Annotated in this window: 210 protein-coding genes, 3 tRNA genes, 3 pseudogenes and 1 riboswitch (1 of these 217 cut by a window edge); of the genes and pseudogenes, 102 read left to right on the top strand and 114 right to left on the bottom strand. The window is 35.9% G+C overall.

Annotated elements, in window-relative coordinates:
* Nucleotides 1–51 precede the first annotated feature (51 nt).
* A complete protein-coding gene (locus EKM05_RS01785; protein WP_126553117.1) occupies nt 52–246 on the top strand; it encodes a transposase in 195 nt (64 codons plus the stop codon).
* A gap of 65 nt (nt 247–311) precedes the next feature.
* Here the strand turns inward: EKM05_RS01785 and EKM05_RS01780 are convergent, their stop codons facing one another.
* Nucleotides 312–725, bottom strand: coding sequence for a hypothetical protein (locus EKM05_RS01780; RefSeq protein ID WP_126458331.1), 414 nt, complete (start codon nt 723–725; stop codon nt 312–314).
* Between the two features lie 162 nt (nt 726–887).
* On the opposite strand from EKM05_RS01780, the gene greA reads away from it, so the two are divergent.
* The 4 genes from greA (at nt 888) to EKM05_RS01760 (ending at nt 2,771) form a co-directional block, all read left to right on the top strand.
* Nucleotides 888–1,364, top strand: a complete 477-nt coding sequence (greA, locus tag EKM05_RS01775) for a transcription elongation factor GreA (RefSeq protein ID WP_126458328.1) — start codon at nt 888–890, stop codon at nt 1,362–1,364.
* Nucleotides 1,365–1,419: 55 nt separating this feature from the next.
* Entirely contained in the window at nt 1,420–1,809 is a 390-nt protein-coding gene (locus EKM05_RS01770; RefSeq protein WP_126553115.1) for an HIT family protein, read from the top strand.
* Nucleotides 1,810–2,034: 225 nt separating this feature from the next.
* Nucleotides 2,035–2,493, top strand: a complete 459-nt coding sequence (locus EKM05_RS01765) for a transglutaminase-like domain-containing protein (protein ID WP_126553113.1) — start codon at nt 2,035–2,037, stop codon at nt 2,491–2,493.
* Nucleotides 2,494–2,558: 65 nt separating this feature from the next.
* Nucleotides 2,559–2,771, top strand: coding sequence for a hypothetical protein (locus EKM05_RS01760; RefSeq protein ID WP_126458319.1), 213 nt, complete (start codon nt 2,559–2,561; stop codon nt 2,769–2,771).
* 12 nt (nt 2,772–2,783) lie between these two features.
* On the opposite strand, the gene EKM05_RS01755 is transcribed toward EKM05_RS01760, so the two are convergent.
* Entirely contained in the window at nt 2,784–3,938 is a 1,155-nt protein-coding gene (locus EKM05_RS01755) for a PAS domain-containing sensor histidine kinase (RefSeq protein WP_126458316.1), read from the bottom strand.
* Between the two features lie 174 nt (nt 3,939–4,112).
* On the opposite strand from EKM05_RS01755, the gene EKM05_RS01750 reads away from it, so the two are divergent.
* From EKM05_RS01750 to aat, 3 genes are all read left to right on the top strand, one after another.
* On the top strand, nt 4,113–4,988 hold the full coding sequence (locus EKM05_RS01750) for a flavin reductase family protein (protein WP_126553111.1): 876 nt from the start codon (nt 4,113–4,115) through the stop codon (nt 4,986–4,988).
* A gap of 26 nt (nt 4,989–5,014) precedes the next feature.
* Nucleotides 5,015–5,392, top strand: coding sequence for a DUF3127 domain-containing protein (locus tag EKM05_RS01745; RefSeq protein ID WP_091203008.1), 378 nt, complete (start codon nt 5,015–5,017; stop codon nt 5,390–5,392).
* 101 nt (nt 5,393–5,493) lie between these two features.
* The gene (gene aat / locus EKM05_RS01740) at nt 5,494–6,132 is read left to right on the top strand and encodes a leucyl/phenylalanyl-tRNA--protein transferase (RefSeq protein WP_126553109.1); all 639 of its coding nucleotides are present in this window, start codon (nt 5,494–5,496) and stop codon (nt 6,130–6,132) included.
* A gap of 3 nt (nt 6,133–6,135) precedes the next feature.
* Here the strand turns inward: aat and EKM05_RS01735 are convergent, their stop codons facing one another.
* The 17 genes and pseudogenes from EKM05_RS01735 to rplM form a co-directional block, all read right to left on the bottom strand.
* The gene (locus tag EKM05_RS01735; protein WP_126553107.1) at nt 6,136–6,846 is read right to left on the bottom strand and encodes a HesA/MoeB/ThiF family protein; all 711 of its coding nucleotides are present in this window, start codon (nt 6,844–6,846) and stop codon (nt 6,136–6,138) included.
* Between the two features lie 200 nt (nt 6,847–7,046).
* Nucleotides 7,047–8,189 (bottom strand): 2-iminoacetate synthase ThiH, encoded by a 1,143-nt coding sequence (gene thiH, locus EKM05_RS01730; protein ID WP_126553105.1) that lies wholly within the window; start codon nt 8,187–8,189, stop codon nt 7,047–7,049.
* A 140-nt stretch (nt 8,190–8,329) separates the two neighbouring features.
* The gene (locus EKM05_RS01725) at nt 8,330–8,707 is read right to left on the bottom strand and encodes a GxxExxY protein (protein WP_126553103.1); all 378 of its coding nucleotides are present in this window, start codon (nt 8,705–8,707) and stop codon (nt 8,330–8,332) included.
* A gap of 187 nt (nt 8,708–8,894) precedes the next feature.
* A complete protein-coding gene (locus EKM05_RS01720; protein ID WP_126553101.1) occupies nt 8,895–9,665 on the bottom strand; it encodes a thiazole synthase in 771 nt (256 codons plus the stop codon).
* Nucleotides 9,652–10,284, bottom strand: coding sequence for a thiamine phosphate synthase (locus tag EKM05_RS01715; protein WP_126553099.1), 633 nt, complete (start codon nt 10,282–10,284; stop codon nt 9,652–9,654). The genes EKM05_RS01720 and EKM05_RS01715 overlap by 14 nt, the downstream gene beginning before the upstream one ends.
* Complete coding sequence (locus EKM05_RS01710; protein WP_126553097.1) at nt 10,277–11,032, bottom strand: hydroxymethylpyrimidine/phosphomethylpyrimidine kinase; 756 nt, start codon at nt 11,030–11,032, stop codon at nt 10,277–10,279. The genes EKM05_RS01715 and EKM05_RS01710 overlap by 8 nt, the downstream gene beginning before the upstream one ends.
* On the bottom strand, nt 11,008–11,604 hold the full coding sequence (locus EKM05_RS01705; protein ID WP_126553095.1) for a thiamine phosphate synthase: 597 nt from the start codon (nt 11,602–11,604) through the stop codon (nt 11,008–11,010). Before EKM05_RS01705 ends, EKM05_RS01710 begins: the two co-directional genes overlap by 25 nt.
* Before the next feature lie 32 nt (nt 11,605–11,636).
* Entirely contained in the window at nt 11,637–13,481 is a 1,845-nt protein-coding gene (gene thiC / locus EKM05_RS01700) for a phosphomethylpyrimidine synthase ThiC (protein ID WP_126458286.1), read from the bottom strand.
* 96 nt (nt 13,482–13,577) lie between these two features.
* Nucleotides 13,578–13,784 carry a sulfur carrier protein ThiS gene (gene thiS / locus EKM05_RS01695; RefSeq protein ID WP_126458283.1) on the bottom strand — a complete coding sequence of 69 codons (207 nt, stop codon included), beginning with the start codon at nt 13,782–13,784 and terminating at the stop codon, nt 13,578–13,580.
* Between the two features lie 63 nt (nt 13,785–13,847).
* A riboswitch (TPP riboswitch) is annotated at nt 13,848–13,944 on the bottom strand.
* An 81-nt stretch (nt 13,945–14,025) separates the two neighbouring features.
* Nucleotides 14,026–14,586, bottom strand: coding sequence for a DNA-3-methyladenine glycosylase I (locus EKM05_RS01690; protein ID WP_126458280.1), 561 nt, complete (start codon nt 14,584–14,586; stop codon nt 14,026–14,028).
* A 2-nt stretch (nt 14,587–14,588) separates the two neighbouring features.
* Nucleotides 14,589–15,242: a queuosine precursor transporter gene (locus EKM05_RS01685; RefSeq protein ID WP_126458277.1), complete on the bottom strand. Its 654-nt coding sequence runs from the start codon at nt 15,240–15,242 to the stop codon at nt 14,589–14,591.
* A 394-nt stretch (nt 15,243–15,636) separates the two neighbouring features.
* On the bottom strand, nt 15,637–17,010 hold the full coding sequence (locus EKM05_RS01680; RefSeq protein ID WP_126458274.1) for a S8 family peptidase: 1,374 nt from the start codon (nt 17,008–17,010) through the stop codon (nt 15,637–15,639).
* A gap of 402 nt (nt 17,011–17,412) precedes the next feature.
* Nucleotides 17,413–17,818: pseudogene (locus EKM05_RS01675) on the bottom strand (queuosine precursor transporter); the annotation flags it as partial.
* Between the two features lie 155 nt (nt 17,819–17,973).
* Nucleotides 17,974–18,798, bottom strand: coding sequence for a translation elongation factor Ts (gene tsf / locus EKM05_RS01670; RefSeq protein WP_126458271.1), 825 nt, complete (start codon nt 18,796–18,798; stop codon nt 17,974–17,976).
* Nucleotides 18,799–18,905: 107 nt separating this feature from the next.
* Nucleotides 18,906–19,709, bottom strand: coding sequence for a 30S ribosomal protein S2 (rpsB, locus tag EKM05_RS01665; protein ID WP_126458268.1), 804 nt, complete (start codon nt 19,707–19,709; stop codon nt 18,906–18,908).
* Nucleotides 19,710–19,889: 180 nt separating this feature from the next.
* A complete protein-coding gene (rpsI, locus tag EKM05_RS01660; RefSeq protein WP_126453913.1) occupies nt 19,890–20,276 on the bottom strand; it encodes a 30S ribosomal protein S9 in 387 nt (128 codons plus the stop codon).
* On the bottom strand, nt 20,276–20,731 hold the full coding sequence (rplM, locus tag EKM05_RS01655; protein ID WP_066080505.1) for a 50S ribosomal protein L13: 456 nt from the start codon (nt 20,729–20,731) through the stop codon (nt 20,276–20,278). The genes rpsI and rplM overlap by 1 nt, the downstream gene beginning before the upstream one ends.
* 340 nt (nt 20,732–21,071) lie before the next feature.
* On the opposite strand from rplM, the gene EKM05_RS01650 reads away from it, so the two are divergent.
* Nucleotides 21,072–22,097 (top strand): LacI family DNA-binding transcriptional regulator, encoded by a 1,026-nt coding sequence (locus EKM05_RS01650; protein ID WP_126458265.1) that lies wholly within the window; start codon nt 21,072–21,074, stop codon nt 22,095–22,097.
* Nucleotides 22,098–22,342: 245 nt separating this feature from the next.
* On the opposite strand, the gene EKM05_RS01645 is transcribed toward EKM05_RS01650, so the two are convergent.
* The 4 genes from EKM05_RS01645 to EKM05_RS01630 form a co-directional block, all read right to left on the bottom strand.
* Nucleotides 22,343–23,299 carry a geranylgeranylglycerol-phosphate geranylgeranyltransferase gene (locus EKM05_RS01645; protein WP_126458262.1) on the bottom strand — a complete coding sequence of 319 codons (957 nt, stop codon included), beginning with the start codon at nt 23,297–23,299 and terminating at the stop codon, nt 22,343–22,345.
* 92 nt (nt 23,300–23,391) lie between these two features.
* Nucleotides 23,392–24,330: a mevalonate kinase gene (locus tag EKM05_RS01640; RefSeq protein WP_126458259.1), complete on the bottom strand. Its 939-nt coding sequence runs from the start codon at nt 24,328–24,330 to the stop codon at nt 23,392–23,394.
* A 59-nt stretch (nt 24,331–24,389) separates the two neighbouring features.
* Nucleotides 24,390–24,584 carry a hypothetical protein gene (locus EKM05_RS01635; RefSeq protein ID WP_126458256.1) on the bottom strand — a complete coding sequence of 65 codons (195 nt, stop codon included), beginning with the start codon at nt 24,582–24,584 and terminating at the stop codon, nt 24,390–24,392.
* A gap of 44 nt (nt 24,585–24,628) precedes the next feature.
* On the bottom strand, nt 24,629–25,729 hold the full coding sequence (locus EKM05_RS01630; protein ID WP_126553093.1) for a diphosphomevalonate/mevalonate 3,5-bisphosphate decarboxylase family protein: 1,101 nt from the start codon (nt 25,727–25,729) through the stop codon (nt 24,629–24,631).
* Nucleotides 25,730–25,842: 113 nt separating this feature from the next.
* On the opposite strand from EKM05_RS01630, the gene EKM05_RS01625 reads away from it, so the two are divergent.
* Nucleotides 25,843–26,319: a TspO/MBR family protein gene (locus tag EKM05_RS01625; RefSeq protein WP_126553091.1), complete on the top strand. Its 477-nt coding sequence runs from the start codon at nt 25,843–25,845 to the stop codon at nt 26,317–26,319.
* A gap of 43 nt (nt 26,320–26,362) precedes the next feature.
* Here EKM05_RS01625 and EKM05_RS01620 read toward each other — a convergent pair whose 3' ends face one another.
* From EKM05_RS01620 to aspS, 18 genes are all read right to left on the bottom strand, one after another.
* Nucleotides 26,363–27,571 carry an NAD(P)/FAD-dependent oxidoreductase gene (locus tag EKM05_RS01620; protein WP_126458247.1) on the bottom strand — a complete coding sequence of 403 codons (1,209 nt, stop codon included), beginning with the start codon at nt 27,569–27,571 and terminating at the stop codon, nt 26,363–26,365.
* Nucleotides 27,568–28,245: a glycerophosphodiester phosphodiesterase family protein gene (locus tag EKM05_RS01615; RefSeq protein WP_126553089.1), complete on the bottom strand. Its 678-nt coding sequence runs from the start codon at nt 28,243–28,245 to the stop codon at nt 27,568–27,570. Before EKM05_RS01615 ends, EKM05_RS01620 begins: the two co-directional genes overlap by 4 nt.
* A 538-nt stretch (nt 28,246–28,783) precedes the next feature.
* Entirely contained in the window at nt 28,784–30,154 is a 1,371-nt protein-coding gene (locus tag EKM05_RS01610) for an NADH-quinone oxidoreductase subunit N (protein ID WP_126458241.1), read from the bottom strand.
* A 13-nt stretch (nt 30,155–30,167) separates the two neighbouring features.
* Nucleotides 30,168–31,610: a NuoM family protein gene (locus EKM05_RS01605; RefSeq protein ID WP_126553087.1), complete on the bottom strand. Its 1,443-nt coding sequence runs from the start codon at nt 31,608–31,610 to the stop codon at nt 30,168–30,170.
* Between the two features lie 107 nt (nt 31,611–31,717).
* On the bottom strand, nt 31,718–33,601 hold the full coding sequence (gene nuoL / locus EKM05_RS01600; protein WP_126553085.1) for an NADH-quinone oxidoreductase subunit L: 1,884 nt from the start codon (nt 33,599–33,601) through the stop codon (nt 31,718–31,720).
* Between the two features lie 6 nt (nt 33,602–33,607).
* A complete protein-coding gene (nuoK, locus tag EKM05_RS01595) occupies nt 33,608–33,928 on the bottom strand; it encodes an NADH-quinone oxidoreductase subunit NuoK (protein ID WP_066079401.1) in 321 nt (106 codons plus the stop codon).
* A 1-nt stretch (nt 33,929) separates the two neighbouring features.
* A complete protein-coding gene (locus EKM05_RS01590) occupies nt 33,930–34,442 on the bottom strand; it encodes an NADH-quinone oxidoreductase subunit J (RefSeq protein ID WP_126453958.1) in 513 nt (170 codons plus the stop codon).
* Nucleotides 34,443–34,988 (bottom strand): NADH-quinone oxidoreductase subunit I, encoded by a 546-nt coding sequence (locus EKM05_RS01585; protein WP_126553083.1) that lies wholly within the window; start codon nt 34,986–34,988, stop codon nt 34,443–34,445.
* Nucleotides 34,989–35,193: 205 nt separating this feature from the next.
* Nucleotides 35,194–36,246, bottom strand: coding sequence for an NADH-quinone oxidoreductase subunit NuoH (nuoH, locus tag EKM05_RS01580; RefSeq protein WP_126458229.1), 1,053 nt, complete (start codon nt 36,244–36,246; stop codon nt 35,194–35,196).
* Nucleotides 36,239–37,288 carry a 2Fe-2S iron-sulfur cluster-binding protein gene (locus tag EKM05_RS01575; RefSeq protein ID WP_126453964.1) on the bottom strand — a complete coding sequence of 350 codons (1,050 nt, stop codon included), beginning with the start codon at nt 37,286–37,288 and terminating at the stop codon, nt 36,239–36,241. The genes nuoH and EKM05_RS01575 overlap by 8 nt, the downstream gene beginning before the upstream one ends.
* A 67-nt stretch (nt 37,289–37,355) precedes the next feature.
* Entirely contained in the window at nt 37,356–38,723 is a 1,368-nt protein-coding gene (gene nuoF / locus EKM05_RS01570; RefSeq protein ID WP_126553081.1) for an NADH-quinone oxidoreductase subunit NuoF, read from the bottom strand.
* 1 nt (nt 38,724) lies between these two features.
* Nucleotides 38,725–39,255, bottom strand: a complete 531-nt coding sequence (locus EKM05_RS01565) for an NAD(P)H-dependent oxidoreductase subunit E (RefSeq protein ID WP_126458223.1) — start codon at nt 39,253–39,255, stop codon at nt 38,725–38,727.
* Nucleotides 39,256–39,341: 86 nt separating this feature from the next.
* Complete coding sequence (locus EKM05_RS01560; protein WP_126453972.1) at nt 39,342–40,580, bottom strand: NADH-quinone oxidoreductase subunit D; 1,239 nt, start codon at nt 40,578–40,580, stop codon at nt 39,342–39,344.
* 34 nt (nt 40,581–40,614) lie between these two features.
* A complete protein-coding gene (locus tag EKM05_RS01555; RefSeq protein ID WP_126458220.1) occupies nt 40,615–41,136 on the bottom strand; it encodes an NADH-quinone oxidoreductase subunit C in 522 nt (173 codons plus the stop codon).
* Nucleotides 41,137–41,140: 4 nt separating this feature from the next.
* Nucleotides 41,141–41,689, bottom strand: a complete 549-nt coding sequence (locus EKM05_RS01550; protein WP_113664545.1) for an NADH-quinone oxidoreductase subunit B — start codon at nt 41,687–41,689, stop codon at nt 41,141–41,143.
* Nucleotides 41,690–41,776: 87 nt separating this feature from the next.
* A complete protein-coding gene (locus tag EKM05_RS01545) occupies nt 41,777–42,142 on the bottom strand; it encodes an NADH-quinone oxidoreductase subunit A (RefSeq protein WP_126458217.1) in 366 nt (121 codons plus the stop codon).
* Between the two features lie 288 nt (nt 42,143–42,430).
* Complete coding sequence (locus EKM05_RS01540; RefSeq protein WP_007137066.1) at nt 42,431–42,625, bottom strand: cold-shock protein; 195 nt, start codon at nt 42,623–42,625, stop codon at nt 42,431–42,433.
* Between the two features lie 132 nt (nt 42,626–42,757).
* Entirely contained in the window at nt 42,758–44,503 is a 1,746-nt protein-coding gene (aspS, locus tag EKM05_RS01535; protein ID WP_126553079.1) for an aspartate--tRNA ligase, read from the bottom strand.
* Between the two features lie 226 nt (nt 44,504–44,729).
* Between aspS and EKM05_RS01530 the strand changes: the two genes are divergently transcribed.
* Nucleotides 44,730–45,074, top strand: a complete 345-nt coding sequence (locus tag EKM05_RS01530) for a toxin-antitoxin system YwqK family antitoxin (RefSeq protein WP_126458211.1) — start codon at nt 44,730–44,732, stop codon at nt 45,072–45,074.
* Between the two features lie 534 nt (nt 45,075–45,608).
* Here EKM05_RS01530 and EKM05_RS01525 read toward each other — a convergent pair.
* The 5 genes from EKM05_RS01525 to EKM05_RS01505 all read right to left on the bottom strand — a co-directional run bounded on the left by EKM05_RS01525 (nt 45,609) and on the right by EKM05_RS01505 (nt 52,111).
* Entirely contained in the window at nt 45,609–47,279 is a 1,671-nt protein-coding gene (locus tag EKM05_RS01525) for a sodium/sugar symporter (protein WP_126458206.1), read from the bottom strand.
* Nucleotides 47,280–47,310: 31 nt separating this feature from the next.
* On the bottom strand, nt 47,311–48,360 hold the full coding sequence (locus EKM05_RS01520; protein ID WP_126553077.1) for a UDP-glucose--hexose-1-phosphate uridylyltransferase: 1,050 nt from the start codon (nt 48,358–48,360) through the stop codon (nt 47,311–47,313).
* Between the two features lies 1 nt (nt 48,361).
* Complete coding sequence (gene galK / locus EKM05_RS01515) at nt 48,362–49,531, bottom strand: galactokinase (RefSeq protein ID WP_126458199.1); 1,170 nt, start codon at nt 49,529–49,531, stop codon at nt 48,362–48,364.
* A gap of 479 nt (nt 49,532–50,010) precedes the next feature.
* Entirely contained in the window at nt 50,011–51,057 is a 1,047-nt protein-coding gene (locus EKM05_RS01510) for a glycosyl hydrolase 53 family protein (protein WP_126553075.1), read from the bottom strand.
* 1 nt (nt 51,058) lies between these two features.
* Nucleotides 51,059–52,111 carry an aldose epimerase family protein gene (locus EKM05_RS01505; RefSeq protein ID WP_199745207.1) on the bottom strand — a complete coding sequence of 351 codons (1,053 nt, stop codon included), beginning with the start codon at nt 52,109–52,111 and terminating at the stop codon, nt 51,059–51,061.
* A 101-nt stretch (nt 52,112–52,212) separates the two neighbouring features.
* On the opposite strand from EKM05_RS01505, the gene EKM05_RS01500 reads away from it, so the two are divergent.
* From EKM05_RS01500 to EKM05_RS01455, 10 genes are all read left to right on the top strand, one after another.
* Entirely contained in the window at nt 52,213–53,211 is a 999-nt protein-coding gene (locus tag EKM05_RS01500) for a GntR family transcriptional regulator (RefSeq protein ID WP_126553073.1), read from the top strand.
* An 81-nt stretch (nt 53,212–53,292) separates the two neighbouring features.
* A complete protein-coding gene (locus EKM05_RS01495) occupies nt 53,293–53,472 on the top strand; it encodes a hypothetical protein (protein WP_126553071.1) in 180 nt (59 codons plus the stop codon).
* A 253-nt stretch (nt 53,473–53,725) separates the two neighbouring features.
* Nucleotides 53,726–54,184: a PEGA domain-containing protein gene (locus tag EKM05_RS01490; protein ID WP_126553069.1), complete on the top strand. Its 459-nt coding sequence runs from the start codon at nt 53,726–53,728 to the stop codon at nt 54,182–54,184.
* Nucleotides 54,185–54,914: 730 nt separating this feature from the next.
* Nucleotides 54,915–56,234, top strand: coding sequence for a phage integrase SAM-like domain-containing protein (locus tag EKM05_RS01485; RefSeq protein ID WP_126553067.1), 1,320 nt, complete (start codon nt 54,915–54,917; stop codon nt 56,232–56,234).
* Nucleotides 56,235–56,236: 2 nt separating this feature from the next.
* Nucleotides 56,237–57,571, top strand: a complete 1,335-nt coding sequence (locus tag EKM05_RS01480) for a hypothetical protein (RefSeq protein WP_126553065.1) — start codon at nt 56,237–56,239, stop codon at nt 57,569–57,571.
* A gap of 72 nt (nt 57,572–57,643) precedes the next feature.
* Nucleotides 57,644–57,922, top strand: coding sequence for a helix-turn-helix domain-containing protein (locus EKM05_RS01475; RefSeq protein WP_126553063.1), 279 nt, complete (start codon nt 57,644–57,646; stop codon nt 57,920–57,922).
* A gap of 4 nt (nt 57,923–57,926) precedes the next feature.
* The gene (locus EKM05_RS01470; RefSeq protein ID WP_126553061.1) at nt 57,927–58,241 is read left to right on the top strand and encodes a hypothetical protein; all 315 of its coding nucleotides are present in this window, start codon (nt 57,927–57,929) and stop codon (nt 58,239–58,241) included.
* On the top strand, nt 58,234–60,606 hold the full coding sequence (locus EKM05_RS01465) for a hypothetical protein (protein ID WP_126553059.1): 2,373 nt from the start codon (nt 58,234–58,236) through the stop codon (nt 60,604–60,606). The genes EKM05_RS01470 and EKM05_RS01465 overlap by 8 nt, the downstream gene beginning before the upstream one ends.
* A gap of 267 nt (nt 60,607–60,873) precedes the next feature.
* The gene (locus EKM05_RS01460; protein WP_126553057.1) at nt 60,874–61,080 is read left to right on the top strand and encodes a hypothetical protein; all 207 of its coding nucleotides are present in this window, start codon (nt 60,874–60,876) and stop codon (nt 61,078–61,080) included.
* A gap of 39 nt (nt 61,081–61,119) precedes the next feature.
* Nucleotides 61,120–61,680, top strand: a complete 561-nt coding sequence (locus EKM05_RS01455) for a hypothetical protein (RefSeq protein ID WP_126553055.1) — start codon at nt 61,120–61,122, stop codon at nt 61,678–61,680.
* A gap of 490 nt (nt 61,681–62,170) precedes the next feature.
* Here the strand turns inward: EKM05_RS01455 and EKM05_RS01450 are convergent.
* Nucleotides 62,171–62,250 (bottom strand) — tRNA-Leu (locus EKM05_RS01450).
* Nucleotides 62,251–62,540: 290 nt separating this feature from the next.
* On the opposite strand from EKM05_RS01450, the gene EKM05_RS01445 reads away from it, so the two are divergent.
* From EKM05_RS01445 to bioB, 7 genes are all read left to right on the top strand, one after another.
* Entirely contained in the window at nt 62,541–63,482 is a 942-nt protein-coding gene (locus EKM05_RS01445) for a ribose-phosphate pyrophosphokinase (protein WP_126458151.1), read from the top strand.
* Nucleotides 63,483–63,587: 105 nt separating this feature from the next.
* Nucleotides 63,588–64,199: a 50S ribosomal protein L25/general stress protein Ctc gene (locus EKM05_RS01440; RefSeq protein ID WP_126452005.1), complete on the top strand. Its 612-nt coding sequence runs from the start codon at nt 63,588–63,590 to the stop codon at nt 64,197–64,199.
* A 283-nt stretch (nt 64,200–64,482) separates the two neighbouring features.
* Entirely contained in the window at nt 64,483–65,157 is a 675-nt protein-coding gene (pth, locus tag EKM05_RS01435) for an aminoacyl-tRNA hydrolase (RefSeq protein WP_126553053.1), read from the top strand.
* Nucleotides 65,158–65,298: 141 nt separating this feature from the next.
* A complete protein-coding gene (locus EKM05_RS01430; RefSeq protein WP_126553051.1) occupies nt 65,299–67,338 on the top strand; it encodes a T9SS type A sorting domain-containing protein in 2,040 nt (679 codons plus the stop codon).
* A 101-nt stretch (nt 67,339–67,439) separates the two neighbouring features.
* Nucleotides 67,440–68,369 (top strand): bifunctional riboflavin kinase/FAD synthetase, encoded by a 930-nt coding sequence (locus EKM05_RS01425; protein ID WP_126553049.1) that lies wholly within the window; start codon nt 67,440–67,442, stop codon nt 68,367–68,369.
* A gap of 94 nt (nt 68,370–68,463) precedes the next feature.
* A complete protein-coding gene (locus EKM05_RS01420) occupies nt 68,464–68,919 on the top strand; it encodes a hypothetical protein (protein WP_126553047.1) in 456 nt (151 codons plus the stop codon).
* Between the two features lie 268 nt (nt 68,920–69,187).
* The gene (gene bioB / locus EKM05_RS01415) at nt 69,188–70,273 is read left to right on the top strand and encodes a biotin synthase BioB (protein ID WP_126458136.1); all 1,086 of its coding nucleotides are present in this window, start codon (nt 69,188–69,190) and stop codon (nt 70,271–70,273) included.
* A 67-nt stretch (nt 70,274–70,340) separates the two neighbouring features.
* Here the strand turns inward: bioB and EKM05_RS01410 are convergent, their stop codons facing one another.
* Both EKM05_RS01410 and EKM05_RS01405 read right to left on the bottom strand, forming a co-directional pair.
* Nucleotides 70,341–74,240, bottom strand: a complete 3,900-nt coding sequence (locus EKM05_RS01410) for a T9SS sorting signal type C domain-containing protein (protein ID WP_126553045.1) — start codon at nt 74,238–74,240, stop codon at nt 70,341–70,343.
* A 580-nt stretch (nt 74,241–74,820) separates the two neighbouring features.
* Nucleotides 74,821–78,150 carry a T9SS sorting signal type C domain-containing protein gene (locus EKM05_RS01405; RefSeq protein ID WP_126553043.1) on the bottom strand — a complete coding sequence of 1,110 codons (3,330 nt, stop codon included), beginning with the start codon at nt 78,148–78,150 and terminating at the stop codon, nt 74,821–74,823.
* 392 nt (nt 78,151–78,542) lie between these two features.
* Between EKM05_RS01405 and EKM05_RS01400 the strand changes: the two genes are divergently transcribed.
* On the top strand, nt 78,543–79,040 hold the full coding sequence (locus EKM05_RS01400; protein WP_126458127.1) for a regulatory protein RecX: 498 nt from the start codon (nt 78,543–78,545) through the stop codon (nt 79,038–79,040).
* A 298-nt stretch (nt 79,041–79,338) separates the two neighbouring features.
* On the opposite strand, the gene EKM05_RS01395 is transcribed toward EKM05_RS01400, so the two are convergent.
* The 5 genes from EKM05_RS01395 to EKM05_RS01375 form a co-directional block, all read right to left on the bottom strand.
* Nucleotides 79,339–80,493 carry a beta-ketoacyl synthase N-terminal-like domain-containing protein gene (locus tag EKM05_RS01395; protein WP_126553041.1) on the bottom strand — a complete coding sequence of 385 codons (1,155 nt, stop codon included), beginning with the start codon at nt 80,491–80,493 and terminating at the stop codon, nt 79,339–79,341.
* A 127-nt stretch (nt 80,494–80,620) separates the two neighbouring features.
* A complete protein-coding gene (gene bioA / locus EKM05_RS01390) occupies nt 80,621–81,892 on the bottom strand; it encodes an adenosylmethionine--8-amino-7-oxononanoate transaminase (RefSeq protein ID WP_126553039.1) in 1,272 nt (423 codons plus the stop codon).
* 57 nt (nt 81,893–81,949) lie between these two features.
* Complete coding sequence (gene bioD, locus EKM05_RS01385; protein WP_126553037.1) at nt 81,950–82,567, bottom strand: dethiobiotin synthase; 618 nt, start codon at nt 82,565–82,567, stop codon at nt 81,950–81,952.
* A 565-nt stretch (nt 82,568–83,132) separates the two neighbouring features.
* Nucleotides 83,133–83,933, bottom strand: a complete 801-nt coding sequence (locus EKM05_RS01380) for a TIGR00266 family protein (RefSeq protein ID WP_126553035.1) — start codon at nt 83,931–83,933, stop codon at nt 83,133–83,135.
* A gap of 385 nt (nt 83,934–84,318) precedes the next feature.
* Complete coding sequence (locus EKM05_RS01375) at nt 84,319–85,611, bottom strand: aminopeptidase P family protein (RefSeq protein WP_126553033.1); 1,293 nt, start codon at nt 85,609–85,611, stop codon at nt 84,319–84,321.
* Between the two features lie 215 nt (nt 85,612–85,826).
* On the opposite strand from EKM05_RS01375, the gene EKM05_RS01370 reads away from it, so the two are divergent.
* A complete protein-coding gene (locus EKM05_RS01370; RefSeq protein WP_126553031.1) occupies nt 85,827–88,664 on the top strand; it encodes a sialidase family protein in 2,838 nt (945 codons plus the stop codon).
* A gap of 74 nt (nt 88,665–88,738) precedes the next feature.
* Here EKM05_RS01370 and aceA read toward each other — a convergent pair whose 3' ends face one another.
* Together aceA and aceB are read right to left on the bottom strand one after the other, a co-directional pair.
* Nucleotides 88,739–90,019 (bottom strand): isocitrate lyase, encoded by a 1,281-nt coding sequence (gene aceA, locus EKM05_RS01365; protein ID WP_126553029.1) that lies wholly within the window; start codon nt 90,017–90,019, stop codon nt 88,739–88,741.
* A 62-nt stretch (nt 90,020–90,081) separates the two neighbouring features.
* On the bottom strand, nt 90,082–91,683 hold the full coding sequence (gene aceB / locus EKM05_RS01360) for a malate synthase A (protein ID WP_126553027.1): 1,602 nt from the start codon (nt 91,681–91,683) through the stop codon (nt 90,082–90,084).
* Nucleotides 91,684–91,844: 161 nt separating this feature from the next.
* Between aceB and EKM05_RS01355 the strand changes: the two genes are divergently transcribed.
* From EKM05_RS01355 to EKM05_RS01340, 4 genes are all read left to right on the top strand, one after another.
* Nucleotides 91,845–93,326, top strand: a complete 1,482-nt coding sequence (locus EKM05_RS01355; RefSeq protein WP_126458099.1) for a helix-turn-helix domain-containing protein — start codon at nt 91,845–91,847, stop codon at nt 93,324–93,326.
* A 1,385-nt stretch (nt 93,327–94,711) separates the two neighbouring features.
* Entirely contained in the window at nt 94,712–95,377 is a 666-nt protein-coding gene (locus EKM05_RS01350; RefSeq protein WP_126458096.1) for a succinate dehydrogenase cytochrome b subunit, read from the top strand.
* 12 nt (nt 95,378–95,389) lie between these two features.
* Nucleotides 95,390–97,390, top strand: a complete 2,001-nt coding sequence (locus EKM05_RS01345) for a fumarate reductase/succinate dehydrogenase flavoprotein subunit (RefSeq protein ID WP_126458093.1) — start codon at nt 95,390–95,392, stop codon at nt 97,388–97,390.
* Between the two features lie 88 nt (nt 97,391–97,478).
* Complete coding sequence (locus tag EKM05_RS01340) at nt 97,479–98,225, top strand: succinate dehydrogenase/fumarate reductase iron-sulfur subunit (protein WP_126458090.1); 747 nt, start codon at nt 97,479–97,481, stop codon at nt 98,223–98,225.
* Nucleotides 98,226–98,335: 110 nt separating this feature from the next.
* Here EKM05_RS01340 and EKM05_RS01335 read toward each other — a convergent pair whose 3' ends face one another.
* Entirely contained in the window at nt 98,336–98,899 is a 564-nt protein-coding gene (locus EKM05_RS01335) for a hypothetical protein (protein ID WP_126458087.1), read from the bottom strand.
* Between the two features lie 74 nt (nt 98,900–98,973).
* On the opposite strand from EKM05_RS01335, the gene EKM05_RS01330 reads away from it, so the two are divergent.
* The gene (locus EKM05_RS01330) at nt 98,974–99,744 is read left to right on the top strand and encodes an amidohydrolase (protein ID WP_126458084.1); all 771 of its coding nucleotides are present in this window, start codon (nt 98,974–98,976) and stop codon (nt 99,742–99,744) included.
* Between the two features lie 3 nt (nt 99,745–99,747).
* Here the strand turns inward: EKM05_RS01330 and EKM05_RS01325 are convergent, their stop codons facing one another.
* The gene (locus EKM05_RS01325) at nt 99,748–101,400 is read right to left on the bottom strand and encodes an Ig-like domain-containing protein (protein WP_126553025.1); all 1,653 of its coding nucleotides are present in this window, start codon (nt 101,398–101,400) and stop codon (nt 99,748–99,750) included.
* Between the two features lie 218 nt (nt 101,401–101,618).
* Here EKM05_RS01325 and mce point away from each other — a divergent pair, with 218 nt between their 5' ends.
* Both mce and EKM05_RS01315 read left to right on the top strand, forming a co-directional pair.
* Entirely contained in the window at nt 101,619–102,020 is a 402-nt protein-coding gene (mce, locus tag EKM05_RS01320; protein ID WP_126553023.1) for a methylmalonyl-CoA epimerase, read from the top strand.
* Nucleotides 102,021–102,163: 143 nt separating this feature from the next.
* Nucleotides 102,164–102,237: transfer RNA gene (locus tag EKM05_RS01315), tRNA-Ile, on the top strand.
* Between the two features lie 359 nt (nt 102,238–102,596).
* On the opposite strand, the gene EKM05_RS01310 is transcribed toward EKM05_RS01315, so the two are convergent.
* The gene (locus EKM05_RS01310) at nt 102,597–103,184 is read right to left on the bottom strand and encodes a riboflavin synthase (RefSeq protein ID WP_126458074.1); all 588 of its coding nucleotides are present in this window, start codon (nt 103,182–103,184) and stop codon (nt 102,597–102,599) included.
* A gap of 57 nt (nt 103,185–103,241) precedes the next feature.
* Here EKM05_RS01310 and pdxA point away from each other — a divergent pair, with 57 nt between their 5' ends.
* From pdxA to EKM05_RS01260, 10 genes are all read left to right on the top strand, one after another.
* Nucleotides 103,242–104,291 carry a 4-hydroxythreonine-4-phosphate dehydrogenase PdxA gene (gene pdxA, locus EKM05_RS01305; RefSeq protein ID WP_126458071.1) on the top strand — a complete coding sequence of 350 codons (1,050 nt, stop codon included), beginning with the start codon at nt 103,242–103,244 and terminating at the stop codon, nt 104,289–104,291.
* An 85-nt stretch (nt 104,292–104,376) separates the two neighbouring features.
* A complete protein-coding gene (locus EKM05_RS01300; protein WP_126458068.1) occupies nt 104,377–104,919 on the top strand; it encodes a DUF177 domain-containing protein in 543 nt (180 codons plus the stop codon).
* 9 nt (nt 104,920–104,928) lie between these two features.
* Nucleotides 104,929–105,123 (top strand): 50S ribosomal protein L32, encoded by a 195-nt coding sequence (gene rpmF / locus EKM05_RS01295; RefSeq protein ID WP_007137315.1) that lies wholly within the window; start codon nt 104,929–104,931, stop codon nt 105,121–105,123.
* Between the two features lie 172 nt (nt 105,124–105,295).
* Entirely contained in the window at nt 105,296–106,294 is a 999-nt protein-coding gene (locus tag EKM05_RS01290; protein ID WP_126451979.1) for a beta-ketoacyl-ACP synthase III, read from the top strand.
* A gap of 23 nt (nt 106,295–106,317) precedes the next feature.
* Nucleotides 106,318–106,797 carry an acetyl-CoA carboxylase biotin carboxyl carrier protein gene (gene accB / locus EKM05_RS01285; protein WP_126458065.1) on the top strand — a complete coding sequence of 160 codons (480 nt, stop codon included), beginning with the start codon at nt 106,318–106,320 and terminating at the stop codon, nt 106,795–106,797.
* A 91-nt stretch (nt 106,798–106,888) separates the two neighbouring features.
* On the top strand, nt 106,889–108,235 hold the full coding sequence (gene accC / locus EKM05_RS01280; RefSeq protein ID WP_126458062.1) for an acetyl-CoA carboxylase biotin carboxylase subunit: 1,347 nt from the start codon (nt 106,889–106,891) through the stop codon (nt 108,233–108,235).
* Nucleotides 108,236–108,500: 265 nt separating this feature from the next.
* Nucleotides 108,501–108,797 carry a hypothetical protein gene (locus EKM05_RS01275; protein WP_126458059.1) on the top strand — a complete coding sequence of 99 codons (297 nt, stop codon included), beginning with the start codon at nt 108,501–108,503 and terminating at the stop codon, nt 108,795–108,797.
* A gap of 34 nt (nt 108,798–108,831) precedes the next feature.
* Nucleotides 108,832–109,128 (top strand): hypothetical protein, encoded by a 297-nt coding sequence (locus tag EKM05_RS01270; protein WP_126458056.1) that lies wholly within the window; start codon nt 108,832–108,834, stop codon nt 109,126–109,128.
* A 34-nt stretch (nt 109,129–109,162) separates the two neighbouring features.
* A complete protein-coding gene (locus EKM05_RS01265) occupies nt 109,163–109,459 on the top strand; it encodes a hypothetical protein (RefSeq protein ID WP_126451975.1) in 297 nt (98 codons plus the stop codon).
* A 114-nt stretch (nt 109,460–109,573) separates the two neighbouring features.
* On the top strand, nt 109,574–110,920 hold the full coding sequence (locus EKM05_RS01260; protein ID WP_126553021.1) for a sigma-54 dependent transcriptional regulator: 1,347 nt from the start codon (nt 109,574–109,576) through the stop codon (nt 110,918–110,920).
* On the opposite strand, the gene EKM05_RS01255 is transcribed toward EKM05_RS01260, so the two are convergent.
* Both EKM05_RS01255 and EKM05_RS01250 read right to left on the bottom strand, forming a co-directional pair.
* Nucleotides 110,917–113,349 (bottom strand): response regulator, encoded by a 2,433-nt coding sequence (locus EKM05_RS01255; RefSeq protein ID WP_126553019.1) that lies wholly within the window; start codon nt 113,347–113,349, stop codon nt 110,917–110,919. The two genes, EKM05_RS01260 and EKM05_RS01255, sit on opposite strands and share 4 nt — an antisense overlap.
* Before the next feature lie 110 nt (nt 113,350–113,459).
* Entirely contained in the window at nt 113,460–115,373 is a 1,914-nt protein-coding gene (locus EKM05_RS01250; protein WP_126553017.1) for a S9 family peptidase, read from the bottom strand.
* A 233-nt stretch (nt 115,374–115,606) separates the two neighbouring features.
* Between EKM05_RS01250 and EKM05_RS01245 the strand changes: the two genes are divergently transcribed.
* A complete protein-coding gene (locus EKM05_RS01245) occupies nt 115,607–116,719 on the top strand; it encodes an FAD-binding oxidoreductase (protein WP_126553015.1) in 1,113 nt (370 codons plus the stop codon).
* On the top strand, nt 116,719–117,465 hold the full coding sequence (gene mtgA, locus EKM05_RS01240; protein WP_126553013.1) for a monofunctional biosynthetic peptidoglycan transglycosylase: 747 nt from the start codon (nt 116,719–116,721) through the stop codon (nt 117,463–117,465). Before EKM05_RS01245 ends, mtgA begins: the two co-directional genes overlap by 1 nt.
* An 88-nt stretch (nt 117,466–117,553) precedes the next feature.
* Here mtgA and EKM05_RS01235 read toward each other — a convergent pair.
* Nucleotides 117,554–117,627 (bottom strand) — tRNA-Ala (locus tag EKM05_RS01235).
* Between the two features lie 125 nt (nt 117,628–117,752).
* On the opposite strand from EKM05_RS01235, the gene EKM05_RS01230 reads away from it, so the two are divergent.
* The 4 genes from EKM05_RS01230 (at nt 117,753) to EKM05_RS01215 (ending at nt 120,532) form a co-directional block, all read left to right on the top strand.
* Nucleotides 117,753–118,520 carry an enoyl-CoA hydratase/isomerase family protein gene (locus EKM05_RS01230; protein ID WP_126553011.1) on the top strand — a complete coding sequence of 256 codons (768 nt, stop codon included), beginning with the start codon at nt 117,753–117,755 and terminating at the stop codon, nt 118,518–118,520.
* A 262-nt stretch (nt 118,521–118,782) separates the two neighbouring features.
* Entirely contained in the window at nt 118,783–119,247 is a 465-nt protein-coding gene (locus EKM05_RS01225) for a 6-carboxytetrahydropterin synthase (protein WP_126458035.1), read from the top strand.
* A 4-nt stretch (nt 119,248–119,251) separates the two neighbouring features.
* Nucleotides 119,252–120,004, top strand: a complete 753-nt coding sequence (locus tag EKM05_RS01220; protein WP_126553009.1) for a UDP-2,3-diacylglucosamine diphosphatase — start codon at nt 119,252–119,254, stop codon at nt 120,002–120,004.
* A 231-nt stretch (nt 120,005–120,235) separates the two neighbouring features.
* Complete coding sequence (locus EKM05_RS01215) at nt 120,236–120,532, top strand: superinfection immunity protein (protein WP_126459070.1); 297 nt, start codon at nt 120,236–120,238, stop codon at nt 120,530–120,532.
* 140 nt (nt 120,533–120,672) lie between these two features.
* Here EKM05_RS01215 and EKM05_RS01210 read toward each other — a convergent pair whose 3' ends face one another.
* The 6 genes from EKM05_RS01210 to EKM05_RS01185 form a co-directional block, all read right to left on the bottom strand.
* Nucleotides 120,673–121,029: a hypothetical protein gene (locus EKM05_RS01210; RefSeq protein ID WP_126458028.1), complete on the bottom strand. Its 357-nt coding sequence runs from the start codon at nt 121,027–121,029 to the stop codon at nt 120,673–120,675.
* Nucleotides 121,030–121,282: 253 nt separating this feature from the next.
* Nucleotides 121,283–122,551, bottom strand: coding sequence for an MFS transporter (locus EKM05_RS01205; RefSeq protein ID WP_126553007.1), 1,269 nt, complete (start codon nt 122,549–122,551; stop codon nt 121,283–121,285).
* 10 nt (nt 122,552–122,561) lie between these two features.
* Nucleotides 122,562–124,253, bottom strand: coding sequence for a single-stranded-DNA-specific exonuclease RecJ (recJ, locus tag EKM05_RS01200; protein WP_126553005.1), 1,692 nt, complete (start codon nt 124,251–124,253; stop codon nt 122,562–122,564).
* Nucleotides 124,254–124,359: 106 nt separating this feature from the next.
* On the bottom strand, nt 124,360–124,704 hold the full coding sequence (locus tag EKM05_RS01195) for a HopJ type III effector protein (RefSeq protein WP_126553003.1): 345 nt from the start codon (nt 124,702–124,704) through the stop codon (nt 124,360–124,362).
* Between the two features lie 13 nt (nt 124,705–124,717).
* Nucleotides 124,718–125,431: a 16S rRNA (cytidine(1402)-2'-O)-methyltransferase gene (rsmI, locus tag EKM05_RS01190; protein ID WP_126553001.1), complete on the bottom strand. Its 714-nt coding sequence runs from the start codon at nt 125,429–125,431 to the stop codon at nt 124,718–124,720.
* Nucleotides 125,432–125,508: 77 nt separating this feature from the next.
* Nucleotides 125,509–126,585 (bottom strand): hypothetical protein, encoded by a 1,077-nt coding sequence (locus tag EKM05_RS01185; RefSeq protein ID WP_126552999.1) that lies wholly within the window; start codon nt 126,583–126,585, stop codon nt 125,509–125,511.
* 248 nt (nt 126,586–126,833) lie between these two features.
* Here EKM05_RS01185 and EKM05_RS01180 point away from each other — a divergent pair, with 248 nt between their 5' ends.
* Nucleotides 126,834–127,424 (top strand): thymidine kinase, encoded by a 591-nt coding sequence (locus tag EKM05_RS01180; protein ID WP_126451959.1) that lies wholly within the window; start codon nt 126,834–126,836, stop codon nt 127,422–127,424.
* Nucleotides 127,425–127,847: 423 nt separating this feature from the next.
* On the opposite strand, the gene EKM05_RS01175 is transcribed toward EKM05_RS01180, so the two are convergent.
* Complete coding sequence (locus EKM05_RS01175) at nt 127,848–128,453, bottom strand: thioredoxin family protein (RefSeq protein WP_126552997.1); 606 nt, start codon at nt 128,451–128,453, stop codon at nt 127,848–127,850.
* 105 nt (nt 128,454–128,558) lie between these two features.
* Between EKM05_RS01175 and EKM05_RS01170 the strand changes: the two genes are divergently transcribed.
* The 4 genes from EKM05_RS01170 (at nt 128,559) to EKM05_RS01155 (ending at nt 133,358) form a co-directional block, all read left to right on the top strand.
* Nucleotides 128,559–129,338 carry a patatin-like phospholipase family protein gene (locus tag EKM05_RS01170; RefSeq protein ID WP_126451957.1) on the top strand — a complete coding sequence of 260 codons (780 nt, stop codon included), beginning with the start codon at nt 128,559–128,561 and terminating at the stop codon, nt 129,336–129,338.
* Between the two features lie 68 nt (nt 129,339–129,406).
* On the top strand, nt 129,407–130,114 hold the full coding sequence (gene pyrH, locus EKM05_RS01165) for a UMP kinase (RefSeq protein ID WP_126458007.1): 708 nt from the start codon (nt 129,407–129,409) through the stop codon (nt 130,112–130,114).
* Between the two features lie 70 nt (nt 130,115–130,184).
* On the top strand, nt 130,185–130,748 hold the full coding sequence (gene frr / locus EKM05_RS01160) for a ribosome recycling factor (RefSeq protein ID WP_126552995.1): 564 nt from the start codon (nt 130,185–130,187) through the stop codon (nt 130,746–130,748).
* A gap of 111 nt (nt 130,749–130,859) precedes the next feature.
* Nucleotides 130,860–133,358 carry a DUF5686 family protein gene (locus tag EKM05_RS01155; RefSeq protein WP_126552993.1) on the top strand — a complete coding sequence of 833 codons (2,499 nt, stop codon included), beginning with the start codon at nt 130,860–130,862 and terminating at the stop codon, nt 133,356–133,358.
* Here the strand turns inward: EKM05_RS01155 and EKM05_RS01150 are convergent.
* Nucleotides 133,355–133,684, bottom strand: coding sequence for a multidrug efflux SMR transporter (locus EKM05_RS01150; RefSeq protein ID WP_126457989.1), 330 nt, complete (start codon nt 133,682–133,684; stop codon nt 133,355–133,357). The genes EKM05_RS01155 and EKM05_RS01150 overlap by 4 nt on opposite strands.
* 1 nt (nt 133,685) lies before the next feature.
* Nucleotides 133,686–135,956, bottom strand: coding sequence for a cation:proton antiporter (locus EKM05_RS01145; protein ID WP_126552992.1), 2,271 nt, complete (start codon nt 135,954–135,956; stop codon nt 133,686–133,688).
* Nucleotides 135,957–136,154: 198 nt separating this feature from the next.
* On the opposite strand from EKM05_RS01145, the gene EKM05_RS01140 reads away from it, so the two are divergent.
* From EKM05_RS01140 to rpoN, 4 genes are all read left to right on the top strand, one after another.
* Entirely contained in the window at nt 136,155–138,575 is a 2,421-nt protein-coding gene (locus tag EKM05_RS01140) for an RND family transporter (RefSeq protein ID WP_126457983.1), read from the top strand.
* A 133-nt stretch (nt 138,576–138,708) separates the two neighbouring features.
* Nucleotides 138,709–139,005 (top strand): hypothetical protein, encoded by a 297-nt coding sequence (locus tag EKM05_RS01135; RefSeq protein ID WP_126457980.1) that lies wholly within the window; start codon nt 138,709–138,711, stop codon nt 139,003–139,005.
* A gap of 519 nt (nt 139,006–139,524) precedes the next feature.
* Nucleotides 139,525–140,961 carry an asparagine--tRNA ligase gene (gene asnS, locus EKM05_RS01130; protein ID WP_126457974.1) on the top strand — a complete coding sequence of 479 codons (1,437 nt, stop codon included), beginning with the start codon at nt 139,525–139,527 and terminating at the stop codon, nt 140,959–140,961.
* Nucleotides 140,962–141,036: 75 nt separating this feature from the next.
* A complete protein-coding gene (gene rpoN / locus EKM05_RS01125) occupies nt 141,037–142,503 on the top strand; it encodes an RNA polymerase factor sigma-54 (RefSeq protein ID WP_126451949.1) in 1,467 nt (488 codons plus the stop codon).
* Between the two features lie 267 nt (nt 142,504–142,770).
* Here rpoN and EKM05_RS01120 read toward each other — a convergent pair whose 3' ends face one another.
* On the bottom strand, nt 142,771–143,910 hold the full coding sequence (locus EKM05_RS01120) for an 8-amino-7-oxononanoate synthase (protein WP_126552990.1): 1,140 nt from the start codon (nt 143,908–143,910) through the stop codon (nt 142,771–142,773).
* Nucleotides 143,911–144,204: 294 nt separating this feature from the next.
* Between EKM05_RS01120 and EKM05_RS01115 the strand changes: the two genes are divergently transcribed.
* The 5 genes from EKM05_RS01115 (at nt 144,205) to EKM05_RS01100 (ending at nt 148,244) form a co-directional block, all read left to right on the top strand.
* Entirely contained in the window at nt 144,205–144,744 is a 540-nt protein-coding gene (locus EKM05_RS01115) for a hypothetical protein (RefSeq protein WP_126552988.1), read from the top strand.
* A gap of 486 nt (nt 144,745–145,230) precedes the next feature.
* Nucleotides 145,231–146,154 (top strand): hypothetical protein, encoded by a 924-nt coding sequence (locus EKM05_RS01110; RefSeq protein ID WP_126552986.1) that lies wholly within the window; start codon nt 145,231–145,233, stop codon nt 146,152–146,154.
* Nucleotides 146,144–147,700, top strand: coding sequence for a phosphatase PAP2 family protein (locus tag EKM05_RS01105; RefSeq protein ID WP_126552984.1), 1,557 nt, complete (start codon nt 146,144–146,146; stop codon nt 147,698–147,700). Before EKM05_RS01110 ends, EKM05_RS01105 begins: the two co-directional genes overlap by 11 nt.
* A gap of 188 nt (nt 147,701–147,888) precedes the next feature.
* Nucleotides 147,889–148,032 carry a hypothetical protein gene (locus EKM05_RS14345; protein ID WP_158615128.1) on the top strand — a complete coding sequence of 48 codons (144 nt, stop codon included), beginning with the start codon at nt 147,889–147,891 and terminating at the stop codon, nt 148,030–148,032.
* A gap of 2 nt (nt 148,033–148,034) precedes the next feature.
* Nucleotides 148,035–148,244, top strand: coding sequence for a helix-turn-helix transcriptional regulator (locus tag EKM05_RS01100; protein WP_126552982.1), 210 nt, complete (start codon nt 148,035–148,037; stop codon nt 148,242–148,244).
* Nucleotides 148,245–148,411: 167 nt separating this feature from the next.
* Here EKM05_RS01100 and EKM05_RS01095 read toward each other — a convergent pair whose 3' ends face one another.
* The 7 genes from EKM05_RS01095 to EKM05_RS01065 all read right to left on the bottom strand — a co-directional run bounded on the left by EKM05_RS01095 (nt 148,412) and on the right by EKM05_RS01065 (nt 159,521).
* A complete protein-coding gene (locus tag EKM05_RS01095; RefSeq protein WP_126552980.1) occupies nt 148,412–148,693 on the bottom strand; it encodes a F0F1 ATP synthase subunit epsilon in 282 nt (93 codons plus the stop codon).
* Nucleotides 148,694–148,762: 69 nt separating this feature from the next.
* Nucleotides 148,763–150,274 (bottom strand): F0F1 ATP synthase subunit beta, encoded by a 1,512-nt coding sequence (gene atpD, locus EKM05_RS01090; RefSeq protein WP_126552978.1) that lies wholly within the window; start codon nt 150,272–150,274, stop codon nt 148,763–148,765.
* A 257-nt stretch (nt 150,275–150,531) separates the two neighbouring features.
* Nucleotides 150,532–152,001, bottom strand: coding sequence for an SGNH/GDSL hydrolase family protein (locus EKM05_RS01085; protein ID WP_126457950.1), 1,470 nt, complete (start codon nt 151,999–152,001; stop codon nt 150,532–150,534).
* Between the two features lie 33 nt (nt 152,002–152,034).
* Entirely contained in the window at nt 152,035–154,860 is a 2,826-nt protein-coding gene (locus EKM05_RS01080) for a carboxypeptidase-like regulatory domain-containing protein (RefSeq protein ID WP_126552976.1), read from the bottom strand.
* 387 nt (nt 154,861–155,247) lie between these two features.
* Nucleotides 155,248–157,095, bottom strand: a complete 1,848-nt coding sequence (gene glmS / locus EKM05_RS01075) for a glutamine--fructose-6-phosphate transaminase (isomerizing) (RefSeq protein ID WP_126457944.1) — start codon at nt 157,093–157,095, stop codon at nt 155,248–155,250.
* Between the two features lie 9 nt (nt 157,096–157,104).
* Nucleotides 157,105–158,694, bottom strand: coding sequence for a DUF4270 domain-containing protein (locus EKM05_RS01070; protein WP_126552974.1), 1,590 nt, complete (start codon nt 158,692–158,694; stop codon nt 157,105–157,107).
* Nucleotides 158,695–158,714: 20 nt separating this feature from the next.
* Entirely contained in the window at nt 158,715–159,521 is an 807-nt protein-coding gene (locus EKM05_RS01065; RefSeq protein WP_126457938.1) for a glycogen/starch synthase, read from the bottom strand.
* A gap of 108 nt (nt 159,522–159,629) precedes the next feature.
* Between EKM05_RS01065 and panC the strand changes: the two genes are divergently transcribed.
* The 4 genes from panC to EKM05_RS01045 all read left to right on the top strand — a co-directional run bounded on the left by panC (nt 159,630) and on the right by EKM05_RS01045 (nt 164,786).
* Complete coding sequence (panC, locus tag EKM05_RS01060; protein ID WP_126552972.1) at nt 159,630–160,478, top strand: pantoate--beta-alanine ligase; 849 nt, start codon at nt 159,630–159,632, stop codon at nt 160,476–160,478.
* A 14-nt stretch (nt 160,479–160,492) separates the two neighbouring features.
* Nucleotides 160,493–160,843, top strand: coding sequence for an aspartate 1-decarboxylase (panD, locus tag EKM05_RS01055; protein ID WP_126451936.1), 351 nt, complete (start codon nt 160,493–160,495; stop codon nt 160,841–160,843).
* A 235-nt stretch (nt 160,844–161,078) separates the two neighbouring features.
* The gene (gene radA / locus EKM05_RS01050; RefSeq protein WP_126451935.1) at nt 161,079–162,440 is read left to right on the top strand and encodes a DNA repair protein RadA; all 1,362 of its coding nucleotides are present in this window, start codon (nt 161,079–161,081) and stop codon (nt 162,438–162,440) included.
* A 378-nt stretch (nt 162,441–162,818) separates the two neighbouring features.
* Entirely contained in the window at nt 162,819–164,786 is a 1,968-nt protein-coding gene (locus tag EKM05_RS01045; RefSeq protein ID WP_126552970.1) for a transglycosylase domain-containing protein, read from the top strand.
* Between the two features lie 51 nt (nt 164,787–164,837).
* On the opposite strand, the gene EKM05_RS01040 is transcribed toward EKM05_RS01045, so the two are convergent.
* From EKM05_RS01040 to EKM05_RS01030, 3 genes are all read right to left on the bottom strand, one after another.
* Nucleotides 164,838–165,875 (bottom strand): aldo/keto reductase, encoded by a 1,038-nt coding sequence (locus EKM05_RS01040; RefSeq protein ID WP_126552968.1) that lies wholly within the window; start codon nt 165,873–165,875, stop codon nt 164,838–164,840.
* Nucleotides 165,876–166,230: 355 nt separating this feature from the next.
* Nucleotides 166,231–167,172, bottom strand: a complete 942-nt coding sequence (locus EKM05_RS01035) for an OmpA family protein (protein WP_126457923.1) — start codon at nt 167,170–167,172, stop codon at nt 166,231–166,233.
* 172 nt (nt 167,173–167,344) lie between these two features.
* Nucleotides 167,345–168,106 (bottom strand): exodeoxyribonuclease III, encoded by a 762-nt coding sequence (locus tag EKM05_RS01030; RefSeq protein ID WP_126457920.1) that lies wholly within the window; start codon nt 168,104–168,106, stop codon nt 167,345–167,347.
* A gap of 199 nt (nt 168,107–168,305) precedes the next feature.
* Here EKM05_RS01030 and EKM05_RS01025 point away from each other — a divergent pair, with 199 nt between their 5' ends.
* On the top strand, nt 168,306–170,108 hold the full coding sequence (locus EKM05_RS01025) for a lysophospholipid acyltransferase family protein (RefSeq protein ID WP_126457917.1): 1,803 nt from the start codon (nt 168,306–168,308) through the stop codon (nt 170,106–170,108).
* Nucleotides 170,109–170,383: 275 nt separating this feature from the next.
* Here the strand turns inward: EKM05_RS01025 and EKM05_RS01020 are convergent, their stop codons facing one another.
* Nucleotides 170,384–170,665, bottom strand: coding sequence for a TM2 domain-containing protein (locus tag EKM05_RS01020; RefSeq protein WP_126451929.1), 282 nt, complete (start codon nt 170,663–170,665; stop codon nt 170,384–170,386).
* Between the two features lie 443 nt (nt 170,666–171,108).
* The gene (locus tag EKM05_RS01015) at nt 171,109–172,056 is read right to left on the bottom strand and encodes a 2-hydroxyacid dehydrogenase (RefSeq protein WP_126552966.1); all 948 of its coding nucleotides are present in this window, start codon (nt 172,054–172,056) and stop codon (nt 171,109–171,111) included.
* Between the two features lie 144 nt (nt 172,057–172,200).
* Here EKM05_RS01015 and nhaA point away from each other — a divergent pair, with 144 nt between their 5' ends.
* Nucleotides 172,201–173,370, top strand: a complete 1,170-nt coding sequence (nhaA, locus tag EKM05_RS01010) for a Na+/H+ antiporter NhaA (protein WP_126552964.1) — start codon at nt 172,201–172,203, stop codon at nt 173,368–173,370.
* A gap of 70 nt (nt 173,371–173,440) precedes the next feature.
* Here the strand turns inward: nhaA and EKM05_RS01005 are convergent, their stop codons facing one another.
* The 10 genes from EKM05_RS01005 to serS all read right to left on the bottom strand — a co-directional run bounded on the left by EKM05_RS01005 (nt 173,441) and on the right by serS (nt 182,135).
* Nucleotides 173,441–173,857 (bottom strand): hypothetical protein, encoded by a 417-nt coding sequence (locus tag EKM05_RS01005; protein WP_126552962.1) that lies wholly within the window; start codon nt 173,855–173,857, stop codon nt 173,441–173,443.
* Nucleotides 173,858–173,921: 64 nt separating this feature from the next.
* On the bottom strand, nt 173,922–174,302 hold the full coding sequence (locus tag EKM05_RS01000; RefSeq protein WP_126457908.1) for a Dabb family protein: 381 nt from the start codon (nt 174,300–174,302) through the stop codon (nt 173,922–173,924).
* 143 nt (nt 174,303–174,445) lie between these two features.
* Nucleotides 174,446–175,222 carry a pyrroline-5-carboxylate reductase gene (gene proC / locus EKM05_RS00995; RefSeq protein WP_126552960.1) on the bottom strand — a complete coding sequence of 259 codons (777 nt, stop codon included), beginning with the start codon at nt 175,220–175,222 and terminating at the stop codon, nt 174,446–174,448.
* A gap of 169 nt (nt 175,223–175,391) precedes the next feature.
* Nucleotides 175,392–176,744 (bottom strand): magnesium transporter, encoded by a 1,353-nt coding sequence (gene mgtE, locus EKM05_RS00990; protein ID WP_126552959.1) that lies wholly within the window; start codon nt 176,742–176,744, stop codon nt 175,392–175,394.
* Nucleotides 176,734–177,513 (bottom strand): 16S rRNA (adenine(1518)-N(6)/adenine(1519)-N(6))-dimethyltransferase RsmA, encoded by a 780-nt coding sequence (gene rsmA, locus EKM05_RS00985; protein ID WP_126457893.1) that lies wholly within the window; start codon nt 177,511–177,513, stop codon nt 176,734–176,736. The genes mgtE and rsmA overlap by 11 nt, the downstream gene beginning before the upstream one ends.
* 116 nt (nt 177,514–177,629) lie before the next feature.
* Nucleotides 177,630–177,920 carry a hypothetical protein gene (locus tag EKM05_RS00980; protein WP_126552957.1) on the bottom strand — a complete coding sequence of 97 codons (291 nt, stop codon included), beginning with the start codon at nt 177,918–177,920 and terminating at the stop codon, nt 177,630–177,632.
* Nucleotides 177,921–178,058: 138 nt separating this feature from the next.
* Nucleotides 178,059–178,370, bottom strand: a complete 312-nt coding sequence (locus EKM05_RS00975; protein WP_126451918.1) for a DUF4286 family protein — start codon at nt 178,368–178,370, stop codon at nt 178,059–178,061.
* A gap of 50 nt (nt 178,371–178,420) precedes the next feature.
* The gene (locus tag EKM05_RS00970; RefSeq protein WP_126552955.1) at nt 178,421–180,199 is read right to left on the bottom strand and encodes a tetratricopeptide repeat protein; all 1,779 of its coding nucleotides are present in this window, start codon (nt 180,197–180,199) and stop codon (nt 178,421–178,423) included.
* A 53-nt stretch (nt 180,200–180,252) separates the two neighbouring features.
* On the bottom strand, nt 180,253–180,834 hold the full coding sequence (locus EKM05_RS00965; RefSeq protein WP_126552953.1) for a TIGR00730 family Rossman fold protein: 582 nt from the start codon (nt 180,832–180,834) through the stop codon (nt 180,253–180,255).
* 29 nt (nt 180,835–180,863) lie between these two features.
* Nucleotides 180,864–182,135 carry a serine--tRNA ligase gene (serS, locus tag EKM05_RS00960; RefSeq protein ID WP_126451915.1) on the bottom strand — a complete coding sequence of 424 codons (1,272 nt, stop codon included), beginning with the start codon at nt 182,133–182,135 and terminating at the stop codon, nt 180,864–180,866.
* Between the two features lie 353 nt (nt 182,136–182,488).
* On the opposite strand from serS, the gene EKM05_RS00955 reads away from it, so the two are divergent.
* Nucleotides 182,489–184,309 carry a DUF1800 family protein gene (locus tag EKM05_RS00955; RefSeq protein WP_126552951.1) on the top strand — a complete coding sequence of 607 codons (1,821 nt, stop codon included), beginning with the start codon at nt 182,489–182,491 and terminating at the stop codon, nt 184,307–184,309.
* Between the two features lie 12 nt (nt 184,310–184,321).
* Nucleotides 184,322–185,929, top strand: coding sequence for a DUF1501 domain-containing protein (locus EKM05_RS00950; protein ID WP_126552949.1), 1,608 nt, complete (start codon nt 184,322–184,324; stop codon nt 185,927–185,929).
* A 122-nt stretch (nt 185,930–186,051) separates the two neighbouring features.
* On the opposite strand, the gene EKM05_RS00945 is transcribed toward EKM05_RS00950, so the two are convergent.
* The 4 genes from EKM05_RS00945 to EKM05_RS00935 all read right to left on the bottom strand — a co-directional run bounded on the left by EKM05_RS00945 (nt 186,052) and on the right by EKM05_RS00935 (nt 189,060).
* Complete coding sequence (locus EKM05_RS00945; protein ID WP_126552947.1) at nt 186,052–186,591, bottom strand: DUF4375 domain-containing protein; 540 nt, start codon at nt 186,589–186,591, stop codon at nt 186,052–186,054.
* Nucleotides 186,592–186,695: 104 nt separating this feature from the next.
* A complete protein-coding gene (locus EKM05_RS14465) occupies nt 186,696–186,866 on the bottom strand; it encodes a hypothetical protein (protein ID WP_197037238.1) in 171 nt (56 codons plus the stop codon).
* A 452-nt stretch (nt 186,867–187,318) separates the two neighbouring features.
* Nucleotides 187,319–187,858 (bottom strand): 3-hydroxyanthranilate 3,4-dioxygenase, encoded by a 540-nt coding sequence (locus tag EKM05_RS00940; protein ID WP_126451913.1) that lies wholly within the window; start codon nt 187,856–187,858, stop codon nt 187,319–187,321.
* Nucleotides 187,859–187,947: 89 nt separating this feature from the next.
* Nucleotides 187,948–189,060: an endonuclease/exonuclease/phosphatase family protein gene (locus EKM05_RS00935; protein ID WP_126552945.1), complete on the bottom strand. Its 1,113-nt coding sequence runs from the start codon at nt 189,058–189,060 to the stop codon at nt 187,948–187,950.
* Between the two features lie 162 nt (nt 189,061–189,222).
* On the opposite strand from EKM05_RS00935, the gene EKM05_RS00930 reads away from it, so the two are divergent.
* The 4 genes from EKM05_RS00930 (at nt 189,223) to EKM05_RS00915 (ending at nt 192,192) form a co-directional block, all read left to right on the top strand.
* A complete protein-coding gene (locus EKM05_RS00930) occupies nt 189,223–190,224 on the top strand; it encodes an LD-carboxypeptidase (protein ID WP_126457871.1) in 1,002 nt (333 codons plus the stop codon).
* A gap of 165 nt (nt 190,225–190,389) precedes the next feature.
* Entirely contained in the window at nt 190,390–190,749 is a 360-nt protein-coding gene (locus tag EKM05_RS00925) for a YraN family protein (protein WP_126451910.1), read from the top strand.
* Between the two features lie 108 nt (nt 190,750–190,857).
* Complete coding sequence (locus tag EKM05_RS00920) at nt 190,858–191,514, top strand: aspartate kinase (RefSeq protein ID WP_126451909.1); 657 nt, start codon at nt 190,858–190,860, stop codon at nt 191,512–191,514.
* 69 nt (nt 191,515–191,583) lie between these two features.
* Nucleotides 191,584–192,192, top strand: a complete 609-nt coding sequence (locus EKM05_RS00915; protein WP_126457866.1) for a hypothetical protein — start codon at nt 191,584–191,586, stop codon at nt 192,190–192,192.
* Between the two features lie 47 nt (nt 192,193–192,239).
* Here the strand turns inward: EKM05_RS00915 and mfd are convergent, their stop codons facing one another.
* Together mfd and EKM05_RS00905 are read right to left on the bottom strand one after the other, a co-directional pair.
* Nucleotides 192,240–195,608, bottom strand: a complete 3,369-nt coding sequence (gene mfd / locus EKM05_RS00910) for a transcription-repair coupling factor (protein ID WP_126552943.1) — start codon at nt 195,606–195,608, stop codon at nt 192,240–192,242.
* On the bottom strand, nt 195,601–196,206 hold the full coding sequence (locus EKM05_RS00905; RefSeq protein WP_126552941.1) for a hypothetical protein: 606 nt from the start codon (nt 196,204–196,206) through the stop codon (nt 195,601–195,603). The genes mfd and EKM05_RS00905 overlap by 8 nt, the downstream gene beginning before the upstream one ends.
* 312 nt (nt 196,207–196,518) lie before the next feature.
* Here EKM05_RS00905 and EKM05_RS00900 point away from each other — a divergent pair, with 312 nt between their 5' ends.
* Nucleotides 196,519–197,457 carry an L-threonine 3-dehydrogenase gene (locus EKM05_RS00900; RefSeq protein ID WP_126457859.1) on the top strand — a complete coding sequence of 313 codons (939 nt, stop codon included), beginning with the start codon at nt 196,519–196,521 and terminating at the stop codon, nt 197,455–197,457.
* Nucleotides 197,458–198,057: 600 nt separating this feature from the next.
* On the opposite strand, the gene EKM05_RS00895 is transcribed toward EKM05_RS00900, so the two are convergent.
* Both EKM05_RS00895 and EKM05_RS00890 read right to left on the bottom strand, forming a co-directional pair.
* Nucleotides 198,058–198,846 carry a hypothetical protein gene (locus tag EKM05_RS00895; RefSeq protein ID WP_126552939.1) on the bottom strand — a complete coding sequence of 263 codons (789 nt, stop codon included), beginning with the start codon at nt 198,844–198,846 and terminating at the stop codon, nt 198,058–198,060.
* A gap of 24 nt (nt 198,847–198,870) precedes the next feature.
* Nucleotides 198,871–200,268, bottom strand: coding sequence for a hypothetical protein (locus EKM05_RS00890; RefSeq protein WP_148103967.1), 1,398 nt, complete (start codon nt 200,266–200,268; stop codon nt 198,871–198,873).
* Between the two features lie 59 nt (nt 200,269–200,327).
* Here EKM05_RS00890 and EKM05_RS14535 point away from each other — a divergent pair.
* A pseudogene (locus EKM05_RS14535) lies at nt 200,328–200,447 on the top strand (NAD-dependent epimerase); the annotation flags it as partial.
* Between the two features lie 164 nt (nt 200,448–200,611).
* Here the strand turns inward: EKM05_RS14535 and EKM05_RS00885 are convergent.
* Nucleotides 200,612–201,421 (bottom strand): hypothetical protein, encoded by an 810-nt coding sequence (locus EKM05_RS00885; protein ID WP_126552935.1) that lies wholly within the window; start codon nt 201,419–201,421, stop codon nt 200,612–200,614.
* 12 nt (nt 201,422–201,433) lie between these two features.
* A complete protein-coding gene (locus EKM05_RS00880; RefSeq protein WP_126552933.1) occupies nt 201,434–202,717 on the bottom strand; it encodes a hypothetical protein in 1,284 nt (427 codons plus the stop codon).
* 184 nt (nt 202,718–202,901) lie between these two features.
* Between EKM05_RS00880 and EKM05_RS14530 the strand changes: the two are divergent.
* Nucleotides 202,902–203,021 (top strand): annotated as a pseudogene (locus tag EKM05_RS14530) (NAD-dependent epimerase); the annotation flags it as partial.
* 32 nt (nt 203,022–203,053) lie between these two features.
* On the opposite strand, the gene EKM05_RS00875 reads toward EKM05_RS14530, so the two are convergent.
* The 5 genes from EKM05_RS00875 to EKM05_RS00855 form a co-directional block, all read right to left on the bottom strand.
* Entirely contained in the window at nt 203,054–203,653 is a 600-nt protein-coding gene (locus tag EKM05_RS00875) for a DUF6705 family protein (RefSeq protein WP_126552931.1), read from the bottom strand.
* 13 nt (nt 203,654–203,666) lie between these two features.
* The gene (locus EKM05_RS00870) at nt 203,667–204,968 is read right to left on the bottom strand and encodes a hypothetical protein (protein ID WP_126552929.1); all 1,302 of its coding nucleotides are present in this window, start codon (nt 204,966–204,968) and stop codon (nt 203,667–203,669) included.
* 371 nt (nt 204,969–205,339) lie between these two features.
* A complete protein-coding gene (locus EKM05_RS00865) occupies nt 205,340–207,214 on the bottom strand; it encodes a M1 family metallopeptidase (RefSeq protein WP_126552927.1) in 1,875 nt (624 codons plus the stop codon).
* A 149-nt stretch (nt 207,215–207,363) separates the two neighbouring features.
* Nucleotides 207,364–208,995: a S8 family peptidase gene (locus EKM05_RS00860; protein WP_126457855.1), complete on the bottom strand. Its 1,632-nt coding sequence runs from the start codon at nt 208,993–208,995 to the stop codon at nt 207,364–207,366.
* Nucleotides 208,996–209,071: 76 nt separating this feature from the next.
* Nucleotides 209,072–209,932 carry an MBL fold metallo-hydrolase gene (locus EKM05_RS00855; protein WP_126455803.1) on the bottom strand — a complete coding sequence of 287 codons (861 nt, stop codon included), beginning with the start codon at nt 209,930–209,932 and terminating at the stop codon, nt 209,072–209,074.
* 167 nt (nt 209,933–210,099) lie between these two features.
* Between EKM05_RS00855 and EKM05_RS00850 the strand changes: the two genes are divergently transcribed.
* The 8 genes from EKM05_RS00850 to sufD all read left to right on the top strand — a co-directional run bounded on the left by EKM05_RS00850 (nt 210,100) and on the right by sufD (nt 215,424).
* Nucleotides 210,100–210,429, top strand: coding sequence for an iron-sulfur cluster assembly accessory protein (locus EKM05_RS00850; RefSeq protein ID WP_126455801.1), 330 nt, complete (start codon nt 210,100–210,102; stop codon nt 210,427–210,429).
* Nucleotides 210,430–210,472: 43 nt separating this feature from the next.
* On the top strand, nt 210,473–210,730 hold the full coding sequence (locus EKM05_RS00845) for a four helix bundle protein (RefSeq protein WP_126552925.1): 258 nt from the start codon (nt 210,473–210,475) through the stop codon (nt 210,728–210,730).
* A gap of 157 nt (nt 210,731–210,887) precedes the next feature.
* Nucleotides 210,888–212,336, top strand: coding sequence for a Fe-S cluster assembly protein SufB (gene sufB / locus EKM05_RS00840; protein ID WP_126552923.1), 1,449 nt, complete (start codon nt 210,888–210,890; stop codon nt 212,334–212,336).
* A gap of 19 nt (nt 212,337–212,355) precedes the next feature.
* Nucleotides 212,356–212,559 (top strand): DUF2683 family protein, encoded by a 204-nt coding sequence (locus tag EKM05_RS00835; protein WP_126552921.1) that lies wholly within the window; start codon nt 212,356–212,358, stop codon nt 212,557–212,559.
* Entirely contained in the window at nt 212,550–212,789 is a 240-nt protein-coding gene (locus EKM05_RS00830; protein WP_126457846.1) for a Txe/YoeB family addiction module toxin, read from the top strand. Before EKM05_RS00835 ends, EKM05_RS00830 begins: the two co-directional genes overlap by 10 nt.
* Nucleotides 212,790–212,833: 44 nt before the next feature.
* Nucleotides 212,834–213,586, top strand: a complete 753-nt coding sequence (gene sufC / locus EKM05_RS00825; RefSeq protein ID WP_126455797.1) for a Fe-S cluster assembly ATPase SufC — start codon at nt 212,834–212,836, stop codon at nt 213,584–213,586.
* A 49-nt stretch (nt 213,587–213,635) separates the two neighbouring features.
* A complete protein-coding gene (locus EKM05_RS00820) occupies nt 213,636–214,010 on the top strand; it encodes a four helix bundle protein (RefSeq protein ID WP_126552919.1) in 375 nt (124 codons plus the stop codon).
* 97 nt (nt 214,011–214,107) lie between these two features.
* Entirely contained in the window at nt 214,108–215,424 is a 1,317-nt protein-coding gene (sufD, locus tag EKM05_RS00815; protein WP_126552917.1) for a Fe-S cluster assembly protein SufD, read from the top strand.
* A gap of 70 nt (nt 215,425–215,494) precedes the next feature.
* Here the strand turns inward: sufD and EKM05_RS00810 are convergent, their stop codons facing one another.
* Entirely contained in the window at nt 215,495–216,841 is a 1,347-nt protein-coding gene (locus EKM05_RS00810) for a serine hydrolase (RefSeq protein ID WP_126552915.1), read from the bottom strand.
* A 237-nt stretch (nt 216,842–217,078) separates the two neighbouring features.
* Here EKM05_RS00810 and EKM05_RS00805 point away from each other — a divergent pair, with 237 nt between their 5' ends.
* The 10 genes from EKM05_RS00805 (at nt 217,079) to EKM05_RS00770 (ending at nt 222,940) form a co-directional block, all read left to right on the top strand.
* Entirely contained in the window at nt 217,079–218,293 is a 1,215-nt protein-coding gene (locus tag EKM05_RS00805; protein WP_126552913.1) for an aminotransferase class V-fold PLP-dependent enzyme, read from the top strand.
* 106 nt (nt 218,294–218,399) lie between these two features.
* Nucleotides 218,400–218,831, top strand: coding sequence for a hypothetical protein (locus EKM05_RS00800; RefSeq protein WP_126552911.1), 432 nt, complete (start codon nt 218,400–218,402; stop codon nt 218,829–218,831).
* A gap of 23 nt (nt 218,832–218,854) precedes the next feature.
* Entirely contained in the window at nt 218,855–219,274 is a 420-nt protein-coding gene (locus tag EKM05_RS00795; protein ID WP_126552909.1) for a SufE family protein, read from the top strand.
* Nucleotides 219,275–219,344: 70 nt separating this feature from the next.
* Nucleotides 219,345–219,752: a GxxExxY protein gene (locus EKM05_RS00790; RefSeq protein ID WP_126457831.1), complete on the top strand. Its 408-nt coding sequence runs from the start codon at nt 219,345–219,347 to the stop codon at nt 219,750–219,752.
* Between the two features lie 128 nt (nt 219,753–219,880).
* Nucleotides 219,881–220,204 (top strand): SUF system Fe-S cluster assembly protein, encoded by a 324-nt coding sequence (locus EKM05_RS00785; RefSeq protein ID WP_066075681.1) that lies wholly within the window; start codon nt 219,881–219,883, stop codon nt 220,202–220,204.
* A gap of 81 nt (nt 220,205–220,285) precedes the next feature.
* Complete coding sequence (locus EKM05_RS00780; RefSeq protein WP_126552907.1) at nt 220,286–220,795, top strand: DUF2480 family protein; 510 nt, start codon at nt 220,286–220,288, stop codon at nt 220,793–220,795.
* A 25-nt stretch (nt 220,796–220,820) separates the two neighbouring features.
* A complete protein-coding gene (locus EKM05_RS14340) occupies nt 220,821–220,988 on the top strand; it encodes a hypothetical protein (RefSeq protein ID WP_156063277.1) in 168 nt (55 codons plus the stop codon).
* 12 nt (nt 220,989–221,000) lie between these two features.
* Complete coding sequence (locus EKM05_RS14335; RefSeq protein ID WP_158615127.1) at nt 221,001–221,147, top strand: hypothetical protein; 147 nt, start codon at nt 221,001–221,003, stop codon at nt 221,145–221,147.
* Nucleotides 221,148–221,368: 221 nt separating this feature from the next.
* The gene (locus EKM05_RS00775) at nt 221,369–222,493 is read left to right on the top strand and encodes a PQQ-dependent sugar dehydrogenase (protein WP_126552905.1); all 1,125 of its coding nucleotides are present in this window, start codon (nt 221,369–221,371) and stop codon (nt 222,491–222,493) included.
* A gap of 3 nt (nt 222,494–222,496) precedes the next feature.
* Nucleotides 222,497–222,940, top strand: a complete 444-nt coding sequence (locus EKM05_RS00770; RefSeq protein WP_126457823.1) for a cytochrome c — start codon at nt 222,497–222,499, stop codon at nt 222,938–222,940.
* A 22-nt stretch (nt 222,941–222,962) separates the two neighbouring features.
* Here the strand turns inward: EKM05_RS00770 and EKM05_RS00765 are convergent, their stop codons facing one another.
* The gene (locus EKM05_RS00765) at nt 222,963–225,041 is read right to left on the bottom strand and encodes a TonB-dependent receptor domain-containing protein (protein WP_126552903.1); all 2,079 of its coding nucleotides are present in this window, start codon (nt 225,039–225,041) and stop codon (nt 222,963–222,965) included.
* A gap of 340 nt (nt 225,042–225,381) precedes the next feature.
* Here EKM05_RS00765 and EKM05_RS00760 point away from each other — a divergent pair, with 340 nt between their 5' ends.
* Nucleotides 225,382–226,410, top strand: a complete 1,029-nt coding sequence (locus EKM05_RS00760; RefSeq protein ID WP_126457819.1) for a hypothetical protein — start codon at nt 225,382–225,384, stop codon at nt 226,408–226,410.
* A 15-nt stretch (nt 226,411–226,425) separates the two neighbouring features.
* A complete protein-coding gene (locus EKM05_RS00755; protein WP_126552901.1) occupies nt 226,426–227,274 on the top strand; it encodes a polysaccharide deacetylase family protein in 849 nt (282 codons plus the stop codon).
* A 201-nt stretch (nt 227,275–227,475) separates the two neighbouring features.
* Here EKM05_RS00755 and EKM05_RS00750 read toward each other — a convergent pair whose 3' ends face one another.
* The 3 genes in view from EKM05_RS00750 to EKM05_RS00740 are tightly spaced (at most 23 nt apart) and all read right to left on the bottom strand, a layout consistent with a single transcriptional unit that may run on beyond the window.
* A complete protein-coding gene (locus tag EKM05_RS00750) occupies nt 227,476–228,729 on the bottom strand; it encodes a murein hydrolase activator EnvC (RefSeq protein WP_126455028.1) in 1,254 nt (417 codons plus the stop codon).
* Between the two features lie 23 nt (nt 228,730–228,752).
* Nucleotides 228,753–229,538 carry a DUF4292 domain-containing protein gene (locus EKM05_RS00745; protein ID WP_126457815.1) on the bottom strand — a complete coding sequence of 262 codons (786 nt, stop codon included), beginning with the start codon at nt 229,536–229,538 and terminating at the stop codon, nt 228,753–228,755.
* Nucleotides 229,538–230,686: the 3' portion of a lipopolysaccharide assembly protein LapB gene (locus tag EKM05_RS00740; protein WP_126552899.1), read on the bottom strand. 201 nt of this gene lie beyond the right edge of the window; 1,149 of the gene's 1,350 nt are visible here — the last part of the coding sequence; its start codon lies off the right edge, out of view; it ends in the stop codon at nt 229,538–229,540. The genes EKM05_RS00745 and EKM05_RS00740 overlap by 1 nt, the downstream gene beginning before the upstream one ends.

Here is a 230,686-nt window from a genome sequence, read left to right as displayed (position 1 = left end):
TATCAAAACAAAGAATTTTTATCTGATTTTGAAAAAGAAAAAAACGCTGTAATGTTCACACCCGTTAAAGCAGTAAAAGGAGAATCTCAAGAAATTAGAAATAGAGATAAAGTTTCAAACGACTTGTATTCAAAAGCAGTATCAAGAATTAGACAACCTATTGAATCCCTTTTTAATTGGTTGATTGAAAAAACCAATATTCAAAGAGCATGCAAAGTTAGATCCACAAAAAGATTATTAGAGTAGCTGTTTGGCAAGATAGCAGCTGCCTTTATAAACTTAATATTTTAACCCTTGATTCGCATTTGTAATTAATTATAAACCCGAAGCACATTTCCATTGACTTGAACGCGATACTGCTTCATAGGATATTGTAAAGTTCCTTGTCCGGTAAATAAACTGTATTCTTTACCGTCGCATCCGCAAACGGCATTTATCCCATTTATGGTCATGGTAGAACAAGAACTCATCGCTTGATTGGGACAAGCGGCATCAAAAGCATTGTAACCACTGCCTGTATTGAAAACAATAACACCTCGAGCGCCTATTCCGGATACATAAACCGCATTACTAACGAATTTAAGATTAGAGTATTCCGGCAAATTCAGGTTCAGGTCTACGGCGAAAGTATAATTAGGCACAAATGGATTGGTGTTGTCAAAACCAGAATCACTACACGAAAAAAATAAAGGAATAACAACGAAGAGCAGCAGAATTTTTTTCATTTTAAAATAGTGTCGAAGTATTAGTGAAACAAATTTAATTTATTTAACTTTGAATTATATATGATTAACATATATTTATCGACGAAAAAAAAATAATAATATCTTTGTGGAAAGAAATCCCGTCCTGATGGGATTTTTTCTATTTATATAAATGAAGAATTTATGAGTACAGTATCGTATTACACAGCAGAAGGCTTAAAAAAATTAAGAGAAGAATTAGATTATTTAAAAAGCGTAATGCGCCCAAAAGCATCGGCTGATATAGCTGAAGCACGAGATAAAGGTGATCTTTCTGAGAATGCAGAATACGATGCCGCAAAAGAAGCACAAGGGATGCTGGAAATGCGTATTGCCAAAATGGAAGAAATACATTCTAACGCCAGATTGATTGATGAAACCCATCTGGATGTTTCTAAAGTATTGGTATTATCCAATGTAAAAATCAAAAACCAAACGAACGGAATGGAAATGACTTATACATTAGTTGCCGAAAGTGAAGCCGATTTAAAAACAGGTAAAATCTCGGTAACCTCACCTATTGGAAAAGGTTTGTTAGGAAAATCAGTTGGAGAATTTGCTGAGATCACGGTTCCAAACGGTGTGTTGAAATTCGAAATTTTAGAAATATCTCGCGACTAATTAAAGGTTTATTCGGTTAACCGATTAATCGATTCAACAATTAACCAATTTCACAATGTCAAGTATATTTACCAAAATTATAAACGGAGAAATTCCGTGCTACAAGATTGCTGAAGATGTAAATTTCTTGGCTTTTTTGGATGTAAATCCAAATGCAAAAGGACACACACTTTGTATTCCGAAACAAGAAATTGATAAGATTTTTGAGATGGAAGATGATTTATATATTGGACTGATGCAGTTTTCTAAAAAAATCGCAGTTGCGCTTGAAAAAACGGTTCCGTGTAAACGAATCGGAATGGCAGTTGTAGGACTTGAAGTTCCTCATGCGCACGTTCACTTGATTCCATTGAATGAAATGGATGAAATGCGTTTTCAAAATAAAGTATCGCTGTCCAAAAATGAATTTGAAGCGTTGGCAGAAAGTATTAAAACCAATTTGTAAATTTGCACAAATAAAACAAATTGGTATGATTTTAGTTTAAAAGGGAATAGGTGAAAACCGATTCCCTTTTCTATTTTAGAGAACTTAAGTAAGTCGAAAGTTTAAAAGTCGTAAAGTCAAAAGAATTAACTTTAAGTAAAATAGCTTTAAATCAGATTGTTAAATAATTTTATCCTGATTTTAAAATACGACATTATACCATGGTTATTACTTACATTCGAGGCTATGAAAAATATATTTTTGTTGCTTACCTTCTTTTTCTCCTTTATGAGTGTTGGACAGGTCAATCCCGGATATCTATTGGTTGATGCTAAAACGGCAGCTATTCCAGCTAATTCAACTATATCTACTGAAGCTATTGCCAATTATATCAATGCTAATTTTAAAACAGAAACCGATAAAATAAGAGCTGATTTCTATTGGACCGCATCTAACATCAGCTATGATGTTGCGAATAGGTATGCCGTAAATTCCCATGAAACGGGAGCTGAGAAAATCACGAAGACATTAAAAACTAAAAAAGGGGTTTGCATTCATTATGCAACGGTTTTTAATGCGCTTGTGCAAAAGATAGGAATCCAATCCTATATCATTGAAAGATATACCAAACAAAACGGAAAAGTAAGTGACTTGGCTCATGCTTGGACAGCAGCTGAAATTGACAAAAAGCGGTTGTATTGTTGAATGATTTTATACACTATCGAAACAATAAGTTTAAGCCTTCTTTTTCAGATACTGAAATTAGCCGTATGATTGAAATTCCGAGAATGAAACTGGTAAAGTGTCAAAACGATATGTATATCGTGGGTTCCGTTGGTAATCAAAACGTTTCTAATGTCACATCGATTAAAAAATCAATTGGAGCCTCTTTGGCGCAAGCCGAAGAGCACGCATTGTTTGTTAAAAATTATTTGAGTAAGTCCAAAATAGTCAGAAAAACAATGTTTTCTAAAGTTACATAGTTTGGAGTTCCGTTACGCTAGGTTGTTTTTTTTAAAACTCACCTGCATAGTGGTTCCTTTTCCAATTTCGGAGTTCAGTACTTTGATGGTTCCTTTGTGGTATTCTTCCACGATTCTTTTGGTTAGTGAAAGTCCCAATCCCCATCCGCGTTTTTTAGTGGTAAATCCAGGTTCGAAAATGGTTTTAAATTGTTGTTTGTGAATTCCGCCGCCAGTATCAGAAACATTTATTTTTACATAATCCCCTTCTTGTTCAATTTCTAAAGCTAATTTTCCTTTTCCTTTCATTGCATCGATGGCGTTTTTTACTAAATTCTCGATGGCCCAACTGTGCAGCGTAGGATTAAGAGATACCATAATAGGAGTTTTTGGCGCTTGGAACGAAAACTCAATTTGTTTGGAGAATCGGGATTGCAAATAGTCGTAAGATTGTTGTGTTTCGGCTACAATATCTTTGTTTTCTAATTTGGGTTCCGATCCTATTTTCGAGAAACGATCGGTTATGGTTTGCAAACGCTCAATATCTTTTTCAATTTCGAAAGTAGTACTTTCATCCATGTTTTCAGATTTCAGGAGTTCAACCCAGCCTATCAGTGACGAGAGCGGCGTTCCTATCTGGTGAGCAGTTTCTTTAGCCATTCCTGCCCAAAGTTTGTTTTGTGTTGCCATTTTGGTGCTTCTATAAAAATTATAAACTAAACCGCCAAAAAGCACTATGATCAGCACTAAAGCAACGGGATAATATTTCAATTTATTCAGTAAAGCCGAGTTGCCGTAATATAATTTTTGAAATTTCCCAGGGACATACTCAATGACTATGGGCACGTTTTCGTTTTTTAAGTTCTGCAAGAATGCGACTGCCTTTGAATTATTTTTTACAATAGCGTCGTCAATATTTACGGTGTTTATGATGCTGTCATTCTCTGTCAGTATAATAGGAATTGAAGTGTTGTCACTGAAAATTTGCAGCGGAAGATCAACATCTGTATTTTCATTGGCATTAATGAGTGTTTTTTGGGCTTGTGCCCAAAGATTCATTTTTAATCGTTCTTCGTTTTTGAAGATTTGAAAAAAAGTGTATGTGTTCCAAAGAATCAGTGAAATGATTAAAAAAGAGGCAGAAATTATAATCCAACGGGTTGTATTTCTTCTTTCAGAAAACTGCATAAATGAAAATTTGAATTATAAATATAACGAAATAAACGCTGTGGTATTTTAGTTTTAAAGAAAGATTTTTTTTTAGAGTAAATTCAGATGTAATTTTATTCTAATTGGATATACTCTTTCATAAACTGATCCGATTTGTTTACTTTTGTAGAGTACAGCTATAAAGTAAAAAATATGATTACGATTGATCCTAAAAGTATCGAAACGGCAAAATTACAAGGCTATTTGCAAAGTTCAGTTGGACCTAGACCTATTGCTTTTGCCAGTACTATGGATGCGGAAGGTAATGCTAATGTATCGCCTTTTAGTTTTTTTAATGTGTTCAGCGCCAATCCTCCAATCCTTATTTTTTCACCAGCAAGGCGCGTTCGTGATAATTCGATAAAACACACGTTGATCAATGCTGAAGCAACTCGGGAAGTAGTCATTAATGTGGTGAATTATGACATGGTACAACAGATTTCGCTGGCCAGTACAGAGTATGCTCATGGAGTAGATGAGTTTGTAAAATCAGGCTTAACACCAGTAGCTTCAGAGGTGGTAAAACCATTTAGAGTAAAAGAATCACCGGTTCAATTTGAATGCAAAGTCACTCAGATTATTCCGCTGGGAACAGAAGGAGGTGCGGGGAATTTAGTACTGTGTGAAGTTGTTCGCATTCATATTGACGAGTCTGTTTTAGACGAAAATGGTGCGATTGATCAATATAAAATTGACTTGGTTTCCAGGTTAGGCAGCAATTGGTATTCCAGATCAAACCAAGGGCTTTTTGAAGTGCCAAAACCCTTGTCTACTTTAGGAATTGGAGTGGATGCCATTCCAAATTTTGTTAAAGAAAGTTCGGTTTTTAACGGAAATGATTTAGGGATGTTAGGGAATATAGAAGCCTTGCCCACAATGGAAGAAGTTAGTATATTTGTAAAACAGAATTTTGCTGTAAAAGGAGTTTTAAGTGCTGATGACCAGCAAAAAGTACACTTGGAGGCAAAAAAATACCTGAATGAGAATGATGTCTTATCGGCTTGGAAAGTACTTTTGGCAAAAAAATAATATAAATAACATTAAAAACAACGAAGATGGAAGTTACAGGAAAAATTAAAATGCTTGGGGATGCAAAAAATGTGGGAAGCGGAAGTTTCTTAAAAAGAGAATTGGTCGTAACCACCGAGGAGCAATATCCACAACATATTTTAGTAGAATTTGTACAAGATAAATGCGATTTATTGAACAGTTTTAAAGTAGGTGAAGCGGTTAAAGTTTCGATCAATTTAAGAGGACGCGAATGGGTTGACCCACAAGGAGTGACTAAATATTTTAATGCAATTCAAGGATGGAGAGTAGAAAGAGTAGCCACAGAAGCCACTGCTGCTCAAATGCCTCCGATGCCGGCTGCTGAAGCATTTGCACCAGCAACAAACCTAAACGAAGAAGAAGCAGACGATTTGCCTTTCTAAGGGATGAAAAAGTTAGAATTTAGAAGTCAGAAGTTTGAGTTTTACTTGAATTTCTGACTTTTTTATTTTTTGAAATTGGTATTGATTTTTGAAATTGAAAAATGTATTATTTATCCCCAACCATATTTTTTCCTCCTGTTGACCAAGCAAATCATGACGGAATTTTGGCCATTGGAGGTGATTTGTCTCCGGAACGCTTGCGACTTGCGTATCAAAGTGGCATTTTTCCTTGGTTTGAAGCGGGAGAACCTATTATGTGGTGGTCTCCAAATCCCAGAATGGTGCTGTTTCTCGATGAATTGATTGTATCTAAAAGCATGCGAAATATCCTGAACCGGAATATTTTCAGTGTTACTTTCAATCAAAATTTCAGAGATGTAATTTCAAATTGTCAAAATATAGAACGTGACGGTCAAAACGGGACTTGGATTACCAATGACATGATTGAAGCCTATTGTAAGCTGCATGAAGTAGGAATAGCAAAATCGGTTGAGGTTTGGCAAGATGAGGTTTTAGTTGGTGGTTTATATGGAATTGATTTGGGAGGTATTTTTTGTGGTGAAAGTATGTTCTCGAAAGTATCTAATGCGTCGAAAACGGCTTTTATAGCTTTGGTCAACCAATTAAAAAAAGAAGATTACAAACTTTTGGATTGTCAGGTTTATAATCCGCATCTTGAAAGTTTAGGTTGCAGGGAAATCGACAGAACAGATTTTATGGAAATTTTAAAGAGTAAATAACTCTTAAAATTCCAGCTTCTTAAAACTCCAATCCAGCGTATTAAAAAGAACCAATTCATTTTCCAATGTCGGTAAATCCATAACAAGTTTCAACGTTTCATGCGCCATCATGGTGCCAATAATCCCAGGGAGCGTACCCAATACTCCGTTCAAATCACAATTAGGAACATCTTTAGGATTTGGAGGTTCTGGGAATAAGTCCCGAAGATTTTTATTTCCATTATGGTTAAAAACGGCCACTTGCCCCTCGAATTTTAAGATGCTGCCGTAAATCAATGATTTTCCTAATGTCACGCAAGTATCATTTATCAGATAGCGGGTTTCGAAATTATCACAGCCGTCAACAATTACATCAAAATCCTGGATGATTTGTACTGCATTTTTAATGGTTAATTTTTCTTCAAAAGCAACAACATGAATCAATGGATTCAGGATTTCTAAAACTGATTTTGCCGTGATTGCTTTTAATTGACCAACGTGCCTCTCCGTATATAAAATTTGACGGTGTAAGTTGTGCAACTCGATTTTGTCAAAATCAACTATACCAATAGTTCCTACTCCGGCCGTTGCAATATATTGTAAGATTGGACAACCCAATCCGCCTGCGCCGATCACTAAAACTTTCGCTTTTTTGAGTTTTTCCTGTCCGGAATCGCCTATTTCCGGCATCATCATCTGGCGGTTATAGCGTAAAAAATCCTGAATGATACTCATTTTTTTAGTTTTAAAGTTGAAAAGTCATAAAGTTGGACAGTTATAAAGTCTATAAGTCAAAAGTTAAAAACATGTCAGTTCAAGCACAGTCGAGAACTTTTTTAAGGTTGGTTGCTATTAGTAATAAATATAAGGTGTGGCCCCATGTTGCTTTCTAAATTTTTAGACTCTTGTCTCTTGTCTAATTTTTTTGTTGATTTCTAAACTTTTAGACTTACGACATTCGACTTTTGACTAAAATTTTTATCCCAATCCTTCCAAACGGGCTCGTATCCTTTGCTGGAAATAATTTTTGCAATCTCGGCAACAGAACGTTCGTCACTGATTTCAAATTGTTCCAAAGATTGCGGATCAACAGCATATCCGCCAGGATTAGTTTTAGAACCGGCACTCATACTGGTAATTCCAATTGGAATAATATTGTCCCGGAATTTTTCGTTCTCTCGGGTTGACAGGGAGATTTCTAAATCTTCATTCCACAAACGGTAGGCACAAATGAGCTGGGTCAAATTCGCATTATCCATGATAAAGTTGGGTGCAATCACACCTTCTGCCGGTCGTAATCTGGGAAATGAAACTGCATATTTCGTTTGCCAATACGTTTTTTGTAAATAATCTAAATGCAAGGCATTAAAAAAACTGTCAGTGCGCCAATCTTCTAATCCCAATAAGACACCCAAGCCTATTTTATGAATGCCCGCAGTTCCTATGCGATCGGGTGTTTCTAAACGAAAATCAAAATTGGATTTCTTTCCTTTGGTATGGTACTGTTTGTACACATCACGATGATACGTTTCCTGATAGACTAAAATCGAATAGACACCGGCTTCGTGTAATTGTTCGTATTCTTCTGTTGACAAGGGTTGTACTTCGGCTGAAATGGTGGAGAAATCGTTTTTTATCTGAGCAATTGCCTTTAGAAAATAATGAATGTTTACGGTCTGATTGGCTTCGCCTGTAACTAATAAAACATGATCAAATCCTGCTTTTTTTAAGACTTCAATTTCTTGCGTAATTTCATTTTCGGTAAGTGTTTTTCGTTTGATTTTGTTGTCTAAACTAAACCCACAATACGTACAAATGTTCTGACACTCGTTGCTTAAATACAAAGGAGCATACATTTGAATCGTTTTGCCAAATCTTTTTTTGGTTAGTTCATGTGTCAGTTGTGCCATTTGCTCTAAGTAAGGTTTCGCAGCTGGTGAAATCAATCTCAGAAAATCATCGAGACTGCGTTTTTTTTTGTCTAACGCAGATTCGACTTCTATCGAAGTGGTATGGTATATTTTTGTTTTGATTGTTTCCCAATCGTAGTTGTCAAAAACCGATCTAAATGTGTTCATTGTTTTATTTTTTTTCGCAAAAAGGATATGCGGTTTTTGGCACGCAGATTCTGCAAATTTTCGCAGATTTTTTTAACCGTTTTTTTTTAATTTTAGCTGTATAAATATGTGAAATCTGCGTGCTAATTTGTAATCCTTAATTATAATTTATTTGCAATTCGTTTAATGTCATCTAAAATAGTGACTGTATTAAAATTGACAAGTAGGCCTAATTTTTTATTAGTAAGTTTTAAATAGTTTGTAATTTGTTTGTAATGAATAGGTGCTAAATCTTCGACAGATTTCAATTCAATAATTACTTTGTCTTCTACTAATAAATCAATTTTAAAAGCAACATCTAATATGATTTCATCGTAAGGAATAGTGATTTCTAATTGTCTTTCAACTTTTAAATTTATTTTAGTTAATTCATAATACAAAGCGCTTTCATAAACAGATTCAAATAAACCTGGACCGAGTGTATTGTACACTTTGAAAATGGCTCCTCTTATTTTGAATGATATGTCGTTTTCGGTCATTTTTAAGAATTTAAAAATTAGTACTAATTAAAAACTAAATGTAGTTATTTTGATACAACTATAAATTTCTGTAGTATGTAAATTGTACGAATTTTTGTAGATTCTTTTTTATTTCCCATCTGTGTAAATCTGTAAAATCTGCGTGCCATTTTTTCAACAGTTTTCTTGTAAATAGACCAAAAACATATTACTCATACAAAAACGCAGTCAAAGGACTTGAGGCCATTGCATGATTTACTTTTTGTGCTAATTGTGCTTCGTAGGCTTTTCGACCTGCAATAACGGCTTCTCTGAAAGCCTCTGCCATCAATATAGGATTTCTTGCCACGGCAATTGCTGTGTTTACTAAAACCGCATCAGCTCCAAGCTCCATGGCTTTTGCTGCGTCGGATGGTGCGCCAATTCCGGCATCTATAATCACGGGAACTCTGCTCTGTTCAATAATTATTTCTAAAAAATCGATCGTTTTTAATCCTTTGTTGCTACCAATTGGAGAACCTAAAGGCATCACCGCCGAAGTTCCTGCGTCTTCCAGTCGTTTACATAAAACGGGATCCGCATGGATGTAAGGCAAAACGATAAACCCTAATTTGGCTAAAGCTTCCGTAGCTTTTAAGGTTTCGATTGCATCTGGCATTAGATATTTTGGATCAGGATGAATTTCCAGTTTAAGCCAATTGGTCTCCAACGCTTCTCGTGCTAGTTGTGCCGCAAAAACGGCTTCTTTGGCATTTCGTGCGCCAGAAGTATTGGGGAGCAAATTAATTAGCGGGTGTTTTAGATGGGATAAAATGGCATCGGTTTCCGTTTCTAAATCGATACGTTTTAGCGCTACGGTTACTAACTCGGTTCCAGAGGCTAAAATGGCTTCTTCCATCTGTTGATTAGAACCGAATTTTCCTGTGCCTAAAAACAAGCGGGATTGAAAGGTCTTGTCTCCTATTTTAAATGGTACCATATAATTTGTCGTTAAGTTGAGTAATAAGTTGTGCTGGGTTTTCGCTTTGGGTGATCAAACCAGAAACGGCAATACCCTGAATTCCGTTTTCCATCAGGTCTTCAACGTTTTCTAGTGTGATTCCTCCAATGGCATAAATGGGAATTTGGATGTTTTTTATTTTCATTTGTTGGATAATCAATCGATACCCTTCCAATCCTAAAATTGGGCTTAAATTTTGTTTGGTAGTTGTGAATTGGAATGGACCCAGGCCTATATAATCACAGTTTTCAGATGTCCTTTGGATCACATCTATAAAAGTATTTGCCGTTCCTCCAATGATTTTTGTTTTTCCTAAAAGGATTCGGGCCTCTTCCACTTTCATATCACTTAAACCCAAATGAACGCCATCGGCATCCAATTGCTTTACCAAATGCACGTTGTCATTGATGATAAAAGTGGCTAAATATTCTTTACATAACATTTTTACGGCTTCCGCCAAAGTGAAAACTTCAAGCGCGTTTTGATTTTTGAATCGCAATTGTATCCAATGGCAGCCATTGTCCAGTGCTTTGTGAATGTTGTGCAATTGTTCTTCGACAGTATTTCCTTGCGAAATGTAGTGTAGCTTATTATACATGATGATATCCTAATTTGGTTTGATTAGATTGTAAATAGGTTTCTATATATTTTTTGGCATTGATGCAAGCTGTTTTCAGGTCTAATCCCAAAGCTAAATTGGCTGTAATCGCTGATGATAATACACAGCCAGAGCCGTGTTTCTCGAAAACCGAAGTATTATTTGGCGTAAGCATGAAGATTTCCTTTCCGGTATACAAACAGTCAACACCAATTGCCAGAGGATTGTGACCACCTTTTAGTAATACAGCGCACTGTTTTGACAGCTCGTGAGCAATTAAATCAGGTTTTTTTTCTGCTGCGGAAAGCTGTAAAATTTCATTGTAATTGGGTGTTATCAAATCTATTTTTTTCAATATTTCGATCAAAACAACTTGATTTTCTATAGTTATAAAACGGAATTCGGTTGTAGATTTTAAAACGGTATCCCAAACGATCTTTGTTTTTGGCGAAAGCCTTTTTATAGCAAAAACAATTTTTTTTAAATAATCCAGTGAAGGAACAATTCCAATTTTTACGGCTTTGATAGCATAATTTTCAAACAATTTGTCCAATGATCTCAAAACGAAAGCTTGGTCAGTCCAGTGCATTTCGAAGAACTGATTTTCGGTTTGAATGGTGTTACCGGTATTGACGGCAAAACCATAAACGTGATGTTGCTCGAATGTCTTGATGTCTGCTAAAACTCCCGCGCCTCCAGAAGGATCAAAGCCTGCAATTGTTACTACGAAAGGTCTGTTTTCTTGCATTGTTTAAAATTTTCTATTGGATGGTTACTATTCCAAATGGCACCTAAAAGTGCCACATCATCAAAGCCATATTTTAATGCCGTTTTAATTTTATCAGCTGTAATTCCACCAAGTGCTACTAATGAAGTTTCGTTATTCTTCCTTTGTTGCAATGCTTTTTTAAAGTCAATATCCGAAGCATACTTTGGTTTTGAAATACTTTCGAAAACAGGACCAAAAAAAGCATAAGCAAAAACAGTAGGTAGTTCTTCAAAATCAATCATTTGATGAATCGAAGTAGAGAGTTTAAATCCACTTTCTTTCCAGTTTTTTAAACTTTTCTCCGATGTTTCAATTCTTGCTTTTTCTGTAAAATGAATCCGATGTATTCCAGATGCTAAAGCCAGTTGGTGATGACTGTGCAAAACCACTTGCTGACGGAAATCTGATTTTATTTCGGATAAAAAAGCGTTCATTTCTGTTTCTGAAAAATCAGGTTTCCGAATATGAAGCAACTCCAGTCCATTCTCAAAAAGAGAATGAATGGTGTCGATTTCATTAATTACAGGATTTGGATTTGTGATTACGATCATAATCTTTTTTCTTTCCTCTTTCTTCTACAGTCTTATAAGTAAATTTCTTTGCCGCTTTCTACAAATTCTTTTGATTTTTCTTTCATGCCTTTTTCGGCTTCAGCTACATCGCGAATTTCTTGTGAAATTTTCATAGAACAAAATTTTGGTCCACACATGGAACAAAAATGAGCTACTTTGGCACCATCTGCTGGTAATGTTTCATCATGAAATTCACGAGCCGTATCGGGATCTAAGGACAAGTTGAATTGGTCTTCCCAACGGAATTCAAAACGGGCTTTGCTCAAGGCATTGTCACGGTATTGCGATCCGGGATGCCCTTTGGCCAAATCAGCAGCATGAGCCGAAATCTTATACGTGATTACGCCGTCTTTAACGTCTTTTTTGTTGGGTAAACCAAGGTGTTCTTTTGGTGTCACGTAGCATAACATCGCACAACCATACCAGCCAATCATAGCCGCGCCAATGGCAGAGGTGATGTGATCATAACCTGGAGCAATATCAGTAGTTAATGGTCCTAAAGTATAAAAAGGAGCTTCATCACAGTGCTCTAATTGTTTGTCCATGTTTTCCTTAATCATGTGCATGGGTACGTGGCCAGGGCCTTCAATAAATACCTGAACATCGTGTTTCCAGGCGATTTTTGTCAGTTCGCCAAGTGTTTCCAGCTCTGCAAACTGAGCGGCATCATTCGCATCGGCAATAGAACCGGGACGTAACCCATCTCCTAATGAAAACGCTACATCATATTGTTTCATAATTTCGCAAATGTCTTCAAAATGGGTGTAAAGAAAGTTTTCTTTATGGTGAAACAAACACCATTTTGCCATGATAGAGCCTCCACGGGAAACAATACCGGTAACACGTTCAGCAGTCAAATGGATGTAGCGCAATAAAACACCGGCATGGATGGTAAAATAGGAAACCCCTTGTTCCGCTTGTTCGATTAGCGTATCACGATAAACTTCCCAAGTGAGATCTTCGGCCACGCCATTTACTTTTTCCAAAGCTTGGTAAATAGGCACGGTTCCAATTGGCACAGGAGAATTTCGGATAATCCATTCTCTGGTTTCGTGAATGTTTTTACCGGTTGATAAATCCATAATCGTGTCAGCTCCCCAGCGGCATGCCCAAACTGCTTTTTCTACTTCTTCTTCGATTGTTGAGGTTACGGCGCTGTTGCCAATGTTAGCATTAATTTTCACTAAGAAGTTACGACCTACAATCATAGGCTCACTTTCTGGGTGGTTGATGTTATTTGGAATAATGGCACGTCCTCTGGCTACTTCGCTTCGGACAAATTCAGGGGTGATTTTCCCCACCCCAGCCCGGCCCGAAGGAGAGGGAGTGTTTGCGCCCCAACTATTTCCTTCGTGTTGGTGTTGCATGGCTTTGGTTTGTTCGTTTATCAACTCCAAGCGTTGGTTTTCACGAATGGCTATGTATTCCATTTCTGGAGTAATGATTCCTTGTTTTGCATAATACAATTGGGAAACGTTGGCTCCTTTTTTGGCACGCTTAGGTTTGTGCAAATATTCGAAACGCAATTCGTTTAGTTTTTCGTCATTCAAACGCTTTTTCCCGTATTCGGAAGAGATTTCACTTAATTCTTCGACATCATTACGATCCAGAATCCATTGTTCACGAATGCGGGGCAGTCCTTTTCGAATGTCAATTTCGATATTTGGGTCGGTAAATGGGCCCGAAGTGTCATAAACGGTTACAGGCGGGTTTTTTTCTATTCTGCCATTTGACATTTTAGTGTCAGTCAATGCAATTTCTCGCATCGCTACTTTTATGGGATGAATGGTTCCATCTACATAAATTTTTGTAGAATTAGGAAAAGGAGTGGTTGATATTTTTTCTTCGTATTTCATATTTTTTTTATTGAAAGATTTAAGTATTAAAAAATTGAAAGATTGAAGAGTGGATTTGATAAATATTTTAATCTTTCAATCTTTAAATTAAAATGGTTATCCTCCTTGAGTTGCAGAGATGATGAGAATGTTATCGGTTTCTTGTATGATGTGGGAATTCCAGTTGGATTTTGGAATTATACTATTGTTAATGGCTACCGCAATTCCGTTTTGTTTTATGGGAATTTCCAAGTCAAGAAGTGCCTGAACAGTAAGACTGTCAGTTGCAAATTGTTTCGTTTGATTGTTGATTTTGAGTTCCATTCCTTTTGAATTTAGTATACAGTTATACTTTAGGAATGGCTATAGGAGTACATAAATGTACCAGAAAGTCATCTTACTTTTCCCTACGCTAGTATGAACTAGATCAGGTTCAGAGGGTAATTCTCAGCCTACAATGTTGTAGACACCCCTAAAGTGTGAAACAAATGTAATGGTTTTTTTGATTAAAATTTCGGATTTAAAGTTTTATTTGATAATTTAAATGTCGAAAACGGATTACTCACTACTGTTTTTTCCAGCAATCTGCAACGTGATCATCAACCATTCCGGTGGCTTGCATGAGTGCATAAACTACTGTAGAACCGACGAATTTGAATCCGCGTTTTTTCAAATCTTTGCTTATTTTATCCGAAAGTGGAGTGGTTGCAGGAACTTCTTTTAGAGATTGTCGGTTGTTTTGAATGGGTTTTCCTCCAGTAAATTCCCAAATATATTTTGAAAAACCGCCAAATTCCTCTTGTACTTTCATAAAGGCAGTAGCATTAGAAACGGCTGCGCGAATTTTTAACTGATTGCGAATAATTCCTGCATCAAGGAGTAATTCCTGAATTTTATTTTCGGTATAAAATGCTGTTTTTTTATAGTCAAAATCATCAAAAGCCAATTGGAAATTTTCTCTCTTTTTTAGGATTGTAATCCAACTTAGTCCGGCTTGGAAAGTTTCTAAGATTAGAAATTCAAATAATTTTTGGTCCTCATATACTGGAACGCCCCATTCTTCGTCGTGGTATTTTTTGTATAAATCGCTGGAAGTGCACCAACCACATCTTGTTTTTTTATCCATAATTATTCTTTTTCTGCCGCTAAATAGTTTTTTATAATGTAGTGGCCCAAGTAAATTAAAGGAGTCAAGAGAATGGCAATTCCAAGTTTGAAGGTATATCCTGTCAAGGCGGAGGTTAGAAAAACGTCAAAGTTTATTTTGCCGGGCAACCAAAAAGCAATTCCCAACACAATAAAAGAATCGAATAATTGCGAAATGATAGTAGAACCCGTGGCTCTGAGCCATATTTTTTTGTTTCCTGTACGGTTTTTGAAAAACCAAAAAACGGTTACATCTATCAATTGAGAAACTAGGAACGCAATGATACTTCCCACTATGATCCACATGCTTTGTCCAAAAACGGCAAAAAACTGCTCATCATTGACTGGACTGATTCCTTTTGCGGCTGGTATATTGATCGCGAAAAGTAAAACAAGGAAAGAGTAGGCGATTAAACCGGCAGTGATTAAGGACAATTTCTTTACTCCTTTTTCTCCAAAGTATTCATTGATTAAATCAGTAGTCAGGAAAACAATAGGCCAAGGCAAAATGCCGATGCTCATTACAAACGGACCTATTTGTATCAATTTCCCACCGATGAGTTCTGCCGTAACGGCATTAGTGATAAAGATTCCGGCAAGAATAACAAATACAAGTTCTTTTTTGGTTTTGAACATAAAAAACAATTAATATCCAAATTTAGTGTTTTAATTGAAAAGTATTAATTTGTATTGTTGTTTTCGATGTAAATTTATTCTAAACATGATTCTATTTTTTTTCATTTTTATTGAATAAAATCGTTTAATTAATTTATAATCAAATTAGTGAAAAAGAAGAATCATGTAACTTTAATATTTTGGCTAGAGATATTTTTCCGATTATTAAGTTCAAATTTTTACATTAAACAAGTCAATTTGTGCTTAGCAGTCTTATCTAACATAGCTTTTGCTATTCATCCTCTACTTAGGATATTTTAAAAATATGGATTTTTTGAACGGTATTGAAAAAAAATATGACCATAAAAAAAGAGCCCAACTTGTGGACTCCTTTGTTTAATTAGTTTTAATTGGATTAAAATCCGCTTACATTCAATCTACCTCCTGTTAAACATTTTCCAGATAAAGAGGAAGTAGGAGTAGCACTGTTCAATAGTGCTGCTTTAATTTGTGCAGCTGTTGCACCAGGATTCAAAGATGCGTATAATGCAGCCGCTCCTGACACATGTGGAGTTGCCATTGAAGTTCCGTTATAACTAGCATAGCTAGATACAAACTTACCTTTAGATCTTGCAGGTACTGTTGACCATATTCCTGAACCAGGAGCGCCTAAATCAACAGAGGTAGCGCCAAATTGAGAGAAACTTGATAGAGCTCCTGTATTGGTAATTGATGCAACGGCGATTACATTTGCGTTAGGATAACTTGCAGGATAACTTGGTGTGGTGTCATTGTCAGTTCCACTATTCCCTGCAGCAGCAATGAACAGTATTCCAGCAGTATTGGCTCTCTCAATTGCATCCTGAAGACCTTGTGAGAATCCTCCTCCTCCCCAAGAGTTATTAGTAGCTACAATGTTTAAGCCATGTCTTGTTTTTAGATCAGTGAAATAGTCAATTGCTTTAATTGCATTTGCTAATGTTCCGCCTGTTCCACCTAAAAATTTAGCGTTTATCATTTTTACATTCCATACAACACCAGCAACACCTTTTCCATTACCTCCTACAGCACCAATAGTACCGGCAACATGTGTTCCGTGGTCATCGTCAACTCCGTCAAAAACAGTATTATCGTTTGCGGCAAAATCATAGCCATACACATCGTCAACAAGGCCATTGCTATCATCATCTATACCATTTCCATCTATTTCACCTGGGTTTTTACCTGCATTGGCTGCTAGATCTTCATGAGTATACATGTAACCTTCGTCAATAATACCGATATACACAGTAGCTGATCCTAACTTATTGTTTGCCCAAGCAGCTGCGGCTTGCGAACCAAACTGATTCGATGGAGAAGTTGTAGATCCATACATGCCCCAAAGTGAACCATTAGTATAATAAGTGTCATTTGAAACTGCAAAATGATTGTATATCCAGTTTGGCTCTGCATACTCTACTCCTTGTAAATCTTTAATAAGCTCAATAGCTTCCATTGTGCCTAACTTTGAATTTACCAATAAAATTTTTCCACCTGTAGTGTTTGTTTTAGCAGTGGAAGTTTTCATAGAATTAGTGTTAATAACTTCTACTGTAGTTCCTCCAATTAGAGATAAAATGTTTGTTGATGTTTTAGCTCCAGTTTCTGTAGGTTTAAATTTAATAAGTAGTTGGTTCGCAACATAACTTGGTTGTACCTTATTTTGTACTACTTCTGTTGGGTTTAAATTTTCATCAGTACAAGAGAAAAATGCGAACAAGACTAGGGATGCGATAAATAAATTCTTCATAAATTTGAGTTTTTGGTTTAAAAAGTTAAAAGTATTAAAAAAATAAGGTAACGATAACGTTTTCGGTAAAAATATAAATAATTTTAGGTGATGGTCGTTTTATGTTAAATTTTTACGATGCGCGTTTTTAGGTAGGAATTTTCGTTTTGTATTTATAAGCTATTTTAATTTAAATTGTTAGTGGTTAATGGACACTGCATGAAGTTCAGCTTTTTATAATCTAATATGTTTAAGAGTTCTTTTTGAATGAATGAATCCGATAAAAAAACCCATTTCAAATCTCTTTGAAATAGGTTGTATATAAATCTGAGTTCAAATATTATAATCTGAAATCAAAAAATCAATTTATCCTAACGCAGCTCTTTTGAAACCTGTTTCTCTGAGCCAGATTTTTTTATTTCATGTACGGTTTTTGAAAAACCAAAAAACAGTTACGTCTATCAATTGAGAAACTAAGAAGGCGATGATGCTTCCCACAATAATCCACATGCTTTGGCCAAAAACTGTTCGTCATTTACCGGGATTATCCCTTTTGCCACGGGAGTATTTATGGATAAAAACAAGAGGTTGAACGCATAAGTAATTAAAAAAGCGGTAATTAAAGATAATTTTTTACTCCTTTTTCTCCAAAGTATTCATTGATTAAATCAGTAGTCAGGAAAACAATAGGCCAAGGTAAAATGCCGATACTCATTACAAAGGGACCTATTTGTATCAGTTTTCCACCGATGAGTTCTGCGGTAACAGCGTTAGTAATGAAGATTCCGGCAAGAATAACAAAGACAAGTTCTTTTTTGGTTTTGAACATAAAAAACAATTAATATTCAAATTTAGTGTTTTAATTTATTTTTTGGAAGTGGTTTTTAGGGAATAAAAAAATCCCATTCGAGTGAACGAATGGGATTTATAATTTTTAAACAGAATATAAATAAATTTAAGATTCTGTCGTAAATTTTGAAAAAATTATCCTAACGCAGCTCTTTTGAAACCGGTAACGATAAGATCTTTATCTAAAGATTTAACATAAGCAGCAACGCTCATTTTGTTGTCTTTGATATAATCTTGGTTTACTAAAGTATTATCTTTAAAGAAACGAGCCAATTTACCTTTAGCGATATTGTCTAGCATTGCTTCTGGTTTACCTTCTTGACGTAGGATATCTTTGGCAATTTCTATTTCTTTAGCGATGGTGTCAGCATCAACACCCGTTTCGTCTAAAGCTATTGGAGCCATTGCAGCTGCTTGCATCGATACGTTTCTTGAAACTTCTTCAGCACCCTCTACATTTGCAGATAGCGCCACTAAAGTAGCAATTTTGTTTCCGGAGTGAATGTAAGATCCGATAAAGGCACCTTCTAATTTCTCGAAAGTTCTGATTTCTAATTTTTCACCGATAACACCAGTTTGTTCGATTAATTTATCCGCAACAGTGATTCCGTTGAAATCAGCTGCTAAAAATTCTTCTTTTGTATTGAAGTTCAATGCTAGATTAGCCATTTCAGTAGCCATTTTCACGAAGCTTTCATTCATTCCTACAAAGTCAGTCTCACAGTTTAAGGTGATTACAACTCCAGCAGTTTTATCAGCATTTACAACAGCAATTGCAGCACCTTCTGTAGATTCTCTATCAGAACGGTTTGCAGCTACTTTTTGTCCTTTTTTACGTAAGTTTTCGATAGCTAAATCAAAATCTCCTTCTGCTTCAACCAAGGCTTTTTTGCAGTCCATCATTCCTGCACCAGTGATTGTTCTTAATTTATTTACGTCTGCAGCAGTAATTGTTGCCATAATTTTTTTATTTTAAAGATTAAAAGATTGAGAAATTTAAAGACTTCATCATTAATTTTACAATCAATAATTTTTATCTTTAAATTCTTCAATCTTTAAATTTATTTTTATTCTTCAGTTGCAGGAGTTGGAGCTACTGTTTCGGTAACAGGAACAACTACTTCAGCAGCAACAGGAGCTACTACTTCAGCAGCAACAGGAAGATCAGTTTCTTTGTCAGATCCTCTATCAGAAAGTCCTTCGATAATTGCACCAGTTACTAAAGTTAAGATTTTGTCAATTGATTTAGAAGCATCATCGTTAGATGGGATTACAAATTCAACCTCTCTTGGGTCAGAATTGGTATCCACCATTGCGAAAACTGGAATGTTTAATTTTTGAGCTTCTTTTATTGCGATGTGTTCCGCTTTGATATCAACTACGAACAATGCAGCTGGTAGTCTTGACATGTCAGCGATTGAACCTAAGTTTTTCTCTAATTTGGCACGAAGACGATCTACTTGCAAACGTTCTTTTTTAGAAAGGGTCATGAAAGTACCGTCTTTCTTCATTTTATCAATAGTTGCCATTTTTTTAACAGCTTTACGGATAGTTACGAAGTTAGTTAGCATTCCACCAGGCCATCTTTCAGTGATGTAAGGCATGTTTGCAGCTTTAGCTTTTTCAGCTACGATGTCTTTAGCTTGTTTTTTGGTAGCTACAAATAATATTTTTCTACCTGATGCAGCGATTTTTTTCAAAGCGTCATTCGCTTCTTCAATTTTTGCTGCTGTTTTATAAAGATTGATAATGTGTATACCATTACGCTCCATATAAATGTAAGGGGCCATGTTTGGATCCCATTTTCTAGTCATGTGTCCGAAGTGTACACCTGCTTCTAGTAATTCTTTTACTTCTACTTTGTTTGACATTTTTTGTTTAGTTTACGTTCTGTTGATTAGCAATGTTCCTTTTTAATTTAAAGATTCAATCTTTTAATTGGGTTTCATTTAGATGCTAAACTAATTTCCCGTCTCAACGGGACAACAACAACATTGTTTTTAAATTTAATAATCAATACGTCTTGTATAAATAATACAAGACAGGTACTATTAACGTTTAGAGAATTGGAATCTCTTACGAGCTTTCTTCTGACCGAATTTCTTACGTTCAACCATTCTTGGATCTCTTGTCAATAAACCTTCTGGTTTCAGTATCGCTCTGTTTTCAGCATTTACTTCACACATAACACGTGCCAATGCCATTCTTACTGCTTCTGCTTGTCCAGTTGAACCACCTCCGTAAACGTTCACTTTTACATCAAAATTTGTTACATTTTCTGTCATAGACATAGGTTGTAATACTTTGTACTGTAACGTTGCAGTTGGGAAGTATGTTTCGAATGCTTTTTTGTTTACAGTGATTACTCCTGTTCCTTCCGAAACATAAACACGTGCAACAGCGGTTTTTCTTCTACCGATTTTGTGAATAACTCCCATTACTTAAGATCGTTAAGGTTAACTGTTCTAGGTTTTTGAGCGCCTTGTTTGTGCTCTGATCCTACAACAACATTTAAATTTCTAAAAAGTTCAGCACCTAATTTGTTTTTAGGTAGCATTCCTTTTATTGCTTTTTCAACTAGTAATGCAGGGTTTTTTGATTGCAATACTTCAGCAGTTAAAGTTCTTTGTCCTCCAGGATAACCAGTGTGACGGATGTAAGTTTTTTCTTTCATCTTGTTCCCTGTAAGGTTGATTTTTTCTGAGTTGATAACAATTACGTTATCTCCACAGTCAACGTGTGGCGTATAACTTGCTTTGTACTTACCTCTAAGGATCATTGCGATCTTCGAAGCCATACGACCTAAGTTATGCCCATCAGCATCTACAACAATCCACTCTTTTGTAACGGTGGCTTTGCTTGCTGATTGTGTCTTGTAGCTTAATGCGTCCATAATATTATTTTAATTAAACATTCCATCCCCAATAAAGGGGTTGCAAAAGTACAATTAATTATTTTAAATACAAATACCTTAAAAGATTATTTTTTTCTTGTTTTAGTGCTGATTATCAAATGTATATTTGAAATATTTTTCCGGCAATGAATTTAGAATTAATCGAAACCGTCGATAGATTGTTTTGTTGTGAATTTTTATGTAAATTTATTGAATATTCCTCATTTTTCAGAGCCAATTTTTATATTATAATCGCTATTTTTGTCGATCTAATTGTTAATATTCTATTTATTTACATCTTGTCCCTTTTTTCTTTATTAATTACAATAAACATTTTTTTATGAAAGCCAGAGCTACACTAAAACAAATCGCAAAAGAACTGAATGTTTCTGTTTCTACAGTTTCAAAAGCACTTAATGATAGTCCGGAAATTAGTGAGTTAACTAAAATAAAAATAAAAGAATACGCAAAGCTAAAAAATTACAAACCTAACGTAATTGGTTTGAACCTAAAAAACAGGAAAACAAGAACCATTGGGGTGATTATTCCTAATATTTTGAATTCTTTCTTTGCCAAAGTATTTAGTGGTATCGAGAAAGTGGCTGATGAAAAAGGATACAATGTGATTATGTGTATTTCAAATGAATCTTTGGATAAAGAAGCGCATACTTTGGAGATGCTCAGCAATGGTACTATCGACGGATTTATTGTTTCGGTTTCTGAAGAGGCTCAAAAAAATCAGGAATACAGTCATTTTTCGGCAATCATTAATGATGGAACTCCTATTGTGATGTTTGATCGAATTGCGGATGGCGTTGATTGTGACAAAGTTATTGTAGATGATTTTGATTCGGCCCTAGATTCTACCCAACATTTAATTGATTTAGGGTGCAAAAACATAGCGCTGTTTTCTTCAGTTGATAATTTGAGTGTCGGGAAATTGCGTGCTGCCGGCTATATTAAAGCCTTAGAAGTCAACAATATACCCATTAATAAGGCTATAATTTTGAGAACTGATTGTGATGAAAATCTAAATAATCTCATAGAAAATATTTTTGATACCAATACAATTGACGGGATTTTTGCTTTGGACGAAAATGACTCCGTAGCTGCTTTGAGAATTGGACTCAAAAAAGGATATAAAATTCCCGAAGCACTTTCTATCATAGGTTTTGCAGATGGTATACTCGCCTCCCGTAGGTTGTCTCCCAGTTTGACCACGGTCAGTCAGCATGGCATAGAAATAGGCGAAGTTGCTGCTAAACTACTTATTGATCGACTGGAATCTAAAGAAGAACACATTCCCTATGAAACGGTTGTCATTAAGACAAAATTGAAAGAAAGGGAGTCAACAAGAAAACTGTAGAAGGTATTATAGCAATCCTGCGGAATCACGTTTAGCAATGAAATGAACCCGAAAAAGGGTTTGTACAATGCCCCATAGCATAAAAACTGCTCTTTTTTTGTTTTTATTGAATACATAAAATTAAAAATCAAATTAATAAATGGTTGTGATTTTCTAATTTTATAGTAGGAACCCTTCTTCTATTTCAAGAGAATGCCTAGCCTGATGATAGAGGTTTTTTTTAGTAATTCTTAAAAAGGGATTGTCTAAAGCATCATCAGCAATCTTTTGCCGTGCCATAAAACACTCGGATCAATCAGTACAATACAAAATACTCCAGAGACAATTAAAAATTTCAGGACATTATGAAGCAATAGAAATTGTGGTTTAGCATTTGATTTCCACAAGTAAAGCAAGGATAAAATAAGGATTATGAGCGAGGAATAAAAATAAATATCCATATATCCCACATCGTAAATTTCGATTAAAACATAAACGGGGAAAACGGTAAGGAGTGTCAAAAAGGTTATGATTTTTTTTGAAATTTCTTCTCCATAAACAATGGGAATCGTTTTATAATCAGTAATTAAATCGCCTTTCAGATTTTCTAGGTCTTTAATCATTTCCCGAATCAGCAGCAATAAGAACAAAAAAGAGGCATGCACAAATATTACTCCAAGCTGTCTTTTGTAATTTTCAATTTCTTCAAACGGGATCTGATTGTAGTAATACAATAGTATGGCAAAAAAAGGGGTCACGGCAAGTAAAGCCGCTGTCAAATTTCCTATTATAGGGTATTTTTTTATTTTATGGGAATAAAACCAAATAACGAAAATGTATAGGGAAAAGAATAAAAAAGCACGCCAAGAAACAAACAGAGCCATTAAGGCAACTATGAAATTCAATGTAAAATAGACGTTTAGTTTTGTTTTTTGACTCACTAATCGATCTAACATGGACTTGTTAGGGCGATTGATTAAATCTTTTTGGCTGTCATAAAAATTATTGATAATATATCCCGAAGCAATTGTTAGTGATGAAGCAAAAACCAAGATAAATAAATTGAAATCGAGTAAAATAGCCAAAGCTCTTGTGTCAGGAGCCAAAATAAATATGGCTGAGAGGTATTGTGCCAGGATAATGACCGGAATGTTATAGCCTCTAACCACAGAGAACAAACTTGCAATTTTCATTAGGAGAAGTTTGTGGTGCCTGCTTAACATTTAGATTTATTTAAGAATGTGCTCCCAATAATAAGGGTGCTATTTTAGGTTTTCTTCTCCCTCTCCTTTGAAGAGGGTTGGGGAGAGGATGTTTAAAACTGGTACACGACTTCTAGTTTATACTCTTTCAGGGAAATTTTGGCTTTTTCTAAATCTTCTGTGAATCCTAAGATGTAACCACCGCCACCAGAACCACATAATTTCAAATAATAATCATTACTGTCAATTCCTTGTTGCCAGATGCTGTGAAATTGTTCCGGAATCATTGGTTTAAAGTTATTCAAGACCACTTTAGATAGTTTCTTGGTATTCATGAACAATGATTTCATGTCTCCGCCCAGGAAATTTTCAACGCAGGCATCTGTATATTTTACAAATTGATTTTTCAACATGGCGCGGAATCCTTTGTCTTTCAGGTTTTCCATGAAAATATTCACCATGGGAGCGGTTTCGCCCACAATTCCAGAATCTAACAAAAATACGGCTCCTTTGCCGTCAAAGCTTTGATTTGGAATTCCGGTTGCTTGAATGTTATCTTTAGAATTGATTAAAATAGGGATACTCAAATAACTGTTCAAAGGATCTAATCCAGAACTTTTTCCGTGGAAAAAACTCTCCATTTGAGAAAATATATTTTTTAGCTGCAATAATTTTTCACGAGTCAAATTTTCCAGAACCGTAATTTTATTTTGAGCATATTTATCATAAATAGCGGCTACAAGTGCACCACTGCTACCTACGCCATAACCCTGAGGAATACTGGAATCAAAATACATTCCGGCTTCCACATCATTTTTCAAGAGGTCTAAATCAAAAGTAACCAGATTGGGGTGTTCGTCTTGTAAAGTGTCTAGATAGATAACAAAACGCCTTAAATTCCCATTTGATTTTACCGCTTCTTCAGACGAATTTCCGTCTCTTTTGAGCGCACCATTATAAAAATTATATGGAATTGAAAGCCCTTTTGAGTCACGAATTATTCCGTATTCTCCAAAGAGTAGTATTTTTGAGTAAAATAAAGGTCCTTTCATATGGTGTTGTAAATTAACAATTTGGGGGTTGGCAATTAGGCATTTTTTAATGTGCTGTTTTATAAATCAACTTGATCGCCACGATTCGCTTCCTGAATTTCAAGGTCAATTTCTTCTTGTTGTTCAGGTGATAAATTTTTCCAAACCTCTTTTTTTTGTGATTTGAAAATGTTTTTCACAGCTTCAATTATGGCTGTGTCGTCAGTTTCTAACAACATTTTTATCAATTCTAATTTCTCGGATTGAATGTCCATGTTTTCAGGTCTTTAAAAATTAAAGATAGTGAAAAATAAATAAATTAAAGCAATACCGCTCCATTTCCAATTTCGTCACAAATGTACTGACCATTTTGACAATAGCCAACTAATTCGTGCTGAATAAATTGTAAAACTTTTTCGGCAACATTCTCAGGATATAAAACATGCACATTTGCTCCGGCATCCAGCGTAAAACAAACCGGAATTGTAGTCTCATTTCTAAATTTCCAAATCGCATTTATAATCTCCAACGTATTTGGTTTCATCAATATAAAATAAGGCATCGAAGTCATCATCATGGCATGTAACGTCAAGGCTTCGCGCTCTACAATTTTGATGAATTCGTCCAGATTTCCACTTTCGAAAATTGAAATTAATTGGTCTAAATTTTCGTGCGCCTGTGCAAACCGCCTTTCGGCAAAAGGATGGTTGTGCATTAAATCATGTCCAATGGTACTTGAAACTTGCTTTTCTCCTTTGTCAACCAGCAAAATAGTGTCTTGAAAATTCTTGAAATTAGCATGAATTGCATTTGGAAATTCCACGCCAAATAAATCCGAACTTCCGGAGATATTTGCATGATTTCCCCACACTACAACTTGTCCTTTTACACTTCTGCAAGCGCTTCCAGAACCCAAACGTGCCAGCAAAGACGCTTTTTGATAGAAATACTCCTTAGTCATTCCTGGATTTAGCGCTTTTTCTAAACTCATTAAGTTCATCGCCAAAGCTGCCATTCCAGATGCTGATGAAGCAATTCCGGAACTATGTGGGAAGGTATTTTCCGTGTCAATCGTAAAATGGTAGTCTTTCAAAAAAGGTAAATAAATTTCTATTCGCTCCAGAAATTTTTGGATTTTTGGTTTGAAATCTTCTTTTGGTTGTCCTTCAAAAAGTAAGTCAAAAGAAAAATCATCTTTTATGTTTAGCGCAGTTGAAGTATTTTTTTTGGCGAAAGCCAATTTCGTAATCGTTTTACAATTGTTCAACGTAAAACTCACCGAAGGATTTGCAGGAATTTGATTGTCTTTTTTTCCCCAATATTTTACAAGGGCAATATTGCTTGGTGCGCTCCATTGAAAATTGCCTTCTTCAATCGAATGTGTATATTGTGATGGGATAAAATCGTTTGCTGAAATCATGAATGTATAAATTTATGCAAAGATACTTTTTTTGGGTTATTTGTTTATTCGTTTAGTTGGTTAATCGTTACAAAGATTTGAGTAAATTTGGCTCACATTAGAAAAATATAAAAATGAATAAAATCACCCGAATATTAGCTGTTGTTGTTACGTGTCTTGCGATTGGTTATTTCTCTGGTACGGTTACTCGTTCTGCCATTACCACTTGGTATCCAACCTTAATAAAACCAAGTTTTAATCCGCCCAATTGGATCTTTGCACCAGTCTGGAGTATGCTATATGTGATGATGGGTGTTGCGGCTGGATTAGTTTGGGATAGAATAGAAGTAGAAAAAGAACTAGTAAAAAAAGCGTTGATTTTCTTTGCGATTCAATTAGCACTGAATGCTTTGTGGTCGTATTTATTCTTTGGATTACACAACCCGATGTTAGCCGGATTAGAAATTATTGTATTGTGGTTGATGATCTTTGAAACGTACCTTCAGTTTTCAAAAATCAATAAAATTGCGGGCTATTTATTTATTCCGTATTTGGCTTGGGTAAGTTTTGCAGCGGTTTTGAATGGAAGTATCTGGTGGTTGAATAGATAGTTTTTTACCCTTTTAGGCTTCCACACTGTTAAAGCGTTGATTATTATATAGCACTCGCCACAATAAACCCGCTTGTCCACGCATTCTGAAAATTGAATCCGCCTGTAATCGCATCAATATTTACGATTTCACCAGCAAAATATAGGTTTTCGTGTAGTTTGCTTTCCATAGTTTTGAAGTTAATTTCCTTTAAATCAATTCCGCCTGCCGTCACAAATTCTTCTTTAAAGGTGCTTTTTCCATTCACTTGAAAAGTGCCATTCGTTAATTGATTCGCAAGATTCGTCAATTGAATTTTAGACAAATCGGCCCATTTCGTCTCCGCTTCAATTCCGGAAGCGAACACCAAACTTTCCCATAATCTATTGGTTAATTCGAAAGGAGATTTCTTGGAAACTGATTTTTTCGCGTGTTCCTGTTTTAAGTCTTTTAGCTTTTTCTCGACATCTTCTTTGTCAGCATCGTTCAACCAATTCACGAAAATATTGAACTGATAATTTTTATCATGCAAGATGCGGGCTCCCCAAGCGGAGAGTTTCAATATCGCCGGTCCGCTCATTCCCCAATGGGTAATTAACAACGGTCCTGTTGAGCTGAGTTTGGTGTCTTTTACTTTTACGGTTACTTGCGCCGCAACTCCGGGTAATTCTTTTATTCTGGAATCTTTGATATTAAAAGTGAATAAGGAAGGAACTGGGCTGACAACTGCATGACCAAAATTCTGTAACATTTCCCATACTTTAGGATTACTCCCAGTAGCTAGAATCAGTTTTTCGGCAAGATAATTTTCAGTTTGGGTTTCGATTTTCCATTCATTCTCTTTCTTGAAAATTGATTGTACACTTTGTCCTGTAAGTACTGCAATACCCAGTTTTTGTGTGGCAGTTAGAAAACAATCAATAATAGTTTGTGAAGAATTCGAAACCGGGAACATGCGTCCGTCTCCTTCTATTTTTAATTCTACACCATGTTTCTCAAACCATTCAATCGTATCGCCAGAACAGAACTGATGAAAAGGGCCTCGTAATTCTTTTTCGCCACGCGGATAAAACTTCACCAATTCATTTGGCTCAAAACAAGCGTGCGTCACGTTGCATCTTCCACCACCGGAAATGCGAACTTTTTGCAATACCTCTGCACCGCGCTCCAGAATGGCAACTTTCAGTTTTGGATTTTTTTCTACAATATTTATCGCTGTAAAAAAACCTGCTGCGCCACCGCCTACTATTATTATATCAAAATTCTGATTCATATTCTATTTGGGAAATCGGTTATGATTCCGTTTACGTTGAATGTTTTTATTTTTTCAATATCTTCTAATTCATTGATAGTCCAAGGAAAAACCTGCAATCCTTTTTCTTGCATTTGCGCCGTGTTTTCTTTTGTCAATAAATGAAAATGCGGATGAATGGATTTTGCCTGAATGAATTTGGCGAAAGCCAAAGCCAAGTCTAAATCAGTTTCCGTTAAAACGCCAATTGAAATTTTATCATTTAAAAACGCCACTTGCTGCAACGCATTCCAATCAAAACTGGAAATTAAAAAACGATCGTATTTCCAACCTTTTTTAGCAACATATTTTTCAATGAGTGAGACTACTTTGTCTGTTGCTTCGTAGCTTTTGAGTTCAATATTGATCAGGCAGCCTTGGTTTACCAAATCAAAAACCTCTTGTAGCGTAGGGATTTGGTGCTTTCCATTTATTCGAAATGCCTTTAATTCTTGCAAAGATAAAACTTTTACAAAACCTTTTCCATTGGTCGTACGGTCAATGGTTTCATCGTGAATAACAATTAATTCTTCATCAGCACTCAAATGCACGTCGAGTTCAATACCGTCCACATGTAGGTCTAATGCTTTTTGGAACGAAACAAGAGTGTTTTCCGGTTCGTATCCTTTAGCACCACGATGTCCAATTTTGAGCATTGCCTTTTAATTTCGAGTAAAGATAAACATAAAAAAAACGCCTTCATTTCTAAAAGCGTTTGGATTTAAAAAGTAAACTCATAGTCAGTTTAGATTCTTCGGTATCGTCTCCAGCTTTTGGAGAGTCCCAGATTTTATTATTTCAACTCTAATGCGAAACAAGTGTTAAGAATCAGTATTACAAATCGATTAAAAAAAACAGAAACATCTTCTATATATCTTATTAAAGTATAAAAATAAGCGACTTACGGAATTCTCGAAGTGCTTTTAAACATACGATTATTCAGACTAAAGCATTAAAATTAGTGCAAATTTATTCGACAATTTGTGAAAAATTAGAAAAGATTTAAAATATACTTGTGAGCGATTCAGTAACAACGATAAGCCAGATTTAACAGATCCAGAAATTATGACCATCTATTTTGAAAAAAGACAATACCGTTCCATTAGATTGAGCACACAATTCATTGCAAAAACACATGACAAAAAAATTCTGATAGCTAAGTCATCAGGATTTTTTTTAATATACAGATTTAATTTATGCCAACAAATCCAACACTAAGGATGGAAACAACCCTAATGCGATATTCAACACAATTGCTACAATGGCAACCGCATAAATAACAACCGGCGTTCCTTTTCGTTCCTCGTTTGGTTCTTTAGTGTACATCGCCAAAATCAATTTGAAGTAGTACCCAACGCTTATAATCGAATTGATCACTGCTACGATCACTAAAGTCAAATAACCCGCTTGAATCGTTTGATTGAACAAAACCAACTTAGCAAAGAAACCCGCAAAAATAGGAATACCTGCCATAGAAAGTAAAGCTGCCGTAAGAATAGCCGCTAATAAAGGGTTGGTTTTTCCTAATCCGTGGAAATTTACAACATCTTCGTTGTCTCTATTTTTACAAACGTATAAAATCACACAAAAAGCAGCGATTCCAGATAAAGAATACGCTGAGGCATAATACAACAAACTTCCAGCTGATGTAGACAAACTCAACAAAGTCATCAACATAAAACCGGCATGAGAAACGCCAGAAAAAGCCAACATACGTTTCACGTTTGTTTGTCTCAATGCCATAATATTACCAACGGTCATCGAAGCCATCGAAATCACAACGACTACCATTTTGAATGACTCAGAAACATCCGCATTCATTACTGATAGTAATTTGTACAAACTAGCCATAGCAACTACTTTTGCCAAAGTACTCATTAATGCAGTGGTCAACGCTGGAGAACCTTCGTAAACATCCGGTGCCCAGAAATGAAATGGAACTGCCGCCACTTTAAACAACATTCCTATGGTAACCAACACAATTCCTATTGGAAACCAAACTGGCAATTCCGCTGATTGCGACAATTCACTGATTTCAGTAACGTCAAAACTTCCCATGGCACCATAAATTAAACAGATCCCAAAAAGAATGATTCCAGAGGCAAAAGATCCCATTAAAAAATATTTCATTCCCGCTTCGTTACTTTTCAAACTCAAACGGTCACTTGCAGCAAGAATGTAAAGTGCAATGGACAACACTTCGATTCCTAAAAAGAACATCGCTAAGTTTCCAAAAGAAACCATTGCCACTGCCCCTGCTAATAAAAATATTTTTATGGCAATATAATCCGAGATTTTAGATTGGTGATTTTCGTAAAAATTATGTCCTAAAGCTACCAAGAAAATGGTTAGCACAATAAACAAAGACGAAAAAGTAGTTGAAAATTTACTCACAACAATCATGTTGCTATAGTAACTTTCCGTTGAATTATATTCAGATATAGTTAAACCCAGCACTCCCAATAATCCAATAATCATTATTGGAACAATGGCTCTTCTTAAATTAAAGATTTCAAATAAAAGGCATAAAACACCTAATCCTATTATAGCTATTAATGTATTCATTTTTTTATTTGACTTAGTTAATTCGGTTTATTTGAGTTAAAATTTCTTCCAGACTTGGGGTAATCAAATCAGTAATTGGTTTTGGATACATCCCAAAAAAGAATAAAACACCAATTATTAGTACCAAAGTTATTCCTTCATTGAACGTTACATCCGCAAAAGGTTTTGAATTAGTTTCGCCCAACATGGCATGTTGAAACATTTTCAACATATAATACGCTCCTAATATTATGGTTGTTCCTCCTAAAATAGCAAACCAAATGTTGATTTGTGAAAGACTGTATAAAACGGTGAATTCTCCAATGAAATTAAAAGTAGTTGGCAAAGCAACAGAGGCTAAAACCAAGATTAAAAACATTGATGTAAATTTTGGTGTCTGTGAACGAATGCCTCCCATTTCAGCAATTGCTCTAGTTTCATATCTTCTAAAAATAATTTCAGCTACATAAAACAACCCAACAACTACAAATCCGTGTGCAATCATTTGTAAAACAGCACCACGCAATCCGTCTAATGTCAACGTGTACGTTCCAGCTGCTATTAATCCAACGTGAGCCAAAGAAGAATACGCTAATAATTTCTTCAAATCTTTTTGTTTCAATGCAACGATAGACCCGTAAATCACCCCTGCAAGTCCAAGTCCGATGAAAATATACATGTATTCCTTAGCTGCCAGAGGTGTCAAAGGCAATTGCCAACGAATAACGCTATACAATCCCATTTTTAGCATGATCCCTGACAAAAGCATCGTACCAACGGTTGGTGCTTTCTGATACACATTTGCCTGCCAAGTATGAAAAGGAATTAATGGAATCTTAATGGCATACGCCAAGAAGAAAGCTAAGAATATCCACAATTGTTCAGTTGCTGTTAGGTTCAATTTGTATAAATCTTCTAATAAAAGACTTCCCGCTTTTTGATACATATAAACAAAAGCCACTAACATAAATAAAGAACCTGCTAAGGTGTAGATAAAGAATTTAACTACTGCTTTTTTGCGTTCTTCTACGTCTCCGTTACCCCAAATTAAAGCGATGAAGTAAATTGGAATCAATGATAATTCCCAAAAAACATAATACAACAAACCGTCTGATGCTAAGAATGTTCCTGCCATTGCAAATGACATGAACAAGATTAACGCATAAAAAGATTTTGAATTTTCGTATTGATTTCCAAAAGAAGAGAATATAATTATTGGAGTCAAAACCGTAGTCAATAAAAGCATCGCCATTGACAATCCATCTGCTTTTAGAGCGAAAGAAATATTAGGTTGCGTAATCCACTGGTTGATGAAACTGATGTTTTCACCTAAATTATAGTGATTTAATAATACAATTGAAGCGCCTGCAGCAGCTAACCCAAAGAACAAAGCTACTTTTGAAGCTAGCTTATCGCCTGCAAGATACGTTGCAAACGTACCGACCAAAAGTATAATTAATATTAGAGATACATTCATTTGTAATTATTTATTGTTTTTTAAACATCCTTCGAACCAGATTTTTAAAAGAAAATTTATTTTAAAATTATAATTTTAGTATTATGAAAACTTGTGTATAAATTCGGTTATTCTGCTAAAAACAAATACGAAACAATAGCACAAAGTCCTAAAACAAAGGCAAAGAGATAAAGACCGATACTTCCGTTTTGGACTTTCTTTCCTTGAAAACTTATTTCGTTTGCTACTTTTCCAATACCAAAAACAAAAGCTGTTACACCCGTTTCTATTGTGTCTCTGAAAAAACGAGACAAAAAGTTAATTGGTTTAACAAAAATAGCATCATAAAATTCGTCCACATAATATTTATTGTAAAGAACTTTAGAAAATCCTGTAATGGCCGCATCCTCTGTAGGAACCTCGTTTTGTTTGATGTATTTAGCGTAAGCAATACCAATTCCAACCAATCCACCCACAACAGCAATAACCATTAAGATGTATTCAGTAGTTCCTAAATGGTGTTCTGCCGTGGCTAATTTAGATACAATAGGAGTCAAATATTCATTCAACCAACTATTTCCAGGCAAACTGATCATACCACCTATAGTAGCCAATATTGCCAAAACAATCAAAGGAATGGTAATCAAAGCTGGGCTTTCGTGCAAATGGTGCTTTTGTTCTGCTGTTCCTCTGAATTCTTGGAAGAACGTTAAAAACATTAAACGGAACATATAAAAAGCAGTCATTATAGAGGCAACCGAAGCCACAATCCATAACGGAATGTTATTATGGAAAGCCACTAATAATATTTCGTCTTTAGAGAAAAAACCGGAGAATAATGGAACTCCTGAAATCGCTAATGAAGCAATAAGCATTGTTGCAAAAGTAATTGGCATTGCTTTTTTCAATCCACCCATCTTGCGCATGTCTTGTTCACCGTGCAAAGCATGAATTACAGAACCGGAACCCAAGAACAAACAAGCTTTAAAGAAAGCGTGCGTGATTACATGGAAAACAGCCACTTCATAGGCGCCCAATCCCAAAGCCAAAAACATTAATCCCAGTTGAGAAACAGTAGAATACGCCAAGACTTTCTTAATATCATTTTGCAGCAGTCCAATGGTTGCAGCAACCAGAGCAGTAACGGCTCCAACAATAGCAATAATCGATTGTACATCCGGAGTCAAATCAAATAAGAAATTCAATCTGGTAATCATAAAAATCCCTGCTGTTACCATCGTCGCCGCGTGTATCAGTGCCGAAACCGGTGTTGGTCCCGCCATCGCGTCCGGTAACCACGTATACAATGGAATTTGTGCTGATTTACCACAAGCACCAATGAATAACGCGAAAGCAGCAACAGAAAGCCAATACATATCAAGATCCGTTGCACCGGCAATAGCCGTTTTTAAAGTAGCGTAATCTAAAGTTGAGAATAAATTACCCAGAATGAAAATTCCAACTAACAACCCTAAATCCCCAATACGGTTCATAATAAATGCCTTTTTAGCTGCATCATTGAACTCTTGGTTTTTATGCCAAAAACCAATTAACAAATACGAACAAAGACCTACGCCTTCCCAACCGATGAACATCACTAATAAGTTACTTCCTATTACTAATGTGATCATGAAAAATATAAACAGATTCAAATACGCAAAAAAGGTATGCATATTTTCATCCTCATGCATGTAACTGATCGAATACAAATGAATCAAAGATCCAATTCCGGTCACAAAAAGCAACCATAAAATGGACAGTTGGTCCAATTGAAATCCAAAATCGACTTTGAAAGTACTGATTTGGATCCAGTCAAAAAGAGCAATTCGAATGCCTTCTGGTTGCGCTGCAATTCCACCGAAGAAATAAGCAGTCGCAATAAAAGAGACAACAACAGAAAGTGTTCCGATTATTCCAGAAAGTGATTTTCCAAGGCTTTTGCCAAAGAAAACATTAATTAAAAATCCTAAAAAAGGAGCAAGAACTAAAACTAAAGCTATATTGGTATTCATTTCCATTTATCCTTTTAGGTTTTTTAAATTATCGATGGTAATTGAACCTAAATTTCTAAAAATAGAAACCAGAATTGCCAATCCTACCGCAACTTCTGCCGCAGCAACAGCCATCGAGAAGAACACAAAAACTTGTCCTTGCGCATCTTGATGATACGTCGAAAATGCTACAAACAATAAGTTTACTGCATTCAGCATAATTTCAATTGACATAAATACGATTATGGCATTTCGTCTGTACAACACCCCAAAAACGCCAATACAAAAAAGTATCACGCTTAGGAATATATAATTTTCAATACCAATGTGGTTTAAAATATTGTTCATTTTATTTTTGCAATTTTTCTTTTTTAGACAATAAAACAGTACCAATCATAGCGACCAAAAGCAATATAGAGGCAAATTCAAAAGGCACCATATATTCGTTGAGCAACACTTTACCCAGTACTTTTATAGATTGATAATCTTCGCCAGTGGTTACATATTCGCCAACAATAGGTTTTGAGTTGATAAAAATAGCAATCAAAATCAAACATATCAAACAAAAAGAAACAATTGCTCCTAATCTTGTTATTCTTGGTTTGTGGACTTCTTTTTCTTCGTTCAGATTCATCAACATGATCGTGAACAAAAACAAAATCATAATCGCTCCAGAATACACGATGACATGTACTATGGCTAAAAATTGAGAATTCAATAATAGATAATGACCCGCAATCGAAAAGAAACACACCACTAAATAAATAGCACTGTGAATCGGATTTTTGCTGAAAATTGTCAAAAAGGCGGTTGCTAATGTGATAGCAGCCAATACACAAAAAATTATAAGTATTGTAGACATTTAGTTCGCGTTTTTAAGTTGAGCATTTTTCATTGCGATATCTAATGGCATGACCAATCTGTCTTTTCCAAAAATGAAATCTTCTCGTTCATAACTTGAAGGAACCAATACTTTAGAAGTCGTCAGGTAAATGGCGTCTTTAGGACAAGCCTCTTCACACAATCCACAAAATATACAACGCAACATATTGATTTCATATATCGAGGCATATTTTTCTTCTCGATACAAATGTTTTTCATCCGCTCTGCGTTCTTCAGCCTTCATCGTAATGGCCTCTGCAGGACAAGACAACGCACACAAACCACATGCTGTACAGTTTTCACGCCCTTCTTCATCTCGCTTCAACATGTGCTGCCCCCGATACACAGGACTCATTTCACGCACTTGCTCCGGATACTGAATCGTTACTTTTCTGGTGAACAAATGCTGAATCGTAATTATCAAGCCTTTGACAATCGCAACCAGGTACATTCTTTCCCAAAAAGTCATCTCTTTATTAGAGACTACTTTTTTCCTTCCCGATAAGGATATGTTTTCTATACTCATTTTTTAGTCATTTCGAGGAACGAAGCAATCGAACACTCAATTTTAATCCTTTCTACTTATTTTATTTGAAGCTTAATCCTGCTATTCGCTGTATCTTTTATTTTTTAAAGAAAAAAATAAAAGGATGCCGCTACTATCAGGGCTAGTGATTTTGAGATTTATGTATTAAATTTAATGCTAATTAATTTTATTTTAAGAGTAGACATTAAAATCCTAAATAAGCCGCAATATCGTTTCTCAAAATTACAATACCCGTAATCACTATATTGATGATAGACAGTGGAATCAATATTCTCCAACCCAAATGCATCAATTGATCGTATCTAAATCTTGGAATAGTCCATCGTACCCACATATAAAAGAAAATGAATCCACATATTTTTATAAAAAGAACTCCAATACCTATAACATTAGCAATATTGATTCCCCAATTTTCAACCACCCAACTCATCCCGGGATAATTATAGCCGCCAAAGAATAAAACTGCCAAAATAGTAGATGAAATAAACATATTTGCATATTCAGAGAACAAATAGAAACCCATTTTCATCGACGAATATTCCGTATGATACCCCCCAATTAATTCGGTTTCACATTCTGGCAAATCAAATGGCGTTCTGTTGGTCTCCGCAAAAGCACACACCAAGAAAATCAAAAAAGATAAAGGTTGGTAAAAAACATTCCAACTCATTCCAGACTGCTGTGCTGAAATTTCTCTCAAACTCAACGTCCCGGTCATCATCAATAGAGCGATAATTGAAAGCCCCATTGCCACTTCATAAGAAACCATTTGAGAGGCAGCACGAACCGCACCAATCAATGAAAATTTATTGTTTGAGGCCCAACCTCCAATCATAATTCCATAAACACCTACAGAAACAACTCCAAAAAAGTATAATAATGCTATGTCAATATCAGCTGCTTGCAGCAAGATATCCCTGCCAAACAAATGAAAACGATCGCCCCAAGGAATAACAGCACTAGTCATTAAGGCCGTACTCATTGCAATGGCCGGACCTGCAAAAAACAACACCCGGTTTGGCGTATTGGGTTCAAATTCTTCTTTCGAAAACAATTTCAAACCATCAGCAAGTGGTTGAAACAATCCCATAGGTCCCGCTCTGTTAGGACCAACTCTATCTTGAAGCCATGCGGCAACTTTACGTTCTGCCCAAGTAGAATACATCGCCATAAGCATTGTTATAGCAAAAACTACTACAATAATGACGCTTTTATCAATGATAAGTGTACTATCCATTATTACCTAAGCTTTTTTGATTCGTAATATCTTCTTCAGTCAATGGAAACTCTACCATGCTTATTTTCTTGCGGTCTTTCTCTCTTCCTAAAAGAATATTCTCTTCGGTAGCGATTTCCACTTTTTGTAATTTTCTATTGTATTTATTTTGATTGATCACAGAATCTTTTTCAAAGGCTCTCGGCCCTTCAATAATCCAATCCGCAACATCTTTGTGATCAAAACGACACCCATTACAAATAAATTCATCTACTTCATGGTACTCATCTTTTCTTCCTGTAACGCGTTGAATTTCGTCACCAAACATCCAAACGGTAGTTTTTCCAGAACAAGTTGGGCAATCTCTGTGTGCATTATAAGGTTTGCTAAACCAAACTCTCGATTTAAATCTAAATGTTTTATCTGTTAAAGCGCCTACCGGACAAACATCAATCATATTTCCAGAGAATTCATTGTCAACCGCTTTTGAGATACACGTTGATATATTAGAATGATCTCCTCTATCCATTACTCCGTGCACACGATCGTCTGTCAATTGATCAGCCACCATCACACAACGGTAACAAAGAATACAACGGTTCATGTGTAATTGAATATTTGGTCCTATATTTTCGGGCTCAAATGTTCTTTTTTCTTCGATAAAACGCGTTTCTGACTTTCCGTGCTCAAAGCTTAAATTTTGCAAATCACATTCTCCTGCCTGATCACAAACCGGACAATCTAAAGGGTGATTGATCAATAAAAACTCTGTTACTGATTTTCTGGCTTCGGTTACTCTTGGCGAAGATTTACTGTTCACTTCCATTCCGTCCATACAGCCCGTTACACAAGATGCCATTAATTTTGGCATTGGTCTTGGATCAGCTTCACTTCCTTTTGCCACTTCCACTAAACAACAACGGCATTTTCCGCCGCTTCCTTTTAGTTTAGAATAATAGCACATCGCTGGCGGAACTACCTCTCCACCTATCATACGTGCTGCCTGCAGGATTGTTGTTCCTGGTTCTACTTCTATGCTTTGACCGTCTATGGTTACTTTCATTATCTACCAATATTTAACTCCTACGGAGTATCTTAATTCTGAAATCAAAAAACGTTAATCCTTACTCTTAAATCATTTCTTTAGAAACTAAATGCTTTACTTTTTCAAAAGGTTCCGCAACAAAATGATCTCTATGTTTTATTTTTTCCGGGAAACGAATGTGGTATTCAAACTCGTCTCTGAAGTGCCGAATCGCCGCTGCCACTGGCCAAGCTGCCGCATCACCCAATGGACAAATTGTATTACCTTCAATTTTGCTTTGAATGCTCAACAACAAATCGATATCTTCTTCCCGACCGTGACCATTTTCTATTCTATGCAATACTTTTTCCATCCAGCCTGTTCCTTCACGACAAGGGGAACATTGTCCACAACTTTCATGGTGGTAAAAACGAGAGAAATTCCAAGTATTACGAACGATGCAAGACGTATCATTATAAACGATAAATCCACCTGATCCTAACATAGAACCTGTTGCAAATCCACCGTCACTTAACGATTCGTAGGACATTAAACGATCTTCACCGGCGGCAGTTTTATAAATCAAATGCGCTGGTAAAACCGGAACAGAACTTCCACCGGGTACAAATGCTTTCAAAGGTCTGTCAGAACTCATTCCGCCTAAATATTCATCAGAATTCATGAATTCATAAACACTTAAACCCAATTCAATTTCATAAACACCCGGATTTTTAATATGTCCAGAAGCCGAAATTAATTTGGTCCCTGTAGAACGCCCAATACCAATTTTGGCATATTCTGCACCTGAATTATTAACAATCCACGGCACCGCGGCGATCGTCTCTACGTTATTCACCACCGTTGGATTAGCCCAAAGTCCTGAAATAGCAGGAAATGGTGGCTTGATGCGAGGATTTCCTCTTTTTCCTTCCAACGATTCTATCAATGCAGTTTCTTCGCCACAGATGTAAGCTCCGGCACCACAATGAACATATAGTTCTAAATCATAGCCTGAACCTAATATGTTTTTACCCAAAAATCCAGCAGCTTTTGCTTCGTTAATGGCTCTTTCTAATATTTTATAAACCCACATATATTCTCCACGAATGTAGATGTAGGATAGGTTTGCACCCAAAGCATAACTGGAAGTGATCATTCCTTCAATCAACAAATGAGGAATAAATTCCATCAAATAACGATCCTTAAAAGTTCCTGGTTCTGATTCATCCGCATTACAAACTAAATGTCTTGGCTTTCCTGATTTTTTATCAATGAAACTCCACTTCATTCCTGCGGGAAAACCTGCCCCACCGCGACCTCGCAATCCGGAAGTTTTCACTTCTTCGACAACCTCGTCTGGCGTTAATGTTTTGATGGCTTTTTCTACTGAAGCATATCCACCATTCTGACGGTACACTTCGTAAGTTTTAATCCCCGGAATATTTATTTTATCTAATAATATTTTTTGTGACATATTATGTATCGTGTAAAACTATTGTATCATTTTTGCAATCTTCAATTAACTGGTCGATTTTTGCCACCGTCAAATGTTCTTTATAAAAGTCTCCTAATTGCATCATTGGAGCGTAACCACAAGCTCCTAAACATTCCACGCCTCTTACTTCAAAAAGACCATCTTGAGTAGTTTCACCTACTTTTACACCTAATTTTTCACAAGTGTAATCCATTAAATCCTCGACTCCGTTCAAACAACAAGGAGAGGTTTGGCAAAATTCGAACATGTATTTTCCAATTGGTCTTTGGTTGTACATCGTATAAAACGACACTACTTCGTACACTTCAATTGGTTTAATCAAAAGGATTTCGGCCACTTTATTCATTAATTCAATACTCAACCAATTCTCATGAGCGTCTTGAACTTCATGCAAAATAGGCAATAACGCCGATTTTCTTTTGTTTTCAGGATAATGACTAATCAATTCATTGATGCGAGACATCAATGCTTCAGTCATATTTATTTCTTGTTTGTGATACGTACGTTCCATTTTTTATTATTTCAAATTTTGAATGCTAAATTTTTAATGTTTTTTAACTTTCATTCAAAATTTATAATTCATCATTTATAATTTCATTAAGCGTCTAATTCTCCGGCAATAACATTTAAACTTGATAAAATAACAATTGCATCTGAAAGCAAGGCTCCTTTTATCATTTCTGGATAGGCTTGGTAATAGATAAAACAAGGTCTGCGAAAATGCAATCTGTACGGCGTCCGACTTCCATCAGTAACCAAGTAAAAACCAAGTTCTCCATTACCTCCTTCTACCGGGTGATACACCTCAGCAACCGGAACCGGAACTTCACCCATTACAATTTTGAAATGGTAAATCAAGGATTCCATATTGTTGTACACATCCTCTTTAGGCGGAAGGTAATAATCCGGGACATCCGCATGGAACTCGTTGCCTTCTGGCATTTTTTCCAATGCCTGACGAATAATACTCAAACTTTCCCAAACTTCAGCGTTACGAACACAGAAACGATCATATGTATCTCCTGATTTTCCCACCGGAACAATAAAATCAAAATCTTCGTAAGAAGAATAGGGTTGCGCAACACGAATATCATAATCAACACCGGTAGCCCGTAAGTTAGGACCGGTAAATCCGTATGCCATAGCTTGCTCAGCCGATATAGCGCCAACATTTACAGTTCTGTCAATAAAAATTCTATTTCTTTCGAATAAGTTTTCAAATTCTTTCCAAGCGGCTGGAAAATCAGCTAAAAAAACATCTAATTTCCTAAAGGCTTCTGGCGACCAATCTCTTTCGAAACCACCAATTCTTCCCATATTGGTAGTCAAACGAGCCCCGCAAATTTCTTCGTATATTTCGTATACTTTTTCTCTAAATTGGAAAACATACAAAAAACCGGTATAGGCGCCGGTATCGACACCAAGGATTGAATTACAAATAATGTGATCCGTAATTCTCGCCAACTCCATTACGATAACTCTTAAATATTGTGCTCTTTTAGGAACTTCAATATCTAATAATTTTTCTAATGTCATCCACCAACCCATGTTATTGATAGGCGACGAACAATAATTCATTCTGTCCGTGAGGGGAGTGATTTGGTAAAAAGGTCTGTTTTCAGCGATTTTTTCAAAAGCTCTGTGGATGTAACCAATGGTTGGTTCCGCCTCCAGAATTCGCTCTCCATCCATCAACAGGATATTTTGAAAAATACCGTGAGTCGCAGGATGCGTAGGCCCTAAATTCAATATAGAAAGCTCGCTTCCATCTTCATTTAACTGCGCTGCAATTCTTTTAGCATAGCGATGCTCTGGGGATAATAATAGTTCTGACATTTATTTAATGTGAAAAATTATAATTGTTTTTTTTTTAATAATTGTCGGTTGTTCTACCAAAGAAACGGTCATCTTTATCCGTTCTTCCGCTGTCTTCCATTGGGAATTCCTTTCGCATTGGAAAAGAAATCATTTCGTCCATATTCAAGATACGTTTCAATTGCGGATGACCAATAAAATTTATCCCATAAAAATCATACGTTTCTCTTTCCATCCAGTTTGAACTTAGGAAAATACTTGATATCGATTTTATTTCAGGGGTTTCACCATTGATAAACACTTTGATTTTAATTCTTTTGTTTTCGTACCAATTGTGTAAATGATACACTACCGCAAATTGATGTTCTACATCATTATCTGGGTAATGAATTCCACATAGATCAGTTAAAAAATGAAAACGCAATATGGGATCATTTTTTAAAAAAAGAATCACCGCAGTAATTTTGTCCGCAGTAACTTCAAATGAAAATATATCTCTCTCTTGATTGAATTCAAAAACAGCTGAATCAAATGTCTCAACTAATTTCTCTTGGATTTGTATCGTTTCTAGCGCCATTCTTTTATTTGATATTATACGAAGCTAATAATTCTTGGTATTCCGGGGAACTTCTTCTTCTTACGGATTCAGTTCGAACCAACTCTTGTAATTTCATAACTCCGTCAACAATTTGCTCCGGTCTTGGCGGACAACCCGGAACATAGACATCGACCGGTATCACTTTATCAATTCCCTGCAAAACAGAATAGGTGTCAAAAATCCCTCCAGAGGAAGCGCAAGCACCAACGGCTATTACCCAACGAGGCTCTGCCATTTGCTCATATACCTGACGCAAAATAGGAGCCATTTTTTTTGAAATCGTTCCCATTACCATTAACATATCGGCCTGGCGCGGAGAGAAACTCACTCGCTCTGAGCCAAATCGAGCCAAATCATAATGCGAAGCCATTGTTGCCATAAACTCTATACCGCAACAAGAGGTTGCAAAAGGTAATGGCCATAATGAATTAGCACGAGCCATACCCACAACATCATTCAGTTTTGTAGCGAAGAAACCTTCTCCTACAACTCCTTCGGGTGGCGCTACCATATTTATTTTAGAATCACTCATCTTTTATTATTTTGAATTACAAATTTTGAATTGTAAATTATAATGAAACCATTTAAAATTTAAAATTCAGCATTTAAAAATAAATTTTTATTCCCACTCTAACGCTTTCTTTTTGATGATATAGAAAAACCCTATCAAAAGCAAAGACATAAAAATCACCATCTTTACCATTCCTTCCATTCCTAATTCTTTGAAATTGACTGCCCAGGGATACAGAAAAATTACCTCCACATCAAACAAAACAAACAATATGGCTACTAGAAAATATTTAACAGAAAATGGAATTCTGGCATTTCCTACCGATTCAACACCGCATTCAAAGTTTTTATCTTTCGCTTCTGAAGATCTTTTAGGCCCTAATTTACCAGAAATTATTATGGTGCCTACAACAAATCCCACCGCTAAAACTAACTGCATTAATATTGGAATATAACTTAATTGATCGGATTGCATGGTTGTGGTTTTTTTAAATAAATATAAATGACAAAGATACCCTTCAAATTATTAAATAGCAATGAAAACTTAAAAATACATGGCTACTATATCGATGTAAATTTACAATTTTTATTAATTATAAATAACAAAAAATATTTATCTTGTGATGTGTTTAACATCCCAAGGGTTTAACAAAGTCAAATATCAGTAGTCTTTTTGAATACTACGCTTTGGTGCAAAAAAAAACGTTCCGATAAATATCGGAACGTTTTAAACATTCGTAGGCAAAAAAATTAATTTTTATGCTTAGATCACTGCTACTTTCGCAGCAACTTTTCCTTTTCTTCCTTCTTCTTCTTCATAGCTAACTCTATCCCCTTCGCGTAATTCTTCCGCGTTGATTCCTGATGCATGAACAAAAATGTCTTTTCCTGTTTCTTCGTCTGTAATGAATCCGTAACCTTTAGATTCATTGAAAAATTTAACTGTACCTGTACGCATTGTAATAGTAATAATAATTTATAATGGAGCAAATGTAATATTTAATATAATACGAAATACGATGTTGTGTTTTTATTTTGCAAAAATATTGACATTCAACGTTTTCTAACGAATTTTATCGACAAACTACAATTACGCTAACTTTATATGCAGCTCTTTTAACTGTGATTCGTCAATTCTAGACGGAGCATCAATCATAACATCCCTGCCCGAATTATTTTTTGGAAAGGCAATAAAGTCTCTAATGGTTTCCTGTCCGCCAAGAATGGCTACTAAACGGTCCAATCCAAAAGCCAATCCTCCGTGTGGCGGTGCGCCAAACTGAAATGCATCCATCAGGAATCCAAATTGCGCTTTTGCATCTTCCGCTGTGAAGCCTAAATATTTGAACATTAATTCCTGTGTTGCTTTATCATGGATACGTATTGAACCACCACCAATTTCATTTCCATTCAAAACCATATCATACGCATTGGCACGAACTTTCCCTGGATCGGTTTCCAGTAAGTGCATATCTTCCGGCTTAGGAGATGTAAAAGGATGATGCATGGCATGGTAACGGCCACTTTCCTCGTCAAACTCTAATAAAGGAAAATCAACCACCCACAACGGAGCAAATTCAGCTGGATTTCGCAATCCTAAACGAGTGGCGAGTTCCATACGCAACGCACTTAACTGCGTTCGCGTTTTATCAGTAGGACCAGAAAGCACAAAAATCATATCTCCGGGTTTTGCTCCGGTGATTTTTGCCCACTGTGCTAAATCGTCTTGATCGTAAAATTTGTCAACGGATGATTTATAGGTTCCATCTTCATTGCATTTTACATACACCATTCCGGATGCACCCACTTGAGGACGCTTCACCCAGTCAATTAATCCATCAATTTCTTTGCGGGTATAGCTCCCAACTCCCGGAACTGCAATTCCAACCACAAATTCCGCCGCATTAAAAACTGGGAATTCTTTGTGTTGTGCTACTTCATTTAATTCCCCAAACTCCATTCCGAAACGAATGTCCGGCTTGTCATTTCCGTAGGTCTTCATAGCATATTCATAGGTAATTCTTGGAAATTTTTCTACTTCAATACCTTTTATTTCTTTTAATAAATGTCTGGTCAGTCCTTCGAAAACATTCAAAATATCTTCTTGTTCCACAAAAGCCATTTCACAATCAATTTGTGTAAACTCCGGCTGTCTGTCTGCTCGCAAATCTTCATCTCGGAAACATTTTACGATTTGGAAATATTTATCCATTCCGCCCACCATCAATAATTGTTTGAACGTTTGCGGGGATTGTGGCAATGCGTAAAATTGCCCTTCATTCATTCTGGAAGGCACCACAAAATCTCTGGCTCCCTCTGGAGTAGACTTGATCAAATAAGGAGTTTCTACTTCACAGAAATCCAAATCCGAAAGATATTTACGCACTTCCATCGCTACTTTATGACGAAACATCAAACTGTTTTTCACTGGATTTCTTCGGATATCAAGGTAACGGTATTTCATTCGGATATCTTCGCCACCATCCGTTTCGTCTTCAATAGTAAAAGGAGGCGTGAGAGAAGCATTCAAAATAGTAAGTTCCGTTACTAAAATTTCTATCGCTCCCGTTGGGATATTATTATTTTTGGCTTCGCGCTCAATAACAGTACCTTTTACTTGAATCACAAATTCACGACCAAGGGTTTTAGCTCTTTCAAAAACTGTTTTATCCGAACGACCTTCGTCAAAAATTAATTGCGTAATTCCATAACGGTCGCGCAAATCAACCCAGTTCATAAATCCCTTATCACGTGATTTTTGCACCCAACCGGCAAGTGTAACTTCGGTGTTAATATGTGAGGCGTTCAACTCGCCACAGTTATGACTTCTATACATGTTCTAAATTTTTGATTATTTTGTCCTTTGGACATGGCTGCAAATTTAGGACTAATTATGAATAATGAATTGAGAAATAAGAAATTTTAGTAATGAGTAACGCAAGGCACTTCGTTAAAATGTTAAATTTTATTCTAATGTTACTAAATTGTTAAGTAAAAGTTTTTTTATTGTAAAATAATTTATATATTTGTTAAGCCAATATGAATTTTAAAAACCCAAAACCATGAAAAAATATATAATATTAACCGCACTGCTTTTTTCAGGAATAGCATTCGCTCAAGAAAATAATCCAAAATTAGAAGCTCTAGGTGATTTAGTAAAAACAACTTACTACTTTGAAAATGGAAAAGTACAACAAGAAGGCTTTTTTAAAAATGGAAAATTGGAAGGGATCTGGACTGCGTACGACACAAATGGTAATAAACTATCTGTTGCTATTTATGAAAATGGAGAAAAAACTGGAAAATGGCTTTTTTGGAATGGCAATAATTTAAACGAAGTAGACTATTCTAACAGCAGAATTGCTTCCGTAAAAACTTGGAAACAAGATGCATTAGTAACCAACTAAAAAAACCTCAACAACTATAAAAGCTTTCGTTACTCCGAAGGCTTTTTTTTGTGCCTTATATTTTTGGGTTAATACATCTTTAAAGTTTTGTCTCATCTAATAAAAAAATGGACATGAAAAATTAAACTAAAAATATAACGTTTCTTCGGGAAATAATCAGTCCTAAATTAAAAAAGTCCTTATAGCCATTAGGTCTAATTTTTAAACCTCACTCCGACTTCGCTCTGTGCTGGCTAGAAATATCGATTTTGTAATTCCGGTAGGCCTGTCACTTTTTTTAGAGAAAACCAAATCTATGTGGCCCAATACCACAGAAGGACTGGAGAAGCAACCTAATAATTGGGCTATCTGGCTCTTTTTTCTATGTTTTTATTAGATGTCTTTTTTATTTAAGATTAATTGAAGTTTTTATGGATTCATAACTAATGGATTTGAATCGTTTTTATGATCCTCAATACACTTTTTTAAACAACAAAAAAGCGATGAATTCAATAGAAATTGAACGCATCGCTTTTTTTGAATCTAAAACATTATCTACCAAAAAATAGTGTAAAACGCTGCAATAATCGAAAGAACAATCAACATGCCTACGGTAAAACCTGGTGACATTTTAAACATGGTACGATCAATTTCCAGACCATTAGTTTTAACGCCTCGCGCTGTTTCATACATACTGATGCTGTACATCCCGATGACACAAATTAAGAAAACAAATCCCATGCGATCAATAAAAGGAATTTCATAGACACCATTCCCATTTGGAACTGAAAAACCGGAAGAATGAAGGAACGATAAATCTACAAAAGCCGGCATGAATTTAAACAGAATAGAAAACATAAATCCACCAATTGTTGCAAACAAAGCCGCGTTAGAAGTTGTTTTTTTCCAAAAGAATCCTAAAATAAACATAGCGAAAACGCCCGGACTTACAAAACCTGTATATTCCTGAATGTATTGAAATCCTCCTTTTTTATCAATTCCAAGAAAAGGCGCTACTACAACTGCAATTAACATCGCCGCTACAATTGCTTTCTTCCCCACATTAACTAATGTCTTTTCATCGGCATGCACATTCAATTTGGTTTTGTAAATATCCAACGTAAAAATAGTAGCGATACTATTCGCTTTTCCGGCCAATGACGCTACAATCGCCGCAGTCAAAGCAGCAAATGAAAGTCCTTTTAGGCCCACAGGAAGCAAATTTAACAAAACCGGATACGCACGATCAGGATTTACTGTACCATCTTGCAACATTTCAGCGCCAAAATGCCCGTTCTGATACAATACAAAAGCAGCTATTCCGGGCAAAACAACAATTATAGGCATTAGCAATTTCAAGAAAGCAGCAAACAAAATTCCATTTCTCGCCGTTTTTAAATCCGCCCCCAACGCACGTTGTGTAATGTATTGGTTACATCCCCAATAATTTAAATTGATGATTAACATTCCTCCTATCAAAACTGACAATCCTGGTAAATCCATATAATTAGGATTCGTTTTTTCAAAAATCATGTGAAAATGGTCGTTTGCATGAGTCGTCATCAAATTGAACCCATTTATAACTCCCGTAGAACCAAATTCTTCGGCAACTAAATTCAATGCTAAATAAGTAGTAACCAATCCACCCAAGATCAAAAAGAAAACTTGAATCACATCCGTATACCCAATCACTTTCATTCCGCCCAGCGTAATCATCACCGCAAAAAACGCTAAGAAAATCATACACAAAGTAATATCCAGACCAGAAATGCTGCTTATCGCCAAAGCGCCCAAATACAATATAGAAGTAAGATTGACCAAGACATACAACAACAACCAAAAAACAGCCATAATCATAGCAACATTACTGTTATACCTTTGATTCAGGTATTGCGGCATGGTGAAAATTTTATTTTTCAAGTATACCGGAATAAAGAAAATAGCAACGATAATCAAGGTAAAAGCTGCCATCCATTCATACGTAGCAATCGCCAGTCCCATTTTGAAACCACTTCCACTCATTCCTATAAATTGCTCCGCACTAATATTACTGGCAATTAATGATGCGCCTATGGCCCACCAAGTAAGCGATCCTTCTGCTAAGAAATAATCTTTACTGCTCGTTTCTTCTTTCTTTTTCTTTCTGTAAATCCATATTCCATAACTGACAATCAGGATGAAATAGAAGAAAAAGACAATATAATCTTGGATTGCTAAAGTTTGCATTGGTTAAATGTATTTAGTTATTGGTTAATGGTTATCTATTTTTATAATGTACATTTGATTGCGCTCTTAAAACGGCTGCACTTTTCTCCGCCGTGATGTCCCTTTGCGATTCACCCATCATTTCATACCCTACCATAAATTTCTTTACGGTTGCAGACCGCAACAATGGTGGATAAAAATGCATGTGAAAATGCCATTCCGGATGCAATTCTCCGTCTGTTGGCGACTGATGAATTCCGGATGAATATGGAAAAGATGTTTCAAAAAGGTTATCGTATTTGGTTGTCAAATGTTTTAAAATAATTGCAAAATCCGTCACTTCGGTTTCCGTGAAATCAGTTATTTTACTCACATTTCGTTTGCTGACAATCATAGTTTCGTAGGGCCAAATCGCCCAAAAAGGGACTAATGCCACGAAATGATCATTCTCAACAACAATGCGCTCGTCCAGTTTCATTTCCTCTTGTAAGTAATCCTGAAAAAGTGTTCTGTTGTGTTTATCAAAATACGTTTTTAGATTTTTTTGCGTTTTTTCCACTTCGGTGGGCAAAGATGATTGGGCCCAAATTTGTCCGTGCGGATGCGGATTGCTGCACCCCATCGCACTTCCTTTATTTTCAAAAATCTGAACGTGGTTGATGTACTCCACATTACCCAAATCCATATATTCTTTTTGCCAGGTACGAATGATATTTTCAATCGCTTCGGCCGGCATTTCTGGCAATGTCAAGTGGTGTTTTGGCGAAAAGCAAACCACTCGAGAAATTCCTCTTTCTGGTTTTGCTCTAAAAAAAGTCTCGCTTATATTTTCCTCAAAAGCTATTTCTTCTTGTTTTAAAGCAGCAAAATCATTTTCAAAAACAAAAGAACTTTCATAATCCGGATTTACCATTCCATTCGCTCTAACATTCCCTGGACACAAATAACAAGTCGGGTCATATTCGGGCAATGCATCCGAAGGTACCACTTCATTTTGCCCTTGCCAAGGGCGTTTCGAACGATGTGGAGAAACCAGCACCCATTCGTTAATTAACGGATTATAACGTCTGTGCGGATCTTCGTTGATATCAAAGTTTTTCATTCTAATTATTGTTATAAAGTGATGTTCCGTTTCCAATTTTAACATCATAAATTTTTAATTCTATTCCAAATTTATCTAAATAAAGAGTAGAGAGCTGCTTTTTAATTCGCTCTTCTTGTCCTTTTTTAATCAAATTAATGGTACAACCGCCAAAACCGCCGCCCATTAATCGAGAGCCTATCACTGATTTGTCCTCTTTCACCGTGTGTACTAAAAAATCCAATTCGGCGCAACTCACTTCATAATCCAATGATAATCCTTCGTGCGTACTGAACATTAGCTGTCCTAAAACTTCAATGTTTCCATCATCCAAAGCGTCACAAGCCAGTTTCACGCGATTCATTTCTTTCACTACAAAAAGGCTCCTTTTGAAAACATTCGCAGACATTTTATCTTTTAGACTCCAAACGTCCTCTTCTTTACAATCTCTAAAACTACTAATTTCCGGGAAATAAGCACTAATTATCGATATTCCTTCTTCACATTCTTTCCGTCTGGTATTGTAAGCCGAGCTAAATAAGGAATGTTTGACATTACTATCGAATAAAACTAAGGAGTAATCACTAAAATTAGCATTATGGTATTCATATTCTAATGTCCTGCAATCAATTTTTATGACTTTGTTTTCAAGACCCATTACACTGGAAAACTGGTCCATAATTCCGCAATTGATTCCCACCCAATGTTCTGCTTTTTGTCCCATAAGCGCAATATCAATGGGTTTAATTTTAAAATTGAACAGTTCATTTAAACCATACAAAAAGCCACATTCTAAAGCCGCCGAAGATGACAAACCGGAACCAACCGGAATATTACTGCTGAAAACACAATTGAAACCCTCCACGGAATAACCGTTCCTTTTCAATTGATTCAAAACACCACGCAGGTAATTTGTCCATACACTATCCGTCTGATTTTGCTCTTCGTTTGTATAAACTTCGAACTCGTCATTCAAATCTATAGCCACAATTTTAGCGGTATCCGAATTGTTTTTTTCGAAAGCAAAACAAATAATTTTATCGATGGCTGCCGGCAAAACAAAACCATCGTTGTAATCAATGTGCTCTCCTATAATATTGATTCTGCCCGGGGAAAGAACAATTTTTTCAGGCTCTGATCCAAAAGTCTCCTGAAAAAAATCAATTGTTTTGTGTACTAAAATGTCATTCATGATTTAAAAATTATCCATTTGCTTTTTTTAGGAACTCGCTGTTGTTATTTTTTTAAATATTCAGTAAAACTATATGAATTTTGGTTTATTTCGTAGCGTACAAGGTCAATTTACCGCTCTTTAGTCCTGCTCCATGTACTTCTGGTTGTATAGCATTGTACGCTTGTCAATTAACCATTTACAGTGAATGTAAGTTAAAATATTCTTTAAATGATTAATGACTTTACTTAAACGAATACCGAGTTTTTACTTGATTTAATTCAAATTAAAAACTTCAATGACTTATAAGTAATAACCATGGTATAATGTCGTATTTTAAAATCAGGATAAAATTATGTAACAATCTGATTTAAAGCTATTTTACTTAAAGTTAATTCTTTTGACTTTACGACTTTTAAACTTTCGACTTACTTATGTTGCAAAAAAATTAATAAAATGCTGTTTTTTTCCTAGGATTAAGCGGCATTTCTTTTCTTTAACTAATCCTTAAACGCATCTAAAGCCATTGATGGTTTTCCGTCAGACTGCCAAGCACTCAGGGAATAACCGCTCCAACTTTTTTCTCCTTGTGGTTCCCAATACATTACGCCAAGTCCTTTGTTATTTAGTACCGCTTCGACTGCTTTGATTGTTGCTGCTAACATTTCGTACGTATTTTGCGCTTTGTCATATTCCCCACCAACTTCTACAACCATCACTTCTTTGTTGTATCTGTCCACCATATCGTTTAGATTATACGCTAAATCCGCAATAGTTTCTGTGTAATCTTTCTTGATCCAAAAAGGATAATAGGACAGTCCAATCACGTCGTACTTTACATTATTTGCTGTAGCGTTATCAAAAAATAATCTGAATTTTTCATTATTATTTCCTTCGTCAAGATGAACGATTACTTTAATTTTAGGATCAATAGCTTTTGTAGCTTCATACCCTTTGTTGAGTAATTGTGCCAATTGATTCCAGTTTTTGGTACTTCCTTCCGGCCACATCATTCCACCTGGAATTTCATTGCCTACCTGAACCCATTCCGGAGTAACTCCTGCTGATTTCAAGGCATTCAAAACATCAAAAGTATGATCATACACATCCGTCATTAACTCCTGAAAAGTATGGTTTTCCCATGCTTTGGGTTTAAATTGTTTGGCAGGATCTGCCCACGAATCGCTATAATGAAAATTGATCATGATGCGCATTCCCATTTTTTGCGCACGCAAAGCCATGGCAACGGTTTCTCCCTTGCTGCAATGCCCACTGGCTTTATCGTCATTTGGATTGACCCAAACACGAAGCCGAATGGTATTCATTCCTCTGTCCTTTAGGAGTTGCAAACAATCTTTTTCAATACCGTCAGTATCATAAAATTTATATCCTGTGGCTTCCATTTGTGGCAACCATCCTATATCAGCTCCTTTTGCAAAAGTAGCAACTATTGGAGTTGGCGTATGATCCACATTCGTTTGAGAATTACTGGACGTAAAAAACAAAAATAACAGTAACAACGACAATATAGTTTTACTATTTTTCATTTTAAAAAGATTGGAATTTATAACTTGTTTTATGATAATATATTTCACCTTTTTTTAGAATAGCATTCGGGAAATGTTCGTGATTTGGTGCATCAGGAAAATTTTGCGTCTCAAAACAAATACCGCTCAAAGCATGATAATTTGCATTTTCTTTTCCTTTTATTGTATCAAAACAGTTCCCACCAACATAGATATGAACCGCGGGCTGATTCGTATAAACGGTCATTTTCAAATTATTGTTTTTATTAAAAAGAGAAGCAGCAAATTCATTTTCCTTTTCTAATACAAAAGTGGCATCAATTTTTGAAGGACACTTTTTAGGTTGATTAAAATCGAAAGGTATATTATCTAAATCCAAAAATCTACCAGTTGGACTATTTTGATCAGTAGTCTCTACCATTTTTTGAGCGTTAACGATTAACTCTTGTTCTAAAATATCAGAATCGTGACCATCGAGATTAAAATAACTGTGATGGGTTAAATTCACAACTGTATCTTCGGTCGAAATGGCTTTATACTCTATAATTAATTCATTGTCTTCCGATACCATATAGGTAATTACTACTGATAAGCCTCCTGGATAATTTTCTTCCCCATCAGGACTGAAATATGCGAAAGTAATAGCCGGGTTTTTGCCTTCTTTCACGTTTTCTACTCGCCAATTTTTTTGACTATATCCAATATTTCCACCATGTAACGAATTATTGTTATTGTTTTTATTTAAATGAAAAGCTTTACCGTTCAAACTAAAAAAGCCATTATTAATTCTGCCAGCATATCTTCCAATGGTTGCTCCAAAGTAAGGCGCACTTTCCAGATCAAATGATTTTATGTAAGCATCTAAAGTATCAAAACCCAATACCACATCTACCAATGCACCGTTTTTCAGTGGCATTTTCAACGAAGTAATAGTTGCACCATAATTGGTGATTTTAAGTTGCATTCCATTTTTGTTAGTTAATTCATAAAGAGAAACCTCTTCACCATCTGATGTAAAACCAAATAATTTCATTACAGAATCAGCTTTAAAATGTGATATGTGTTTTATTTTCATTATTTATTTATGAAATATTAAAACCAAAAGTAAAATAATTACTGTTACTTACATACCAGTACCTACCAGTTTTTGTATATTGCCAAGAAATTCCATTTTTTATGAAAATAATTTCCATTCAAAACAATCTTGGAGTTCCTAAATACAAACAAATTATCATTACCGTTGAGAAGGGAATTGAAAAAGGAAAATTAATAAAAGGAGACAAACTCCCCTCAATAAACAAAGTGTGCTTAGAGTTTTCATTGTCTCGAGATACGGTTCTTCTAGCCTACGACGAATTAAAAAAAAGAGGTATTATTTATGCTATTCGTGGGAAAGGATACTATATAAAAAGCACCGAAGTAAGAATAAAACAAAGGATATTTTTACTTTTTGATGAGTTAAATATATTTAAAGAAGACATTTACAATTCATTCTTGGAAACCATAGGAAGTGATGTTCAGGTTGATATTTTCTTTCATCATTTTAACATTCGAGTCTTCCAAAAACTAATAAATGACAGTAATGGAAACTATACAAAATACATTATCATGCCTACCAATTTAGTCGAGGCGGCATCAGTCATAAAAACCCTACCAGTTAATGATGTGTATATCTTAGACCAAACCAATCTTGATTTAAAAGACTTCCCGGCAGTGTATCAAAACTTTGTAAAAGACATATATGACCGATTGCAGGACGGGAAATCCAGACTAGATAAATATGAAAAATTAATTATGATTTTCCCGGGATTTCGTGAACCTTTGGGAATGAGAATTGGTTTTGAGAATTTTTGCAAAGACTTTGCTTTCGATTATGAAATCATTACTGAATTTAAGAATCGGGAAATTAATAAAGGTGAAGTGTACATCATCCCGAGTGACAGGGATTTAGTGCGTGTAATTGAAAAATCAAAACTTCAAAACTTAAATCTAGGTAGTGATTTCGGCGTTATTTCCTACAATGAAACGCCTTTGAAAAAAGTAGTTGAAAACGGAATCACAACCATTTCAACGAATTTTGAAGCTATGGGAAGAATTTTGGCACAGATGATTTTAAAAGGTACAAAAGAACAAATTGAGAATAAGAGTGCTTTGAATGTCAGGAATTCGTTATGATGAGCTAAACCCTATAAAATCCTTTGAGATAATATGTTAAAAAAACAAAAAAGTAACCACAAAAGTAAATACATTTGTTAGATGATAAAAGTCCGCCAAGCGCAAATAATAAAAATAGGTAATTCTCACGGGATTAGAATTCCTAAAGACTTCCTAAATGCATTGGGCACCAAAGAAGTTGTCATACAACACTTTGATTATTATTTCCATAAAAACAACCATATCACCACGAAGCGAATGGAAGCATTCTCACTAAAATGAAGATTAAACAACAAACAAAACAGGATTCTCCAACCTCTACAGGTGAATTTGATGTCTAGATTTAATATTTGAAAAATCACTAAAAGTGGGTATTGTGGCTCTCTTTTTTTAAACATATTTTTGCAGGTATAATTTTATTAAAAAAATAAATGTCGCTTAATTACTACTCAAATAAGAACTGAGAATATAAAAAGTCGGAACAAGCCGAAAAAAGACTTTAAACTGAAGTAAGCCAATTATAAGTTACATTATTATGAAAATTAAATTTATTTTATCACTGGTTATCGCTTCATTACTTTTTACAAGTTGTGCATCTATTTTTACAGGCTCAAAAAGAAACGTATTATTTGAAACAGACCCTTCAGGTGCAAAAGTATTTATCAACGGATTTGAAAAAGGAACTACGCCAGTTCAAATTAAAGTAAAGGCAGACGACAGGGTTGACTTTAAGTTAGATAATTACAAAGAGAAGGTTGTTGTAATGGATTCAAAATTTAATTTAGTTGCAATCTTGAATGGCTTTAGCATAATTGGCTGGGGTGTGGATGCACTTACAGGTTCGTTAAAAAGAGTTGACACTAAATATGTAAAGGTAACACTTGAAAACACTGATAAAACAGCCTTTATCAAATATATGGAAAATGGAAAAATCAACAAAGTAAATATAAATGAAGGTAGTAAGGTTATTGAAACAGTAATCGTACTGAATTAATAAAAACATCAACGATGTCAATTCAATCGTCTGTAAATTTTCATCAAACGATAATTGGTACAACATAATTAGTTTAAACAGGAAGAGCAGCTATAACAGTTGCTCTTTTTTTGTTGAAAGATTAAATCAAAGGTTACTATTCAAATATAATTTCAGCTAAAATCAAAACAACAAACGGTAATAATTGTGAAAAGTAAATAATATTTTGTTCTTTCAGTAATCATAGTATGTATATTTAAAATGCGCAATGAATTATTATTTAGCACTTCTGTAGTTATTAATTATTTTATTTTTCATTCGCTGAATAATTAAGACTTTAGACTAATAATAAATATATTATTTACCCGATAGCGCGGATACATCTCTCTTTGATCGTGCGGGATTGAATTCCGCACCCGCAATCAATAGCAAACAAAGCAAAACTACACAGGAATTCGTTGTGACATAAAACCAAAAAAACCGCTTCTTTCGAAGCGGTTTTTGTACCCGGAGCCGGAATAGAAACCTATCAATTTGGCGTTTTTTAAAACCTCCCGAAAACAGCATAAAAATAACCTTCAACCTCAACAAATTCAATACTTAACAACCATTTACACAAAGATAAAATAATTGAATGAAATTGAATAAAATGCAATAAGATAGTGAAAATGTTTGGCAAATGTTTGGCAACTTTTGGAAACGTCCTACAAATTGAATATCTTTGTTTTGTTCAACCGTTCAACTAAAAAATATGGCATCAATTAATTTCAGATTGCGAAGTGAAGCAAACAAAAATGTTTCAATAAAAGTTTACACCTCTCTCGGACGTGGAAAATTTATTGAATTAAACACGGGTTTTTCTATTAACCCGAAAGACTGGAGCGAAAGCACAGACCGACCAAAACAAAACACAGCCGAAAACAAAGTAATTTTTAACAACCTCAAAAAATTGGAGTCATTCCTTTTTAAGAGTATCAATACTGATATGGGCGAAAGTGTTGTAATTGATACTTTTTGGTTGAACTCAAAAATTAATGAATGTTTTGAACGGATACAAATAACCGACGAGGGAATAATTACAAACTACATTCAAAGCATAATCGACACAGCCGACACCCGAAAAGTAAAAGTAAAAGGCGGTTACAAACACGGACTTTCATTAAGTAGAAAAAATAGTTACATAGCCACAAAAAACATTTTAAAAGAATACCAAACCAAAACCAAAAAGCAAATTCACTTTATAGACGTTAATCAGGTGTTAATAGATAAGTTTGAACATTGGTTACTCAAAACTAAAAAGTACGCCGTAAACACCGCCTCAAAGCATATTGCAAACATTAAGACCGTTTGTATCGAAGCCGAAAAAAAAGGCATACAAGTTAATGCGTATGCGAAACAAATAGCCATAGTTTCAGAAAGCGACGACGACCGATACATTCAAACTTTGTCCTTTGCCGAATTGGACGACATTAGAAAAGCGGACATCATAAGTGAGGCGCACCAAAACGCCCGTAAATGGTTATTGATTGGGTGCGAGATTGGACAACGTGGCGGGGATTTACTCGACATAACACCGGACAATATAAGATACACAGCCGGGAATATGTATTTAGACTTAATACAGCAAAAAACAAAGAAACCCGTTACTATTGGAATAATAGCCCCGCACGTTATCGACATACTAGAAAACAGTTTTCCGTATAAAATCACAACCCAAAAACTAAACGAACATATTAAAAAGGTTTGCGAAACTGCCAAAATTACCGCAATGACCGACGGCAAAATATTTGACAAAGACACAGGGCGCAAAGTGTTCAAAGCATACGAAAAACACAAACTAATTACGACACATAGTTTTCGCCGTTCCTTTTGTACCAACTATTATAAAAAGATACCAACACCCGTATTAATGGGTATATCCGGGCATAGTAAAGAGGCGATTTTTAGAACCTACATAAATGCACCGGAAGACACAGACGAAAACGCCAATTTGTTTATGAAGTTTTACAACGACATACACAAAGACAAAGCACCCGAAATGAAAGTAATACTTAATACAGGAACGGAATAATTATGTACGATTATCTATTTGGAACTAATACCCAAAACGCTTTTGCACTTGCAGAAAAGTACAATCTTTCAGAGTACGACCGTGATTATATCTTACATAATTACTGGCCTATAATCAAAGTCAGTAATTTTGATACCGAAACCATAAAAGAAAAATTAAACACCCTTAAAAATGAATTTATAAAAGAGAATACAATCTTTGATTTAGAAATTTTTAATCGAGAAAATACGACATTGTTAATTTATGAACTAAACCAATATATTGATATTTTGAAACGTGGAAAAGTTAAAACTTGGGATAAATACGACGATAATTTTTTTCATATTTTTAAAACGGAATCCGACATCCCCGAAAAAATACTTCTTATTTCAGATAAAAATATTACACAACTTGAAGTTTATTTTAAAAGTATTTTGAATGCTTTTCAAAGTTTTACTAAAGAACAAACAGGGGCAAAAATTATGATTAAAAAGTTACCACAATTAGAAGACGTTTTTTTTGTTCATTACCAATGTGATAATTTTGAAGACGGAAATCAAATAACAAGTTTAAGTATTTTTGCCAATGATAAAACGATTGAGTTTTATAACGATACAGAAAGCGAAAACATAGAAAAATATTGTAAAAAAGTATTTGAGTTATGTAATAGCGGTTTAATTCCAATACATTGGGGGCAAAATAAAACTTATTACGGTATTGACCATATTATAAGCCGTTACAAGGAACTAACAGGCAAAACAATAGAATTAGAATATAACAATAATATTAACCTTAGTAGATGGTTAATATACGCTTATGGCGAAAGATATATTGCACACCCTCGATTAGATAATTTAGCAATACTGAATGAATTTAACGGGATTACGAATAAAGAAAGTAAAATATTTCACACTAATAGACTTGTATTACTTACAAAAATTTATTATAACGCTTTAAATAATACATTAAAAACAGAATCCAAACCGCTCGATTTGTCGGACACCCCAACAGTTGAAAATAAAATAATAGTTATCAAAGAACCATACGGCAAAATGTTTTCAAATAATGGTTTTGAACTGTTTGAATATCTACTAAACGAACACGTTAAACCAAAAGAAACAAAAGGGCGAAAATCCGATTTGATTTATTATTATTGGGAAATGTACAACAGCAAAACCCAATACATACACCAAAGACCTGCAACGTTTTTTAAATGGTTTGACGAAAAATACAACGAAACAACAGGACAATTAAAAACGTATAACAACGTAAAAACACCCCAAAGAATAAAGGATTATTCAACCGCTTTAGGTTGGTTTAAATCAAAAAATAAAGAGTGTACCGTTAGTGTACCGTAAAAAGTACAATCTTGTATTTAACGCAGTACGACCGTATTTAATCCTTTGCATATCATTTAAAACAAAAAAGATATGCAAACTATTCAATTTATCCAAACAACCCCGGAGCAACTACAAAGCGAAATTTCAAACGGGGTAAAAATCCAATTACAGGAATTTTTAAAACATTTCAAACCAATTCAACCCGCCGAGTATTTAACACGTCAACAAGTGGCGAAAATGTTTGATGTGGATTTGTCAACCGTTCATAATTGGTGCAAGTCGGGAAAACTCAAACCTTTGGGAATTGGTTCAAGGGTTTATTTTTTAAGAACAGACATAGAGGCGTGTTTAATCCCATTAAATCAATAAGGCTATGCAAGATAAAATCCCACATAGCCCCGAAAATATTTTGTCAACTACCGACGGCAAAGATACGAACTCAAAGAACCAAGAAAAAACCATATTTGATTTTTTACAAAATCACACCGCCACCGCTTCGATGGTTTCAAAAGCTACCGGAATACCCCAAAAATGTATTTGCCGTTACAAACGAGATTTAGAGCAACGTGGACTACTTTTCGAGGTTGAGAGAAAACTTTGCAAATTGACAAGTTTTAAAGCGTGGTATTTAACCACAAACCCCGATTTATTCCCAAAGTCTAATCTTAAAAAATTAGGCAATGAATAAAGAAAACAAAACCGATGTAATGAGCGACTGGAAAGCCGAATTTACAAAGAGAGTCCAAACCGAAAGCAAAAGCCGTAAACAAACATTTACTTTTTATGATGCGTGTCAAAAAACAGACTATCACAACAACCGGGATAAAGTCTTTTTGTCCGTTGTTTCTTTTTTAAGAAGTGAGCCGTTACAAAATAACGATTATGTAAAATTTGTTTCTTGTTACATAACCACAGGGAAAAAACTCGATGCAAAATACTTTAAAAACAATGGCAACAAGCTAAACGAATATTATAAAAAGGTTGATGAGGCAAAAGCAAAAGGCGAAACATTCAACCCGTTTAGTGTCAAAGCATACAAAAGATATGTTTTGTTTATGGTTTTGAAGTTTAGCGGGGAATATACAAGCGATTTAGATGAGGCGTTTGGGGTTCAAACCGTTGGACATAGGGAATACAACCCCTTAACAAATTTGCCGTCCGTATTGCGTGGGGAATTGCCTTTTGACGTGATGGAATTAGATATTTATAGAGAGTTCCCCACTATCATAGATGAGATATTAGGCACTAACCACAGGCATAGTATCTATGAAGTATTAGACAAAAAAACCTTTGCTTATTTGCTTAATTCTAATGTAACTAATGAGAGTGCAGATTATGAAAAGACAATAAAAGAACTGTCTAAGGTTTACGGCGATGAGGACGCAAGGAAAGTCTTAACGCCTGAAATGTTCAACACTAAAGGTGGTGCATTTGAGTTTTATTCGAGTTATGAAAAAGGATATATTAATGACTGTGTTGAGGATAATGGTTTTGTTAATTACGTGCGATTACACGACGGTATTTTTATAGAAAAGGACACGGAAATTAAGAAAACAACATTCGGAATAGTGGAGTTTAAAATTAAGGAATGTATAAAACCACCTATCGAAAATGAAATAGTAAACTTTTACACCATTGACGAAAGCGATAAAGTGTATACTTCGCCAACGATGTACGCCGACTTTTTTATACAAGAAAAGTTTATAAGAATTTCGACACCCGACGACAAAATATTTTTATTGAGAGATACTAATAACGTGGTTGATTTTTTCAATCATAATACCGATACGGTTTCATTTTTAAAGGACAATATAAACGAGTTTTCGGGTTCGTTTGATGCAGTAGCGGACACAATAGCGAGGGAAAATTTTAGCACCGTTAAACAGGGTTTTTTATTAATTCCCTCGATTGAATTAAAATATTATTCGGACACTAAAAACACTTTCGGACTGCCTTTTAAAAACGGTTTCTACTATTTCGATATGAATGACAAAGGAACATTAAAACAAAAAGAGTACACCGATGTAAAAGGATTTTTTGCACCTCACGAAATACAAAGCCGAGAGTTTAAATATACTGATGAGGTTGGAATGTTTGAGCATTTTTTAATTAGAGCGTGTACCGGGCGAAAAGAACCCAACACACAGGACACAAAAAACATTTTTGAGAGCTTTAAGACGATGTTTGGTTATTTGTGTCACAACTATAAAGATATGACAAAAAACCCGTGTATTGTCCTTACTGATATGGATGCGGACGACGAAACCCGAAACGGACGACGGGGCAAAACATTAATATCTAAAGCCGTTCAAGAAGTACAGGAATCAATTATAAAAGGCGGTAAAGAATTTGACAGCGGTTATACTTTTGTATTTGCAGACCTTGACAAAAAGCATAATGTTTATATTATTGACGACGTGCCGGCGGGTTTTAAGTATGATGATTTGTACACCAATATTTTGGGGGATATATCTTGTCAAAGAAAAGGACTGAAAGCCGAATTAATCAAATTTAAAGATGCGCCAAAGTTTGCTATTACTTCAAATTGGGTTGTTCCTTATGATGAGCGAAACGCCTCAACAAATGGGCGGTTTATTGAATACAAGTTTACAAACTATTATACAACAAGCCACACCCCGAAAGACGAATTTAAGTGTTCCTTTTTTCAAGATTGGAACGCCGACGAATGGAATCGGTTTTACTCTTTTGTTTTTCGATGCGTAAAACTGTTTTTGCAAAAGGGAATTATAAAAACCGAGTACAATAAGACAGACGACAATTATAAGGCGTACTTCAATAACGATGCAGTTTATACAGAATTTCACCGATGCGTTAATAATTTCGTTATCGACAAGACTTCTTTAGAATTTTCAGTTACGGACTTTTTGAAAGAGTACAATGATATTTTAAACCCTTTGCGATTTGAAAAAATATTTACAACCAAGAACGCCAAACGGTTTATAGATGCGTGGGCGGGTAAATTCAACACAGAAAAACGAGGATTTTGGTTTGAATATTCACAAAGGACACGAAACTGGATTAAAAAGTATTAAACCGTTACACTTGTTACAGATGCGTTACACTTGTTGTTACACTTCAAACCCGCACCATTAATACGATGTTACACTTGTTACACTTTAAAACAATGTACTAACAGTTTTAAAAAAGTTAGTAGTAGAGAATGTTTAATATTTCATATCATATTATAAGTGAGATTTAAGTGTAACAACCGTAACGAATTTGATAATCAAATAGTTATCCGTAACAACAAGTGTAACACAACCGTAACCGTTACACATAAAACTAAAAAAAACTAAAAAATGGAATTAGAGCAAAAAACAACCAAAGAAATAAGAACCGTACTAAAATCGGTTATCAATAAAGAGTTACTAAACATCGAAACACTTTTCGAGGGATTACCTCCAAAGGAACGTTTAGAAATACTCGTTAAATTAATCCCCTATGTATTACCTAAAGTTGATAATGTAAATTATAGTTTGGGCGAAACAACCGATTGGGGGATATAAAAATGTTCCCTAATAATTTAGGTTAAAAATCAAAGCAAAATGAGTATCGAAAATTGTAGTACATTAACTGTAACCAAACTGAAAGAGTGGGGTTATTTGAACAATGGCATAAAAGAGGGCGTAATATCGTGGAGCATATCGGGCGAAGTTCATTCGAGAATTGGGATAAAATCAAATATATCTGAATATAATAAATTCGTAACCCTTGACTATAAACAAAATGGGGAGGTTATTACTTATGACGTTCGTTTTATATCGATACCCTCAAATTTAGGTAAAGGCGAAATTTTGTATTTCGTTTGTCCAAGCACTGGAAAGTACTGCAGAAAACTATATCTTAACTCAAAGTACTTTTTGCACCGGGAAGCCTTCATTTATTTGAATTACCAAAAACAAAATGAATCAAAAAAAAACCGTCGCTTAATTTCCATATTGGACAAAGTATATTTAAATGATGAGGTTTACGACGAACAATTTAAAAAACATTTCAAAACTCACTATAATGGAAAAGTAACCAAACGATACCAAAAGATTTTAGATAAAATAAAATTATCCGAGAGTTATCCGTCGGGCATAATTGAAAGTTTACTTATGATGTAAAAATATAACCGTTCAGAGATGAGCGGTTTTTTTATAGTTCGTGCCTATCTGTTCACGTGTTTAACTATTTGATTAATCAATTTTTTTCAAGTTCATTCCTATCCAAAAGTAAAGCAATACGCGCGCGTAGCTCTTAGAAAATAATAGTTTTGCACTATCTGTTTATGTGTGAAGCATTTTTTATAGTTCGATATACTGCAAAAATAAAAGTTCATTACTATCTGATACGCACATACAGGTAAAATAATTAACAAAAACGAACCAATACGCGCACGCGCGAGGCAAAACAAAAATATGAACATAAAAAAACGGTAGTTGTTCAAGCTACCGTTTTACGTTGTTCAAACGTTGGTTTAAAATTGGCATCGTAAACCGTTACAAATGTATTGAAAATTTAAGTGTATTTGAAAATGTTTGGCAATGGTTTGGCAACCACAATAAAAAAAGCCCGTAAAGTGTTGATTTACAACGCTATTACGGACTTTTAATGTACCCGGAGCCGGAGTCGAACCGGCACGGTTTCCCACAGGTGTTTGAGACCAGCGCGTCTACCAATTCCGCCATCCGGGCTTAGCTAGACATGAAATAACAACAGTTATTTCAACGCAATAAAAGAGGTGGTTGTGTTTAAATCAACCATCAATTCCTTTAACACGGTGCAAATGTAAAAAATAATATTAAATGTTCAACTAAAAATACTTAATTTTTTCCTTTCAGAGTTGAATAAATTTTATAAATTTGCACCTCGTTAAAAACACAACACACAACTAACTACACCCGAGGCAAATACAAACATACGGCTTTATACAAATGACAAAGCCAACAGTATGGAGCGCAGCGGAATAAAAACAACAAATTAAATGTCACACCTAGAACCAGAAGCTAAAATTTTTGCGTGTTCACAAAGTGTCTATCTGGCTGAAAAAATAGCAGAGCAATACGGAATCCCTTTAGGTAAAATCACCATGTCAAAATACAGCGACGGTGAATTTCAGCCTTCTTATGAAGAGTCTATCAGAGGATTACGGGTTTTTATCGTTTGTTCTACTTTTCCAACGGCAGATAATTTGATGGAAATGTTACTGATGATTGATGCTGCAAAACGGGCTTCGGCACGACACATAACGGCAGTAATTCCTTACTTTGGTTGGGCAAGACAAGATAGAAAAGATAAGCCAAGAGTTCCGATAGGAGCTAAATTAGTGGCTAATTTACTTGATGCTGCAGGCGCAACAAGAGTAATGACCATGGATTTGCACGCAGATCAAATTCAAGGATTCTTTGAAAAACCGGTAGATCACCTTTTTGCATCGACAATATTCTTGCCCTACGTAAAAAGTTTAGGTTTAGACAATCTGACTATCGCTTCTCCAGACATGGGAGGTTCAAAAAGAGCCTATGCGTATTCTAAATTCTTAGAATCGGATGTGGTGATTTGTTACAAACAAAGAAAAGAAGCCAATATTATTGACACCATGGAATTGATTGGTGAAGTTAAAGGTAAAAATGTAATCTTAGTAGATGACATGATTGATACCGGAGGCACTTTGGCGAAAGCCGCAGATTTAATGATCGAAAAAGGAGCACTGAGCGTACGAGCAATTTGTACACACGCGATTTTATCCGGGGATGCTTACGAAAAAATAGAGAATTCTAAATTATTAGAATTAATCGTCACCGATTCTATTCCGTTAAAGAAAGAATCAAAAAAAATAAGAGTGTTGAGTTGTGCGCCTCTTTTTGCTGAAGTTATGCACATGGTGCACCACAACAATTCCATAAGTGGAAAATTTATAATGTAATACATTAGTCGTAAAGTCCAATGTCTTAAAGTTATAAAGTCTTGCTGATAGCCAAAAGCTAAAAGCCAAACAAGTAATATTATTTAATAACTATATTTTTTTACAATGAAATCGATTACAATTAAAGGATCAGAAAGAGAAAGCGTGGGTAAAGTTGCGACTAAAGCCCTACGTAATGCTGGATTGGTTCCTTGCGTATTATACGGAGGAAATCAGGCAGTTCATTTCTCAGCAGAAGTTATGGCTTTCAAAAACTTGGTTTACACCCCAAACGCTCACACAGTTGAGATCAATCTAGGTGAAGGAAAATCATTTAACGCTATTTTACAAGACATTCAGGTTCACCCGGTGTCTGACAAGATCTTACACATTGATTTCTTTCAATTATTTGATGACAAAGAAATCACTATGGAAGTTCCTGTAAAAATCATTGGTAACTCTAAAGGAGTTATGGCCGGTGGAGATTTACGTTTGAACACTCGTAAACTAAAAGTAAAAGCTTTACCAAAAAATCTTCCTGATTTTATTGAAGCTGACATTACTGCCTTAGACATGGGTAACAAATTGTACGTTACTAAAGTAGCTTCTCCGGACTACAAAATCATGCACCCGGACAACACTGTAATTTGTCAAGTGAAAATCTCTCGTGCCGCTATGAAAGCAGCTCAAGAGGCAGCAAAAGCAGCAAAAGCTCCCGTAAAAGGAAAGAAAAAATAATATTTTTTCAATCATTCAAGAAAGCATCAGTTCTACAACTGGTGCTTTTTTTTGCTTTTTATTTTTTCATTTAGAGCAACGAGAAACCTCATTATCCTATTTTAAATTATGAGGAGCACCACTACCCATTTTCACAATAACGCTCCTCCTGCTGTCCGTTGTATCCACGCCAAAAAGCGCGGGATGCCACTCCCATCAGGGCTATCCAGAACTATTTTGTTCCCAATACCGATTTTCTAAAAATCTAATAGTACACTATTCTAATTAAGTCTATTTTTGCAGTATGATAAAATGGATTTCAAATTTATTCTCACATACAAAAACTGAGAATAATACAGATTGTAGGAAATCAGAGGCTCTCGAACACCAAAAAAATAATATAGAAAACGTGAGTAATAAATTTTTAATAATAGGACTCGGCAACATTGGCGCCGAGTATGTAAACACTCGCCACAACATTGGTTTTAAAATCGTGGATTTCCTCGCCCGGAAAGAAAGCGTTACTTTCGAAACCGTAAAACTGGGTACACTTGCCCAATACAAATTCAAAGGAAGAACTTTTTTGCTGCTCAAACCCAACACATATATGAATTTGAGCGGAAAAGCCGTGCAATACTGGATGGGAAAAGAGAATATTCCACTTGAAAATATTCTGGTGATCACCGATGATTTGAATCTATCTTTTGGAGCCATTCGCATCCGACAAAAAGGAAGCGATGGCGGACACAACGGACTCAAAAACATCAATCTGGTATTGAATACGCAAAATTACGCCCGATTCCGTTTTGGGATCAGTGACGAATTCAAAAAAGGAAAACAAGTTGATTATGTCCTTGGCGACTGGGATGATACTGAAAAAACAGCGCTTACGGAACGACTGGAATTAGCCTCCGAAATCATAAAATCCTTTGGAACTTCCGGACTGGAAATTACCATGACCACATTTAACGGGAAATAAAAAAAGGAATATGCTTCCTTTGTACGCCTCTGTTTTTTTTAATTTGTATTAGATAAAAATAATAATTAATTTTAATGCATGTTTTTAATACACACTAAAAATCAACACATTGAATTACCCTTTTCTAAACACATCCATAATATGAAAAAAATTATTTTTTTTATTACACTGTGCTTTTTTTTTTCAATCAATCCTACGTTTGCACAAGTAAATAACACCCCTTCAAAAGCGCTTCTTTTTGGCAAAAATAAAATCATTCCGGAAGGTTCTGTAATTCGATGTGCCACGACAGAATATGAAGAATACCTAAAATCCAAAAATCCAAACAGAATATCTACTGCTGAATTTGAACAATGGATAGCACCAAAGATTGAACTCGAAAAAAATAAAAAAAAGAATGCTGCACAAGGATTCAAAACAAATGCAGTCATTACCATACCGGTTGTCGTTCACGTGATTCATAATGGCGACCTTTTAGGCAGTGATGAAAATATTTTTGATGAACAAGTAATTTCTCAAATTCAAGTACTCAACGAAGATTTCAGAAAAAAAGCTAACACTCCAGGATTCAACAGCAATCCTGTAGGAGCTGATGTAGAAATAGAATTCGCACTGGCTAAACGAGATCCATCGGGCATTTTATCAAACGGGATAAACCATGTAAACTTAGGGCGAGAAAGCTGGTCTACTGTCGATATTGATGGCTCTCTAAAACCCCAAACACAATGGAATCCTGAAAAATACCTTAATATTTGGGTAGTCAAATTTACCAGAACCGATCTTTTGGGATACGCACAATTTCCTAGTGCTTCCGGACTTCCGGGAATAAATCAAGATGAAGGCTTCGCTAACACTGACGGTGTCGTGATTGGTTATTCTGTTTTTGGTTCATCCAGTTATTTTACCGGAGGAAACTACACTACTCCTTATGACAAAGGGAGAACAACCTCCCATGAGGTAGGACACTGGCTTGGGCTGCGTCACATCTGGGGAGACGGAGGCTGTGATGTAGACGATTTTTGTGAAGATACGCCTAATGCAGGACAAGAAAACACGGGCTGCCCATCAAATACTGATTCCTGTCCCGCATCCCCAGGCTTAGATATGGTTGAAAACTACATGGACTATACGGATGATGCGTGTATGAACATCTTTACAGCACATCAAAAAGCACGAATGATTACTGTAATGAACAATTCCGTAAGGCGGGCTTCTTTGAAAACTTCGGATGCACTTACCTCGGGTGACATCTTTGCCAATGATGCTTCAACAATGGTTATAAACTTAAACATTCCTCCTTGCGGCACTAGCTTTATTCCTGTTATTAGAATCGTGAATAAAGGCAGCGCAACATTGACTCAAGCCTCAATCCGTTATGGAATTGATAATAACAACCTGCAAACCTATAATTGGACTGGAAGCCTGGCAAATAACGAATCCCAAAATATTACTTTAAATAGTTTGACTACTACTGGAGGCAATCATGATTTCAGCAGTACAATAACTAGTACCAATAGGAAAACGGATCAAAACAGCGCCAACAACAGCGATACTATAAATTTTGACATTACAAAAAATTACGCCAGCAATACAGTAGTTTTCTCCTTACAGCAAGACTATTTTGGTTCAGAAACCACCTGGAATCTTACAAATTCAGCCGGAACCGTGTTATACAAAGGAGGCCCTTATGCAGATCTTCCAGAAACCGGGCCGCTTCCTGATCCAATCAAGGCAACCTTCGATCTCGCAGGCAATGATTGTTACACTTTTACTATATTTGATACTCAAGATGACGGCATCTGTTGTGATTTCGGAAATGGCTCTTACACTGTATCAACCCCTACGAATGAAATTATTGCTACCGGAGGAGCCTTTGGGGGAACCCAATCTAAAAGTTTTAGAATTGGATCATTATCTACCGTCGATATAGAAAAATTAAATTCGGTTTACCTCTACCCAAATCCCACCTCTAACATACTGAACGTAGTTAGTGAGAACAAACTCAATACTCCGGAGGTTTACACTATTATCAATACTTTAGGTCAGATCCTAAAATCAAAAAAAATAGAATCAGCGGAGGATCTTCAGATAAACGTCTCCCATTTATCGCAAGGTATTTATTTTTTAAAATTATCGAAAAATCAATCTGAAACGACTACTATTCCGTTTATTAAAAAATAAATTAAAGTCTATAATACATTAAAAAAGCATTGAACTTTTCAATCCTTTTTTAATTATATCAATTGTATACCTTAAATTTGCACCATTATAAAACACTTGCTTTGAAGATTTTTCATTCTATAAACGATTTCGTTTCCCCAAAAAAAACAATTCTAACGTTGGGTACCTTTGATGGTGTCCATATTGGGCACAAAAAAATCCTGAATAAACTGACCCAAAATACGGAAAACGAGAATTACGAAAGTCTGGTACTTACTTTTTTTCCGCATCCCCGAATGGTTTTACAGGAACATTCTGATCTAAAATTACTCAACACTATCACTGAGAAAATTGATTTGTTGGAAAAAATTGGTATCGAAAACCTTGTCATCCATCCTTTTGACGAAACTTTTTCAAGATTGACTGCCGAAGAATTTGTAAGTACTATTCTCGTAGATCGTTTTCACATCCACAAGATAATAATAGGACACGACCATCGATTTGGACGAAACCGAACAGCTGATATTGATGATCTTATCGCCTTTGGAAAAGAGTATAATTTTGAAGTAGAACAAATATCCGTTCAGGAAATCAATGCCATTTCCGTGAGTTCCACTAAAATCAGAAAGGCCTTATTAGAAGGTGATATGGCGCTGGCTAATGAATATTTAGGCTATGATTATTCACTCACTGGGAAAATCATTCAAGGAAAACAGCTGGGAAGGACTATCGGTTTTCCAACGGCTAACTTAAAAATTGAAGAAAACTACAAACTGATTCCACAAAATGGAGTGTACATTGTACAAAGTAGTATCAATCAAAAAACGGTTTTCGGGATGATGAACATTGGGTTCAATCCTACTGTTGATGGACAAAATCAGTCGATAGAAATTCATTACTTTGATTTCGATGCTGATTTATACAATCAAGATATTAGTGTCTCGATACTTCAAAGAATTCGTTCCGAACAAAAATTCGAATCAGTTGACGTACTAAAAGAACAACTTGAAAAAGACAAAAAAACAGCACTTGCCTATTGGAATAAATATTGATTTTTTCATAAAACATTACTATTTTTTCTGTAAATTTGAAAATAGGATGCTTTTTATAAGAAATGTATCATTTTTAAATTTTAAAACTAACTGTATGAAACTACCTAAAGAATTAGTAAACGGATTCATTATTTTCATAGGAATTGGTCTTTATTTCTTAATAATGGAACTTTTAGGCCTGGCAGATATTTATTTGTTGCGTTTATTTAACGTGTTGTTTGTCTTTTACGGCGCCCATAGAACACTAAAGGCTAATTTTTCCGAAAACAAAACAATATTAGTTTCTAATGCGGTTTCAGCATTATTAACGGCGCTTACAGGAATATTTTTGAGCATTATTGGCTTAATTATTTACAGTTATTCCAAAGGTGGTGATGCTTATGTGGGATCACTATCCAAAACCTTTTTATTTGGCGGGGATCCGTCGGTGATGACGTATTCCATTTCTTTGTTTTTTGAAGGGATAGTATCCTCTGTAGTTGTCACCTTTATGCTTATGTTGTATTGGGACCCCCGCTATGCATCAGACAAACACGGAGCTGAATCATAACCTATATTTTAAATTAATCCTTCCTCTAATACCGTCGCAAAGCACAATTAGTATTGGTCTTTGCGACGGTATTATTAAATTTTAAAATCCGCTATATCAATAAACCGCTGTATCTACAATACTACGCCCAGAATTTATGGAATATAAAAACACCGGTATACATCTGCTTAATTTGGCTATTAAAATTTTCAGAACCGGCTTTTCAATGGTATTACATTGGTTCTTTAGAACAATTTAACTACTTTTGAGCCATCAAAAAATAGTATCAATGAGCATTACAAAACACAATTGGACCAAAGACGAAATTATCGCAATATATAACAAACCTATGATGGACTTGCTGTATGAAGCAGCTTCTATTCATAGAGAACACCATGATCCTAACGTGGTTCAAGTTTCTACCCTTTTATCCATAAAAACTGGCGGATGCCCTGAAGACTGCGGTTATTGTCCGCAAGCAGCGCGTTACCATACTGAAATTGAAGGCAATGATTTAATGTCAGTAAGTCAGGTAAAAGCACAAGCTTTGCGTGCAAAATCAAGCGGATCATCCCGTGTATGCATGGGCGCCGCTTGGAGAAATGTAAAAGATGGTCCTGAATTTGACCAGGTACTGGAAATGGTCCGTACCATAAACAAACTGGATATGGAAGTGTGTTGTACCCTTGGAATGATCACTGAAAACCAAGCACATCGACTGGCAGAAGCTGGTTTATATGCTTACAACCATAATTTAGACACCTCTGAAGAATATTATAAAGAAGTAATTTCGACCCGCGGATTTGAAGACCGTTTGCAAACTATAGAAAATGTTCGTAAAACAAATGTCACTGTTTGTAGCGGCGGAATAATTGGAATGGGAGAAAGTATTGAAGACCGAGCTGGAATGCTTGTCGCACTTTCTACCTTAAACCCACAACCGGAGTCAGTGCCTATAAACGCCTTGGTTGCTGTGGAAGGAACGCCAATGGAAGAAGAAAAACCAGTTGAAATATGGGAAATGATCCGAATGGTAGCCACAACCCGAATCATCATGCCAGAAACCCAAGTCCGCCTTTCTGCGGGAAGAATGAACATGAGTCGTGAAGGTCAAGCCATGTGCTTTTTTGCTGGTGCCAATTCCATTTTTGCTGGAGATAAGTTATTGACCACTCCAAATCCTGACGTAAATGAAGACATGAAAATGTTTGAAATGTTAGGTTTAAATCCACAAAAACCCTTTACAAAAGTTTCTCAGCCTCAAACCGTTGAAGCTGTAGATTCTCAATTTGCTCCCTTGGGTGAAAAACCAAAATGGTCACGACCAGGACATACCATCGAGAAGAACCTTGAAGCATCTGGCAAAGGGAAATAATCTTCGTTTTTGAATAAAGACTCAAAACCATCTTGCAGGAGCAAGATGGTTTTTTTAGACTTCTATTTTAGTACACTATTTTCTTGGTAACAACCCTTCCATGCTGCAAAACTATTTTCACCAACACAACTTGATGACCAACAAGTAAATTCAGAACTGAGAAATCATTGTTGTCGATTTCGTTTTTTTGATAAATTGTACTTCCTGCTAAATTGTATACAACAACCTGCTCTATGAATTCTTTGGTTGATTTTATTTGCAACTCTTTGTTTTTAGTCGATACAAAAACAGATTCATCTTCTTTTATAAATTCATCCGAAATTAGGTTTTTGTTTGTATATCGCAAAACGAAACGATCATCAAATATTCCCACAGCAGTAGTGAAAGCATAGCTTTCGTTTGTTATATCAACAAGATTATTATTTAATTTATCCTCAATAAAAACATTTTTATTGACTAACACTCCATCTGTCTGATCTATTTTAATGATAAAAGCTCCTGCTACTTTACTGCTAAAACCTAATTTTATTTCATCTGTCTCTTCAAACGGTAATGCACGCCCCTGAATTACTAAATTCTTATCTTGACTCCTACTATAAAAGTCTAAATATTGATTTCCTTCAAAACTCTCACCGTCAAAAGAACGGTCAAAATCATTTGTCGCTCCCGTTGCATATCCTATTAAGATTTGTTTGAAAGCACCTTCATTATTACTCAAATTTAACCAAATTCGGTCTTTTTCTATAGCCTCAGATTTTGATTTATTAATGGCACTTGATTTAAAAAAACTAGCGTTTTGACCAATCACACGCATACTGTTATTAAAAATAGCTGTCCCACCACCATTGATACTCGTCATAAAAAAAGATTGTCCTGAAGCTATTTTCCCGTCTGGCTTAGTATTATTAACGCCTGAATTAGTTGCAGCACTCGTACCAACGCCTCCCAATAAGTTATACACCGCATAATCATCTGAAGTATATACGTTCTTATTAATAGCCGTATTGTGTGTCCAGAGATAAATAGTTCCATCCATAGTTTCTTTGTTTGCAATTATAAACAAATCTGCGTTAATCGCTGAAGGATACGGATTGCCAATCAAATTTGACGTACCTGTGGCCGCAATTGGCACTGACACCAACCCATTATTGGGAACTCCCGCAAAAATAGCTTCATAATTTGCTGCACTCGTTTCTGAAAAAGTTTTCGGACCACGAATAATATATCCTTTACCAACTGACATTACGTTTGTTGAAATCTCATTAGCCCATGAATTCCTTGAAGCATCAAAGGAATAAAACTTATCCCAATGCGTATCAGGAGAAACATCAATCAGTTTTTGATTTAAAACAGGCGAAGACCAATAGGTATAATCTGTGAGGAGAATGGGCGTTGTTTTTCTTTTTAATTGAATCACTCCGGAATTACTGACCTGATCTTCAGATTGATACAATGCAGCATTGTTTTCTAAAATTAATGTGCCTGAACCAGAATAATCGAAAACCAAACCTAACGTATTTCCTGCCGGAATTGTAACCGTGTTCCCTGCACTAATGAAACAAGAACAGGAGTTTACTGTTGTAAATGAGGGGTGATTTCCCTGAAAAAGCAGTGTCTTTTCAGCAGATGGCATTCCATTATTCCAGGAACTCCCATTCCAAACGGAGCTATTGGAACAGAGTTTAATTCGGGCTATTCGATGTTTAGTTACACCTGAAACCGAATTGAAGTTTCCTCCAATAAGCACTTTATTATTGGGAGTAAAACAAATACTAAACAACGTATTATTCAAATTTACCGAAAATGTCGTGTCAACATCTCCCGTTGCTAGCAACCGAACCATTCGCCTCACAGCTGTCCCGTTGTATGTACCGGAGAACGTTCCGCCAATTAATAAGCGATCATCGGGCTGGACTAAAACTGCCCTAATTTCTCCATTACTAAATCCCAATCCCGTTGCAAAAGTGATATCTAAACTCCCATCACTGTTCAATCGCAACACTCTTTTTGCGGAAACGCCTTTGTATGTTGTAAATGTCCCACCAACAATCAGTTTATTATCTGATTGCAGTGCTATTGCATACACATTTTTGTCAAAACCAGTTCCTATAGAAAATCCAGGATCTATGCTTCCATCCGCATTCAGGCGAACAATCCGATTATACGAAATCCCATTAAAAAAAGAAAACTGGCCGCCTAAAACAATTTTTCCATCGGGTAGCAATAAAATATTTTCTACGATAGCATCAGTTCCAGAACCGGTATTAAAACTGGAGTCTAAAGTTCCATCGGGTAATAATCGAGCGATTCTATTCTTCAAAACCCCATTGTAACTTGTGAAATTTCCACCGACAATTATTTTTCCATCAGGTTGTACCGCCAAAGCATACACCTGATTGTTAAATCCGGTTCCAATAGAGAAAACCGCATCAATGTCTCCATTTGCCAGAACCCTGGCAATCCTGTTCCTTACGACACCATTATAATATGTAAAAACACCTGCAATAACAACTTTGCCATCCGGTTGTACAATAGCGGTTTTTATAGAATTATTGGCTCCAGCACCAGAATTATTAAAAGAAACATCAATTGCTCCGTCTTCTGATAACCTTGCAATTCGGTTGCACATCGTTCCGTTGAATTTGGTGAAATTTCCAAAAACCATCGTTTTATTATCTGATAACGCATTTACTTTTAAAACAGAATTATCAAAACCAACTCCAGCAGTAAGATATCCAATGTCTAAAGCGCCAAAAGCATCAATTCGCGCCAAACGTCCTTGATTTTGGGAATCAAAAATAGAAAACGACCCACTAACGTACCAAGAACCATCAGATGCAGTAGCTAAATCAAGAACGGATGCCGAAAACGGGCCTGCCCCAATATCAAAGGCAGGATTAATAACTCCATTTGCTTCCAGTAAAACTAATCTATTAACAGCTGTTCCATTATAAGTCCCCGTAAAAGATCCCCCAACCAAAACACCTCCAGCCGGATTTAGTTTCACAACCGCTACAACACCCCCACTAAACCCTGAGCCAGTGCTAAAAGTAGCGTCAAGCGAGCCATCACTATTCAAACGAATTATTCTACTGGTTTTAACACCATTGAAATTTAAAAAAACACCCCCTACTAAAATTTTCCCATCCGCTTGTGTCGCTAGTGCTGACACATCATCATCAAAACCGGCTCCTTGAACAAAAGTAGCGTCAACAGTCCCATTGCTATTCAATCGAATTATTCTGCCGCAAGCAGTTCCATTAAAGGAAGTAAAAGATCCTCCCAAAATTATTTTACCGTCAGCTTGAATTTTGATTTCTTCAACAAGGGAGCCAGCGCCACTACCTATTGCAAAGCCTGTGTCAATATTTCCATTAGGCAAAATTCGAGCTACCCTAGGTGCGGGAACTCCGTTGTAACCGGTAAAACTGCCACAAATTACAATACTACCATCTGATTGCAAATCGCATGAATATATTATATTATTGGTAGTCCCAGCAGAAGAGTTAAAAGTTACATCTCTAGTTCCATCAGCATTTAAACGGATTAGTTTTGCAACATTTACACCGTTAAAGGTTACAAAAGAACCGCCTAAAATAATCTTCCCATCCGGTTGTATTAAGGAACAATATACTTTGCCTTCGATGCCTGAACCTAAATTGAACGAAAGATCTTTGGAACCGTCCGGCAGTAACCTACACAAATATGGAGTTGAAGCCCCATTAAAATTTAAAAAATCACCTCCAACAATTAGTTTCCCATCCGTTTGCAAAACAACAGTTCTTATGGTTCCATCAAAACCGTCGCCTTGCAAACCGTCATCATACGTGTTGAATGCAACATCTGACTTTCCTTGTTGTGAAAAAGCTACATTAATAAAAAGGAAGAAGAAAAAAATAGTAAAGTGTCGTATTTTGATGTCTAAAATTGAATTTCCGGCGTTTGCTTGAGCTCTCCGAAAATTCATGACTGTACTAAAAGATTACGTGCCATATGGGTTGTTTTAAATTGTTGCTTTTTTTGTTGAAATTCATTTGATAAAGAAATATCAGCGATAACTTTATAAAAGTAAATACAATCTTTTGCAATCACAATACCCACATTTAGTGATATTTAAACTAAAAATAACACACTGAATTAGGCTCTTGTTTTTTTCATATGCTTGTCGGTATTCCTCTATTTTTTTTAAAAATGGACACAGACCCCACAGCTTAGCACCGATTTTCAATATAATGATGCAATCAATTTTTGGAAATTTATGTCAAAAAAAACATTCGGTATTCATTCGGACTAGTACAACCCGTTGGGTACAATTATTAAAAACGTCAGTTCGCATATTTTTTTGTGTAGCAAAACGAAACAAAACTTCTCGATACGCTTCGCATTTGAAGTGACGTGTATCGAGAACCGTTTTTAAAATTAATTGGTAGTTTTGTCCAAAAACAAGAGCAAATCAACATACAAATAGCTTCAAAAAACTATTTAAACAAAAAAAGCCCGTTTTGTTTACACAAAATGGGCTTGGAATGTATTGTTGTATGATGCTTTTAATACACCGTTTTTGTTGTAACTGTCTCTCCATTTTGCAACACTGTTTTTACAATTAGAACTTGCTCACTTGATCCTAAATTTGGGATTACTAATTCAGTGTTATCAACATTTGTTTTTTTATAAATTTGCTTGCCCAGCACATCATAAATAAAAACTTTATCAATAGTTTCTACTGATGAGTTGATTTTTATCTGCTTGTTTTTTACAGATACTAAAACCTGCATCGCGGCAGTATCAAAATCGCCAACTCCTAATGTCCTGTCCGTATAACGCAATACAAAACGATCATTAAAGGTTCCTTTTTCAGTGCTAAAAGTATAAACTGCTTTTTTTAGATCATAAATACTATTGTTACTTTTATCTTCAAGGTAAACATTCTGAGAACTAAAAATCCCATCGACCTCATCAATACCAATTGAAAAACTACCTTGAATTACAGAACTATATCCCAATGGCACAATATCGTTTTCATCAAAGGGCAAAGCCCTTCCTTGTATGGTTAATTTCTTATCTTCGTTGATACTATAAAAATCAACAAACTGATTTCCATTATTGTTTACACCATCAAAGGCATTGTCATAACCATTAGTAGCACCATCCAGATACCCAACCAGCATTTGCTTGAAAGCACCTTTATCATTTGTTAAATTGAGCCAAACACGGTTTTTCTCGACTGCATTCGTGTTTTTTGAGCTTTGGGTAGTTTTAAAAAACTGCTCATTATCTCCCGTGATAGTGCCTACACCCACTCTCATACTATTTTTGAATATTGCTTTCCCCGTCATTAGACCAGTTGCAAAGAAACCTTGTCCTGAGGCAATCTTACCCGATGGTTTATTAGCCTCTTTCTCTATACCTGATTCTGTATTCCCCTTTACTATTGCAGTTCCAACACCTCCCGAAAGATTATAAGAAGCATAATCATCCGAAATATAAACTAATTGCCCCGAGCTTCCGCTACTAGCATCAGTTGCTGCACGAATCTCAGTATTGTGAGTCCAGAAATAAAGAGTCCCCTGCAATACTGAACTATTTGCTCTTAAGAACGATTCAGCATCTAGTGCCGAAGGATACGGATTCCCAATTAAATTTGAAGTTCCAGCACTTGCTATATCAATCTCAAATTGCCCGTTATGCGGAACACCTTCAAAAGGTACTTGAATTACATCAGATGTCGGATTTGGTGCAGGAAAAAATTCAGGTCCACGAATAATATATCCTTTTCCTCTGCCCATTATATTTGCTGAGTTTTCCGGTACCCAGCTGTTTGTTGCTGCGTTAAAGGACCAAAACCTGTTTGGGTTTGTATTTGGAGATACCTTAATTAGGGGCTGAAAAGCAACGGGCGACGACCAGTAGGTATAATCTGATTTCCTAATTACCCCTGATTTACGTTTATAAACGATGTTTCCTGTATTTATATCAGGATCCTCATTTATTTGGACCAAGCTAGAGTTGTCTTCGAATATCAAACTGGTACCCAGAGCTGTATTTACTTTTACAGCATTCGTTATTTTGAGAGTATGACCGGATTGTACATTCACTTGAACTCCAGCGTTTACAGTGCAATCGCAGCCTTCTAGGTTTCCAATGGAGGTATAATTACCTGAAAAAACGATGCTTTGTTCAATAGTTGGCGGACCATTTGTCCAAGTCCCATTGAATGAAGCTACCAATGGCAATGGCTTGATTACAACATTAGAGCTCACTGAGGACGTACACGTTCCATTTGAAACTGCAAATGTATAGGTTGTTCCTGCTACCAAACCTCCAACAGTTGTAATTTCTCCCGTTCCCGTTAACCCTGTCAAGCCTGCTGTATTTGGAGTTGCAATAATGGTTCGAGATCCAGTTGCTGGCAAACCGCTTAATGAAACACTTCCAGTTGCTAGTGCACAAGTAGGTTGCGTTATGGCTCCCACAACAGGTATCCCAAGTGCTGAAAATGTGGATGAAAACCGCACACGTGACTGCCCTAAATTTTCATAATATTCTAGCACAAAATTAGTAGCCCCGCTAAGGTAAACCGTAGAGGTTGTTTCTTGGTACGAATGATCGCTCCAGTTATTTATAACATACGTTAGACCTCCGTCTAAACTTAAACGATACCCATCATCACCACCTACTGTAAATGTATAGCATCCTGCCGGTAAGTTTCTATTCATTTTAAATCGTACCGCAAAATTATCAGTATAACTACCACATACATTAGGCCCTGAAAGCGCTCCGCCAACTAAATTTAAATCAAAATTCTCCGTTTGCGTAACATACCCCCTATAGGTAGTTGTAAAAGCATTACTAGGCGGACTCCCATTTGTATTAGCATACACATAACCTAACCAGGAATTATTACCATAAGATATTTGATCTCCTGCAGGTGTACTTACCGTAAAACTACTAAGACTCGTCCCCGTCCCACCAGAAGTAGTTACAGTTATAAATCCAGTTGTGGCTGTAGCTGGTAATTGAGCCGTTATTTGTGTATTGCTATTTACTGTAAATGATGCCGGAATCCCATTAAAATTTACTGCCGTTGTTCCTGTAAAATTTCTTCCTGTAATAATTACTGAAACTCCAGATGCAGCGCAAGCATTGCTTGGTGTAAAACTAGTTATGATAGGGTTTGGTGTCCATGTATAGGTTAAACCATTAAGCGGCAATTCTCCTGAACCACTACCTGTTCTACAACTAGCGGTATTATTAACCCCTACAGTAGATGTAGGCCAGTTATTAGTTACTAATCTATTATTAAAATCAGTATTATTTAATCCACGTAATCCAACTTGAGCAGTCAGACTACCTGCGTAAGTTGTAGCACAACCACCATAAATTACTTGAATTGTATTTGATGATTCATTCAATCTAATCTGAAAATTGAAGTCACCATTTCTAGCCGTTGTACCCTCATATCGACGCACGTTGGTCCATTGCAATACAAAAACTCTATTGGGTGCACTTCCTATTGAACTATAAATTATATTAGAATTAGCACTAAACAGATCCATTCCCAAAGCACTAATTGCACCTTCAAAACCAGTATTTGAAGATATAGGGGTATAACTTATATTGGAAGAAAGTGTGGTGCCGAAAGTAATATACCCATTAGAGTTAACAGAACACGTAGTATAATTAATTCCATTAAAATTGAATGAGAATCCAATTTCGATGGTATTCGCGCTTACAAAATCGTCCCAAGTACCAATCGACACACCATTTAAAGCTGCATAGGTACCACTAGCTTGCGAAAAAGAGTAATTTACTACTTGACCATAACCTAAACCAAAACTAAAAAAGAATGCAATTAATAAAAGTAATTTTTTATTCATGTTATGATATTTATTTAAGCATCTTACAGCTAAATCTCTAATTCTTTTAAATACAAAAAATAAGTAAAATCAACTATTCTGGTAATATCGTTCCGTATTTTAAATAAAACCTAATTTAATCGACCAAGCGCAAAATATTCTGTTTAAATACATGTTTTAACTATTAAAAATCTTCTACCATTTCTCTTAAAAAATCATTCACACCATCTTAACTGGCTTTATAACAGTCGCTTTGTTTCAAACCCTAAGCCTTTTTCCTAGCTAAAACAACAAAAAATAAATTCCTGTTTCCCGTCCTGCGACACTTTAAATTTAATATCTTATTTTTGAAACCCACAATGAGAATGCTTGAACCTATTTAAACCATAAAGAACAAGCGCAAAAACAAAAAAATGAATCCCATATATACCCTAAAAACAGCCATTCCTAAAATTGAACACTACTGTGCTTATCAGGAACGCTGTCACGAAGAAGTAATACAAAAGCTGTGGAGCATGAAAATGGACTCTGATGAAATCGATACGATTGTAGTGCATCTGATCAGTAGTAATTTCCTGAATGAAAGTCGTTTTGCCTGCAGTTTCGCCAGAGGAAAACACCGCATCAAGTTTTGGGGCAAAATCAGAATTATCAATGAATTAAAATTCCGAAAAATCACACAATACAATATCAATCTGGCACTCAAAGAAATTACGCATGAGGAATATACCGCAACCTTTGACGGCATTTCCCAAAAACAATGGGAGGCCATTCGGGAAGCAAACCGGTTGAAAAAACGAAAAAAATTTTGTGATTATTTGCTCCGAAAAGGCTACGAAAGTAATTTAGTCTACGAAAAAGCAAAAGAACTGGAAAGTTGGAACACGGATGACACGGATAAAACCGATTAACGCTGATTTTTTTTGTTTGCAAAAGAAAAAGCTACTCCAAAACAATTCATTTTAGCCCAAGATTCAGTTCTAAGTCACATTGAAAAAAAACCAAAACCGACAATGGAATTATTTGATTTCATTCAAATGGTATTCCACACAAAAATAAAAATCCGCTTAAATCTGCGGTATCTGCGTGCCATTAAACCTTGACCTTTATAAACAGATCGTACCAATTAACACTGATTACCAAAATTTGTGAAATTAGAGTAATTCGTAGCTACTTTTTTAAAAAGAACACCTCTTATAAATGGCATCCTTATACACTCAAAAGAACACTTACCGCGTTTCCTCCAAAACCAACGGCATTAATCAATACTTTCTTAATCGGTTTTGTTTGTGCTTGCGCTTTTGCAAAAGGGACTCCGATAAAACGATTGTGTTGCAGCATCAAAATAGCGAATTCCATACTCAAAATCCCTGATGCACCAAAGGTGTGACCAATTTTCCATTTATTGGTAGTGAGCAAAGGCAGGCTTTCACCAAAAACTTTCTGTATCGCTTTATATTCGGTCAAATCCCCTTTTACAGTTCCCGGAGCATGCATGACAATCACATCCACTTTGGACAAATCAGTATTTTGAAGTGCCATTTTCATAGATTTCTGGAAACAGGTCGCTTCTGCCGAAATAGAAATACTATGTTCCAGAATTTCTGTAGCGTATCCAATTCCTTCGATGTAGGCCAAGGCGTTTTCTTTTTCCCCAATTTCGAGACAACACACCCCAGCACCTTCACCCAGAATCATGGTGTTTTGCTTTTTTTCTAAATCAAGAGCCCGATTGGGATATTCTTCTGCGCGACTCGAATAAATTTTCAAGGCGCGCATTTGGGCAATCGTAAAATCAGTTAAAGGCGCTTCAGTTCCACCGACTAAAAACTTATCTGCCATTCCCGCTTTTAGCCACGCCACTCCGTTTAACACGGCATGCAACGCAGTAGAACACGTAATAGAATGTGAGATTTCAGGGCCAGAACTTTGCAAATCATGTGCCACCCAAGAGGAAATATTGCCCAAAGTGGTCGTTGGAGAAGCCAATGTTTGTGCTTTTCCTGTTTTTAAATACTCCTGATAATGCTTTTCGAATAAATCCGTGGCACCGCGAGATGAACCAATATTGATTCCAAAAACGTCATTTGAATTCCAGCCTGCATTTTGCATCGCTTGCCGCGAAGCCGCCATAGCGTACAAAACGGATTGGTCCAAGGATTTATATTTGTTATCTGACTGTTTCAACTTGCGAATTATTTCAGTAGAATCAGCATCAATTTTGGCTACAAATGTGTTTTTTTGATCCAAAAAATGTTCGGAAAAACAATGATTTTTATCGAGATATTTTTTCCAAATTTCCTCAGGTGCATTTCCTAATGGAGAAAGGGAAGCTATGGCAGTTATGGAGATTGTTGTTGACAAGTTATTTTATTTTTCGCAAAGGTCGCAAAGTTATTTACATTCTGCGTTCAATCTGCGGAAAAATAGCACACCAATGACACGGATCTGAACCGATAAAAACGGATTTTTCTAATCTGCAGCCAAAAAACTAGACTATTTCTAACGCTTTTTCGACCACTTCATACACTTTTTGTAATTGCTCATCGGTAATAACATAAGGCGGTAAGATATAAACGATATTACCAACAGGACGCAAAATCACTCCGTTTTCGATAAAAAAATCATAGAGTTTGTTCCGTAAACTTCCGTAATAACTGGCAGCACTTTCGGTTTTTATTTCTAAAGCAAAAATAACGCCCAGCACTCGGGTTGCAGTAACTTTTGGATGATTTTTGATGCGCTCCTGAAAGTTCAGATGCCTTTGATTGACCCGAATTAAATTCGCCTGCATTTCATTCGTTTGCAGCAATTCCAAACTGGCCAAAGCCGCTGCACAACCGGTAGGATTTGCTGTAAATGTATGCCCATGAAACAACGCTTTATTAATATCATCATCATAAAAAGCATCAAATAAATCCTGCGTAAAAGTCGTAATCGCCATCGGAATTGTTCCTCCGGTCAACGCTTTAGACAAACACATCATATCTGGTTTTTCTAATAAATAATCCGTTGCAAACGTTTTTCCCGTTTTTCCAAAGCCCGTCATCACTTCATCTGCAATGGTCATCACATTATTCTGCTGACAAATTCGCATCAGTTTATCTAACGATTCTGGTTCGTACATCACCATTCCTGCAGCTCCCTGAACCAATGGCTCAAAAATAAAACCCGCACAATTATTGTTTTTTATTACATGACGTAAAGCGTTGTAACTTTGCTCTTCCTGCCCTTTAACAGGAACCGGAATCCGAATCACTTCAATCAAAGAATCCTTAAATGCTTCCACAAAAAACGATATTCCACTTGCGGCCATAGCACCAAAAGTGTCTCCGTGAAACGCATTTTCAAAAGCAATTATCACCGTTCTCTTTTCTCCTTTATTGAAAAAATATTGTAGGGCAACTTTAATCGCAATTTCAACAGCCGTAGAACCATTATCGGAAAAGAATATTTTTTGTTGGTTTTTAGGTAAAATTTCCATTAGCTTCTCTGCCACCAAAACAGCTGGTTCGTGAGTGAATCCGCCAAATAATACGTGCTCTAATGTGGTGAGTTGTTTGTAAATCGCATCGGCTATAAATGTATTGGAATGTCCGTACGGATTGACCCACCAAGAGGCAATCGCATCAATATATTCTTTATTGTTTTCGTCCCAAAGCAAAGCGCCTTTCCCTTTTTTGATGGCAATTGGCAGCCCTGCCGTTTTGTGTTGGGTATACGGATGCCAAAGATATTGGCGGTCTCTTTCTGTTAAAGTCATTTTAAATAATATATTTCACAAAGATACACAGAGAAAGCACAGAGTTTCACAAAGATTTTATAAACTCAATAGCTGCTCCCGAAATAAAGCTGCATATTCCTGGATGACATTTTGATCAAAATATGGTTCTTGCGCTATACGTCCAATGCATTTTACAATCGTTTTACTCAGAATTATTTCTTCAGTAGCCTTATTTTCATCGCCCGAAAAAATAATTCCGGCGATTTTAATTTTTCGGTTTTGCAAAGCTTCAATGGTCAATAACGTATGATTGATACTTCCCAGATAATGTCGGGAAACCACAATCACTTTGTAATCGGGCTGAATCAAATCTACAACACAATCCTTAGCGTTTAACGGCACAAAAACACCGCCTGCACCTTCAATAACCAAGTGGTTTTCTGTTTGAGGTTCACTAATTTTCTTTAAATCAATAACAACTCCATCTCGTTCTGCAGCAAAATGAGGACTTGCAGGCGTTTTTAAGGCATAACCGTTGGGATGAATTACCGTCTTTTTATTGGACAAAAACGATTTAATCTTATGACTATCTGAGTTGTCTAAATCCCCCGCTTGAATGGGTTTCCAATAATCAGCTTCTAAAGCTTCTGTTACAATGGCTGACGCGATGGTTTTACCTACATCAGTACCAATTCCTGTGATGAATAGTTTCATAAATTTAGCCTGCGGACAATTCTGATTTTACAGATTACCTCTAATTTTATTTGTTATGTTTTTTATTGTTTGTATGTATAATACGTTTCAATTCTGGATTTTCCCCAAAGCACATTACCAATCCAAGATCAATCTCAGAAGTTTTTGAACATTTCATTCTTTGTATGTAATTCAAGCATTCCGTTTCGGAGTCTAAAACCCCTCCTCGTTTTGTTCTCTAGAAAACCATGAGGCAAAATAATAGCGGTTCCTTTCCTGATATCGCAATAGGAGATGATGGTGTTTTTTAAAGAGAATTTGTTTCCCTTTTTTGGGTTTGTTTCGAACGACTGTAAAATTAGGGCTTTAATTTTTTTTTAAACAGATGTGTCATATTATTTTTTAGAATTCTTGTATGGATTAGACTAAAAAATGCCAATAAAAATTAAAAAAAATATTTGAGCAGAATTAGTAAACAAAAAGTGTTTTTGTTTTGTCATTTCGACGAAGGAGAAATCACATTCTTGACTTTTATAATGAGACCCCTCCTTTGTCGGAATGACAATTCGACAAAATACTTTGTAAACTAAAATCGTTTATCACCATTGAGTAAACTGCCTAAACCGCCCAATAAACTGCCTTCGTCGCGACTGTTTCCGCCAGCTCTGGGAGCAGATGCGATGATTCTGTCGGCGAGTCGACTGAAAGGCAACGATTGCACGTAAACTGTTCCCGGACCGCGAAGCGTGGCGTAAAATAATCCTTCGCCACCAAAAATAGAATTCTTGATGCCGCCAATAAACTCTATATCGTAATCCACATCTTTGGTAAAACCTACGATGCAACCGGTATCGACTTTTAGGATTTCGCCTGTTGCTAATTCTTTTTTGGCTAATGTTCCGCCGGTATGCACGAACGCCAAACCGTCACCTTCTAATTTTTGCATGATGAAACCTTCACCGCCAAACAATCCGCGACCGAGTTTTTTAGAGAATTCGATTCCAACAGAAACACCTTTAGCGGCGCAGAGAAAGGCATCTTTCTGGCAAATGAATTTGCCGTCAAATTGCGTTAAGTCAATTGGGATTATTTTTCCGGGATACGGTGAGGCAAAGGAAACTTTGCTTTTGATAGTATTTTGATTGATGAACGCCGTCATGAAAAGACTTTCGCCGGTCAATACTCTTTTTCCGGCACTTAAAAGTTTGCCGAACAATCCGTTTTCTTGTCCGGAACCGTCTCCAAAAATAGTTTCCATTTGGATATTATTGTCCATCATCATAAAACTTCCGGCTTCGGCAATTACAATTTCCTGTGGGTCTAATTCTATTTCCACATATTGCATTTCCTCGCCGTAAATGTGGTAGTCTATTTCGTGTGCTTGCATGATTTCTGTACTTTAAGTTTTTGTTTAAAAGATTTTTACCATTAAGAAATTAAGTTTCATTTAGAATCAGAGCTTAATTTTTCTTAATTACTTAATGGTTTAAAATATTTTTTGTTTTTAAATAGGTCGGTAAGATGATTAAAAAGTTACAGCTTTACCATGGATTTTGGAATTGATGTTTTGGAATTGATGTTTTGGAATTGTAGATTTTCTCGTTGAAGTGCGCAAGGGATTACTTCACCGTACATTTGTTTTTATAGGAGTTCAGTGAATTTCATTTGCAGCGAATAGCCCGACGCAGCCGGAGTTTACGGAGGCTGGGTAGCGCCCAAAAAAAATCGGTTCACATTGCTGTAAACCGATTTCCTTATACGTTTTTGAGGAATTAACTGTTCATTAATTCTTCAATTTCGTCTACTTCAATTGGGATGTTGCGCATCATGTTGAATGGTTCGCCGCTTTCCTGAACGATAATGTTATCCTCCAGACGGATTCCGAAACCTTCGGCAGGAATGTAGATTCCAGGCTCTACGGTAAAAACCATATTCGCTTGCATGGGTTCGGTGAGGATTCCATAATCGTGCGTGTCCAACCCCATGTGGTGTGATGTTCCGTGCATGAAATATTTTTTGTAAGCGGGCCATTCCGGTTTTTCGTTTTGCACATCGGCTGTGTCAATAAGACCCAAACCTAGCAATTCTGAAGTCATTAATTTCCCAACTTCGATATGGTATTGTTTCCAAAGTGTACCTGTTGTCAGCATTTTAGTCGCTTCATTTTTTACGCGTAAAACGGCATTATACACTTCTTTTTGTCTTTTGGTATACGTTCCTGAAACCGGAATGGTACGCGTCATGTCACTGGAATAATTGGCATATTCAGCCGCAACATCCAGCAAAATCAAATCACCAGCTTTGCATTGTTGATTGTTCTCTATGTAATGCAATACATTAGCATTATTTCCGGAAGCAATAATTGGCGTGTAGGCAAAACCTCTGGAACGGTTGCGAATGAATTCGTGAATTAGCTCGGCTTCAATTTCGTATTCGGTTACATTTGGTTTCACGAAAGGCAATATTCTTCTAAAACCGAGTTCCGTAATAGTACATGCTTTTTGGATTAAATCCAATTCTTCGGTTTCTTTTACAGAACGAAGGCGTTGTAATATCGGATTGCTTTTTGCAACTGCATGTGCTGGATATTTGTCTTTCCACCATTTTACAAAACGGGCTTCACGAGTTTCGGTTTCTACTGTAGCGCGGTAATGCTCGTTGGTATTGATGTAAATCGTGTCAGCGTGCGTCATCATCTCAAATAAGACTTTTTCAAATTCCTGCAACCAATACACAGTTCTGATTCCTGTTACTTCAAAAGCACGCTCTTTAGTCAGTTTTTCGCCTTCCCAAATCGCAATGTGCTCACTGGTTTCTTTCAAGAATACCATTTCTCTTTGGTGCTCGTAAGGCGCATCCGGGAAAAGCAATAAAATACTTTCTTCCTGATCTACTCCGCTCAGATAAAAGATGTCGCGGTGTTGTGCAAATGGCAACGTACTATCTGCCGAAACGGGATAAATATCATTAGAATTAAAAATAGCAACGCTTTTTGGCTTCATCTGAGCCATGAACTTTGCTCTGTTTTTTATAAATAAATCACTGTCAATTTGATGGTATTTCATGTGTTGATTTTTATTGTTTTTTATGGATCATGTGTAGTTCACAGAGCGTTAGGATTCGTATTGATACCATTTCTGGCTACGCTCATTTTATAACAATTTGTTTATAATATTGAATAATCAAAAATACTAACTTTGAGAGAAACGGATGTTAATTACACGATAAAATTTTCAGATAACTATTTTTATGATTAATTTTCCAACTCAAATAAATTTACATGAAAAAAATAGTACTCTTTTCGGCTCTTATTGCACATAGTGTCTCCTGGGGACAAGTTTCTGCCGAAGCGATTCAGCAAGCCTTGGAAGCCAAAAAAATAATGGAGAAACAATCGCTTTTTCAAAATGTTGCTTTCGGAAATGTCGGTCCAACGGTGATGAGCGGAAGAGTGGTAGATGTGGATGTAAACCCCGAAAATCCAACCGAGTTTTATGTGGGCTATGCCTCAGGCGGACTTTGGTACACGAATAATAACGGAATGAGTTTTTTGCCTATTATGGATGCGGCGCCTACACAAAATGTGGGTGATATTGCGATAGACTGGAAACAAGGCACGATTTGGGTAGGAACTGGCGAAGTCAATTCGTCGCGATCGTCTTACGCCGGAATTGGAATTTTAAAATCCGAAGACAAAGGAAAGACTTGGCAAAATATGGGATTGCACGACAGCCATCACATCAGCAGAATTTTGATAAATCCATCAAATCCAGATGAAGTTGTTGTGGGTGCCGTGGGTCATTTGTACTCAAAAAATGAAGAAAGAGGAATTTACAAAACGACTAATGGTGGGAAAACGTGGAGTAAAACCCTTTATATCAATGATGAAACGGGGATTATAGATGTGGCTGTTTCACCAAAAAATTTCAAAGTTCAATATGCGGCTTCTTGGAGTAAAGATAGAAAAGCGTGGGATTTTATAGGAAGCGGTGCTACTTCGGGAATTTATAAAAGTGAAGATGCGGGATTCACATGGAAACTTTTCACGAATGCTGAAAGCGGATTTCCGGTTGGAGAAGGCGTTGGAAGGATTGGTTTAGCGGTATATGACGATGAAAATGTGTATGCCATTTTGGACAACCAATTCAAAAGACCGTTACAATCCAAAAAAAGTAATTCGTTACCGGTTGCGTTTTCTATGCCGGGGGACGAATTCTTAAAATTACCTAATAAAAGTCTGAATTCTATTTTAAAGAATTACGGTTTAACCGAAAAATACAGAGCCGAAAATATCAAACACTGGGTTCAAAACGGGTATTTGCAACCTAACGAAGCAGCAAAAGTGGTTTTGGATGCGATCAATAGTTTAGCGGAAACAGAAGTAATTGGAGCCGAAGTATACAAATCAAGTAACGGCGGGAAAAACTGGACGAAGACCCATCAAGATTTTATCGATGATTTCTTTTATTCGTACGGGTATTATTTCAGTGTTATTTCAGTTGATCCTAACGATGTCAATAAAATTTATTTATCGGGCGTGCCCATTATAAAATCAAATGATGGCGGAAAAACATTCACCTCCATAAGCGAGGAAAATGTTCACTCGGATCATCATGTTGTTTGGGTGAACCCAAATAAATCAGGGCATTTAATCAATGGAAATGATGGAGGTTTGAATATTTCGTATGATGATGGAGCGCACTGGGTGAAAAGTAATTCGCATTCAGTGAGTCAGTTTTATTCAGTAAATGTAGATGAGCAAGAACCGTATAACATTTATGGCGGGATGCAGGATAATGGGGTTTGGGTTGGGCCAAGTGATTATAAATATTCCTCAGAATGGTACCAAACCGGAAAATATCCTTACGAAAATTTGATGGGTGGAGATGGAATGCAGACTCAAATTGACAAAAGGAATCCCAATATTGTTTTTACAGGGTTTCAATTTGGAAATTATTACAGAATTGATCGTGCGACTAACAAGCGGGAGTATATTTCGCCAAAGCCAAAAAAGGACGAAAAGCCCTTTCGATTCAATTGGCAAACGCCTATTTTATTGTCTTCACACAACCAGGATATTTTATACATGGGATCTAATTTCTTGCATCGTTCGATGAATCAAGGGGAAACTTGGACGGCTATTTCGCCGGATTTAACGCAAGGAGCAAAAGAAGGAAATGTTGCTTTTGGAACAATTGCTGTTATCAGTGAAAGTACCTTGCAGTTTGGGTTACTCTACACAGGAAGTGATGATGGATTGATTCATGTTTCGAAAGACGGCGGTGCAACTTGGAACAAAATTTCGGGAAATTTACCGCAAAATAAATGGGTTTCCAGAGTCGTGGCTTCGGCACATAAGAAAGAAAGAGTGTATGCGACTTTGAACGGGTATCGAAATGATGATTTCACCAGTTATGTTTATATGTCAGATGATTTTGGTCAAACGTGGAAAAATATCGCCAATAATTTACCTGCAAGTCCAGTGAATGTAATTGTGGAGGATAATGTAAACGAGAATGTTATATATGTGGGAACGGATAACGGTTTGTATGTTTCATTAAATAAAGGAACATCTTGGGATGATTTTTCTAATGGAATTCCAAACGTGGCCGTTCACGATTTAGTGATTCAAAAGAAAGCAAAAGATTTAGTGGTAGGAACTCACGGTCGTTCAATTTATAAAGTCAATTTGGATCAAGTGCAACAACTGAATGATAAAGTTGTAGCGGAAAATCTTCATGTTTTCGAACTTAAAAAGATAAAAAAAACAAAAGAATGGGGAAACAGCTGGAGTTCTTGGGCTAAGGCTTCAGAGCCAAAAGCGGAGATTTGGTTTTATTCGAATGGAGATGCAGAAGTACTTTTGCAAATTGAAAACAGCTTGAAAGAAGTGGTTTATTCTCAGAAAGTAAAAGCTGTAAAAGGATTGAACAAACACGTATATGATCTTTCCATAACCAAAGCAATTGCTGATAATTGGAAAAATAAAGACAAAAAACTAAAATTGGAACCAGCTAAAAACGGCAACTATTACCTTCCAGTTTCAGTGAATAAAATAAGCATTCAAAAAGGAAAAGAGAAAGTGGTTACTGATCTTGAAATTATCGAATCAAAATAAACAGTCCTTTTATTTTAAAAACAAAAAACACGATTTCAGATGAAATCGTGTTTTTTTTATAGTTGTTGTTCTGTTTAAAACTGTGCCGCTTCTGTAGAATCTTTCATTGCGGTTGTAGAAGATTTTCCAATTGTTACAGTATTTTGTACCGCATCAAAATAAGATGTTCCTACGAAACCTTGGTGTTTTACCGCTTTGAAACCGTGTTTTTGCAAAGCAAACTCTCTTTCCTGCAATTCAGAATATCCTGCCATTCCTCTTTCTTTGTAGGCTTTAGACAATTCGAACATACTAGTGTTTAATGCGTGGAATCCGGCTAAAGTGATGAATTGGAATTTGTATCCCATTGCCGCAAGATCTTCGCGGAATGTTTCCATTTCAGCAACGGATAATTTTGCAGCCCAGTTAAAAGAAGGCGAACAATTGTAAGCCAACATTTTTCCTGGGAATTTTGCGTGAATTCCTTCAGCAAATTTTCTAGCGTAATCCAGATCCGGATTGCTAGTTTCCATCCAAATTAAATCAGCGTAAGGCGCATAGCTCAATCCTCTGTCAATTCCTTGCTCCACACCACAATTTACATAGAAAAAGCCTTCTCCTGTTTTTTCGCCTGTGATGAATTTAGCATCTCTTGGGTCAATATCGCTAGTCAATAAGTTTGCTGCATCCGCATCGGTACGTGCCACAACAATTGTTGGCGTTCCCATTACGTCAGCTGCTAAACGAGCCGCAATCAATTTGTTGATGGCTTCTTGCGTAGGAACCAATACTTTTCCACCCAAGTGACCGCATTTTTTAGCAGAACTCAATTGATCTTCAAAGTGAACTCCGGCTGCTCCCGCTTCAATCATCGCTTTCATTAATTCAAAAGCATTTAGGTTTCCACCAAAACCGGCTTCGGCGTCAGCCACAATAGGAACTAAATATTCTTTTTTGTCTGCAGTCCCGTTAACCACTTGTATTTGATCTGCTCTCAATAAAGCGTTATTGATACGTTTTACAACCAATGGAACACTGTTAGCAGGATATAAAGATTGGTCAGGATACATTTCGCCGGCTACGTTTGCATCAGCAGCAACTTGCCATCCGCTCAAATAAATGGCGTCTAATCCTGCTTCTACTTCTTGAATGGCTTGGTTTCCGGTAAGCGCGCCAAGTCCGGCTACAAAATCCTGAGCATTTAGTTTATTCCATAAAGTATTCGCTCCAATTCTGGCTACGCTATATTCTATTTGATACGAACCTTGCAATTTCACCACTTCTTCAGCAGTATATGGTCGCTCAATGCCATTCCATCTTGGGTTTGTAATCCAGTCGGTAACTAATTCTTGAATTCTTGTTTCTGTAGTTTTCATAGTGTTTATAAAGGTTTAATGGTGTTTAATAATTTTTTATTGAAATTGATTTTATTGAAATTTTAAATGTATTTGTATCCTGGAATAGTCAAAAACTCGATAAAATTGTCGTTCACGACCAGAATATCTAATAATTGTTCTGCCAATCTGTATTTTTGTTTTTCGTGATTCTCATCTCCAACGAGCTTTCTTATTTTTTCAAATTCTTCCATGGCCAGTCGGTGATAGTATTTTTCAGTCAGGACTTTTTGATTATCTAAAACCACTTTGTTTTGCAGCCATTGCCACAATTGTGATCTTGAAATCTCAGCAGTAGCGGCATCTTCCATTAAATTGTGCAAGGCCGCGGCGCCTTGTCCGTTGAGCCATGAAGCAATATATAAAACCGAAATACTGATGTTTTTTCGAACACCTTGCTCGGTAATGGTTCCTTTTGGCGTTTCCAGTAAATCACTTTCGGTAACGTATACGTCTTCTCTTTTTACCTGAATTTGGTTTTGGTTTGGCATGTATTTGTCGAATACCGTCATGGCAAGCGGAACCAAATCTGGATGCGCAACCCAAGTGCCGTCATGACCATTTTTTACTTCCCGTTCTTTGTCCGCAATTACTTTATCGAAAGCAATTTTATTGGCTTCTTCGTTGTTTTTTATCGGAATTTGTGCCGCCATTCCGCCTATTGCGTGAATATTTCGTTTGTGGCATCTTTGTATAACCAATTGGGAATACGCACTCATGAATGGGGCAGTCATAGTCACCTGATCTCTATTGGGCACAATGAAAATTGGATTTTTTCTTAATTTTTTTATGTATGAAAAAATGTAATCCCATCGACCGCAATTAAGGCCTACAATATGCTCTTTCAGTTCAAAAATGATTTCGTCCAATTGAAAACTGGCCGTAATGGTCTCTATCAAAACTGTAGCTTTGAATGTTCCGTTATTTACACCCAAATATTCCTGCGTGAATTCGAAAACCTCATTCCACCATCGCGCTTCCAGATAATGTTCCAGTTTTGGAATGTAAAAATAGGGCGCCGTTCCATCCTCAATAAGTTGTTTGTAATTATGGAAAGCATACAAACCAAAGTCAATTAGCGATCCCGAAGTTTGTTCTCCATCAATCAAAATATTTTTTTCCGCCAAATGTAATCCTCGTGGTCTGACAAGCAGAACAGCAGTTTTGTCGTTCAGACTGTATTTTTTATTTTTTATAGTGTCTTCAAGAGTGATGGTTTTATTCACCGCGTCTTTCAGGTTTTGCTGTCCTGACATTAGGTTGCTCCACGTAGGCGAAGTACTATCTTCAAAATCAGCCATGAAGGTTTTTGCTCCGGAATTCAAGGCATTGATCACCATTTTTCTGTCGACCGGCCCTGTTATTTCGACTCTTCGGTCTAATAAATCCTTGGGTGTTTGCGCCGCTTTCCAATTGCTTTCTCGGATGCTTTTTGTTTCAGCAGGAAAAGTGGGCAAGACCCCCTGATCAAATAAATCCTGTTGTTTTTTTCGTTCTTCTAAAAGGTCGAGTCTTTTTTTGTTGAAATTTTCATGAAGTAAAGACAAAAAAGTCATGGCTTCATCAGTTAAGATTTCCGGGTACTGATCGGTGGTTTCTTCTGAAAAATTTAACAAATTTTTCGAATATACTTCTTTAAAATTCATTTTTTAACACATTTAAATTGATACTATTAAACTTTTGCTGATAATTATTAATTATTCAACACTGCAATACTACAAAAAGTTTTTTACAAAACAAGCGAACGTACGCTAAAAATTAAAAATATTTTTTTTGGCGTAAATATTTTTTACATTATCTTTGAAATATGAATATAGAAAAGGATTATATCAAGTTAATTTTTGGACTTAAACTCAAGCAGGCTCGTACCAATAAAAAACTGTCTTTATTTGGTTTGGCAAAAATCACGGACCTTTCAAAATCGTACTTGAACGAAATTGAAAAAGGGAAAAAGTATCCTAAAACGGATAAAATTATTCTGTTAGCCGAAAAACTCGATATTTCCTATGACAATATGGTTTCCTTGAAACTGGATAATAATCTGGCCCCCATTGGAGAAATCCTAAAATCTGGCATTCTGAAAGAGATCCCGTTGGATATTTTTGGGATTCAGGAAAATGATCTTATCGACATTATTGCTAACGCTCCTGCAAAAGTCAATGCGTTTATCAGTACGATTATTGAGATTGCGCAACATTATAATTTAACCAGAGAGAGTTTCTTCTTGGCTTCATTGCGTTCGTATCAGGAAGCGCACACCAATTATTTTGAAGATTTAGAGCTGAAGGTTTTGCAGTTTTCCAAAGCATTTTACGTAAATATTGACACTAAAATTTCGATTGAAGAACTCACAGCAATCTTAATGGAGGAATACGGATATACGATAAAAGAACTTGTTTTTTCGGAACAAGAACAATTGGGGGATTTGAGGTCGATTTTTGTACCAAAAAGCAAGACTTTGTTACTTTCATTAGATATTGACGAACCTCAAAAAGCATTTATTCTGGCCAAAGAAATTGCGTATAATTATCTCGCAATCACCGATAGACTGTATACGTTCAGTTGGATTAAATTTGATAATTTCGACCAAGTTCTGAATAATTTTTATGCTTCATACTTTGCGGGAGCATTGCTTATTCCACGACAGAAACTGATAGACGAACTGAATTTATTTTTGTCCAAAACAGATCCGAAACCTCAGGAAATGATTGCTTTGATGAGCGGGTTTAATGTTTCTCCGGAATCATTCTACCAAAGATTGACTAATATTTTGCCAAAAGATTTTCAGTTAAAAAATCTTTTTTTCCTGCGATTGTCCCATCAAAAAGGAACGGATACCTATCAGATAAAGAAAGAATTACACATCACCAATCAGCAGGAGCCGCATGCGAATGAAATGAATGAGCATTACTGCCGAAGATGGGTTTCGATACGCACAATTGAGGAGTCTTTGAAGCAAAATAAAAACCACTTTTTTGATGCACAAATCTCCAGTTATGAAAACAGTAAAAATGAATATCTTGTTTTTTCATCCGCAACACCGGATCCGTTCAAGGTAGATTGTATCCGCAGTATTTCAGTAGGGATTTTAATTACTCCGGCCGTGAAGAAAAAATTTAAGTTTATGGAAAACGACTCCATTAAAAAACAAATTGTTGGGGTTACCTGTGAGACCTGTGCGGTAAAAAATTGTTTGGAACGTGCTTCTCCACCAATTCAGTTAGAGCAAAAAATGCGAAACGAGAATACGGAAGCGATTGTTCAAAAATATATGGCGAAATTCAATTGACTTTAAAACTCTTGTTATTTAATTGTAAATAAATCGTTTACGGTTAGTTTGTATTTAAATAATTTTTATCTTCGTAAGAATTAACCTTAAGTATATTAACTTGATAAAAAAAGTAATGCCTTTTAATTTTGTTCTTCTAACAATTTCTATACTGCTTTTTGGGTCTTGTGCTGACGATTCTGAAATCTCCGCGGATTCTGCTAAATCTATTGATCGTAACGAGTACATTAAACATGAAAAAAAATAGAAAATCCTTATTCTGTAAATAATTATCAGTAGAGCATTATCTAATAACAAACCTATAGATCGAGTGAGTGGCTATACGTTACCGCAATTAGAGCAAGCACCAGTGGGAGCAAGATCGTGATGGGAATGGCGCGATAATATCAAAAACAAATACGATAATCCAACTGAGATTTTTGCAGAAGAATTATTTAATAATTGGCAAGACTAAAAATATGAAGAATATACTATTTTTATTGCTCATACTGCTTTTTAGTAGCTGTACAGAACAATCAAGAATGTACTGCAACAAATCAATGTTTTAATCAAGCTAGAAACATTTTTAATCCAATGTTTAGAGATGAACGCACCGAAGTTTACACCATTACTCCGGAAGATTATCAAAACGCGCAAGACTGCGGTGGAAATTGTAATTAAGTACTATGGAAAATAAATGAGGCTTAGTATTTTGTATAGACTAAGTCTTTGTTGAAATAAAGGCTGTCTCCATTACGAAGACAGCCTTTATTTTATGTTACACAGTAGTAAGATCCTGCAATACTTAATGAAATATATAAAGTGTTAGTACAATAACCCATTTTATAACACGACTAGGCTCGATTTGACAATGGTATTAATGTCTATATTGTTGTGTTTTTTATAGAAGTTAAAATGAAATTTCAGGATTCATTTTAAGGAGTAGAATATACTTAGAAACAGATTTCGCCATTTCATTGGTGCAGTCCATATTTTTAGGCCCGTGTATTTTTAGAACATCAAAAGAGATGATGTTAGTTTAGTTTTTTTGCTTATAAAAGTAAATTTAGGAGTTTGACGACAATTTTTTTAAAGTTGTTAAAATTGTATTTAGTGACTTTTTAAGAATTTGAAAAATAAACCATGCCAAAATTATTGATATGATACGTTTAATGTGAATATTTTAAGGATTATTGTTTTCATTTGCAATCGTTAAATTTTAAAATATATTGTTTTTGTTGTGCTAAATGACAGATTTACAATATATTAAGTGCCGGCATTTAGTAAATTATTAACTTCGGGGCTTTAGCACTTTAAAATGATTATAAATTATAACGAAAAGGTTGTAGTTCACTACTAATTGCTCTATTTTTGTGTGATTCTTAAATTAATTCATTCAAATTCTTATGGCAAAATCTGCATTATTGAAATCGTCAATAGCAAAAAAAGTAGCTATGGCACTTTCAGGACTTTTTTTGATGTTGTTTCTAGCACAGCATTTTTTTATCAATATGACATCAGTGTTTAGTGAAAGCACTTTCAACTCGATTTCTCATTTTATGGGAAATAATCCTTTAGTTCAGTATGTAATTCAGCCTATATTAATCGTCGGGGTCGTTTTTCACTTCATCATGGGTTTTGTTTTGGATTTTAAAAACAGAAAAGCCAGGCCAATTGGGTATGCGAAAAATAACGGAGCTGCTAATTCTTCGTGGGCTTCCAGAAATATGATAGTTACTGGGTCAGTTGTTCTAGCCTTTTTAGCTTTGCATTTTTACGATTTTTGGGTTCCTGAAATGGTATATAAATATGTAGAATCTAATTCATTGAATGAAACAAGATATTTTCATGAATTAGCAGAAAAATTTGAAAGCCCCGTTAGAACAGGATTGTACAGTTTGTCTTTTTTATTGTTGTCTTTGCACTTGTGGCACGGTTTCAATTCTTCGTTCCAATCTGTAGGTTTTAATAATAAATATTCAAAATCGTTGCATACATTAGGATATGCTTTTGCAATTGTAGTTCCTTTTGGTTTCATTTTCATTGCATTATTTCATCATTTCAATCATTAATATTAAATTATAATGGCATTAGATTCAAAAATTCCTACAGGTCCAATTGCGGACAAATGGACAAATTATAAAGATCATATTAATTTAGTAAACCCTGCTAACAAACGTAATTTAGATATAATTATAGTGGGTACAGGTCTTGCTGGAGGTTCTGCTGCTGCAACATTAGCAGAATTAGGATATAACGTAAAAGCATTTTGTTTTCAAGATTCACCCCGTCGTGCGCACTCCATTGCTGCACAAGGAGGAATCAACGCTGCAAAAAATTATAAAGGAGACGGTGACTCTGTTCACAGATTGTTTTACGATACTGTAAAAGGTGGAGATTATCGTGCTCGTGAGGCTAACGTACACCGTTTGGCGGAAGTTTCCGGTAATATTATTGACCAATGTGTGGCGCAAGGTGTTCCATTGGCTCGTGAATATGGAGGGTTATTAGATAACCGTTCTTTTGGCGGAACTTTGGTTTCTCGTACTTTTTATGCACAAGGGCAAACAGGTCAACAATTGCTTTTGGGTGCTTACTCAGCAATGAATCGCCAGATAGGTCGTGGTAAAGTAAAAATGCACAACCGTCATGAAATGCTGGATTTAGTAATCGTAAACGGAAAAGCAAGAGGAATTATCGCTCGTAACTTAGTTACCGGTGAAATAGAAAGACACTCTGCTCATGCTGTTGTTATTGCTTCTGGTGGTTATGGAAATGTGTTTTTCCTTTCTACCAATGCTATGGGAAGTAACGCTACTGCTGCCTGGAAAATCCACAAAAAAGGGGCTTTCTTCGCTAATCCTTGTTACACACAAATTCACCCTACTTGTATTCCTGTTTCAGGAGACCACCAGTCAAAATTGACATTAATGTCAGAATCATTGCGAAATGATGGACGTATTTGGGTTCCTGCAAAATTAGAAGATGCGCAAGCGATTCGAGAAGGAAAGAAAAAAGCAACCGATTTATCAGAAGATGAAAGAGATTATTTCTTAGAAAGAAGGTATCCTGCCTTTGGTAACTTAGTGCCTCGTGATGTAGCTTCCCGTGCTGCCAAAGAAAGATGTGATGCAGGTTTTGGAGTAAACAAAACAGGTGAAGCAGTTTATTTGGATTTTGCGGCAGCTATTCAACGGTACGGAAATGAACAAGCGTATGTGAAAGGATTGGATACTAATGATACTAAATTAGTAACTAAATTAGGCACTGAACTTGTAAAAAGTAAATACGGGAACTTGTTCCAAATGTATTATAAAATTGTAGATGAAGATCCTTATACTGCTCCAATGATGATTTACCCTGCGGTACATTATACAATGGGAGGTACTTGGGTTGATTATAACTTGCAAACTACTATTCCGGGTTGTTTTTCCATTGGGGAATCGAACTTCTCAGATCATGGAGCTAACAGACTTGGAGCATCGGCTTTGATGCAAGGTTTAGCAGATGGGTATTTCGTATTGCCATATACTATTGGAGATTATTTAGCTCCAGACATTAAAATGGGTGCCATATCTACAGATTTACCTGAATTTGTTGCTGCTGAAAAAGCGGTAAAAGACCAAATCGAAAGATTCATGAACAATAAAGGAACACATTCTGTTGACTATTTTCATAAGAAATTAGGGAAAATTATGTGGGACAAAGTGGGAATGGCTCGTAATGAAAAAGGATTAAACGAAGCAATTGTAGAAATTGCTGCTTTGCGTGAAGAGTTTTACAAAGAAGTAAAAGTTCCCGGAGATGCGAATGGTTTGAATCAAGAATTGGAGAAAGCAACTCGTGTTGCCGATTTCCTTGAATTGGGGGAATTATTTGCTAAAGATGCATTACACCGTAATGAATCTTGCGGAGGACATTTCCGTGAAGAATACCAAACTGAAGAAGGAGAAGCGCAACGTGACGATGAGAATTTTGCTTACGTAGCAGCATGGGAATACACTGGGAAACCAAGTGAAGCAATTTTACACAAAGAGCCGTTGGTATTTGATAACGTGAAATTAGTTCAAAGAAGTTATAAATAATTTAGTCTAATGTCTAACGTCTTAAAGTCAAGTGACTCCATGTCAATCGACTTTCGACTTTCGACTCTATGACTTTCAAACTAAAAATATGAAACTTACATTAAAAATATGGCGTCAGAAAAATGCCGCTGCAGAAGGTAAAATAGTTGAGTATCCTATAGATCATATTGAGCCAGACATGTCATTTCTTGAAATGCTTGACATTTTGAATGACGAATTGATCATGAAAGGGGATGAACCAGTTGCATTTGATCACGATTGTCGCGAAGGAATTTGCGGAATGTGTTCTTTGTATATCAATGGGGAAGCGCACGGACCAGACCGTGGCGTTACCACTTGTCAATTGCACATGAGAATGTTCAAGGATGGTGACACCATTTTTATTGAGCCGTTTAGAGCTAAAGCTTTTCCTGTAATAAGGGATTTAGTGGTCGATAGAAGTTCTTTTGACAGGATTCAACATGCGGGAGGATTTATATCCGTAAACACCTCAGGAAATACTATTGATGCTAATACGATCCCTATTAATAAGGAAGATGCGGATAATGCTTTTGATGCGGCTACTTGTATTGGTTGTGGAGCTTGTGTGGCGAGTTGTAAAAACTCATCGGCGATGCTTTTTGTCGCTGCAAAAGTATCTCAATATGCGTTGTTGCCACAAGGAAGAATTGAAGCTACTGACCGTGTATTGAATATGGTGAGCCAAATGGATGCGGAAGGTTTTGGGAACTGTACCAATACTGGAGCTTGTGAAGTAGAATGTCCAAAAGGAATTTCTCTTGAAAATATTGCCAGAATGAATAGAGAATATTTATCGGCCAGTTTAAAAGGGTAAACATTTAGTCCTAAAGGTCAAACTCAAAGGACAAGGATTGCATAATAATTTAAAACGCATTCAATGTCAAAGTTGAATGCGTTTTTTTATATAAAATAATCTATTATACACTAATCTTTCCATCCCCAAGGTGCGGCAGGCGTACCTACTGTTTTTGTCAAATCAAATTTCACGGTAAACAGTCGGTCAGAACCGATGCGCCTTAGGTTGTACGTGAAAGAAGTTTCGTCAAGAGTAATCCACCAAACATTTGCAGCAGCATTTGGAATCAAATCACAGGTTTCCTCATCTGCCGGAAAAAACTGAAGCGTTGCTGACCCCGCATTAGTGGTTGTCCCTCCATATTGTGTCACCTTATCCTCCGAGCCATCTTCGTGGCGGTGGTCGTGTTTCAACTGGATGCGATCGTTTTCATAAGCAAGTACCCATGTTCTTGATTTGTCGTCTCCTACAAAAAACGGAATCCGAATCGTTTTTTCATCGCAGTTGCGGACATGCATCACCAGTTTTTTATCCCGAAAAGTATCATTGGTTGCACCCTCTGTGACTGTTCCTTCAAAGGATTTCCCACATTGTTTTTGTAGGTTTTCCCAAAATTGTTTCGCTCCCGATTTTTCCTGTCCAAAAATAAAAACAGAAAACAGAAAAGAGTATACAAGAAATATCTTTTTCATAAAGTCATTTTTTAGCTAATATAATGAACTTATGGTGTTGTGATATTTCTTATTTTTATAAAAAATAAAGTAAAATGAAAATTATCCTAATTCAAGCTCCTTTAGTTTGGGAAAACCCAAAAGCCAACCGAAACTATTTCGAAGAAAAAATCAGTGCACTTACTGAAAAGGTAGATTTGATTGTGCTTCCTGAAATGTTCACAACGGGCTTTACGATGAATCCAAAGGATGTTGCAGAAACAATGCAAGGCGAAACCATTGTATGGTTACAATCATTGGCAAAAGCTACAAATAGTGCTATAACAGGAAGTTTAGTTATTAAGGAAAACGGAAATTTTTACAACAGAATGGTGTTTGTATTTCCTTCTGGAACAATTCAGTGCTATGATAAAAAACACTTGTTTACTTTAGCTGGCGAAGATAAAGTATATACTAGTGGCACCCAAAAAACGATTGTAAATTATTTAGATTGGAAAATTTGCCTTCAAATATGTTACGATTTGAGATTTCCTGTATTTTCCAGAAATTCAGAGGATTATGACTTGGTGATTTATGTTGCAAGCTGGCCAAAAATTAGAACAAATGCTTGGGATGCTTTATTGAAAGCACGAGCGATAGAAAACATGTGCTATGCTATTGGTGTCAATAGAATCGGTATTGATGCAAATGGTTATGAATACATAGGTCACTCACAAGCAGTCGATTTTCTGGGGAATTACATTCAAGAACCAATAGAAACAGAAGGTTTGTTTTTAGTAGAATTAGACCCAGAAAAAATGCTGGAAACCCGACAAAAATTGGGTTTTTTGAATGACAGAGATTCTTTTGAAATAGAAAACAGGTAACGTTTATTTCTTCTTGTTGGTTTTCTTTTTAGGTTCCGGAATGTAGGGAAGACTTAAATCAAATGCCTGGTTGACGTCCCAATTTGCCCGAACAGGAATTTCTTTGGAAAAGTAAATCACTTCCTCGGCTTGACGTTTTTCTAAATAATTACCGGAATCCCATTCCTTGTTTTTATTGGCATCATAAATAATTCGGAGCGTGTACAGCTCGGGGTCAATTAAATTAAAATTTATTGTGGTGTTTTCCTCGGTATATTCAGTAGCTAAAACGTCCCCTTTTGCATTCGTGAGTTCAACAATGACGGGAAATTGTTTTGCTTTTTGCAACTGCACGGTCAGATTCCCATAATCAGCAGTGCTTTGAGTGTTTAATTTATACGTTAAAGTATCGTTTGTTTGTTCGAAAAAATCAGTTAACGCTCCAGGTAAAATTTCAAATGTATAATTTTCGGAAGGTTCTTTTATGAAATCAAAAAATAGCTTTTGATTGAATTCGTCGTATTTAGTGGTAAACGACACTGCATCTTTTGCGTTATTGGTTAGGTTTATTTTCGAATTTTCGAAACGGGTTAAAGGAGTATTACTTTCTAATGTAAATTGCTCTCTAAATTTTAAGGTTCCGTTTTGCAGGGCTATGACGTTTAAAGTATCTTTTTTCTGATCTTTTATTTTAAAGTTGAATTTCGATTCATATTGACCTTTGGCTACAGCCAAATTTAGTGAATCAGCTTTAATGGGCTTGTACCAGATTTGAAGGGAATCTTTTTTTGGAAATTTAGTAATGACAGTAAGCAGAAGATCGTTGTTGTTTTTTAAAATTATTTTGGGCCTGTCATCAGCAGAATTTATTAGTCCCTCATACCCTACTAACAAACGGTTTCCTGAGGCTTGACTAGGCTTAAATGTTTTGAAAGGAAGTGTTTCCTTAAATAATTCTAACTCATAAATAGTGTCATTTGGAATCGTAATAAAGTCTTTGCTAAATCCAATTTTATCTGTTTTTGGGTTGTATTTATTGTTGCTGTTGTAGTCTTTCATGGCTACAAGAAGATATTTCCCTGCTTTTAAATTCTCTAAACGAAACGTCTTCAAGCTGTCCAATGTGTTGGTTACATATCTTGGGGTTTCAGTATAAACAACGGAGTCCTTGAAACTGTCATTGACTTCGTAAAGCATAACTGATACGAATGATTCCACTTCTTTTTCATACGCACTTTTCAGAGTACCGCCAAGGCTTAAAGAGTCAATATAATCGCCGGTAGAAAATACATATTTGAATTGATTTAACGGATTTCCTTCATTATTATCAGCAATACTTTGTCCAAAATTAAAGCTGTACGTGGTGTTGGGTTGTAGTGTATCTTTAATTTTTATGGTGATCGTTTTGCTTGCCGTTGTGGGTAAAACCAATGGATCGTTCTTCATTGGTGGCGAAATAATCAATTGTTTGTTCAGGTTTTTTATTTTAATATTTTCGTCAAATACCAACTTAATCTCATCTCCTTTGAATTTTGTGTTGAAGTTTTCCGGGAAACTCATTTTCAAAACAGGCGCAATAGTATCTTTTAATCCCCCGGTGATAGAGCCTCTTTTGGCACAACCAGCTACAATAAAAAGCAATAATAAGAAGGCGTATTTTAAATTGTTTTTCAACATATCAAATCATAATTAGAATTTACAAAATAACAATTATAATTCATGTGATTGCTATTTTTTATAAAATTATTATGCGTAATAAATTCAACTTGCCTTTTGTGGGGACCTTGTTTTTTCTTTTTAATGTTTAATTTTACACTGAAAAATAATTGTAGTTATAATTCGCAGTGGTAGTAGAGTTTTTCAACTAAAGTAGCGTTGCGCTCAAAACATAAATAATGAGGAAAATAGAACATATTGGGATTGCAGTTAAGAATTTAGAAGTTTCTAATAAAGTTTTTGAAAAGCTTTTTGGAGCTCCGGCCTACAAATTCGAGGCGGTGGAAAGTGAAGGAGTAACAACTTCTTTTTTTATGAATGGGCCTAATAAAATTGAGCTTTTAGCAGCTACCAATCCAGAAAGTCCTATTGCTAAGTTTCTTGAAAAAAAGGGAGAAGGCATACACCACATTGCCTTTGACGTAGAAGATATAGTTTTAGAAATTGCGCGTTTAAAAAAAGAAGGTTTTATTGTATTAAATGAAACTCCTAAAAAAGGGGCTGATAACAAGTTAGTTGTCTTTTTGCATCCAAAAAGTACGAATGGCGTTTTGATTGAGTTGTGTCAGGAAATAAAATAAGTGTTTTCAGGATAATTCATTTAGTATTCTACTATTCAGCACGTTTCTCTTTAAAAGCGATGAATCATTGAAATATTATTGAAATCTAAGTCAAAATATTTGGAGTACATGAAAAATAGTAGTAATATTGCACACTCTTAACCGGTCCTATAGCTCAGCTGGTTAGAGCACCTGACTCATAATCAGGTGGTCCCTGGTTCGAGCCCAGGTGGGACCACAGTTTAAGTTTAAAAGCCTTCAAAATAATTTTGAAGGCTTTTTTTTAAAACCGAAGCTAAAAAAATGCATTACAAATTAGAAATGATAATAAAGCACATTTTAGATTTAATAAATATTTTGTATCATTAATTGTGCTATTTATGAAGATTGGAACAAATAAATTTATTTTTTTAATCGTTTTCTTTTTTGCCTTTGCGAATAGCACAATTGCTCAGCCTCCTCCTCCTCCTTCGGAGCCCCCTACTGCGGTTCCTATAGATGAATACATTTATATCGCAATTATAGTCTCGTTGATTTTTGGCACAATGCTGATATATAACAGTGTGAAAAAAAACCTTAAATAAAGAGTGTTTTGTATTATTGGGTTTTGTAAAGCCTAGTCACGTATTTACCAATGACATCAAATTCAAGATTTATTTTTGTGCCAACTTCAAAAGTTTTAAAATTAGTATGTTCGTATGTATAAGGAATAATGGCGACACTAAACTGATTTTTCTTTGAGTTCACAACCGTTAAGCTGACGCCGTTTACCGTAATGGATCCTTTCTCAATGGTAATGTTGTTCCAATTTTCCTCATATTCAAAAGTGTAAAGCCAGCTGCCGTTGGTCTGCTCGGCAGTGATGCAGGTGCCCGTTTGGTCTACATGTCCCTGAACAATATGTCCGTCCAGCCTATCTCCCAGCTTCATTGCTCTTTCCAGATTGATACTGTCTCCAACTTTCCAATCCGATAAATTTGTTTTTTTTATAGTTTCGTCTATTGCGGTTACGGTATAAAAAGTGTCGTTGATAGCAACAACCGTAAGACAGACCCCGTTATGTGCCACGCTTTGATCTATCTTAAGTTCAGTGGTAATTGATGCATTTATGGTAATATGAACGTTATTTTTTTCTTTTTTTATTTCTTGGATGATACCAAGGGTTTCTATGATTCCTGTAAACATTTCTTGTTTTTTTTACTAAATTTGCACTTCAAAATTAGCAATAAATAACGGTATGTCATTATGAAAAAAGCAGAAAATATAATTGTCGGAATTTCTATTGGAGATTTAAACGGTATTGGAAGCGAAGTTGTTTTAAAAACATTTGAGGATTCTCGCATGTTAGAGTTGTGCACTCCAGTTATCTTTGCTAATGTCAAGTTGTTGTCTTTTGTTAAAAAAAGTTTTCAATCAACATCTTTGCTCCACGGGATCGACAAATTAGATCAAATCGTATTAGGCAAAATCAATGTATTAAACCTCTGGAAAGAAGGTGTGGATTTAAATCTTGGCAAGGATGATTCTAAGGCAGGGGAATATGCTATAAAATCATTTATTGCAGCGACGAAAGCACTCAAAGAAGGCGTTATAGACGTTCTGGTAACAGCACCAATAAATAAATTCAATATACAATCAGACGATTTTAAGTTTCCGGGCCATACGGATTACCTAGACCAAGAACTAGAAGGCAATGCCTTGATGTTGATGGTTCAGGATAATTTGAGAATAGGATTGCTGACAGATCATATTCCGCTTAGTGAAGTCGCCTCACAGCTAACGGAAGAATTGATTGTGCGAAAAATCGAAACGGTCAGACAGACTTTGATCAAAGATTTTGGCATTAATAAACCCAAAATAGCAGTTTTAGGTTTAAACCCGCATTGTGGAGATGGCGGAGTCATAGGGACAGAGGATGACTTGATTATAAAACCTACATTAAAAAAAATGTTCGACAAAGGGATCTTAGTATTTGGTCCATTTGCTGCAGATGGTTTCTTTGGCAGTAATCAATACGAGAAATACGATGCCGTTATAGCAACCTACCACGATCAAGGATTGATTCCTTTCAAAACATTATCTTTTGGAAAAGGAGTAAATTATACTGCAGGCTTGCATAAAATAAGAACCTCACCAGATCACGGCACCGCTTATGATATAGCAGGCAAGGGAATAGCTGATTTTAACTCCTTCAAAGAGGCTGTATATCTGGCAATAGACATTTATCATTCCAGAAATCAATATGCAGAAATTAGCAAAAAACCATTGAAAACAAAAGAAAAGCAGTTGTGAACAAAAAAAAGTGAATAACATTATTAGATTTGCAATAATTTTATATCTTTGCACTCCCGAAGTTTAAGGGAAAATTGTTGTTGAAATGAAGAACACAAAAGAATATTTAATTCCTTTTATAGGATTAAAGCTAGGGAAACATCATTTTGAGTATCAAATCAGTAATGCGTTCTTTGAAATCTTTGATTATGATGAATATCAAGATTCAAAGATCAAAGTAAATGTAGTTTTAGAGAAAAAAAGCACACTGTTAGAGTTGCGTTTTAATCACAAAGGGGCTGTAAATGTGCCATGTGATCTTACCAGCGAAGATTTTGATCTGCCAATTGAGGGCGAAATGAAATTAATCGTTCGTTTTGATGAGGTTTACAATAATGACAACGACGAATTATTGATTTTGCCCCACGGAGAGTTTGAAATAAATATTGCACAATATATCTATGAAATGATTGTGCTGTCAGTCCCTTTAAGACGTGTTCATCCGGGCATACAAGATGGAAGTTTAAAGACTGAAGCCTTGACAAAACTCAATGAATTGACGATAAAGGAAGAAAAAGAAGAAAATAAAGAAGAAGAAAATATTGACCCGCGTTGGGACAAGTTAAAGCAACTATTAACGGATAAATAATATAGTAAAATGGCACATCCTAAGAGAAAAATCTCCAAAACAAGAAGAGATAAAAGAAGAACACATTACAAAGCTACTGTAGCACAGATTGCTACTTGTCCAATTACTGGAGAAGCACATTTATACCACAGAGCGTATTGGCATGAAGGTAAAATGTACTACAGAGGGCAAGTTGTTATAGATAAATCTGTAGCTGTTGCATAATACATTTTTTGTAAATGATATTCGAACTCTCACATCGTGAGAGTTTTTTTGTTGTTTGTAATTTTCGTTAAATAAGAAGTTCTAATTCAAAGAGAATGGAATTTTTTTTGTAATTTTCAAGTCTTTTAAAAATTTTCAAATGGTACCATTTGACTAGAAATAAACGCATACAATGAATACAATCACAGCCGCAATAACCGCTGTTGGAGCCTATGTTCCAGACTTTGTACTAACGAACAAAGCTCTTGAAGCCATGGTCGACACCAATGACGAATGGATCACCTCTCGTACAGGAATAAAAGAAAGAAGAATCCTTAAAGACAAGGACAAGGGAACTTCTTTTTTGGCCATAAAAGCCGCGCAGGATTTATTGGCCAAAGCGAACATTGACCCTTTAGAGATCGATCTACTAATTATGGCAACCGCAACGCCCGACATGCCAGTAGCGTCAACAGGCGTATATGTAGCAACCCAAATTGGAGCCACAAATGCTTTTGCTTATGATTTGCAGGCTGCTTGTTCCAGTTTTTTGTTTGGGATGTCAACAGCTGCTGCTTATATTCAATCCGGAAGGTATAAAAAAGTACTCTTAATTGGTGCTGATAAAATGTCTTCTATCGTGGATTATAAAGACCGATCTACTTGTATTATTTTTGGAGATGGTGCTGGTGCAGTACTCTTTGAACCTAACTATGAAGGATTAGGATTGCAGGATGAATACTTGCGCAGTGATGGAATTGGCAGAGATTTTCTTAAAATTGATGCCGGCGGATCACTTAACCCTGCCTCTTTTGAAACGGTAAGAGACAACAAACACAACATTATTCAAGACGGGAAAACAGTGTTTAAATACGCCGTAACCAATATGGCAGATTCAAGCGAATTAATTTTGAAAAGAAATAATCTGACAAATGAAGATGTCGATTGGCTGGTTCCTCATCAAGCCAATAAACGTATAATTGATGCGACAGCCAACAGAATGAATTTAGAAGAATCTAAAGTATTAATGAATATCGAAAAGTACGGAAATACAACTTCTGCCACTTTACCATTAGTGCTTAGTGATTTTGAACATCAGTTCAAAAAAGGAGATACGATAATTTTGGCTGCTTTTGGAGGTGGATTCACTTGGGGATCTATTTATCTAAAATGGGCATACGACAAAAAATAAATTTAAACTAAAAACAAATAATTATGGATTTAAAAGAAATTCAAAATCTAATCAAGTTTGTCGCAAATTCAGGAGTTGCAGAAGTTAAACTAGAGATGGATGACGTGAAAATCACCATCAGAACAACCTTAGAAGGAAATGTCACTGAGACTACTTATGTACAGCAAATGCCCGCTCAAGGAGTGCTTCAGCAACCATTAGCTCCACAACAAGTGGCTCCCGTTGCAGTTGTTCCGGCAGTACCTGCGATAGAAAACGCTCATTTCATCACTATAAAATCTCCAATTATTGGAACTTTTTATAGAAAACCATCTCCGGATAAACCGATGTTTGTTGAAGTAGGTAAAAGCATCGCTAAAGGAGATGTTCTTTGCGTAATAGAAGCTATGAAGTTATTTAACGAAATTGAATCTGAAGTTTCTGGTAAAATCGTAAAAATATTGGTTGACGATATGTCGCCAGTTGAATTTGACCAACCTTTATTCTTAGTAGATCCATCATAAGAAATTATAAATTATAAATTTTGAATGATGCTTTTTCATTATTTGAAATAATTTAAAATTTAAAATTCAACATTTAAAATTGCAAAACAAGATGTTTAAAAAAATATTAATTGCAAATAGAGGAGAAATTGCGTTACGCGTAATTAGAACTTGCAAGGAAATGGGGATCAAAACAGTAGCGGTGTATTCTACTGCAGATGCCGAAAGTTTACATGTAAGGTTTGCTGACGAAGCCGTTTGCATAGGACCACCTCCAAGCAACTTGTCCTATTTGAAAATGTCAAATATAATTGCCGCCGCAGAAATTACAAATGCAGATGCAATACATCCAGGATATGGATTCCTTTCTGAAAACTCTAAGTTTTCTAAAATTTGTCAAGAACATGGAATCAAATTCATTGGAGCTTCTCCAGAAATGATTGATAGAATGGGAGATAAAGCTTCTGCAAAATCGACTATGATAGAAGCGGGTGTTCCTTGTGTTCCGGGTTCAGTTGGGATTTTAGAATCCTATGAACAAGCGCTACAGCTTTCAAGAGATTTTGGCTTTCCCGTAATGCTTAAAGCTACTGCCGGTGGTGGTGGAAAAGGGATGAGAGCAGTTTGGAAAGAAGAAGATTTGTTGAAAGCCTGGGAAGATGCCCGTCAGGAATCAGCCGCAGCTTTTGGAAATGACGGAATGTATTTGGAGAAATTAATCGAAGAACCTCGTCATATTGAAATTCAAGTTGTAGGAGATGCTTACGGAAAAGCCTGTCATCTTTCAGAAAGAGATTGTTCTGTTCAAAGACGTCACCAAAAATTGACCGAGGAAACTCCATCACCGTTTATGACCGATGAATTGCGTCAGAAAATGGGGGAAGCAGCTGTAAAAGCAGCCGAATACATTAAGTATGAAGGTGCTGGAACGGTTGAGTTTTTGGTGGATAAAAACCGTAACTTTTATTTCATGGAAATGAATACCCGTATTCAAGTGGAGCATCCTATTACAGAACAGGTTATTGATTACGACTTAATTCGGGAACAAATTATGGTTGCTGCCGGAATATCTATTTCAGGTAAAAATTATTTACCACAGTTGCACGCCATCGAATGTAGAATTAATGCAGAAGATCCTTATAATGATTTCCGTCCTTCTCCAGGAAAAATTACAACACTTCACATGCCCGGTGGACATGGTGTTCGTTTAGACACTCACGTTTATTCAGGATATACAATTCCGCCAAATTACGATTCTATGATTGCAAAGTTAATTACTACTGCACAAACTCGTGAAGAAGCAATTAGTAAAATGAGAAGAGCCTTAGACGAATTTGTGATTGAAGGAATAAAAACTACCATTCCTTTTCACAGACAGTTGATGGATGATCCTCGCTATATTGCAGGTGATTACACAACCGCTTTTATGGATACGTTCAAAATGAACGACCCAGAATAGCAGATTTACATATCTATAATAAAAAACCTTGCAGCGATGCAAGGTTTTTTTGTTTAGAACCACTACAAAAAAACAAAGCGGGTAATTTATACCCACAACACGCTACGTTTTACCCACATTTCTCCTTATTAAAAAAAACATATTTCATTAAACACCTCTATTACAGATATTTAATGACACAGCGCCTTCCTTTATAACTCTGGTACAATTATTTCAATTACTTGAACAATAATAAGTAACAATAATAATCTATAAATAAAACAGTATGAAAAAGTTAATGGTATCAGCAGCAATTGTAATAGCGAGTTTTTCAACATATACAACTACAGCTCAAACAACAACTACACCAGCAAAAACAGCCTCAATTCAAGAAGAATATATTGAAGTGAAAAATGAAGAAGTGCCGGAAGCTGTAACAAAAGCGTTAAAAACGGCTTACCCAGATGCAATTCTAGACAAAGCATATACAAATGCAAATAAAGAATATAAACTGGATGTGACTGTTGGGGACAAAAAAGGAAATCTTTTTGCAGATGCTACTGGGAAATGGATTCAAAAATAAAGCATTAAAACAATAACAATTTAAAAGAAACACTATGAAAAAGTTAATTTTATCAGCAGCAATTATTTTAGGAAGTATGACAGCATTTGCCACTACAGTTCCAACTTCAAATGAACTAGTACAAACGCTATCCATTCAAGAGGAATATGTAGAGGTACAAGTAGAAAATGTTCCGGATGCTATTAAAACCGCTTTACTAGCAGCACATCCAGACGCTGTTCTGGACAAAGCACACGTAAATGCTAACAAAGAGTATAAATTAGAAGTGACTGCAGCAGCGAAAAAAGTTATTCTTTTTGCAGATGAAACTGGGAAATGGATTCAAAAATAAAGCATCAAAACAATAACAATTTAAAAAAAATACTATGAAAAAGTTAATTTTATCAGCAGCAATTATTTTAGGAAGCATGTCCGCATTTGCAACAATACTTCCCGTTCAAAACCCACAAAATCAATCTGTTTTACTACAAGAAGAATATACTGAAGTACAAGCAGAAGCCGTTCCTCAAGCAATAAAAACAGCTATGGAAAAAGCATATCCCGGAGCAATTCTGGGAAAAGCATACATCAATAAAAATAAAGAATACAAACTAGAAATTACAGTTGGAGACCAGAATGCTACTGTTTATGCGGATGCTGAAGGAAACTGGATAAATAAATAATTTAGGTGAGTTTTGTTTAAAAAGAGAGATTGTTTTAACAGTCTCTCTTTTTTTGCAAAAAATTAGCTAAATACAAATTTAATACCTTTATTTTAGCCATAAAGTTAAAATACAATGGCTAAAATTTTATTGATTGAAGATGATGTTGCTTTTTGTAAATTATTAGAAAAATTTCTGGTAAAAAACGATTATGAAGTAACGGCTACATTTTCAGCTGAAGAAGCAAAATCTCAAATCAAAAACAATGAATTTGACCTCATCATTACGGATTTACGACTTCCAAATTATGATGGAATTAAACTTATGTCAGAAATCAAGAGTACCCATCCTAATGTTCCCGTCCTCTTAATGACGGGATATTCTGATGTGAATACTGCTGTAAAAGCCATGAAAAATGGGGCGGCAGATTATATTTCTAAACCATTCAATCCCGAAGAAGTTTTATTGGTTATTCAAAATTCTCTTCAAATGGAAACGCACACTAATTCTGACAAAGTAATTTCTGAACCTAAAACTGACAATAAAAAAAACAAAAAACCGACTAGTGAATTTGTAAAGGGGATCTCAAAAGCATCTCAAAAACTGGCAGAATATATCCAACTCGTCAGCCCAACAAATATGTCAGTTTTAATCATCGGCGAAAGCGGAACGGGAAAGGAAGTTATTGCCAAAGGCATTCACCAGAACAGTTCCAGAACAAACAATAATTTCATTGCCGTAGACTGTGGATCGATCCCAAAAGAATTAGCTGCAAGTGAGTTTTTTGGCCATGTAAAAGGATCTTTTACGGGAGCCATAAATGATAAAATTGGATTTTTCGAGGCAGCAAACAGAGGTACATTATTTCTTGACGAAATAGGGAATCTTTCCTATGAAAATCAAATCCAACTATTGAGAGCACTCCAAGAAAGAAAAATTAAGCCTGTAGGAAGCAATAAAGAAATTGATGTAGACATCAGAATCATCACCGCCACAAACGAAGACTTACGGGAAGCGGTAAAAAATGGGACATTCAGAGAGGATTTGTACCATAGAATAAATGAGTTCTCTATACATTCCCCCTCTTTGGTAGATCGTGACGAAGATTTGATGCTCTTTTCCGATTTTTTCCTTGAAAAATCAAATCAGGAATTAAACAAAAAAATCATTGGGCTTTCTGCTGAAGTAGTTACAATTTTTCAAAACTACAGATGGCCGGGAAATCTGCGTGAGCTTCAAAATTGCATCAAAAGGGCCACGCTCTTGTCGCAAGGAGATTTCATTGAAAAATCAGCACTACCCACAGAATTCTTTCAAAATGAAAACCTAGACACCTCTGATCTGTCTTTGTCTCAAAACGAAAAAGAAGTCATTCAGGAAGCTTTAGCTAAAACCAATAACAACAAAACAGAAGCTGCTAAATTATTGAAAATCAACAGAAAAACACTGTATAATAAATTAAAATTATACAACATCAATTAGTTTAATTCCTTTTCTAACAGGACAAAAAGAGCTGTTATTTTGAGCTTCAAATTAATTGAAGCCATTTTTACCTCTTCAAGTGTTAAGTCTTCTTGCTCTAATACATCTAGAATAACACTGATTTCTGATGCGCTAATTTGCTTGAACATGGGAGCCATTTTATGAGCTGTATTTTTAATCTCCATAAAATCAATGTTTGAAACTGACCGATCTAAATTTTCTAAATTCTTTGCCGTACTTTTTATAAATGAGAGTAACACTTCTTTTAAAGCAACTATATCATTAGATAAAAAAGCGTTCAAGACTTTTAATGAATAAGGCCTTTCCCCCTTTGTTTGCTTGCTTTTTAGAATTGCTTCAAAGGGAACTGCGTCATTGTTCAAAATAGACTGTAATGTTTTAAGCAGTATTTTAGGAGAATAAGGCTTGCTGATTACAGTGGTAAATCCTGCGGTTGTGTAGTTGTCCAGATTTAAATCATTTCTTCCGGTGACCGCTATTACAGGTTGTTTTTCATACTCGTATTTGGGATTATCTATGAGTTCTTTCAAAAATAAAAACCCGTCCATAACTGGCATTTGAATATCGGTGATAATCAAATCAAAGGTAATATTTGATAGCGCATCAAGAGCTTCTTTTGCACTAGCAAAAGGGAATACAATATATTGGTTTTGTTTTAAAACTTCAGTTGTTAATTTCAACAAGCTTTCATCGTCATCTATCAGTATGGCTCTATAATGCTTTTTTGACGGATTCGCAGTAGTCTGTTTTTCGGAAACCGTGACATCAAAAAGTAAGGGAATTTGGATTGTAAACAAACTTCCCTTTCCTAATTCACTTTTCAAATGCAAAGCACCGCCTAGAATCGCTGTCATTTTTTTAGAAATGGTAAGTCCTAATCCTGTCCCGCCATATTTTTTCTCTATATTCTTATCGGCTTGAATGAATTCCTCAAAAATGAGTTCTTGGTTTTTTTCTGCTATTCCAATCCCGGAATCTTCTATTTGTATCGCTATCAATTGTGTTTCCAAGTAGATTTCAACGCTAATTTTTATGAATCCTTTTTCAGTAAACTTGAACGCATTTCCAATAAGGTTTGATACTATTTGTCTTAAACGAAAAGGATCCCCAATGATTTTTTTTTCGAGATTAGGGTCAATTTCAACAATCAGTTGAATTGGTTTTTGTGCATAAACGGATTGAATGCTATTTGCCACTTCATAAATCATCTCGTACAGCGAAAACGGGATTTTTTCTATCGTGATTTTCCCAGCTTCAATTTGAGTAAAATCCAATAGATCCTGAACCAATTGTGAAATATAATCGGAGGAACCTTTGATGTTCTTGGTGTAATAGCATTGTTTACTGCTTAAATCGGAATTTCCCAATAATTCCGTATAGCCAATAATCGTGCTTAAAGGGGTTTTCAGGTCGTGGCTTACAGTTGCAATGAGTTGCTCCCGACTAATAAGTAATTTTTTGGATTTTAGATTTGCCTCCTCCAATTGTTTCTTATAGGATTGGGTTTTTGAGTAATCATTTAGAATTATAATCAAAAAAAACAAAGTAAGCAATAATCCAATTATAGCCGCAGAGGTTACAATTTGATTCGTTTTTGCTAAGGAATTCTCTCTATCCGAATAATTTTTTGTGGTGTTTATTATAATTTCCCGTTCTATAATGTTAAGGACTTTTCTTAGCTGGTCAGAGATTGAAAGTTCATTTTGCAATAATTTATTTTCCTCAAAATTCAATAATTTTTTCTTTCGGGATGTTTCTCTTTTTACCTCATTTAATAAATTTTTAGAAACCGTCAAAATAGAATCGGTTGCTTTTTTACTTAACGTATTGGTACTATCATCCGGAATGTTTTGATTTAAGTAGGCAACATATTTCTGAAGGACATTTCGTTGATAAATTCCCATTCTGGCGGGATCTTTTACAAAATCTTCTAATTCCAGTTTCCGCAAGGAAGACTCCATTTTAGTCAAATCACCAATCGCGTCGTCCACCGCATCTTCATTTTCAGTTTTATTTTTAATAAGTTTAAGTTGCTGAATATTTATCGTTTTCTTAGATAGCAATTGCTTGACACTGTCTAGTAAAGTGATTTGGTGTGGTGTGGAGACAAACAATTTCAAGGAATCAATTTCTGCTTTTAACAGCATATTTTTCTTCATATAGTTGTTAAAATTTTTTTCTGATTCTGATTGAATGGCTATTCGAGCTAAATTTTCCGTTTCATACGTATCAGAGAGCAAGTTGCTAACCCGTAAAATAGTATTGCTTTCCTCGGTAATTCTTTCTTCGGTTTTTGAAAAATTCTTGTTCTCGGAGTATAAAAACCAGCCCACACTGGCAAAAAGCACCGCCAAAACCAGATAACTCAGGAAAATTTTTATCGGAATATAACTTTTTTTGTTATTCATTTTTCAAAGATAAAAATTACAAAATTATTTAAAGTTAAGGTATTCAAAATATTTTGACACAAACAAAAAACCCCACGAAAAAGTGAGGCTTCCTATTTTTAAAATGATTTCTACAAGGTTTCTTTGAGCCATTTGAAAAATTCACCTTGCCAAACCTGCGCATTTTGAGGTTTTAGTACCCAGTGATTTTCTTCCGGGAAATACAAAAATCTACTTTTTATTCCTCGTAATTGTGCTGCTTGGAACGCTTCCTGTCCTTGTCCTATTGGTACACGAAAATCTTTTCCGCCTTGAATAATTAAAATAGGTTTGTTCCATTTCTCTACCAGAGTCATTGGGTTGAATGTCGTGTAGGTTTTTTGCGCTACAGCATTGTCTTTTTCCCAATAAGCACCGCCAAAATCCCAATTGCTAAAGAAAACTTCTTCGGTAGTCCCAAACATGCTTTGGGTGTTAAAAACACCATCATGGGCAATGAAGGTTTTGAATCGGTTGTTGTGCATTCCGGCCAGATAGAAAACAGAATACCCGCCGTAACTGGCACCAACGCATCCTAAACGAGTGGCATCAACATATTTTTCCTTAGCAACAGCATCAATCGCTGACAGGTAGTCATCAATTACTTGTCCGCCCCAATCTTTGCTGATTTGCTCATTCCATTCCACGCCATGACCTTGCATTCCACGACGGTTAGGAGCCACAACAATATAGCCGTTGGCAGCCATCAGCTGTAAATTCCATCGGAAGGAATAAAATTGTGTCAATGGAGATTGAGGTCCGCCTTGACAATACAAAAGCGTTGGGTATTTTTTTGAAGCATCAAAATTAGGAGGAAGAACCACCCAAACTAACATTTTTTTGCCATCTGTTGTCGTAACATATCTTCTTTCGGTTTTGCTTAGCGCCAAAGAATTATAAATTGTAGTATTGACATTAGACAGTTGTTTCCAAGTCTTTTTCTTCAGATTATAAGAAAAAAGTTCTGCCGCATGATTCATGTCGGTTCTCGTTACAATGATATTATCACCGGAAAACCCAACTAAATCATTGACATCAAATTCTCCATTGGTGACTTGGCGAACGGTAATTGCTCCCGAAGCTTCTGGATTGGTCAGACCAGGAAAATTAACTTCAAACAACTGCTTTGTTCCGTCTACAGGGGCAACAAAAAATATTTTTCCCCCGTCACTACTCCAGATAAAATTGTCTACTGTTCCATCCCAATTGGTCGTTAAGTTCATTTTCATTCCTTTGAAACTAACTATCAGGTCGTTTTTATCTGCCTCATACCCATCTCGTTTCATTTGCAACCAAGTCAAATTTCCGGTTGGAGAAAATTGTGGAGCGGTATCATATCCAAGGTTTTCTTCCGTTCTATTGCTGGTTTTCCCAGTTTTCAGGTTGTATTCATAGATATTGGTGTTGGTAGAAAGAGCATAGTCAGTTCCTGCTTTTTTCTTGCTTACGTACAGAATACTTTTGCTGTCTGGCGACCAAATGTAATCTTCATCACCACCAAAAGGTTTTTGTGGACTGTCGAAATTTTCGCCTTTCAGAATGTCAATTCCCATGGCGCCTTCTTTGTTTTCTTTATAAAAAACATGGTTGTATTTGCCTTCATTCCAGGTATCCCAATGACGATAATTCAATCCGTCATAGATTTGAACATCTGATTTTACTAATTCTGGATAAAAATCTTTTCCATGAACGTTCTCCATTTTTACTTCTTCATTGTAAACGATATATTTCCCGTCAGGAGACCTGTTTTTATCTTTTAACAGGGCTGCGGTATCTTTTACTTCGGTTGGATTTCCGCCATTTACGGGTAAAGTGTAGAATTTTGTATCCGATTTATTTTCTTGAACAGAAGGAGTTGTTACTTTATACACTACATTTTTTCCATCTTTGGAAATGCCTAAAGGGGTTACTCTTCCTAGTTTCCAGAGCAGTTCTGGAGTCATTACATTTTGTGCCATAGCATTTAAACTCATCATTAATAAAGGTATAAATAGGAATTTGTTCATTTTAATAATTTATTTTTTCGAATGCTAAAATTAGCCAATTTAATTTGATGTTTTTTTGTTTTTAATACTTGTTTTTTAGCCCCGATAAAAGTGGAAATCCCTTTGTTTTTTTCTTTAAAAAATAAAAGATTACTTCACACTACTTTTATTTTAATTGGAGTTCAGTGAATTTATTTAGAACGGATAGCGGTATTAGCTCCAAAAAATTATTATTTTTATAAAAATATTTAAACATGGATTTGAGCTATTGGGAGTTGAAAAACTGGTTTACTGATGTAAATTATACCATCGTAGGAAGCGGTATTGTGGGCTTACATGCTGCATTACGCTTGCGCGAAAGATTCCCTGAAAGCAAAATTCTAGTGTTGGAAAAAGGAATGTTGCCGCAGGGCGCGAGTACTAAAAATGCCGGTTTTGCTTGTTTTGGAAGTCTCTCAGAAATCATCGATGATTTAAAATCCCACTCGGAAGAGGAAGTCATTCATCTCGTTCAAAAACGGTGGCAAGGCTTGCAGTTGTTGCGAAAAAGATTGGGTGATGACACGATAGATTTTAAACCGTACGGCGGATATGAGTTGTTTTTAAAAGCAGATGAAAGTAGCTATAATGAATGTGCTGGAAAATTACCATTTATCAATGAAATCTTAAGACCACTTTTCAAAGCCGATGTTTTCGCCATGGAAGTAAACTGTTTTGGGTTTAGCGGGATAGAGGAATATTTAGTTTTCAATCCGTTTGAAGCACAAATAGATACCGGAAATATGATGCAGGCGTTGTTGAAAGAAGCGGTTTCTAAAAATATTTTAATCCTGAATCAACAAACCGTTACCTCCTATTTCGACAACGGGAATAAAGTGGAAGTGGCACTTGCTGATTTTAGTTTTAGTACCCAGAAAATACTGTTTGCAACAAATGGTTTTGCTAATACATTGACAAATGGTGCGGTTAAACCGGCCAGAGCACAAGTTTTAATTACGGAGCCTATCAAAAACTTAAATATAAAAGGAACTTTTCACTTGGATAGAGGGTATTATTATTTTAGGAATATTGGCGATAGAATACTACTGGGCGGAGGAAGAAATCTGGATTTTGAAACGGAAAATACAACTGAATTTGGACAAACAGAAATTGTCCAAAATAAATTGGAACAATTATTAAAAGAAGTAATTTTGCCGAATCAGGATTTCCAAATTGCACACCGTTGGAGCGGCATTATGGGTGTTGGTAACAGCAAAAGTCCTATCGTTTCACAACTGTCAGATAATGTCTATTGCGGTGTGCGATTGGGTGGAATGGGAGTGGCAATAGGAAGTTTAATTGGAACAGAATTAGCAGATTTAGTATAATGGCAACGAAAATAACACCCAGGAAATCAAAACAACCCATTAAAAAAGAAACAACCTCTTTTATGAGCAAACTAATTCGTTTTTTATTCAAAATATTGTTGTGGTTCATCGGACTCTCTTTATTTTTTGTGGTATTTTTTAAATTTGTACCCGTTCCGTTTACCCCATTAATGGTGATTCGTGCAATTGAAAATAAAGTAGGTGGGAAAGAAGTTTTCTATAGCCACGACTGGGAACCTATTGAAAACATCTCGATGAATCTTCAAAAAGCCGTGATTGCCAGTGAAGATGGAACGTTCCTGAAACATAATGGTTTTGATTTTGTAGCCATGCAAAAAGCGTATAAAAGCAATGAACGAGGCCGAAGAATAAAAGGAGGAAGCACAATATCACAACAAACGGCCAAAAACGTATTTCTTTGGCAAGGCCGCAGTTATTTGAGAAAAGGATTGGAAGCATATTTCACTCTTCTGATTGAAATCATTTGGGGAAAGGAACGCATTATGGAAGTCTACTTGAACAGTATCGAAATGGGGAATGGTGTCTATGGAGCTCAAGCAGCCACCGAACATTGGTATCGAAAAGATGCTTCCAGTTTAACACTAATCCAGGCTGCAGGAATAGCCGCGATATTACCCAATCCAAGAAAATATTCGGCGACTAGTTCTTCCACGTATATCAACAGGCGAAAAGCTAAAATTGTACGCGTGATGCGACAAGTAGGAAAAATTGAATATCCAAAATAGTTTGTAGCAGTCTTAAAAAGTAATCAGATAATTTCTAAAAATAAAAAACCGTAAACTCTTAATTAAAAGATTTTACGGTTTTATTTTGTGGAGAATACCGGATTCGAACCGGTCACCCCTTGCCTGCCAGGCAAGTACTCTAGCCAAATGAGCTAATCCCCCAAACTAGTTCGCAAATATAACATATAAATTTCCCAAAAAGCAAATTTCAAAATACAAATCCATTCTATTTGAAAAAAAGTCAAATCCTCCTTTACTTTTTTTAACTTTACATCAAAATCCCCACTATGGTATCAGAAAACCCAATAGGTTCGCTCTTCACAACAATTGAAAATAATATTGCTACCGTTACATTTGGTCATCCTTCGAGCAATTCTTTTCCAAGAGAATTGTTGGATCGACTCACTACTGAATTCAATAATTTAAGTGCCGATCCAGCCGTTTCGGTGATAGTTATACAAAGTGAAGGCTCGGGTGCCTTTTGTGCGGGTGCTTCTTTTGATGAACTTTTAGCTGTTTCCAATGAAGAAGCAGGAACACAATTTTTTTCTGGATTTGCGCATTTGATCAATGCAATGCGTTCATGTTCCAAGCTTATCGTCGGGCGCATTCATGGAAAAGCAGTTGGTGGAGGCATAGGAATTGCTTCCGCCTGTGATTATGCATTGGCGACAAAAAATGCATCAATAAAACTATCAGAATTGGCCATCGGAATTGGTCCCTTTGTAATAGAACCTGTCGTTTCGAAGAAAATCGGAAAAACGGCAATGGCCGAAATGACCCTCGCAGCCCATGAATGGAAAACTGCTGATTGGGCCACAGCCAAAGGATTATACGCTAATACTTTTGAAACCATAACAGAACTGGATGCCGCAATAGCTGATTTCACTGGTAAATTATCCGGTTACAATCCAAAAGGTTTATTGGAGATGAAAAAGGTTTTCTGGGAAGGAACGCAACATTGGGATACATTGTTGCTAGAACGCGCCGCGATTTCGGGTAAATTGGTGTTGTCTGATTTTACCAGAAAAGCATTGTCCCAATTCAAAAAGTGATTTTCGAAGGATTTATTCTGAATTTATTTCAGGAGCTATTTCCTGCTGTACACTATATCTTTTTATAAGGTGGAAAAAAATCACCTTATAAAAAGGATGCCGTTTCCATCAGGGCTAGAACATTTGTGGATTATCAAATTCGGATTACAAACAAAATAATTTCATCCTATCTCCCTCCACTTTGGGGAGGGTTGGGGAGGGAAAATATTTACATCCCATTTCTCATATCAATTTGCTAAATTTGCATCAAAATTAAACTCCAATGAGCAATATCAGAATTACTAAACAATTTAGTTTCGAAACCGGACACGCCTTATATGGCTATGATGGGAAATGTAAAAATGTCCACGGACATAGTTATAAATTGTCAGTAACGGTAATTGGAACCCCAATTTCAGATCGCTCTAATGTGAAATTTGGAATGGTGATTGACTTCACGGATTTAAAGAAAATTGTAAAAGAAGAAATAGTAGATCAGTTTGACCATGCGACTGTTTTCAACGGAACAACCCCGCATATCGAATTGGCAAACGAATTAATAGTTCGCGGACACCATGTTATTTTAGTAGAGTACCAACCAACAAGCGAAAATATGGTAGTTGATTTTTCTCAAAGAATCATCAGAAGATTACCCGAAGGAATCACCCTTTTCTCTTTGAAATTACAAGAAACCGAATCTTCTTTCGCGGAATGGTTTGCCAGTGATAATGTGAAATCCATACTGTAACTTCATGCAATTACACAATAACAAAAAAATATATTTTGCCTCCGACCAGCATTTTGGAGCACCGACACCCGAATTGAGTTTCCCGAGAGAACAAAAATTCGTAGCTTGGCTCGACGAAGTAAAAGACGATGCTGAAGCTATTTTTCTATTGGGCGATTTATTTGATTTTTGGTTCGAATACAAAACCGTAGTTCCAAAAGGGTTTATCCGTATTTTAGGTAAATTGGCCGAAATCCGAGACAGTGGAATCCCTATTTATTTCTTCGTGGGAAACCATGATTTATGGATGGAAGATTATTTTCAGAAGGAATTGAACATTCCAGTTTTTCATGACAATCAAGAATATACTTTTGGAGATAAAACATTCCTTATTGGCCACGGTGATGGAAAAGGTCCTGGAGATCTAGGGTACAAACGCATGAAAAAAGTGTTTGCCAATCCGTTTTTCAAATGGCTTTTCAGATGGTTGCATCCGGATATTGGAGTTAAACTGGCGCAATACCTGTCCGTAAAAAACAAACTGATCTCTGGTGATGAAGATGTGACTTTTCTGGGTGAAGACAATGAATGGTTAATTCTGTATTCCAAAAGAAAATTAGAAACCAAACACTACAATTACCTTATTTTTGGCCATCGTCATTTGCCTATGAAAGTAACAGTAGGAGAAAATGCCGAATATGTGAATTTAGGTGACTGGATTACGTATTTTACTTATGGCATTTTTGACGGCGAGAATTTTGAAATCAAAAAGTATTAAGAAATTTTCGAGTATTTTAGTATTGACCTCCTTTCTTTTTATTGCATAAAAAACTTATAAATATGCGAATGCTTCTCCGTTGACGTTTTCTTTTTTTGTATATTTGATTTAGGTAATATTTGATTGATTCGATTTTCAATCTCTATAAATTTGGCAGGATTGTGCTGATCATGTCATATCTATAAACGAGTTGGTGTACAGTTTAGTAGAAATTAATCTTAAATAGAAAATATGCAAACAATCATTATAATTTCATTAATAGCTCTTTATTTTTTACCCAGTATTTTAGGTTATAAATTAAGAAATGCGGGTTCAATAATCATTTTAAACTTTCTATTAGGTTGGACTGTTATTGGTTGGATAGTAGCTTTAATATGGTCTGTTTCAAACGATAAAAACAAGAATATTGTAGTTAAACCAACAAATAGCGCATCAAATGAATTAACCCAATTGAAAAAACTTTTTGATGATGGAGTTTTGACGAAAGAAGAATTTGACGCACAAAAAACCAATATACTTAAAAAATAATATGGAAAAATATTTAGAATTAGCAAAAAGAGAGATTGAATATTTAAAACGTGATTCCCCCAGCTGGCACGAGCACCTCGCTCGTGTCTAAAACTACAAACTGTTTATAAAAGATTGAAGTTGAAATTAATAACTCAACCCTAATTCATTCCCTCTCCATACAAATAATCATCTAGATTTATTTTAAACAAAGTGCCTTCTACCAAATCTTTTACGGCATCTAATTCTTCCATGGAAACGGCCAAATCAATTTGGGAACAAGGTGTTTTTAGTAAAAATTTGTGGCATTTGTTTTTCAGTTCACAATCATCGCAACATCTGTTTTGGATGTAGCTGTCTTCAATACAACGTTTAAATAGTTGCAGTTCCTGTTGGGTAAAATAAAAACCCATTTCTCTAAAAACCAATTGGACTTTGTCCAGTACAACGTCATTATCTTTTCTCCAGTAGAAAGCAGTGCCTAAATTGTTATGATATATTTGTTTTATTTCTTGCATGTTTCATTAGTTTGAAGCAAATATAAGTATTATTTATATTTGTTCTAAATAATAAAACATAAAAAAGCATAAAAGTTTGGTAAAATAATCTTGAAATTTTTAATATAGCATGTATAATGCCATTCTACTTTTGTAATTAACAACCGTGCAGTTTGTCATTTCGACGAAGGAGAAATCACATCAAGTTATTCAAATTGTGTGATTCCCCCTTGTCGGACTCGAGTGATAGCAAACTGGCGAAGCAATGACAATATTACTCGCTATTTTCATGTTCCTCAATATCTTTTTGCAAGTCCAGTTTTCTAAAAGTAGGGAATACAGCTCCTGTAATAAATACAGTAATCAGTGTCATGCTTCCACCAAAGACCACTGCGCTAACAGTTCCCATCAGCTTTGCGGTTAATCCACTTTCGAAAGCACCCAATTCATTAGAGGAACCCACAAATATAGAATTCACGGCTGCAACTCGGCCTCTCATGTGATCCGGAGTTTTCAATTGCAAAATAGTTTGGCGTATCACCACCGAAATCCCATCGAAAACACCGCTTAAAAATAAAGCCGCAACTGACAACCAAAAAATCGATGAAAGTCCAAAAACGATAATACAAATCCCAAACGCAAAAATTGCCGATAACAATTTCATACCTGCATTTTTGGTAAAAGGAATATAAGCGGATATTATTAGCATCAAAAATGCGCCAACTGCCGGTGCGGCTCTCAAAACACCAAACTCTTGGGGACCGACTTTCAAAATATCCTGTGCAAAAATGGGTAACAGCGCTACAGCTCCTCCAAAAAGGACGGCAATCATATCTAGTGATAAAGCACCTAAAATCGTTTTATTGTTGTAGACAAACTTCACACCTTCCTTCAAACTTTCCATAATGGGTTCGCCAATTTTTGGATTCAAAATAGGTTTCGTTGCAATTTGGGTTAAAGCGATTAACGCAAAAAGTGAACACCCCAAAACGATGGACATGGACCAATGAACACCAATCCAATTGATCGAAAAACCGGCTACCGCAGGTCCTAAAACGGAACTTATTTGCCAAACAGAACTGCTCCAAGTGGCAGCATTGGGATATAATTTTTTAGGAACAATCAAAGACAAAAGAGAAAATATCGTCGGGCCAAGAAAAGCACGAACCAATCCGCCTAAAAACACGAAAAAGTAAATAGAATATAAAATAGTTTGGGTAGAAAAGTCTTTTATAAAGGGTGGCCATGTAAATAAAAACAAGCCCAAACTAATAATTGAAAATCCTAATATGCATTTAAATAGCAATCCTTTTTTCTCCTTTTGATCGACTATATGTCCGGCAAATAAAGCCATTGAAATGGCTGGAATAACTTCCATTAATCCAATAATTCCTAAGGACAAGGGGTTTTTGGTTAAACTGTAGACTTCCCATTCAATGACGATAAATTGCATCGACCAGCCAAAAACCATAGCAAAACGCAATAACAAAAAAATATTGAATTCTTTATACCGCAGTGCCGAATACGGGTCTTTTTTTTTCATATCAAAATAATCATTCTTTAATATCTCGCAATCGCAATTGCAAGCTTATTTTTCCTTTCCATTCGTTTTCATCAATGCAATAGACCGCTTGAAAAGGTTTTTGATGCGTAGTCAGTTCCATTTTGTCACCTAAGTTAAAACCAATTGCAGCAATACCTTCGGAATTATTTTGTTTGACAAAAAGTTTTAGGTGTTCCTCTTCTTGACCCATAGGTTTTCCATAACCAGTGTCTTTGATGTTTTTAGTCAGGAAAATTGGGGTCATATTTTGTGGTCCGTACGGTTCAAATTGTTTCAGAATCCGAATTAATTTTGGAGTAATATCCGCAAAATCAATCTCGGCGTCAACTGCAATTTCGGGTATCAACATATCCGAATGAATGGTTCTTTCCACTTCTTTTTCGAAAGCGTCTTTAAAGATTTGATAGTTTTCTGCCGCCAATGTCATTCCCGCAGCATACATGTGACCGCCAAATTGTTCCAAATATTCTGTACACGCTTCGAGTGCATTATACACATCAAATCCTTTTACGGAACGTGCCGAAGCCGCATATTTATCGCCACTTTTGGTGAAAACAAGTGTTGGACGGTAATACGTTTCAATCAAACGGGAAGCGACAATTCCAATCACACCTTTGTGCCAATCTTCTTGAAAAACTACGGAAGTAAAACGTTCTTTTTCATTATTTTCCTCAATCTGTTGCAACGCTTCTTTGGTAATTAATTTATCTAAATCTTTTCGTTCAGAATTATATGCCTCAATTTCAGAAGCAAATTGTTGGGCTTGCTCAAAATCAAATTCGGTTAATAATTCTACCGCATGATTGCCGTGTTTGATCCGTCCGGCAGCGTTTATTCTGGGAGCGATGATAAAAACAACATCGGTAATGTCTAAAGTTTGTTTTTTTATCTGGTGGATTATAGCTTTGATTCCTGGTCTTGGATCCGTGTTTATAACTTGCAGTCCAAAATAAGCCAGCACCCGATTTTCTCCGGTCATCGGAACGATATCAGCGGCAATGGCAGCCGATACTAAATCCAGATACGGAACCAAATCCTCAATTGTCTGGTTTCGGTTGACACCCAAAGCCTGAATCAATTTGAAACCTATTCCACAACCACACAACTCATCATAAGGATAATTACAATCATCACGTTTTGGATCGAGAACAGCAACGGCTTCAGGCAGAGAATTTCCTGGTCTATGGTGGTCACAAATGATAAAATCGATGTTTTTTGCTTTGGCATACCCCACATGATCAATGGATTTTATACCACAATCCAAAGCGATGATAAGTGAAAACCCATTGTCATCAGCAAAGTCAATTCCTTTAAATGAAATTCCGTACCCTTCATCATAACGATCCGGAATGTAGGTCGCCACGTTTGGATAATAGGTTTTTAAATAGGAAGAAACGAGAGAAACTGCGGTGGTACCATCGACATCATAATCGCCAAAAACAAGAATATTTTCCTCATTTTCAATTGCTTTTTCGATTCGGGCTACTGCTTTTTCCATATCTTTCATCAAGTACGGATCGTGCAAATCAGCTAAACTCGGACGAAAAAATCGTTTGGCATCTTCAAAAGTTTCAATGCCGCGTTGCACTAATAAAGTGGCCACAAAATCTTCTACATTCAATGCTTTCGCCAAATGTTGAACGGCATTTTCGGAAGGTTTTGGTTTTAGGGTCCAACGCATATTGATTAGGAATTATAAAATTGTATTAGGAATTTTGTCAGGTCGAGCGCAGTCGAGACCAACTGATGTGTCTCGACTGCGCTCGACCTGACATCGGATTGTAATTTTATTTTGAAACCAAAGCACTTCCGTAAAATGCAATTCCATCCCATCCGGTTTTCATGAAATTGCGGATGTTTTGGTGATCTGTTCCGTTTGGATTTTGCAAAACATCTTCGTAATAATACGCTCCAAAACAGGCTAATGTTGCTGCTTCTGATAAACTTTGAATTTCAGCGAAAGCAAACAACTTGCAAGATCCTGAATTTTCTCCAGCTGCATTGTGTTGCAAACCATTCTCAAATGCCGTAGGAGTAAAATCGTAGTTATCTTCAATTGTTGCGATGGTTTCTGCAAACGTGATTATTTCTGGCGTTTGCTTTAATTTATCTAAAAAGGATTCTAAATTCATAGTTTTTTATGGGTTATTCTTCTTCCGAAAATTTACTTTTTTTAGGTTCTTTAGTGATAGTTTTTCCACTGATCACGACGACAATTTCACCTCTTGGCGCTATTTTATTAAAATGATCGACCACTTCTTTCACGCTTCCGCGAACATTTTCTTCGTGTAGTTTGGATAATTCTCTGGAAACCGATATTTGGCGGTCTTCGCCAAAAAAGGTACTAAATTCCGCTAAAGTTTTTACTAATTTATGTGGAGAAACATATAAAATCATCGTTCTGGTTTCTTCTGCCAACGCTAAATATCTAGTTTGACGTCCTTTTTTATCAGGCAAAAAACCTTCGAAAACAAATTTATCATTGGGTAAACCACTGTTGACTAATGCCGGAACAAACGCCGTTGCACCCGGTAAACATTCCACATCAATTCCGTTTTCAACACAAGCGCGGGTCAGTAAAAAACCAGGATCAGAAATCGCTGGCGTTCCTGCATCTGAGATTAAGGCGATATTTTCTCCGGCTTTTAACCTCGAAATTAAATTCTCGATGGTTTTGTGTTCGTTGTGCATGTGATGGCTGTACATGTGAGTGCCAATTTCGAAATGCTTTAACAATTTTCCGCTTGTACGCGTATCTTCGGCGAGAATCAAATCGACTTCTTTAAGAATCCGAATCGCTCGAAAAGTCATATCTTCGAGATTGCCAATAGGCGTAGGAACGATGTATAATTTTGACATAGATAAAATAATTAAATACAAAATTTAAAGAAAGTCTGTATTTGTTCAAATGTATATTCAGAACAATTCAAGGCGATTTACAAAAATTTTTTCTCTATAATATCCATAAAACGTTCTTCATACTCTTGTTTTCCTTCCCAGTTGTTATAGTCCGGTTTTACCATTTCCTGGATAAAATCTCTGGTTTCATAGAAGGTATCAAATGTGATTAATTGATTTAAAACGCGGTTGTAATCTTCGCTGCTGTTTCCAAAAAGATGTTTTATAAAAGCAATGCGGTCATTTAAATCGATATTGATTCCTTTGGCTAATTTTTCGTTCAGCGAAACTATTTTTGACTCTGCTTTTTCGGTTGGTGCTGCGGGAGTACTTTCTGATTCCGGTTCTTCAGGTTGTAGATTTTCTTTTGGAGTTTCAATAACTATTGCTGTTGGAATGTTATCTACTTGCTGTTTTTTTACAAAAAGCGTGTCGTGATAATTGCCTCCTAATAAATCCTCAAAAGAGATTTGCACCGCTTGCGCTTTCTTTGGCATTTCCAATTCCGTCTGCGTTTCTTCTTCCTGTGATAATTCAAAAGCAGGTTCAAAAGGCGCTTCCGGTTCTGCTGTCTCATCCTCTGCTTCCGTTTCCGTAGCAACAACTGTTTCGCCGACTACCATTTCCTCTTCTTTTTCATGCTCCTCAAGTAGCGCTTCGGCTTGCTCTAAAGGCATTTCGATAGTTTTCTCAGCAGCTGCTTCCTCAATAATTATTTCCTCTTCAGGAATTTTATCAGCTTCAGTTTCTTGGACTTCCACGGCACTTTCTTCTTCCGTTGCAACTGGATCCGGTTCCTCTGAAGGAGTTATTTCTTGGGTTTGTTCCAAAGTCGTTTCTACTGTTTCTTCAACTATTGTTTCTTCTAGTACCGCAACTGTTTGTGGTTGAACGGAATCAGTTGTATCAAAAACAGCTGCGATTTCTCTGCTGATTTCCGTTATACCAATGGTTGGTTTTGCTTCACTGAAATGTTCTTCCACAAATCGTAAGACAGAAAGTTTTTCATATAACTTCTGTGTTTCCAGATATAATTGATTGATATCAGATTTATTTTTTAGCTGTAATATTCTGTGTGCAATGCTGATTAAATCGGCTTCCAATTTTTTTTTCATGTCTGTTGAAATTATAGGGTGTTAAGCGGGTCTTTTTTGATGCGTTTTCGTATTCCGTTTGATATCGTCCCAAGAAAAGGGAATCTTTGTGAACACGATTTTTATTTTTTTAAATAAGTGCTCTCGAATCTCCCATTTGATATAAATTTTATACTTTTGAAACGACGTAAAAGTATACAATTTTTAAGTCGGTTTCTTTATTATAAAGCAATAAAAACTATTCATTTTTTAAGTCAGAAAAATACAAAATGTTTCTCGAAAATACAGTAAATCACAAAGAACAATTTGGTTGGATCGAAGTCATTTGTGGCTCCATGTTTTCGGGTAAGACCGAAGAATTGATCCGTCGTTTGAGAAGAGCGCAATTTGCCAAGCAAAAAGTCGAAATTTTCAAACCAGCAATCGACACCCGCTATGATGATGAAATGGTGGTCTCTCATGATGCTAATGAAATCCGTTCTACGCCCGTTCCCGCTGCCGCAAATATTGCAATTTTGGCGCAAGGTTGTGATGTAGTGGGCATTGACGAAGCACAGTTTTTCGATGACGAAATTGTCAAGATCTGTAACGATTTGGCCAATCAGGGAATCCGTGTTATTGTAGCCGGATTGGATATGGATTTCAAGGGAAATCCTTTTGGCCCGATGCCTGCTTTAATGGCAACTGCTGAATATGTAACCAAAGTCCATGCCGTGTGTACCCGCACGGGAAATCTCGCGAATTACAGTTTCCGCAAAACCGACAATGACAAACTCGTCATGCTGGGCGAAACCGAAGAATACGAACCATTGAGCCGTGCTGCGTATTATCATGCGATGCGGAAAGATCAGGAGAAGTAAATCCTCTCCCCTTCTTAATTCCATTTTTTTCTGAAATTCCCAAGTTAGATAATTCACATACGAATAGGTTTTATTTAAATCCAATAAATTAATGTCTGTTATCACAACTATTCCTTTTTAACAAAACTACAAAAAAAGGATTCTCGTGGAATAACTTTGTTAAATTGATTCCTGCTATAACTGACAAATAGAATTTAGTCTACACGGTTGAACTATATTTGAGACCAATAATCCTAAATCTGCAACTCTGATAGCAATAAAACAGGTGTTGTGGTATCGATAACTTGATAAATATCAGATATTTTTTTAAAATAGTTGGTTTTAAGACATGCTACCATAAAAGTACATGCTTGACTTCCTATAATCACTTTTTAAACAAAATAGGTTAGACTATTCAAAATTTGATGCGTATTGACTTAAAAATTACACCTCTAAATTAACCATTAAACCAATCAACTCCTTTTGGGTTGTTATCCCTTTATCGTGCAAATACCAGAGTTGTAAGTTGGTTTTTAAAGTTTCGTCAATAACGCCAAATTCTTTTTTATAATCCGCAACCAAATCAGCAGCAGCTTTAGGTCTTGGTCCCCAACTACCGAGTATAGCGCCTGTTGTTTTAGCGACAACGATCAATATAGGAATTGATTTTTTTTTGTTCGTCAGATATAAGTTCATTAATTCTTCATTTTCATCACGCAGCACAATTCTCAAGTCAATTTTGCCAGATTGCACTGCCATTGTATTCATGATTGGCAACAACTGAGCAGCATCTCCGCACCAACCTTCTGAAATTACCACCCAAATGTATTCACTTTTTAGATTCTTTAACTTAATCTGATTTTCTTCCGTAATTGTAATGGTTTTGTCCAAGCGATGCATACGGGTTTCATTCAGGGTGCTATACTGAGTCAAATTTTCGGATTGTTCCTTTCCTGTGGATTTTCCTTCCAATATTAAATCTGAAATAAGTTTTCTGTATTCGGTATAGGAATGACTGTTAAATAATGCTTTAGCTACAGGAATTTTCATAATACGTAAGTTGTTTACACAAAGTTAGCATAAAATTGGCCTATAAAGATGACTTATATCAGTTTCAATTCTACAAAAAGTGTATTTTTATCCTAAATTACAAAGATGGATTTAAAAACAAAATCGATAGGATTAGTTCTCTCCGGAGGCGGTTCTAAGGGTATTGCTCATGCTGGCGTGATCAAATTTTTAGAAGAAAAAAACATACGCCCGTCTCAGATAGCGGGCACGAGCGCAGGTGCTATTGTTGGTGCAATGTATGCCTGGGGAAAGACACCGGAGGAAATTCTGGAGTTTTTCAAGTCGATCTATCTTTTTCATTGGAAACATTTGACCTTTAAAAAGGCGGGGTTGATTGATTCAGAATCCTTCAAAAGTTATTTTCATACTATTTTTGGAGAGGCCGTTTTGGGCGATTTAAAAATTCCAATTCAAATTACAGCTACCGATATGGTTCGAGGAAAACTAAAAATATTTGCCCCCGAAACAAAAATTACAGATGCTGTTTTAGCTTCCTCGGCGTTTCCGGGTATTTTGTCCCCTTATGAAATAAAAGGAAGCATTTATAGTGACGGAGGGATCCTAAATCATTTTCCAACAGATATCCTGCAAGGACAATGCGATACCCTGATTGGTGTTTACGTGAGTCCCATTCAAAAAATAGACGCCAAAGATTTGAATACGATCAAAGCGGTAACGACTCGGGCTTTTGATATTCTTTCGGCAAATTCTAATATGCATAAATTTAACATCTGCGACTGGATCATAGAACCAAAGGATTTATGCCTGTACAGTACGTTTGAAACCAACCGAATTAAAATGGATGCCGTATTTAACATTGGCTATGAAGCCGCAAAAAAATCGTACGAAAAACTAAATTTATAAAATTTAAATAACGCATTTTTTAGAAAACAGAATATGTCTATATTTGCACCAATCAACTCAACACACACATGAAATACAAAAGAATTCTTCTTAAACTAAGTGGAGAAGCTTTAATGGGCGACTTGCAATACGGAATTGACCCAAAAAGACTAGCTGAATACGCTGACGAAATTAAACTAATTCATGATAAAGGAGTAGAAATAGCGATTGTAATAGGTGGTGGAAATATTTTTAGAGGAGTTGCCGGAGCCAGCGCAGGAATGGACAGAGTCCAAGGAGATTACATGGGAATGCTGGCCACTGTGATCAACGGAATGGCCTTACAGGGTGCACTGGAAGAAAAAGGAATGAAAACCCGTTTGCAAACGGCGTTAAAAATGGAATCCATTGCGGAACCTTATATCAAAAGAAGAGCAGACCGCCACCTGGAGAAAGGAAGAATTGTAATTTTTGGAGCCGGAACCGGAAATCCTTATTTCACAACAGATACCGCAGCCGTTTTACGGGGTATTGAGATCAATGCTAATGTGATTCTAAAAGGAACTCGCGTGGATGGTGTGTATGATTGTGATCCGGAAAAAAATCCATCTGCCGTGAAATTCGATTTTATTTCCTTTGAAGATGTCCTCAAAAAAGGATTGAATGTAATGGACACAACCGCTTTTACATTAAGCCAGGAAAATAAATTACCAATCGTGGTTTTTGATATGAATAAAGTAGGCAATTTATTGAAAATCTGCGAAGGAGAAAACATAGGAACCGTAGTAAATATATAGTTAATGGTTCCTGGTTATAGCTTTTGGATTGCTCCAAATTTCTAAAACCCAAAACCCAAAACCTAAAAAAATGACTGAAGAAATTGAATTTATATTAGATAGCACCAAGGAATCCATGACCGGTTCTATTGCACATTTAGAAAAAGAATTTTTGAATATTCGTGCCGGAAAAGCATCTCCTGCCATGCTGGGAAGTGTTTTTGTTGATTATTACGGATCGGCAACACCGCTTTCGCAGGTATCAAAAATCAGTGTGCCTGATGCAAGAACAATTACGTTGCAACCTTTTGAAAAAAACATGCTGCACGTGATTGAAAAAGCAATTATGGTGGCCAACATTGGTTTTAACCCAATGAATAACGGTGATGTAATTATCATCAGTGTTCCTGCACTAACTGAGGAAAGAAGACGTGATCTTGCCAAACAAGCCAAAGTTGAAGCCGAAGACGCTAAAGTGGGTATCAGAAATGCCAGAAAAGATGCTAACACTGAGATCAAAAAATTAGAAAAAGACGGAACATCAGAAGACATTTGCAAAAGTGCCGAAGAAGAAGTTCAAAACTTAACCAATAGTTATATCCGTAAAATAGATGAACTTTTAGTGGTGAAAGAAGCTGAAATCATGAAGGTGTAATTCCCTTTCAAATCCTATTAAAAATCCGTTCGCTTAGGGGAACGGATTTTTTTATTGTTATTTTTGCGATACCAAAATGAGATTATACCCGTTTTGCAGTAAACCCTATTTATGAAGCAATTGTGTGTGTTCTTCTTTTTTTTAACGCTTTCGCTACAGGCGCAGTTTCAAGTCAATGGAATTGTGAAAGAGTCTACAACCAATAAACCATTACCATTTGCTACGATTACTACAACTGACGGTATAAACTCCATCTCTGATGTGGATGGGAAGTTTAGTATCGTTACTCCAATTCCCTTTACAGCCTTTGATATTTCATATATTGGTTTCACCAAAGCCAGAATTACCCTTGAAAAAAACAAAAATTATTATGTGGTCATGCTATCTCAAAAAACAGATGATCTGAATGAAGTGGTGGTTCCAGACGAAAACCCAGCTTTGGCAATTATCCGAAAGGCGATCGAAAATAAAGACAATAATAACCCCCAAAAAAAACTCTACAGTTTCGAGTTTAAATCCTATAATAAACTCATTGTAAGCGCAAATCCTGACTCCATTGACGGGAGAATCGATTCTGTTTTTGTCCAAAAATCAAGCGGTGATCAGTTCTCAAAAATTGACTCTTCCGAGTATAAGTTTAAAGATATCGTACGTCAGCAACATCTGTTTCAAACTGAAAAAGTATCACAATATCAATTTGCTAATAGCACATTAAAAGAAACTATATTAGGTACCAAAATGGCGGGTTTCAAGCAACCTGTTTATGAAATCATTGCATTTAATTTGCAGTCCTTCTCTATTTACGATTCCCGTTACGAACTTTTTGAGACCAAGTACAACAGCCCCATTGCCAATGATGCCCTAAAAGATTACAACTATAAACTGTTGGATTCCCTGATCATTGACGGCAGAAACACCTACATGATTTACTTCAAGAATAAGAAAAAAAGAAGAGCGTCAGGACTGGAAGGCGTACTTTATATTGACCAAAATAATTTTGCTGTCGCCAAAGCAGTAATGCGCATAAAAGGCGTTCTTGACATTAGTGGAATTCATAACTTTAAGTACATTCCCAGTGAAAAATTATGGTTTCCAACGGACAAAACCTTTAAAATTGTAAAGGGCAAAAATGATGACGATATAAAAATCCTTGGCGGAACGATTCAATTTGATGGTGATGTAGAAAACGATTTTAAAGAACGAAAAAAAACAGCCTCGGATTTCACCTATTTATTATCGCAAACCAACAATTTTGAAATCCAGTATAACATACCGATCCAAATAAAAAAATCAGCCGTCACTATCGAAATCAAAGACGATGCAGTTAATAAACCAGAAGCTTTTTGGGACACCTACAGAAAAGACAGCTTAGACAGCCGAAGCAAAAAGACCTATCTAGCACTCGACAGTATTTCGATCAAAAAAAGAATTGAAAGCCGCCTCCGTTTTGGCAGGAAAATTATCAACGGGTATTTACCTATAGGAAAATTCGATTTAGACTTACGTAAATTGTTTAGCTATAATAACTACGAAGGATTTAGATTGGGAATTGGGGGCACTACAAACGAACGATTTTCAAAAAATTTCAGAGTCGAAGGCTACACCGCTTACGGAACAAAAGATGATGATTTTAAGTATAACTTAGGCATCGCAGCACGTGTAGGGAAATTTACTAATTCCTGGATAGGAGTTTCCTATACGGATGATCTTCGAGAAATTGCCAGCACCGTATTTGCAATTGACAAAAAGCCTTTTAAAATTTATGATCCCAGACCTATAAACATCAGTACTTTTTATAATTATGTAACTTGGAAAACATTTATAGAGACTAAAATCATTCCAAAAACCGAAAGTTTATGGGAACTCTCTAGAACGGCTGTGGAGCCACAATTCAATTATATTTTCAATTTAAACGGAAAATTATATCCTAATTACGTGATGACTACTGCGATGGTTTCTTTGCGCTGGAATCCATTTAGTGATTATATGCAAACGCCTACGGGACGAATTGAGGTTGAAAAACGTTTTCCTAAATTTACGTTTCAATACACCCAATCCCTCCCCAAGATCTGGCAAAATGATTTTGAGTTTAGCAAAATAGATTTTAAAACAGAGTATGAAAAAAAATATTTAAACGGTCAAAAAACAAGCTTACTTTTCGAGGCAGGATATTCTTTTGGCGCAATACCCTTAACTCATTTGTACAACACCTCGCCTAATAATATTACCAAAGAAACTATCATTCAAAGGATCACTTTTTCAGGCAAAAACAGTTTTGAAACCATGTTTTTCAATGAGTTTTTCTCCAGTCAATATGCCTATTTTCAATTCAAGCACGGGTTTAGCCGTGTCACATTATTCAAAAAAATAAAACCGTCTTTAGTCATTGTATCCCGCGTGGCTTGGGGTAATTTACAAAACCCGGAGCAGCACATCGGACTGGATTATAAGACACTGAACAAAGGGTATTTCGAATCGGGAATCGAACTAAATCAAATTTACAAAGGACTTGGATTAGGTGGGTTTTACCGGTATGGACCCAATCAGTTGAGTAAATTTCAAGATAATATTGCTGTCAAAATAAGCTTCGTTCTCAATATAGGACTTTAGTGACTCGAAACAAATTTTAATCCTATAATAGAACTGATCAAAGTAGTGATGAAAAATATTCTCCAAAAATCAGCTGGTTCTTTAAACACAAAAATTCCAACCAATACGGTTCCCACTGCTCCTATTCCAGTCCAAACCGCGTATGCGGTGCCTATAGGCAAAGTGAGTGTGGCTTTGTAAAGTAATCCCATGCTTATTGCCAGACAAATCAAGAATCCGCACAACCAGAATGTGGCTGCCATTCCGGAACTTTCCTTGGCTTTGCCCAAGCAAGTGGCAAAACCCACTTCAAAAAGACCTCCTAAAATTAATAAAATCCAGTTCATATTATTGTTTTAAAATTAATACCGAAGGAACGCCGCTCAGCCAAGTGCTTCTGGAGTCCACCAAGTCTTTCCAACTTTCAAGACTGACTACCATTAAATCCTGCTGATCTAAAAATTCCTTTTTAATGATTTTATCGGTTATCAAACCAATGTTATTTGGGTATTTTTGCTCCAAAGAATCAATAGCGCTCTTCATGACAAAATTAGTCGTAAGATGCCCATTTACATCCAAAAGAATAATTTTAGAATTGTTGTTGTAAATTAATTTTTGCACATAATCAATCAAAAAAGAGTCTTCAGGGCTAAAAATTGGAATAAAAATATGGTTTACGTGCTGTAAATCTTTATCGATCAAAATCCCTATTGGCATCTTGGTTTTAGAAATAATCTGTCTGGTTCTTTCATCAAAGGGCGAGTTTTCAAACAAGCCTTCTTTGCCGGTAAACTTATCAATCAAACGATCCGGATTGATGATCCGTGTGGTAAAGCCAATTACTTTTCCAAGAATAGTCCCTTCAAAAATAGATTTCCCTAGACCTATCAATAACAAGTCATAGTCGCCTTGATTGGCTACATCGGCAATTTCAGTTTCAATATCCATCGTTGCTTTAAAAATCGTGGTGATGTCCTGTTTCAGGAGATGGGATTCTTCAACAATAGGATAAAAACTATTTTTTTCTTTGTCTTCCATGTTAAAAGTATGTACCTCATCACTTAAAGACAAATGCATGACGGTAACACTGGAAGTGTTTTTCTGTTTTTTTATCAAACTATTGGCCAATCGAAGCAACGATTTTCCTTTTTCATTGTTTCCAAATGAAATTAAAATTCGGTATTTGTTATCATTTGATGGTTCCAAAATCTCAACCCCATCTTTAGTTTTAAAAATATAATTGATGAGATCTAAGGCCGGACCTGTCATAAAAGTAGTGACCAAAGCCATAATGACCATCATGGTAAAGACTTCAGGAGTCAACACTTTAAGCTCCAACCCGATGTTTAACACAATCAATTCCATCAAACCTCTGGTATTCATCAAAGCGCCAATTGTCAAACTATCCCGCCAACTTTGCCCTATAAATCTGGCGGCCAATGCACTCCCCAAAAATTTTCCTACTACCGCTACCAGAATAATAAAACCGGTCACTTTCCACAAATACGGATCATTGATCAGCCCAATTTCAGTTTTCAAACCTGTGAATACAAAAAATAAAGGCAGTAAAAGAATCAACGCCACATCCTCTACTTTTTCTATAAATATGGTCCTGAATTTTGGAACATCTGGCATAATGGCTCCCGCCATAAACGCTCCAAATAAAGCATGAATACCGATAACCTCAGTAGCATACGAGGAAATAATAAGTACCAGAAAAAAGATCGCCACAACTGGTTTTATAATACTGTCTTTGGAACCATATAAATCCCCAATTCTTTTTAGAAATGGTTTTACAATAAAAATCATAGCTACAACATAAAGTACCGCCAACATAATAATGTATAAGGAACTCACGAACGTTCCTGCTTTCACGATCGCAATGACCACTGCCAGAATACACCAAGCCGTAATATCATCAGCAGCAGCACATGTAATAACAATAGCGCCTAACTTTGTTTTATGAATTCCTCGTTCCTGAACGATTCTGGCCAGAACTGGAAAAGCAGTGATACTCAACGCAATTCCCATAAACAAACTGAAAGAAAGGAACTTAACTCCTTCAGGAGCAAATCGATTGTACACAAAATAAGCCAGACCAATCCCGAGAGTAAAGGGAATGACGATGCTCGCATGACTGATTACCACGGCTTCATTTGCTTTGTTCTTCAGCACTTTTAAATCGAGTTCCATCCCTATCACGAACATAAAAAGAATCAGTCCTATCTGACTCAAAAACTTTAAGTTTCCTAACGATTCAACAGGAAATAAAGCAATTGAAAATTCCGGAAAATACAATCCCAGCAAAGATGGTCCTAGAACAATACCCGCAATAATTTCCCCAATTACTGAAGGCTGACCAATTTTCTTGAAAATCCAGCCAAAAACACGAGCAACTAGAATAATCGTAATAATTTGCGCCAAAAGGATAGCCAAAGGATCTTGGAAGTTATGCCGAATCGACGCTAAAAAATCACTCCAGGAACCGTTTCCACTTTCTGGTGTCACTATCGTTTCTGCAACTTCTAAATGCTTCCCTTTAGTTATAATCCAATACATTAGTGCTATAAAACCGCCAGTAACACTTAAATAAAATAGTGTGTTTTTATAATTCTTCATATTTGTTTTTATATGGACTTTCCCAACTTTAAAGAAACAAAGATGAGAAATTCAAATGTATAATTTATATGCCACAAAATTATTTTATTGTAAAATAAAAAAAGGGTATAATTAGCCCGGTAAAACAACAAAAAGTTTCTTTTAAAATAAATGATTTATAGTGGTTTTGACTACCTTTACCGCCTTTAATATTGACTTATGATTAAGTGGTTTAGTTTAGGATTTTGGGAATTAATAGCGCGAATTGTCCTCAGAAATAGAATTTTGATGTTATCCATTATTGTTGTGATAACAGCGCTTTTAGCACTACAATGGAAAAATATCCATTTCACTTTTACCGAAGCCAATTTATTACCGGATGATAATATTGTAAATATCGAGTACAACGCTTTTCTAAATAAATTTGGCGAAGAGGGAAATCTAGTCATCATCGGTGTAAAAGATAACTCCATATTTACCCCAAAAGCCTATGCTTCCTGGAGCAAAATGATGAATACGCTGAAAGAAGACAAAGCGGTAGATTTAGTAATTTCGTTAAATGACTTAAAGAAATTACAAAAAAATGATTCGCTGCAAACCTTTGAACTCGTTCCTTTTGTGGACCAAAGCAAAACTCTTGATCCGGCATATCTTCAAAAGATCAAAAAAGAACTATTCAATGATTTGCCTTTTTACGAAGGATTACTTTTCAACAAAAGATCGGGAAGCATTCGCTCTGCCGTATACATGGATAAAAAAATTGTAAACACAGCAGCCCGAAAAGATTTTATTCTGGATAAATTAGTTCCCGCAGTCGAAACATTCGAAAAAGAAACCGGAATCGACCTGCGCGTTTCAGGCATGCCTTACATCCGGACGCTAAACGCAAAAACCATCACCGATGAAATAAGTATCTTCATTGGAGCTTCACTATTAGTTACTTCACTGCTTTTCTTTTTCTTTTTTAGAAGTTTTAGGGCGACGTTAATATCAATGGTAATTGTCATTATTGGGGTAATGTGGTCTTTTGGATTTTTAGGATTACTGAACTACGAAATCACTGTTTTGACCGCTTTAGTTCCGTCATTAATCATCGTAATCGGAATTCCGAATTGTATTTTCCTGACCAATAAATACCATCAGGAATATAAAATTCACCACAATAAAGCCAAAGCATTACAGCGTGTCACTACCAAAGTAGGAATGGCAACCTTGATGACGAATCTCACCACGGCCATAGGTTTTGCTACGTTTGTGGCTTCTAATAATCAATTGTTACTGGAATTTGGCGTCGTGACTTCTATCAATATTATGGCACTTTTCTTTTTATGCATCATTGTCATCCCTATTTTTCACAGTTATATTCCGGCTCCGAAAGAGCGCCACATCGAACACCTAGACCGCAATTATGTGAAGGTTTTTATGGATTGGATTCTGAGAAACGTAAAATACAATCGCTTTTCAATTTATGTCGTTTCTGTTATTCTTTTAGTAATTAGCATTGTAGGCATCTACGAAATGCGCATTTCCGGTAGTTTAATTGAAGACATGCCTAAAAAAGAAGCCTTTTTTGAAGACATTGTTTTCTTCGAAAAAGAATTTGATGGAGTGATGCCCCTCGAAATCATGATTGACACCAAACGCAAAAAAGGAGTTATGAAATTGTCTACGCTGAGGCGAATGGAAGAACTGGAGGAAACCATTGATGAAATTCCGGAATTGTCAAAACCCATTTCTATTGTGAATTTAATTAAATATTCCAAACAAGCGTATTATAACGGAAACCCAGACTATTATGAATTGCCAACGTCACAGGAACAGTCGTTTATTTTGTCGTATGCTAAAAATGCTACAAAAAACTCGAAAGATAATCTGATGAAAAGCTATGTAGATTCCACTGGACAATTTGCCCGAATCACGACTTTTATGCGCGATGAAAATGGCGATAATATTGCCAAAATTGAAGCTGAAATTCGTAAGAAAGCTGATAAAATTTTCCCGCCAGATCAATATAAAGTCACCATCACCGGAAAAGCTTTAGTTTTCCAAAAAGGAACCGGTTACCTACTGGACAACTTACTTTCGTCGCTGGCTTTCGCCTTTTTCCTGACCGCACTTTTGATTGGTTTTATGTTCCGTTCGTTCAAAATGGTGTTGGTTTCTATCATTCCTAATTTATTGCCGCTAATGCTAACCGCAGGAATCATGGGCTTTCTGGACATTCCGCTGAAACCGTCGACGATATTGGTTTTCGGAATTGCGTTTGGTCTTTCGGTGGATGACACCGTAAGATTTCTGTCGCAATACCGCGAGGAATTAAAGAAAAATAACTGGAAAATTCGCAAATCCGTTTACGCCACATTTACGGATGCCGGCCTGAGCATGTTTTATACTTCTATCGTGTTGTTCTTTGGATTTTCGGTGTTTATGTTGTCCAGTTTTGGCGGAACAATAGCACTTGGCGGATTGATTTCGCTAACATTATTATTCGGAATGCTATCCAATTTGATGTTGTTGCCAGCTTTAGTCTTGACCTTGAATAAAACTTTGGCCAACGAACAAGATTTTATCGAACCCAAAATTGACATCATCGAACCAAGTGATGCCGAGATTGATGATTTAGAAAAAAAAAATAAGTAAAGTTTATATACACTGTACTTGAATATTATTTTATATTATTCAAAGTAATATCGTACTTTAACTCCCAGAAAGGTGTCGTAAGAATACCGTTTACCTGGCAATCGATACTAATTTAAATTAATACAATGCAGTCATGAAAAAACATAAATACAGCAATTTTCTCTTAATTACGTTAACCGGCGTACTTGTTTCCTGCGGTGATATTTCAAAACAAGCTGAAGAAAAAATCAATCAGTTGAATGCCAAGGCGGAAAAGTTAGATTCACTGGTTAATAAAGAGTTGAAGAAAGTAAATTCCCTTGATTCTATAATCAACAAAGAAGGAGCTAAAGTAAAAAAACTCGACTCATTAATTACTAAATCAACTTCAAAAATTGATTCTATTGCCAATAGTAAACTGAATCTACTAAAGAAAATTAACAATAATTAAGAATGATAAAATTTATTTTTCAACTTACATTCCCATTTTTGAATTTTCCTGCTCTTCTGCTTCGCAAAGTTTCTAACTTTTAGGATGTAACTTTTAGTTTTTTACTGATGGAATTAGATTCAAACCAATAAATCATGCTCCTCAAAGTTTCCAACTTTGAGGATTTGTTTTTAAGTTTTGTACTGCTGGTATTTGAGGCGAGATTGTGCCTATCAAAATACCAAGAATTAATTACCAGAAAATATTCTCATTTATGTAATCAAAAAACTAAAGCATTTCAGTTACCAATCACAATCCTATTTATTCTCAAAGAAGATCTTCAAAAACCGTACTTTCACTACTCCCTAGCCCTGATTGCAGTGTAAATCCTTTTTATTTTTTCTTTAAAAATAAAAAGATTGCAACGGAAAGCGGGAAATAGCTCCAGATTGCTTCACTCCTCGCAATGACTTTTAAAACAAATCATTTATATTTGCAGTTCAGTTACAGACAATTTTTAATATCAATTATACCCCTAAAATGAGACATACAAAAGTTAAAGACTTACTAAACAGTACCACGACGCTTCATGAAGTGAATGCAAAAGGATGGGTGAGAACTTTTAGAAACAATCAATTTATCGCGTTGAACGATGGTTCGACTATCAATAATATACAATGTGTTGTCGATTTTGAAAACACTCCAGATGAAACCTTGAAAAGAATTACCACTGGAGCAGCAATATCTGTAACCGGAACTTTGGTAGAAAGCAAAGGTGCAGGACAAAAATTTGAAATTCAGGTAGCTAAACTGGAAATCCTTGGAGATTCAGATGCGGAGAAATTCCCAATACAACCTAAGAACAAACCGAGCTTGGATTTCTTGCGGGAAAATGCGCATTTAAGAGTGCGTACTAATATGTTTGGAGCTATAATGCGTGTACGTTCGGTATTGTCGTATGCAGTTCACAGTTATTTTCAAGAGAAAGGTTTTGTGTATGTGAATACACCAATCATCACCGGATCAGATGCCGAAGGTGCCGGTGAAATGTTTAAAGTTACCGCCTTGCCATTTGACGGAACGCCAAGAACCGAAGATGGAAAAGTGAATTACAAAGAAGATTTCTTCGGGAAAGAAACGAACCTAACGGTTTCGGGACAACTGGAAGGAGAAACTTTTGCCATGGCTTTGGGACAGATTTATACTTTTGGACCAACATTTAGAGCCGAAAACTCGAATACTTCGCGTCACCTTGCAGAATTTTGGATGATTGAGCCAGAGGTGGCGTTCAATGATTTGAACGACAATATGGATTTGGCCGAAGATTTTATTCAGCATGTAATCAAATACACTTTGGAAAAATGTCCTGAGGATTTGAAATTCCTGGAAGGAAGATTATTGGATGAAGAGAAATCAAAACCAGTTGCGGAAAGAAGCGAAATGGCTTTGCTGGACAAACTAAACTTTGTTTTGGAAAACAATTTCAAACGTGTTTCGTACACCGAAGCCATTGATATTTTAAGGGATTGTACGCCTAATAAAAAGAAAAAATTTAACTATATCATCAACGAATGGGGAGCTGATTTACAATCAGAACACGAGCGTTATTTGGTGGAAAAACACTTTAAATGTCCGGTAATCTTGTTTGATTACCCGGCAAATATCAAAGCATTTTACATGCGTTTGAACGAAGACGGAAAAACGGTTCGTGCGATGGATATCCTTTTCCCAGGGATTGGAGAAATCGTGGGCGGTTCTCAAAGAGAAGAGCGTTTTGATGTTTTAGTTGAAAAAATGAAAGCCTTAGGAATTGATGAAGAAGAATTATGGTGGTATCTTGATACCCGAAGATTTGGTTCAGCGGTTCACTCTGGTTTTGGACTTGGATTCGAAAGATTGGTATTGTTTGTAACAGGAATGACAAACATTCGTGACGTAATTCCTTTTCCAAGAACGCCAATGAATGCGGAGTTTTAAAAAAGTTTATTCGGTTAGTCGGTTATTCGGTTAATCGATTAAACAAATAAACGGTTAACCGATTAAACAATAAAAATGCTGAAGCAATTCTTAAATTTAAAATTATCACAGAAATTATCTCCTCAACAAATTCAGTTGATGAAGTTAATTCAATTGCCTACGCAAGCTTTCGAACAGCGTTTACTGGAAGAAATGAACGAGAATCCAGCTTTGGAAACTGGAAAAGAAGAAGATGAGTATGAAAAGGATGAATTCGAAAACGAAGATTATGACGATTATGATGATGCGGAATCAGAGCGAATTGACGCCGAAGACATCAACATTGACGAATATTTAAGCAATGACGAAACTCCGGATTATAAAACGCAGGCTAACAATTATAGTGATGATGACGATGATCGCGAAACGCCTTTTGCCGCGCCAGTGAGTTTTCATCAGGATTTAATCAATCAGTTGAATACCTTCATCCTGAATGATGAAGAGCGTGATATTGCCGAATTCCTTGTAGGAAGTATTGATGACATGGGATATATTCGTCGCAGTGTTGCTGATATGGTAGACGACATGGCATTCACGCAAGGCATTTATACCGATGAGAAAATGGTCGAAAAAATGCTGCAGGTAATTCATGAACTGGAACCATCTGGTGTAGGCGCACAAGATTTACAGGAATGTTTGTTGTTACAATTGAAACATAAAACACCGACAGAATCCGTAGAACTGGCCACTGACATTATCGAAAATCAGTTTGATGCTTTCACTAAAAAACATTATGACAAGCTGTTACAAAAATACAATGTTTCAAATGAGCAGCTTAAAAAAGCAATTCACGAAATAGAAAAACTGAACCCAAAACCAGGAGGATCCTTTACCGGAAACAATAAAATAACAGAAAACGTAGTTCCTGATTTTGCCATTAGAATTGTAGACGGTGAACTGGAACTGACTTTAAACGGTCGAAATGCTCCTTCTCTGCACGTTTCTAAAGAGTATCAGGAAATGATGCAAACGTATAAGGATTCCAGAGACAAATCGGCACAGCAAAAAGATGCAGTGCAGTTTATAAAGCAAAAGTTGGATTCAGCTAAATGGTTTATCGATGCGATACGCCAACGTCAGGAAACCCTTTTTGTAACCATGAATGCGATTACGCATTATCAGGAAGAGTTTTTTCTGGATGGCGATGAAACCAAGTTAAAACCAATGATCTTAAAAGATATTGCCGACATGGTAGGTCTTGACATTTCGACGATTTCACGTGTAGCAAACAGCAAATATGTAGAAACGCCTTATGGCACGAAACTGATCAAGGAATTCTTCTCGGAATCCATGAAAAACGATCAAGGCGAGGATGTTTCGACATTGGAAATTAAGAAAATCCTTCAAAATACAATTGAGGAAGAAGACAAGAAAAAACCGCTTCCAGATGATCAACTAGCCGAAATCCTAAAAGAAAAAGGATATCCAATTGCGAGAAGAACCATTGCTAAATACAGAGAACAACTCGATATTCCTGTGGCGAGAATGAGAAAGAAAATATAGGCGCTGCGTTAAATAGGGATCAATTTGAGCACTCAAAATTCGTACAACAAAAAATTAATTTACAAACCATATTAGGTTTAAATACTAATCGCTTCTTTCCTAATAAAGTATCGATAGTTTGTACTACAATTCACACGTATTCTTTATGATTTTTTGATTATTTGAATTCAGGATTAATCTGCAATCAAAAGTAAACCCATAATTACAGCAAGAAGTACGTTAATGCACTAATCTGTTTTAATCCTTGAAATCCGAAGCATCCGCTGGCTAAAAAAGAAAAGTGCACAACAAATGTAACACTTCCGTAATTTCTTGCGTCGAATTGTAACTATGAATGCAAAAACGCAGGCGTTCCTGCCCTTCGGGAACCGTTGGCGAAAGTATAGCTTTCACATCAAATCCTTTTTCCTGCAGTTGACTGGCGATGGTTTTTACTTTTTCATTTCCGGGAATAATGGCCGATTGTATTGCCGATTTGCTTCGGACGAAAAGTGGTTTTAAACTCAATAGATTTTTCTGCTGATTGAAAAATACAATGTTTTCTCTTAATTTTAAAATTGAAGCCGAATCTTTTTCTAAATGCTGGTACGCAACCAAAATCGCAGCAACAGAATGTGGCGAAAGCCCTGTGGTATAAATAAAACTGCGGGAGAAATTTACTAAATAATCCCTCAATTCAACCGAGCCTAAAATCGCGGCTCCATGGCATCCCAATCCTTTCCCGAAAGTCATAATTTGAGCAAAGACATGTTCTTGTAGACCCTGCATTTGAACCAATCCCTCGCCTGTTTCACCAAAAACGCCCAAAGCATGCGCCTCATCCACAACAAGATAACAATTGTATTTAGTTGAAACCAAAACCAATTCTTCCAAATTGGGACAATCACCATCCATAGAAAAAACAGATTCAGTAACGATATAAATAATAGTGTTTGGATTCCGTAAAATCAATTTTTCTAAATCCTCAAAATCATTATGATTGAATTTATAGGCTTTGGCATTCGACAGTTGGATTCCGTCCCGAATAGAAGCATGACACAATTCATCGTATAAAATCAAATCGCCTTTTTGTGGAACGGCACTAAAAAAACCAATATTGGCATTGTAACCCGAATTAAAAATCAAGGCTGTTTCTGATTGGTGGAAACTGGCAATACAGTTTTCTGTTTCTTGATACAGCTTATGGTTCCCGGATAACAATCGGGAACCCGTCGCCCCGTTTTGAATGACATTATTAGTAATTAAATACTCGTGCGTATGATTAAATATAATTTCTGATTGTGAAAAGCCCAAGTAATCATTGGAAGAAAAATCAATTCTTTTACTTGATAAAGGCAATTTTCGCAACGCATTATTTTGCTTTCGAATTTCAAGTTTAGCGGATAGATTTTCTGGGAAATGTTTCATAGTCCACAAAAATAAGCATCTTTTTTGGTTTATGGATTTTGCGCCATTTTTGTTTACTAATTTCTTCCAATTAATGAATTTTGAAATAGAAATTCTAATACAGAATCTTGTTTCATTATTCAAAAAAATATAATTCTATAAAAATTAACAATTAAAAAACAACTATTAAAAAAAAATCTACAAATTTTTCCGAAAACGGTTTCGTTTTATAATTTTATTAAATTATGTTAAAAAAACCTTAAAATTAATATTGAAGATAATAACCTATGAAATAGTTTTCTACTTTCGGCAAATATGAAACGAATTGCATCACTTTTTTTAATAGTAACGTTGTTTTACAACGTGATGGGATACTATCTAATGTTTGCTTATCAAGAAGAGCAAGCGTGGGTATCTACTATGGAAAAAAGACAGGATCCTGAGTTTGAAGTAATCCAATTGAATGCAACTTTATATTCTTTTATTGAAGACACTGATTTTGAATACGTCAATGAAGATGTGGTTATCAACAATAAAAGGTATCATATTTTCAAGAAAAGAATTCAAAATAACATACTAAGTTTGTATTACCTGCGCAATGCACATCAAGATGCAATAAGCCAGGATTTAAAAGATATTGTTGACAATCAATTATTTAATGGATCTTCCTCTAAAGAGTCTCCGGTTAAAAAACTCATGAAGTCTTTTCTTCAAGATTATATTTCAAATAATACTGTTTGCGTAGCTTTTTATCCAAAAACAGCGATGCTTTCTGCTGAACCTATCATTACGCCAAACCAGGCGTTAGATCCCGGGTACACTTCCATTTCGTATTCACCACCTGATTTCGTTTAAATCTTCTTTCATTTTAGTGGAATCATTCGCTTTTATCCCGCCTTTAAAAGTCAAGATAACTAATGATTGTTTTAGCTACATCTGTACATTTATTACACCCTTTCGATAGAAATTATGCCCTTTATAAATACAAAACAGGTTTTTGTGTTTTCTGAATTCACTTTTGTGAATAATTTGATAGGCCATTTTGCATTGCTATTCTGGTATACTTTGTACAACTAGCCTTTAGGACCATGACTAAAATGGATTTACAGAACAGTTCTGTGTTTGAAAAACGCCCTTAATCAATGCATTTAGCCTTGTAAATTCAAAGAGATTTTTTGGCTGAAGCCAAAAACAAATCTTGTTTTACAGCGATATTACTTGACAAACAATCACTATTTTTAACTCAGACCTTCTTAGGTAAAAAGTTGTTGTTGTTGTACTATTTTATACCATTATCCATTCTAAAAAAGGCTAAAACCATTAACCAAAAACCATTTTTTAATGAAAAAAATTTATCTGAACTGCCTGCTATTGGTTCCTCTATTTATAAATGCTCAAACCGAGATTGACGGAATTATGATGAGTAAAAATAATTTTTGTTTTGGAGCCGTTTACCAGTACAGCAGCTGGAACGAGTATTGGGAAGGAACTTTCAAAAGAGAAAATCTTAATCTGGGTACTGTTTCAACAAAATCAATTGCTCTAATGGGAAACTATGGTGTTTCTGATAAATTGAATATTATTTTCAGTCTTCCTTACGTGGATACACATACAAGTGCTGGAACAATGGAAGGCCAAAAAGGATTACAAGATATTTCACTAACAGTAAAATACATGCCATTTGAAAAAACAATTGGTAAAGCTACCTACTCGTTATATGCTTTGGGAGGTCTTTCGGCTCCAGTTTCTGATTATTCAGCTGATTATTTACCCTTGAGTCTTGGCCTAAAAAGCAAGACAGCATCTTTACGCATCATGGGTGATTATCAAAGAGGTCATTTTTTTACCACTATTTCGGGAGCGTATGTAAAAAGGGCCAATATAATTATTGATAGAAATTCCTATTACACAACCGAAATGCATTACACCAATGAAGTAGACATGCCAGACGCTATTTCGGTTAACTTGAGAATTGGCTATCGTTCCACTAGATTAATAGCCGAAGCGATTCTGGACAATTGGGTATCACAATCCGGAGGATTTGACATCACTACAAACAACATGCCTTTCCCGAGCAATACTATGAATGCCTTAAAAATTGGCGTGAATACTAAATACACACTCCAGAAAATTCCGGCATTATCTCTTATTGGGGGGGGCAATTTTGTTACGGAAGGTAGAAATATTGGGCAATCAAACACCTTCTACGGTGGTTTATTCTACATCCTTAATTTAAAAAAAACAGCACAAGAAAATGAAAAATAAAACACAAAAAATAGCCTATTACAGTCTTTTGGTTCTGTTTCTTGCAGTGAACCAATCTTGCAGTGATGAGCTAACAGAACGCAACGAGCAATTCCCTCAATTAAATCCTATCAATACAGACGAATTAGCAGGGACCTGGAAAACATTCTTACTGACTACTCCGGATGAGTTCTCTTTGGATGCACCAATAGCAACTACTGCAGCGGCTTTTACAAGAGAAATAAATGAGATAAAAAGCTATCAGTCAAACATCACGGAAGACCAAAGAAACATCATAAAATACTGGAGTGCCGGAGGAGTTTTGCGTTGGAATGAAATCATGCGAACATTAGTGGCAAGACACAATCGACCGCCGTATCAAAATGAAGACGGAACCTACCCTGCACCATCTGGAGCAAATCCGTTTGCGAATCCGCAGTTTCCATTCTCAAATCCGCCTTATGCAGCCAGAGCGTATGCCTATGTGAGTGCGGCGCAATGCGATGCGATGATAGCAACTTGGCATTATAAAAAACTGTACAATAGAGCTGCACCTTTTACGGTTGATGCTACATTACCGGTTTTAATCCCAAAAAGCAACTTGCCTTCCTATCCCTCTGAAGATGCTGTTTTAGCAGGAGTAACGGTTGAGTTATTAAAATTATTATTCCCAACAGAAATCGCTTACATACAAGAAAAGGCAGCGGAACAAAAATTATATCGCATTATTAGTGGTGCCAATGTTCGCAGTGATGTGGATGCCGGAATTATTCTAGGCAGAAAAATAGCAGCCAAATTTATCGCCAGAGCTACTGCTGACGGAACAGCAGCTGCTATTGGCAATCAAGCGCTTTGGACACAACTGGAAACTCAAACGGCAGCAACCGGAGAAACTCCATGGAAATCATTAGATATACCAGCAAGACCTCCAATGCTACCATTATTTGGAAAAGTAAAATCATTTCTTATGACTCCTGAAATGGTTGTGGCCAGCCGCCCGATTCCACCACCATCTACAAAATCAGAACAATTTGCAAAAGAATTAGCTGAAGTAAAAAGCTATGGAAAAAATGCCACTAGAAAAAACATGGAAATTGTTGCTTTTTGGGCTGATGGAGTAGGAACTTATACGCCACCCGGACACTGGAATGCAATTGCATCAGAGTCATTTGTAGCACTCAATTATAGTGAGGTGCGCTGGGCACGAAATCTAGCGTTGCTAAATATTGCTATGATGGATGCGGCGATCTGCTGCTGGGACGCAAAATACACGTACTTTAACCCCCGACCTTCCCAAATAGATCCGTCTATAAAAACATTAACCGGGATTCCAAATTTCCCTGCTTATGTATCCGGCCATTCTACCTTCAGCGGTGCGGCCTATGTTGTTTTATCACATCTCATCCCTGCAAAAGCACAAGGTTTTGTAGCTATGGCAAAAGAAGCTTCGGATTCCAGAATGTTTGGATGCATTCATTATAGAAGCGATTGTGAAAAAGGACTTGAATTAGGCGAAAAAGTGGGTGGCTTTGCAGTTGCAAGAGCTCTTATTGATGGTGCCGAATAACTAAAAACAATCAAGTTGGTGATTTGTTTTAATGATTTGTTTTAATATCTCATTTTATCAACTACCGCCTAACAGATGTTGGAAACCAGTTAGGCTTTTTTAATTTTAAAAGCTCCGAAAGATTTAACAGAAGTGGCTGTCTTTTATTGCTGTTAAGCGTTTCTGGGATTATAATTAGACTGTTGGGCATGAGTCAGAAGCCAAAGAACCAAATACTTTCTGATATTATTATGTATTTGTTACTACTTGCAATTGGCATTGGGTTATTAGCTTTTTCTGATGTTATTAAAAAAGGAAATATCATAGAAACTGAAAATAATTTAACAATATAATCATGTCTATAATCATCAACTTAGACGTAATGCTCGCTAAACGAAAAATGCGCTCCAATGAACTGGCGGAACGGATGGGAATCACAACAGCCAATCTGTCTATCTTGAAAACCGGAAAAGCAAAAGCGATTCGGTTTTCGACTCTAGAACTGATTTGTGAGATTCTGGAATGTCAACCCGGAGATATTATGGAGTTTGCAAAGGATAAATAATCTCTTATTCTCGACTTTTTAGCCCAGATGGAAACGGCATCCTTTTACAAAGCTTCCAGCCTTTTGAAGGCTGGAAGCTTTGTAAAAGATATAGTGGACAGCTGGACATAGCTCCAAAAAAAAAGCCCCACAAATTGTGAAGCTTTGATTTATAACTCAAAATTATTTTAGTCAACTAAAATAATAACTTTATTATCTTTCATTTCAATTGTTCCTGAAGTGATCGTTAGCGTATAATTTTGATCATCTAACTTCGTGAATTTACTTACTACCTCTTTTGCAAAAGCAAAAGTAGAAGCTGTAATTTTCACGACACCTTTTCCTAAAATAGAAACGATCGGTGCGTGGTTATTCAAAATTTGAAAGCTTCCATCAACTCCGGGCAATGTAACCGAAGTTACTTCTGCTGAAAATAATTTTGCTTCTGGTGAAACTATTTCTAATAACATACTTTTTAGTTTACAGTCTCAGTTTACAGTCACAGTACTGAATACTGAGCCTGAACACTGAACATTAATTTATGCTTCCGCTAACATTTTTTCTCCAGCTTCGATAGCTTCTTCAATAGTACCTTTAAGGTTGAAAGCGGATTCTGGCAAGTGATCTAATTCACCGTCGATAATCATGTTAAATCCTTTGATAGTATCTTTAATATCCACTAACACTCCTTTTAATCCTGTAAATTGCTCAGCAACGTGGAAAGGTTGAGATAAGAAACGTTGTACACGACGTGCTCTTGAAACGGCTAATTTATCTTCTTCCGATAATTCTTCCATACCAAGGATCGCAATGATATCTTGTAATTGTTTGTATTTTTGTAAAATTTCTTTTACTCTTTGTGCACAGTCATAATGCTCATCACCTAAAATTTGAGGCGTAAGGATTCTTGAAGTTGAATCCAATGGATCAACCGCTGGATAAATACCTAGCTCAGCAATTTTACGAGATAATACTGTTGTTGCATCAAGGTGAGCAAAAGTTGTAGCCGGAGCCGGATCCGTTAAATCATCTGCAGGAACGTAAACCGCTTGCACTGATGTAATAGAACCTTTATTTGTAGATGTAATACGCTCTTGCATCGCACCCATTTCAGTAGCCAATGTTGGTTGGTAACCCACTGCAGATGGCATACGGCCTAAAAGTGCCGAAACCTCAGAACCTGCTTGTGTAAAACGGAAGATATTATCCACGAAGAACAATACATCTTTCCCTTGATCAGTTCCTGCACCATCACGGAAATATTCCGCAATAGACAATCCAGAAAGTGCTACACGAGCACGAGCTCCTGGAGGCTCATTCATTTGTCCGAAAACGAAAGTAGCTTTAGACTCTCTCATTCCTGGCATATCCACTTTAGACAAATCCCATCCTCCATTTTCCATAGAGTGCATGAATTCATCTCCGTATTTTATAATTCCTGACTCTAGCATCTCACGAAGTAAGTCATTCCCTTCACGTGTTCTTTCCCCTACTCCTGCAAATACAGAAAGTCCACCGTGACCTTTTGCGATATTGTTAATTAACTCCTGAATCAATACTGTTTTACCAACTCCAGCACCACCAAACAATCCAATTTTACCCCCTTTTGAGTAAGGCTCAATTAAATCGATTACTTTAATACCTGTGAATAAAACTTCAGATGAAGTTGACAAATCTTCGAATTTCGGTGCTTGTCTGTGAATAGACATCCCGTTTTCTCCTGTTTTTGGCAAGTTTCCTAAACCATCAATGGCATCTCCAATCACGTTGAATAAACGACCGTAAACATCAGCACCAATTGGCATTTGGATAGGGCTTCCTGTTCCAACTACTTCATAACCTCTACTCAAACCATCTGTTGAGTCCATCGAAATGGTACGTACTGTGTTTTCACCAATGTGAGATTGTACTTCAAGTACTAATAGTGTACCATCTTTTTTTGTGATTTCTAATGAATCATAAATTTTTGGAAGTTCAACATCCTTACCGTTGAAAACAACGTCAACTACTGGGCCAATGATTTGGGCAACTTTTCCTATTACTTTTGACATCACTTATGTATTTATTAAATAGCTATTTAGGTTTATGAAACAGAACCAATCGAAACATATCGATTACACCCTTTTTTCAGTGTGCAAAGATAATTTTTAAAATATAAAATCAAGATATTTTTTTATAAAAAAAGATATTTTTTTAATAGATTATTTAGAAACGACTTAGAAACTAACAAAAGACCGAGTTGTCACTAAAATAAACAACCACCACGTCATCAAACGGGTGGTTGTTATTATAGAAAATCAAATTCTAATTATTGAATAGAAGCCGGATATTGAATAGGGTAGAGCCCTAAATCAACAGGTCTTAGCGTAGCTGTATATTTAGCATTTATAGAATTTGCAAAAAGGTTTGCTATTAATGCATATCCCCTTGCGCTGGGATGCACTCCATCGAGTGAAAAAGCACCACCAGTAACATAAGCCGCCGTAATATGAAAATTCCCAAAACGAATTCCGCTTGAAGACAGTTGTGCCATAGTGGCTTTAGCATCTACAAAAGCTAATCCTTTAGCATCAGCAACTGCTTTGATGGTAACATTATAAGCATCTGTAGCAACTTTGACTTCCGCCACCTCCGCTTTAGATAAAACCCAGTTGTCAGCAAGAGGCACCGAAACGCCGTTTACAGCTGCAGCATTCCCTCCTACTAGTGTTCCAATAAAAGTTCTCGACGTAAGCACTAAAAGATCTTCTTTAGTTGCTTGTCTGAACGAAGGAACTCCAAAAGCACTCAAATTTGTCAAATAGCTATCTACAATCACCACGGCATTCGCTCCTGCAGCAAACTTAACAGTTCTTCTTGTTGCTTCAGCTGCTGTAAGTAACCCATTAGTGACCATTGCCTGCAAACCTCCATTATAAGCAGCATAACCTCCATTTAATTGTGCAGCCACAGCGGCAGTCAATGGAACTGGATTATAAGGAACTGTTGTAAAATAAGGAAGTGTAGTTACATAAGGAAGATTCGCAACCACCCCTTTTGCACCATTAGCCGTCAAGGCATTCACCAGCCCGGTATACACATTTGCAAAAACAGTTGGATCTGTAATATCATTAGAACCATAAGTAGCAGGGTTAAAATTTCCGGTTCTGTCCACTCCTATACCTCCAGAGGTAGCGTACGTCAAGACATCATTCCCGCCAATCCACAAGGAGAAGAACGTTGGTGCTTGAGTCAGGGCATCTGCTAAAACAGTCGTTCCTGAAGCTGAAGCAAAACGAGCAAAATACGGGTTAGCCGCACCAGAAGCCACTCCGGCTACGTTTCCATAGCCCGGGGCTACTAAATGAAAACTTTTAGCCCCTGGAATTCCTAGGTTGTTAATAGGCCCAGCTACTTTATTTGTAACTACTGTGGTAGGAGTACCGCTTACCTGAACAGGTCCTGAACCATTAAAATACAACCTATTTGTTGCAATTACATTCCCTCCCAACAATAAGCCACCAATATTATCATTGGTGTATGGCGTTTTAAATTCACCACCACCTGCTAAAGCGAACTGTTGCGACAGGATGTTTACATACGAATTTTCTTGTCCTTTTTTGAAAAGAGCGCCATCACTATATCCTGCGGCAAATGAATCTCCTAAAGCAACGTATTTTGAAAAACTTGCTGTTCCGGAAGTTATAGGAACCTCAACTGGCCCAGCATTGTCATCCTCGTTATTACATGCTGCGAAGGTTAGCGAAATCAACAACAGCCATTTGAAATTTTTTATCATAATATATTTTTTAAAATTATTGACTTTTCTGAACTACGGATTAATTGTCCAAGAAGCAAACCATTGCTGTCCGATGGCACCCGCTCCAATTACCTGAATATAATCCCTTCCTCCAATATTAGTAGCTCCCACTTTAAGCACTGATTTTAAGGCCGGAAAACCATAATTAATCTGAGCATCTAAGACCGTGTTTTCAGGAACAATTCCATCAGCAAAAGAGGACTGCCATAAATATTCCGTATTGTATCTCGCATTGATATTAAAACCAAAATTTTTGAATAATTTATCATTTCCTACAGACGCTTTAACCCTATGTTTTGGCGTATTGAAACCAGCTACAAAACCTGGATCTTCTGCTTGATCAAAACTAAATTCAGCAAAATTATAATTTACACCAACCTCAAAATCTTTATACACTTTCTTAGACAAGCCTACACCAAAACCTTGAGACGTGATTTTTGCAGTAGTATTCGTATACACTTGGTACACTCTTCTATCTCCATTACTTAATGCAGAAAGCGTCGCTAAAGTTGCTGGATTTCCAAAATCAAATGTCGTGTTAACGTCCCCATAATAAGGACTAATTACTCTTGAAACATTCATGAAATCATTATACACATTGTAATATCCATTAATATCAATTGATAAGTCATTATTTACAACCGTACGATATCCTAGCTCAAGTGCCTGAACTTCTTCTGGCTTTACCAGCCCTATATTAGCCACTTGCAACAAAGCTGCTGCAGCCGGAACATTAGCTGGATTAGCCGCTATTGCCGCACTAAAAGCCCGAACTGAAGCTAGCGTAAACGAATTGTTATACGCATTTTGTCCTGTTAATGTTAACGTAGCAGGAACGCCCATTGCTTGTCCCGCCGCACTAACTCCTCTAACCTCTGTAAAACGATCTAAGTTTTCAGGAGCTGAACCAATTAAAGCAAATGGCCCTAAGTCAAGACCAATATACTGGTCTTGAGTTGTTGGATTTCTAAAACCAGTTTGATAAGAAACCCTGAAATTATGTCTTTTTGACTCTCCCGCAGAATACACTAAAGAGACACGAGGGGATATATTTCCATTAAAATTTTGACTTTTATCGTACCGTGCAGACCCAGTAAATTTCAATCGGTCATCTAAGAATTTTTTAGTTAATTGCGTATAAGCACCATACTCATTATAACGTAAAGGACCATCAAAATCAGTGAAAATTGTTCCCTGAGAATTCATTTCATATTGTCTGAATGACCCTCCTAATTGGATCTCTGCAAATTTTATTAGATCTTTAAAATTATAATTTACATCTGAATGGTAAATTTTTGATTGATCAATAAATTTAGCTCCTTTGGTTAGATCCGGTTCCGCTATTGCAGTCGCCAAAGCACGATTGAATTGTACCGAACCCGGTTCAAATCGCGCACTCCCTGTTGGAGTTGGCAAAAAAGGAAGTCCAGCCGGTTTAATATTGTAATCGGCATAGTTCCTTGCATTCGCAGCAGATAACTGTGCATTAGTTCCCAAAACTGCACCTGAAAGTTGATATGCTGTAGCATAGTTCGTAAACCATTCTGTATCTGATTTTGCCGCTCTATTAACATTCCAAGCAGCAAAACGCATGTCATAGGAATTCCCTGCATCTTCATCCGTTATGTACCCTCTTACAAAGAAATTTTTTCCTTTTACTTCTATTTTAGTTTGTTGCATAAAGAAATCATTGAGTGCATATCTATTCGCTCCTTGATAAATAGTGCTCCCCAAACCTATTTTGTGCTGTAATATAATTTCGGTTTCCCCTTCCCATGGTTTAAAATGTAAAGAAAAATCTGCCTTTACACTTCTTACTTTATTGTCATTCAGGTCTTGTTCCCGGTATCCCGTTCTGCTTACCTGACCAACATTAGTGATAAAAGTGGTTACCTCATCACCGTATAAATTTAATCCGTCATAATTTTGATTATTAGCATGACCTATTGATCCGCCAGTAACGCTTCTTTGATCAGCAGCAATCCATTCTGTAGCTCTCATAAAATTAAAATTCCCTTTGGCGGCAAAATGCTTGCTGAACGCTTTGGCAGCTCTAAGTCCAAAATCAAAATAATCATTAGTTCCTGCTACTTTCTGGGTTGTTTGTCCATATTTTACGTAGGTACTGATTCCTTGATTTGTGAACGGATTTTTACTGTTCATAAATAAAATACCATTGAAAGCATTTGCACCATACAATGCAGAGGAAGCTCCCGGCAGCAATTCTACATTAGCAACATCAATATCAGAAAGTCCTATTAAATTCCCCAAAACAAAGTTTAAGGCCGGAGATGAATTATCCATTCCGTCTACCAGTTGCATGAAACGCGTATTGGCGACAGTTGAAAACCCCCTTGTATTAATCGATTTAAAGGAAATACTACTGGTATTAAAATGCACCTCTTTCAGGTTTTCTAAACCATCATAAAAGGTTGGCGCCGTGGTGTTTTTTATCTGCTGAATTCCCATTCTTTCAATAGTAACCGGAGACTCGATCACTCGTTCTGGTGTTCTTGAAGCAGAAACAACGATCTCATCTAGCTTGTTCTCTTCATCTAAAAGCTTTATGAGTAGTTTTTGACTACTAGAAACAACACTAATTTGTTGAGAAACAAACCCCACACTGGTCACCTCAATTGAATAAGGTGGTTTTTTAGAGGATTGCAATACAAAAGAACCGTCTAGATCCGTAATTGTACCAGAAGCATCTCCAACTATCTTGATGTTGGCTCCAGGAATTGGTTGGTTGTTACTATCAGTAACAGTACCTGAAATTGAGTTTTGAGCAAAGGTTAGACTGCAAAAAAACAATGACAAAAAAAGTAAATACACTCTCATTGGGTTCTATTTTGTTGGTTTAGGAAGCCAAAGTACAAATATTTTTGATATTAATAAAAAATCACCTGTAAAATTTCATATTTATCAGTAATTTTGCCTCATTTGCAGTTATTCTACATTTTATATTTTATTTCAAAATGTTAAAATTTAGATTAAAAAATCAAAATTTCACTATGCATGCATATAAAAAATACATTTATCACAAAATTATTATTGATTTTTGGATATATGATAAAAGTGTCAAAAGAGCAAACATTTATGATTCGTTTGTATTTCGGAAAAAAATTAAAGACAAAAGAAGTACTAATAAAAAAAGCCTCGAAAGTTTTTCTTTCGAGGCTGGCACTACTAAAAAGGATATCAGTAATATCCCTATTATATTTTATTTTATTCTACAGTAACCGACTTTGCTAAATTACGAGGTTGATCTACATTGCATTCCCGCATAACAGCAATATGGTACGACAAGAGCTGTAACGGAATTGTAGTTATCAGCGGCGATAAAGCATCTGAAGTTTCTGGTATTTCGATAACATAATCTGCTAACTCCCTAACTTGAGTATCGCCTTTAGTCACCACTGCTATAATTTTACCACTTCTGGATTTTATTTCTTGTATATTACTTACAATTTTATCGTAATGGCCTTGTTTAGGCGCAATAACGACTACTGGCATGTGTTCATCTATCAGTGCAATTGGTCCATGTTTCATTTCAGCAGCAGGATAACCTTCAGCATGAATATAGGAAATCTCTTTTAGCTTTAAGGCTCCTTCAAGCGCTACAGGAAAGTTATAGCCTCTCCCCAGATAAAGACAATTTGGAGCATCTTTAAACATCGCCGCAATTTCTTTTGCTCTCTCGTTTGTCTCTAAAGCTTCTTTTACTTTTTCAGGTATAATTTCTAATTCCTGTAAATAAGCATGAAAAACAGAATTTGACAATGTCCCTTTGGCTTTAGCCAAACGCAACGCAATCATAGTCAAAACCGTAATTTGAGTGGTAAAAGCCTTGGTCGAAGCAACACCTATCTCAGGTCCGGCATGTGTATAGGCTCCAGCATGTGTTTCTCTAGAAATAGAAGAACCTACCACATTGCATACTCCAAAAACAAATGCCCCGTTTTCTTTGGCTAACTTAATTGCTGCCATTGTATCTGCTGTTTCTCCAGATTGAGAGATGGCGATCACAACATCTTTACTGTTAATTATAGGATTTCTATAACGGAATTCTGATGCATATTCAACTTCAACTGGGATACGGGCAAATTCTTCAAATATATATTCCGCAACTAAACCGGCATGCCAAGAAGTACCGCAAGCAACGATTATAATTCTATCGGCGTTTAAAAATTTTTCTAAATTATCTTCCACACCAGACATTTGAATCAATCCCTGATTAGCATGAAGCCTTCCACGATAAGTATCTTTGATAACACTTGGCTGCTCATAAATTTCTTTCAGCATGAAATGATCATATCCTCCTTTTTCAATTTGCTCCAAATTCATTTGAAGTTCCTGAATATTCGGATTTACTAAAGAATCATCTTTAATTTTTCGGATTTTCATCGGTTTGTGCAACCTGATATTCGCCATTTCACCGTCTTCTAAATAAATAGCATTCGATGTATATTCTATGAATGGGGAAGCATCAGAGGCAATGAAAAACTCTCCTTCTCCAACACCTATAGCCAATGGACTTCCCAGACGGGCAGCCACAATTTCATTTGGATTTTTTTTATCAAAAACAGCAATTGCATAAGCGCCCACCACTTGGTTTAAAGCGACCTGAACTGCTTTGCCTAATTTTAGATTGTCTTTTTTTTGTACTTCTTCAATTAGATTCACTAACACCTCGGTATCCGTATCTGAATGAAATACATACCCTCTTTTTATCAACTCTGCCTTTAAGGGCGAATAGTTTTCAATAATTCCGTTATGGATTATAGCTAGATCTCCAGAATTAGAAAGATGCGGATGCGAATTTACATCATTAGGAACTCCATGAGTAGCCCAACGTGTGTGTCCTATTCCAATTGTTCCGTTGGTAGTAATGCTAGAAGAAGCGCTCTCCTCCAGATCAGAAACCTTTCCTTTTGTCTTACACAGTTTCAAGTTTTCGCCATCATATAGCATGACACCGGCACTATCATACCCTCTGTACTCAAGCCTTTTTAATCCCTTTATTACAATAGGATAAGCTTCTCTATAACCGATATATCCAACGATTCCACACATAAATTTGACTTAATTTGGTTTTGTATAAAAAATTTCAAGTTTCAATCGTTTATCAACTGGGACGGTAGATTTTGAGCCATATAAAATAGTTCCCAAAGGACTCATAACAGAAGCTTTTGGCGCTCCGGTGATAAAAGAATTAGGAGTTCTCAATTTATGGGAAGGAAATACACTGATGTCTTCGGTAACAACAACACCTAATTTGACATTAGTTGAATCCTTAACATTGATAAGATTTCGTATTTGATTGGTTATTCTAATCTTGTATGTCAACCCTTTTTTGGAAGTAGCATTTACGTTAATATTCCCATCAAAAACTGTTTTTGCTTTTTTGAGATTGGCAGTATTAGACGTTAAGTCCATATAATAATCCACAATAGGCCGATTATTATTAAAATCATATAGATAGATCCTTTTTGGTTCATAACTACCTGACATAGCCTCCGCATCAATATGAAAAACAAGACTTGCTTCATTGATCAACCAGCCACTGTTCCTAATGGCTTCTAACTGACCCGGAGTGTTAAAAAGACTCAATACTGCAACGGATCCTTGGCCCCCTTTAAGGTATAATTTCTCGTCTCCTTCCGAAGTATTTCCCGTATTAGGCAAAGCATTATAGGCAAGTCCGCTACTTCCAAAATTGTTTTCTAACAAACTAACACAGTTTCCTGTCAGGTTCATCACTATGGTTTTTTTAACTCGTGTTGGGCTCCCTCCAGTAGTTGAGGCCAAATCTTCATTGTATTTTATCGTAATTTTTCCTGCTTTAAAGTCCAACATTGCTAAATTACCGGCACTTCCTGCCGCTTTCTCCATTTTAAAGTACAGGCCTCTAAAATAGTCTTTAAAAACATCATTTGTTGCTAATTTCCCCGAAGCAACAGCATCTATTATCCTTGTTTTAAAATAGCCTCTATTTAGACTAATTTGCATTCCTGGAACCGTTCTTGTTGTGGTAACAGCATTAGTTAAGGAATCCGTAACCGCAACTACATGCTCCGCAGGATCAAAGAAAAAAGCATCGTTTTGTGCTGTATCCACAGCGTCATTTAAACGACTGGATACTTTAACATTATCAAATTCTGTATTTTGGTTTGTAAAATAATTTTGAGCCTGTTGAAAACCACCTACCGGATCCGCATCTCTCATGTAGTAACCCGACTCATAGATGCTAATTTTCATTTTAGCTTTTTCAACACCATAAATTGAATCTAAGCGATACACATTTCCCGTTGTGGTAGATGAGGAGGTCAATGTGCTAAAATATGGAATTGTTAAGATTACACTTTCTATATAAGCATTTGCACCTATAGTAGATATAGGAGTGACCAATGTCAATTGTGTACCATAATTTGCTGTTACTTCGCCAAAATTAGGATTATTAAAAATCCCTAAAGGACTTACCGCAAGATTATTAGATTGTATTGGCCCCGTTTTTTGATTGTAGGCTATTACATCATACGTTTCTTTTTCCAGGTTAAAATTATTTTCACCTATTAAACCCGCTCCAATTTCATTATAATCTTTATCACAAGAATATAAAAAAGCAATACTTGCCACTACCAGAATTTTCTTAAAGAAAGAATTATTGTACATATTTAATAAAAAAGTTTAATTTAAAGAACCTCGTTTCTGTAGAAATTAGTATAAGCTTCCGCGAATGCATCTTTCGGGACGAAAGATAAAAAAGGTTTTCCTGAAGATTCTATAAATTTTGTTAAACTTGAAGACAGGTTTTCCGAGGCAATAATCACAGCGTCAGAATGTTTTATCGTGGCCTTAATAATATTTTCATAATCCGGGATTTCAAGATCAGCAATATCTTCTTTAGGTATGCCATCAAATTTTACTTTATTAATCATTCCAGCATCTAAAGTTCCTTCAAAAGACTGACTGTAAACCGATGTAACGATTTTTGTCTCTGAAAACAATGCTTCATTTTTATAATAATGTTTCATGTAAATGGGCAACATTGCCGCCATCCAGCCATGAACATGAATAATATCTGGCACCCAATTGAGTTTTTTCACGGTTTCTACCACTCCTTTTGCAAAGAAAATAGCACGCTCATCGTTATCCGGATACATCACGCCTTCTTCATCTGCAAAAGTCGCTTTGCGCTTGAAATATTCATCATTATCAATAAAATACACTTGTATTCGTTCCTTTGGTATAGATGCCACTTTAATAATCAAAGGCATATCCAAGTCATTCACTACCAAATTCATGCCCGAAAGTCTGATAACTTCGTGCAACTGATGTCTTCTCTCGTTAATATTTCCATACCTTGGCATAAAAATTCTTATCTGTCCGCCTTGATCATTAATCATTTTTGGAACGTCATAAGACATTAAAGAAACCTCGTTTTCAGCGAGATAAGGCACCACTTCAGATGATACGTATAATATCCTCTTATCTTTCATATTATAATTTACTTAATTTATTGGCAATAAAAACAGTGCAAAATTACAATAATTTATGCAGTTATTAACTAAAATAGTAAGTTTGCATTTAATTTTAATAATACAGTCATGCCTATTTTCTACGGAAAAGCATCTTTAATGAACTATTTGAAACCTATAAAAGCACTTCACTCCACCATTGGATTTGTTCCAACTATGGGTGCTTTACACCAAGGTCATCTGGCATTAATGCAAAAATCATTGTTGGAAAATGAGAATACGGTAGTGAGTATTTTTGTCAATCCTACTCAATTCAACAATTCCGAAGATCTGGCAAAATACCCAAGAACATTTGATGAAGACGTAAAAAAACTTACGGCTTTGAATCCAAATATCATTTTATACGCCCCTGAGGTGGTCGATATTTATGATGGAACACCCCTTGCTGAACATTTTGATTTTGATGGACTTGAAAATCAAATGGAAGGCAAGTTCAGACCCGGACATTTTAATGGTGTCGGTACAATTGTAAAACGTCTTTTTGAGATTGTTCAACCTACAAAAGCCTATTTTGGGGAAAAAGATTTTCAGCAATTGCAAATCGTAAAAAAAATGGTAGCTAAAAACCATTTAAACATAACCATAATTGGCTGCCCCATTTTTAGAGAGCCTAACAATCTGGCCATGAGTTCCAGAAATGAGCGTTTATCAGCTCTGGAAAGAGCCGAAGCAGCTATCATCTACAAAATATTAACTTCTGTAAAAGCCCAATTTTTTACAAAAAGTACCGCAGAAATTTCAGAATGGGTTCAAAAATCATTCCGGAACAATCCTACTTTTGTATTGGAATATTTCGTTATTGCTGATGAAGCAACCCTGCTTCCGTGTACCCGAAAACATAAAAATAAAAAATACCGTGCCTTTATTGTTGTAATAGTCAACAATATTCGTTTGATTGACACCATTTCATTAAATTAATTTACTTTTGTAGCATGCAAATTCAAGTTTTAAAATCAAAAATTCACCGCGTTAAAGTAACGGGAGCCGATCTGAATTATATCGGAAGTATTACCATTGACGAAACGTTACTGGATGCTTCTAACATCATTGAGGGGGAGAAAGTCTCTATTGTTAACATCAATAATGGTGAACGTTTTGAAACCTACGCCATCAAAGGCGAAAGAAATTCAGGAACCATAACCCTCAACGGACCTGCGGCCAGAAAAGTGCAAAAAGACGACATCATCATCATCATCTCATACGCAACAATGGAATTTGAAGAAGCCAAAACCTTCAAGCCTTGGGTTGTTTTTCCCAATGAAAAAGACAATTCTTTGACCTAAAACATTCCATTCTAAAACGGCTCTTTATGGTATCGTTTATGATACGCAAAAGGCCCTTGTCACTTCCAGCCACTGATGCTCTATTTTTTAAACAAGAAAAAGAAAAGCAACAGTGGCTAATTTTTTATAATGTAGTATATTGCTTCTCCTAGTGAGCGTGAAATACCCGTACTTTAACCAAACGGTTGCTACTAGAAAAACAGGATGCTATGAAAAGCCAAATACCAAAAAAATAATGTCAAAAGTAAAAACAACTTTTTTTTGCCAAAACTGTGGCGCACAATATGCCAAATGGCAAGGGCAATGCAATTCCTGTAAAGAATGGAATACAATAGCAGAAGAAATTATACAGAAACAAGAAAAAACAGCTTGGAAAAGCGAAACTACTTCTAGCAGTAAAGCACCAAAACCGTTACGAATAAACGAAATTGATTCTGCTCAGGAAATCCGAATGGACACGACAGATGGCGAACTAAATCGCGTTCTGGGTGGTGGAATCGTTCCCGGCTCCTTGATCCTTTTAGGTGGTGAACCCGGCATAGGAAAAAGCACGCTGTTGCTCCAAATCTCTTTAAAATTACCGTATAAAACTTTATATGTTTCAGGCGAGGAAAGCCAGAAACAAATAAAAATGCGTGCCGAAAGAATCACGCCCAGCGGTGACAATTGCTATATTCTTACCGAAACCAAAACCCAAAACATCTTCAAGCAAATTGAAGCCATACAACCGGAAATCGTGATTATCGATTCCATTCAAACCTTGCATACGGATTATATCGAATCCACTCCCGGCAGTATTTCTCAAATACGGGAAACCACTGCCGAACTAATCAAATTTGCCAAAGAAACTAATATTCCCGTGATTCTGATTGGTCATATCACCAAAGACGGTAACATTGCCGGACCAAAAATCCTAGAACACATGGTGGACACAGTTTTGCAGTTTGAAGGTGACCGAAATCACGTATATCGCATTTTACGTTCGTTAAAAAACCGTTTCGGATCCACTGCTGAAATTGGTATTTATGAAATGCTGGGCAATGGTTTACGCGAAGTTTCGAATCCATCCGAAATACTGATTTCGCATAAAGACGAGGAATTATCGGGAACAGCAATTGCTTCAACTTTAGAAGGCATGCGCCCGTTGATGATTGAAATTCAAGCCTTGGTAAGCACCGCCGTTTATGGAACGCCACAACGCAGCACGACGGGGTATAACGCCAAAAGACTTAATATGATTCTAGCCGTTTTAGAGAAAAGAGCCGGTTTTAGGCTTGGCGCCAAAGACGTTTTCCTGAACATAACCGGAGGAATTTCAGTAGATGATCCGGCGATAGATTTGGCTGTAGTTGCCGCTATTTTATCCTCGAATGAAGACATAGCAGTCAATAAAGGTTTTTGCTTTGCCGGCGAAGTGGGACTTTCCGGCGAAATACGTCCTGTAAACCGCGTGGACCAACGCATTCAGGAAGCGGAAAAATTAGGTTTTTCGACCATTTTTGTTTCTAAATACAATAAAATTGCATTGAAAAATACCGGAATTAACATTCGATTAGTAGCCAAAATTGAAGATGTGGCGAGTGAGTTGTTTGGATGATATTTGTTGACAAATCTAAAATAACGTTTCTCTTATACATTTAGTGTTGCAACTAATTGTGATTATTTGGTTTACGACGCAGAAGTTGTAGTCTTGATTTGTTTTCAAATACTCTAAGGGCACGGATTGCAAATCCGTTATCGGGATATAAAAAACCGAAATCCAATTACTAATGGCACTGCTACCGAGAATATCAAAAACTACAACGCAGAAATGTTGTAGTTTTTTTATGTCCTAAAATGGAATAGCATTCATTTTATACAATCAAAACTATAAAGAAAATTATAAAAAACTCTGCTTTAGTATTATTTTCCTTTTCTTTATGACTAATACTCCAAACGCATTGTATTTTAGATTCTTTTATTTTTAAAACTGTTTATGAAAACCAAAAAACAAAACATAATTCTAGCAACAAAAATACTTTTTGTATTGTTTACCACTATAATTATTGCTTTTTACCTCTTTCGTGATGCCGTTTTACAGCAAACCATTGCAAAAGTTTCCCATGAAATGAAAATGGATTACAACAGTACTTTTACGATAAAAAAAGCTTCTTTTGAAGGATTGTCCGGTCTAAATCTTACTGAAATCATTTTGGTTCCAAAAAATGCCGATACGCTTTTTAAAATTAAAAAATTAAAAACCAGCGTTAATTTGTGGCATTTGATAACCGGCGACCTACAACTTGGTACTTTAGAGGTTCAGAATGGTTTTATTCAATTAGTAAAAAAAGGAAAAAAGGGAAATTACGATGCTTTTTTAAAGAGGGACAATCAAACACCAGTACAAAATGAGAAAAGAGATTACGCTCAATTTGCCTACAGAATCATCTCAAAAGTACTAAATTTAGTTCCAACTGATATGATTCTGAACAATCTTTCGATCCGAATTAACGATAACGGAAAAAAAACAAACATCAATTTCCAAAAATTGCGATTGGTCAACAAGCAACTTGAAACTGCTATTCGAGTGCAAACCAACACCTTTACTCAGCACTGGAAAATTAAAGGATTTGCCGATCCCAGAAATAAAAAAGCCGATATTAGATTCGTTAATATCGACACCGGTGCCATCAAAATGCCGTATTTAGACGAGCGGTTCAACCTAAAAACAAGCTTTGACTCCATTCGTTTGAATATTCAAAACATAGATAAAGACGGTGATGAATTACATATCGATGGGTTTATGGCTATTGCTAATTTAAAACTCAACCATCCTAAAATCGCCAGCAAAGATGTATTGCTAAAAAACGCCAAATTTGACTACCGTTTTCTTTTGGGTTCTGATTTTATTTCGATTGACAGCACCTCAACAGTTCAGTTAAACAAGATAAAATTTCATCCTTATGTGGCTTATGAAACTGAAAAAGACACGATTTATAAACTCAAAGTGAATATTCCAAAAATGAACGCGCAGGATTTTATCACTTCGCTTCCAGACGGTTTATTTGCCAATTTTCAAGGCATGAAAGCCAGTGGTACTTTTGATTACAAATTGGACTTTGCATTCAACCAAAACAAACCCAATCAACTGGTTTTTGACAGCAAACTAAAAAAAGAAAATCTAAAAATTACAAAATACGGTGAAGCCAACCTGAACAAACTCAATGGCGAATTTGTGTATCGCGCACTTATAAAGAACGTGTTGCAACGTCCGGTTTTAGTGGGCTCTGCTAATCCAAATTTCACGCCACTGGACCAAATTTCACCCTATTTACGAAAGTCGGTTTTGACAACGGAAGATCCTTCTTTCTTTTCGCATCGTGGTTTTATCAGCGAAGCTTTCAAACAATCCATCATCAAAAACATAAAAACTAAAAAGTTTTCCCGCGGCGCCAGTACCATCAGCATGCAATTAGTGAAAAATGTTTTTCTGAGTCGGGAAAAAACTGTTTCCCGTAAACTGGAAGAAATTTTATTGGTTTATATTCTGGAAAACAACCGGATTGTAAGCAAGGAACGCATGCTCGAAGTGTATTTTAATATTATCGAATGGGGTCCAAATGTATATGGAATTGGCGAAGCAAGTCAATTTTATTTCCAAAAAACACCTTTGGAATTATCACTGAACGAATGCTTGTATCTCGCCCGAATTATTCCAAGTCCAAAAAAATTCATGTATCAGTTTAACGATCAAGGGATGTTGAAAGATTTTGCTGTACAACAAGAATCGTTCTTAACGAATATTATGTTTCGAAGAGGACTTTTGACTTCTGAAGACACGATTTACAAGTCCTTACCAATCTTGATTTCAGGACCTGCAAAATCTTTTATCAAATTCAAAGTACAAGATTCCACGCAAATAAAAATGGATTCCTTAGCCGTTGATGATGAATTTGATCTTTAATTATTAAAAACAACCCTGTCAGAGTTCCAAAATCTGACAGGGTTTATTAAATTAAGGTGCCGGATCCGGAATCACGGCTTGCACTTCATCAATCGCTTTTAAGATTTCATCCGAAAGTGACACTTGAATGGTATCAATATTTTCTTTTAATTGTTCCAATGTGGTTGCGCCAATAATCGTGCTGGTTACAAACAGCTGTTGGGCTATAAATGCCAACGACAATTCCGTCAAGGTCAATCCGTTTTTCTTAGCGATTTCCTGATATAGCCGCGTGGCTTCGGTGCATTGTGGACTGCTATATCTGGAATACTGCGGAAACAATTTGATTCTGGCATTTGGATGCGCTTCGCCAGTAAGGAATTTACCGGACAAAACGCCAAAAGCCATTGGAGAATACGCCAATAAACCAACATTTTCTCTCAGGCAAATTTCAGCGGACCCGTTTTCAAAAAGTCGGTTCAATAACGAATACGGATTTTGAATCGTCTTTATTCTTGGCAGATTATTGTATTTGCTTTCCTCCAGAAAACGCATAATTCCCCAAGGATTTTCATTTGAAAGACCTATGTGATTTATTTTTCCTTCCTTGACAAAACCGTCTAATGCTTCCAGCACATTATGAATATTATCTTCCCAAGCATCGTCTTGCACTTTGAAACCGCGTTGTCCAAAATAATTGGTTTTACGTTCCGGCCAATGCAATTGGTACACATCCAGATAATCAGTTTGCAGGCGTTGCAAACTACTGTCCAATGCAAACTTGATACTGGCGGGCGAAAAATCTAATTTTTCTCTCATATAGCCAAAATTAGGATTGGGTCCGGCAATTTTGGAGGCCAAAACAATTTTTTCTCTTTTCCCTGTTTTCTTGAACCAGGTTCCAAGGATTTTCTCTGTACTTCCATAGGTTTCCTGACGCCCCGGAATAGAATACATTTCGGCAGTATCAAAGAAATTGACTCCATTTTCAAAAGCATAATCCATTTGTGCGTGACCATCAGCTTCTGTGTTTTGTTGCCCAAAAGTCATGGTTCCAAGGCAAATTTTGCTGACTTTTATATCAGTATTTGGTAATGTTGTATATTTCATATTTAAGGAAATTGTATTTTATTTTCGAAAACAAAGATAAAATTAGTTTGCGGTTACGATTTAGTGTTAACAGAAAATTGACAAAAGTTTACAGGATGTTAAAAAAATAACCGCGAATTCGCAAATTAAAAGCCCTTGAAACGAAAGATAAAATTAGCGAATTAGCGGTTAAGAAAAGGTTCCTTTTTTAAATCATTAAGAGATTAAGTTTCATTAAGAATTCACGCATAATTTTCTTAATTCCTTAATGGTTAAACTTATAAAACTGGAGATTATTTTATAAAATATCCCGTAGAGAACAAAAAAAGGTTCAAAGCATACACTCTGAACCTTTCTATACTTTAACCTTTAAACCTTAATTTATTTCATTCAGCATTTCGGCAATTTCATCTAATCTTGGGGTAAGAATGATTTCGATTCTGCGGTTCTTCGCTTTTCCGTCAGCAGTTGCATTGCTGGCTAGCGGAGAGAACTCTCCTCGTCCTGCGGCGGTAAGACTTTGTTTGTTGATTTTTGAGTTTTCGCTCAAAATAGCTACGATTGCGGTGGCTCTTTTGGTTGATAAATCCCAGTTATCCGCAATTGGTCCAGAAGCTGAAAAAGCATCATCATCCGTATGTCCTTCAATAAGAACGGAGATTTCAGGATTGTCTCCTAAAACTTTACCTAATTCTACTACTGCCTTTTTCCCTTCGGAACCTACTGACCAACTTCCAGAATTGAAGAGCAGTTTGTTCTCCATGGATACGTATACTTTTCCATTTTTTTGTTCGACAGTCAATCCTTTTCCTTCAAAACTATTCAAAGCATTAGAGAGTGTTTCTTTTAGTTTTTTCATGTTGGCTTCTTTGGCGGCGATCAAGTCTTCTAATTCTTGCAAACGCTGGGCACTTTTGCTCAAACGCTCTTGTTCTACTGCCAACGCTTTTGCTTTCTCATCCAATTGGCCTAGTAAATCACGATTTTTCTTCATGTTACTTTGTAAAGCCTCTCCGCTGTTTTTCTCTAAAGCGGCATAGGAATCCTGCAGGACTTCGAGTTTGTTTTGAGCAGCAGCATAATCTGCTTTCAATTTATCAAGTGCTGCTTTAGAAGCACTCAAGTCAGAAGTTAAAGCAGTTCTATCTAAATCCAATTGGTTTTTAGTTTTCAGCAAATCTTCATTTTCGTCCGTTAGGCTTCGGTTTTCCTTTTTGGAATCCGCATACTTGCTTTCTAAGTCATTGTATATTTTTTTTGACACGCAGGATGTTGAAAGTGCCAATACGAGTAATCCTAAGGAAAATTTTTTAATCATTTTAATGGTGTTTATATCGTTTTTATTGTTGTTTTGAAATCAAAAATTTGAATTGCATTCGGATACCCTAGCCCCGATAGAAGTGAAAATCCTTTTCTCTCGTTTTTTAACGAGAGAAAAGATTGTAGCGGATAGCGGGAAATAGCTCCTCCTTTGGCTGCGCTAAAGATGATTACTCTAATTCTACCAAGACCGGGCAATGATCTGAATGTACGGCATCTGATAAAATAACGGCTCTTTTGAGTTTATGTTTCAAAGAATTGGCAACTAAATTATAATCGATGCGCCACCCTTTGTTATTCCCTCTGGCTCCAGCGCGGTAACTCCACCAGGAATACTGGTGCGGTTCACTGTTGAAATGGCGAAAACTATCGACAAATCCGGACTTTATAAATCCGTCAAGCCAGGTTCTTTCATGGGGTAAAAATCCGGAAACGGTCTTGTTTCTAATTGGGTCATGAATGTCAATTGCCTCATGGCAAATGTTGTAATCGCCACAGATAATCAAGTTTGGCGTTTCTTTTTTGAGTTCATCAATATAATTCTTAAAATCATCCATAAACATGAATTTATGGTCGAGTCGCTCCATATTTGTCCCAGATGGCAGGTACAAACTCATCACGGAAAAATCATCAAAATCAGCCCGAAGATTTCTTCCTTCAAAATCCATGTGGTGAATTCCGGTTCCGTGGACCACATTATTAGGTTTGATCTTTGAAAGAATCGCTACGCCGCTGTACCCTTTTTTAGTGGCTGAATAATAATATTGATACGGATACCCTGCCTTTGCAATAGCCTCCACAGGAATTTGATCCTCAGTGGCTTTGATTTCCTGTAGGCAAATGATGTCCGGATTTGCCTGTTGCAGCCAATCGATAAATCCTTTTGAAATTGCGGCTCTAATTCCGTTGACGTTGTATGAAATAATTCTCATAAAGTGTGTATTTGAATTTCTGTAGAAATAAATAATTCCCAAATGGTATTAGAAATGCATTTTTAGAATCTGTCAGAAAAAATCATGGTGTGTATATAACGATTTCAAATGTAATAAAAAAGTACAAGTTTGACTCAGAAAAATAGAGAAAATGGAGTTTTTTGCTATCTTTGTTTCTTGCTTTAAAAGAAAAAAATTCATGGGTTTAGTAACCGCCAAAGAAGTTGCAAAAGCAATAAATGCTGATAAGTATGGAGTTCTAGGTACCTTCTCAGGATGGATGCTTATGAAGGTGCTAAAGATTTCTACCTTAAACAAAATGTACGACAGAAATAAGCATTTGAAAGATGTTAATTTCCTGAATGGAATATTAGATGATTTACAAATAAAATTTGAAATTCCGGAAGAGGATTTAAAGCGCCTGCCAAAAGAAGGAGCTTACATCACGATTTCAAACCATCCACTGGGAGGAATTGACGGGGTTTTATTATTGAAATTAATGCTGGAGAGAGAACCCAATTTCAAGATTATTGCTAATTTTCTTTTACACCGAATTAAGCCGCTCAAAAAATACATCATGCCTGTGAATCCTTTTGAAAATCATAAGGATGCTAAATCAAGCGTGGTGGGAATCAAGGAAACACTGCGTCATTTAAGCGATGGAAAACCCTTAGGCATGTTTCCCGCAGGCGAAGTCTCTACCTATAAAGATGGTAAGTTAATGGTAGATAAGCCTTGGGAAGAAGGAGCTATCAAAGTAATTAGAAAAGCGCAGGTGCCTGTGGTTCCTATTTATTTTCATGCTAAAAACAGTCGATTATTTTATTTGCTTTCTAAAATAAGCGGGACTTTTAGAACGGCAAAACTGCCTTCGGAAGTCTTTAGCCAGAAACGCCGTGTGATCAAAGTGCGTATTGGTAAACCAATTTCCGTAAGCGAACAAAATGAGCACAAGACTTTAGAGGAATACTCTGAGTTTTTAAGAAAAAAAACGTACATGTTGGCCAATCCTTTTGAGAAAGAAATTCCTTTTTTGCCAACGCCTACTTTAAAAATTCCTAAAAGCCCAAAGACAATTGTCACTGCTGCCAACAGCGAAAAGATGATTGCCGAAGTTGATGCCGCCAGAAATAGCGATTGCCGCCTTTTACAAAGTAAAAATTATGAGGTTTTCTTTTCTGAAGCCACTAAAATTCCAAATATCCTGCATGAAATAGGACGTCTTAGAGAAATCACTTTCAGAGAAGTAGGCGAAGGAACCAATGAGTCTATTGATTTAGACAAGCACGATAAATATTATCATCACTTGTTTTTATGGGATAATGAAGCCCATAAGATTGCCGGTGCGTACCGAATGGGATTGGGTTCAGAAATTTATCCGAAGTATGGAATCAATGGATTCTACCTCAACGATCTGTTTAGGTTTGAGCCCGAATTACATGATATGATGCACAAATCTATCGAAATGGGACGCGCTTTTATCATCAAAGAGTACCAACAAAAACCAATGCCGCTTTTCTTGCTTTGGAAAGGAATTATGCATACCACCTTACGCTATCCCGAACATAAATTTTTATTGGGAGGCGTGAGTATCAGTAATCAATTTTCAGATTTTTCTAAATCCTTAATGATTGAATTTATGAAATCCAATTATTATGATCCGTACATTGCGCAATACATTCATCCCAAAAAAGCGTATAAAGTAAAATTAAAAGATGCCGATAAGGATTTTATTTTTAACGAAACCGAATCGGATTTGAATAAGTTTGATAAAATTATCGACGAGCTGGAACCGGGAAGTTTGCGTTTGCCGGTTTTAATCAAAAAATACATCAAACAAAATGCAAAAGTGGTCGCATTTAATGTGGATCCGTTGTTTAATAATGCCGTAGACGGATTGATGTACATCAGGATTGCAGACATTCCGGAAAGTACCATGAAGCCCGTAATGGAAGAATTCCAGAAAGAATTGGAGCGGAAACTGAGCGAGAAAGAAGATTAATTTCAGAATTACATTAAATAAGTAAGTCGAAAGTTTAAAAGTCGTAAAGTCAAAAGAATTAACTTTAAGTAAAACAACTTTAAATCAGATTGTTACATAATTTTATCCTGATTTTAAAATACGACATTATACTATGGTTATTACTTAGTTGCTAGAAATTTTACAAATCAGCACAAAATTAATTCGTGGCAATTAGTGAAATTTGTGGTAGAAAAATACCCCCAAATAGTGTCTGAATTTTTGGGGACAGTCTAAAACCGGGATTTTTTTATGTTTTAAAACCAAGCCTTTTTACCTACTTGATACATTTGGTAAAACTCCTCGTCAGATTTTGTCAAATAAATTATTCCTTCGATAATACCTAAAATGTATGTCACCGTTCCGCAGGTAAAAAGACTAATTACCAGCCATATTATCCCTTCAGTAGTATACCCCAATAGGAATTTATGAATCGCAAGAGGACCTAAAAGTATCGCTAAAATTCCGGCAGGCAGCTTTTTATTGTTTTGACGAACTGGCAGCGGATTATTCCAATTTTCAATCTTCGAATTTTGCATAAATAATTTGTATTAGATTGTTTTTCAATGGTTAAAAATATAAAAATTATTGAAACACTCTACCAATTGGTTCAAAAATTCGGTTTTATTTCCTCCACTATTCAAAACCCATCCGAATTTTCTAGAGTTACAAACCTCCATAACGCCCACAATTATTACGCCTTCATCTGATAATTTTGCAATAAACGTTCTAAATCATCAACTGTAAAATTTTGCACGAACCGTTTTTCGCTTGGCTTAAAATGATTGGTACCATCCATAAACGGCTGCCATTGGATAGAACAATCCTTCCCATTTTGTCTTTCCACCAAAAAGTAAAACGATACGAATTGGCTTTAAACCAATATGTTATCTTCGCAACAAGCGACGAGTTTTAGGGATTTTTACTTTAAAGAAGAAACTCCAATTCCCGTATTGCGCTGCTACGGCACGACAAATTTTACCTAACTAAGATACTTTGCTTTTATTTTATCAACGATTACTTGTGCCAATCGTTCATGGCTTTCGAAAGTCCAACCGGCAATATGTGGCGTCAGAATTGCGTTTTTGGCTTTCAACAAATACTGAAAAGCCTCTGGTGTGTTTTTATCGTTAAAAAGGGTTTCAAAAGACAACTTCTCATATTCCAGAACATCTAAACCTGCTCCGAGAATTTTCCCGGATTGCATGGCAGTAACCAAATCGGCAGTGACAATATTCTTGCCTCGAGAGGTATTAATAACCCAAAAAGGCTTAAGAAATCCATTGATAAAATCAGCATTCACCATTTTATTTGTTTCAGAAGTCCATGGAACATGCAAACTCACTACATCTACTTTTTGCTGAAATTCTGCTAAGGAAACCTGCTTCGCATTAGCATCACCCACATTTTCCTGAATGTCATAACACAAGACTTCGACATCAAAACCACGGAGTTTTTTGGCAAATGATTTTCCCATGTTTCCGTACCCGATAATTCCAACGGTTTTACCGTCAAGTTCCTGACCGCGATTGCTTTCCCGGTTCCAATGGCCTGCTCGTATCTCGCTGTCAGCTTGATTCAATTTATTAAAAATGGATAAGATCATACCCAAGGTGTGTTCAGCAACAGCGTTTCTATTTCCTTCTGGAGCGGCAATAAGTGTAATGTTTTTAGATTCTGCATGCTCGCAATCAATGCTTTCCAGTCCGGCTCCAACGCGAGCGATGAATTGCAAATTAGTAGCTTTGTCCAAGAATGTTTTGTCAATCTTGAAACGGCTTCGAATCACAACTCCTTGATAATCCTGAATTTTAGCTTCGATTTCTTCTTTTGAAGAAGTAAAATCACTGTGATTGATAAACCCGGATTTTTGCAATTCATTCCACAGTAAGGAATGATTGCTGTCGATATGAAGTATTTTGATGGTCATAATTGCTTTGTTTTTACTACATCAAAGAAACAAAAAAATTACGGTTTATACTTTTAAGAACGGAAATTAGCTTTCAAAAGCTTAAATTTGCAGAATTCCTATTCATCATTTATACTATTAATTATAGAAAAAGAAAAACAACAAATGAGATTAACAAAAACATTCAAAGCCTTTTTTGAAAACGAAAAAGCGGGAGGTCTTTTATTACTCCTAGTTACGATACTCTCTCTTCTATTTGCTAATTCCCCTTTTCAAACTGACTATATTGCCTTTTGGGAAACCAATATCGGCAACCATTCGATCACCCACTGGATCAATGACGGACTGATGACTATCTTCTTTCTTTTGATTGGTTTAGAGCTAGAACGGGAGATCTACAAAGGAGAATTGTCAAGTATTAGAAATGCCACTTTACCTGTTTTTGGTGCTTTAGGCGGGATGATTGTTCCGGCGGGAATTTTTTTACTGCTCAATTTTGGAACTCCCACACAAAATGGTGCCGGTATTCCTATGGCTACTGACATTGCCTTTGCAATTGGAGTTTTATCGCTTTTAGGAAATCGGGTTCCTACCTCGCTGAAAGTATTCCTTACTGCCCTTGCTGTAATTGACGACTTAGGGGCTATTTTGGTAATTGCTGTTTTTTATACAAAAACAATTGCTTTTACCAATCTGTTTATTGCTTTTGCCATTATGGGTGGTTTATTTATCCTGAACAAAAGAAAGGTTCACAACCTTATCCCCTATTTAATTGGGGGTGCTGCTATGTGGTATTTTATGCTGAATTCAGGTGTTCACGCCACAATTACCGGAGTGTTATTGGCTTTTGTCATTCCGTTTGGAGACGGAGGCAAGAAAACATCCTCTTATAAATTACAGCATTTTTTGCACAAACCGGTTGCATTTTTGATTCTGCCGCTTTTTGCCATCGCCAATACCAGTATTGCCATTGGTTCTGATTGGTCAGAAGGATTGAATCATACCAATACAATTGGGATCATGCTGGGACTTGTGGTGGGAAAACCTCTTGGAATTTGGCTTTTCTCCTTTTTAGGAGTGAGTTTAGGCATTTGCACGTTGCCCAAAGATTTAAATTGGAAAAAAATAATTGGGGCAGGAATGCTTGGTGGAATTGGGTTCACCATGTCCATTTTCATTACCCTTCTTGCTTTCAAAGAAAGTGGTAAAGAGGTTATTACATACTCTAAAATTGCCATTCTGATTGCTTCTTTTGTTGCTGGTCTGACGGGTTTCTTCTGGTTGAAATATACCTTAAGAAAACAATCTAAAAAAGAGAAAACAGCACTAGTATAAAACATATTGTGATCCTAAAAAGCCTCGTTTAAGCAATTAAACGAGGCTTTTTTATGTTCAATAATTGCTTCTATTTTGAATAACTTATCGCAAAACTATTTTTAAAATCTCTTTTTTTAATAAATAAATAAAGCATGAATGGAATAATCATCACAGGAGAAAATTTTTGAAGTACTGCAAATTGAATAACCAAACCGGTTACCACCATTCCGGTCAGTATTCCGAATCCAAGATTGTACGTAAGACTGGGATTTATGCTCAGTACTTTCGTTTCTCCCGCCTTTAGCACTATCTCTTCTGTTTGAAAAGAAGTCCCATCACCAATTTCTATGGTATGTTTTCCGGGCAAAACACGGTATTCTTTCCGGTTGTTGCTGTAGTTCATTTCACACTCCGTTTTGCTATCAATACGTACTACATAGCGATTGGCTTCATTGTAAATACCACTGCTTTTAGACATTCTGAAAACAATTGTGCTCTGATTCATGTTTTATTTTTTACGGTTTACTATGCAGAAAAATTGTTCTTTAATTATTTACTGCGATTTTTGTTTACTTATTCGTCCAATAATCTACTACGGTAACTTTGTCTGGTGCCGGACTCAAAACAGCCACAAAAGCTTTGTGATCCGGATGAATTAAATATGCATCTCTGTCGGATTTACTGGTGAAAGTCAACACAAAACAATGGGTCAAACCATTATTCAGGTTTTCAGGACTGTTATTAATTCCCCATTCATACGCTTTGATCAATTTGATTTTATGTTCTAAGTTTCCAAAAGCAGTGACTACTTTGTCAATTGCTGCTGCATCTGTACCGGGTTTCCAACCAAACATCACTACATGTTTAAGGATTTGTTTTTGTTCGTCTTTTTGCGCATTCACAGTATAACTTGAAATTAAAATAAGGATTAATAGGAGTAGTTTTTTCATGGTTGTTTTTTTCAAATATAAGATTTATTTGAGTGTTAATACAAATATGAAATGTCAATATTCATCCCTTTTAAGAAAAAAATTGCGCAAAGTCGGAGACGTTTGCGCAGCTTATATAACGAAAAAATTACAAAACTATGCGCCTACCCCTTGATTTGTTTCAAGGATGTTTTGATGCCTCGGATTAGGGACGAACTGAATCCGTGCATTTCCATTTCGTTCAATCCCGCGATCGTGCAACCTTGCGGCGTGGTCACGCGGTCTATTAATTGTTCCGGGTGTACTTTTTCTTCTAGTAGCATTTCGGCAGCACCTTTTACCGTTTGTGCCGAGATGGCTAAGGCGGTTTGCCAGTCAAATCCTATTTCGATACCGGCTTGCATTGAGGCCCGAATGTAGCGCAAGGCAAAAGCGGTTCCGCTGGCCGCCAAAACAGTTGCAGCATCCATTAATTTTTCGTCAATAATAGGAGCGGTTCCCAAATTCTGAAAAAGGGAAACAACATCTTGTGCCTGCTCTTTGTCTTTTTCATGAAACGCAATACAGGTGGCTGAGGCGCCAAACTGTGCCGCTATATTGGGCATGATTCGGATGGCACTATTAGCCGTACCGATTTTGTTTTGCAGATTTTCTATCGACAATCCACTCACTGCCGAGGCGATGATTTTATTAGAAATTACGGGAAGAATTTCGGCCAAAACAGTGTCTACTTGGTATGGTTTGATGGTCAAAATAATGACATCGGCTTCCTGAATCTGATGCATATTATTTGTAGAAACTGTTGCTCCTAATTTTTCAAGATACAGAATGCTGGAGGTGTTTCTTCGGGTTATGGTAACTTGGTCATCTGGCGAAAATTTTGATAATCCTAATGCGATAGAAACTCCTAAGTTTCCTCCGCCAATAATGTGTACTTTCATGCTGGTTGTGGTTTTTCCTCTCCCCTCCAGAAGCTTCGGGACTTTCCAAAAGAAAGCAAGCCGTCTGGAAAAAGTGTTGGTTGTATAGTTATAGATGTATTCGTTTGTTGTTGTATTTCCTATCTATTCTCTTTGTTCTCTATTCTTTTTCTCTTCTCTTACTTCTATCTTAAAACCCTAAAATCATTTTTGCTATCGAAAAATAAATCAAAATGCCACAAATATCATTACTGGTTGTAATAAACGGACCAGTTGCCAATGCGGGATCAATACCAAATTTATCCAGCAATAACGGGATAAAAGTCCCTATTAATGAAGCAATAATAATTACTGAAATTAATGCTACGCAGATAATAACGCCAATTATCATTTCAACATCCAATAGAAAATGACTTCCTAAAAATAATATTGTAGCCAGAATCAATCCATTTAATAAACTTAGGGAGACTTCCTTAACTAATCTATTAAATAGCGATCCGCTCAACGTATTATTAGCCAAACCCTGTACAATAATTGCCGAGGATTGTACACCGACATTTCCTGCCATCGCAGCAATAAGGGGCGTGAAAAAGAATAAATTACCATGTTGCAGCATTGCGCCTTCAAACAATCCCAACACTTTTACGGAGATAAAACCGCCTAAAAGAGCCAAAACTAACCAAGGCAACCGTGCTTTTGTATGTTCAAATATGCTGTCATCTGCCTCAACATCTTGCGAGATACCTGCAGCCAACTGGTAATCCTGATCGGCTTCATCCTTGATTACATCCACAATGTCATCAATAGTGATTCGACCCACTAACCTTCCTAATTCATCTACAACAGGAATAGCTTCTAAATCATATTTCTGCATAATTCGGGCTACCTCAACATCTTCTGTATCTACTTTTACGGAGTTTAATTTCCGGATGTACACATCATTAATTGGGGTTCTGGAAGAAGTGGTCAATAAATCCTTGAGGGATAAACGCCCTTTCAATCGGTCTTCATCATCCACCACATAAATCGAATGGACTCTGGAGATATTTTCGGCCTGAATGCGCATTTCTTTGACACAAGTAAGCACATTCCAATTTTCATTGACTTTTACCAATTCCTTGTGCATGATTCCACCGGCGGTATCTTCGTCATAGCGCAATAAGTCAACAATATCTTTGGCATGTTCTACATCCTGAAGTTCTGATATTACTTCGGCTTTCAAATCTTGTGAAAGCTCCGCTATAATATCAGCTGCATCATTGGTTTCCAGCTCATCTAACTCTTCTGCAATTTCTTTTGGCGAAAGCCTGCTTAATATATTTTCCCGCAAATCATCTTCTAGTTCCAGAAGAATTTCAGCAGTTTTTTCACTGTCTAATACTTTAAAAATATAGGTCGCTTCATTAAAATCAAGCTCATCGAGAATTTCAGCAATATCAGCATGGTGCATATCATTCAATAATACTTCCAGTTGCTGGTCGTTTTTGTTTTGAATGAGTTGCTCTAATTCCTGAATTAATCCTTTGCTGATTTTAAACTCCATCGGCTTCTATTTTTTGGGTGAGTGCTATAAACTGTGCTACATTTAATTGTTCTGGTCGAAGGTTGAAAATTTCATCCTCTCTCAAACTATCCGACAAATTTAAGGTTTTTAAACTATTTCGTAACGTTTTACGTCTCTGCTGAAAAGCAGTTTTCACTACCGTAAAAAACAATTTTTCACCACATGGCAAGCTGTAATCTTTTTTTCTGCGCAAACGTAAAACACCTGATTTTACCTTTGGCGGTGGAATAAAAACATGTTCGTCTACCGTAAATAAATACTCGGCATCATAAAAAGCCTGTACCAAAACCGACAGTATTCCATACGCTTTTGTTCCCTTTTTTTCACAAATGCGTTGTGCCACTTCTTTCTGGAACATTCCGGCAAATTCCGGAATTTGGTGGCGATATTCCAATGTTTTAAAAACAATTTGTGTCGAAATGTTATACGGGAAATTCCCAATGATTGCGAACTGCTTTCCTTCAAAAACTTCGTTAATGTTGTATTTTAGGAAATCTTTAGAAATAATTTTATCTTTTAATTTTGGATAATTTTCGTCTAAATACGTCACTGATTCCGCATCGATTTCAATAACGTAGGTGTTCACCGGTTTATCCAACAAATATTTTGTCAAAACGCCCATTCCTGGTCCTATCTCCAGTACATCATCATACCCTTCTAAGTTCAATGTATCTGCAATGTCTTTGGCAATACTTTCGTCTTTCAAGAAGTGTTGTCCGAGGTGTTTTTTTGCTTTTACTTTTTCCATGTTTGTCTTTGCGAGGCACGAAGCAATCTCACTTTATTGTTAGGTTTATTTTGCCCCTAAGGCACTACTGTATTGTATTAAATATCCAGAAAACTATCGCAAAATCAATATTGCAACTACTTCTTATATCCTATTTTTCCTCGTTCTGGAATGATTTCTTTCTTTTCCATAAGTTCATCTACATATTGAAAAACGAGTTCTATGTTTTTTCCCTGATTTTCAATTTTCTTTTTCATTGTTTCAAAATCAATACGTAAATCCGAATTATCGGAGAGCATTTGCCTCGTTTTTGTAAATATCCGCATTATCTGAATATTGGTTTGAATTGCTTTTTCACTATTCAAAACACTCAATAACATTAATACGCCGTGTTCTGTAAAAGCCATCGAAGCATATCGCAAACCCATCTTTTCAGAATTGGAGGTCGCAAATTGCGACCTCCAATTATATTTACTTTTACAATTTGAACTTAATATCGTAATTTCCCACTTCAAGATTTATTATTCCCAAACTGAACACTAAAAAGACGAACACTGAACACTTTTTTAATAATCCGCAATCAATTCTAATTCCGTTCTAAACGCCAGCATTTTGTCTCCAAACAGCTTCGCTCCTTCTTCACGAAAAGCCGGTGCGTCCTCCAGATAATATTTCTCCAAAGTGTCTTTGCTGTCCGTCACATATTGAACGGAATAGGTAACTCCGCCCATTTCTTCTTCAATTAAAACCCGTACCATTCTTGCCGAAGAGAATTTTCCTGTAGCCAGAATTTCTGGAATGTGTTTGTGTTGCATCCAAATCATCCATTGATCGTGCACGCTTTCGTGTATGTTTGTAGTAACGTTGTATAGTATCATTTTTTTGTTTAATTGGTTAACTGGTTAATCGATTAAACAGTTAAACTTTTTTATAAATTAGTATCTCCCCTCAATTGCCTGAATTTCTTTCTGGCTTCCACAAAATAAATACTGTCCTGATGATTAAAAATAATCTTCTCATACAAAGGTTTCGCTTTATCAGGCAATAGCAGTTGTTTTTTATATATCTCTGCCGAAAAATACAGCGCTTCGTCTATGTAAATCCCATCGCTATACTGATCCATAATCGTTTGGTATTGGCTTAAAGCCAAAGTAAAATCGCCCGTTTCTTCGTAAATATTTCCCAAACGCAACAACGTCACGGCTTCTATTTGCTGACCTTTATGATTTTTTAAAATCGATAGAAACTGCGTTATCGCTTCCTGATTCCTATTTTGATACAACAGATAATCTCCTTTGGCAAATTGTTTCAAAGCCGTTTGTGTCGAATCAACGACGGTATTGTCATTGATTAACAGAAAATATTCCAAAGCATCATTCGCAATCAACTGTGTATTGGCTGATTTCAATTCCTTAAATTGTTTCAACGCCCAAGCAAAATCAGCTTTAAAATAACTCGTTTTTGCGGCTTTCAAACTGGCTTCATGCGCCATTACATCATTCTTCAAGTCCAATTCAATCTGCGAATAATAGATCAACGCCTGATTGAATTTTTCTTCGTACAACAAAATATCTGCCAGTTCCATTTTGGCATCAGCCACCTGATAATCATTCAATTGCAATTCCAGCGCTCTCTTGATTATTGCCTTTCCTTCCTCCGGTTTTTTTAACTTAAATGCCGTGAAATGTGCCTGAATCAGCTGCAAAGATAAGGTAAAAGGACTTATTTCAAATTGTTTCATCAAACCGTCTAATTCTTTGCTGATCGCGGCAAAGTCTTTTTCGGTTGCTTTTTCAATTTTCATCGCAATCAAATACGAATTCGCTTGGATCAGCAATTCTAAATCTAGTGTGTTTTGCAATACAAACCCTAAAATTTCCTTTGCCGCTTCCTCATTCTCTTCTTCAATTGCCAGTTGCCCTAAATTTACAATCGTAGCAAGCGATTCTGGATTGCGTTTATAAATGGCTTTTTGCTGAATAAATGCTTTCCCAAATTCCTTTTCCTGTACATAAAACCAACTCAGATAATGGTTCCAAAAAATGTCTTGATTTTTCTGCGTCCTTACAATTAAAGCTTTACGCAACAATTCATTGAAATTTGCATCGCCTTCATCAGCCATAAAACGAACCAGCTGATTTTGGATTCGAATGGAGTTTTGAGGATTAGCAAACGCTTCATCCAGAAAAGTGGAAATCATCATTTCTATATTAGACAATTGACCGTAAAGCAATCCTATTTGATAATTGAAATTAAAATTAGGCTCTAATTCTACTGCGATTTGGTAGGATTTCAGCGCGTATTCAAGTAGCACTTTTCGCTCAAAAGTGTTTGAAATTCCGTACACTTGATTTGGATTTTTTCTGATGCGGTCTAATGCCTGATCGTAGTACATCTTGGCTTTATCATCATTTTTTTGCAACTGAAAATTATATCCTAATTCTACCAGAAGATTTCCTTGATTGTACTTGTCAAGTCGTTCTTGAATGGCTTTTTCGGTACTTTCAAACTGTTGCAATTGCTGTGAACAATCGATTATTCTTAAAAAATACTGAGAGTTTAATGGAATCTCTTGCAGTAATTCTTCATAACTGATTTTGGCTTTTTCAAAATCGCCTTTATCATAATAATACTGTGCCAATTGTTCGTTTTGGGCGAAAGCAAATAACGATAAAAACAGGTGTATTAAGAGAACGATTTTTTTCATTTTTTATCTGTTTTTCTAATTCAGATTAGGTGTTGGAATACATATTCGTGTCTTTATTCATTTCCTTTTTTAATCCATTTTCCAACTTCCGGTGCGGTGTAATTTTCCATTTTGTTCAGCAATTCTTCCGCATTATCACTAACCAAAATCATCTTTTGATTGATTTCTTTTAAAAAACCGTTATCAGCCATTTTTTGGATGAATTGCAATAATAAATCATAAAATCCATCAACGTTTAAAATCCCAATGGGTTTCTTATGAAGTCCGAGTTGCCCCCACGTGAGCATTTCGAAAAACTCCTCTAAAGTTCCAAATCCACCAGGCAATGCAATTACGCCATCGCTTAATTCATTCATTCTGGTTTTTCTTTCGTGCATACTTTCCACAATGATTAACTCGGTCAAATTATCGTGAGCCACTTCCTTAGACATCAAAAAACGGGGTAAAACACCAAATACTTTTCCGTTTTCACTCAAAACACCGTCAGCAACCGCACCCATTAAACCAACTTTTGCGCCACCGTAAACCAAATCAATGTTCTTCTTAGCCATTACCTGTCCCAGTACTATCGCTTGAACCTCATAATTTTTTTCATTCCCAAAACTGGAGCCACAGAACACCGTAATCTTTTTCATCAACAAAATATTTTTCAGTAGTGTTTTAACTAATTGATACTATCAAATCCGCAATAAGCACGCAAAACCTCAGGAATTACGATTCCTTCCGGAGTTTGGTAATTTTCTAAAAGTGCTGCCAAAACTCTTGGCAAAGCCAATGAACTTCCGTTTAAGGTGTGTGCTAATTGATTTTTTCCATCTTTATCTCTAAAACGTAATTTCAACCGATTTGCTTGAAAAGTCTCAAAATTAGAAACCGAACTGATTTCTAACCAACGGTCCTGTGCAGTAGAAAACACCTCGAAATCATAGGTTAACGCTGCTGTGAATCCCATATCGCCGCCACAAAGACGCAATATTCTGTAGGGTAATTTCAATTCCTGCAAAATACTTTTTACATGCTCCACCATTCCGTCCAAGGCTTCATACGATTTATCGGGATGCTCTACACGAACAATCTCGACTTTGTCAAATTGATGTAAACGGTTCAATCCACGTACGTGCGCACCATAAGAACCTGCTTCACGACGAAAACAAGGCGTGTAAGCCGTGGTCAAAACCGGTAATTCACTTTCGTTTAAAATTACATCCCGAAACAAATTCGTTACTGGAACCTCAGCAGTTGGAATCAAGTATAAATCATCCGTTTTATCATGGTACATTTGCCCTTCTTTGTCGGGCAATTGTCCCGTTCCATAAGCAGATGCTTCGTTTACCATGTGTGGCACCTGAACTTCGTTATATCCTGCAGCGGTATTTTTGTCCAGAAAATAATTGATCAAAGCACGTTGTAATTTTGCTCCTTTTCCTTTATAAACCGGAAATCCTGCGCCTGTGATTTTTACTCCCAATTCAAAATCGATAATGTCGTATTTTTTTACCAATTCCCAGTGTGGTTGCGCGCCTTCATGCAAAACTGGGATTTCCCCTTCTTCAAAAACGTTCAGGTTTTCCTCCGGTGTTTTTCCAATAGGAACAATATCAGCAGGAAGATTGGGTAAGGTATATAATTTTTCTAAAAGTTCAGCGGCAAGTGCATCAGCAGTTTCGGCTAATTTCTTGCTTTTCTCTTTATTTAAAACAGTTTTTTCTTTTAAGATTGCGGCTTTAGATTTCTCTCCCGCTTTCATCAATTCGCCAATATCCTTGGATAATTTATTAGATTCGGATAAAATGCTGTCTAGCTCCACTTGCGTAGCGCGACGTTTTTCATCCAGTTGTACCACTTCTTCAACAACACTTGTAGCATCGATATTTCTCTTTGCCAAAGCGGTGATTACTTTTTCCTGATTCTCTCTAATAAATGCGATTTGTAACATAGCTTGATTTTTTTAACGCTAACTTATATATTAATGGAAGCAAATTTAGGGAAATGTTTGGTAGTATGAGATAAAAATTTTATCAAAAATCGAATTAAAAAGGGGAATTGCACCGCCATTTTTTGCGCGCCTATAGATTTAAATAAAATAAATAATCGAGAAAGTTTTTTGTGTAGTTTTAATGACCCGATTATAAATTTTTGCAGCAATTTGAACAATACATTATTTAAGTACAACATTTATAGCACGTTGAACGTATTGTAAAAAAACATAATTTTGAGTAGCTATTTTTACTTATTAGAAAATAATAAAGTAGTAGGGAGTCGATTGTACAAATCAAATTTGAAATCGTTATGAGTAATACTATTAACCGTAGAAATTTATTTAATTTAATACTAAATAAATTAAAAATTAATCAGGATACCAAAGATCCATTATTTGAAAAATATTCCCGAAAAATATTTACAGGCAGAAGATATCAAAGCGTTAAAAGCGCTACAAAATCGGCTTTTACCGATAGAGTAGTTCCTGTTAACAGTGGATTAAATCCCTACAGCGGTAGTTGGGGCAAGCAAGAAGTACTGCATTTGCTAAAACGTACTGGTTATGGTTTTAGAAAAGCCGATGTTGATGTGTTACTCGCTTTAAATATGACAAATGCAGTCAATGCCGTGTTGAACATCAGCACTACTGCGCCTGCGCCTCCCGTAAATTCATACAATAATTATTCTCCAGATGAGAGCAACTTGCCCTACGGAGCTGACTGGACAAATGACCCATTGCCTGCGGGAACCAATACCACTAACTCGAGAAGAATAGATTCATTATCACAGTGGAATTTTGGTTTAGCTTGTAATCAAAATTTGACTATTAAGGAAAAAATGACTTGGTTTTGGTATCATTTTATTCCAGTAGATTTTGACACCGTACGCAGTACACCATTTTCGTATGCGGGCAGTAATTCATGTCGCATATTGTACTCCTACATGAAAATGTTTCGAGATAATCCGCTTGGAAATTACAAAACACTGATCAGAAAAATGGCTACACAGCCCGCTATGATGTACTATTTAAATAATCAAGCCAACACAAAAACATCTCCAGACGAGAATTTTGCGCGAGAGCTTATGGAGCTTTTTACGTTAGGAAAAGACCCATTAAGCCAGTATACTGAAGCTGATGTGTTACAAGCAGCAAAAGTTTTAACAGGATGGAGAGTTGTAAATTTAAATACAGCTACACCCAGCACTAATTTTGATACCAATTTTCACGATACAAGCAATAAGCAGTTCTCCTCGTTTTTTAACAACACCGTCATTAGCAATGCTGGTGCTTCAGAGTTAGATGCTTTGATTGATATGATTTTCACAAAATCACAAGTAGTTTCAGAATATATTTGCCGCCGATTATATCGCTATTTTATATATTACGATATCGATGCCACAATAGAGTCAAACATTATTAGACCATTAGCACAAACATTTGTAGCTAACAATTGGGAAATTGCACCGGTATTAAACCAACTTTTCAAAAGCCAACATTTTTATGATATGGCCAATAGAGGCGTTTACATTAAATCGCCTTTTGATCTGGTCATTGGTAGTTTGCGGACTTTTAACTTGAATTATACGGTTACAGACGCAACTAATTTTGAAGCGCAATACAGAGTTTGGAGTTACTTCAACAATACTGTTTTGAGCGGTTTAGAACAAACTATGGGGAAAATTCCAAATGTTTCCGGTTGGGTTGCTTTTTATCAAAATCCGTCTTTTCATGAATATTGGATCAATTCCAGTACCACTCAAAAAAGATTCGATTTCTTAAATAAAATTTTCAACGGTTACAATCTTACTTACAACTTGCTCACAACTCGGATAGAAGTAGATATAATAGGTTTTATTCAACAATTTAGTCCTGCTATTTGTGCTAATCCAGATTTATTAGTTGCTGAATCTATACAGTACTTACTGCCCATTGATATTAGTAGTACACAAAAAGAGCAAATAAAAATTCAATCGCTACTTTCCAATCAAACAAGCAATGATTACTGGACCTCAGCTTGGACACTTTACCTAAATGACACGTCAAATACAACCAATCGAAACATTGTGAAATCTCGACTTAAATCCTTGCTTGTGACTCTCACTCAACTTGCTGAATACCAATTAATGTAATCTTTTGAAGTTATGAAAAGAAGAAGTTTTATAAAAACAAGTGCATTAGCCTCCATCCCTTTAGCTTTGAATGGAATTCCTGTAATGGCGTCAGCTTCAATTGAAAGTAATGCATTAGATGTTTTGGCAAACGCAGCGGTAAATTGCGGAAAAATTTTGGTTATCATTCAAATGAATGGCGGTAACGATGGGTTAAATACCGTTTTCCCTTTAGATAAATGGACAAATTTAAATAACGCACGTTCGAATATATTGATGAACCAAAACTCTGTTCTGCCACTGGCCAATAATACCACTACTGGCATACACCCTGCAATGTCTGAAATGAAAACTTTGCATGATAATGGCAAATTAATGATTATTCAAGGGGTTTCCTATCCCAATCCAAGTTTCAGTCATTTTAGAGCAACTGATATTTGGTTTACAGCTTCTAATAGCAATCAAACCCTTGATGATGGCTGGCTAGGGCGATCGCTAGATACCATATATCCTAATTTCCCTATTGGTTATCCTAATAGCGCCATGCCTGATCCATTGGCTATTCAAATAGGTTCTACTTTGCCTTTTTCTTTACAGGGACCTACTATTAATATGGGTTATAATGCTCCTGATCCAAATGCACTTTTGAACGTTATTAATCAAATTACGGATCCCGCACCTAATTCTGATTACGGAACGGAGTTGACTTTTTTACGTTTAATGAAAGACCAAAGCAATGTGTATCGCACTGCAATACAAACTGCTTTTAACACTGCTCAGTCACAAACCGCAACATATCCCAGTGCTAATAAACTAGGTGATCAATTAAAAATTGTTGCTAAATTAATCAACGGCGGATTACAAACTCCTATTTACATTGTCAATCACCCTAATACATCTGATTTACACAGTGGTCAAGTGGATGCTGCTGATAAGACCAAAGGTGCTCATGCTACAAATCTCAGTATTTTATCGCAGGCAATACATGCATTTCAACAAGATTTAGAGCTTATGGGGAAATCAAATTTAGTAACAGGAATGACTTTTAGCGAATTTGGTCGAAGAATTAAAAGCAACGGTAGCCTTGGTACCGATCATGGAGCTGCTGCACCTGTAATTTTCTTTGGAGCCGCCTTGAATACTGGATCTAGTGCTATAACCGCTCAAAATCCAGTTTCAGGAATGATGGGAACCTCACCAAACATACCTTTAAACCCAACCGTTTCAGACCAGATTGCGATGCAATTTGACTTTAGACAAATTTACTCTTCGATTATGCAAGATTGGTTGTGTATGAGTGAAGCACAAACTGCGGAAGTTTTGGGTGGCACTTTTACAAAATTAGCCCTGTTCAAAACTGCAACTTTAGACACCGTTTCTTATGAAAATGAGCACTTTTTTGTTGTTTATCCAAATCCAATTATAAACAATACTATCAATATTAATTTTAAAGACAGTTTAAGTGATTACATAAATGTGCAGTTGTTTACGATTCAAGGAACAAAAGTCTTCCAAAAATCGTTCAAAGTATATGGAAATACCTTAACATTTTCGCCAGATAATACCTTGGCATCTGGAATCTACATCTTAGAAATAGAATACAACAACTATAAATTTCACACCAAAGCGATTGTGTCTTGATAGATTAAGAATGGAATGCTTTAAGTTACTTCATAGAAAAACACAAATGTAAAACACAGAGATTCGCTACGTTATACTTTAACTCTCTCCACGTTTATTTGTACTTTTTCTATGTAAAATAACTACTCCCTTTTAATCTCATGTCCCACAAATTCTTCTAAGGTTGCAAACATATCATCTACAGAAAGAACTTCAAAATCTGGGTGTGTTTTTAAGAAAGTAGCATTCAACGTAATCAAGTTTTCTTCAATTTCGAAAAAAGTGTCGTTGTTAAGCAAATCTCGAGTAGGATTTACGCCTTCGAGTTTTCCTTTCAGGAATTTATTCAGCTTGACACTGCTCATTAATTTCACTTTTTTGGATTGTTGTTGAAACAATTCCAAGTGCTTTTCAGTACCAATCAAAGCCAAACCTTCTTCGATCAATTCGTTTAGTTCTTTATCCCAACCCGAATTGTGAACAAATTGAGCAAAATTTCCTTCGGTATATTGTGAGGTATAATAATCTAAATAATAACTCATTATGGCATCTTCGTGAATCAAATCATCGTTCACGCCTTCCTCACGCATTAAGTTGATTACCGATATATTAGAGTGAATTACATCTTGGAGATTTCCACTGTTCATTGCTGTTTCTGAAATAATTATTCTACCGAATTCCATAGGTTTTGTATTTGAATATGTGCTGCAAATTTCGGGCAAAATAGTGAAGAATCGAAATGTTTTTTTTTAGCCACAGATTAGCACCGATTGATTAGCGCAACCATTTAAATGACATCAGATTCGTCACTACGCTTTTTCTGATTCATTTTGGTAACCAACGCTTTCAAACGCATCGCTTTTTCTTTTTTTTCTTCTTGAAGTTTGGTCTTTTTCCGATTGAGCAATTTGGTATGCAACGCCTTATTTTTGGTGTTTTTTTCGGGTCCTTTTGCCATAATGTAGAAACTTTGTTAATTACCGTTACAAAGATATAAAAGAGACCACTCTTTCTGGATTTGTTATCTATAAAACAGAAAATATCTTTTAAAAAAATAAACTATCTTAACTTTATGAAAATGAAAGAGTCTATACAAATGAGATTAGCGGAATTTTTAACATTATGCAAAAGTCATAATGTTAAAAATATTTATGCTTTTGGCTCTGCTGTGACTGAAAATACCAAATCCCCTAGCCCCGATAGCAGTGGAAATCCCACGCTTTTGGGCGTGGATTGCAACGAATAGCGGGAAATAGCTCCAAAAAATACAAACAATTTCTCCGTAGTACAGACAAGTCGCGAGCTGTTCTTATCCTAAAAAATATTTTATTTTTTGCTGCCAAAAACATATAATTTTCAGAAATATTGGGACATGAAGGAAGCGAACTGACGCTAAGCAGCGACTTAAAATTATTTTTTGGCTACAAATCTGGTGTCGGTTTCCATTATGGTTCCACATTTTTCACAAGTTCGCATCTTTGTAGAAGTATAGAACTGTTCAAAATGAGGCAGGAAATCTTTCTCGATATTATGAAGTTCAAAATAGACCTCGTGCAGCTTATGATTACAAGTATCACAAAACCAAAGTAATCCGTCCGTGAATCCTTTTCCAGCTCTTTTTCTTTCGATGACAAGTCCTATAGAACCCTCGGAACGCACTGGAGAATGGGGAATTTTAGCAGGATGAAGATACATATCACCCGCATGTAATTCCATTTCTTTGCGTTCCCCATCTTCTTGAATAATCACTTTGATGGAGCCTTCAAGCTGGTAAAACAATTCTTCAGTTTCGTTGTAATGATAGTCTTTCCTGGCGTTTGGGCCGGCAACAACCATGACGATATAATCACCGGATTCCGTGTATAAATTTTTATTACCAACGGGTGGTTTCAGCAGATGACGGTTTTCGTCAATCCATTTATTGAGGTTGAAAGGTTTTGCAATTGCCATTTTTTCTGAAGGTCAAAGTTTTTAAGGTACTAAGGTACTAAGATTTTAAATGATAGAACCTACTAATTCTCTCCAAAAGTACAAGCACTTTAGTTCCGTTTTTCCTTAATCAAATAAATATACACGGGAAAATGGTCGCTAAATCCTATTTCGGTGGGGGAATGCCGCAACGGATAGCCTTTGTATTGTCCGCTGGTTTGTATCAAAAAAGATTTGTTGTAAATTCCGGCTTTCCAATACCGAAAGCTAGAATAGTCTGATTGCAGTAAGGTTTCGGAAACCATTATTTGGTCAAAAACATCCCATGCATCACGAAATGCGATAGTTCCAAATCCTTTCTTGGCCATTTCCTCGAAGGGATTATAAATCCCAAACGGTAGCACATCTGCTTTTTTTGCTTTGGCGCCAAGCCCAAATTTGACACTTTTATTATATGGTCCGTCATTTAAATCACCTAAAGTAATCACTTTTGCTTCTGGATTTATGCGTTGCAAAGAATCGATTATTTTTCGGTTTAATGCTCCAGCGGCTTCCCGGAACGGACTTGATTTTTTCTCGCCACCAGAACGCGACGGCCAGTGATTGACTATAATATTGATTTCCTCTCCGTCCAGAAATCCGGTTACCAATAGCTGATCTCGTGTGTAAACCCGATAATTTTTGGTGCTTATTTGCAATTCGTCATCTGTTTTTTCTTCGGAATTGGCTTTAGAATTTTCGTTTGTGGTGGTTCCTTCTTTATAAATGTACAACGGAATGTTACTATAACTCGTGGGCTGAAATTTCTTTTTTTGATACAACAGCGCCACGTCAATTCCTCTTTTGTCCGGTGAATCAAAATGGATGATTCCGTAGTCTTTATCAATAAGTTTGGGCTGTTTTACTAAATCTTCTAAAACGCCTCTGTTTTCTATTTCACAACCGCCAATAAATGTGGGCGAATCCGTGTTTTCAGCTGAACCAATTTCAGCTAACACTCGGGCTAAGTTTCCCATTTTTTTTTGGTACTTCCCATAATTCCACCGTTGCAACCCTTTTGGAGTCCACTCTTCGTCAAAAGTATCCGGATCGTTTATGGTGTCAAAAAGATTTTCAAAATTATAAAACGCAACGGTATGAATAACATATTTTTTTGGTTGCGCAGTATTTTTTGCAATTGGAAAGAATAAAAAAAGAATAGGAATCCAGTACGTAATTCTCATAAATATCATTTATTTACCGCTGTTGCTGAGATCCCTTTTAGAATCTGGTTATTGTAAAAATAGTCATTTGAGTGTGAACTTAGAATTATTTTCTAAATGTCTATCTTTGTTTTTGTCATTTAACGCCTTTATCATTAGAATTTCTCAGAAAAGCAATACCGCATGAATCAAAATCAATTTACTTTTACATCCCGTTATTCTATTTTATATCAATTGCTATTGCTTATTTTTGTGTTACAATCTTTCAACAGTCAAGCCCAATACAATATGATTACACCCCCTAGTTTACAAAAAGGAGATACCGTAGCTATTTTGGCAACAGCCCGAAAAAACACAGATGATAACTTGAAACCAGCTATTGATTTGCTGCACAGTTGGGGCCTGGAAGTGGTCATAGGCAGCACAATAGGTTTAGACAACAACCAATTAGCCGGGACTGACGAACAGCGAGCAACTGATTTTCAGCAGCAACTGGACAATCCAAACATCAAAGCCATTTGGTGCGTAAAAGGCGGATACGGAACCGTGCGTATGATTGATTTGTTAGATTTTACTGCGTTCAGAAAAAATCCGAAATGGATTATTGGATTTAGTGATGTGACTGTTTTACACAATCACTTGAACACTATGGGTTTCAAATCCATTCACGGAATCATGCCGATAACCGCTCCAAGAGCCACTCCTGAAGCTATAAAAACTATGCGGACTGCTTTATTTGGTGAAAAACTATCCTACAATATAACGCCTTTTGTAATGAATAGACCCGGGAAAGCTACCGGAGAATTAGTGGGTGGGAATTTATCCATTCTATACAGTTTGTTGGGTTCACCCTCCGCGATTGATTGTTCCGATAAAATCTTGTTTCTAGAAGATTTAGACGAATATTTGTATCACATTGACCGTATGATGATGAATTTAAAACGAAATGGTTGCCTGGAAAGCGTCAAGGGAATTGTGGTAGGTTCGATGACAAAGATGAAGGATAATGATATTCCGTGGGGGAAAAATGCCATCGAAATTATCGAGGATGTAACCAAAAAATACTCTATTCCTATTTTGTATAATTTCCCGGCGGGACACATACAAGACAACAGAGCCTTAATTTTAGGCAATACTGTAACGATCAATGTCAGCGAGAAAAGCAGCACACTAGTTTTTGAATAAAGAAATCCTCCCTCCGGCTCCACTCCGAAGGAGGGAGGGACTAAACAGAAATAGACTCAGGATAATTGTTTGTAATATTACATATCATTTTGGGTTTTTGGTTATAAATTACCATTCTGAATTGTAGGAATTAATTTCACAGGTTTATTAACTGAAAACTTTTTTATGGCTGCACATAATGAACTTGGAAAACTAGGAGAAGAAATGGCAGTCGAATTTCTACGGAAAGACGGCTACACGATTTTGCAAACCAATTGGACCTTCCAAAAAGCCGAAATAGATATTCTCGCCCAAAAAGGAAACACACTTGCTGTTGTTGAAGTCAAAACGCGTTCCTCATTAGAATTTGGCTTACCACAAGATTTTGTAAAACCAAAAAAAATCCAGCTCCTTGTAAAGGCCGTTCATGCCTTTGTCAACAAAAGAAATTTAGATATAGATGTCCGTTTTGACATTATTGCAATACATAAAGAAGGCAAATCTTATGTCATTGAGCATCTTATCGATGCGTTTTATCATTTTTAATTCGTTTTTTTAATGTTGTATTTGTAACAAATTGTTTTTTTATTTACATTTGCGTTATATGTACACACTGACTACGCGTATATTTACAACCACTAAAAAAATTAAATTATGAAAACTGTTTCTTCCATTGTAGAGAACTACATCAAAACAAAGCCATTTTTGTTGAATGCGTTATCATTAGGGATCATTAATCTGACCTCATTATCCCGGAATATAATGACTGAATTAGAAAGTGAATTTGGCAAGGAAGTAAAACAAGGCGCAGTGGTTATGGCTTTAAAAAGACTCACTGAAGAACTGGATTTCAGACTGAATCACAAGATCAATAAAGTAATTAAAAATATTGGGGAAATTACCGTTCGTTCTGCTTTGACGGATTATACATTTGCTGCTTCTGACACTGTTTTAAATAAACAAGCAGATTTAATTACCGATATTAATACGCTGCCGGATATTTTTTACACTTCGTCCAGAGGTGTGAATGAAACAAATATTGTGGTCAGCAACAGCATCAACAATTTGGTTGACAAGCATTTTGCTTCTGAGAAATTAATTCAAAAACTGGATAATCTGGCTTCGATTACCGTGAAATTACCGAAAGAAAACATCGTTGTTCCTGGGATTTACTATTTTATTTTCCAGCGTTTGGCTTGGGAAGGAATCATCATAAACGAAGTAATTTCGACTTCTAATGAATTCACTATTTTAGTAAGTGAAGAACAAGTAGATGTGGCTTTCAAAGTAATTAAGGATTTGAAGAATTAACAAAGCTTCCAGCCTTTTGAAGGCTGGAAGCTTTAAGAGGGAAAAAGTTTTAAAACTAAAAAATACATTATGAATCCAATTCCTCTTGAAAACGGTAAATATTATCATATTTATAATAGAGGCAATAATGGAATTGATTTATTTCATGAAATTGAAAACTACAAACATTTTTTGAGGTTATACGAGAAATACATTGACCCGATAGCAGAAACTTACGCTTGGTGTTTGATGAAAAATCATTTTCACATTCTAGTTTACATCAAAGAAACCGAAGAAATTGATGTTACCAAATTAGAATATTCTTCAACTGATAAACCAAAAATGGTTAGCGCTTCAAAACAGTTTTCTAATTTATTCAACGCTTATACTTTAGCGATGAATAAACGATATAAAAGGACCGGTAGTTTATTTGAGAAAAACTTTAGGCGAAAAGTGGTTGATTCGGAAACTTACTTTCAAAAACTTGTTTTTTATATCCACAATAATCCGGTTCATCATAAGTTTGCAGAACACATCATAGAATACCCTTGGACTTCTTATGGAACAGTTATCTCAAACAAGAAGACAAAATTACAAAGAGAAAAGGTAATAGAATATTTTCATGATTTAGGAAATTTTAAATACTATCATTCTAGTAATCCAAATTTGGATGAAATCGAAGGATTGCTTATGGAGTAAGTTTAAAAGCTTCCAGCCTTTTGAAGGCTGGAAGCTTTAGAAATGTCTTATTCCCCGCCCAATAGCTCCATCAATTCCAAAGCTCTCCTGGTGTTCTTTACATTGTCAAAAGTCAACAGTAATCGCAAACCAGCCGGCGTTTGTTTTTCTTTCATTTTACAAATAGAACTGTTTTTTTGCACAAACAGTAGGACTTGATTAAAACGTTTCGATTGGTAATAATCGGATTGTTGATCCGAAATGAAATACCCAATCATCTTGCCTTGTTTCATTACTAATTTTTCAATTCCAATGCGGGTAGCGATCCATTTGATACGAATACTGTTCATTAATGCTTTGGCACGTGGCGGCATTGGGCCAAAACGATCAATCAATTTATTCTGAAAAATAATGAGTTCTTCTTCGTTTTTTACAGCGCCTAATTCACTGTACAAACTCAATCGTTCCGATACATTATTGATGTATTCATCCGAAAATAATAACTCAAAATCAGTGTCGATTTGAAGGTCCTTGACATATTCTTTGGTTTCCAAATTATTTTCCTCCGGATACAAATCCTTGAATTCATTTTCTTTCAATTCATCAAGGGCTTCATTCATAATTTTTTGGTACGTATCAAAACCAATTTCGTTGATAAAACCGCTTTGTTCACCGCCCAATAAATCTCCGGCACCACGAATCTCAAGATCTTTCATCGCAATATTAAATCCACTTCCCAATTCACTAAATTGTTCCAAAGCCTGAATTCGTTTTCTAGCATCGTCTGTCATTGCGGAATACGGCGGGCAAATAAAATAACAAAACGCTTTCTTGTTGCTACGTCCTACACGACCGCGCATTTGATGTAAATCAGACAATCCAAAATTATTCGCATTATTGATGAAAATCGTGTTCGCATTAGGAACATCCAAACCGCTTTCGATGATGGTCGTGGCCACCAAAATATCAAATTCTCCGTTCATAAAAGCCAACATTAATTCCTCCAGTTTTCGTCCTTCCATTTGGCCGTGACCAATTCCAACTTTGGCATTGGGTACCAAACGCTGGATCATTCCGGCCACTTCTTTGATGTTTTCTATTCTGTTATTGATGAAAAACACCTGTCCGTTACGCTGAATTTCATACGAAATCGCATCCCGAATCAACTCTTCGCTAAAACCGACTACATTGGTTTCAATAGGATAACGATTGGGCGGTGGAGTTGTAATTACGGATAAATCACGCGCTGCCATCAACGAAAATTGTAATGTTCGTGGTATTGGAGTTGCGGTCAATGTCAGTGTATCAACATTGGCAGCTATGGTTTTCAGTTTGTCTTTTACATTAACTCCGAATTTTTGTTCCTCATCCACAATCAACAATCCAAGGTCTTTAAAAACTACATTTTTGTTGACCAGTTGGTGTGTTCCTATCACAATATCGAGTTTCCCTTCGGCTAGTAATTTTAAGGTTTCTGCTTTTTGTTTGGCAGTTCTAAAACGGTTTAAATAGCCAACGGAAACTGGCATATCTTTCAATCGTTCCGTAAAAGTACGGTAATGCTGGTATGCCAAAATAGTTGTAGGCACTAATATCGCCACTTGTTTGCTATTATCCACAGCTTTGAAAGCCGCTCGAATAGCGACTTCTGTTTTACCAAAACCTACATCACCACAAACCAAGCGATCCATTGGACGGTCACTTTCCATATCCGCTTTTACTTCTGCCGTTGATTTAGTTTGGTCCGGCGTATCTTCATAAATAAACGAACTTTCCAGTTCATTTTGTAAATAACTGTCGGGCGCAAACTGAAATCCTTTTTCGAGCCTTCTTTTGGCATACAACTGAATCAAATTGAAGGCAATATGTTTGACACGCGCCTTGGTTTTTTGTTTTAAAATCTTCCAGGCGTTCGAACCCAATTTGTAAATTTTGGGTGGCGTTCCGTCTTTTCCGTTGTATTTTGAAATTTTGTGCAGCGAATGAATACTCACATACACAATATCATTATCGGCATACACGAGCTTGATGGCTTCTTGCGTTTTGCCTTCGACTTGTATTTTTTGCAAACCTCCAAAACGTCCAATTCCGTGATCGATATGCGTCACATAATCCCCAACAGAAAGTGTTGTCAATTCCTTTAACGTAATATTCTGTTTTTTAGAATAGCCATTTTTGATGTTGAATTTATGATACCGTTCAAAAATCTGATGGTCCGTGTAACAGGTAATTTGGTTTTCCTCATCAACAAATCCTTGATACAAAGGAAAAACAACCGTGTGATACTGCTTGCGGATATTCTCGGAATTGGCTTCATCCAAAGTTTTGAAAATATCATGAAATCGTTTGGCTTGGGCGTCATTGGAACAAAACAAATGATTTTTATAGCCATTAAAATGATTTTCATTCAGATTATTCAACAACAAATCAAATTGTTTGTTGAACGACGGCTGTGGTTGAATGTGAAATTCGAATTTTTTGGTGGTTCTAAAAATAGGTTTTGAACTCAATTCTACAATCGAGAAATCCAAGGCTCGTTTTATAAATTCGGCTTGATTCAAGAACAATTGCTCCGGAGATGACCGCTTTATTTCTTGCGATAATTTTGCGAAAGCTTCTTCGGCTTTGCCAAATTGTTTGTCTAATTGTGATAAAAAATCTTCAGTATTCTGGATGAAAATCACCGTTTTCTCTGAAATATAATCCAAGAAACTTTCTCTGTTTTCCTGAAAAACTTTGTTTTCCACATTAGGGATTATCGTAATTTTCTTCTGTTGTACCATTGACAATTGGGTCGCAACATCAAAGGTACGAATGCTCTCCACTTCATCTCCAAAAAACTCAATTCGGTACGGATTATCATTCGAAAACGAAAAGACGTCGACAATGCCGCCACGAACCGAAAATTCTCCGGGTTCAGTAATAAAATCGACTCTTTTGAACTCGTATTCGAACAATACTTCATTGATAAAATCGATAGAAATTTTGTCACCAACAGCAACCTTCAACGTGTTTTTATCTAATTCTTTCCGGGTGACCACTTTCTCGAATAAGGCTTCGGGATAGGTGACAATAACGGCTGGTTTCTTGCGGGAATTGATCCGGTTGAGGACTTCGGCGCGAAGCAAAACATTCGCATTATCCGTATCTTCAATCTCGTATGGACGACGGAATGAACCGGGATAAAAGAGTACATCTTGTTCGCCAATCATTTGTTCCAGATCGTTCAAGTAATACGCTGCTTCTTCTTTATTGTTTAGAACAATTAGAAGAGGAAGTTCGGCTTTCTTAAAAACGGATCGAATTACAAATGAAAGTGCAGAGCCCAAAAGTCCCGACAGCTGTATTTTGATTTGCTTGTTTTCTAATAAACGAGCAACGATTTGCTGGGTTTTTGGCGAATTATCGTAGGTGTTGTATAAGGCTGTTTTACTCAACGCGTGGAATATTTGGGTCGATTATAGGTGTATTGGGAATGGCTCTTGTAGTATCCATCATTTTCATTAACTCAGATTCCCCTTCCTCGATGGGAATCTTACTTTTCTCGGTGATTTTGTCCATCTGTCTTTGAAGCGAAACCAATTCTAAATTGATTTCTGACACTAGCTGCGTTATTTTTTTATCTGGAATAGCATCTAAATTAATAAATAAATCCAACAATCGTACCTTAGTAATTAAGGTCGAAATTCTGCTTTTTATTTGAGGTTTACTGTATTCATAAGGGATATTTTCGTTTAAATCCATTACTTTTTTAGAAAGTGCTTTTGATTTTTGTTGGAACGCTTTAATTGATTTTCTGGGTTTCAGCGCTAATTCAGCCAAAAAAATACGCCAGGCATTCCAAGTAGCCAAACTTTTTTCAGAAGCCTCCGTAACTGGAGTATCATAAAAAACCCAACCCTTCTCTATGTTTTTAAAAATAATTTCTCTTCGCTGCATCTCTTTTTTATTTTCGGAAAGGCGTTTTTGATTATTATCCTGACAGGAAAACAAGAGCAAAGCAAGAGCAAAGAAGATTGCTGTTTTATATTTCATGTGTGGCAATTTGTTGTTTTTTACTGGCTGAATGCAATCGCTATACGCTCTTACTTTTGCAAACGAAAACCCATTATGCTCGTTTAAAAATCGCCATTAATTTAGGTGCAAAGTTACAAAGTAAATTTACAATTACGAATTACGGCATCGGAATAACTATCTAATATCCCTAAAGCAGTTTTTATATTTAAAACCTATAAAATTAAGAAACATAGCTTGTTTTTAATTACAACTTTAAGAATTTAACAGTATTTTTTATCAAAATTATGTTATTTACGAAAACGTTATCTTTGTTTTTTAAAACAGACAAAAATGAGTACTAAAATATTAATTATTGGCGCTTGCGGCCAGATAGGAACGGAACTTACCCAAAAATTACGAAAAATATACGGAACAGAAAATGTAATTGCTTCGGATATTCGAAAGTTAAATATTGACGTTGTCAATTCCGGTCCATTTGAAGTGGTAAATGCCTTGGATTTCAATCAAATTGAACATCTGGTGGAATTGCATCAGATTGACGAGGTCTATTTGATGGCAGCACTTTTATCAGCTACAGCAGAAAAAAACCCAGCTTTTGCTTGGGATTTGAATATGAATTCGTTATTTCACGTTTTGAATTTGGCGAAAGCCGGAAAAATAAAAAAAATATTCTGGCCTTCGAGTATTGCTGTTTTTGGTCCAACAACACCCAGAGAAAATACGCCGCAATACACAATCATGGAACCTTCAACGGTGTACGGAATCAGTAAACAAGCTGGCGAAAGATGGTGCGAATACTACCATAATATTTTTGGTGTAGATGTAAGAAGCATTCGTTATCCTGGTTTAATTAGCTGGTCATCGCCTCCTGGTGGCGGTACAACGGATTATGCGGTAGATATTTTTCACAAGGCGATTTCGGATAAAACATACGAATGTTTTTTATCTTCCGAAACAAAAATGCCCATGATGTACATGGACGATGCCATTGCTGCGACCATCCAAATTATGCAAGCTCCGGTAGAACAAATAAAAATTCATTCTTCATATAATTTGGCGGCAATGAGCTTTACACCAACGCAGATTGCTGCCGAAATCCAGAAACACATTCCTGAATTTACCATCACTTATGAGCCAGACTTCCGTCAAAAAATAGCCGACAGCTGGCCGGCGAGTATTGATGACGCTGAGGCTAGAAAGGACTGGGGATGGAAACATGAGTTTAATTTAGAAACGATGACTGCCGATATGTTGGAGCATTTGAAGTAAATCATTTAACAATATAAAAAATGCCGAAAAATGGATGTTTTGCGGCATTTTTTATATTCATTTTTTATTTTTTGCAAGTAGCACTTGCAGCTTCTTGTGCTCGCTTTCCGATTGAATGTCGCTAATTGTAAAAGATTAGCTTAATTGAATTAGAATTAGTTAATGTTGTTGTATTCCTATTCAATAACGTACATTGGTTGCACTTGAATGTAATCACAATCATTCTCTTTTTTATTAACAAAGAACAATACATAATTACTCAAAAATGACCCAAGATTCCGTTTATCTAAAGTTTTATCCTTTATATTAAAAAAAATTGATTGACGAATATACTTCTCGAAATCTAAAACAATTGGATGATTGACAGGCTTTTCATTATCTATTCTTTGAAAATATAACACTCCCAAACCTTCGTTTCCCCCATCTTTAATTAAAAAAGTAGTTTTATCGTATTTTTAAGAGTATAAATACACATTGTCTACGTTGAAACACAAGGTTCGAAACCCTGATAGGATTGTAATTATTATTTAACCTCAAATTCTAATTTTTCTCTTATTCTTTGTTCCTGTTATCTGTATAAACGTACCTTATCGAAGCATATCAATCATAAATTACAGTAGTTGTATTTACATGAAGATATTCACTATTATTTTTAATCAAAAATACTTCATAATTATTAAGATATTGACTGAGTCCAAAATAATCTAATTTAACAAATTTATTTTCATCAAAAAAATTTGAGTGTCTTACAAATTCTTTAAGATGCAGTATTTTTTTTGGCTTTAGACCAAATATGGTTTTCATTTTCTCGAAGAAAATGATTTCACTCCCTTTACTATCTTCAATTAAATAACTCCCAGGAGTAATCTTTGATTCATAAACATAATCATTATCCAACTTAAAAAAAAGTGTATCTTTTATTTTATTGGTAATGGCATTTTCTCCTTTACCAATTGGATAGTAAGAATGATACTCTAAATATCTAGGCTGAATAAATTCATTGCCATTGACAAAGTATATTATGTATTTATCGGTCAATGAATCTTTTAGTTTCCATTTGTCTATTATTCGGTTATATTTTCCATCAAAATAGAATTTTCTGTTTTCAATGTAGTTTTTTATATATAGGATTTTTTTTGGCTTTAGTCCTTTTGTTAAAAAACCATTACCAACAAAGAATATATAGCCATTTGTTTTTGTATGATTCATTTGCTGTTTTTCAATTATCATCCTTTCAAGATAAGTTTGTTTCGAAAGATTTGGAATTATTGTAGGAGATATTGTGTAATATTTATCTATATTAAAAAAAAGCGTATCTTTTTTTCTTTCTTGTGCCTTTAGGACAGCAATAGAAAAGAAAGTTAGCATAAATAAAATATATGTTTTCATAAATAAAATAGTTTTTATAATATACTAATTAGGGCAAAGAACTATTTTGCTTAAACGAGGGACTCTGTCAGCGAGTGCCTCTATTGCAACTCTTTTCTCTGCGGGTAAATCTGTCCAAGCTTTAACAGAATTTTCTCTTAGACCGCCCCAAGCCATAGCCTCATAAAAAGCATCTGTTGGCGTTTCTCCATAATAATTAGTATATTTATTATAATCATCGGTAAGTACATTTTGATGAAACTCTTTTAAAGCTTCTTTCATGCTGTTAAGGTATAGTTCTGCTATAGTCCCGTGTTGATTCCCGTATGCTTCATACGTTTTTTTAAAATCCAAAGTTCCGCTTGCATCGTATATCGTATTTAGCTTTCTAAAAATATCTGCATGTATGTATTCATGTAAAATGGTTCTTGCACCCTCTAGAGCCGCATTATCATTTGTTTTAGAAGTACTAATTTCAATTACTATTACGTTATTGTTTGGAGGTAAAGTTTTCCCGTTAACTTCTAAACCAGTTTCTGTAGAAAACACATTATCTTTAGAAACAATTTTAATATCAAATTCTGATTCTCCTTGAAAATTAGATACTAAATTTTTCACAAAAGAATCTCCGTTTTTGTTTAAAAGATCATTTATACATTTGGCTTTTCCGTTTAACTCATCAGAATTAATTTTAAACTCTAATTCTTCATTGTCGCTTGGGTTTGGATCACCACCACTGCCCAAAGAGTTCCAACTAATAGTTATGGGTACTTCTTTGCCCATCTCGTTTAATGAAACAAAAGCACTAGGGTCTTTATAGCTATTGATTACTATTACTTCGTGTAAGTCGCCACCATCAATAGTCCTACTCGTATTTTGGGTTCCTTTTTGTCCAGATTGATTTTTTTTATTTGGTACCAAATCAACTACATACTTATTGTTTTTTAAACGATATGCTCTAATAAAGTCACCATTTAATCGCGTCATAAGTACAATACCACTAAAAGTATCGTTGGCAAATGAACTTTCTGCAAACTCATGATAAATCATCGATTCAATTTGCGATCCTACCCGTAAAAAAAGAGCACGGCGACGTTGATTTTGTATTTTTGTTTTTATAGGAATGACTGTCAATAACTCAGTGGTACTGGTTAGTTTTTCTTGGGTAATTTTATCAAAGTCAAAATCATCTTGCAAATCAATACTTTTAGCTGTGGTTCTTTGTGCATCATGGAGATTTTTAACGAAAGAAACTGCCTCGTTTTTGGATACGGTTTCAATAGTCGATTGTTGTTCCATTACAAGATCTTCCATACTACAAGACTGCATAAAACACAAGGAAAAACTCATAAAAAGCACAAGGACTTTATGCTTTATTTCGTTTGTTTGTTTGTTTGTTTGTTTGTTTATTTTCATAAAATAATTGGTTCGTTTATATTTCATAAAAATAGAGTATATTTCACAAGCTACAATACCCACTTTTAGGGATATTTTAAAAAATAAAAATAGCCGACAGCTGGCTAGCAAGTATTGATGATGCTGAAGCAAGAAAGGACTGGGGTTGGAAACATGAATTTAATCTTGAAAGCATGACTAAAGATATGCTGGAGCATTTGAGATAGGTTGTTACCACAAAAAAAGCCGCAAAATAGATGTTTTGCAGCTTTTTTTCATTCATTTTTTTTCTTTAATTTATGGCGCTTTTAGCTCTTTGTACTCGTTTTCAGATTGATTGTCGCTAATTATTAGCTTAATTGAAGTAGAATTAGTTGCTGTTGTTATACTCCTATTCAATAACAAACATTGGTCGCACTTGAAAGTAATCACAATCATTCTCTTTTTTAGTAACAAAGAACAATACATAATTACTTAAAAATGATCCAAGATTCCGTTTATCTAAAGTTTTATCATTTTTATTAAAAAAATTTGATTGATTAATGTACCTCTCCAAATCCAAAACAACCAGATTATTAATAGGCTTTTCATTTTCTATTCTTTGAAAATATAGCATTCCCGAACCTTCATTACCCCCATCTTTAATTAAATAAACAGTTTTATCGTATTTTGAAGGGCATACATACTCATTGTCTAAATTGAAATATAAAGTATCCTTTTTTTCGTTTGGATTTGCAATCCAGTCTCCTTTTTTATTACGTCGTGGATAATAGGACTTGTATTCTAAATATCTGGGTTGTATAAACTCATTATCATTAACAAAGTATATCACATATTTGTTAAATAATGAATCTTGGAGTTTGTAATTATCAACTAAATTATTATATCTGCCATCATAATAAAATTTTCGATTTTCGATATACTCTTTCATGGAGCGTATTTTTTTGGGGCGAAGACCGGTTGTTAAATAGCCATTGCCAACGAAATAAATGTAGCCATTAGTATTGGTGTGTTTTATTTGCTCGTTGGTTGCTGTCGTCCATTCTGAGTAATTTTGGTTGGACAAGTTGGGTGTAATGGTTGGGGAGATGGTATAGTATTTATCAATGCTAAAATACAATGTATCTTTTGTCTTTTCCTGCGCGTTTATTGAGATATAGCTAAATAATATACTAAGCGATATGGTTATGAGCTGTTTCATTTTTTTCAAGTTTTAATTTGTACACGGACTGATCTTGCCAAGCTTATCTATCCTACTGCCCATGTTGTTAATCTCCTCTTTTTTCGCCTCTGGTAATTTAACCCAAGCGTCAACATTATTATCTTTTAGACCAACCCAAGCTAAAGCTTCATAAAATGCATCATTAGGCTCTTCCCCATAATAATTTATGTATGCATCATAGTCATTAGGCAATTGCATTTTATGAAATTCTTTTAATGCGGCTAACATGCTATTGATGTATAAATCCGCCATAGCACTATGATCTTTATCTAAGTTGTCAGCGTACAGCTCAAATATTTTTTTAAAATCTTGTATCTGTGGTAATGAAGTATCATTTGTTTTTAGCTTTCTAAAAATATCTGCATGGATGTACTCATGCAAAATTGTTCTAGCAACCACCAAGTTGGGGTTTAGATTGGCTTGCGAAGTACTAATTTTGATCACAATTACGCTGTTGACTGGTTCTGTTGTGCTTCCGTTTATTGGCTTTCCACTTACATTCGAAATTATAACGTCTTGTGAAACAATTTTAATATCAAATTCTGATTCTCCTTGAAAATTAGACAATAAATTTTTGACGTACGAGGAGTCTTTTTTGTTTAAAAGATCATTTATACATTTGGCTTTTCCGTTTAACTCATCAGAATTAATTTTAAACTCTAATTCTTCATTGTCGCTTGGGTTTGGATCACCACCACTGCCCAAAGAGTTCCAACTAATAGTTATGGGTACTTCTTTGCCCATCTCGTTTAATGAAACAAAAGCACTAGGGTCTTTATAGCTATTGATTACTATTACTTCGTGTAAGTCGCCACCATCAATAGTCCTACTCGTATTTTGGGTTCCTTTTTGTCCCGATTGATTTTTTTTATTTGGTGCCAAATCAACTACATACTTATTGTTTTTTAAACGATATGCTCTAATAAAGTCACCATTTAATCGCGTCATAAGTACAATACCACTAAAAGTATCGTTGGTAAATGAACTTTCTGCAAACTCATGATAAATCATCGATTCAATTTGCGATCCTACCCGTAAAAAAAGAGCACGACGGCGCTGCTGTTGTGCTTTTGTTTTTATAGGAATGACTGTCAATAACTCAGTGGTATTGGTTAGTTTTTCTTGGGTAATTTTATCAAAGTCAAAATCATTTTGTAAACCACTACTTTTAGCTGTTGTTCTTTGTTCATCATAGCGATTTTTAACGAAAGAAACTGCCTCGCTTTTAGAAACGGTTTCAATAGTCAATTGTTGTTCAATTACAAGATCTTCCATACTACAAGACTGCATAAAACACAGCGAAAAACTCATAAAAAGCACAAGGACTTTATGCTTTATTTCGTTTGTTTGTTTGTTTGTTTGTTTATTTTCATAAAATAATTGGTTCGTTTATATTTCATAAAAATAGGGTATAATTTACAAGCTACAATACCCACTTTTAGGGATATTTTAAAAAATAAAAATAGCCGACAGCTGGCTAGCAAGTATTGATGATGCTGAAGCAAGAAAGGACTGGGGTTGGAAACATGAATTTAATCTTGAAAGCATGACTAAAGATATGCTGGAGCATTTGAAATAATTTTTTTAGGTTTATAGCATACAGTAGTACTGTTACTGCTTAATCATTAAGTATTCGCCGGTATTTATACTGGCAGGAGTAGGCGCAGGATCTCCCTCTTTGCGGGTTATAAATCCATCCCAAAATATTTTTACTAGTAATGCAGCAACACCATTTACCTCTGTTTTACGTATGTCTATACCAGCAATATTTGGCGATTTATTATCTACAAAACTAAGACGTAAACGTTTTTCTGTTGGTGAACAACTAGGACAGCCCAACTGAGTGCCAATGATAATTGTATTTCCTGTTATGATATGATTGATCTCTTCATCAGTATAATTGACATTTATATTGGCTAATGTATTGCCTTTTTCTACTCCATCCTTGATGAATTGAAATTCTCCAACAATAAGGTCAGTATAATAATATCCATATGATTTTATTTTTTTCTTTAATACAAATTTCAAAGAGGTACTCCCACTAGTATATAAATATGTACCGTCATAACCATCAAGTACGCCATTGATGTCTTTATAATAGGCTCCTTGAGGCTTCCCTCTTGTAGGTTCTGAAATATCGTACACTGGCGATTGGGCTGTACAAGCAGTTAAGAAAAGGAAAAATGCGAAATAGTGAATGTATGTTTTCATGATTGTTTATTTATTAGTTACAAGGAGTTTGGGTTATTGTTGAATTGTTTAAGGTAAGTTTATCAAAATTATCGGTTGTAGCATCAGCTTTAAAAAGTACTATACCAAAATCTTTAAATTGCTCTAGGAAACTTTTCTCTAAGTTTCCATTACTTTTGGCATAGATTTTTGCTTGATCTTCGTGAATTTTTTTAATACGTTCATCTTCACTTTGAAATTTGGTATAATTGGGGTCGTTCCAAACAGAATTAATCTGAGTTCGCAGTGATTCAATATTTTCTATTTTTAGCATGTAGGTATTTGTATTTCCTAAAGCGTCTTTGCAAACTAAACCATTAAAAGCTTCTTGTTTTCTGCTAGAGCTGGCCTCATCGTACACGCTTAACAAAAAGCGAATATCTTGAAAAGAAAACATAGCATAACCATCAGAGGGATGAGAATGCAATCCTCCAATGTAACCAAATCCTATTGACATCGGTATTGAAAATTGATCGTTAGACAAAACTTGGGTAAACTCATATTTAAAAGTTTCGTCAGGATTCATTACTTTTTTTACTTCAACTCCTGCTTCTTTATTATTTACGGTTGCGTTAACTTTGTCTTTGAGCCAGTTAATTCCTGCTTTTAAACTGTTAGACGAATTAAGATTATAATTCATTAAATTTGCTAAATCAAGACAAGGATTTGGCAGTTCTTGCTCATTCTTATTCCAAGGCGCATCACCTGTTGTACCGCCACTGCCCAAAGAGTTCCAACTAATAGTTATGGGTACTTCTTTGCCCATCTCGTTTAATGAAACAAAAGCACTAGGGTCTTTATAGCTATTGATTACTATTACTTCGTGTAAGTCGCCACCATCAATAGTCCTACTCGTATTTTGGGTTCCTTTTTGTCCCGATTGATTTTTTTTATTTGGTACCAAATCAACTACATACTTATTGTTTTTTAAACGATATGCTCTAATAAAGTCACCATTTAATCGCGTCATAAGTACAATACCACTAAAAGTATCGTTGGTAAATGAACTTTCTGCAAACTCATGATAAATCATCGATTCAATTTGCGATCCTACCCGTAAAAAAAGAGCACGACGGCGCTGCTGTTGTGCTTTTGTTTTTATAGGGATGACTGTCAATAACTCAGTGGTATTGGTTAGTTTTTCTTGGGTAATTTTATCAAAGTCAAAATCATTTTGCAAACCACTACTTTTAGCTGTTGTTCTTTGTTCATCATAGCGATTTTTAACGAAAGAAACTGCCTCGTTTTTGGATACGGTTTCAATATTCGATTGTTGTTCCATTACAAGATCTTCCATACTACAAGACTGCATAAAACACAGGGAAAAACTCATAAAAAGTACAAGGACTTTATGCTTTATTTTGTTTGTTTGTTTGTTTGTTTTCATAAAATAATTGGTTCGTTTATATTTCATAAAAATAGGGTATAATTTACAAGCTACAATACCCACTTTTAGGGATATTTTAAAAAATAAAAATAGCCGACAGCTGGCCGGCAAGTATTGATGATGCTGAAGCAAGAAAGGACTGGGGATGGAAACATGAGTTTAATTTAGAAACGATGACTGTCGATATGTTGGAGCATTTGAAGTAAATCATTTAACAATATAAACCAAAAAAAAAGTCTAGTTGTGAAAATTAGACTTTTTTTATAACGTTTCAATAGTAGTTACTTTATCTCGTACGTATTGTTTTCCTTTTTCAAATCAGCCATTAATCCGCTTGGGTCAATGGTAATTTTTTTGATGGAAGTTTTCGATTTAGAAATATCAAATTCAAAGGTTGGGTACGCCCACGCCCAATCATTCAAAACCGTTCTTTTTATGGCGGGATTTGGATTTTCTTTTTCGAAACTCATCATGCGCAACGGAATGTAGAAACTTTCCGTTGTTCCATCTGTGTACTCCACTAATAAATCAATTGGCATTGGCATTCTACCAATTCTTTCTAAAGTAACGGTTGTTTTGTCCCCATTTTCTTTTATATCCTTAATACCATAATCAATAGTATTGGTGGTTTCTGTCCAATCCACTAAGTACCAATCGAGATTTGCTCCAGAAATTCGTTCTGCAGATCTTTTAATGTCATTTGGCGTAGGGTGCTTGAATTTAAAATCGCTGTAATATTTCTTCAATGTTTTCATGACATTATTTTTTCCAATCAAATACATCAATTGAGTCAAGAAAATTTCCCCTTTACTATACGATGTGATGCTGTAGACTCTGTTTTCATCAAAACGATCTGCATGCGTTCCTTGTGGTAATTCTTTTCCCGAATTTGCCATAGAAAAATAACCGGTATAGGCTCCTGTATAAGGGTTTTCTACTTTTTTATTTGCAATTTCATTCAGTCCAAAATCTTCCAGAAATGAGGTAAAACCTTCGTCCATCCATCCGTGTTTTGATTCATTGGAAGCCAAAACATGTTGGAACCAAGAGTGCGCCATTTCGTGTGCGGTTACACCGAGCAAACCTTCAAACGTGCCTTGTCCTAAAATTAACGTACACATGGCATATTCCATTCCGCCATCGCCACCTTGAATTACGGAGTACTGCTTATATGGATAATCGCCAACCGTTTTGTTGTAAATCTCCATTAACTGTACTGTTTTGAGCTGTAAATTTTTCCAGTTCTGAATAAATTGTGGGTTGTTTTTATACAAAAAATGAATGTCGACACCATTAGGTCCTTTCGCCACATCATGAATATAATCCTTATCTGCTGCCCAAGTAAAATCATGAACCATGGGTGCATTAAAATGCCAAGTCAACGTTTTTGCTTTCTTTGGCACATTGACCACAACACCTTGATCTTGGTAACCAAAACCAATTTCATTTTTGTTTAGTAAGTAGCCCGTACCGCCTAGAACGTAGTTTTTATCGATCGTGATTTTGACATCAAAATTTCCCCAAACACCGTGAAATTCTCTGGCGATATACGGATCAGCATGCCAACCTTCAAAATCAAATTCCGCCATTTTTGGATACCATTGCGACATGGATAATGCTACACCTTCAGCATTATTTTTTCCGGAACGACGAATCTGAATGGGAACCTGACCCTCAAAATCTAATGTAAATGTAGTTTTAGTATTCGGTAATATTGGCTTGGCCAAAGTCACTTCAAGAATAGTTCCAACCTCTTTTGCAGTAGCAACTGCTCCATCTTGTTTAAAATTTGAAATTCGCAAAAAACCAATTTCATTTGGTTTCAGGTTTTTAATGCGGCTTTCCTTCACTTCTTTACCGTCTACTTTTATTTTGGTGACCATTCTGCCGTCAGGATCTTTGATACTTTGGATTCTGGCATCCATTTCGCTTCCGGGCTGAAAGGCATTATTAAATAGGTGATAATATACTTTTCTCAAAGTATCCGAAGAATTATTGGTGTATACCAATTCCTGCTTCCCGGTGTACTGGTATGTTTTTACATCCAAGGTAACATCCATTTTGTAATCGACATGTTGTTGCCAATACGAGGAGTTTTGGGCAAAAACAGTTCCGAGACCAAAAACAACAAAAGAAAATAAAAGTAATTTTTTCATATGTAGATAATATTTGTTTTTTATAGGAATATGGTATCGCCAGATCTTCATTGGTGTTTGCGACAGCTTCTGTCATGGCGATTTCATAGGTAGGTTTAAATAAAAATGGAAGGACAAACTGCCCTTCCAAGTACTAAATTCTTAAAATATTATTTTTTAGACATTTTTTCTGCCATGAGTAAAGCATTGTATGCATTTACTATTTTACCAGATTTAGAAAGTGCCGAAAAGGGACGCGTGTCATTTGGTTTTCCTCCCACAATAACAGCTGTTGTAATTGCAATTCCGGAATCCATCAAGATGTGTTTTACTTGTTGCGCGGATAATTTTGGGTAATACGAACGAATCAAAGCCGCTACTCCGGCAACGTTTGGCGCAGCCATTGAAGTTCCTTGCAAGTATTTATAAGTATCGTTTGGAGTTGTAGCATAGATTTTTACGCCAGGCGCAAAAACATCTACATTAATTTTTCCAATGTTAGAAAAACGAGCCACCACTTTGTTTCCATATTCAAAATTTAAAGCCCCAATTGTGATAAAATTATCTGCAAACTCTGTTATTTTATCCTCAGAGTCATTTGGAAAATTGTCTGCATAATCGATGTCTTTTGCGTCATTTCCGGCTGCATGTACAATCAAGACGTCTTTTTTCTCTGCATATTTTATAGCATCGTACACCCATTGCTTGTGAGGAGAAAAGCCTTTTCCAAAACTTCCGTTGATTACTTTGGCTCCATTATCTACTGCGTAACGAATTCCAAGTGCAATATCTTTATCATACTCATCTCCATCCGGCACAGCGCGAACGGTCAGAATTTGAACATTATTAGCCACACCATCACCCCCCAAAGTATTATTTCTGGTTTGAGCAACAATTCCGGCAACGTGAGTCCCATGAAGAATTTCATTCTTGTCTGGTCCCATCACATTATTGTTTCCGTATTTAGTATCCGTAATATCATTTGGATTATCTCCTACTACTTTACGATAATCTGTTTTTAGATTGTCACCGTTTATAAGGGCAACCTGATCGTCTAATTGTTTTTGAATAGCCACTTTTAGTTCCGCAATTGGCAATCCATAAGAAAGCATTTGTTGCATAGCCGCTTTGCTCTTTTGTGTTTCCAGTTCTTGCGAAACAATCGCATTTACCTCTTCAATGGTATAAACTGACTTACCAAAATGTTTCATTAAAATAGCATCACTCGTCATAAGAGCTGCTAACATTTGCTCTGAACGTGTTTTTCCTGCGTCTGCTTCGGCAACTTTTTTGTCATTCAACGCTTTTGCAGCTTGATAGGTAACGTCATCTACCAGGGTTTTATCTTTGATAATTCTTTCGTATTCCAGATTCTCTTTGGTACTATCTCCAAGAAAATTCCAACCGTGAATATCATCAATATATCCATTTTTGTCATCGTCAATTCCGTTTCCGGGAATTTCTTTGGTATTAGTCCAAAGTGCCGATATTAAATCCTCATGTTCAATATCCACACCAGAATCTACGATCCCAACAATCACAGGCACGCCTTTTTTACCCTTCAATAATTCAGCATACGCTTTATCTACGCTCATTCCGGGAATCGTATCAGTAACAATATCTAAATGGCTCCAACGTTTCAAGTCATTTTCAGTTATTGGTGCTTTTTTTGTAATATTCAAAGGAGCGCTTATGGCAACCAGTCCAGAAATTGAAGTATTTGAAACTTGTCTTGAAGCGCCACAACCTGCTAATGCTAATAAAGCAAAAGCAGAAATGCAAATGGGTTTAATGGTATTCATCGAAAATGTTTTTTGTTAATTTTAAAATATTTGTCTAAAATAATTTTTTTTGTTACAACTGAAACTATACTTAACACTACGTTAAGACTTCATCACACGAAAACCGTTCTTTCAAACGCACCCCTTTTTCCGTTTTTTCAACCGTTATGATTTCGTTATGCGCATCATGTTCTAAAAATAAATAGTAATTATTTTCTGCTGCAGCGTTTAGAAATTTCGCTTTTTCAGGCATCGTTAACAAAGGTCTGGTGTCATAACCCATGACATACGCAATGGGAACGTGTCCGGCTGTTGCCAATAAATCAGCGCAAAAAACGATTGTTTTGTCCTTGTATTGTATGTGCGGAATCATTTGCTTTTCCGTATGTCCATCAGCAAAGAAGATGCCAAAACCCAATTCCGATTTTGCCAGAAAATCGCCTTCCGGTCTTTGGATGAAATGCAACTGACCGCTTTCCTGTATCGGCAAAATGTTTTCAGACAAGAACGATGCTTTCTCTCTGGGATTTGGTTTGGTTGCCCATTCCCAGTGATTTTCGTTACTCCAGAATTTAGCGTTTTTAAAAGCCGGTTCATACCCCGTTTTGCCCTTATTCCATTGTACACTGCCCCCACAATGGTCAAAATGCAAATGCGTCATAAAAACATCCGTGACATCATCCCGATGAAAACCGTGTTTAGCTAATGAGTTGTCCATCGAATGGGTACCCCAAAGCGAGTAATACCCAAAAAATTTATCGGATTGTTTGTTTCCCATTCCGGTATCAATCAAAATCAATCGATTGCCCTCTTCAATTAGTAAACAACGAGCAGCAATGTCAATCAGGTTATTCTCATCTGCGGGATTGGTTTTGTTCCAAATGGTTTTTGGCACTACTCCAAACATTGCACCTCCATCTAATTTAAAGTTTCCAGTTTCTATGGGGTATAATTTCATGTTTTTGTGTTTTTTGAGAAGTTTCAAAGTTAAGGAATTCAAATGCTTTTAGTTGTTTAAAATAGCTTTTTTCTATTTTTGTATTGGTTATAAAAATGTTATCAACTATGTAAAAAGCTTTTTATATACTATCTTTGTCTTTAATTTAGACAAAATCAATATAAGCTATGATAAAAGTTTCTGACACAGCAAGAAAAAAAATCATCGATTTAATGCAAGATGATGGTTTTGACGCCTCCATAGACTACGTGAGAGTAGGTGTGAAAAGCGGCGGATGTTCTGGATTGTCTTATGATTTAAAATTTGATAAAACAAAAAGCGACGACGATAAGATTTTTATTGACAACGATATCACTATTGCTGTCGAAAAAAAATCCTTTCTGTACCTAGCCGGAACAGTATTAGAATTTTCAGGAGGAATAAATGGCAAAGGATTTGTTTTTAATAATCCTAATGCCAATAGAACATGTGGTTGCGGTGAGAGTTTCTCTCTTTAATTTAAAGATTGAAAAATTTAAAAATTAAAAGATTAATGATAGTATGACAAAATCATTTGAAGAATTTGATGTCCATAAAAAAGGTATTGTCTTAACTAAATTAGTTTTTGAATTATTAAATAATAAATCCTTGGAAAAAGAATTTGGTTTTAAGGACCAAATAAAAAGAGCAGTAGTTTCAATTACAAATAATATTGCCGAAGGTTCAGAATACAACAGTAATAGACAATTTACAAGATATTTAAAAATCTCCAAAGGCAGTTGTGCTGAGGTTAGAAATATGTTAGTATTATCCAGATAGTTAGGTTTTTGCAATCACGAAGAAATTCAAAAAAGTTATAATTTAACTATTGAGATTTCTCAAAACCTTTCTAATTTTATTAAATATAATTAGACACAAATAATAAAGTTTAATATTCAATAATTGAATCTTTAAATCTTTAAATCTTTAAATCAGAATGAGCAAATATACAGAAGACGACTTAAAAATCGAACTCGAAAATAAAGAATACGAATACGGATTTTACACTGAATTAGAATCAGAAACGTTTCCTATAGGTTTAAATGAAGATATCGTTCGCGCTATTTCGCACAAAAAAGGAGAACCACAATGGATGACTGATTGGCGTCTTGAGGCTTTTCGTGCTTGGGAGCAAATGACAGAGCCAGAATGGGCAAATGTGCATTATATCAAACCTGATTTTCAGGCTATTTCCTATTATTCAGCTCCAAAAGCGGTAGATCCAAATAAAACATTGGATGATGTAGATCCGGAACTTTTAGAAATGTACAAAAAGTTAGGCATCTCTGTCGATGAGCAAAAGATGATGAATAATGTAGCTATGGATATCGTTGTGGATTCCGTTTCAGTAGCAACGACTTTCAAAAAAACATTAGGCGAAAAAGGAATTATCTTCATGAGTATTTCTGAAGCCATCAAAGAACATCCCGAATTAGTTCGTAAATATTTAGGGACAGTTGTACCGCAAAAAGACAACTTTTATGCGGCGCTGAATTCGGCAGTTTTCTCTGACGGATCTTTCTGTTATATTCCAAAAGGCATTCGTTGTCCAATGGAACTATCTACTTATTTTAGAATTAATCAAGCAGGAACAGGACAATTTGAAAGAACATTATTAATTGCTGACGAAGGTAGCTATGTGTCTTACTTAGAAGGCTGCACCGCTCCAAGTCGTGATGAAAATCAATTGCACGCTGCAGTAGTAGAATTAATCGCTTTGGACGATGCCGAAATAAAATATTCAACCGTACAAAACTGGTATCCGGGAAACAAAGAAGGAAAAGGCGGCGTTTTCAACTTTGTAACCAAAAGAGGAATTTGCGAGAAAAACGCAAAAATTTCCTGGACACAAGTGGAGACCGGCTCTGCAATAACATGGAAATATCCTTCGGTTATTTTAAAAGGAGACAATTCAACCGGCGAATTTTATTCGATTGCGGTGACCAATAATTTCCAACAAGCCGATACAGGAACTAAGATGGTGCATCTAGGTAAAAACACTAAATCTACTATTATATCTAAAGGGATTTCTGCCGGAAGATCACAAAATAGTTACAGAGGTTTAGTGCGCATTTCAGCAAACGCAGAGAACGCTAGAAACTTTTCACAATGTGATTCCTTATTAATGGGAAACAATTGTGGCGCGCATACCTTTCCTTATATCGAAAGCAAAAATCCATCGGCAAAAATCGAACATGAGGCTACGACAAGTAAAATTGGCGAAGACCAAGTTTTCTATTGCAACCAACGTGGAATTCCAACCGAAAAAGCTATTGCTTTAATCGTAAACGGTTTCAGTAAAGATGTATTGAATAAGTTACCAATGGAATTCGCCGTAGAAGCACAAAAATTATTAGAAATTTCGTTAGAAGGTTCTGTAGGGTAATTTTTTAAATCTAAATATTATGGATATAATTTTAAAAAATGTAAAGAAAAAAGATTTTCCATTGTTAAAATCGTTGGCGAAATCACTTGGATTTGAAATTGTAAAAGAAGAAAATCCATATAACCCTGAGTTTGTAAAAGAAATTTTGGAAGCAGAACAAAGTATTAAAAACGGGAAAGGGATAAAAATGACGATGGAAGAAATACGTGCTTTATGCAAATAGTATTTACGACTAAAGCTAGAAAAGATTTAGATTTTTGGATTAAATCTGGAAATAAAAATATTTTAAATAAAATTACAGATTTAATAGAAGACATTCAACTACATCCTTTTGAAGGAATTGGAAAGCCGGAACAATTGAAATACCAGCTTTCTGGAAAATGGTCAAGAAGAATAAATCAAGAACATCGCATTATATATAAAGTTACCGAAAAAATACAATTGAAATATTAGACATTTTATCACTAAAAGGTCATTACGAATAAACAAAGAAACAAATGTTAAGTATAAAAAATTTACACGCCTCCATTGGGGACAAAGAAATATTAAAAGGAATCAACCTTGAAGTAAAAGCGGGAGAAATTCACGCAATAATGGGACCAAATGGTGCTGGAAAAAGCACTCTTGCCTCCATCATTGCAGGAAACGAAAACTACGAAGTAACCGAAGGCGAAATCACTTTAGACGGAGAAGACCTTTCGGAATTGGCACCAGAAGAAAGAGCGCACAAAGGCGTTTTTCTTTCGTTCCAATATCCAGTGGAAATTCCAGGAGTTTCAGTTACCAACTTCATGAGAACAGCAATCAACGAAACCCGTAAAGCTAAAGGATTAGAAGAAATGCCTTCTAATGAAATGCTAAAAGTGATTCGGGAGAAATCAGAATTATTAGAAATTGACCGTAAATTTTTGTCTCGCTCTTTAAACGAAGGTTTTTCTGGTGGTGAGAAAAAAAGGAATGAAATTTTCCAAATGGCAATGCTAGAACCAAAATTGGCTATTCTTGATGAAACTGATTCTGGACTTGATATTGATGCCTTGCGTATTGTTGCAAATGGGGTAAACAAACTAAAAAGCGACAAAAATGCAATTGTAGTGATCACACACTACCAAAGATTGTTAGACTATATCGTTCCTGATTTTGTTCACGTATTGTACAATGGAAAAATTGTAAAATCTGGCGGAAAAGAACTGGCACACGAACTGGAAGAAAAAGGATACGATTGGATCAAACAAGAACAAGAAGCTTAAAATTAAAATAGTCTAAAGTCGAAGGTCATAAAGTCAAAAGAAAAAAGTAATGGGAAAATTTAATTCTTTCGAAGAAATTAATTCTTGGCAAAAAGCAAGAGTTTTTAACAAAAAAGTTTACCTAGTTACCGAAAACACAAATTTCAAGAAAGACTTTGATTTCACTAGACAAATTAGGCGAGCATCAATTTCTATATCATCAAATATCGCTGAAGGCTTTGAGAGAAATACAGACAAAGAGTTTATTTACTTTTTATATGTTGCAAAAGCTTCCGCTGGAGAAGTTCGTTCTCAATTATATTTAGCATTTGATTTAGATTATATTACTAAAGAAGAATTTGAAAAACTTTTAGAATCAGTAACAGAAATATCAAAATTGTTAAGTGGTTTTATTAAATACCTAGAATCTAGTCGTAAAGTTTAAAAATCGAAAGTCGAAAGTCTAAAATAGTTGAATCAGCTATTTTATGCTTATACCGACTTTAAGACATTTGACTTTCGACTTTAAGACTTAAATAAAAATGGAATTAAAAGAAAAATTACTATCGTCTTTTATGGCTTTCGAAGAACGCATTGATGTACATTCTGAACTTCATGACGTGAGAACTGCTGCCATAAAAAACTTCGAAAATAAAGGTTTCCCAACAAAAAAAGAGGAGTCTTGGAAATACACATCGCTAAACGCCATCCTGAAAAATGACTTTACCGTTTTTTCAAAACAGGAAAATGCAGTTGAATTCAACCATGTAAAAAAATATTTCTTACACGAAATAGACACCTACAAAGTAGTATTTATCGACGGAGTTTTCAGTTCTAATTTATCGTCAACCACACACGAAGGGATTGATGTTTGCTTAATGTCATCGGCATTGACCAAACCAAAATACAAAATGGTTATTGATACTTATTTTAATCAAATTGCCAGCAAAGAGGAAAGTCTAACGTCATTGAATACGGCTTTCGCCAATGAAGGAGCGTATATCAATATCCCAAAAAGTAAAGTAGCTGACAAGCCTATTGAAATCATGTATTTCTCTACAGGGAATGAAGCAGCACTAATGGTTCAACCTAGAAATTTGATTATTGTAGGGGAGAATTCCCATGTACAAATTATTGAACGGCATCAAAGCTTAACCGAAAATCCCGTATTAACGAATTCTGTGACTGAGATTTTTGCTCAAAAACGCGCCATCGTTGATTATTATAAAATTCAAAACGATACGCTTGAAGCCAATCTCATTGACAATACCTACGTTTCTCAAAAACAAGAAAGCAGTGTGTCCGTTAATACGTTTTGTTTTGGCGGAAACCTCACCAGAAACAACTTGAACTTTTATCATTTTGGAGAAAGAATCGTAAGTTATCTTAACGGAATAACAATAATTGGGGAGAAACAACACGTAGATCATTACACTCTAGTGCAGCACTCTACTCCTAATTGCGAAAGTCATCAAGATTATAAAGGAATCTATTCTGATCGCTCGACGGGCGTTTTCAACGGAAAGATTTTTGTAGAAAGAGAAGCCCAAAAAACCAATGCCTTTCAGAAAAGCAATAATATACTCTTGAGTGATAAAGCAACAATCAACGCCAAACCGCAACTAGAAATTTTTGCTGATGATGTAAAATGTTCTCATGGCTGTACTATTGGACAATTGGACGAAACCGCAATGTTCTACATGCAAGCGCGTGGAATTCCTAAAAAAGAAGCCAAAGCGTTATTAATGTATGCCTTCTCCAATGCAGTTATTGAAAGCATTAAAATACCGGAACTCAAAAAACGAATTACTACGATTATTGCAACTAAATTAGGTGTAAAAATGGGATTCGATTTGTAATCAACACTAAAAAGAAGTTATAATAGTAACCCTGTCAGAGTTTAAAACTCTAACAGGGTTTTTTATCCAATCATTTTTTCACACTCTCCACAATCCCACGCAACATTCCATTAAAATCAAAATTAGGATTTTCCTTCAAACCCATTCGTACAATCACTAAATCCAGTGATGGAATAATCGCTACCATCTGACCTTGAAAACCGCTGCAGTAATACATATCTCTGGGAACATCAGGGAAGTGTCCGCCGGCATTGAGCCAAAAGTGTCCACCATATCTTCCATTGGAAGTGTTTGTAGGAGTTGCGGTGTATTTTGCCCAACTTTCGTTGAAAATTTGTTCACCATTCCAGTTGCCTTTATGCAAATACAACAACCCAAATTTAGACCAATCACGTGTGGTAGCCCAACCGTAAGATGAACCCACATAATTTCCTGCCATATCCGTTTCGATTACCATCGAGTACATTCCTATTTTATCTATCAAGGCACTGTACCAGAAGTCTAAATATTCCTGATGCGTTTTGAACTGCTTCCGTAAAATTCCCGAAAGCAAATTCGTGGTCCCCGAAGAATAATTCCAATGCGTATTCGTCCGGAATACCATTGATTTTTTCCGTTGTACAAGAGTCATGTCTTCGGCTTGGAAAAGCATTTTGGTGGCATCAGAAATTTTATCGTATTGCTCCTCCCATTCTAAACCGGAATTCATGTGCAATAAATCATTGGTAGTAATACCTTTTCGATGATCATTTTTCCATTCTGGAATTGGAGCAGGTTTGTAAATATCGTATTTGCCTTGTTTTTCCAAAATTCCAAACATGGCGCTGGTAATACTTTTTGTCATCGACCAACCCAATATTTTACTGTTTTTATCAAAACCGCTATCGTATTTTTCGGCAATAATTTTATCTTTATAAATCACTAAAAGGGAACGGGTTCTTTTTTTGATTGCCTCTTTTTCATCAAAAGCATTGGCAACAGCTGCATTTAATTTAGTGTAATCAACATCTGAAAAAATAGTGTCTTTTGGCTCGTTATTCCCGTATGGAAAAGGCATATTAATATTCAATCTCGTTCTTTTAGGAACCAAATACGGCTTTGAAACATCAAAATCATCGTTGATTAAAGTGGCCCCCAAGCCTTCACGATAAATCGCTTTTCGTTCTTTCAACCCATAAACCGAAGCAATCGCAAATTTTCCGGTAGCTTCTATTTTGTTTTTGGCTAAGTCAATCATATCGATGTCATTGTCGCCTTTTTCTATCATTTTCTGCGAACGATTATCAATAAAATGTCCCGAGGCTACACTTTTGGCTGAAAAGCCAGAAATTAAATCCAATTTTGGATAGGTTATTAAACCAACATAAAAGATTCCGATAAAAGAGACAAAACCAACGAACTTGAATACTTTTTTCATAGAGGCTTAATTTGAAGCAATTTAATAAAAAAGAACCACATTATTGGAACAGTATCGGATTGAGAAAATGAGGTATTATTAACAAGTGTTTGCTATAAATTAATTCCAATTTCACTACTTTTGTATGTAGAAAAATTCTAAATAAGAAAAGACCAATACTAAATTGGATTGTCTAAAAAATTGTTGACTATTGGCGTTCTATCTTACCAATAAAAACAATAAAAACAAGCAGATAAAATGTTAGATGTAAATAAAATTAGAGCCGACTTCCCTATTCTTTCTCAGAAAGTAAACGGGAAAGCATTGGTTTATTTTGACAACGGAGCCACTTCGCAAAAGCCACAAGTTGTGATTGATGCGATCTCTAAATACTACCAGGAAATCAATGCTAATATTCATCGTGGTGTTCATACGCTGAGCCAACTGGCCACCGATGCTTATGAGATTTCACGCGGTAAATTACAAAATCACATCAATGCAAAATTTCCCCATGAAGTGCTTTTTACTTCGGGGACTACTCATGGAATTAATTTAGTGGCCAATGGATTTGCTTCGATTTTGAAACCCGGTGATGAAATTTTAGTTTCGGCAATGGAACACCACAGCAATATTGTGCCTTGGCAAATGTTGTGTGAGAAAACCGGAGCAATTTTGCGGGTCATTCCAATGAATCTGAATGGCGAACTGATCATGTCCGAATATGACAAATTACTTTCGGACAAAACGAAGATTGTAACAGTAAATCATATTTCGAATGCTCTTGGAACTGTCAATCCTATCAAATACATGATTGACAAAGCACATGAGGCAGGAGCCGCAATTTTGATTGATGGCGCACAAGCCGTTCCACACCTGAAACCAGATGTACAAGAATTAAATTGTGATTTTTATGTTTTTTCAGGACATAAAATATGTGGTCCAACAGGCGTCGGAATTTTATACGGAAAAGAAGCGTGGTTGAATAAATTACCCCCGTATCAAGGCGGAGGCGAAATGATCAAAGAAGTAACTTTCGAAAAAACTACTTATGCGGAATTGCCCCATAAATTTGAGGCCGGAACACCAAATATTGCCGGAGGAATTGTTCTGGGAACTGCGGTTGATTATATGAACGAAGTGGGTTTTGACAACATTCAACAACAGGAATTAGAATTATTGGAATATGGAACCAAACGGTTATTGGAAATTGAAGGGTTGAAAATTTTTGGCACCGCAGCAGCAAAGACTTCCGTAATATCCTTTAATATTGAAGGCATTCATCCGTACGATATTGGCACTATAATTGACAAGCTAGGAATAGCCGTACGAACAGGCCATCATTGTGCGCAACCCATCATGGATTTCTTTAAGATTCCAGGTACGATACGAGCATCATTTGCTTTTTATAATACCCCCGAAGAAATTGATGTTATGGTTGAAGCTATTAAAAAAGCAAAAGTCATGCTGTCCTAAAATTTAAAATTATCTTCATATGAAATCGCCATGACAGAAGCTGTCTCAAACACCAATGAAGATCTGGCGATACCATATTCCTATAAAAAACAAATATTATCTACATATGAAAATACTATCTATTATATTCCTGACTATTTTTATGGGCAACGGTTGCAATAGTGCCAAAGCGCAAGATATGGAAACTACTGTTATTGAATACACGGCCAACACCAGAGGTTTTTATCAAAAAATAACGCTGAAAAATCAGATACTGACAGTTTCAAAAGACAGAGACGGAAATGACAAACCAATACCCAAAAAAGTATCGGATGCCGACTGGAAAGAGTTAGTAGATTGTTTTAAAACAGTGAAATTGGATAGTTTGTCTAAGCTCAAAGCGCCCAGCGAAAAACGTTTTCATGACGGTGCCGCTATAGCCAAACTGAAAATTACCCTTAAGGAGAAAGCCTATGAAACCACTAGTTTTGATCACGGTTTTCCACCAAAAGAAATTAAGAAGTTTGTGAATACGATAACTTCATTAGCTAAAGAATAAAACTGAAATAAATTCAGCAGAATATGAAAATTAAAGAAATACAAGATGAAATTGTTGATGAGTTCTCCATGTTTGACGACTGGATGGAGCGTTATGAATACATCATCGAATTAGGAAGAAAGCTTCCTTTAATCAAAGAAGAATTCAAGACAGAGAACAACATTATCAAAGGCTGCCAGTCCAAAGTGTGGTTGCAAGGAGAGCAAACGGATGATAAAATTATTTTCACTGCTGACAGTGATGCCATTTTGACCAAAGGAATTATTGCGATATTAATTCGTACTTTTTCCAATCAAAAAGCATCTGATATTCTGGAAGCAGATCTACATTTTATTGACGAAATAGGTTTGAAAGAACACTTGTCGCCAACTCGAGCCAACGGATTGGTATCTATGATAAAAAATATAAAAATGTATGCTTTGGCATTCAATTCGCAGAATTAATTGCGAACTAATTCGTTTAACCATATAAGACATTTAAGGTCATATAAGTCAGAATAAAAAATGGAAATTTATGACCAAAACATATTTAAAAGATTTAATTTATCAGGTTAATGGTTGTGCCATAGAAGTACATAAACATCTTGGTCCCGGTCTTTTAGAAAGTGTTTATCATACTTGTTTAAAAAAAGAATTGACAATAAGAGGTTTTGAATTTCAAACTGAACTTACAATTCCTGTTTATTATAAAGGTTTAGAACTTGAAACAGGATTAAGATGTGACTTATTGGTTGAAAAAAGTTTGGTTGTTGAACTGAAAGCAATAGAAAAAGTTTTACCAATACATGAAGCTCAAATTTTAACCTATATGAACCTTTTAGAAATTCCTATAGGATTAATGATAAATTTCAATGTAACACATATTTTTAAAGAAGGACAAAAAACATATGTCAACGAAAGATATAGATATCTGGAAGAATAAAAAACAAACATAGCAGACTTTAAATATGATTTAATCAAGCTAAATAATAATAAAAAGTACAAATATAATATTCAAAACAAAAACCTTAAATGACCTTCAATGTCTTATATGGTTAAAACACTCAAATAATGGAACAAGAAATAGACACAACTGAATTAGGAGAATCGATCGTAAAAATATTAAAGACTATTTACGATCCGGAGATTCCTGTAGACATTTACGAATTAGGATTAATTTATGACGTGATGGTCAATACGGATTATGAAGTAAAAATCCTGATGACCCTTACTTCGCCCAACTGCCCCGTTGCAGAAAGCTTACCAAGAGAAGTGGAAGAAAAAGTGAAATCGATCGAACATGTAAAAGACGCTGAAGTAGAAATTACTTTTGATCCGCCTTGGAGCAAAGATTTAATGAGCGAAGAAGCTAAATTAGAATTGGGAATGCTTTAAATTAGTCCTAATGTCGAAAGTCATAAAGTCTCTAAGTAATTGACCTTATGGCTTTCGATATTCGACTTTATGATTTTTAAAATGGAAATAATAAATAAAGTTGCGAATAGTGTTTTGGAAGTTTTCGATCTTGAAGACTATTATCCAAAAGGGATTCGTACGCAAATCGATATTTCAAAATGGCTTTTAGAAGGATTTTTATTGAAAGAAAAAGACTTTAGAGAGGAACTGAAAAATCACGATTGGTCACAATATCAAGATCACTATGTGGCAATTCACTGCAGCACTGATGCTATTGTTCCTGCCTGGGCTTCGATTTTGGTTGCCATTCAATTGGCGCCGTTTGCAAAGAAAATTATCAATGGAACCTTGGAAGATTTAGACGCATCCTTGTATGAAGAATTACTGCCTAAAATTGACTACTCAGCGTATGAAAACAAGCCTATTATTATAAAAGGATGCTCCAGAAAACCGGTTCCGATGCGGGCTTATGTATTGGCCGCGCATTACTTGTACCCTTTTGCACGAAGTATCATGTATGGTGAAGCCTGCTCTGCCGTTCCATTATACAAAGCGCCTAAAAAAGGATAATACCATTACGGAAACTAAAAGCGCCATGAAAGGAAAGCCGGTATTAGTATCTGTGAATATTTCTAATCCAATGGTTTTTGGGGAATTTAAAAAAGAAGTAGATGCCATCGTGGGAGAATTTGGTGTTCAAATGGAAGCTTTATTGGATATTGTTTCGGGTAAAACAGAACCTTCCGGATTATTGCCTTTGTAAATGCCATTGAATATGACAACCGTTGAAAAACAATTAGAAGACGTTCCTCTTGACATGATTCCATACACAGATGCATCTGGTAATGTGAATGATTTTGGTTTTGGATTGAACTGGAAAGGGGTAATCAACAACGCCAAGAACTGCAAAATACAGCGCTAAGAAATAATTTTTTTTCAAGAAGATTAAATGTAACCTCCTGATTTTTAGGTGGTTTTTTTATGCCCAATTCTAAATTTTAATTTAAATATGGCTCTAAAAAAAGGAATTCAATCGCTTCCTTTTGTTAATTCTAAGCAAAATCAAATACTTATTTGCCTTTTTAAATCCTCTTTTACTATCTTTAAAAGATTTCTTTTTTTTAAAGACCAAAAATGATACTCATGAAAAAAATTAAATTAGTTTCACTTTCAATTATATCCTTTCTTTCTTTAAGTTGTAACGCTCAAGTAAAATCTGATGACATTCCTATTAAAGACGAGGTAAAAAACTATACGCTTGAAACCGTGGTTGCAGATATTGTTGTTCCGTGGGGGATGACTTGGTTGCCAGACGGTGCAATGTTGGTTACTGACAAAAGTGGTATTCTATATCACATTAAAAACGGAACAAAAACAGAAATCAAAAATGTTCCAAAAGTATACGCACGCGGACAAGGCGGGTTATTAGACATCGCTTTACACCCTGATTATGCTAAAAATGGTTGGATTTATATGACCTTCGCTTCCGATGAAGGGGAAGGTACCGGCGGTCACACAAAACTCATTCGAGCCAAATTATTGGACGGAGCGCTGACACAAATCGAATCACTTTACAAAGCCACTCCAAACACTACAAAAGGACAACATTTTGGTTCCCGAATTCTATTTGACGACGATGGTTATTTATATTTCTCCATCGGAGAGCGGGGCGAACATTTTGTAAATCCGCAAGACATTACGCGTGATGGCGGAAAAATATACCGATTAAATGATGATGGAAGCATTCCTAAAGACAATCCATTTGTAGGTCAAACCGGAGCCAAAGAAGCAATTTACACTTATGGAAATCGGAATCCGCAAGGAATGGCCAAAAACCCCGTAACAGGAGCCATTTGGGAACATGAACATGGTCCACAAGGTGGAGACGAAATCAATATCATAAAAAAAGGAATCAATTATGGATGGCCTGTGGTTACTTATGGTATCGATTATGACGGAACCACCATTAGTAAAGAAAATGAAAAACCAGGCATCCAAAAACCTATTTATTATTGGTTGCCGTCCATCGCTCCAAGCGGAATGGCCTTTGTCACCAGCGACAAATATCCAGACTGGAAAGGACATTTATTGGTGGGCTCTTTGAAATTCCAATATCTTGAATTGCTAAAGTTAAAAGGAAATGAAGTGATCGGCAGACAAAAAATTGCAACCGGAATTGGTCGCGTGCGTAATGTGGCACAAGGTCCGGATGGCTATATTTATATGGGCGTGGAAGGAAAAGGAATTATTAAAATTATACCAAATTAAACGATGTTGATAACGAAATTATTTTTAGGATTTGGAGTGTTTGTATTGGGAAGCTTCTCTTTTGCAAATCCATTTTCCGCAGACAACTATATTGACTTGAATACTGAAACCGCAGTTACTGCAAAACTTCAGTCACCCGGAAAAGAAATTTATGCAGATTTTTGCATGCAATGCCATGGCGCAAATGGAAAAGGAGATGGTAAGAACTTCCCGCCTCTAGACGGTTCGGACTGGTTGAAAACTAAGAGAAATCAAAGTATCGCTGCCGTAAAATTTGGACAAAGTGGCGAAATTGCTGTCAATAAAATCAAGTACAATAGCAGCATGCCGGCCATGGGACTTACGGATCAGGAAGTAGCTGATGTGATGAATTACATTATGACATCTTGGAGCAATAAACAAACCAAAATCGTTACCGAGAAAGAAGTCGCGGGCATTAAAAAATAAAATATCGGCTAAGGATTCCTATCTAAAAAAGAAACGCTACCGAAAAACCACCGTAAAAATTGACGGGATTTCCTGGATAAAAATAACGTGGCGTAGCAGTGCCAAAACCAACTGCGTTTGGCAAAATATTAGCCGCATATTTAGTACCCAAAGCGTTATTGATTCCAGCATTCAGCTCTGTTTTCAGGATTTTAAAAATCGTGAAAACAGAGGTCGTTTTAATATCAAGCAACGAATACCGCTCACTGTATTTTGTATTGGAATCATTTAACGAAATTTTACTAATCGTTCGGAAAGAAGTGTTGACACCAAATCCATTTTTTGTGGTTAAATCTACTCCAAAATTAAATTGCTTTTCAGGAACGCCCGTCAATTGATTTCCCGAATAATCAGCATCACCATCCAAGAATTCTTTGAATTTAAAGGTATTCACCGCACCTGAAAAATAAGAAGTCATTTGAAATTGGGTAAGTTCGAAAAGTTTGTAATTAACCAAGAATTCTAATCCTGAATGTGAACTGCTTCCCGCATTAATCCCAACAAATTGATCATTGGCGGTGCGTCGTGCCACTAATAAATTTTCAATTTGTGTGCTGTAAAACGTTACTTCGGTGTATATTTTATTTTTAAGCCAGTTTCCTTTGAAACCCAGTTCATAATTCCAACCCACTTCTGGTTTCAAATTGGTGTTTATTTGCCCTTCTGGAGTCAGTGTTTCAGCAACTGATGGCACCGAAAATCCTTTACTCACCGATGTAAATATATTTTTTCCTTTGCTTACTTTATACGAGAAACCAATTCTTGGTGACCACACATTTCCAAAAGTAAAGGGCATTTTTTGAGCCTCAGAATTATTTTCGAAAATATCTTTTAACGAATATTTGGTTGTGTTAAATGCTACTCCGGTTTCCAGATGCAGTTTTTCTGAAATCCACAATTCCATTTGTAAAAAGTAGTTGCTGTAGTTCCGGTTTTGTTTGACAGAGCTGAATTCGTCGCCTTTTAAACTACCTTGACCAGGTTGCGATTTGTACAAATTTTTAAAAAGGGAATACGCGTATTTTTCCGTTAATAATTCGGTGCCAAAACTCAGTTCAAAGGGCAAAGAAAACAATTGGTCTTTGTAATTCACATTCGAACGAAGGCCTAGCGAACTTGTTTTTTCGTCCAAAATATCAAAAGGTCTGGGTTCGTACGCGTCTTTAAAATTAGAAAAAATACTGGTTTGTAGCGACCATTTTTCAGAAAATTGATGGTCGTATCCTAAACCCAGCATGAATTTATCATACGACTCAAAACCTTGTGCGGCTGCCCATGTAGCGGCTGCTTTCTCTGGATTATTTTTTAAATCCGTCTCATTAATAGAACTTGGAATAAAAGCTTTCAATCGGGTGAATGTTCCCAAAAAGGAAAAACTACCCTTTGAATTAATTTTTTGTTTGGCATGCAGGTTAAATGATTTTCTGTCATAGGAACTATTTTCCCTGAATCCCTCACTTTGTAAATCCGTAAAACTCGCAAATACATTCGTTTTGGAATCGCTGTATCCTGCCGAGAGTCGGTTTTGTAGCAACCCAAAACTCCCAAAAGTTACTGTTGATTTTCCAAACGATTCCAATAATGGAGTTTCTCTTGAAAACAACTGAATCACGCCACCCAAACCGGATCCAAAACTCGTAGAATTTGGTCCTTTTATGATTTCTATTTTTTCGATTGACGCTAAATCAATATCGTCAATAGTGGTTTCACCATCACCGGAACTCAATGGTATACCATCAAAATAGGCTTTTATTTTATTGGTTCCGTATTGAGATCTGGCGCCAATGCCACGAATCGTAATCCTGTTGGTGTTCAACGCACCTTGTTGCATGGTAACCCCGGGAATTTTGTTTAGTACAGGGGTCAGTATAATGCCATCACTTTTATTGATGTCGGCAGTAGTAATCACTGAAACGGAAGAAGCAGTGTTTTGAGGTGCATTTTTAATTGGCGAACCCTTCAAAGTGATTTCTGAAAGGGCTATGGTATCTTTTTTTATTTGTCCAAAAACAGTGAAAACACTACATAAAAAAAGAAGAAAGGAAAGGCTGTTTTTGAACAATTTTTGTTGTGTTTAAGGGAATGAAAACGTTTATAAAGTTAGTATTTTCTTTTTGTTCCAAAAAACCCTTTTAAATAAAATATGGATTAAATAAAAATGCTCCCTACAATTATAAGTTGCAATTTACATTCTGTTTCATATTGTTTTGAATTCGATTAAAGATTATTGTAAAATTACACAAAAGTCTAGTTTAAACGGAAATTATATAAAAAACACCATTTTAAAAACACTAGTTTAACCAAAATGACGTTCTTTAAAAATCATATCTTTGTGATTAATCCCAGAATTAAATTATCTTTAAACTTGGACCTTCATTTTAAATAAAAAGTAGTAGCTACCTATGAAAAAATCAACAATTGCATATATCACACTTCCCGTATTATTGTTAAGTACGCTAGCCTGTAATCGGAATAAAGCCGCTGATAATGAAAGTGAAACAGAAAAACCGGCCACCGTAAAAGTAGATTCGATAGAAAAGAAAATATCCCTTACCATCGACACGCTTGATTTTAATACCAGAATGATTGCCTTAAGCAACAATGACACCACGGGCAGATGGCCTGTAAAAGCCCCTTATCCTTTACCGGGCGCACTCTTACCCTACAATAGAATCATTGCTTATTACGGCAACTTATATTCCACCAGAATGGGAATATTAGGTGAAATTCCCCGAAAAGAAATGTTGGCAAAATTACAAGGTGAAGTGGCCAAGTGGCAAGCAGCGGATTCTACTGTAAAAGCAATTCCGGCTTTGCATTATATTGCCGTTACCGCTCAAGGCGCTCCGGGAAAAAATAATATGCACCGCATGCGTATGCCATTTAAGCAAATAGACACTATTATAAGTTGGGCAAAACCTATAAATGCGCTGGTATTTCTAGACATTCAGGTGGGACACAGCACCGTTAAGGCAGAAGTGGCAGAACTGGAACAATACCTTTCAATGCCTAATGTACACCTTGGAATTGATCCGGAGTTTTCTATGAAAAATGGAGAGCGCCCAGGTTCAAAAATCGGGCATTTCACTGCCGCTGATATTAACGATGCCATTGACATATTGGCAAATATTGTGCGCAAAAATAAACTGACTCCAAAAGTGCTTGTAATACACCGTTTTACTCAGGGCATGGTAAAAAACTATAAAGAAATCAAGACCGTTCCTGAAGTTCAAATCGTTATGGACATGGATGGTTTTGGAAGTAAAATTCTAAAAAAGTCCACGTATATGAGTTATATTTATAGAGAACCGGTACAATTCACTGGTTTTAAATTATTTTATAAAAATGACAATAAAAACGATTGGAAGATGTACAGCCCAGAGGAATTAGTAAAATTTACTCCAAAACCAATTTACATTCAGTACCAATAATTTACCAATTGATTTATGAAGAATATTCTTTATTCCCTTTCTGTTGGGCTTTTTTTAGTAGTTGGATGCCAATCAGAACCTCGTAAAATAATACCGGAAATCCCGCTTATAACTGTTCCTGCAAAAATTATTGCACCAAAAAAAGTAGCGGCTGATGCTGCGACTATTCTTTCAAAAAAAGAAGTACCCGTTTTATGTTATCATAATATCCGAGATTTTAGTGCCAGTGCGAGTGGAAACATGAAAGTGTACACCGTAAAACCTGATGCTTTTGCAGCACAAATGAAAGCCTTAGCCGATGCAGGATATAAAACCATTTTACCACAACAACTCTATGATTATTTAGTATTTGATGGTCCCTTACCGGAAAAACCAATCATGATTACTTTTGATGATACCAGAGAAGAACAATTTAGCATTGGCGCAGCCGAAATGAAAAAACAGGGTTTCAAAGGCGTGTTTTATATTATGACTGTCTCAATTAATCGTCCCGGATATATGAGCAAAGAGCAAATTAAAAGCTTATCTGATGACGGACATGCGGTAGGCGCACATACTTGGGATCACCACATGGTTACAAAATATATGGGCGACGACTGGAATTTACAATTGGTAAAACCAAAAGCAAAATTAGAAGAAATCATAGGAAAACCGGTGACGGATTTTGCCTATCCGTTTGGATTATGGAATACTGCAGCTATTCCTGAAATTAAGAAAAGTGGTTATGAAATGGCTTATATTTTATCAACCAAAAGAGATCCTGCAGATCCATTGTACACTATCAGACGTATTATAGTTTCCGGAACCTGGTCTACTGAAGGAATGATGAAAGCTGTACATTCTTCTTTTAATAAAGCAGAATAACCCATTAAAAGGTTCTAAATTCGTTAATTTATTCAAAAATCAAACAGCTATCTATACTAACACTACAGCAATGGAGCACAACCGTCAAAAAGGTTTCGTCAACAGACCTTTTATCCATTAATACTAAAGAATTCCTTAACTAAAAAAAGCACTATCAATTCGATTGAATTGATAGTGCTTTTTTTATCAGACAACTATTTTCTATCTTGGGGACAACCAGCTTGAAGGATTATTATAGGTTGTATTTTGTAGGATTAAAAATTTAATTATCGTTTTTCCGGTCTCGCCATTCGTTCTTACTTTTCCAAGACTTTGCTTTATACTCACTTTATCTCCTTTATTGACTGACACTGAGCTTAAATTTTGATAGACCGTAAAGAAATCTCCGTGCTGTATCATTACGGCTTTGTTTACTGGTGACAAAACGATGACACTGGTTACTTCTCCTCCAAAAACAGCTCTGGCACTTGCGCCATTGTCCGTAGTGATTTCTACACCGCTGTTGTGAACCGTAATTGTATTGAACAAAGGATGGGTTTGGTTTCCATATCCTAATGATATATATCCTTTTTCAACAGGATACGGCAATCTTCCTCTATTCGCTCTAAAATTATCAGCAACTATTTTAGCTTCGGGAGTTAACTCAATTTTAGAGGATGACACTGCACCTCTGGAAACCGGAGCACTTGGATTGGCTTTCGCTTTTTCTAAGGCGGCTTTCCTATTGGCTGCCGCAATGGCTTCCCGAATTAATTTATTGATTTGTCTGTCAATTGATTTGTACTCTTGTTGTCTTTTCTTAAGCTCTTTGGCAATCATATTTTTATCTTTTTTGATAAAATTTACTACCTTTTGCTGTTCTTTCTTTTCCTTTTCCAGAGCCAATCGTTCCTTTTCGTTTTCGGCAATCAGTTTTTGTTTTTCCTTTTTTTGAATGTTTAATTTATCATTATAGTCCAATAACTTGGTCGACTTAGATTTAATTTCCTCGCCCTGTGCTTTTCTATAACTGGTGTACTGCTTCATGTACTGCGCTCTTTTGTATGCCTGTAAAAAATTTTCAGAAGACAATAAAAACATCGCTCTACTTTCTGACGAACGGCTTTTATATGATTTTAAAATCATTTCGGCATAATCCTCCTTCAGTTCCCCCAATTCTTTTTTTAATTTATTGATCTGAACCTGATTAATGTACATATCGTTGTTAAGCAACTTGGTTTGCTTTTCAGTGGTATTTATTAATTTTTCTTTAAGCCTTATTTTAGTACTTTGAATAATCACCACATTGAGAGCGGATTTCTCTTTTTTCTTTACATTCTGCAGTAATCTTTCATTTTCTCGAATTTCTTTTTGAATTTGAGCTTTACGTTCTTCTAATTTTTCTTGTTGGGATTCCTGACTCCATAGTAATGAAGTGGTACAAATTAAAATTAGGCTTAGGAGAAATTTTGGCATATCGGAAAAATATTTTTGCTAATTTACTTAATTATAATTCTTTTGTACCCATTTGGAACACTATAAGGAAAAGAAAGTTCTTCATTGAAAGTTACCGTATTGTAATCTAAACTGATTTCGGTAGTTCCTTTCTTCTGAAACGTATTAATTAAAACACTTGTAGGCAATGTTGTCTCGTTGTATACTTTGTTGTCTGTGTATGTAACTTTGATCGTTCGCTCTTCGGCAGTTTGTGTAATTTCTTGCTTTTGAACTAAAAATTTATCGGCATCTAAAAAGAATGATTTTTTTGTGTTTTTGTTCGATGTATCATCTAATCGATAGGTTTGTTCCAATAATGTTTCTAGATATTTTCCTTTAGTCAAATCATCAATAGCCTGACCTAATAACATGTTCTGGATTTTATTATAATCCAAATCCGTTCCTAACCACTGGCTTAAACTGCTGAAATCCCCTTCAAAATAGTTTCCGTTGATTTTTTCGTAATAGCTCACCGTGGAAGGCGTAATCAATGCTTTTGCCATTGTAATTCCAAGAAAACGAATGCTTACTAAAATTTGTTCGTCTTTCTTGATTTTAATTTCTGCGGTAACGTTTTGGGTCTGCTTGTCATCCGCATAACGCGCGCTTGACTTAATGTATAATGTAGAAAATTCATTTTTATTGTTATAATGATTTTCTATTATTTTTTTGGCTGACATATACCCCGCTTCAGCAACGGGCTCATTACTGGCAGCAACCACAATGGCTTTAGATTTACAAGAAATCATAAAAACAGTAAGTAGAACTACTATTGAAATTTTTTTCATTATTTTTTTTCTTTTAATAATTGATTGGCTTTAGAGAAAAACGAGTCTTTTTTCTTGAAATCTCCCAAACCATTATACGCTTCTCCAAGTTGAATATTGAAATTGATTTCCAACTCTTTATTCTCCACTACATAATCCATGCCCATTTCTAAAAAACCCTTCGCCTTTTTAAATTGTTGCAGCTGATTGTTGGCTAAACCCGCATAATAATAAAACTGAGGCTGCGTTGGAAAAGTCTCCATAAGTGCCGAAGCTTTCCTAGCTACTGTATCAAATTGTTTCATCTCCGTATGCGCTTGAAGCAAAAGTAAATTCGTTCCGACGGCATCATCAGATTCCTTATTTGCTGATTTTTCATAATACATAATTGCTTTGTTCCATTGTTTTTTAGCATGGAAAAACTTCCCAATTTCTTTGGCAACATCAACGGAAGTATCCTTGTCAAAATAGCCGACAGCCTTCTCTAAATCAGCCGAATATTGCGGATTTTTATCGGTAAAAACCAGAAACTCATTCAGAATTCGGTGTTTAATTTTCGAATCAATTTTGGCACTGGCCAAAACAATATTCATTGCTTTAATGGCTTTTGGTGCGTCATTAGCATCCAAGTAATTTTTGAATACACTTACTTGTGCCCACTCCGAATCTGGGATTGCTTTTTCGAGTTTTTTGACGGTTTCAAACGCTTTTGACTCTTCATTATTTTTCGAATACAAAAAAATTAAACTGATATAATTGAACTCATCCTGTGGGTTTTTAGCAATCAGATCTTCCAGATTGGTAATCTCCATATTCTGAAATTTTCCTACAGACAGAATCTGGCTTTTGTATAATTCCCTTCTATCTGTTTTTCCGATGGTTTCATTAAGTTCCTGAATCAGTGCCAAAGCTTTCTCATACTGATTAGTCCCCATATAAAGTGAGGTCAAATCTTCTTTGTACTTGGGATCAAATTCAATCAACTTATTGATGACGGTAATTCCCTGAGTAAAATTTTTAGTTTCGTAACTCACATCATACATTCCTATCCAGAACCACTTGTTTTTAGGATCAATTTTAGTGGCGTTTTCAAAGTAATTATAAGCACTTTTATACTCTTTTAATGCTAAATAATTCTTCCCTAACTCATAATATACGGCGGCATCATT

The sequence above is a fragment of the Flavobacterium sp. GSP27 genome, from assembly GCF_003970395.1.
Classification (GTDB): Bacteria; Bacteroidota; Bacteroidia; order Flavobacteriales; family Flavobacteriaceae; genus Flavobacterium.
The sequence above is the reverse complement of the archived record's forward strand: the minus strand, read 5'-3'. Positions and strand labels throughout refer to the sequence as shown.

What these genes read in the sequence shown, in the direction of transcription:
- mtgA (WP_126553013.1), top strand. Translation starts at nt 116,719, where the DNA reads ATGGCAACGAAAATAACACCCAGGAAATCAAAACAACCCATTAAAAAA.
- panD (WP_126451936.1), top strand. Translation starts at nt 160,493, where the DNA reads ATGCAAATTCAAGTTTTAAAATCAAAAATTCACCGCGTTAAAGTAACG.
- EKM05_RS00790 (WP_126457831.1), top strand. Translation starts at nt 219,345, where the DNA reads ATGACCAAAACATATTTAAAAGATTTAATTTATCAGGTTAATGGTTGT.
- EKM05_RS01780 (WP_126458331.1), bottom strand. Translation starts at nt 725, where the DNA reads ATGAAAAAAATTCTGCTGCTCTTCGTTGTTATTCCTTTATTTTTTTCG.
- EKM05_RS01495 (WP_126553071.1), top strand. Translation starts at nt 53,293, where the DNA reads ATGATAAAAGTCCGCCAAGCGCAAATAATAAAAATAGGTAATTCTCAC.
- EKM05_RS00850 (WP_126455801.1), top strand. Translation starts at nt 210,100, where the DNA reads ATGATAAAAGTTTCTGACACAGCAAGAAAAAAAATCATCGATTTAATG.
- rpoN (WP_126451949.1), top strand. Translation starts at nt 141,037, where the DNA reads ATGCTGAAGCAATTCTTAAATTTAAAATTATCACAGAAATTATCTCCT.
- EKM05_RS00925 (WP_126451910.1), top strand. Translation starts at nt 190,390, where the DNA reads ATGGCTGCACATAATGAACTTGGAAAACTAGGAGAAGAAATGGCAGTC.
- aceA (WP_126553029.1), bottom strand. Translation starts at nt 90,019, where the DNA reads ATGAAAACTACAGAAACAAGAATTCAAGAATTAGTTACCGACTGGATT.
- EKM05_RS00800 (WP_126552911.1), top strand. Translation starts at nt 218,400, where the DNA reads ATGAAAATACTATCTATTATATTCCTGACTATTTTTATGGGCAACGGT.
- EKM05_RS01545 (WP_126458217.1), bottom strand. Translation starts at nt 42,142, where the DNA reads ATGCAATCCGATCAATTAAGTTATATTCCAATATTAATGCAGTTAGTT.
- EKM05_RS00760 (WP_126457819.1), top strand. Translation starts at nt 225,382, where the DNA reads ATGAAAAAATCAACAATTGCATATATCACACTTCCCGTATTATTGTTA.
- thiC (WP_126458286.1), bottom strand. Translation starts at nt 13,481, where the DNA reads ATGAAATACGAAGAAAAAATATCAACCACTCCTTTTCCTAATTCTACA.
- greA (WP_126458328.1), top strand. Translation starts at nt 888, where the DNA reads ATGAGTACAGTATCGTATTACACAGCAGAAGGCTTAAAAAAATTAAGA.
- nhaA (WP_126552964.1), top strand. Translation starts at nt 172,201, where the DNA reads ATGAGATTAACAAAAACATTCAAAGCCTTTTTTGAAAACGAAAAAGCG.
- thiH (WP_126553105.1), bottom strand. Translation starts at nt 8,189, where the DNA reads ATGAACACATTTAGATCGGTTTTTGACAACTACGATTGGGAAACAATC.
- EKM05_RS01635 (WP_126458256.1), bottom strand. Translation starts at nt 24,584, where the DNA reads ATGGACATTCAATCCGAGAAATTAGAATTGATAAAAATGTTGTTAGAA.
- EKM05_RS01460 (WP_126553057.1), top strand. Translation starts at nt 60,874, where the DNA reads ATGGAATTAGAGCAAAAAACAACCAAAGAAATAAGAACCGTACTAAAA.
- EKM05_RS01470 (WP_126553061.1), top strand. Translation starts at nt 57,927, where the DNA reads ATGCAAGATAAAATCCCACATAGCCCCGAAAATATTTTGTCAACTACC.
- EKM05_RS01440 (WP_126452005.1), top strand. Translation starts at nt 63,588, where the DNA reads ATGAAATCGATTACAATTAAAGGATCAGAAAGAGAAAGCGTGGGTAAA.
- EKM05_RS01750 (WP_126553111.1), top strand. Translation starts at nt 4,113, where the DNA reads ATGATTACGATTGATCCTAAAAGTATCGAAACGGCAAAATTACAAGGC.
- EKM05_RS01345 (WP_126458093.1), top strand. Translation starts at nt 95,390, where the DNA reads ATGGCATTAGATTCAAAAATTCCTACAGGTCCAATTGCGGACAAATGG.
- EKM05_RS00945 (WP_126552947.1), bottom strand. Translation starts at nt 186,591, where the DNA reads ATGGAATTCGGTAGAATAATTATTTCAGAAACAGCAATGAACAGTGGA.
- EKM05_RS01230 (WP_126553011.1), top strand. Translation starts at nt 117,753, where the DNA reads ATGGTATCAGAAAACCCAATAGGTTCGCTCTTCACAACAATTGAAAAT.
- EKM05_RS01520 (WP_126553077.1), bottom strand. Translation starts at nt 48,360, where the DNA reads ATGAAAAACTTTGATATCAACGAAGATCCGCACAGACGTTATAATCCG.
- EKM05_RS01080 (WP_126552976.1), bottom strand. Translation starts at nt 154,860, where the DNA reads ATGAGAGTGTATTTACTTTTTTTGTCATTGTTTTTTTGCAGTCTAACC.
- EKM05_RS01225 (WP_126458035.1), top strand. Translation starts at nt 118,783, where the DNA reads ATGAGCAATATCAGAATTACTAAACAATTTAGTTTCGAAACCGGACAC.
- sufD (WP_126552917.1), top strand. Translation starts at nt 214,108, where the DNA reads ATGGAATTAAAAGAAAAATTACTATCGTCTTTTATGGCTTTCGAAGAA.
- EKM05_RS01350 (WP_126458096.1), top strand. Translation starts at nt 94,712, where the DNA reads ATGGCAAAATCTGCATTATTGAAATCGTCAATAGCAAAAAAAGTAGCT.
- EKM05_RS00920 (WP_126451909.1), top strand. Translation starts at nt 190,858, where the DNA reads ATGAAAACTGTTTCTTCCATTGTAGAGAACTACATCAAAACAAAGCCA.
- EKM05_RS01630 (WP_126553093.1), bottom strand. Translation starts at nt 25,729, where the DNA reads ATGATTTCAGCAAACGATTTTATCCCATCACAATATACACATTCGATT.
- EKM05_RS01565 (WP_126458223.1), bottom strand. Translation starts at nt 39,255, where the DNA reads ATGGAACGTACGTATCACAAACAAGAAATAAATATGACTGAAGCATTG.
- EKM05_RS01150 (WP_126457989.1), bottom strand. Translation starts at nt 133,684, where the DNA reads ATGAACTGGATTTTATTAATTTTAGGAGGTCTTTTTGAAGTGGGTTTT.
- frr (WP_126552995.1), top strand. Translation starts at nt 130,185, where the DNA reads ATGACTGAAGAAATTGAATTTATATTAGATAGCACCAAGGAATCCATG.
- EKM05_RS01465 (WP_126553059.1), top strand. Translation starts at nt 58,234, where the DNA reads ATGAATAAAGAAAACAAAACCGATGTAATGAGCGACTGGAAAGCCGAA.
- glmS (WP_126457944.1), bottom strand. Translation starts at nt 157,095, where the DNA reads ATGTGTGGAATCGTTGGATATATCGGTTATAGAGAAGCTTATCCTATT.
- asnS (WP_126457974.1), top strand. Translation starts at nt 139,525, where the DNA reads ATGAGACATACAAAAGTTAAAGACTTACTAAACAGTACCACGACGCTT.
- EKM05_RS00750 (WP_126455028.1), bottom strand. Translation starts at nt 228,729, where the DNA reads ATGCCAAAATTTCTCCTAAGCCTAATTTTAATTTGTACCACTTCATTA.
- EKM05_RS00855 (WP_126455803.1), bottom strand. Translation starts at nt 209,932, where the DNA reads ATGAAATTATACCCCATAGAAACTGGAAACTTTAAATTAGATGGAGGT.
- EKM05_RS01175 (WP_126552997.1), bottom strand. Translation starts at nt 128,453, where the DNA reads ATGAAAATTCCTGTAGCTAAAGCATTATTTAACAGTCATTCCTATACC.
- EKM05_RS00935 (WP_126552945.1), bottom strand. Translation starts at nt 189,060, where the DNA reads ATGAGAATTACGTACTGGATTCCTATTCTTTTTTTATTCTTTCCAATT.
- EKM05_RS01485 (WP_126553067.1), top strand. Translation starts at nt 54,915, where the DNA reads ATGGCATCAATTAATTTCAGATTGCGAAGTGAAGCAAACAAAAATGTT.
- EKM05_RS01770 (WP_126553115.1), top strand. Translation starts at nt 1,420, where the DNA reads ATGTCAAGTATATTTACCAAAATTATAAACGGAGAAATTCCGTGCTAC.
- bioA (WP_126553039.1), bottom strand. Translation starts at nt 81,892, where the DNA reads ATGACTTTAACAGAAAGAGACCGCCAATATCTTTGGCATCCGTATACC.
- nuoL (WP_126553085.1), bottom strand. Translation starts at nt 33,601, where the DNA reads ATGAATACCAATATAGCTTTAGTTTTAGTTCTTGCTCCTTTTTTAGGA.
- EKM05_RS01455 (WP_126553055.1), top strand. Translation starts at nt 61,120, where the DNA reads ATGAGTATCGAAAATTGTAGTACATTAACTGTAACCAAACTGAAAGAG.
- EKM05_RS00875 (WP_126552931.1), bottom strand. Translation starts at nt 203,653, where the DNA reads ATGAAAACATACATTCACTATTTCGCATTTTTCCTTTTCTTAACTGCT.
- EKM05_RS01585 (WP_126553083.1), bottom strand. Translation starts at nt 34,988, where the DNA reads ATGAGTATAGAAAACATATCCTTATCGGGAAGGAAAAAAGTAGTCTCT.
- EKM05_RS00770 (WP_126457823.1), top strand. Translation starts at nt 222,497, where the DNA reads ATGTTGATAACGAAATTATTTTTAGGATTTGGAGTGTTTGTATTGGGA.
- EKM05_RS01020 (WP_126451929.1), bottom strand. Translation starts at nt 170,665, where the DNA reads ATGCAAAATTCGAAGATTGAAAATTGGAATAATCCGCTGCCAGTTCGT.
- EKM05_RS01765 (WP_126553113.1), top strand. Translation starts at nt 2,035, where the DNA reads ATGAAAAATATATTTTTGTTGCTTACCTTCTTTTTCTCCTTTATGAGT.
- EKM05_RS01265 (WP_126451975.1), top strand. Translation starts at nt 109,163, where the DNA reads ATGAAAAAGTTAATTTTATCAGCAGCAATTATTTTAGGAAGCATGTCC.
- EKM05_RS01140 (WP_126457983.1), top strand. Translation starts at nt 136,155, where the DNA reads ATGATTAAGTGGTTTAGTTTAGGATTTTGGGAATTAATAGCGCGAATT.
- EKM05_RS00805 (WP_126552913.1), top strand. Translation starts at nt 217,079, where the DNA reads ATGTTAGATGTAAATAAAATTAGAGCCGACTTCCCTATTCTTTCTCAG.
- EKM05_RS00895 (WP_126552939.1), bottom strand. Translation starts at nt 198,846, where the DNA reads ATGAAAACATATATTTTATTTATGCTAACTTTCTTTTCTATTGCTGTC.
- EKM05_RS01045 (WP_126552970.1), top strand. Translation starts at nt 162,819, where the DNA reads ATGAAAACCAAAAAACAAAACATAATTCTAGCAACAAAAATACTTTTT.
- EKM05_RS01370 (WP_126553031.1), top strand. Translation starts at nt 85,827, where the DNA reads ATGAAAAAAATAGTACTCTTTTCGGCTCTTATTGCACATAGTGTCTCC.
- EKM05_RS01355 (WP_126458099.1), top strand. Translation starts at nt 91,845, where the DNA reads ATGAATATAGAAAAGGATTATATCAAGTTAATTTTTGGACTTAAACTC.
- rpsB (WP_126458268.1), bottom strand. Translation starts at nt 19,709, where the DNA reads ATGTCAAACAAAGTAGAAGTAAAAGAATTACTAGAAGCAGGTGTACAC.
- EKM05_RS01745 (WP_091203008.1), top strand. Translation starts at nt 5,015, where the DNA reads ATGGAAGTTACAGGAAAAATTAAAATGCTTGGGGATGCAAAAAATGTG.
- EKM05_RS01325 (WP_126553025.1), bottom strand. Translation starts at nt 101,400, where the DNA reads ATGTTGAAAAACAATTTAAAATACGCCTTCTTATTATTGCTTTTTATT.
- EKM05_RS01210 (WP_126458028.1), bottom strand. Translation starts at nt 121,029, where the DNA reads ATGCAAGAAATAAAACAAATATATCATAACAATTTAGGCACTGCTTTC.
- EKM05_RS01155 (WP_126552993.1), top strand. Translation starts at nt 130,860, where the DNA reads ATGAAGCAATTGTGTGTGTTCTTCTTTTTTTTAACGCTTTCGCTACAG.
- rpsI (WP_126453913.1), bottom strand. Translation starts at nt 20,276, where the DNA reads ATGGGAGTTATTCACAAAATCGGTAGAAGAAAAACCGCTGTTGCACGT.
- EKM05_RS01025 (WP_126457917.1), top strand. Translation starts at nt 168,306, where the DNA reads ATGGGTTTAGTAACCGCCAAAGAAGTTGCAAAAGCAATAAATGCTGAT.
- EKM05_RS01650 (WP_126458265.1), top strand. Translation starts at nt 21,072, where the DNA reads ATGAAAGCCAGAGCTACACTAAAACAAATCGCAAAAGAACTGAATGTT.
- EKM05_RS01705 (WP_126553095.1), bottom strand. Translation starts at nt 11,604, where the DNA reads ATGATCGTAATCACAAATCCAAATCCTGTAATTAATGAAATCGACACC.
- EKM05_RS01615 (WP_126553089.1), bottom strand. Translation starts at nt 28,245, where the DNA reads ATGCTCAAAATTGGACATCGTGGTGCTAAAGGATACGAACCGGAAAAC.
- EKM05_RS01590 (WP_126453958.1), bottom strand. Translation starts at nt 34,442, where the DNA reads ATGTCTACAATACTTATAATTTTTTGTGTATTGGCTGCTATCACATTA.
- EKM05_RS01185 (WP_126552999.1), bottom strand. Translation starts at nt 126,585, where the DNA reads ATGAAAAAAAAATTGGAAGCCGATTTAATCAGCATTGCACACAGAATA.
- EKM05_RS00970 (WP_126552955.1), bottom strand. Translation starts at nt 180,199, where the DNA reads ATGAAAAAAATCGTTCTCTTAATACACCTGTTTTTATCGTTATTTGCT.
- EKM05_RS01105 (WP_126552984.1), top strand. Translation starts at nt 146,144, where the DNA reads ATGAAAAATAAAACACAAAAAATAGCCTATTACAGTCTTTTGGTTCTG.
- EKM05_RS01220 (WP_126553009.1), top strand. Translation starts at nt 119,252, where the DNA reads ATGCAATTACACAATAACAAAAAAATATATTTTGCCTCCGACCAGCAT.
- EKM05_RS01205 (WP_126553007.1), bottom strand. Translation starts at nt 122,551, where the DNA reads ATGAAAAAAAAAGACCCGTATTCGGCACTGCGGTATAAAGAATTCAAT.
- EKM05_RS01115 (WP_126552988.1), top strand. Translation starts at nt 144,205, where the DNA reads ATGAAACGAATTGCATCACTTTTTTTAATAGTAACGTTGTTTTACAAC.
- nuoK (WP_066079401.1), bottom strand. Translation starts at nt 33,928, where the DNA reads ATGAACAATATTTTAAACCACATTGGTATTGAAAATTATATATTCCTA.
- pth (WP_126553053.1), top strand. Translation starts at nt 64,483, where the DNA reads ATGATAAAATGGATTTCAAATTTATTCTCACATACAAAAACTGAGAAT.
- EKM05_RS01245 (WP_126553015.1), top strand. Translation starts at nt 115,607, where the DNA reads ATGGATTTGAGCTATTGGGAGTTGAAAAACTGGTTTACTGATGTAAAT.
- EKM05_RS01645 (WP_126458262.1), bottom strand. Translation starts at nt 23,299, where the DNA reads ATGTTAAGCAGGCACCACAAACTTCTCCTAATGAAAATTGCAAGTTTG.
- EKM05_RS01255 (WP_126553019.1), bottom strand. Translation starts at nt 113,349, where the DNA reads ATGAATAACAAAAAAAGTTATATTCCGATAAAAATTTTCCTGAGTTAT.
- rsmI (WP_126553001.1), bottom strand. Translation starts at nt 125,431, where the DNA reads ATGTCAAAATTATACATCGTTCCTACGCCTATTGGCAATCTCGAAGAT.
- EKM05_RS01100 (WP_126552982.1), top strand. Translation starts at nt 148,035, where the DNA reads ATGTCTATAATCATCAACTTAGACGTAATGCTCGCTAAACGAAAAATG.
- EKM05_RS00820 (WP_126552919.1), top strand. Translation starts at nt 213,636, where the DNA reads ATGGGAAAATTTAATTCTTTCGAAGAAATTAATTCTTGGCAAAAAGCA.
- EKM05_RS00965 (WP_126552953.1), bottom strand. Translation starts at nt 180,834, where the DNA reads ATGAAAAAGATTACGGTGTTCTGTGGCTCCAGTTTTGGGAATGAAAAA.
- EKM05_RS00860 (WP_126457855.1), bottom strand. Translation starts at nt 208,995, where the DNA reads ATGAATACCATTAAACCCATTTGCATTTCTGCTTTTGCTTTATTAGCA.
- EKM05_RS14465 (WP_197037238.1), bottom strand. Translation starts at nt 186,866, where the DNA reads ATGGCAAAAGGACCCGAAAAAAACACCAAAAATAAGGCGTTGCATACC.
- EKM05_RS01005 (WP_126552962.1), bottom strand. Translation starts at nt 173,857, where the DNA reads ATGAATCAGAGCACAATTGTTTTCAGAATGTCTAAAAGCAGTGGTATT.
- EKM05_RS14345 (WP_158615128.1), top strand. Translation starts at nt 147,889, where the DNA reads ATGAGTCAGAAGCCAAAGAACCAAATACTTTCTGATATTATTATGTAT.
- EKM05_RS00975 (WP_126451918.1), bottom strand. Translation starts at nt 178,370, where the DNA reads ATGATACTATACAACGTTACTACAAACATACACGAAAGCGTGCACGAT.
- EKM05_RS01540 (WP_007137066.1), bottom strand. Translation starts at nt 42,625, where the DNA reads ATGCGTACAGGTACAGTTAAATTTTTCAATGAATCTAAAGGTTACGGA.
- EKM05_RS01760 (WP_126458319.1), top strand. Translation starts at nt 2,559, where the DNA reads ATGATTGAAATTCCGAGAATGAAACTGGTAAAGTGTCAAAACGATATG.
- EKM05_RS01380 (WP_126553035.1), bottom strand. Translation starts at nt 83,933, where the DNA reads ATGCAAGCACACGAAATAGACTACCACATTTACGGCGAGGAAATGCAA.
- EKM05_RS01375 (WP_126553033.1), bottom strand. Translation starts at nt 85,611, where the DNA reads ATGAAATACCATCAAATTGACAGTGATTTATTTATAAAAAACAGAGCA.
- EKM05_RS00865 (WP_126552927.1), bottom strand. Translation starts at nt 207,214, where the DNA reads ATGAAAAAATTACTTTTATTTTCTTTTGTTGTTTTTGGTCTCGGAACT.
- EKM05_RS01290 (WP_126451979.1), top strand. Translation starts at nt 105,296, where the DNA reads ATGAATACAATCACAGCCGCAATAACCGCTGTTGGAGCCTATGTTCCA.
- EKM05_RS01430 (WP_126553051.1), top strand. Translation starts at nt 65,299, where the DNA reads ATGAAAAAAATTATTTTTTTTATTACACTGTGCTTTTTTTTTTCAATC.
- aspS (WP_126553079.1), bottom strand. Translation starts at nt 44,503, where the DNA reads ATGTATAGAAGTCATAACTGTGGCGAGTTGAACGCCTCACATATTAAC.
- mgtE (WP_126552959.1), bottom strand. Translation starts at nt 176,744, where the DNA reads ATGGAGTTTAAAATCAGCAAAGGATTAATTCAGGAATTAGAGCAACTC.
- EKM05_RS01555 (WP_126458220.1), bottom strand. Translation starts at nt 41,136, where the DNA reads ATGGCGCTAGAAACGATACAAATCCAAGAGAAATTAGTTGAGACATTT.
- EKM05_RS00780 (WP_126552907.1), top strand. Translation starts at nt 220,286, where the DNA reads ATGGAAATAATAAATAAAGTTGCGAATAGTGTTTTGGAAGTTTTCGAT.
- atpD (WP_126552978.1), bottom strand. Translation starts at nt 150,274, where the DNA reads ATGTCAAAAGTAATAGGAAAAGTTGCCCAAATCATTGGCCCAGTAGTT.
- EKM05_RS01215 (WP_126459070.1), top strand. Translation starts at nt 120,236, where the DNA reads ATGCAAACAATCATTATAATTTCATTAATAGCTCTTTATTTTTTACCC.
- panC (WP_126552972.1), top strand. Translation starts at nt 159,630, where the DNA reads ATGCCTATTTTCTACGGAAAAGCATCTTTAATGAACTATTTGAAACCT.
- EKM05_RS00950 (WP_126552949.1), top strand. Translation starts at nt 184,322, where the DNA reads ATGAAAAGAAGAAGTTTTATAAAAACAAGTGCATTAGCCTCCATCCCT.
- EKM05_RS01525 (WP_126458206.1), bottom strand. Translation starts at nt 47,279, where the DNA reads ATGCAAACTTTAGCAATCCAAGATTATATTGTCTTTTTCTTCTATTTC.
- EKM05_RS01710 (WP_126553097.1), bottom strand. Translation starts at nt 11,032, where the DNA reads ATGCAAGAAAACAGACCTTTCGTAGTAACAATTGCAGGCTTTGATCCT.
- bioB (WP_126458136.1), top strand. Translation starts at nt 69,188, where the DNA reads ATGAGCATTACAAAACACAATTGGACCAAAGACGAAATTATCGCAATA.
- EKM05_RS01400 (WP_126458127.1), top strand. Translation starts at nt 78,543, where the DNA reads ATGAATCCCATATATACCCTAAAAACAGCCATTCCTAAAATTGAACAC.
- EKM05_RS01300 (WP_126458068.1), top strand. Translation starts at nt 104,377, where the DNA reads ATGAAGAACACAAAAGAATATTTAATTCCTTTTATAGGATTAAAGCTA.
- EKM05_RS00955 (WP_126552951.1), top strand. Translation starts at nt 182,489, where the DNA reads ATGAGTAATACTATTAACCGTAGAAATTTATTTAATTTAATACTAAAT.
- EKM05_RS01625 (WP_126553091.1), top strand. Translation starts at nt 25,843, where the DNA reads ATGAATAAAATCACCCGAATATTAGCTGTTGTTGTTACGTGTCTTGCG.
- nuoF (WP_126553081.1), bottom strand. Translation starts at nt 38,723, where the DNA reads ATGTCACAAAAAATATTATTAGATAAAATAAATATTCCGGGGATTAAA.
- EKM05_RS01755 (WP_126458316.1), bottom strand. Translation starts at nt 3,938, where the DNA reads ATGCAGTTTTCTGAAAGAAGAAATACAACCCGTTGGATTATAATTTCT.
- recJ (WP_126553005.1), bottom strand. Translation starts at nt 124,253, where the DNA reads ATGCGTTGGACCCTAAAACCAAAACCTTCCGAAAATGCCGTTCAACAT.
- EKM05_RS01510 (WP_126553075.1), bottom strand. Translation starts at nt 51,057, where the DNA reads ATGAAAAATAGTAAAACTATATTGTCGTTGTTACTGTTATTTTTGTTT.
- EKM05_RS00930 (WP_126457871.1), top strand. Translation starts at nt 189,223, where the DNA reads ATGAATCAAAATCAATTTACTTTTACATCCCGTTATTCTATTTTATAT.
- EKM05_RS01410 (WP_126553045.1), bottom strand. Translation starts at nt 74,240, where the DNA reads ATGAATTTTCGGAGAGCTCAAGCAAACGCCGGAAATTCAATTTTAGAC.
- bioD (WP_126553037.1), bottom strand. Translation starts at nt 82,567, where the DNA reads ATGAAACTATTCATCACAGGAATTGGTACTGATGTAGGTAAAACCATC.
- EKM05_RS01000 (WP_126457908.1), bottom strand. Translation starts at nt 174,302, where the DNA reads ATGAAAAAACTACTCCTATTAATCCTTATTTTAATTTCAAGTTATACT.
- EKM05_RS01685 (WP_126458277.1), bottom strand. Translation starts at nt 15,242, where the DNA reads ATGTTCAAAACCAAAAAAGAACTTGTATTTGTTATTCTTGCCGGAATC.
- EKM05_RS01530 (WP_126458211.1), top strand. Translation starts at nt 44,730, where the DNA reads ATGAAAAAATATATAATATTAACCGCACTGCTTTTTTCAGGAATAGCA.
- EKM05_RS01445 (WP_126458151.1), top strand. Translation starts at nt 62,541, where the DNA reads ATGTCACACCTAGAACCAGAAGCTAAAATTTTTGCGTGTTCACAAAGT.
- EKM05_RS01475 (WP_126553063.1), top strand. Translation starts at nt 57,644, where the DNA reads ATGCAAACTATTCAATTTATCCAAACAACCCCGGAGCAACTACAAAGC.
- EKM05_RS01605 (WP_126553087.1), bottom strand. Translation starts at nt 31,610, where the DNA reads ATGAATGTATCTCTAATATTAATTATACTTTTGGTCGGTACGTTTGCA.
- EKM05_RS01310 (WP_126458074.1), bottom strand. Translation starts at nt 103,184, where the DNA reads ATGTTTACAGGAATCATAGAAACCCTTGGTATCATCCAAGAAATAAAA.
- EKM05_RS14340 (WP_156063277.1), top strand. Translation starts at nt 220,821, where the DNA reads ATGAAAGGAAAGCCGGTATTAGTATCTGTGAATATTTCTAATCCAATG.
- sufC (WP_126455797.1), top strand. Translation starts at nt 212,834, where the DNA reads ATGTTAAGTATAAAAAATTTACACGCCTCCATTGGGGACAAAGAAATA.
- radA (WP_126451935.1), top strand. Translation starts at nt 161,079, where the DNA reads ATGTCAAAAGTAAAAACAACTTTTTTTTGCCAAAACTGTGGCGCACAA.
- EKM05_RS01330 (WP_126458084.1), top strand. Translation starts at nt 98,974, where the DNA reads ATGAAAATTATCCTAATTCAAGCTCCTTTAGTTTGGGAAAACCCAAAA.
- EKM05_RS01250 (WP_126553017.1), bottom strand. Translation starts at nt 115,373, where the DNA reads ATGAACAAATTCCTATTTATACCTTTATTAATGATGAGTTTAAATGCT.
- EKM05_RS00915 (WP_126457866.1), top strand. Translation starts at nt 191,584, where the DNA reads ATGAATCCAATTCCTCTTGAAAACGGTAAATATTATCATATTTATAAT.
- EKM05_RS00795 (WP_126552909.1), top strand. Translation starts at nt 218,855, where the DNA reads ATGAAAATTAAAGAAATACAAGATGAAATTGTTGATGAGTTCTCCATG.
- aat (WP_126553109.1), top strand. Translation starts at nt 5,494, where the DNA reads ATGTATTATTTATCCCCAACCATATTTTTTCCTCCTGTTGACCAAGCA.
- EKM05_RS01550 (WP_113664545.1), bottom strand. Translation starts at nt 41,689, where the DNA reads ATGAGTGATTCTAAAATAAATATGGTAGCGCCACCCGAAGGAGTTGTA.
- EKM05_RS00775 (WP_126552905.1), top strand. Translation starts at nt 221,369, where the DNA reads ATGAAAAAAATTAAATTAGTTTCACTTTCAATTATATCCTTTCTTTCT.
- EKM05_RS01610 (WP_126458241.1), bottom strand. Translation starts at nt 30,154, where the DNA reads ATGAATACATTAATAGCTATAATAGGATTAGGTGTTTTATGCCTTTTA.
- serS (WP_126451915.1), bottom strand. Translation starts at nt 182,135, where the DNA reads ATGTTACAAATCGCATTTATTAGAGAGAATCAGGAAAAAGTAATCACC.
- EKM05_RS00980 (WP_126552957.1), bottom strand. Translation starts at nt 177,920, where the DNA reads ATGGGTTTGCGATATGCTTCGATGGCTTTTACAGAACACGGCGTATTA.
- sufB (WP_126552923.1), top strand. Translation starts at nt 210,888, where the DNA reads ATGAGCAAATATACAGAAGACGACTTAAAAATCGAACTCGAAAATAAA.
- EKM05_RS00755 (WP_126552901.1), top strand. Translation starts at nt 226,426, where the DNA reads ATGAAGAATATTCTTTATTCCCTTTCTGTTGGGCTTTTTTTAGTAGTT.
- EKM05_RS00905 (WP_126552941.1), bottom strand. Translation starts at nt 196,206, where the DNA reads ATGAAATATAAAACAGCAATCTTCTTTGCTCTTGCTTTGCTCTTGTTT.
- rsmA (WP_126457893.1), bottom strand. Translation starts at nt 177,513, where the DNA reads ATGGAAAAAGTAAAAGCAAAAAAACACCTCGGACAACACTTCTTGAAA.
- EKM05_RS01505 (WP_199745207.1), bottom strand. Translation starts at nt 52,111, where the DNA reads ATGAAAATAAAACACATATCACATTTTAAAGCTGATTCTGTAATGAAA.
- EKM05_RS00900 (WP_126457859.1), top strand. Translation starts at nt 196,519, where the DNA reads ATGAGTACTAAAATATTAATTATTGGCGCTTGCGGCCAGATAGGAACG.
- EKM05_RS01275 (WP_126458059.1), top strand. Translation starts at nt 108,501, where the DNA reads ATGAAAAAGTTAATGGTATCAGCAGCAATTGTAATAGCGAGTTTTTCA.
- EKM05_RS01260 (WP_126553021.1), top strand. Translation starts at nt 109,574, where the DNA reads ATGGCTAAAATTTTATTGATTGAAGATGATGTTGCTTTTTGTAAATTA.
- EKM05_RS01480 (WP_126553065.1), top strand. Translation starts at nt 56,237, where the DNA reads ATGTACGATTATCTATTTGGAACTAATACCCAAAACGCTTTTGCACTT.
- EKM05_RS01065 (WP_126457938.1), bottom strand. Translation starts at nt 159,521, where the DNA reads ATGAAAGATAAGAGGATATTATACGTATCATCTGAAGTGGTGCCTTAT.
- thiS (WP_126458283.1), bottom strand. Translation starts at nt 13,784, where the DNA reads ATGGAACTCAAAATCAACAATCAAACGAAACAATTTGCAACTGACAGT.
- EKM05_RS01640 (WP_126458259.1), bottom strand. Translation starts at nt 24,330, where the DNA reads ATGAAAGGACCTTTATTTTACTCAAAAATACTACTCTTTGGAGAATAC.
- EKM05_RS01040 (WP_126552968.1), bottom strand. Translation starts at nt 165,875, where the DNA reads ATGAAATATACAACATTACCAAATACTGATATAAAAGTCAGCAAAATT.
- EKM05_RS01110 (WP_126552986.1), top strand. Translation starts at nt 145,231, where the DNA reads ATGAAAAAAATTTATCTGAACTGCCTGCTATTGGTTCCTCTATTTATA.
- accC (WP_126458062.1), top strand. Translation starts at nt 106,889, where the DNA reads ATGTTTAAAAAAATATTAATTGCAAATAGAGGAGAAATTGCGTTACGC.
- EKM05_RS01725 (WP_126553103.1), bottom strand. Translation starts at nt 8,707, where the DNA reads ATGACCGAAAACGACATATCATTCAAAATAAGAGGAGCCATTTTCAAA.
- EKM05_RS01085 (WP_126457950.1), bottom strand. Translation starts at nt 152,001, where the DNA reads ATGATAAAAAATTTCAAATGGCTGTTGTTGATTTCGCTAACCTTCGCA.
- aceB (WP_126553027.1), bottom strand. Translation starts at nt 91,683, where the DNA reads ATGAATTTTAAAGAAGTATATTCGAAAAATTTGTTAAATTTTTCAGAA.
- accB (WP_126458065.1), top strand. Translation starts at nt 106,318, where the DNA reads ATGGATTTAAAAGAAATTCAAAATCTAATCAAGTTTGTCGCAAATTCA.
- EKM05_RS01420 (WP_126553047.1), top strand. Translation starts at nt 68,464, where the DNA reads ATGAAACTACCTAAAGAATTAGTAAACGGATTCATTATTTTCATAGGA.
- EKM05_RS01575 (WP_126453964.1), bottom strand. Translation starts at nt 37,288, where the DNA reads ATGAAAGTAACCATAGACGGTCAAAGCATAGAAGTAGAACCAGGAACA.
- EKM05_RS00810 (WP_126552915.1), bottom strand. Translation starts at nt 216,841, where the DNA reads ATGAAAAAAGTATTCAAGTTCGTTGGTTTTGTCTCTTTTATCGGAATC.
- EKM05_RS01560 (WP_126453972.1), bottom strand. Translation starts at nt 40,580, where the DNA reads ATGTCAGAACTATTATTATCCCCAGAGCATCGCTATGCTAAAAGAATT.
- EKM05_RS01270 (WP_126458056.1), top strand. Translation starts at nt 108,832, where the DNA reads ATGAAAAAGTTAATTTTATCAGCAGCAATTATTTTAGGAAGTATGACA.
- EKM05_RS00870 (WP_126552929.1), bottom strand. Translation starts at nt 204,968, where the DNA reads ATGGAAGATCTTGTAATGGAACAACAATCGAATATTGAAACCGTATCC.
- EKM05_RS01500 (WP_126553073.1), top strand. Translation starts at nt 52,213, where the DNA reads ATGAAAATAATTTCCATTCAAAACAATCTTGGAGTTCCTAAATACAAA.
- pyrH (WP_126458007.1), top strand. Translation starts at nt 129,407, where the DNA reads ATGAAATACAAAAGAATTCTTCTTAAACTAAGTGGAGAAGCTTTAATG.
- rpmF (WP_007137315.1), top strand. Translation starts at nt 104,929, where the DNA reads ATGGCACATCCTAAGAGAAAAATCTCCAAAACAAGAAGAGATAAAAGA.
- EKM05_RS01690 (WP_126458280.1), bottom strand. Translation starts at nt 14,586, where the DNA reads ATGGATAAAAAAACAAGATGTGGTTGGTGCACTTCCAGCGATTTATAC.
- EKM05_RS00890 (WP_148103967.1), bottom strand. Translation starts at nt 200,268, where the DNA reads ATGAAATATAAACGAACCAATTATTTTATGAAAATAAACAAACAAACA.
- EKM05_RS01720 (WP_126553101.1), bottom strand. Translation starts at nt 9,665, where the DNA reads ATGGTACCATTTAAAATAGGAGACAAGACCTTTCAATCCCGCTTGTTT.
- EKM05_RS01120 (WP_126552990.1), bottom strand. Translation starts at nt 143,910, where the DNA reads ATGAAACATTTCCCAGAAAATCTATCCGCTAAACTTGAAATTCGAAAG.
- EKM05_RS01785 (WP_126553117.1), top strand. Translation starts at nt 52, where the DNA reads ATGTTCACACCCGTTAAAGCAGTAAAAGGAGAATCTCAAGAAATTAGA.
- EKM05_RS01735 (WP_126553107.1), bottom strand. Translation starts at nt 6,846, where the DNA reads ATGAGTATCATTCAGGATTTTTTACGCTATAACCGCCAGATGATGATG.
- EKM05_RS01180 (WP_126451959.1), top strand. Translation starts at nt 126,834, where the DNA reads ATGTTTCTCGAAAATACAGTAAATCACAAAGAACAATTTGGTTGGATC.
- EKM05_RS01620 (WP_126458247.1), bottom strand. Translation starts at nt 27,571, where the DNA reads ATGAATCAGAATTTTGATATAATAATAGTAGGCGGTGGCGCAGCAGGT.
- EKM05_RS01015 (WP_126552966.1), bottom strand. Translation starts at nt 172,056, where the DNA reads ATGACCATCAAAATACTTCATATCGACAGCAATCATTCCTTACTGTGG.
- EKM05_RS00745 (WP_126457815.1), bottom strand. Translation starts at nt 229,538, where the DNA reads ATGAAAAAAATTTCAATAGTAGTTCTACTTACTGTTTTTATGATTTCT.
- EKM05_RS01195 (WP_126553003.1), bottom strand. Translation starts at nt 124,704, where the DNA reads ATGAATTTAGAATCCTTTTTAGATAAATTAAAGCAAACGCCAGAAATA.
- galK (WP_126458199.1), bottom strand. Translation starts at nt 49,531, where the DNA reads ATGAATGACATTTTAGTACACAAAACAATTGATTTTTTTCAGGAGACT.
- EKM05_RS00845 (WP_126552925.1), top strand. Translation starts at nt 210,473, where the DNA reads ATGACAAAATCATTTGAAGAATTTGATGTCCATAAAAAAGGTATTGTC.
- EKM05_RS01405 (WP_126553043.1), bottom strand. Translation starts at nt 78,150, where the DNA reads ATGAATAAAAAATTACTTTTATTAATTGCATTCTTTTTTAGTTTTGGT.
- EKM05_RS00785 (WP_066075681.1), top strand. Translation starts at nt 219,881, where the DNA reads ATGGAACAAGAAATAGACACAACTGAATTAGGAGAATCGATCGTAAAA.
- EKM05_RS00835 (WP_126552921.1), top strand. Translation starts at nt 212,356, where the DNA reads ATGGATATAATTTTAAAAAATGTAAAGAAAAAAGATTTTCCATTGTTA.
- proC (WP_126552960.1), bottom strand. Translation starts at nt 175,222, where the DNA reads ATGAAAGTACACATTATTGGCGGAGGAAACTTAGGAGTTTCTATCGCA.
- EKM05_RS01070 (WP_126552974.1), bottom strand. Translation starts at nt 158,694, where the DNA reads ATGTACAATAATTCTTTCTTTAAGAAAATTCTGGTAGTGGCAAGTATT.
- nuoH (WP_126458229.1), bottom strand. Translation starts at nt 36,246, where the DNA reads ATGGATAGTACACTTATCATTGATAAAAGCGTCATTATTGTAGTAGTT.
- EKM05_RS00830 (WP_126457846.1), top strand. Translation starts at nt 212,550, where the DNA reads ATGCAAATAGTATTTACGACTAAAGCTAGAAAAGATTTAGATTTTTGG.
- EKM05_RS01030 (WP_126457920.1), bottom strand. Translation starts at nt 168,106, where the DNA reads ATGAGAATTATTTCATACAACGTCAACGGAATTAGAGCCGCAATTTCA.
- EKM05_RS01715 (WP_126553099.1), bottom strand. Translation starts at nt 10,284, where the DNA reads ATGTATAATAAGCTACACTACATTTCGCAAGGAAATACTGTCGAAGAA.
- EKM05_RS01490 (WP_126553069.1), top strand. Translation starts at nt 53,726, where the DNA reads ATGAAAATTAAATTTATTTTATCACTGGTTATCGCTTCATTACTTTTT.
- EKM05_RS00885 (WP_126552935.1), bottom strand. Translation starts at nt 201,421, where the DNA reads ATGAAACAGCTCATAACCATATCGCTTAGTATATTATTTAGCTATATC.
- EKM05_RS01340 (WP_126458090.1), top strand. Translation starts at nt 97,479, where the DNA reads ATGAAACTTACATTAAAAATATGGCGTCAGAAAAATGCCGCTGCAGAA.
- EKM05_RS14335 (WP_158615127.1), top strand. Translation starts at nt 221,001, where the DNA reads ATGACAACCGTTGAAAAACAATTAGAAGACGTTCCTCTTGACATGATT.
- EKM05_RS00880 (WP_126552933.1), bottom strand. Translation starts at nt 202,717, where the DNA reads ATGGAAGATCTTGTAATTGAACAACAATTGACTATTGAAACCGTTTCT.
- EKM05_RS01135 (WP_126457980.1), top strand. Translation starts at nt 138,709, where the DNA reads ATGAAAAAACATAAATACAGCAATTTTCTCTTAATTACGTTAACCGGC.
- EKM05_RS01095 (WP_126552980.1), bottom strand. Translation starts at nt 148,693, where the DNA reads ATGTTATTAGAAATAGTTTCACCAGAAGCAAAATTATTTTCAGCAGAA.
- EKM05_RS01335 (WP_126458087.1), bottom strand. Translation starts at nt 98,899, where the DNA reads ATGAAAAAGATATTTCTTGTATACTCTTTTCTGTTTTCTGTTTTTATT.
- rplM (WP_066080505.1), bottom strand. Translation starts at nt 20,731, where the DNA reads ATGGACGCATTAAGCTACAAGACACAATCAGCAAGCAAAGCCACCGTT.
- EKM05_RS01035 (WP_126457923.1), bottom strand. Translation starts at nt 167,172, where the DNA reads ATGATTAAAAAATTTTCCTTAGGATTACTCGTATTGGCACTTTCAACA.
- EKM05_RS01680 (WP_126458274.1), bottom strand. Translation starts at nt 17,010, where the DNA reads ATGAAGAATTTATTTATCGCATCCCTAGTCTTGTTCGCATTTTTCTCT.
- EKM05_RS01170 (WP_126451957.1), top strand. Translation starts at nt 128,559, where the DNA reads ATGGATTTAAAAACAAAATCGATAGGATTAGTTCTCTCCGGAGGCGGT.
- EKM05_RS01145 (WP_126552992.1), bottom strand. Translation starts at nt 135,956, where the DNA reads ATGAAGAATTATAAAAACACACTATTTTATTTAAGTGTTACTGGCGGT.
- mce (WP_126553023.1), top strand. Translation starts at nt 101,619, where the DNA reads ATGAGGAAAATAGAACATATTGGGATTGCAGTTAAGAATTTAGAAGTT.
- EKM05_RS00940 (WP_126451913.1), bottom strand. Translation starts at nt 187,858, where the DNA reads ATGGCAATTGCAAAACCTTTCAACCTCAATAAATGGATTGACGAAAAC.
- tsf (WP_126458271.1), bottom strand. Translation starts at nt 18,798, where the DNA reads ATGGCAACAATTACTGCTGCAGACGTAAATAAATTAAGAACAATCACT.